Genomic DNA, 223,747 nt, shown 5'->3' with positions numbered 1-223,747 from the left:
GGCCGTCACCTTCGACGCCCTGGGGCTTTTCGGGCTCGTGGAGATGCTGCTCTTCGTGCTCACCGTCTTCGTCGCCTACGCCTACGTGTGGCGTCGCGGCGGCCTGGAATGGGACTGAGGGGCTGAGGGGCACCTATGGGACTCGAAGAGAAACTCCCGAGCGGCTTTCTGCTGACGACGGTCGAACAGGCCGCGGGCTGGGTGCGCAAGGCGTCCGTGTTCCCCGCGACCTTCGGCCTCGCCTGCTGCGCCATCGAGATGATGACCACCGGAGCCGGCCGGTACGACCTGGCCCGCTTCGGCATGGAGGTCTTCCGCGGCTCGCCGCGCCAGGCCGATCTGATGATCGTGGCCGGGCGGGTCAGCCAGAAGATGGCGCCCGTCCTGAGGCAGGTCTACGACCAGATGCCCAACCCCAAGTGGGTCATCTCCATGGGCGTCTGCGCCTCCTCGGGTGGCATGTTCAACAACTACGCGATCGTCCAGGGCGTCGACCACATCGTGCCGGTCGACATCTACCTGCCCGGCTGTCCGCCGCGCCCGGAGATGCTGCTCGACGCGATCCTCAAACTCCACCAGAAGATCCAGACCTCCAAGCTCGGCGTGAACGCCGAGGAGGCGGCCCGGGAGGCGGAGGAGGCGGCGCTCAAGGCGCTGCCGACGATCGAACTGAAGGGTCTTCTGCGGTGAGTGACGAAACGCCGAAGGGTGACAAGACGCCGAAAGGTGACGAGACGCCCAACCCCGAGAAGGAACTCAGCGCGCAGAACCTGCCGGGTCAGCGCGGGGACCACGGCGAGGAGGTCCGGGTCCAGCGCGGCATGTTCGGCGCCCAGAGCGGCGCCGACACGTCCGGCTACGGCGGCCTCGTCCGCTCGATCCGGCTCCCCGGCCCGGCCACCCGCCCGTACGGCGGCTGGTTCGACGAGGTCGCCGACGAACTCGAGGGCGCCCTGGAGGAGCAGGGCCTGCTCCCGGACAACGCCATCGAGAGGACGGTCGTCGACCGCGACGAGCTCACCTTCCACATCGAGCGCGAGCACCTCGTCCGCGTGGCCCGCACCCTCCGCGACGACCCGGCGCTCCGCTTCGAGCTCTGCACCGGCGTCTCCGGCGTCCACTACCCGGGAGACAAGGGCCGCGAGCTGCACGCGGTCTACCACCTGCGTTCGCTCACCCACGGCCGGCTGATCCGGATCGAGGTCTCGGCCCCCGACGCCGACCCGCGGATCCCGTCCCTCGTCGCCGTCTACCCGACGAACGACTGGCACGAGCGCGAGACGTACGACTTCTTCGGCATCGTCTTCGACGGCCACCCCGCCCTCACCCGGATCATGATGCCGGACGACTGGCAGGGCCACCCGCAGCGCAAGGACTACCCCCTCGGCGGCATCGCCGTCGAGTACAAGGGCGCCCAGATCCCGGCTCCGGACCAGCGGAGGTCGTACTCGTGACAACTCCCCACGCGTCTCCCCGCGAGACGACAGAAGGCGCCGTCTACACGGTGACCGGTGGCGACTGGGAAGAGGTCGTCCAGTCCGCCGCCAAGGCCGACGACGAACGCATCATCGTCAACATGGGCCCCCAGCACCCGTCCACCCACGGCGTGCTCCGGCTCATCCTGGAGATCGACGGCGAGACCGTCACCGAGGCCCGCTGCGGCATCGGCTACCTCCACACCGGCATCGAGAAGAACCTCGAATACCGGACCTGGACGCAGGGCACCACCTTCGTCACGCGCATGGACTACCTCACCTCGTTCTACAACGAGACGGCGTACTGCCTCGGCGTGGAGAAGCTGCTCGGCATCACCGACCAGATCCCGGACCGGGCCAGCGTCATCCGGGTGCTCCTCATGGAGCTCAACCGGCTCTCCTCCCACCTGGTGTGCATCGCCACCGGCGGCATGGAGCTCGGCGCCACCACGATCATGATCTACGGCTTCCGGGACCGCGAGATGATCCTGGACCTGTACGAGCTGATCACCGGGCTGCGCATGAACCACGCGTTCATCCGCCCCGGCGGCCTCGCCCAGGACCTCCCGCCCGGCGCCGTCGACGCCGTGCGCGAGTTCGTGAAGACCATGAAGAAGAACCTGCCGGAGTACGACAAGCTCGCCACCGGCAACCCCATCTTCAAGGCCCGTATGCAGGACGTCGGCTACCTCGACCTCACCGGCTGCATGGCCCTCGGCGCCACCGGACCGATCCTGCGCTCCGCGGGCCTCCCGCACGACCTGCGCAAGACCGACCCGTACTGCGGCTACGAGGACTACGAGTTCGACGTCCCGACCGCCGACACCTGCGACTCCTACGGACGCTTCCTCGTCCGCCTGGAGGAGATGCGGCAGTCCCTCCGGATCGTCGAGCAGTGCCTCGACCGCCTGGAGCCGGGCGACGTCATGGTCGGCGACAAGAAGATCGCCTGGCCCGCGCAGCTCGCGCTCGGCGCCGACGGCCTCGGCAACTCGACCGACCACATCGCGAAGATCATGGGCACCTCCATGGAGGCCCTGATCCACCACTTCAAGCTGGTCACCGAGGGCTTCCGGGTTCCCGCCGGGCAGGCCTACGCGGCCGTCGAGTCGCCCAAGGGCGAGCTCGGCGTGCACGTCGTCTCCGACGGCGGCACCCGCCCCTTCCGGGTCCACTTCCGCGATCCGTCCTTCACCAACCTCCAGGCCATGGCCGCGATGTGCGAGGGCGGCCAGGTCGCCGACGTCATCGTCGCCGTCGCCTCCATCGACCCCGTGATGGGAGGCGTCGACCGATGACGGACATCCAGCTCGGGATGCCGCAGCTGCCGGCCCCCGACTTCCCCGCCGAGGTACGCGCCCGGCTCGAAGCGGACGCGCGCGAGATCATCGCCCGCTACCCGGACTCCCGCTCCGCGCTCCTGCCGATGCTGCACCTCGTGCAGTCGGAGGAGGGCCATGTGACCCGTACCGGCATGCGGTTCTGCGCCGACCTCCTCGGCCTCACCACCGCCGAGGTCACCGCCGTCGCCACCTTCTACACGATGTACCGGCGCAAGCCCTCCGGCGACTACCAGGTCGGCGTCTGCACCAACACGCTGTGCGCGGTCATGGGCGGCGACGCCATCTTCGAGGAGCTCAAGCAGCACCTCGGCGTCGGCAACGACGAGACCACCGAGGACGGCACGATCACCCTCGAACACATCGAGTGCAACGCCGCCTGCGACTTCGCGCCCGTCGTGATGGTCAACTGGGAGTTCTTCGACAACCAGACCCCCGAGTCCGCCAAGAAGATGGTGGACGACCTGCGGGCCGGACGGACCGTCGAACCCACCCGCGGCGCCCCGCTCTGCACCTTCAAGGAGACCGCCCGCATCCTCGCCGGCTTCCCCGACGAGCGCCCCGGCGCCGTCGAGGCCACCGGCGGCGCGGGCCCCGCCTCCCTCGTCGGCCTGCGCCTGGCCAAGGGCGAGAACCCGTCCCACCGAATCGTCCACCCGCGCGGTGAGTCCTCCGGTCAGGAGGGGAAGTGATGACCTTGGCCGCCGAGATCAACAACAGCAGCCCCGAGAAGCTCCTCTCGCCCGTCCTCTCGGCCTTCTGGGACCAGCCCGACTCCTGGACCCTGGAGACCTACGAACGGCACGAGGGCTACCGGGGCCTCAGGCGGGCCCTCGCGATGAGCCCCGACGACCTCATCGCGTACGTCAAGGAATCCGGCCTCCGCGGACGCGGCGGCGCCGGCTTCCCCACCGGCATGAAGTGGCAGTTCATCCCGCAGGGCGACGGCAAGCCGCACTACCTCGTCGTCAACGCCGACGAGTCCGAGCCCGGCACCTGCAAGGACATCCCGCTCCTCTTCGCCAACCCGCACTCCCTCATCGAGGGCATCGTGATCGCCTGCTACGCGATCCGCTCGAACCACGCCTTCATCTATCTGCGCGGCGAGGTCGTCCCCGTCCTGCGCCGCCTCCACGAGGCCGTCCGCGAGGCCTACGCGGCCGGCTACCTCGGCACGAACGTCCTCGGCAGCGGACTCGACCTCGAACTCACCGTGCACGCCGGCGCCGGCGCGTACATCTGCGGTGAGGAGACCGCGCTGCTCGACTCGCTCGAAGGGCGCCGCGGCCAGCCCCGGCTGCGACCCCCCTTCCCCGCGGTCGCCGGTCTGTACGCCTGCCCCACTGTCGTGAACAACGTCGAGTCCATCGCGTCCGTTCCCGCGATCCTCCAGCGCGGCAAGGAATGGTTCACGTCGATGGGCAGCGAGAAGTCCCCGGGCTTCACGCTCTACTCGCTCAGCGGACACGTCACCTCACCCGGCCAGTACGAGGCGCCCCTCGGGATCACCCTGCGCCAGCTCCTCGACATGAGCGGCGGCATGCGCGCCGGCCACCGCCTCAAGTTCTGGACCCCCGGCGGCTCCTCCACCCCCATGTTCACCGACGAGCACCTCGACGTGCCCCTCGACTACGAGGGCGTCGGCGCCGCCGGATCCATGCTCGGCACCAAGGCACTCCAGTGCTTCGACGAGACCACCTGTGTCGTCAGGGCCGTCACCCGCTGGACCGAGTTCTACGCCCACGAGTCCTGCGGCAAGTGCACCCCCTGCCGCGAAGGCACCTACTGGCTCGTCCAGTTGCTCCGCGACATCGAGGCAGGACGAGGACAGATGTCCGACCTCGACAAGCTGAACGACATCGCCGACAACATCAACGGCAAGTCGTTCTGCGCCCTCGGCGACGGCGCCGCCTCGCCGATCTTCTCCTCGCTGAAGTACTTCCGCGAGGAGTACGAGCAGCACATCACCGGCCGGGGCTGCCCCTTCGACCCCGCCAAGTCGACCGCCTGGGCGGACAACCACAAGGAGGTGACCGCATGACCGTCATCGCGTCCACCCCCAGCGGCGGCGGCAGCGCGCCCGTCCCGCCCGAGGACCTCGTGACGCTGACCATCGACGGCGCCGAGATCTCCGTCCCCAAGGGGACGCTGGTCATCCGCGCCGCCGAACAGCTCGGCATCGAGATCCCGCGCTTCTGCGACCACCCGCTCCTCGACCCCGCGGGCGCCTGCCGCCAGTGCATCGTCGAGGTCGAGGGCCAGCGCAAGCCGATGGCCTCCTGCACCATCACGTGCACCGACGGCATGGTGGTGAAGTCGCAGCTGACCAGCCCGGTCGCCGAGAAGGCCCAGCACGGCGTGATGGAGCTGCTGCTCATCAACCACCCGCTGGACTGCCCCGTCTGCGACAAGGGCGGCGAGTGCCCGCTGCAGAACCAGGCCATGTCCCACGGACAGTCCGAATCCCGTTTCGAAGGCGTCAAGCGGACGTACGAGAAGCCGATCCCGCTCTCCACCCAGGTACTGCTCGACCGCGAGCGCTGCGTGCTCTGCGCCCGCTGCACCCGCTTCTCCAACCAGGTCGCCGGCGACCCGATGATCGAACTGGTCGAGCGCGGCGCGCTCCAGCAGGTCGGCACCGGCGTCGGAGACCCCTTCGAGTCGTACTTCTCCGGCAACACCATCCAGATCTGCCCGGTCGGCGCCCTCACCTCGGCCGCCTACCGCTTCCGCTCCCGCCCCTTCGACCTGGTGTCCTCGCCGTCGGTGTGCGAGCAGTGCGCGGGCGGCTGCGCCACCCGCACCGACCACCGGCGCGGCAAGGTCATGCGGCGGCTCGCCGCCGACGACCCGGAGGTCAACGAGGAGTGGATCTGCGACAAGGGCCGCTTCGGCTTCCGGTACGCGCACCAGCGCGACCGGCTCACCACCCCGCTCGTCCGGAACCCCGACACCGGTGAGCTGGAGACGGCGTCCTGGCCGGAGGCCCTGGAGGCCGCCGCCCGCGGCCTCGTCCGCGGCCGCACCGGCGTCCTCACCGGAGGCAGGCTGACCGTCGAGGACTCCTACGCGTACGCCAAGTTCGCCCGGGTCGCCCTCGACACCAACGACGTCGACTTCCGGGCCCGCATCCACTCCGGCGAGGAGGCCGACTTCCTGGCCTCCGCCGTCGCCGGGCGCGGCCGCGACCTCGACGGCACGGGGATCACGTACACCTCGCTCGAAGCCGCACCGGCCGTCCTCCTCGTCGGTCTCGAGGCCGAGGAGGAGGCGCCCGGCGTCTTCCTGAGGCTGCGGAAGGCCTGGCGGAAGAAGGGCCAGCGGACGTACGCGGTCGCCGCCTACGCGACCCGGGGCCTGGAGAAGACCGGCGGCACCCTGCTGCCCGCCGCCCCCGGCACCGAGACCGAGTGGCTCGACGCGCTCACCTCCCGGGTCGGACTGGAGGGCGACGGACTCGCCGCCGCCGAGGCCCTCCGCGAGGAAGGCGCCGTCCTCGTCGTCGGCGAGCGCCTCGCGGGCGTCCCCGGCGCCCTCACCGCCGCCCTGCGCACCTCGGCCGCCACCGGCGCACGGCTCGTGTGGATCCCGCGCCGCTCCGGCGAACGCGGAGCCGTCGAGGCCGGAGCGCTCCCGGCGCTGCTGCCCGGCGGCCGGCCCGCGACCCACCCCCGCGCGCGTGAGGAGGTCGCGGCCGCCTGGGGCGTCCGTGAACTCCCGCTCCGTTACGGGCGCGACACGGGCCAGATGATCGAGGCCGCGGCCACCGGCGAACTCGGCGCGCTGCTCGTCGCGGGCGTCGAGGTCGCGGACCTGCCCGACCCGGCACGCGCGCGTGAAGCCCTCGAAGCGGCCTTCGTGGTCTCCCTGGAGCTGCGGCCCAGCGAGGTCACCTCACGCGCCGACGTCGTCCTGCCGGTCGCCGCCGTCGCCGAGAAGGCCGGCACCTTCCTCAACTGGGAGGGCAGGGCCCGGCTCTTCGAGGCCGCGCTCAAGCCCGAGCAGATGACCCGGCCCGTCGCCCCCGGGGACGCGCGCGTGCTCCACATGCTCGCCGACGCCCTCGACGTCCACCTGGCGCTGCCCGACCTCAGGGCCGTACGGCGGGAGCTGGACCGGCTCGGCGGCTGGACCGAGGAGCGGGCCTCCGAGCCCGTCGAGCCCGGCCAGCCCGCGCCCCGCGCCGGGGACGGCGAGGCCGTCCTCGCCGGACACCGGCTGCTGCTCGACCTGGGCCGGCTCCAGGAGGGCGACACCGCCCTCGCCGGCACCCGGCACGCGGCGGTCGCCCGGCTCTCCGCCACGACCGCCGCCGACACCGGCGTCAAGGACGGCGACGTCCTGGAGGTCACCGGCCCCGCGGGCTCGGTCGCCTTCCCGCTCCAGGTCACCGAGATGCCCGACCGGGTCGTCTGGGTCCCGCTGAACTCGGCGGGCCGGGGCGTCCTCTCCGACACCGGCGCCCACCCCGGCGACCTGGTCCGCATCGGCGCGGTCACCACGACGGAGGTCCAGGCATGAACACCCTCGCCGCCGAAGACCTGTCCATGTTCGGCACGGACCCCTGGTGGCTCGTCCTGATCAAGGCCGTCTTCTGCTTCGCCTTCCTGATGATCACCGTGCTCTTCTCCATCGTGTGGGAGCGCAAGGTCGTCGCCTGGATGCAGCTGCGCGTCGGCCCCAACCGGCACGGCCCCTGGGGCCTCCTCCAGTCCCTCGCGGACGGCATCAAGCTGATGCTCAAGGAGGACGTGATCGTCAAGAAGGCCGACAAGGTCGTCTACGTCCTCGCCCCGATCGTCGCCGCGATCCCCGCCTTCATGGCGATCGCCGTGATCCCCTTCGGCCCGGCGGGCAACGAGGTCTCGATCTTCGGCCACCGCACCGCGATGCAGCTCACCGACCTGCCGATCGCGATGCTGTACGTCCTCGCGGTCGCCTCCGTCGGCATCTACGGCATCGTCCTCGCCGGCTGGTCGTCCGGCTCCACGTACCCGCTGCTCGGCGGCCTGCGCTCCTGCGCGCAGATGATCTCGTACGAGATCGCCATGGGCGCGGCCTTCGCGTCGGTCTTCCTCTACTCCGGGTCGATGTCGACCTCGGCGATCGTCGAGGCGCAGGCGGACCGCTGGTTCGTGATCCTGCTGCCGGTGTCGTTCATCATCTACATCGTCACGATGGTCGGCGAGACGAACCGCGCCCCGTTCGACATGCCGGAGTCCGAGGGCGACCTCGTCGGCGGCTTCAACACCGAGTACTCGTCCATCAAGTTCGCGATGTTCATGCTCGCCGAGTACGTGAACATGGTGACGGTCTCGGCCGTGTCGGTGACCCTCTTCCTGGGCGGCTGGCGGGCCCCGTACCCGGTCTCCACCTTCTGGGAGGGCGCCAACCACGGCTGGTGGCCCATGCTCTGGTTCGTCCTCAAGGTGCAGCTGCTGCTCTTCTTCTTCATCTGGCTCCGCGGCACCCTGCCCCGCGTCCGCTACGACCAGCTGATGAAGCTCGGCTGGAAGGTCCTCATCCCGGTCTCCCTGGTCTGGCTCATGCTGGTCGCCACCGTCCGGGCGCTGCGGAACGAGAACATCGCCTTCACCAACGTCGTCCTGTACGTGGCGGGAGCCGTCCTCGCGCTGCTGCTGCTCTCCTTCGTCGTCGACGTCTTCCGCGACCGGAAGGCGAAGGCGGAAGCGGCAGGACCCGCCGACGAGCCCACCTTCGACCCGATGGCCGGCGGCTTCCCCGTACCGCCCAAGCCCGGACAGTCCCTGCCGACCGTGCCCCGGCGCGGGCCGCGGCGGGACCGGGACCTCGTTGTCAGTGGCGCCCCCGATACTGCTACTGCGAGTGATGGAAAGGAGACGGACGGTGTCTGACTTCCAGAATCCGGTGGCCGGCTTCGGCGTGACCTTCAAGGCCATGTTCAAGAAGCGGCTGACGGAGCAGTACCCGGAGCAGCAGAAGACGACGGCGCCCCGCTTCCACGGCCGGCACCAGCTCAACCGTCACCCCGACGGTCTGGAGAAGTGCGTCGGCTGCGAGCTGTGCGCCTGGGCCTGTCCCGCCGACGCCATCTACGTGGAGGGCGCGGAGAACACGGACGAGGAGCGCTACTCGCCCGGCGAGCGCTACGGCCGCGTCTACCAGATCAACTACGCCCGCTGCATCCTGTGCGGGCTGTGCATCGAGGCCTGCCCCACGCGGGCGCTGACGATGACCAACGAGTTCGAGCTGGCCGACTCCTCCCGCGCGAACCTGATCTACACCAAGGAGCAGCTCCTCGCGGGACTCGAGGACACCATGGTCGACACCCCGCACGCGATCTTCCCCGGCATGACCGAACAGGACTACTACCTGGGTCTTGTCGACAAGGCCGCGCCCGACACGGTCCGTCAGGTCGCCGTGTCCAAGGGGGAGACGGGCGAGCCGGAAGGGGCCGACGCATGAGCGCGCAGCTCGCCGCATACACGACCTCCAGTGGTGAGGCCTTCCAGTTCTGGGTCCTCGGCACCGTCGCCGTCATCGGCGCGCTGTGCACGATCCTGATGAGGCGGGCCGTCCACTCGGCGCTCTGCCTCGCCGGAACCATGATCATCCTGGCGGTCTTCTACCTGGCCAACGGGGCGTACTTCCTCGGCATCGTCCAGATCGTCGTCTACACCGGCGCGATCATGATGCTCTTCCTCTTCGTCGTCATGCTGGTCGGAGTCACGGCCGCGGACTCGCTGAAGGAGACCCTCAAGGGCCAGCGCTGGTGGGCCGTCGCCTGCGGTCTCGGCTTCGGCATCCTGCTCGCCGCCGGCATCGGGAACGCGTCCCTGACGGAGTTCGCCGGCCTCGGCGCCGCCAACAGCGCGCACGGCGGGAACGTCGAGGGCCTCGCCGCCCTCATCTTCACCAAGTACGTCTTCGCCTTCGAGATGACCGGCGCGCTCCTCATCACCGCCGCCGTCGGCGCGATGGTGCTCACCCACCGCGAGCGCACCGAGCGGGCCCGCACCCAGCGCGAGCTCTCCGAGCAGCGCGTACGGGAAGGCAAGCACCTGCCGCCGCTCCCGGCCCCCGGCGTCTACGCCCGGCACAACGCCGTGGACATCGCGGGACTGCTGCCCGACGGCACCCCGGCGGAGCTCACCGTCATGCAGACCCTGCGCAAGCGGGGCCAGATCCGGGACGTGTCCACCGAGGCCCTCGCCGACCTCAAGGCCCTCGAGCAGCGCTCCGAGGAGCGGCTCGGCCGGGACCGGGACGAAGAGGAGGCCACCCGGTGAACCCCGTCAACTACCTGTACCTCGCCGCCCTGCTGTTCACCATCGGTGCGGCCGGGGTGCTGATCCGGCGCAACGCGATCGTGGTCTTCATGTGCGTCGAGCTGATGCTCAACGCCTGCAACCTCGCGTTCGTCGCCTTCTCCCGTATGCACGGAAACCTCGACGGCCAGATCATCGCCTTCTTCACGATGGTCGTCGCCGCCGCGGAGGTCGTCGTCGGGCTCGCGATCATCGTGTCCGTCTTCCGTGCCCGCCACTCGGCCTCGGTCGACGACGCAAGCCTGATGAAGCTGTGAGGGGCTGACCGTGGAACATCTCATCGCTCTGCTCGTCGGGGCACCCCTGCTCGGCGCGGCCGTCCTGCTCTGCGGCGGACGGCGCCTCGACAAGGCCGGGCACTGGATCGGCACGCTGCTCGCGGCCGTCTCCTTCGCCCTCGGCCTGGTCCTCTTCGCCGACATGCTCGGCAAGGGCGCCGAGGACCGCGCCCTGCACCAGCGGCTCTTCTCCTGGATCCCCGTCGAGGGCTTCCAGGCGGACATCGCCTTCCAGCTCGACCAGCTGTCGATGACGTTCGTCCTGCTGATCAGCGGCGTCGGCACGCTCATCCACGTGTACTCCATCGGGTACATGGAGCACGACGAGCGCCGCCGCCGCTTCTTCGGCTACCTCAACCTGTTCGTCGCGGCGATGCTCCTGCTCGTCCTCGCCGACAACTACCTGCTCCTGTACTTCGGCTGGGAGGGCGTCGGCCTCGCCTCGTACCTCCTGATCGGCTTCTGGCAGCACAAGCCCAGCGCGGCCACCGCCGCGAAGAAGGCCTTCCTGGTCAACCGGGTCGGCGACATGGGCCTCTCCATCGCCATCATGATCATGTTCACCACCTTCGGCACCTTCGCCTTCGGGCCGGTGCTCGGAGCGGCGGACACGACCTCCCAGGGCACCATGACCGCGATCGGTCTGATGCTGCTCCTCGCCGCCTGCGGCAAGTCGGCCCAGGTGCCGCTGCAGTCCTGGCTCGGGGACGCCATGGAGGGCCCGACCCCGGTCTCGGCCCTCATCCACGCGGCCACGATGGTGACCGCCGGTGTCTATCTGATCGTCCGCTCCGCGAACATCTTCAACGCGGCCCCGGACGCGCAGACGGTGGTCGTCGTGGTCGGCGCCGTCACGCTCCTCTTCGGTGCGATCGTCGGTTGCGCCAAGGACGACATCAAGAAGGCCCTCGCAGGCTCGACGATGTCGCAGATCGGCTACATGATCCTGGCGGCAGGACTCGGCCCCATCGGCTACGTCTTCGCGATCATGCACCTGGTGACGCACGGCTTCTTCAAGGCCGGGCTGTTCCTCGGCGCCGGCTCGGTCATGCACGGCATGAACGACGAGGTCGACATGCGGAAGTACGGCGGCCTGCGGAGGTACATGCCGGTCACCTTCGTCACCTTCGGCCTCGGCTACCTCGCGATCATCGGCTTCCCCGGCCTGTCCGGCTTCTTCTCCAAGGACATGATCATCGAGGCGGCCTTCGCCAAGGGCGGCACCCAGGGCTGGATCCTCGGCTCCGTCACCCTGCTCGGCGCGGCCATCACCGCGTACTACATGACCCGCGTGATGCTCATGACCTTCTTCGGCGAGAAGCGGTGGCAGGCCGACGAGAAGGGCGAGCTGCCGCACCCGCACGAGTCTCCGAAGACCATGACCGTCCCGATGATCCTGCTGGCCTTCGGGTCGGTCTTCGCGGGCGGGATCTTCGGCGTCGGCGACCGGTTCGTGCACTGGCTGGAGCCGGTCACCGGCTACGCCCACGGCCACCCGCCGATCAGCGCCGCCGCCGTCACCTCCGCCACCGTGGCCGTCATGGTCATCGGCGTCGGCCTCGCCTACCTCCAGTACGGGCGCAAGCCCGTCCCGGTCGTCGCCCCGCGCGGCTCGCTCCTCACCCGGGCCGCCCGCCGCGACCTCCTCCAGGACGACTTCAACCACGCCGTCTTCGTCCGCGGCGGCACCCACCTGACCCGCTCGCTCGTCTACGTCGACCACTCCCTGGTCGACGGCGTGGTCAACGGCACCGCCGCATCCGTCGGCGGCCTCTCCGGCCGGCTGCGCAAGCTGCAGAACGGCTACGCCCGCTCGTACGCGGTCTCCATGTTCGGAGGTACTGCGGTGCTGATCGCCGCGACCCTGCTGATGAGGGCGGTGTAACTCCCATGTCTTTCCCGCTCCTTACGGTGACAGCGGCGGTTCCGGCGATCGGTGCGATCCTCACCGCCGCCGTCCCCGCCGCCCGCCGCACCGCCGCCAAATGGCTGGCGCTGCTCGTCTCCCTCGCCACGCTCGTGCTCGCCGCCGTCGTCTTCGTACGGTTCGAGCCCGGGGGCGAGCGGTACCAGCTGACCGAATCGCACGCCTGGATCAAGGACTTCGGCGTCCGCTACGAGCTCGGGGTCGACGGCATCGGGGTGGCGCTCATCGCGCTCACCGCGCTGCTCATCCCCTTCGTGATCCTCGCCGGCTGGCACGACGCCGACCCCCTGGAGACCACCTCCAAGCGGTGGCGACCCACGCAGGGCTTCTTCGCCCTGATCCTCATGGTCGAGGCGATGGTGATCCTCTCCTTCGAGGCCACCGACGTCTTCCTCTTCTACATCCTGTTCGAAGCCATGCTCATCCCGATGTACTTCCTCATCGGCGGCTTCGGCGACCGCGCCCACGCGGGCTCCGACGAGAACGCGGCGGCCCAGCGCTCGTACGCGGCGGTCAAGTTCCTCCTCTACAACCTGGCCGGCGGCCTGATCATGCTGGCCGCCGTCATCGGCCTCTACGTGGTCGCGGGGAACTTCTCGCTCACGGAGATCGCCGAGGCCCGGGCCAACGGCTCCCTGGAGATGGCGACCAGCACCGAGCGCTGGCTGTTCCTCGGCTTCTTCCTCGCCTTCGCGGTGAAGGCCCCGCTGTGGCCGCTGCACACCTGGCTGCCGAACGCGATGGGGGAGGCGACCGCCCCGGTCGCCGTCCTCATCACCGCCGTCGTCGACAAGGTCGGCACCTTCGCGATGCTCCGCTTCTGCCTCGGGCTCTTCCCCGAGGCCTCGAAGTGGGCCACCCCCGTGATCATCACCCTCGCCCTCGTCAGCATCGTGTACGGGGCGCTGCTCGCGGTCGGCCAGCGGGACATCAAGCGCCTGGTGGCGTACGCGTCGATCTCGCACTTCGGCTTCATCATCCTGGGCATCTTCGCGATGACCAGCCAGGGCCAGTCCGGCGCCACGCTCTACATGGTCAACCACGGCATCTCGACGGCCGCCCTGATGCTCGTCGCCGGGTTCCTGATCTCCCGGCGCGGCTCGCGGCTCATCGCCGACTACGGCGGGGTGCAGAAGGTCGCCCCGGTGCTCGCCGGCACCTTCCTGATCGGCGGCCTCGCGACCCTGTCGCTGCCCGGACTCGCCCCGTTCGTCAGCGAGTTCCTGGTCCTGGTCGGCACGTACGCCCGCTACCCGGTGGCCGGAATCATCGCCACCACCGGCATCGTCCTCGCCGCGCTCTACACCCTCGTCCTGTACCAGCGGACGATGACCGGGCCGGTGAAGGAGGAGGTGCGGTCGCTGCCCGACCTGCGGGCACGAGAACTGGCGGTGGTCGTCCCGCTGATCGCCGTCCTGATCTTCCTCGGGGTCTTCCCGAAGCCGCTCACGGACGTCGTCAACCCGGCGGTGCGGCACACCATGTCCGACGTACAGCAGAAGGACCCGCAGCCAGCTGTGCCTGTCCAGAACGCGGAGGCAGCCAAGTGAGCACATCCGCCGTCGCATCCTCTGTCCACACCCTGTGGACGACCGCTGCGGATCCGCTGAACAAGATCCCGACGCCGCACATCGAGTACACCCAGCTGTCGCCCGTACTCATCGTCATCGGCGCGGCGATCCTCAGCGTCCTCGTCGAGGCCTTCGTGCCCCGCAAGGGCCGCTACCACAGCCAGCTGTTCCTCAGCGTGGTCGCGCTCGTCGCCGCCTTCGCCGCGATCGTCGGCCTGGCCGCCGGCGGCTACGGCTCCACCAAGGCCCACATCGCGGCCATGGGCGCCATCGCCGTCGACGGACCCGCCCTCTTCCTCCAGGGCACCATTCTCCTCGCCTCGATCGTCGCCATCTTCACCTTCGCCGAGCGCAGGCTCGACCCGGCCGACCACGGCCACAAGGTCGACTCCTTCGCCGCCGAGGCCGCCGCCGTCCCCGGCAGCGACCAGGAGAAGGCCGCCGTCAAGGCCGGCTTCACCACCACCGAGGTCTTCCCCCTCGCACTGTTCGCCATCGCCGGCATGCTGGTCTTCCCGGCCGCCAACGACCTCCTGACGCTCTTCGTCGCCCTGGAGGTCTTCTCCCTCCCGCTGTACCTGCTCTGCGCCGTCGCCCGCCGCAAGCGGCTGATGTCGCAGGAGGCGGCCGTCAAGTACTTCCTGCTCGGCGCGTTCTCCTCGGCCTTCCTGCTCTTCGGGATCGCCCTGCTCTACGGCTACGCGGGCTCCGTCTCGTACGCCACCATCGCCGACGTCGTCGACGGCTCGGTCACCTCCGTGAACCCGGCGCTCGCCGACACCATGGGCAACGACGCACTGCTGCTCATCGGCTTCGCCATGGTCCTGATGGGGCTCCTCTTCAAGGTCGGCGCCGTGCCGTTCCACATGTGGACCCCCGACGTCTACCAGGGCGCCCCGACCCCCGTCACCGGCTTCATGGCCGCCGCGACCAAGGTCGCCGCGTTCGGCGCACTGCTCCGCCTGCTGTACGTGGTGCTGCCCGGCCTCACCTGGGACTGGCGGCCCGTCATGTGGGGCGTCGCCATCGTCACCATGCTGGGCGGCGCGATCGTCGCCATCACCCAGACCGACATCAAGCGGCTCCTCGCGTACTCGTCCATCGCGCACGCGGGCTTCCTGCTCGCCGGTGTCATCGCGGCCACCCCGAGCGGGATCTCGTCGGTCCTGTTCTACCTGGGCGCGTACTCCTTCGTGACGATCGGCGCGTTCGCGGTCGTCACCCTGGTGCGGGACGCGGGCGGGGAGGCGACGCACCTGTCCAAGTGGGCCGGTCTCGGCCGCCGTTCACCGCTCGTCGCGGCGGTCTTCGCGGTCTTCCTGCTCGCCTTCGCCGGGATCCCCCTGACCTCCGGGTTCTCGGGCAAGTTCGCGGTCTTCAAGGCGGCGGCCGACGGCGGCGCGGGCGTCCTCGTCGTGGTCGGTGTGATCTCCTCGGCGATCGCCGCGTTCTTCTACATCCGGGTGATCGTGCTCATGTTCTTCAGCGAGCCGAAGGCGGACGGCCCGACGGTCGCCGTGCCCTCGGCCCTGACGACCGTCACGATCATGACGGGCGTCGCGGTCACGCTGGTGCTCGGCGTCGCGCCGCAGTACTTCCTGGACCTGGCGAACCAGGCGAGCGTGTTCGTGCGGTAGCGCTTCCCGTACGACACCGAGGGCCCGGTCTCCGTCGCTGGAGGCCGGGCCCTTCGTCGTACGCCTACGCCTTCGGGTGGTCCTCAGGGCAGGGGGTGCAGTGCACCCGCGGGTTGTACGGGGTGAAGACGCCCTTCGGGTTCTTCTTGTAGATCCACGCGTGCAGGGAGTAGTGGGGTCCGACGGGCGCGAAGTCGAACGGTCCGTCGAAGCCCCGGTCGAAGAGCCGCGGCCTGGGCAGGTTCCCGTTCGGGTCGGGGACGACCCACTCGAGCGCGACCAGCTCGCGCTTGCCGGTCTTGTGGTCCTCCTCGTACAACACCGCGGCGGGCCTCCTCGGATCCGTCGAGCCGATGTTCGCCGGGTTCACGTAGTGGTAGCCCATGCCGCCGAGCTCCGGGTCCTCGACGCACTCGTCGGTGCGCAGGAAGCCGTCGTCGATGGCCCTCTGCTCCGACCTGTACTTCACCGTGGCGTCGTACGTCTTCTTGAGGTCCGGATGCGGGAAGTCGGTGACCGGCTTCGCGACGGGGGCGGCCGAGACCGCCGGGGCGGCCCCCATGGCCAGCGAGGCGGTGACGGTCAGGACCAGCGCGGCTATGAGGGGGCGGGGTCGTGCGGACATGTGGGTCTGCTCCTCGGGAGGGGGGCGCCCCGGTGCGGGGCGCCAGGTGTGGGCGGGCTCTCCCCTGCTCCCGCCACCTCCAGCAGCATCGGCCGCCCGACGGGGGCGCCGCACGCGGGGTGAGCCATTGGAGGGAGAGAGCCGCCGCACGATCCCCGGGGGTCAGGCGGAGGGGGCGATCCGGCCCCTGACCTCACCGAGGGCCACGCGCGTGCCGTCCGGGCCGGGGGCCCAGGCGGTGAGCGTGACCTCGTCGCCGTCCTCCAGGAACGTCCGCTTGCCACCGGCCAGTTCGAGCGCGTCCCGGCCGTTCCAGGTGAGCTCGAGGAGCGAACCGCGCTGGTTCACCTCGGGCCCCGAGACCGTCCCGGAGCCGTACAGGTCACCCGTGCGCAGCGAGGCGCCGTTCACCGTCATGTGCGCGAGCTGCTGCGCGGCCGTCCAGTACATGGAGGAGAACGGCGGCTCCGCCACCACCTCGCCGTTGATCTCCACCGTGATCCGCACGTCGAAGCCGCCCGGCTCCTCCTCGGCGGCGTCGTCCAGATACGGAAGGAGGGGGAAGTCCCGGGCCGGAGGCGCGGTCCTGGCCGCGTCCAGGGCCTCAAGAGGCGTCACCCAGGCCGACACCGACGTCTGGAACGACTTGCCCAGGAACGGGCCGAGCGGCACGTACTCCCAGGCCTGCACGTCCCGCGCCGACCAGTCGTTGAGCAGCGTCAGACCGAAGACGTGCTCCCGGAAGTCGGAGAGCGCCACCGGCCTGCCCAGCTCCGACGGGGCGCCGACGAGGAAGCCGACCTCCGCCTCGATGTCCAGCTTGACCGAGGGCCCGAAGACCGGGGCCGCGTCGGTGGGCGCCTTGCGCTGCCCGGAAGGACGTACGACATCGGTCCCGGAGACCACCACCGTGCCCGCGCGGCCGTGGTAACCGATCGGCAGGTGCTTCCAGTTGGGGGTCAGCGCGTCGCCGTCGGGGCGGAAGATCCGGCCCACGTTCGTCGCGTGGTGCTCGCTCGCGTAGAAGTCGACGTAGTCCGCGACCTCGTACGGCAGGTGCAGCGTCACCCCGTCCAGCGGGTGCAGCAGCGGCTCGACGTCCGCCCGGTGCGCCGGCACCGTCACCCAGGCCGTGAGCGCCCGGCGTACGTCACGCCAGGCGGTCCGCCCGGCCGCGAGGAGCGGGTTCAGGCTCGGCTGCGCGAGGAGCGCCGCGTACGGGGAGCCGAGCGCGTGCGCCGCGGCACCCGCGTCCAGCACGTGCCCGCCGATCCGGACGCCGAGCCGGCGCCGGTCGGGCTCGTCGGCGGTGGAGAACACGCCGTACGGGAGGTTGTGCGGGCCGAAGGGATCGCCCTCGGCCAGGTCGAGCGGGCTGTGCTCGGACATCGGTACGTGCCTCGCTTTCCAGGTGTGTGGAGGACACGTTACGGGGCGGGCCGCCGGGCGCGGATGACATGGATCACACAGAAAGCGCGGCCTCCGTGGGCAACTGTCCGGCTTCGCGCGGTTTAGGTGCCGGGTGGGGTCGGAGCCCGTCCCGGAGCTGCGAAAACGGGTCTCCCGCAGGGGCGTTCGCGGCCATACGATCTCGGTGGTAGCGCGCCGCGTGAAGTCGCCGCTGGCGCGCGCCGCACTTTCTTTCCTTTCACCCTGACCAGGAAAAAGGTCCCGCACTGTGAAGATTCGTCGCATTCTCGCGACCGCCGTGGCCGCCGCCGTGACCACCCCGGCCGTGTTCCTCTCCGCCACGCCGGCGTTCGCCGATACCAAGCCGTCCCAGGCGTCGACGCAGAAGCCCGCGTCGAACGAGGACCCCAAGGACGAGATGCCCTCGCTGGAGGAGCTGAAGGCCGCCGTCGCGCTGGCGCAGAAGGCGTTCGACGAGGCCGAGGCCGACGTCGCCAAGGCCAAGGACGCACTGAAGGCCTTCGACAAGCCCGAGCACCCCCTCAGGGCCGCGATGACCGAGGCCAAGACGGCCGCCGACGCCGCCGCCGCGGCCAAGGTCCTCGCCGACGAGGACCTCGCCAAGGCCGAGAAGGCCGTCACGGAGCTGCCCGCCGACGCCACCGAGGAGCAGAAGACGGCCGCTGCCGCTGCCGTCACCGCCGCGAGGGCGACCGCCGACCAGGCCGCCACCGCCAAGACCGCCGCCGACACGAAGTCCGCGGAGGCCGGCAAGGCCTTCGACGACGCGCGCGACGCCGCCGCAGGTGTCGTCACCCTCGCCCAGAAGGTGCAGAAGGCCGCCGCCAAGGACCTCGCCGAGGCCAAGGAGGAGCTGAAGTTCTTCGAGGAGATCGGCGGGGAGTGCAAGGAGGACCCCTCCCTCAAGCTCGCGCTGAGCGGCCCGAAGACGCTCACCGCCGGCCAGCCCGCCGTCTTCTCGCTGCGGTTCACCAACACGTCCGACCGCACCCTGGACGCCGTCACCGCCTTCGCCGACGCGCTGCAGTCCGGTGAGCCCGATGAGGTCATCGACGAGGAGTCGGACGTCGCCGACCGGCTCATCCCCATCGAGTGGTCATCTCCGGACGTCCTCGAGTGGACCCCGGTCACCGATGAATTGGACTCCATCGAGGTCGGCAAGCTCGCCAAGGGCGCCAGCTACGACGTGAAGCTGCGTCTGACGGTCGCCGCCGATGCCCCCGCCGGCGAGGGTGCGGCCTTCACCTACGCCGAGTACGAGAACAACGACGGCTCGTGCGGCATGGGCGGCTACTCGGAGGCCTACTTCGACATCGTCGCCGCCAAGGGCGACAAGCCGAAGCCGACGCCGGAGCCGACCCCGTCGGAGACGACCGCGACGCCCACCCCGGCGCCGACCGCCTCCACCGGTGGCAACAGCAACACCACCCAGCAGGGCGGCTCGTCCAGCACCCCGGTGAACGGCACCCTCGCCGCCACCGGTGCGAACGACAACGTGACGCAGATCGGCCTCGCGGCCGGCGCGGCCGTCGTCCTCGGCGCGGGCGCGCTGTTCGTCGCCCGCCGCCGCAAGGCCGGCGCGAGCGCGTAAGGCCTCCGGATCCCCCGTACGGCGCGGCTCTCAGCCCGCCGTGCGGGGGATCCGCTTTTCCCACGTCCGGTGGAAGACGACCTCCGAGCCCTCCTTGCACACCACCTCGTTCGTGGTGAAGAAGGAGTTCGCGTCGCAGGTGATCTCCGAGCGGGTGTCCACCGTGACGTCCCAGGCGTCCTCCGGGCGGTGCAGCCGGATCGCCCACTCCGAGCGCGTCCGGGCGGACAGGGGGCCGCTCTCGTCGATCGTGTACGTCTCCACGGCGTCCTCGGAGAACTCCAGGCCGTCCGGGTACACGCGCGTACCGCCGTATCTCGGGTCGACCTCCAGGGTCCACTCGCCCTTCGCCACGTCCCTGACCACCAGCCGCTCCGGGCGGGGCTCCTCCAGGGTGGCCGGGTAGGACACGCCCAGGGGCTCGGACTGTTCCGGCTCCTCCCACGCCACGGCGTCCTCGGTGGGGCGGCGGACCGGCAGGGTGAGGGAGGAGCCGGCCGGGTCGAGGGTGAAGCCCGCCGCGTCCGGCTGGGGCCAGATCCACGGCCAGTACGTGGACGAGACGGCGAGGCGGACCCGGTGGCCCGGCGAGAAGCTGTGCCCGATGCCGTTCAGTTCGACGACGAAGCTCTCCGTCTCGCCGATCTGCGCCTCCACGGCCCGGTCGCGGCCGTAGCGGGCGGAGAAGTTCAGGACGCCCCGGGTGACGAGGGTGGAGGAGCCGTCCGGGGCGATGTCGCAGAGCCGGGCGATGACCTGCCCGGTCGGGGCGGCCGTGCGCAGGGCGAGGCTCACCGACGGGCGGCCGAGGATCTCGACGGGGCCGCCGTCCTCCGGGATCGCGAAGTCGAAGCAGGCCGAGTGGGCGTCCTCGTCGCGCTGGTCCGGCGGCAGGTCGGCCTCGTTGCCGAAGGGGAAGAAGCGGCCCGCGTCGAGCCCCGTCTGCTGCGGCGAGTCGACGACGACGGGCGCGCCCTGGAAGGCGTACGTGACGGGGGAGACGTGCGGGGAGGGCCAGGCGGGGTCGGCGACCCAGCGGCCCGGCAGCTCCTCGTACACCGTGGCCGGGAGGTGCGACTCGCTGATCCAGGAGCGGAGCAGCGGCTCGGCCATGACGTCGTTCTCGACGCCCTTGAGGTGGTGGTCCCACCAGCGGAGGGTCTCCTGGAGGAAGCCGATCGCGGGGCCGGGCGGAAGGCCACGGTCCGGGTACTGGTGGGACCAGGGGCCGATGATGCCGCGCACCCGGTCCTGGGGGAGGTGCTGGGCGAGCCGCAGGACGGTGTCCCGGTACGGGTCGTGCCAGCCGCCGACGGCGAGGACGGCGGCCCCGATCGCGGAGTAGTCCTCGCAGACGCTGCCGTGCTGCCAGTAGGCGTCCCGCGTCTGGTGGGCGAGCCAGGTGTGGACGAAGGGCTCCACGGCCTCCAGGCGGTTCAGCCACATCGGGCGCCACTCCTCGCCCACGTACCGGGGGTCGGGCGGGCGGCAGACGAAGGCGAGCATGGTGGCGGCCCAGGCGTGCATGTCGACGGCGAGGACGGAGCCGCCCATGTAGTGGACGTCGTTGTCGTAGCGGTCGTCGGTGGAGCAGACGGTGACGATCGCCTTGAGCGGTTCGGGGGCGAGGGCGGCGATCTGGAGCGAGTTGAAGCCGCCCCAGGAGATGCCGAACATGCCGACCTTCCCGGTGCACCAGGGCTGCTCGGCGAGCCAGTTCACGACGGCCACGCCGTCCGCGAGCTCGACCGGGTCGTACTCGTCGCCCGGCAGGCCCTCGCTGTTGCCGTGGCCGCGGACGTCCACGCGTACGGAGGCGTAGCCGTGGCCGGCGTACCAGGGGTGGCGCTGCCAGTCGCGGGGCGCGGTCCAGTCGGTGAGGCGGTAGGGCAGGTACTCCAGGAGGGCCGGTACGGGCTCCTCGGTGAGCGGGCGCCACACGCGCGCGTACAGCCTCGTCCCGTCGGGCAGCGGGATCCGGACATCTTCGTGCCGGGTCTCGTACGGGAAGTCGGTTCGGATCTTCATCTCGGTCACCTCATGGCTTCCTCAGTGGACGGGGTGCATGGTGCGGCGCAGCCAGGGCGCGAGGGCGATCACGCCGAGGCCGACGGCGACGGCGACGGCGCCGTTCACGCCGAAGTAGACGGGCTTGGACACGTCGTCGTAGAACTTCACGGTCTGGGCCTGGATGCCGTTGGCGAGCGCGAGGGAGAGGAACCAGAGCGACATCGTCTGGCTGGAGAAGGCCTTCGGGGCGAGCTTGCTGGTGGCGGACATCCCGGAGGTCTCCAAGAGGACGTCACCGAGGCCGAGCAGCAGGTACGAGCCGACGATCCACCAGGCGGCCATCCGGTACGTGTCGTCGGCGTGCCCGGAGGTCGGCAGGACCATCAGGAGGAAGGAGAGGCCGCCCAGGATCACCCCGAACGCGATCTTGTTGGAGGCGTGCGGCTGCTTGTGCCCCATCCGGGCCCAGACGGCGGCCACGACGGGCGCCAGGGCCACCTCGAAGGCGCCGAGGGCGGAGGCGTACCAGCTGGCGGGGAAGTCGAAGCCGAGGATGGTCGTCCGGGCGTTGGTGGAGGCGAGCAGGATCATCGTCGAGTACGCCTGGAAGAGGATGAAGTTGAAGACGACCGAGGCGAGGAACAGCACGATGTACGGTTTCAGCCGCCCGCGCTCCTCCGCGGTGACCCGGGGGCTCTTGAACATCACCCAGAAGTAGACGACCGGGGCGATCACCGAGACGATCGTCAGCAGGTCGACGAAGCGGTCCATGGTCAGCCAGCCGACCGCGGCGAGGAGCCCGCCGAGGGCCGCCACGACGACCACGCCCAGGACGATCAGTCTGACCGCCCCGCGCATGGCGTCGGGGGCGAGCGCGAATTCGGCCGAGTGCTTGCGCCCGGCCAGGTGACGCCGGCCGGCGACGTACTGGATCAGGCCGAGGGTCATGCCGAGCGCGGCGGCCGAGAAGCCCCAGTGGTAGCCCTGGTGGTCGGCGAGCCAGCCGGTGATCAGGGGACCGGCGAAGGCGCCGATGTTGATCGCCATGTAGTAGAGCGCGAAACCGGCGTCGCGGCGGTCGTCGTCCGTGCGGTACAGCTTGCCGACCATGGTCGCCACGTTCGGCTTGAGCAGTCCGGTGCCCGCGCTGATCAGGCCGAGGCCCACCCAGGTCATCGCGGCGGTCGGGACCGCCATGGCGTAGTGGCCGCAGGCGATCAGGATGCCGCCCCAGAGGACCGCCCGGTACGAGCCGAGGATGCGGTCCGCGAGCCAGCCGCCGGCCACCGACACCAGGTACACGAGCGTCCCGTACGCGGCGGAGACGGAGGCGGCGGTGCCCGCGGCCATGCCGAGGCCGCCGTCGGAGACCGCGGCCGCGAAGTAGAGGACGAGGATCGCCTGCATGCCGAGGAACGAGAAGCGTTCCCAGACCTCCAGGCCCGAGAGGGTGAGCAGGCCCCGGGGGTGGCCGACGAACGCGTGGTCGTCCTCCGGCGGTGGCTGCTCGCCGTTCGTGTCGCTGTCGATCGCTGTTCGGGACAAAGCGCCTACTCCTGGTCGTATGAGCTGATCACGAACATACCGGGGGTGACGGGAAGGCGCCCACGGTGATCGAAAGGTGACCGGATACGCTGGCTTGAGTGAATCCAGCGACACATCGACAATCCGTGTGATCCTCAACAGTCCATGTGAACAATCCGTGTGATCGTCAGCAGGCGTCAGCAGACAGGAGACCCCCTCGTGACCGTCGTCGGGCCGTTCGGTCTTAGCGTGCGGGACCAGGCTCTTGAGGCCGATGTGCAGACCGGGTTGGCGGCTGTGGAGGCGGGCCTCCTGGACGCCACCAAGAGCGATGTCCCCTTCATCACGGAGGCCGCGCAGCACCTCGTCCTGGCCGGTGGCAAGCGGTTCCGCCCCCTGCTCGTGATGCTCGCCGCCCAGTTCGGCGACCCCTACGCGCCGGGCGTCGTGCCCTCCGCCGTCGTCGTCGAGCTCACCCACCTGGCGACGCTGTACCACGACGACGTCATGGACGCGGCCGACGTGCGGCGCGGGGTCCCCAGCGCCAACACCCGCTGGAACAACTCGATCGCCGTCCTCACGGGTGACTTCCTCTTCGCCCGCGCCTCGCACACGCTCGCGGACCTCGGCCCCGAGGCCGTTCGCATCCAGGCCGAGGCGTTCGAACGGCTCGTGACCGGCCAGATCCTGGAGACCGCGGGACCCGGTGACGGCCGCGACCCCGTCGCCCACTACCTCGACGTCCTCGGTGGTAAGACCGGCTCGCTCGTCGCCGTCTCCTGCCGCTTCGGCGCCATGATGGCCGGCGCCGACGAGAGCGTCGTCGACACCCTCACCCAGTACGGCGAGCGGCTCGGCGTCGCCTTCCAGCTCGCCGACGACGTCCTCGACATCGCCTCCGACTCCCACGAGTCCGGCAAGACCCCCGGCACCGACCTCCGCGAGGGCGTCCCGACCCTGCCCGTCCTCCACCTGCGGGCCGCCGCGGCCGCCCACGGGCGCCCGGAGGACCTGGAGCTCGTCGCCCTCGTCGACAGCGACCTGAGCGACGACGAGCGGCACGCCGAGGCCCTGCGCGGGCTGCGCGCCCACCCCGCCCTCGAGCAGGCCCGCCGGGACACCGTGCGGTACGCGGAGGAGGCCCGCGCCCTCCTCGCGCCGCTGCCCGACGGGTACGCGAAGGCGGCCCTGGCCGAGATGTGCGACGCGGTGGTGCACCGCGCGGGCTGAGGCCCTTTCCGCCGGGCGGGGGCCGATCCCGTCCACCGCGCGGGTTAGCCGGTCTCAGGGTCGGGTCATCCCGAAGCAGTACGTGAGGTTGATCCCGGGGGCTGACGCTTCCGGGCCGCCGCCTTGGTGAGATGGAGTCATCGTCCACGGAGGGCCCGCGGAGGGCACGGAGGTAGCGGAGACCATGGCAGAGACCCGTAAGGCGAGCCGGTTCATCGTCCCGGTCGCGGTGGCAGGAGTGGCCGCGGCCACCATCGGACTCGTCCCGGCGCTGGCGGCGTCCGGCGACCCCGACCTGCCGGACATCACGGCCCAGCAGCTCATCGAGAAGATCGCCGCATCGGACACCCAGACCCTGTCCGGCACGTTCAAGATCTCCACCGACCTGGGCCTTCCGGCCTTCGGCAACCTGATGTCGGGCCTCGGCGGCGGTGAAGGCGGCGGCTCTTCGGCCGACCCGTCGGCGAAGCTCACCGAGCTCGTCTCGGGCACCCACACCCTGCGCGTGGCGGCGGACGGCCCCGAGCGCCAGAAGCTGACCCTGCTCGACGGCTCCGACGAGTACAGCCTGATCCACAACGGCGACGACGTCTGGGCGTACGACAGCAAGTCGAACGAGGTCTTCCACGAGAAGGCCCCCGAGGGCGCCGGCACCCCGGAGGAGAAGGACGTCCCGAAGGGTAAGGACGTCCCCACCACGCCCAAGGAGCTCGCGGACGAGGTCCTGAAGGCGGCAGGCGACACCACGTCGATCACCGTCGACGGTACGGCCAAGGTGGCCGGCCGGGACGCGTACCAGCTGGTGATCAAGCCGAAGCAGGCCGGTTCGACGGTCGCGTCGGTGAAGATCGCCGTGGACGCGGCGAGCGGCACCCCGCTGAAGTTCACCCTCGCGTCGGTGGAGGGCGGCAAGCCCGTCGTCGACGCCGGCTTCACGAAGGTCGACTTCGGCAAGCCGGCCGCCTCCGAGTTCACCTTCAAGGCCCCGGCGGGCGCGAAGGTGACCGAGGGCGGCGCGGAGAAGGCCGCGGGCGAGGAGAAGCTCCCCGAGGAGTTCGAGAAGGGCCTCGGCGACCTGGAGAAGAGCTTCGGCGACTTCGGCGAGGGCATGAACGTCATCGGCGAGGGCTGGACGACGATCGCGAAGCTCGACACCGGCGCTCCGGCGCCGAAGACCGAAGAGGCGCCGAAGGAGTTCCAGGGGCTCCTGGACTCCCTCGGCGACAAGGTCACCGGGAAGTTCGGCTCGGGCACCGTCTTCAAGACGAAGCTGGTGAACGCGCTCCTCACCGACGACGGCAAGGTCTACGTCGGCGCGGTCACGAAGGACGCGCTCGTGGACGCGGCGAACGCCGGTAAGTAGCAGTCGGGTTGGGACCCCGGGCGGGTCGGGGGCGATGGTCACCGACCCACCCGGGAGCTTTTCGGGCGGTTACGGGAACGTCAGCTTGAAGCCGCTGATGTAGCCGGTGTCGGCCGAGGCCCTGTCCTGGGCGCGGAGCTTCCAGGCACCGTTGGCGACCTCGGAGGAGGCGTTCACGGTGTAGGTGGCCTTGATGTTGTCGGCGCTGCCGCCGGACCGGTTGCTCAGACTGTAGACCGAGCCGTCGGGGGCGACGAGGTCGACGATCAGATCACCCCGGTAGGTGTGGACGATGTCCACGTCCACCTTGAGGGTGGAGGGCGCGTTCCCCGCGATGCCGGTGACGTTGACCGTCGAGGTCACCGCGGCGCCGTTGTCCGGGATGGACACGTCGGCGGTGTTCTCGAAGACCGTGCCGGTGGGCGGCGGGGTGGAGGTGCCGGACAGCGCCCAGACCGCGTGCGCGACCGCGTCGCTGTTGCGGTCGAGGGCGGTGTCGTTGATGTTCGCCGTCGTGTCGCAGGACGAGTGGTAGCAGCGGTCGAAGGCCGTGGCCGTACCGCCCCACTTCGACACCTGGGCGCTGGTCTTGACGCGGCTGGCGCCCGTGAAGAGACCGCCGACGGGTATGCCGACGTTCTTGAACGAGGCGTGGTCCGAGCGGCCGTCGCCCTCGGTCTCGATCTCGGTGGGCACGCCGAGGCCCGCGAAGTAGTTCTTGAAGGTCGTCTCGATCGCCGGGTCGTCGTCGTAGACGAAGTAACCCGGGTTGGGCGAGCCGATCATGTCGAAGTTCAGGTAGCCGGAGAGCTTGGCGCGCTCGGCCGTGGGCAGCTGGCTCACGTAGTACTTCGAGCCGACGAGGCCGAGTTCCTCCGCGCCCCACCAGCCGAAGCGCAGGTGCTTGGAGGGCTGGTAGCCGGAGCGGGCCACGGCGAGGGCGGTCTCCAGGACCGCGGCGGAGCCGGAACCGTTGTCGTTGATGCCGGCGCCGGAGGAGACCGAGTCGAGGTGCGCGCCGGCCATGAGGACCTGGTTGGGGTCGCCGCCGGGCCAGTCGGCTATCAGGTTGTAGCCGGTGGCGCCGCTGGTGGTGAAGGTCTGGAGGGTGGTGGTGTAGCCGGCGGCGTCGAGCTTGGCCTTCACGAAGTCGATGGACGCCTTGTAGCCGGTACGGCCGTGGGCACGGTTGCCGCCGTTGGCGGTGGCGATCGACTGGAAGTCCGTCAAGTGCTGCTTGACGTTGGCGAGCGGGATGTCGGGGGCGGCGACAGCAGCGGAGGCGGCGGCATCGGCCGGGTTGGCCGAGGCGCTGGTGCCGGCGAGTCCGCCGAGGGCGAGCGCCGCGAGGGCGGCGACCGCGGTGAAGCGTCTGGGCACGGAGATGTTCATCTGTGGGGGCTCCGGATTCCGAACGGGGATGGGACGGAACGTGCGAGACGCCTCGGGCTTGGGTGCCACGAGGCGCTGGAGCTGTGCGAGTGCTTGTGCGGTGTTCAGTTGTTCTGGCGTTCTGTTGTGCGTGCTGAATGTTCAGCGAGAATTTGACCCCACGTCAAGAGCGAAAACCGGTCGGGAGTGTTCGCTTAGCGGACGTGGTCGGTCGGACTTGGGGTGGTGTGGGTGGCGGAAGGTGCGACTCTCGGAAAGAGGGCGGCCGCACCAGAGGCCCATCAGGCACGCCCACCCCCAGAGCCCCCACGCCCACCGTCGCCCGCCCGCTCTCCCGTCCCCCGTCCCCCGTCCCCGGTCGGACCGTCCCCCGTCGGACCGTCAGCCGCCGTCGCGCCCCCGCCCCGGCGGCACCGGCGTCAGCGCCCACATCGCGATGAGTGTGCTGACGACGTACGAGGACGCCGCCGAGCAACATGATCATCCCGGGTGCAGAATGACCCGTATGCCTACCTCGAACACACCGATAACGGCAACGCTCGACGACGCCCCGATGGTCGGCCGCACCCTGGCACGAGCCTTCGGCGACGACCCGATGATGCGCTGGTTCTTCCCCGAAGAGGCCACGCGCGAGGCCGGTCTCGGCCGCTACTTCACGACCCTCTTCACCCGGCAGTACGGCCTCCACGGCGTGTGCGAGCGCACCGACGCGGCCGCTTCCTTCTGGGTGGCGCCCGAGGGGCAGGAGAAGGCCGTGCCCGACGCCGGGACCGTCCAGGAGCTCGCCGACATCCTCGGCGACCGCGCCGGTCTCTTCCGCGAGGCCGTCGAGGCGGCGGCCGCGCACACGCCGCCGGAGCCCCACTGGTACCTGGCGGTCGTCGGCGCCGACCCTGCCGCCCGCGGCCAGGGCCACGGGTCCGCGCTGCTGCGCTCGGGCCTCGCCCAGGCCGACGCGGCGGGCCTCCCGGTCTACCTGGAGTCCTCCAAGCCGTCCAACCTCCCCGTGTACGAGCACTTCGGCTTCGTCGTCCTCGGCGAGGCGTCCCTGCCGGGCGGCGGCCCGACGCTGTGGGCCATGCGGCGCCCGCCGCAGGACCCGGCCCAGACCTCGGCCCAGACCCGGACCCCGCCTCAGGCCCCCGCCGGCTCCGCGTCCTGAGCGCGCAGGTGGTCCAGTAGCCCGGCGGTCTCCGGGTACGGATCCTCGCGGGGCAGCAGCCGGCGGGCCGCCTCGGGCCCGTCGGTCCGGACGAGGTCGCGTACGCGGTGCGCGAGCGGGGTCACGTCGCTGACGGACACCGTCCACTCGTCCGCGTACTGCCTCGCCGCCTCGCCCGAGAGCCCGAGCTGGAGCGAGCGGTACGGGAGGGGGCGGAGCGCCGGATCCCGCTCCGGGTCCCACTGCACACGCGCCGGTGCCTGCCTCAACTGCCGTTTCCACGCCGCCCGGTCGGCGTGGACGCCGCGGACGTAGTGGGAGAGGCAGGCGTTCCGCAGGGCCCACTCGAAGCCCTCGCGGGTGATCTCCACGGCGAGGACGGTCTCCTGGCCCTCCTTCGTTCCCCAGCCGCAGCGGTACATCATCCACAGGAACGACGGCTTGATCCACGTCATCCGGTCCCGCTTCCAGGCGGCCGGAAATCGACCCTCGCGGGCCGCGGGCAGGCCGATCTCGGGCCGGTACGCCTGGTAGACGGTGACCGTGCGCGCGGTGTGGAGCGCACGGATCCGGTACTTCGGTTCTTCCATGGGGCCAGCGTGGGCGAAGTCCCGGGAAAGAACCACCGGTTAAAGAACCACCGGTTAAAGGGCCACCGGTCAAAGGGCGGCTACACCACCACCGCCTCCTTCGCGTCGTACGCCTCCCGGGCCGCCGCGATCTCGTTCTGGTGCTGCTCGGTCCAGGTGACGAGCGAGCGGATCGTCGTGTGCAACGTGCCGCCCAGGGGCGTCAGTTCGTACTCGACGCGCGGCGGGATCGTCGGATGGACCGTGCGTTTCACCAGGCCGTCGCGCTCCAGCTGACGCAGGGTCACGGTCAGCATGCGCTGGCTGACGCCGTCGATCTCGCGCTTGAGCTCCGTGAAGCGCAGGACCCGGCGGTCCAGGAGCGCGATGACGAGGAGGGACCACTTGTCGGCGACCCGGTCGAGGATCTGGCGTACCTCGCAGTCCTCCCGCGTGTCCCACTGGAAGGGGTCGGGGTCGCCCTCGTCCCCATAGGTTCCCGCGCAGTGACTCGGTTCCTTCAAAGTGCCTTCTTCCATGGCTCCCGATCCTCCCGCAGGATGCAGGTGGTTACAAGAGGGAACCGACCCCCGGGACGGTAACCGGATCGGTAACCGGCCACCCCAACCCACCCTGCCCTGGAGACAGTTGTGTCCCTACGCGCCTGGAGTCTGCTCCTCGTCCTCTCCGGGACGATCTTCCTCGAAGGCATCGACGTCGCCATGCTCGCCGTCGCCGTCCCCACCCTCCGCGCCGACCTCGGCCTCGGCACCGGCACCGCCGCCTGGGTCATGTCCGCGTACGTCCTCGGCTACGCCGGCTTCACCCTCCTCGGCGGCCGCGCCGCCGACCTCCTCGGCCGGCGCCGGATGCTCCTCGGCTGGCTCACCGTCTTCCTGGTCTTCTCCGGCCTCGGCGGCTTCGCCGACGACGGCTGGACCCTCATCCTGGCCCGCTTCGTGACGGGCGTCGCCGCCGCCTTCATGACCCCGGCCGCGCTGTCGATCATCACCACGTCCTACGAGGAGGGCCCCCAGCGCAACAAGGCCCTCCTGGTCTTCGCGGGCACCGCCGCCGGCGGTTTCTCGCTCGGCCTCGTCATCGGCGGGCTGCTCACCCAGCTCGGCTGGCGCTGGGTCTTCTTCGCACCGGTCCTGCTCGCCGCCGCGATCCTGGTCGCCGCGATCGCGCTGATCCCGAAGGAGCCGCGCCCGGTCCGCGTCAAGGGCGGCTTCGACCTGGGCGGGTCGCTCACCGCCGCCGGGGCGATGCTCCTCCTCGCGTACGGCATCGTGCGCCTGGAGCACGGCTTCGCCGGATGGCAGGTCACGGTCGCCGCGCTCGCCGCCGGACTCCTCCTCGCCGGCGTCTTCGTCGCCGTCGAACGCCGGGCATCCACCCCGCTCGTCCGCCTCGGCATCCTCCGCAAGGCCTCGCTCGTCCGCGCCGACCTCGGCGCCCTGCTCTTCGTCGGCTCCTTCTTCGGCTTCCAGTTCATGGCCACGCTCTACCTCCAGGAGCTGCGCGGCTGGTCGTCCCTCCAGACGGCGCTCGCCCTGCTCGTCTTGGGTGTCGACGCGGTCCTCGCACCGACCCTGACCCCGCGGCTCGTGGCCCGGTACGGCAACGCCAAGGTGATCCTCGGCGGCTTCGTCCTCGCCGTCGTCTCGTACGCGCTGTTCCTGCCGGTCGGCCCGGACTGGTCGTACGCGGCCATGTTCCCGACGCTGTTCCTGACCGGGCTCGCCTTCGCCCTGGCGTACGGACCGCTCACCATCGCCGGTACGGACGGGATCGCGGAGGAGGAGCAGGGGCTCGCGAGCGGACTGCTCACGACGGCCACCCAGTTCGGCTCGGCGGTCGGCATCGCGGCGGTGACGGCGGTGTACGGCCTGGCCGGCGGCGGTCTCGACGGCTTCCGGGCGGCGCTCGTCGTCCCGCTGGTCATGGTGGCCCTCGGAGCCGTGGTCACGGCGACGGGAGTACGCGGGAGGGCCGGCCGATCCGTGGAGGGACCGGCCCGGGAGGGCCTGGCCCAGGGGGCCCCGGCGGCCCCGGAGTCTGCGACGAAGGTCACGGTCTGAACGCCCCCGCCCGCCCCTAATGTGGAGGGATGGAGTTTTCGCCCGGCTGCCCGCTGATCGACCTGGTCGCCACGTACATGCCCCGGCTCTCGGAGTTCACCTTCGAGCCGGGGCTTGTGGCTGCCGTCGACCAGCACGCGGCCGCCGTGTGCGACGCGCTGATCCCCGCTCAGCGGGGACCGGAGAGCAGGACCGTCGCGCGGGAGGAGCTCGCCGACTACGTCCTCGGGTTCACCGACTGGCTCTCCGAGGTCGACTGGACCGAGCCCGTCGGCCACGACTTCGCGACCCTGCGCCTGACGGCGGTCTGCTGGCTGATCCGGGAGCACGACCTGTTGGGCGTGTGAGCCCCGGACCACACCACGTCGGTCGGGTGGCGGCGGACTACATCGGGTCCATCGGAGGCTCCTGGCCCTCGCCGCGCCCCATGCCCGGCCGGCCCTCGCCCCGCCCCATGTCCCGCTGTCCCATGCCCGGCTTCCCCATGTCCTCGCCGCGCCCCGTACCCTCGCGCCCTTCGCCTCGTGCCATCCGCTCCTGCGCCGCCGGCATCCCGCTCCGGGCGTCCTCGCGGCCGCGCTGGTAGGCCGCGACCTGGTCCTTCGCCCGACCGGTCTCCTCCTCGGCCGCCGACAGCCAGCGCTCCCAGCGCCCCCGCATCGGGGTGACGAGGCCGCCGCCGACGCCGACGATCACCACACCGGCGATCATCGCGAGCACGGCCGTGAGCACCGGCCCGGTCACCGAGGTCGCGATGCCCGCCTGGCTCAGCGCGGCGATCACACCGAGGCCGACGATGAACGCCCAGGCCGCCGTGGCGAGGATCTTGCCGTAGGACGTCTGGCTCAGCGCGCCCTCCACGATGTCCCGCACCGCGCGGGCGATGGCCATGGCGACGACGACGATGACACAGGCGACGATCGCCTTCGGCAGCCAGGCGACGATGCCGTTGATCATGACGCTGACCGGGTTGGGGCCGAAGACCCCGAAGGCCAGCTGGAGCGCGATCAGCAGGACCGCGTAGTAGAGGATCTTGGCGATGATGCCGGTGGCGTCGTACTTCGACCCCCTGAGGGTGTTCGCGACGCCGCTGCGTTCGGCCATCCGCTCGAAGCCGACCTTGCGCAGCACGCGGTCGGCGACCTTGGCGATCATCTTGGCGACGAACCAGCCGACGAGCAGGATCGCGAGGAACGCGATGAACTTCGGTACGAACTCGGCGACGGCGGACCAGGCGTCCGTGAATCCCTTGCCGAAGTCGACCGAGAGGGCGAGGGGCTGCGACATGGAGCCATCACTCCGCTCGGGAGGGCCCCGTCCGGTCCGGGGCCTGGACTCCCGACGTAACTACGGCTCGGCCGTACCCGCCCCCGGTCAGCGTCCCGGCTGCGCCGAAGGGGTGGAAACCGCCGACGTCGGCGGCACCGGCGCACCCGCCTCCGCCGACGTCTTCGCCGCCTCGACGGCGGCCCGGCTGCGGCGGGCCGTGCGCAGGGCGTCCCAGGTGAGGAGGGTCAGGGCCAGCCAGACGAGGGAGAAGCCGGCCCAGCGCTCCGGCGGCATCTCCTCGTGGAAGTAGAGGATCCCGAGCAGGAACTGGAAGGTCGGCGCCAGGTACTGGAGGAGCCCGAGCGTCGACAGGGGCACGCGGATCGCGGCCGCCCCGAAGCAGACGAGCGGGACCGCGGTGACGATGCCGGTGGCGGCGAGCAGGGCCGTGTGGCCGGCGCCGTGGTCGCCGAAGGCGAGGGTGCCCTGGCCGGCGAGCCAGACGAGGTAGCCGAGGGCGGGCAGGAACTGGACGGCGGTCTCGGCGGCGAGCGATTCGAGGCCGCCGATGTTGACCTTCTTCTTCACGAGGCCGTAGGCGGCGAAGGAGAAGGCGAGGGTGAGGGAGATCCAGGGCGGCCGCCCGTATCCGATCGCGAGGACGAGGACGGCGGCGAAGCCGATGCCGACCGCCGCCCACTGTGCGGGGCGCAGCCGTTCCTGGAGGACGAGGACGCCGAGGGCGATGGTGACGAGCGGGTTGATGAAGTAGCCGAGGGACGCCTCGACGACGTGGCCGGTGTTGACCGACCAGATGTAGAGGCCCCAGTTCACGGTGATGACGGTGGCGGCGACGGTGATCAGGCCCAGCTTGCGCGGGCTGCGGACCAGCTCGCGTATCCAGCCCCAGCGGCGCAGGGCGAGCAGGGCGATGCCGACGAAGGCCAGGGACCACACCATCCGGTGGGCGAGGATCTCGATCGCCCCGGCGGGTTTGAGGAGGGGCCAGAAGAGCGGGACGAGCCCCCACATGCCGTAGGCGCCGATCCCGTAGAGCAACCCTGCTCGCTCGGTGTTCTCCGTGGTCTCCGTCTTCACCGGACCTCCCGCCCTGTGCCGCGCTGTTCTGTCGAAGGTAGCGCCGCACCGGGCGGGTTGTCATGCCCGTACCGCAATACGGTCATGACGGTTCAGGAGGCGGCCAGGGCTTCCCCGATCGTCACGGCGATCGGGGTGGTCGGGCGGCCGATGAGGCGGGCCAGGTCGCCGGTCCGCCGGGCGAGCGCGCCGCGCTCGATCGCCCGGTCGACGTCGACCAGGATCGCGGCGAAGGGCTCGGGGACCCCGGCGCCGGTGAGGATCGCGAGGTGGGTCTCGGCGGGGACGTTGCTGTACGCGATCTCCCGGCCGGTCTGCGCGGCGACCTCGGCCGCGTACTCGGCGAGCGACCAGGCGGTGTCGCCGCTCAGCTCGTACGCCTTGCCCAGGTGCTCCTCGGCGGGGCCCACCAGGACGGCGGCCGCGGCGGCGGCGTAGTCGGGGCGGGAGGCGGAGGCGACCCGGCCTTCGCCCGCGTTGGCGACGACGGCGCCGTGGGCCAGGACGGGGGCGAGGTTGGCGGTGTAGTTCTCGGTGTACCAGCCGTTGCGGAGGAAGGTGTGCGGCAGGCCGGAGGCGAGGATCAGCCGCTCGGTCTCCTTGTGCTCGGCGGCGAGGTCGAAGTCGGCCTCCGGGCCGCCGAGGATGCCCGTGTACGCGAGCTGGGCCACGCCCGCCGCCTTGGCCGCGTCGATCACGGCGGCGTGCTGGGCGACGCGCTGCCCGACCTCGCTGCCCGAGATCAGGAGCACCCGGTCGCCGGCCTCGAAGGCGCCCGCCAGGGTCTCGGGGCGGCTGTAGTCGGCGATCCGCAGCTCGACACCGCGCTCGGCGAGGTCGGCGGCCTTCGCCTTGTCGCGGACGACGGCGACGACGGACTCGGCGGGGACGGGCCCGGAGGGGGTGGTGCCGGTGAGGAGGGCGTCGATGACGAGACGGCCGAGCTGTCCGGTGGCGCCGGTGACGACGATGCTCATGGTGGTTCCTTCTCCGTGGGGTGCGGTGGGCGGTCCACTCACCGTACGACGGGCGCTAACCTTTCGTAAGTACCCACTTTGAAGTAAGGTACTGGTATGGGAGTAAGCAAGGAACCGAAAGCCAAGGATCTGCTCGCCGACGTCGACGGGACCATGTGCCCGGCCCGGCTCGTCCTGGAGCACGTCACCAGCCGCTGGGGCGTCCTGATCCTGATCGCCCTCAGGGAGCGCTCGTACCGCTTCAGCGAGCTCCGGCGGCACGTCGGCCGCGTCAGCGAGAAGATGCTCACGCAGACGCTCCAGACCCTGGAGCGCGACGGCTTCGTCCACCGCGACGCCAAGCCCGTCATCCCGCCCCGCGTCGACTACAGCCTCACCGCCCTGGGCGAGGAGGCCGCCCGCCAGGTCTGGGAACTCGCCCGCTGGACCGACCGCAGGGTCCCCGAGGTCGAACAGGCCCGCGAGCGGTACGACACGGCACGTCGCGAGAGGGATACCGCTTCGTCCCAATGATGTTGTAGACGCGGCGAGTTGGGTCGCCAAGTCGTACGATCTCCTCACCGTTCGGGGGAAACCGTGAGGGACCGTGGGGGAACTGTGGCGTACGGGGACCGAAGACTGCTGCGCGCCTGCTGCGCCGTACTGGTGGGCGGGCTGATCACGACCGGATGCGCCGGCGGCGACGAAGGGAAGAGACCCGACGGCAAGAACGGCGAGGGGAGTACGAGCGCGTCGGCCGCGCCGACCACGACCGCGTCGCCGACCACCGCCGGGCCGACCCCGACCGCCCCGCGGACCGCTCTCGACTTCGACCCCGACCCGAAGCGCGCGCCGAAGAACGAGGCGGACGCCAAGAGGATCGCGCTCGCCGTCGTCGCGGGGCCCGACGCCTGGGGCCCGGAGTACGTCAAGCGCACCCCGCACCTCAGCGACCCCGCCTACTGGCCCGTCCTCGGCGCCAACTGCTCCTGGGGGACGGGCACCCGGCCCTCCACCGTCCTCTACAGCGTCACCGCCTACAGCGAGATCCCCGCCGACGGCGCCCTCGGGAACCTCAGGGTCGCCGCCACCGTCACCGTGCACCGCACCGAGGCCGACGCGGACTGGGAGATGGCCGGGACCCTGGAGGAGGCGCTCCGCTGCCCCGACCAGAGGCTCCGCGACGGCGAACGCATCACCGGCCTCATCTCCCTCGGCAACCCCTTCGGTGTCGGCGGCAACTACACCGCCACGGACTCCCTCGGAGAGCGCGGGGTCTACCACAACGACGCCATGAAGGGGGAGCAGATCTACGGCTGGTACCAGTCCCGGATCGGCCAGATCACCGTCGCCACCGTCGTCAAGGGAGCACCCGGCTACAGCGAGGATCAGACCGGCACCACGGTCGGCACCGTCCCCGGCCAGGTGCAGGCCCTCGTCACGATGATCGAACGCGCGACGGACCAGCTGGAGGCCCAGTCATGACCGAGCCGACCCCACCCCGCCCGGACCACGAGCCCGGCTCCCAGCCGGAGCCCGCGCCCGAGCCCGCCTCCCAGCCGCAGCCCCAGCAGGCCCCGGGCCCCCAGCAGATCCCCCGCCCCCAGCCCGGTGACCTCCACCTCCTCCTGTCCTCCGATCCGTCCTCCCTCGCCGGCTACCGGCTTCTCGGGCGGCTCGGGGCCGGCGGTATGGGGGTCGTGTATCTGGGCCGTACGGAGAACGGCGAGCTCGCCGCCGTCAAGGTCACCCACGCCGACCAGGCCGACCAGCCCGACTTCCGGGCCCGGTTCCGCCGCGAGGTCGAGGCCGCCCGGCGGGTGTCCAGCCCCTGGGCCGTCCCCGTCATCGGCGCCGACCCGGACGCCCCCGAACCGTGGATGGCCACCGCCTTCGTCCCCGGCCCCTCCCTCGGCGAGGCCGTCACCGCCCACGGCCCGCTGCCCGAGCGGAGCGTCCGCCTCATCGGCTGGGCCGTCGCCCGCGCCCTCGCCGCCGTCCACACGGCCGGGCTCGTGCACCGGGACGTCAAGCCCGGCAACGTCCTCCTCGCCGTCGACGGACCCCGCCTCATCGACTTCGGCATCGCCCGCGCCACCGGCGAGACCGCCCTCACCGCCACCGACATGGTCGTCGGCACCCCCGGCTTCCTCGCGCCCGAGCAGGCCGAGGCCCGCGCCGACGCCATCGGCCCGCCCGCCGACGTCTTCTCGCTCGGCTGCCTCCTCGCGTACGCGGCGACCGGCCGCCCGCCCTTCGGCACCGGCGCCGTGGACGCCCTCATGTACCGGACCGTCCACGACGCCCCCGACCTCGCGGGCGTACCGGCGGGGCTCGTCGAGCTCGTCGGCGCCTGCCTCGCCAAGGACCCGGCCGCCCGGCCCACCGCCGCCGAGATCGGCGTCCGGCTGACCGAGGACGCCCCGGCGACCGGCGCCGACTGGCTGCCCGACCCCGTCGTCCGTACCATCGCCGAACGCTCCGCCCGGATGCTCGCACTCCCCGAGATCGACGCCACCCACACGGGCCCGGCGCCGGACGGTCCGCCGCGCCGCAGCCGACGCGGCTTCCTGCTGCTCGCCTCCGGCGCCGCCGTCCTGGCCGTGGGCGGCGGATCCGTCGCGGCCTGGTCGGCCCTGAAGGACGACGGCGACACCGACGGCAGGGGGAACGACGGGAAGCCCGCCCCGCCCCGCACCACCTGGAAGATCGGCGTCCTCGCCGACCTCTCTGGACCCGACAAGGAGATCGGCCTCGCCCAGGAGCGCGGCGCGCGCCTCGCCGTCGAGCGGTTCAACGCCCGCAAGGACAAGCCGTACACGCTCGAACTCAAGGTCTCCGACGACCGCGGCGACCGCGCCGGCGCCCTCGCCTCGGCCCGCAGGCTCACGACCGACCCGGGCGTCCTCGCCGTCCTCGGCCCCACCTCCGACGGTGTCGGACAGGCCGTCCTCCCCGCCTTCGAGGAATCCGGCCTCCCGCTGATCACGGTCTCCGCCGGGTTCAACCTCCTCACCGCCCAGGACACGGACAGCGCACCGAACACGACCGTGCTGCGGGCGATCCCGCACCACCCGTACGCCGGGATGCACCTCGCCTACGCCGTCACGCTCCTCAAGGAGATCCGCAGACCCGGAGTCCTCCAGGACCGCACCGACGACCAGTACGGCTGGCAGATCGTCCGGGGCGCCCAGTTCGCCTTCGGACAGGCCGGCCTCACGCCCCACTTCCGGGTGGTCCCGGCCGCCGCACGGAACTACCGGGCGGTCCTCGGCGAGATGATCGACGCCGGCATGGACGCCTACGTCCACTGCGGTGTGCGCGAGACCGCCGTGCTCGCCGCCCGCGCCCTCAACGAACTCGGCTTCACCGGGCCCCGGTTCGCCGGCCAGCACGCCTTCGGGCCGGCGTTCCTGAAGGAGGCGGGCGCCGACGCGGAGGGCTGGTTCTTCGGCGCCCCCGTCCTCGACGCCGTCACCCGCAAGGAGGCCGCCGGCTTCGTCGCCGCGTACCGCAAGCGGTTCGGCGCGGCCCCCGCGTACTACACGGGGGAGTCGTACGACGTCGTCACCATGGCCCTCGAACAGCTCGCCCGGAACGCGAAGGCGGGCCGCGCCCCCGCCCGCAAGGGCCTCTGGGCGGAGCTGCGGAAGCAGAAGTACACCGGCGTCATGGGCGGTTACACCTTCGACGAGAGCGGCGACCTCACCAACGGCGGCACCTTCGTGCACGCGGTGCAGAACGGCGCCTTCAAGCTGATCGGCCCCGCGCCCGTCATGCCCGCGAACCAGGCGAAGCCGAAGGCCTGACCGTGCAGCCACTGCGCAGGGGCGACCCCTCCTCGATCGCGGGCTACCGGCTCATCGGCCGTCTCGGCGCCGGAGGCATGGGCGTGGTGTACCTCGCCCGCTCCGGCGGCGGGGCCCTCGTCGCGCTCAAACTCATCCGCGCCGAGCACGCGGCCGACCCCGGGTTCCGGGAGCGGTTCCGCCGTGAGGCGCGGGCCGCCGAGCGGATCACCGGGCGCTGGGTCGTCCGTGTCCTCGGCGCCGACCCGGAGGCCAGGGAGCCGTGGCTGGCGACCGAGTACGTGCCGGGGCCGTCCCTCGCCGAGGCCGTCGCCCTGCACGGCGCCCTGCCCGAGCCGACCGTACGGGCCCTCGGCGCCCGGCTCGCGTCCGCGCTCGACGGCATGCACGCGGCAGGGCTCGTGCACCGGGACGTCAAGCCCGGCAACGTCCTCCTCGCCCTCGACGGGCCCCGGCTCATCGACTTCGGCATCGCCCGCTCCGCCGGGGCGACCGCGCTCACCGCGACCGACGCGATGATCGGCACCCCCGGCTTCCTCGCGCCCGAGCAGGCCAGGGCGGCGGGGGCGGGCGAGGTCGGCCCGGCCAGTGACGTCTTCTCCCTCGGCTGCGTCCTCGCGTACGCGCTGACCGGTGAACGCCCCTTCGGTACGGGCGGGGTGGCGGCCGTCGTCTACCGCACCGTCCACGAGGAGCCCGACCTCACCGACGTACCGGACACGATCCTGCCCCTGGTCAGGGCCTGTCTGGCGAAGGATCCGGCGGCCCGGCCCACGGCGGCGGAGGTGCGGGCCGCGCTCGGGGAGGCCGACGTCCCGGCGGGCGACTGGCTGCCGTCGGGGCTGCCCGCGCTCATCGCCCAGCGCTCCTCACGGGTCCTGGACCTGCCCGTCCCGGAGCCGACGATGCTCGTGCACCCCGAGCCGCCGAAGGGCCTCTCGCGGCGCGGGCTCCTGATGGGCGGCTCGGCGGCGGCCCTCGCGGGCGCGGGCGGCCTGACGGCCTGGCTCCTGAGCCGTACACCGGAGAGCACCGGAGTGGGCACCCTCGGCGGCACGGGAGTGGGCACGCTCGGGGGGAAGGGCGGCGGCACCGGCGCCCCGCTCGCCGCGTACACGCTCGGCCTGCTCACCGACCTCAGCGGCCCCCTGAAGGTGTACGGCCGGGCCCAGGAGCGCGGGGCCAGGGTGGCCGTGGAGGCCCACAACGCCCGCCGGGACCGCCTCTTCGACCTGGTCCTTCGTGTCATGGACGACGGCGGGGACGCGGCGCGCGCCACGGCGGCCACCCGCACCCTGCTCAAGGACGAGAAACTGGTCGGTGTGGTCGGCCCGGCCACGGCGGAGAGCGTCGTCGCGGCGGTGGCCGAACTCGTGGACCGTACCGTCCCGCTGGTGAGCGTCGTCGCCGCGGTGCCGACCGGCACCACGGTGCCGGGGCAGACCATGAGGCGCACCTACTTCGAGCCGCGCTCCGCCGCCGACACCCTGATCGTGCCCTACATCCGCTATCTCTCCGAGCACAAGGCCGTGCGGACCGCGCTGGTGGAGGACCGGGCCGGCGGCCGGGACACCTGGTTCGCGGTCAAGAGCATCAAGACCACCCCGCCCGCGCAGAACCTCGGCGGGGCGGTCACCACCCACCCCGTCGAGGAGGACAGCGAGGACTTCGGCCCCGCCGTACGGGCCGCGCTCGCCACCGACCCGCTGGGCGTGATGTACGTGGGGACCTCACCGCGCCGGGCCGCGCTCTGCGCCAGGGCGCTGCGCGAACAGGGGTACGAGGGGCCGTGCGGCGGTGTCGAGGCCGCGCTCCACCCGGAGTTCCTCAGGCTGGCGGGTCCGGCGGCCGAGGGCTGGTACTTCGGCACGGCCTTCGCCGACCCCGACGGCATCCCGGCGGCGAAGGACTTCACCGCCGCGTACCGCAAGCGCTGGGGCGTCCCTCCTGCCGTCCCGGTCGAGCCGTACGCCACGGAGGCGTTCGACGCGGTCAACTGGGAGATCCAGGCGCTCGGCACGGCGGTCGCGAACCACGCGGAGTCGGAGGCCGCCGGGGTGGCGAACAGCCTGCGGCAGAACGCGTACCAGGGGGTCGTCAGACAGTACTCGTCGGGCAGGGACACGAGCGCCGCGGCGCTCGTCGGGCTCTTCCTCTGGCAGGTGAAGGGCGGGGTGCCCCGCTTCCTGGGGAAGTTCGACGAGGCGGCGGCCGCGGGGACATGACGAGGGCCCGGTCCGTACGGGTGTACGGACCGGGCCCCTGCGTCGGGCTGTCAGCCGACGACCGTCCAGGTGTCGTTCCCGGCGAGGAGCTGACCGAGGTCACCCTTGCCGTACTGCTCCACCGCCGTCTCCAGCTGGTCCGCCATCAGCGTGTCGTACACCGGCCGGTCCACCGACCGGAACACCCCGATGGGGGTCTGGTGGAGGGTGTCCGGGTCCGCGAGCCGGGAGAGCGCGAAGGCGGTGGTGGGGGTGGCCGCGTGGGCGTCGTGCACGAGGATCCGCGACTCGTTCTCGGGGGTCACGGTGACGACCTGGAGGTCCCCGGTCGCGGGGTCGCGGACGACGCCCTTCTCGTCCTCGGCGCCGAAGCGGATCGGCTGCCCGTGCGTGAGGCGGATGACCGCCTCCTTCGCCTGGTCGTTGTCCTTGAGGACCTCGAAGGCGCCGTCGTTGAAGATGTTGCAGTTCTGGTAGATCTCGACGAGCGCCGTGCCGTTGTGGTCGGCGGCCTGGCGCAGCACCTCGGTGAGGTGCTTGCGGTCGGAGTCGACCGTACGGGCCACGAAGGAGGCCTCCGCGCCGAGCGCGAGCGACACCGGGTTGAAGGGGGCGTCGAGCGAGCCCATCGGCGTCGACTTGGTGATCTTGCCGACCTCGGAGGTGGGCGAGTACTGGCCCTTGGTCAGGCCGTAGATCCGGTTGTTGAAGAGCAGGATCTTGAGGTTGACGTTGCGGCGCAGGGCGTGGATGAGGTGGTTGCCGCCGATGGAGAGCGCGTCGCCGTCGCCCGTGACGACCCAGACGGACAGGTCGCGGCGGGAGGTGGCGAGGCCGGTGGCGATGGCCGGGGCGCGGCCGTGGATGGAGTGCATCCCGTAGGTGTTCATGTAGTACGGGAAGCGGGAGGAGCAGCCGATGCCGGAGACGAAGACGATGTTCTCCTTCGCCAGACCGAGCTCGGGCATGAAGCCCTGCACGGCGGCGAGGACCGCGTAGTCACCGCAGCCCGGGCACCAGCGGACCTCCTGGTCGGACTTGAAGTCCTTCATGGACTGCCGGCCCTCGGCCTTGGGCACCAGGCTCAGCAGCGTCTCCGTGGGCTCAGGCATCGATGGCCTCCTTGAGGACGGCCGCGAGCTGCTCGGCCTTGAACGGCATGCCGTTGACCTGGGTGTGGCTGCGGGCGTCGACGAGGTACTTCGCCCGGACGAGGAGGGCGAGCTGCCCGAGGTTCATCTCGGGGACGACGACCTTCTCGTACCTCTTGAGGACCTCGCCGAGGTTCTTCGGGAAGGGGTTGAGGTGCCGCAGATGGGCCTGGGCGATGTGCCCGCCGGCTCTGCGGATGCGGCGGACGGCCGCCGTGATCGGCCCGTAGGTGGAGCCCCAGCCGAGGACCAGGGTGCTCGCGCCGTCCGGGTCGTCGACCTCGATGTCCGGGACGTCGATGCCGTCGATCTTGGCCTGCCGGGTGCGGACCATGAACTCGTGGTTGGCGGGGTCGTACGAGATGTTGCCGGTGCCGTCCTGCTTCTCGATGCCGCCGATGCGGTGCTCGAGACCGGGGGTGCCGGGCACGGCCCACGGGCGGGCGAGGGTCTCCGGGTCGCGCTTGTACGGCCAGAAGACGTCGGTGCCGTCGTCGAGGGTGTGGTTCGGGCCGGTGGCGAACAGTGTCCGCAGGTCGGGGAGCTCCTCGACGTCCGGGATGCGCCAGGGCTCGGAGCCGTTGGCGAGGTATCCGTCGGAGAGCAGGAAGACCGGCGTGCGGTACGTGAGGGCGATCCGGGCCGCCTCGATCGCCGCGTCGAAACAGTCCGCCGGCGTCTTCGGGGCGACGATCGGGACCGGGGCCTCGCCGTTGCGGCCGAACATGGCCTGGAGGAGGTCGGCCTGCTCGGTCTTGGTGGGCAGACCGGTCGACGGGCCGCCGCGCTGGATGTCGACGACGAGCAGCGGCAGCTCCAGGGAGACCGCGAGACCGATCGTCTCGGACTTGAGCGCCACACCGGGGCCACTGGTGGTGGTCACGGCGAGCGAGCCGCCGAAGGCCGCGCCGAGCGCGGCGCCGATGCCGGCGATCTCGTCCTCGGCCTGGAAGGTGCGGACACCGAAGTTCTTGTGCCGGCTGAGCTCGTGCAGGATGTCCGAGGCCGGGGTGATGGGGTACGAGCCCAGGTAGAGCGGCAGGTCGGCCTGGCGGCCGGCGGCGATCAGCCCGTAGGAGAGGGCCAGGTTCCCGGAGATGTTGCGGTAGGTGCCGGTGGGGAAGGCCGTGGTCGCCGGGGCGATCTCGTAGGAGACGGCGAAGTCCTCGGTGGTCTCGCCGAAGTTCCAGCCGGCCCGGAAGGCGACGATGTTCGCCTCGGCGATCTGCGGCTTCTTCGCGAACTTGCTCCGCAGGAAGGCCTCGGTGCCCTCGGTCGGCCGGTGGTACATCCAGGACAGCAGCCCGAGCGCGAACATGTTCTTGGAGCGCTCGGCCTCCTTCCGGGAGAGACCGAAGTCCTTGAGGGCCTCCACGGTCAGCGTGGTCAGCGGCACCGGGTGGACCCGGTAGCCGTCGAGGGAGCCGTCCTCCAGGGGCGAGACGTCCCAGCCGATCTTCTTCATGGCGCGGGGCGCGAACTCGTCGGTGTTGACGATGATCTCGCCACCGCGCGGCACGTCCCCGAGGTTGGCCTTGAGGGCGGCCGGGTTCATCGCGACCAGCACGTTCGGGGCGTCGCCCGGGGTCAGGATGTCGTGGTCGGCGAAGTGGAGCTGGAAGGACGAGACGCCCGGCAGGGTGCCGGCGGGTGCGCGGATCTCGGCCGGGAAGTTCGGCAGCGTGGAGAGGTCGTTCCCGAAGGACGCCGTCTCCGAGGTGAAGCGGTCACCCGTCAGCTGCATACCGTCACCGGAGTCACCCGCGAAGCGGATGATCACGCGGTCGAGACGGCGCACTTCCTTCTCGGCGCCGTGGTGCGACTTCGCCGGGGCGGTGCGCTGCTCCCCGAGCAGGGCCTCACCGGCCTCGCTACTGACCTGACTGGTCACTGAACTGGACCTCCCTCGCGGCAAGGGGACTCTCCGCCGGAGGCGGGAGAAGGCTCGGGACGCGGCCGGCCGATCACCGTCCGTCCCCGAGGCCCACCCTACGACGGTAGGGCGGGCCCTCCCGGGACTTCTCGCATCATGGACCTCTTTTTGAGATGCCCTCTTGCCCTGAATCGTCACGTTCTGTCGCCATGCGATCATTCCGGAATGTCGGATTCCGCCTCATCCTTTGGACCTAGGGCCCTCGGGGGTGCGGCGGACGGTCTCCGGCCTCCGGTCTCGCTGTCAACTGACAGAGTGTCAGATTCTCAGGATCTCAGATACGTCAACACTGCGAGTACCCGTCGGTGATCGCCGTCACTCGGCGACAGGCCCAGCTTCAGGAAGATGTTGCTGATGTGCTTCTCCACCGCGCCGTCGCTCACCACCAGCGCCTTCGCGATCGCCGAGTTCGTCCGGCCCTCCGCCATCAGACCGAGGACCTCACGCTCGCGCGGCGTCAGGTTCGCCAGCACGTCCTGCTGACGGCTCCGGCCGAGCAGCTGCTGCACGACCTCGGGGTCGAGCGCCGTACCGCCCCCGGCCACCCGGACCACGGCGTCCACGAACTCACGGACCTCCGCGACCCGGTCCTTCAGCAGGTACCCCACGCCCCGGCTCGAACCGGCCAGGAGTTCGGTGGCGTACTGCTCCTCCACGTACTGCGAGAGGACCAGGACGCCGAGCCCCGGATACTCCTTGCGCAGCCGCACCGCCGCCCGCACGCCCTCGTCCGTGTGCGTCGGCGGCATCCGTACGTCCGCGACGACGACGTCCGGCAACGCGTCCTGAGCCGCCAGCTTGGCGACGGTCTCGACGAGCGCCTCCCCGTCCCCGACACCGGCGACGACCTCGTGCCCCAGATCGGTCAGGAGCCGCGTCAGCCCCTCCCGCAACAACACCGAATCCTCAGCGATGACCACCCGCACCGCCCCGTCTTGCCCACCCACGCCGTACAGCCCCCATGTTGTCGTGTCGCCGAATGCGACCCCCAGCATGGCACTGCCCGCCCGTCGTGGGCATGCGTTACGAGCGCCAGGGCAGTTCCGCCGTCACCGTCGTCGGGCCGCCCGACGGCGAGTCCACCGCGAGCACCCCGTCCACCGCCCCCACCCGCTCCGCGAGTCCCGCGAGACTCCGCCCCGGCACCGTCTCCGCCCCGCCCACGCCGTCGTCCCGTACCTGGAGCATCAGCCGGTCGCCCGACCGCCACACGTCCACCCACGCCCGCCGCGCCCGCGCGTGCGCCGTGACGTTCCGCAGCAGCTCCGAGACCGTGAAGTACGCGATCCCCTCGATCGCGGGCACCGGCCGGGCCGGCAGGTCCACGTCCACCGACACCGGCACCGCGCACCGGGAGGCGACCGCCGAGAGCGCCGCGTCGAGCCCGCGGTCGGTGAGGACCGCCGGGTGGATGCCCCGGGCCAGGTCCCGCAGCTCCTGGAGCGCGAGCTTCACCTCGCCGTGCGCCTCCCCGACGAGCACCGCCGCCGCCTGCGGGTCCTCCGCGAGCTTCTCCTTCGCGAGACCCAGGTCCATGGCGAGCGCGGCGAGCCGCGCCTGCGCCCCGTCGTGCAGGTCCCGCTCGATGCGCCGCAGGTCGGCCGCGGCGGTGTCGACGACCACGCCCCGGTCCGACTCCAGCTCCGTCACACGGGAGGCGAGCCGCGAGGGGCCGAGGAGCCCGGAGACCAGGAGCCGGTCGACGGCGACGAACCCGCGCAGCAGCCACGGCCCCACCATCACGAACAGCAGCCCGATCAGGCTGGTCATCGCCACCTCGAAGGCGGAGTCCAGATACAGGTCGTGGGTCCCGTCCCCGTACAGCTGGATCCCGTCCTGCCCCACGTACGCCGGGAAGGTCCACTGCCACAGCGGATACGTGAACAGGCTCCAGCCCCAGGACCAGAACGCCACCGTCACCGAGAACGAGACCACCGCCCACGGCATGTGCACCACCGCGTACAGCAGGTGCCGCCACGACGCCCCGCTCTTCAACATGGCCCCCATCCACGAGAACGCCCCGCCGGTCTTCCCCCGCACCGGCTCGGGCGCCCGTACGTCGAGCCCGAGCAGCCCGCGCGCCCTGGCCCGCTCCACCGCGCCGAAGCCCCGGCACATCGCGAGGGCCCCGGCCAGGATCGGCACACCGAGGAACGTGATGAGCAGCCCGGCACCGGCCGAGACGAAGGCGACGGAGAGCGCGAACCAGCAGACGCTCAGAGGCAGCCCGATCAGCACGTAGAGCAGGGCGCGCCAGGTGCGGGCCTCGAACGGCGCGCGGATCGCGGCGGGAAGTCGGTGGGAGGCCATCGCGGGGGTCCTTCTCTGGGTGAGGTGGGTACGTCTTCCAGGGTTCCGTCCCGGGCCCGTCCGGACCATGAGGCGGGTGGGCGTCTGGGGGCGGGGGTTTTCCCTACCTGCGGCTGAGGGGGGCCTGCGGCTGAGCGAGCGGGGCCTGACGCTTCAGCGGGGCCCACGCCTCAGCGGGGCCCACGCCTCAGCGGGGCCCACGCCTCAGCGGGCCCTCCGCCCTACGGGGACGCCCTCGCCCCTCACTGCCCCGTCCGCGAGCGCCACGGCAGCTCCGCCGTGACCGTCGTGGGGCCGCCCTCCGGCGAGTCCAGGACGAGCAGCCCGTCCACCGAGCCGAGCCGCTCCGCGAGCCCCGCGAGCCCCGTGCCGCCGTCGAAGCGCGCCCCGCCCGCCCCGTCGTCCCGTACCTGGAGCAGCAGCCGGTCCTTGGCCCGCCACACCTCCACGGACGCGGACCGGGCACGCGCGTGCTTGGAGACGTTCTGGAGCAGCTCCGAGACCGTGAAGTACGCGATGCCCTCGATCGCCTCCGCCGGCCGCTCCGTCAGGTCCACGTTCACCTTCACCGGCACCGTGCAGCGCGCCGAGACGGAGGAGAGCGCGGCGCTCAGCCCCCGGTCGGTGAGGACCGCCGGGTGGATGCCACGGGCGAGGTCCCGCAGCTCCTGGAGGGCGAGCTTCACCTCCCCGTGCGCCTCGTCGACCATGGCCGCGGCCGTCTCCGGGTCGTCGAGGAGCTTCTCCTTCGCCAGGCCGAGCCCCATCGCCAGGGCGACGAGCCGGGCCTGCGCGCCGTCGTGCAGGTCCCGCTCGATCCGCCGCAGGTCGGCCGCCGCGGTGTCGACGACCACGCCCCGGTCCGACTCCAGCTCGGCGATCCGCCGCTCCAGCTCGTCGGAGGGCGAGAGAAGGCCCCGGACCATGCCCCGGTCGGCGTTGGCCAGGCCCCGGGACAGGAAGGGGAGTACGGGCCACAGGACGAGGAGCGAGACCAGGGCGACCGTGAAGGTCACGATCCCCCACGGCAGCCGGATCAGCCCGTACAGCTGAGTCCGCCACGCCACCGGGTCCTTCAGCCTGCTCCACAGCCAGCCGAAGAAGCCGCCGCGCGAGGGCAGCGGGGACGGCTCGGCGACCTGGACCCCGAGCAGCCCGCGCGCCCGCGCCCGCTCCGACCGGCCGATCAGCCGGGCGCCGCCGAGCCCGAGGGCGAGCAGCGGCAGCCCGATGACGGTGACCGAGAGGCCGACGCCGAGGAGCACGCTGACGACCGCGTAGACGAAACCGGCCAGGGCCGTGAAGAGGTTGGAGAGGAGGAAGGCGATCTCCTTCCAGGTCTCCTTGCCGTAGGCGGTACGCCGGGGCGGACGGGGGGCGGCGGCGGAGGAGCCGGAGGCCCCGGAGGCCCCGGCGGAGTCAAGATCAGCGGTCATGCTCCCCAGACTGCCGGTCGGGGTCCGCGCGACGCCATGGGGGAGGTGGGTGAGCGGCACGGGGGATATCCCCACCGGCACCACGCACCCGACCGCGTGGACGACCACGTACGCGACCACCTACTGACTGCTTACGGTCCCTTTAGCAGGGCCTAGACTCGCGTCCGACAGAAGTGACTCCTGAGACTGAGACAACGAGACCGAGGGGTGGACGGCCGTGCGGGAACCGACCGTCGTCGCGGCCGACGCGGCGGACTACTTCCAGACGTACTCCGTCGTCGGCCTGCTCGCCGTCGTCGGCGTGCTCTTCGTCGCCGTGGCGTTCGGCGCGGGCCGGCTGCTGCGGCCCGTCGTGCCGACGCCCGAGAAACTCCTCACGTACGAGTGCGGTGTCGACCCCGTGGGGGAGGGCTGGGCGCACACCCAGGTCCGCTACTACGTGTACGCCTTCCTCTACGTGATCTTCGCCGTCGACTCGATCTTCCTCTTCCCCTGGGCGACGGTCTTCGCGGCGCCCGGCTACGGCGCCACGACCCTGGTCGAGATGTTCGTCTTCCTCGGCTTCCTCGCCGTGGGGCTGCTCTACGCGTACAAGAAGGGCGTCCTGTCATGGACGTAACACCCCTGCCCGCTCCGAAGCTGGGACCGCTCGCCCGCCTGGCCCCCGAGCCGATGAAGGTGGTCCTGAACTGGGGCCGCCGCTACAGCCTGTGGGTCTTCAACTTCGGGCTCGCCTGCTGCGCGATCGAGTTCATCGCCGCGTCGATGGCCCGGCACGACTTCATCCGCCTCGGCGTGATTCCGTTCGCGCCGGGCCCGCGCCAGGCGGACCTGATGATCGTCTCGGGCACGGTGACGGACAAGATGGCGCCGGCGGTGAAGCGCCTGTACGAGCAGATGCCGGAGCCGAAGTACGTCATCTCCTTCGGCGCCTGCTCGAACTGCGGCGGCCCGTACTGGGACTCGTACTCGGTGACCAAGGGCGTGGACCAGATCATCCCGGTCGACGTGTACGTGCCGGGCTGCCCGCCCCGCCCCGAGGCGCTGCTCCAGGGCATCCTCAAGCTCCAGGAGAAGATCGCGCGGGAGAACCTGGCGGAGCGGTACGCGACGGCCGCCTCGGTCTCCCAGCTGACCAGCCCCCTGGTTCCGCAGCCGGAGGGCGGCACGACATGACGGTCTACGACACTCTTCCCGACTCCGTCACGGAGATCTTCGGCGAGGAGGCGACGGCGGAGCAGGCGTACGACCTGCTGACGGTCGACGTCCCGCCGACGGCCTGGATCCAGGCCGTCACCACGGCCCGTGACACCCTCGGCTGCACGTACTTCGACTGGCTGAGCGCGGTGGACGAACCGGGCACGGGCTTCCGGGTCTGCGCACACGTGGTGTCGCTCGCGGAGGGCCGCCCGCGCCGCCTCCTCGTCCGTACGACGGTCCCGCACGCCGCGCCCGTCCTCCCGACGGCGATCGGCGTGTACGCGGGCGCCGGCTGGCACGAGCGCGAGACCCACGAGATGTTCGGCGTGGACTTCACCGGCCACCCGCACCTCGTGCCGCTCCTCCTCCCGGAGAACTTCGAGGGGCACCCGCTGCGCAAGGACTTCGTCCTGGCGGCCCGGGTCGCCAAGGCGTGGCCGGGCGCGAAGGAACCGGGCGAGTCCCACGAGGGCGGCCCGAAGCGCCGCCAGATGCTCCCCCCGGGCGTCCCGGACCCCAACGAATGGGGCCCCCTGAAGGGCCAGCTCCCCCCGGCCCCGACCCGCCCGGCCCGAGCGGCGGCAGGCGACCGCCCGCCCCGCCGAGCCCGTTCGGTGGGAGAGGGCTCGACGAGCCAGACACCGGCGGAGCCGGGTACGACACCCGACACCCCGGCGTCCCCGCCCCGCCGCGCGCGCTCGGTGTCGCAGGGCTCGGCGAGCCAGACGCCCGCTGCGGCTCCGGCGCCCGAGCCGGACGCGACGGCTCCGGCCCCCGAGCCGCCGGCCGGCCCGGCCGCTCCGCGTACCCGCAGCGCGGACGCCCCCTGGCACCACGCCCGCCCGGCCTTCGAAAAGGAACCGGCCCCCGAGCCCGGGCCGCAGGCCCAGGACCAGGCACAGGCTCAGGACCAAGCCCAGGACCAAGCCCAAGCCCAGGACCAAGCCCAAGCCCAAGACCAAGCCCAAGCCCAGGACCAGGCTCAGGACCAGGAACCCGCAACCGACCCCGCCCCGCGCGGCGACGGCGCCGACCCCACCACCCCCGCCGGAGGCGATCCCGCGTGAACGACGTACTCGACGTCGCCCTCCGGCTGCTCGTCGTCTTCGCCGTCTTCCTCGTGCTGCCCCTCGTCGTCGGGCAGACCGAGCACAAGGTCATGGCCCATATGCAGGGCCGCCTCGGCCCCATGTACGCCGGTGGTTTCCACGGCTGGGCCCAGCTCGTCGCCGACGGCGTGAAGTTCGCGCAGAAGGAGGACGTGGTCCCCAAGGACGCAGACCGGCGGGTCTTCCAGCTCGCTCCGGCCGTCGCCCTCCTCCCGTACCTCCTCGTCCTCGTCGCGATCCCGATCGGGCCGAGCGAGGGAGCCGTCGGCCAGGTCGTCGACGCCGGCATCTTCTTCGTCCTCGCCGTGATGGGCGTCGGCGTCCTCGGCAGCCTGATGGCCGGCTGGGCGTCCGCGAACAAGTTCTCGCTGCTCGGCGGCCTCCGTACCGCCGCCCAGCTCCTCGCGTACGAACTCCCGATGCTGCTCGCCGCCGCCTCCGTCGCGATGGCCGCCGGCACCGTCTCCCTCCCCGGCATCCTGAACGCCTTCGAGTGGTGGTGGCTGCCCTGGCAGATCGTCGGCGCCCTCGTCTTCTTCGTGGCGGGCCTCGCGGAACTCCAGCGGCCCCCGTTCGACATGCCGGTCGCCGACTCGGAGATCATCTTCGGCGCGTACACCGAGTACACCGGCCTCCGGTTCGCCCTGTTCCTGCTCGCCGAGTACGCCGGCATCGTCGTCCTGTGCGGCCTCACCACCGTCCTGTTCCTCGGCGGTTGGCACGGCCCCTTCGGCGCGGACGGTCTCGGCTGGGTCTGGACCCTGCTCAAGACCGCCGTCCTCGCGTTCGTCGTGATCTGGCTGCGGGTGAGCTACCCGCGCCTGCGTGAGGACCAGCTCCAGAAGCTGGCCTGGACGACGCTCGTCCCGCTCGCCCTCGCGCAGATCGCGCTCACCGGCATCGTGAAGGTGGCGATCCAGTAATGCCCATCCCCGGTTCCGGCCTCGCCAAGGGCCTCGCCGTCACCCTCCGCACGATGACGAGGAAGACCGTCACCGCGCAGTACCCGGACGTCCAGCCCGAGCTGCCGCCCCGCACCCGCGGGGTCATCGGGCTGTTCGAGGAGAACTGCACGGTCTGCATGCTCTGTGCCCGCGAGTGCCCCGACTGGTGCATCTACATCGACTCCCACAAGGAGACGGTGCCGGCGGCCGTCCCCGGCGGCCGCGAGCGCAGCCGGAACGTCCTCGACCGGTTCGCCATCGACTTCTCGCTCTGCATGTACTGCGGTATCTGCATCGAGGTGTGCCCGTTCGACGCGCTGTTCTGGTCGCCCGAGTTCGAGTACGCGGAGACCGACATCCACGAACTCACCCACGAGCGCGACAAGCTCCGCGAGTGGATGTGGACGGTCCCGGAACCGCCCGCGCTCGACCCGGCCGCGGAGGAACCGAAGGAGATCGCGGCGGCCCGCAAGGCCGCGGAGAAGGCCGCCGCGGCGGCAGCGGCAGCCGAGGCCCAGGCCGCCGAAGCCCAGGCCGCCGAGGGGGAGCAGCAGTGATCCTGGCAGCACACACCACGCAAGCGGTGGCGCAGGCAGCACAGACCGCACAGCAGACGACCCACGGCTTCCTCTCGCCGACCGGCGTCGAGGTCGCCTTCCTCCTCGTCGGTCTCGTCACCCTCGGCGCCGCCCTCGTCACGGTCACCACCCGCCAGCTCGTGCACGCCGCGCTCTGGCTGGTCGTGACGCTCGGCGGCCTCGCCGTGGAGTACCTGCTCCTCACCGCCGAGTTCATCGCCTGGGTCCAGGTCCTGATCTACGTGGGCTCCGTCGTCGTCCTCCTCCTCTTCGGCCTCATGCTCACCAAGGCCCCCATCGGCCGCTCCCCGGACGCCGACTCCCGCAACCGGCCGGTCGCGATCGCGGTCGCCCTGGCCGCCGCGGCCGCGCTCGTCTGGGTCGTCGTCGACGCGTTCCGTACGACCTGGATCGACCTGGACGGAGCCGTTCAGGGCTCCACGAAGGTGTCCGGCGAGATCCTCTTCCGGCACTGGGTGCTGCCCTTCGAGGCGCTGTCGGTCCTCCTCCTGGCCGCCCTGGTCGGCGCCATCGTGCTGTCCCGGAAGAAGAAGGAGGGGGAGCGCTGATGCATCTCGTCTACCCGGCCGTCCTCGCCGCCCTCCTCTTCGCCATCGGCGTGTACGGCGTCCTCGCCCGCCGCAACGCGATCCTGGTCCTGATGTCCGTCGAGCTGATGCTCAACGCCGTCAACCTCAACCTGGTCGCCTTCGACGTCTGGCTCCGCGACACCCTCCACGCCGGCCAGGCCCTCACCCTCTTCACCATCGCCATCGCGGCAGCGGAGATCGGCATCGGTCTCGCGATCGTCCTGATGGTCCACCGCAACAAGGGCACCTCGGACGTCGACCGCCTCCGCGACACGGCGGAGCCCCCGGACGGCCGGCCCGACGCCGAGCTGCCCGACGACGCGCCCGACGACGAGCCCGACGAGCCCGACGGGCCCGCACCCGAGACGCCCACCGGCGAGAAGGCCGAGGCCACCGCGTGACCACCACGACCCTCGCCGTCCTCGTCCCCCTCCTGCCCTTCCTCGGTTCCGTCGCCGGTCTCCTGCTCGGCCGCACCGTGCCCGGCCTCGTCCGCCCGCTCGCCGTGCTGCCGACGCTCGCCGCCGCCGTCCTGGCCGTCCTCGTCGCCGCCCGACAGGGCGGCGGGAAGGCGATCGACGCCGCCACCCAGCTGACCCCCACCGGCTCGGTCCCCATCGACCTGGCCCTGCACATCGACGGCTTCGCCGCCCTCGTCGCCGTCCTCGTCGGCGTCGTCGCGACCTGTGTGCAGATCTACTCGACCGGCTACCTCCGTCAGGACCCGCGCTACCCCTCGTACGCCGCGCTCGTCTCCCTCTTCACCTCCGCGATGCTGCTCGTCGTCTACTCCGGCGACCTGATGGTGCTCCTGGTCGGCTGGGAGATCATGGGCATCTGCTCGTACTTCCTCGTCGGCCACTACTGGGAGACCCCCGAGGCGCGCGCCGCCTCCCTGAAGGCCTTCCTCGTCACCAAGCTCGGTGACGTCCCCTTCCTCATCGGTCTCTTCGCGCTCGCCGCCGACGCGGGCACCTTCCGGATCACGGGCGTCCTCGGCGCCGTCGCGAGCGGCGGCCTCGACCACCCCACCCTGATCGCGCTGCTGCTGCTCGCCGGTGTGGCGGGCAAGTCGGCGCAGTTCCCGCTGCACACCTGGCTCCCGGACGCCATGGCCGGCCCCACCCCCGTCTCCGCGCTCATCCACGCGGCGACGATGGTCGCCGCCGGTATCTACTTCACGGCCCGGCTGCTGCCCGTCTTCGCCGCCTCCGCCGCCGCGATGACCGTCCTCGCCGTGATGGCCGCGGTGACGATGGTCGGCTCGGCGCTCGCCGCGCTCGCCCAGGACGACATCAAGCGGGTCCTCGCCTACTCGACGATCGGCCAGCTCGGCTACATGGCCGGTGCCCTCGCCGTCGGCGACCGGGGCGCCGCCGTTTTCCACCTCCTCTCGCACGCCGCGTTCAAGGCGCTGCTCTTCCTGGCCGCCGGCGTCGTCATCCACGCCGCCGGCACGAACTCGCTGACCGCCATGTCCCGCATGAGCGGCCTCGCGAAGCGCATCCCCGACGCGTACTGGACGATGACCGTCGCCCTCCTCGCGCTCGCCGCGATCCCGCCCTTCGCCGGCTTCTTCTCCAAGGAAGCCGTCCTGGTGGCCGCCGAGCACACCGCGCTGGGGGACCGGGCCGTCCAGACAGCCCCCGCCGGGGCCGGCTGGACCGTCCTCGTCGCGGGCCTGCTCACCGCCCTCCTCACGGCCGCGTACGCGCTCCGCCTCTGGCTGCGGACCTTCCGCGGCCGCGGCGCGGAGGCTCCGGATCACGGCCGTCAGCCGCTCGCCATGACCACCGTCCTGTGGGTCCTCGCGATCCCCTCCCTCGGCTTCGGTCTGACCGTCACGTACCTCGACGACTGGTTCGACGGGAACGCCCTCACCCCGACCGTCGTCACGGCCGTCCTGGGCACGGGCCTCGCCGCCGCGGGAGCCGCCGTCACCTACGCCGTCTGGCGCACCCTCGCCGCCAGGACCCCGGCCGTCGCCCCCGCGCCCCGCGTCGCCCACCCCGAGGCCGAAGCGGGTCTCGTCGAGGCGGAGGCGCTGCACCTGCCGCACCCCGCGAAGGACCCGGCCGACCCCGGCCGCGTACTCCTCGGGCCGCTGCACGGCCCCGCCGCCGACGGCTTCCACCTGGACGCCGTCTACCGGACGGCGTTCGTCCGGCCCGTCCTCGCCGCCGCCTCCCTGGTCCGCTTCCTGGACCGCGAGGTCGTCGACACCTACGTCAGCGGCGCGGGCAGCGCCACCAAGGGGCTCGGGTGGCTCGTCCGCCGTGCCCAGACCGGCAACGTGCAGACCTACCTCAGCGCCCTGCTCGCCGGCTCCGTCGTCCTGGCGATCGTCGCCGTCGCCCTCGCCAACGCCGTCGCCGGAGCGTGAGCCGTGATCGATATCAGCGAATCCGTGATGCAGTTCCTTCTGGCGTTGATCGTCGCCGGACCGCTCCTCGGCGCGGCCGCCGCTCTCCTCCCGGCCCCGCCCGGACTGAAGGGGAAGTCCCCGGACCAGGCGGTGCTGCGCCACGGCGTCGTCGTCACCGGCGTGATCCTCCTCGCCGCGATCGTCCTCGTCCTCGGCTTCGACCACGACCAGCCGTCGAGGATGCAGGCCACGACGGACATCAGCTGGATCAGGGCACTCGACGTGCGCATCCACCTCGGTGTCGACGGCATTTCCCTCCCCCTCCTGGTCCTCACCGCGCTCCTGAGCTTCCTCTGCGCGCTGTACAGCTACTACAAGATGCCGAGCGGGCCCTCCCCCAAGGGCTTCGTCGCGCTCCTCCTCGTCCTGGAGTCCGGCACCCTCGCCACCTTCGCCGTCCTCGACCTGATCCTGTTCTTCCTGGCCTTCGAGATGGTCCTCATCCCGATGTACTTCCTCATCGCCCGCTGGGGCGGCGAGGGCAAGCAGGCCGCGGCCTGGAAGTTCATCCTCTACACGCTGCTCGGCTCCGTCGTCATGCTGCTCGGCCTGCTCCTCATCGGTGTGAAGTCGGGCACATTCGACATGGTGGCACTCGCCACTGACAACGGCCGTGGACTGACCGCATCCGTGCAGGTCATCGCCGTTCTCGCGATCGCCGCCGGGCTCGCCGTGAAGACCCCGATGTGGCCGCTGCACAGCTGGCTCCCGGACGCCCACACCGCCGCCCCGACGGTCGGCTCGGTCCTCCTCGCCGGCGTCCTGCTCAAGATGGGCACGTACGGGTTCGTCCGGATCGTCCTGCCGATCGCCCCCGACGGCATGCGGACCTTCGCCCCCTACCTCGCGGCCTTCGCCGTCGCCGGGATCATCTACGGATCGCTCGCCTGCCTGGCCCTCGCCAGGCCCGGCAACAAGGGCGACCTCAAGCGCCTCATCGCGTACTCCTCCGTCGGCCACATGGGCTTCGTCCTCCTCGGCATCGCCACCATGACCCCCACCGGAGTCAACGGCGCCCTCTTCGCCAACGTCGCCCACGGCCTCGTCACCGGCCTGCTCTTCTTCCTGGTCGGCGCGGTCAAGGACCGGTTCGGCACCGCCGACCTCGACACCCTCGCGGGCGCCACGGGTGCCGCCCTCTACGGCCGCGCCCCGCGCCTCGGCGCCCTCCTCGCCTTCGCCGCCGTCGCCTCCCTCGGGCTGCCGGGCCTGGCCGGCTTCTGGGGCGAGATGCTGGCCCTCTTCGGCGCCTTCGAGCCGGCCGAGGGCCTCAGCCGCCCCGCCTTCCTCACCTTCACGGCCATCGGCGCGTTCGGCACGCTCCTCACCGCCGCGTACCTCCTGCTCGTCGTCCGCCGCGTCTGCATGGGCGGCCCCCGGCCCGCCGGGGAGACGCCGATCGACGACGTCCAGGGGTACGAGCTCGCCGCCTGGACCCCGCTCGTCGCCCTCACCGTCCTCGCCGGACTCTGGCCCGCCGTCCTCCTCGGCCTCACCGACCCGGCCGTCCAGAAGCTCCTCGCCGGAGGCACCCAGTGACGTCGTCGCTCGTCCAGTCCGTCGACTGGCTCACCATCGCGTCCCCCACCCTGACGGCCGTGGTCGCCCTCGCCGTGCTCGTCGCCGACCTCTTCGTCCCCGAGGAGCGCAAGCGGCTCCTCGGCTGGACCGCGATCGGCGGTCTCGTCGCCGCCCTCGCCCTGCTCCTGCCGCTGCGGGCCGGCGACCGCTCCACCTTCTGCCTCACCGCGGACACCCAGGTCAAGGCCTGCAGCTACACCGCCGACCACTTCACCCTCGTCATCCAGCTGCTCGTCCTCGGCGGCGCGCTCCTGACGGCGCTGCTCTCGCTCACGGAGACGAGCGGCCCCCTCGGCTCCCGCAAGCCCACCGGGTCCCGCGAGAAGCTCCCGGCCGGCGAGTTCTGGTTCCTGCTGCTCTCCTCGGCCGCGGGGGCCGCCCTGCTGCCCGCCTCCCGTGACCTCGCGACCCTCGTCGTCGCCCTGGAGGTGGCCTCGCTGCCCGCCTTCGCACTCGTCGGCCTCAAGCGCGGCGACCGCAGGTCCGGCGAGGCGGCGCTCAAGTTCTTCCTGTCCTCCGTGACCGCGACCGCCGTCACCCTCCTCGGGGTCAGCTTCGTGTACGCGGCGACCGGCACCCTCCACCTCACGGAGCTCGCCCAGCGCCTCGACGGCGTGCCCGGCCAGCTCCAGACCCTCGCCGAGGCGGGCGTGGCCCTCACCCTCGTCGGCTTCGCCTTCAAGACCGCCGCCGTCCCCTTCCACTTCTGGGTGCCCGACACGTACGTCGGCGCCCCGCTGCCCGTCGCCGCCTACCTCTCGGTGGTCGGCAAGGCCGTCGGCTTCACCGGGCTCATCCTGGTGACGGTCGTCGCGTTCCCCTCGTACGCCGACGTGTGGGGCCCGGCGCTCGCCGTCCTCGCCGCGCTCACCATGACCGCGGGCAACGTCGCCGCCCTGCGCCAGCGCTCCACGCGCGCGTGGAGCGCGGTCCGGCTGCTCGCCTGGTCCTCCGTCGCCCAGGCGGGCTACCTCCTGGTGCCGATCGCCGCCGCCGCGTACTCCAGCGACGACCAGATCGGCGCCACCGTCGCGTACGCCCTGATGTACGCCGTCGTGAACCTCGGCGCGTTCGCGGTCGTCGCGCTCGTCGCCCGCCTGCACCCCCGGAACCGGATCGCGGACTACCGCGGCCTGTACGCGGCGAGCCCCGTCGCCGCCCTCGCGCTCGCGTTCTTCCTGCTGAACCTGGCCGGCCTGCCCCCGGGCATCATCGGCCTCTTCGCGAAGGTGACCGTCTTCTCGGCGGCCGTCGACGCGGGCCTCGGCTGGCTGGCCGTGATCATGGGCATCAACGTCGTGATCGCCCTGTACTACTACCTCCGCTGGACGGCCCTGCTCTTCCGTACGCCGGAGGAAGCCGCGGAGAAGCCGTCGGCGGGGGCCGCCCACAGGACGCCCGTGTCGATCACCCTGGCGATCGCGCTGACCGCCGCAGCGGGAGTCGTACTGTCGGGTTACCCGCAGTTCGCCCTCCGTTTCGCCGCGAACAGCCTCTTCTGACAGCCCTCAGGCAGCCCCGCGACCCGAACGGCCCACAGCGCCCCCGGTACGGCCGGGGGAACCCGAACCTCCCGCCTGGCGTTGACCAGTACGGAAGGGTCCACTGAATGCGTGGACGACCACGAAGCAATGGGTTCCCCTGCCGCACCACTTGGAGGGCGTACCGTGCACCGCCGGCACAACGGGCTGAGGACCGCCGTACTCCTCGGAGGGCTCTCGGCCCTCATCATCGTCATCGGCAGCTTCTTCGGACGTACGGGGCTGATCGTCGCGCTCCTCGTGGCGCTCGGCACCAACGCGTACGCGTACTGGAACAGCGACAAGCTGGCGCTGCGGGCCATGCGTGCGCGCCCGGTGAGCGAGTTCGAGGCGCCCGCGCTCTACCGGATGGTGCGGGAGCTCTCCACGCAGGCGCGTCAGCCGATGCCGCGGCTCTACATCTCGCCCACCCAGGCGCCGAACGCCTTCGCGACCGGCCGCAACCCGCGCAACGCCGCCGTCTGCTGCACCGAGGGCATCCTCGCGCTCCTCGACGAGCGCGAGCTGCGCGGGGTCATCGGCCACGAGCTGAGCCATGTCTACAACCGGGACATCCTCATCTCCTCGGTCGCCGGAGCGCTCGCCTCCGTGATCCTGTTCCTGGTCAACTTCGCCTGGCTGATCCCCGTCGGCCGCTCCAACGACGACGACGGCCCCGGCCTGCTCGGCATGCTCCTGATCATGATCCTGGGCCCGGTCGCCGCCTCCGTCATCCAGCTCGCCATCTCCCGCTCCCGCGAGTACGAGGCCGACGCCTCCGGAGCCCAGCTCACCGGCGACCCGCTCGCCCTGGCCAGCGCCCTGCGGAAACTTGACGCCGGCACCAAGCAGCTGCCGCTGCCCGCGGAGCCCCGGATCGAGACCGCGAGCCACATGATGATCGCGAACCCCTTCCGTCCCGGCCAGGGCATGTCCAAGATGTTCTCCACCCATCCGCCGATGGCCGAGCGAATCGCCCGGCTCGAACAGATGGCAGGTCACCGCCCGTGAAGACGATCCTCAACGTCATTTGGCTGATCCTGTGCGGATTCTGGATGTTCCTGGGCTACATGCTCGCGGGCGTCCTGCTCTGCATCACGATCATCGGCATCCCCTTCGGGCTCGCCGCCTTCCGCATCGGCGTCTACGCGCTCTGGCCCTTCGGTCACACGGTCGTCGACCGCCGCGACGCGGGCGCGCCCTCCGTCGTGGGCAACATCCTGTGGCTGATCCTCGCGGGCTGGTGGCTCGCCCTCGGCCACATCACCACCGGCATCGCGCTCTGCATCACGATCATCGGCATCCCCCTGGGCATCGCGAACTTCAAACTGATCCCGGTGTCCCTGCTCCCCCTGGGCAAGGACATCGTCCCGACGAACCGGTAGCCCTAACCCCGACCCGGCGTCGGCCGCCCCCGGCCGACCGCCCACGCCACCACCCCCGCCGCCACGACCCCCGCCCCCGCCAGCACCGCCCCGAGCGGCAGCGCGAACGCGAGCGCCCCGCAGCCGGCGAGACCGAGCGCGGCGAGCGGCCGGCCGCGTCCGCCCAGGGTCCAGGCGGAGGCGTTCGCGATCCCGTAGTAGACGAGCACGCCGAACGACGAGAAGCCGATCGCGCCCCGCACGTCCGCCGTCGCCGCCACCACGGCCACCACCGCACCCACCGCCAGCTCCGCCCGGTGCGGCACCTGGAAGCGGGGATGCACGGCGGCGAGCGCGGTCGGCAGGTACGCGTCCCGCGCCATCGCCAGGGTCGTACGGGACACCCCGAGGATCAGCGACAGCAGCGAGCCGACCGCCGCGACCGCCGCGCCCACGGTCACCACCGGCACGAGCCAGCCGGCGCCCGCCGCGCGGGCCGCGTCGGTGAGCGGGGTGGCCGAGTCGGCGAGGGCCGCGGGGCCGAGGACGGTGAGCACGCTCACCGCGACGAGGACGTACACGGCGAGGGCGATCCCGAGGGCCACCGGCACCGCCCGGGGGATCGTCCGGGCCGGGTCGCGGACCTCCTCGCCGAGCGTCGCGATCCGCGCGTACCCCGCGAATGCGAAGAAGAGCAAACCCGCGGCCTGGAGCACCCCACCCGCCGTGAACTCCTCGCCGGCCGCGAGCGGCGCCGCCCCGCCGGCCCCGAGGGACACCACGGAGACGGCGGCGAGGACGGCGAGGACCACGGCCACGATCACCCGTGTGAGCAGCGCCGACTTCTGAACTCCGCCGTAGTTGACGGCGGTCAGGGCCACCACGGCGGCCACCGCCACCGCGTGCGCGTGCCCCGGCCAGACATACGCCCCGACCGTCAGGGCCATCGCCGCGCACGAGGCCGTCTTGCCCACCACGAAGGCCCAGCCGGCCAGATAGCCCCAGAAGGATCCGAGGCATTCGCGACCGTACACATAGGTGCCGCCCGAGCTGGGGTAGCGGGCCGCGAGCCGGGCCGAGGCCATGGCGTTGCAGTACGCGACGACGGCGGCGACCCCGAGCGCCACGAGCAGCCCGCCCCCCGAACCGGCCGCCCCGGCGGCGGGCCCGAGGGCGACGAAGATCCCGGCTCCGACCATGGCGCCGAGCCCGATCACGACCGCGTCGAAGACGCCGAGGGACCGGCGCAACTCTGGACTCATGCGCGGCAGCCTAGGGCTTGTCAGGACACGCGTCGGAGCCCGGTCTCCCGAAGGGTGATGTTGAGCCGCCCGGTGAGACCCAAGGCCGGTTCGGCCGTCCCCGGGAACACCTTGGGTACCCCGTGGTGGACCCACCGCGAGGCCCCGCCGAAGACGAAGAGGTCGCCGGAGACCAGATCGACGTCCTGGTACGGCTGCCCCCGGCCCTCCTCGTTCCCGAAGCGGAACACGCACCGGTCGCCGAGGCTCAGCGACACCACCGGCGCGTCCGAACGCTCCTCCCGGTCCTGGTGCATGCCCATCCGCGCCCCCGGCGCGTAGAAGTTCACGAGCGCGGTGTCGGGAGTGAAACCGCCGTCGTCCCCGTACGCCTCGAAGACCGCCTCCCGGCCCAGGGCGACGAGCCAGCCGGGCAGTTCCACGCCCACCGTGTCGAGGTATCGATACGGCACCCACTGCCGGCCGAGGCACAGTGACCGCACCGACATGACACCCCCGCCGGGCAGCACGGTCTGCCGGTACGGCACGGGTCCGCGCCCCCACTCCCGGCAGGCGTCCACCAGCTCCCGCTGCCGCGCGAACGGGAGCCACGCGGGCACGTGCACGGCGCCGGGCGCGATCACGGCCCGCTCGCGGGGGAAGAGCCCCTCGGTCACACGAGGACCCCTTCGATGGCGAGGAGCCGTTCCTTCCGCTCAAGCCCGGCGGCGTACCCGCGCAGACTCCCGTCGGCCCCGATCACCCGGTGACAGGGCCGCACCAGAAGCAGTGGATTACGCCCGATCGCCGTCCCCACGGCCCGGACCCCGGCCCCGGCGGAACCGACCCGCCGGGCGATCTCCCCGTACGAGACGGTCGTGCCGTACGGAATCTCCTCCAGGACCCGCCAGACCCGCCGCTGGAACTCGGTCCCGGCGTCGCTCGCGACCGGCAGCTCGAACCGGTCCCGGCGCCCGGCGAAGTACTCACCGAGCTGCCCGGCGACCTCACCGAACACCTCGGGCGCGAGCGTCCAGCCCTCCTCGACCGCGACGGCGCCCTTCTGCCCCGGCAGGGACAGCGAACGCAGCACGGCACGACCCCCTCCGGCGAGCCGCCCGACAAGCAGCATCTCGCCCAGGGGGCCGTCGACGTACGCGTACACGGTCATGGCTGGTTCCTTTCCCCGCACGGGTCTTCCACGTCCCAGTGTGCGGGTCCCACCAAGCCCCAGGCTGGCGCTATTCGGACACGAGCCTCACGACCGCTACGAGGTCAGCGGTAGTTCACGAACTGGATCGCGAAGTCGAAGTCCTTGCCCTTGAGCAGCGTCTGCACGGCCTGCAGGTCGTCGCGGCTCTTCGAGCTGACCCGCAGCTCGTCGCCCTGGACCTGTGCCTTGACGCCCTTGGGGCCCTCGTCCCGGATGGCCTTCGCGACCTTCTTGGCGTTCTCCTGCGAGATGCCCTCGGTGACCGACGCGAAGAGCTTGTACTCCTTGCCGGACAGCTGCGGCTCACCCTCGACGTCCAGCGACTTCAGCGAGATCCCGCGCTTGATCAGCTTGGTCTGGAAGATGTCGAGGATCGCGTTGACGCGCTCCTCGCCGTTCGCCTGCATCAGGATCTTCTCGCCCGACCAGGAGATCGAGGCGTTGGTTCCCTTGAAGTCGTAGCGCTGGGAGATCTCCTTCACGGCCTGGTTGAGGGCGTTGTCGACCTCCTGCCGCTCGACCTTGGAGACGATGTCGAAACTGGAGTCGGCCATGACTCGTGGCTCCTTGCTCGGATGCTGTGGGGTACAGCCCAAAGCCTAGGGGGTGTGCCACGGCCCGAACCGCTGATCAATCCGGTGGCGGACCACCCCCGGGGATCAGGTATTGTTTACGTCGTTGCCACGGAACACCGCCGAAAAGCGGCTCCACGGCAGCAATCTCATGGCGATGTGCCCGAGTGGCCAATGGGAGCGGACTGTAAATCCGTCGGCTTAGCCTACCCAGGTTCGAATCCTGGCGTCGCCACGTGAAGAAGGTCCCCGGTGCTTGCACCGGGGACCTTCACTCGTTGTCCAGGTCAGTTTCCGGCCACGTCCTTCACCGCGACCGACAGCGGGGTCGAGCCCGCGATCAGTTCCAGGGTGAGGCCGGCCGTCGCCGGGGTGTCGAGGATCTCCGCGAGAGTCGCCGCCACGTCGTCGCGGGGCACCGGACCGTTGCCCGTACGGGCCTCCAGCCGGACCATGCCCGTGCCCGCGTCGTTCGTCAGGGTGCCCGGGCGCAGGATCGTCCAGTCCAGGGCCGCCCGCGCGCGGACCTCGTCGTCGGCGGACCCCTTGGCGCGGAGGTACGCGTCGAAGATCTCGTCGCCCGGGTGGGACGCGTCCGCGCCCATCGAGGAGACGACGACATAGCGCCGCACGCCCGCGCGTACCGCCGCGTCGGCGAAGAGCACCGCCGCCGCGCGGTCCACCGTGTCCTTGCGTTCCGCGCCGCTGCCCGGCCCCGCGCCCGCCGCGAAGACGGCCGCGCCGGCGCCCTGGAGGACCGCGGCGACCATCTCGACCGACGCCGACTCCAGGTCCAGGACGACGGGCTCGGCCCCCGCGTCCCTCAGGTCTCCGGCCTGTTCCGGTCTGCGGATGATCCCCGCGACCTCGTGCCCGCCCGCCGAGAGAAGCCTCTCCAGGCGCAGGGCGATCTGTCCGTGTCCTCCAGCGATGACGATGCGCATACTCACGACCGTACGACGGGACCGGCCGGAGGGCTTCCCGGCTCGGGCGGACGCTCCGGGCGCGTCTGGCGCGGCAGGTCCAGCGCCGCCGCCGAGTCGCAGTACTCCCGCACCGCGCTCGTCCGCGCCACCACCCGCCCCCGGTGCACCACGATCCGGCTGTACGCGAGGGACAGCACGCCCGACAGACGCTCGCCGCGCACCGCGAGCAGCTCCGCGGGGAAACCGGCCTCCACCCGCACCTCCGGCAGCCCCATCGCGCTCCGGCCCTCCGCGCTCACCGCCGCGTACGCCTCCTCGGGCGGCAGCCCGCCGAGCGAGGCCAGCAGGTACGCCGCCTCCAGCGGGTCCCCCCGCCCCACCGGGTTGGACACGTCCCGCAGCGCCCCGCTGCCCGCCGCGACCCGCACCCCGGCCGCCCGCAGCAGCCGTACGGGCGCGGCCCCGCGCCGCTCCGTACCCCCGCAGCCGCCCTGCGGCAGGCACACCACCGTCACCCCGGCCGCCGCCAGCTGGTCCGCCGCCCGCCGCGCCGCGTCGGCGGGAAGCCCGCCGAGGCCCCCACACGGCCCGATCGTCACCCCGGGCCGCAGCCCGCCGGCCATCGCCGCGAGCCGGGCGAGCCGGGCCGGGTCGTCCCCGTCGGTGTGCAGGTCGACCGGGACCCCGTGCTCCGCCGCGACCTCCAGGACCGCCTCCACGTATCCGGCCGGGTCCGGGTCGAGATCCGGACACCCGCCGACCACTCCCGCGCCCATCTTCACCGCGTCCCGCAGCATCGCGAGACCGTCCGCGCCCGCCACCCCGGTGAGCAGCCGGGGTACGGCCACGGCGGCGAGGTCCGCGAGGCCGCGCAGCGAGCGCCGGGCCTGGAGCACGGCTTCGAGCGGCCCGAGCCCCTGCACGTCGCCGATCCGCACGTGCGCGCGGAGCGCGGTCGCGCCGTGGCCGAGCTGGAGCAGCGCGGCCTCGGTGGCGCGGCGCTGCACGTCCTCGGGCGCGTACGAGACGGGGCCGGGGGAGTCGGCCGAGAGGGCCGTGTCGGCGTGGGCGTGGGGCTCGGCTGCGGCGGGCAGCAGCAGATAGCCGGCCAGGTCCACGCGCGCGCCCACGGCGGGGAGGCTCCCGGCCGTGCCGACGGCCTCGATCCGGCCGCCGACCAGCCGTACGTCCACGGTCCGGCCGTCGGTCAGCCGCGCGTGGGAGAGCAGGAGCGAGGCCGAGTCGGCGGTGGTGGCGGCCCCGTCGTCGGGCGGCTGGGGCTGCTTGCTTTCGGCTGACATCGGGGCTCCTCAAGGCTCCTCAAGATCAAGATCACGAAGCGTGGGGCCGAGCCTAGGGGCGCTCGCCACGACCTTCGAGGAGGAGCGCAATAGTCGTACCGATGAGGCCACGAGTGGCGTACGTGACACCTGGTGAGGACGGTTGCCCAGGGGCCGCGAAACGGATTTGGGTGATGGGCCGGAGACCGTGTAATGTCTTCCTCGCTCGCCCCAATAGCTCAGTCGGTAGAGCGTCTCCATGGTAAGGAGAAGGTCTACGGTTCGATTCCGTATTGGGGCTCTGGTGAGAAGGAACCCGTCTTCGGACGGGATCCGGATCATCAAAGCGGTGTAGCTCAGTCGGTAGAGCAAGCGGCTCATAATCGCTGTGTCACCGGTTCAAGTCCGGTCACCGCTACACACGGTAGCCGATTGCGGGGTCGGTCCTTCGATCGGCTACTCTTTTATGCGTTCATCCGTCCCATCCGTCCAAGGAGCACTCACGTGGCTGCCACCGACGTCCGCCCGAAGATCACGCTGGCCTGCGTGGAGTGCAAGGAGCGGAACTACATCACCAAGAAGAACCGGCGTAACAACCCGGACCGACTTGAGATGAAGAAGCACTGCCCTCGCTGCAACTCGCACACTGCACACCGCGAGACGCGTTAATCAGGCTCGTACACGAGGCCGTCCCCACCAGGGGGCGGCCTCGTGTCGTTTGTCGGCAACACCGGCATCATCGGCAACCAATCCAGGAGGTATCGAGTCCATGGCGCTCGACCAGTCCTTCGTGGGCCGGACCTATCCGCCCACCCCGCCCTACGAGGTCGGCCGCGAGAAGATCCGCGAGTTCGCCGAGGCGATCGGGGACGCCAACCCCGCGTACACCGACACCGAGGCGGCCAAGGCGCTCGGTCACCCTGAGGTGATCGCCCCGCCCACCTTTGTGTTCGCCATCACATTCAAGGCGGCCGGCGCGGTCATCGAGGACCCGCAGCTGGGTCTCGACTACAGCCGCGTCGTCCACGGCGACCAGAAGTTCGCCTACACCCGGCCCGTACGCGCCGGGGACCGGCTCTCGGTCACCTCCACCATCGAGTCGATCAAGTCCCTCGCGGGCAACGACGTCCTGGACATCCGCGGCGAGGTCCACGACGCCTCGGGCGAGCACGTCGTCACCGCCTGGACCAAGCTCGTCTCCCGCGCACCCGAGGGGGTCTGACCATGACCGCGAAGATCACCTATGACGAGGTCGAGGTCGGCACCGAGCTGCCCGCGCAGAGTTTCCCCGTGACGCGCGCCACGCTCGTCCGGTACGCCGGCGCCTCCGGGGACTTCAACCCCATCCACTGGAACGAGAAGTTCGCGGTGGAGGTCGGCCTCCCCGACGTCATCGCCCACGGCATGTTCACCATGGCCGAGGCGATCCGCGTCGTCACCGACTGGGCCGGCGACCCCGCCGCCGTCGTCGAGTACGGCGTCCGCTTCACCAAGCCGGTCGTCGTCCCCAACGACGACGAGGGCGCCCTCGTCGAGGTCAGCGCCAAGGTCGGCGCGAAGCTGGACGACCAGCGGGTGCGGGTGGACCTCACCGCGATGTGCGCCGGACAGAAGGTGCTGGGGATGAGCCGGGCCGTGGTCCGCCTCGCCTGAACCCGTGAAGCCCATATTCCATGCGTGCGCAATGGAATATGGGCTTTCTCGTACCCTTGAGCCCGTGCAGCTTCTCCACGACGCCCCCCTCGCCCCCCTGACCACCTTCCGGCTCGGCGGTCCCGCCGCCCGGCTCGTCACCGCCACCACCGACGACGAGGTCGTCGCCGCGGTCCGCGAGGCCGACGCCTCCGGGACGCCGCTCCTGGTCATCGGCGGCGGATCCAACCTGGTCATCGGGGACAAGGGTTTCGACGGCACCGCGCTGCGCGTCGCCACCACCGGCTTCTCCCTCGACGGGACCCGTCTCGAACTCGCCGCGGGCGAGGTCTGGACGGACGCCGTCGCCCGGACCGTCGAGGCCGGGCTCGCCGGGATCGAGTGCCTGGCCGGCATCCCCGGCTCGGCCGGCGCGACCCCGATCCAGAACGTCGGCGCGTACGGGCAGGACGTCTCCGCCACCGTGACCGAGGTCGTCGCCTACGACCGGCGCGCCGAGGAGACCGTCACCCTCACCAACGCCGAGTGCGCCTTCTCGTACCGGCACAGCCTCTTCAAGGACCACCCCGAGCGGTACGTGGTGCTGCGGGTCCGGTTCCGGCTGGAGGACGCGGACGGGCTCTCCGCGCCGATCAAGTACCCGGAGACCGCCCGCGCCCTCGGCGTCGAGGCGGGGGACCGGGTGCCGCTCGCGCAGGCCCGCGAGATCGTCCTGCGACTGCGCGCCGGCAAGGGCATGGTCCTGGACCCCGAGGACCACGACACCTGGTCCGCCGGGTCGTTCTTCACCAACCCGATCCTCAACGACGAGGAGTCCGCCGCCTTCCACGCGCGCGTGGCCGAGCGGCTCGGCGCGGACGTCACCCCGCCCGCCTTCCCCGCCGGCGAGGGCCTCACCAAGACCTCCGCCGCCTGGCTGATCGACAAGGCCGGGTTCACCAAGGGGTACGGCTCCGGCCCCGCGCGGATCTCCACCAAGCACACGCTCGCGCTCACCAACCGGGGCGAGGCGACCACCGAGGACCTGCTCGCGCTCGCCCGCGAGGTCGTCGCCGGGGTCCGGGACGCCTTCGGGATCACCCTGGTCAACGAGCCCGTCACGGTGGGCGTCGCGCTCTAGTACGCCACGCCCACACCCTGCTTGACCGTCGCCGGGTCGTCGATCATCGCCAGCATCGCGTGCGCCACGTCCGCGCGGGCCAGCGAGCGGCCCCGGGACGGGGTGCCGCCGACGACCGTGCGGTAGCGGCCGGTGCGCGGCTTGTCCGTCAGCTTGGGCGGGCGTACCGAGGTCCAGTCGGCGGTACTCGCGGCGAGGTCGGACTCCATGACCCGAAGGTCGGCGTAGACGTCCTTCAGGACCGTGTTGATGATCGCGAGGACGGCCTTGTCGAGGACCGCCTGACCGTCCGGGACCGGACCGAGCGGGGCCGCGCTGACCACCAGGAGGCGGCGCACCTTCTCCGCCTCCATGGCCGTGAGCACCGAGCGCGTCAGCCGGGCGGCCACCCCCGCGTCCGCGCGGGACCGGGCCCCGAGGCCGGAGAGGACCGCGTCCCGGCCCTTGACGGCGCCGCGGAGGGTCTCGGGGTCGGACAGGTCGGCACGGAGGACCGTCAACCGTTCACCCGTCGCCGTGAGCCCCGCGGGGTTCCGTACCACCGCCGTCACCTCGTGGCCCGAGGCGAGCGCCTGGCCGACGATCTCCCGGCCGATGCCGCCGGTCGCACCGAAGACAGTGAGCTTCATGTCGCACCCTCCCGGGGTGGGTAAGTGTTCACTCACCCCCAGGGTGGGTGGATACTCACTCACGCGTCAAGCGTCGCTGGAGGATGCATGGAACAGAAGCCGACCCGGGTACGGATCGTCGACGCGGCCCGCGACCTGATGCGGACGGCGGGGCTCGCCCGCACCACGACCAAGGAGATCGCCAAGGCCGCCGGCTGCTCGGAGGCCGCGCTCTACAAGTACTTCACCAGCAAGGAAGAGCTGTTCCTCGCCGTCCTCAGCGAGCGGCTGCCGCAGCTCGGCGGGCTTCTCGGCGCGCTCGCCGTCGACCCCGGCGGCCGCACCGTCGAGGAGAACCTGACCGAGATCGCCCGGCGGGCGGCCCTCTTCTACGAGCAGACCTTCCCTGTCGTCGCCTCCCTCTACGCGGAACCGCAGCTCAAGCAGCGCCACGACGAGGCCATGCGTGCGTACGGCAGCGGCCCCCACAAGCCCATCGAAGGCCTCGCCGCCTATCTGCGCGCCGAGCAGCGGCACGGCCGCATCGACGCCGACGCCGACCCGGTGGCCGCCGCGTCCCTGCTCCTCGGCGCCTGCGTCCAGCGCGCCTTCGCCTGGGAGACCACCCCGGACCGCAGACCGCCGGACTCCCTCGACGACTTCGCCCGCGCGCTCGCCCGCACCCTGCTCGGGGGACTCGGCCGGCGCCCCACCACCTAGCGATCCAGCACCCGGCGGTCCTTCAGGCGGCGATCCAGTCGTCGATCCCCGCGAGCAGCTTCGTCCGGATGCCCTCCGGAGCGGCCGAGCCCCGCACCGACTGCCTGGCCAGCTCCGCCAGCTCCGCGTCCGTGAACCCGTGGTGCCGGCGGGCGATCTCGTACTGCGCCGCGAGCCGCGAACCGAACAGCAGCGGGTCGTCCGCGCCGAGCGCCAGCGGCACCCCCGCCTCGAAGAGGGTCCGCAGCGGTACGTCCTCGTGCCTCTCGTACACCCCGAGCGCCACATTGGACGCCGGGCAGACCTCGCAGGTCACGCCCCGCTCCGCGAGCTTCCGCAGCAGCCTCGGGTCCTCCGCCGACCGCACACCGTGGCCGACCCGCGTCGCCCGCAGATCGTCCAGGCAGTCCCGTACGGACGCGGGACCCGTCAGCTCGCCGCCGTGCGGGGCCGCGAGGAGACCGCCGTCACGCGCGATGGCGAAGGCCCGGTCGAAGTCCCGCGCCATGCCCCGCCGCTCGTCGTTCGAGAGCCCGAAGCCCACCACGCCCCGGTCCGCGAACCGCACCGCGAGCCGCGCGAGCGTCCGCGCCTCAAGGGGGTGCTTCATCCGGTTCGCCGCGACGAGCACCCGCATCCCGAGGCCGGTGTCCCGCGCCGCCGCGTCGACCGCGTCCAGGATGACCTCGAGGGCCGGGATGAGCCCGCCGAGATGCGGCGCGTACGAGGTGGGGTCGACCTGGATCTCGAGCCACCCCGAACCGTCCCTGACGTCCTCCTCGGCCGCCTCGCGCACCAGCCGCTGGATGTCCTCGGGCGTCCGCAGACAGGAGCGGGCGATGTCGTAGAGCCGCTGGAAGCGGAACCAGCCGCGCTCGTCGGTCGCCCGCAGCTTGGGAGGCGTACCGCTGCTCAGCGCCTCGGGGAGGTGCACGCCGTACTTGTCGGCCAGCTCGATGAGCGTCGTGGGCCGCATCGAACCGGTGAAGTGCAGGTGCAGATGGGCCTTGGGCAGCAGGGTGATGTCGCGGTGTACGTGCTCCATTGAGCGATCCTGCCGCACCCGAACGGACGAAGACACCCCGTTTCCACGATCGGGACCTTGCTAGAACGCAAAAACGGGCCCCCGGTTCCGAAGAACCGGGGGCCCGCAGTGCGGGGGACCGCAATCAGTCGGTGGCCTCGGCGAGCAGCTTCTGCATGCGCGAGACGCCCTCCACCAGGTCCTCGTCACCCAGCGCGTACGACAGACGCAGGTAGCCCGGCGTGCCGAAGGCCTCGCCCGGGACGACCGCGACCTCGGCCTCGTCCAGGATCAGGGCCGCGAGCTCGACCGAGGTCTGCGGGCGCTTGCCGCGGATCTCCTTGCCGAGCAGCGCCTTCACCGAGGGGTACACGTAGAACGCGCCCTCCGGGGTCGGGCAGAGCACACCCTCGATCTCGTTGAGCATGCGCACGATCGTCTGGCGGCGCCGGTCGAAGGCGCGCCCCATCTCGGCGACCGCGTCCAGGTTGCCCGAGACGGCGGCGAGCGCGGCCATCTGCGCCACGTTGCTCACGTTCGAGGTGGCGTGCGACTGGAGGTTGGTCGCGGCCTTCACCACGTCCTTCGGGCCGATGATCCACCCGACCCGCCAGCCGGTCATCGCGTACGTCTTGGCGACACCGTTGACGACGATGCACTTGTCGCGCAGCTCCGGCATGACCGACGGCAGGGAGACCGCGGCCGCGTCGCCGTACACGAGGTGCTCGTAGATCTCGTCCGTCAGCACCCACAGACCGTGCTCGACGGCCCAGCGGCCGATCGCCTCGGTCTCGGCCTCGCTGTAGACGGCGCCGGTCGGGTTCGAAGGGGAGACGAAGAGGACGACCTTGGTCCGCTCCGTACGGGCCGCCTCCAGCTGCTCCACCGAGACGCGGTAGCCGGTGGTCTCGTCGGCGACGACCTCCACCGGGACACCGCCGGCGAGGCGGATCGACTCGGGGTACGTCGTCCAGTACGGCGCCGGGACGATGACCTCGTCGCCCGGGTCGAGGATCGCGGCGAAGGCCTCGTAGATCGCCTGCTTGCCGCCGTTGGTCACCAGGACCTGGGAAGCGTCGACCTCGTAGCCGGAGTCGCGCAGCGTCTTGGCGGCGATGGCCGCCTTCAGCTCCGGCAGACCGCCGGCCGGGGTGTAGCGGTGGAACTTCGGGTTCTTGCAGGCCTCGACGGCCGCGTCGACGATGTAGTCGGGGGTCGGGAAGTCGGGCTCACCCGCGCCGAAACCGATCACCGGGCGCCCAGCGGCCTTGAGGGCCTTGGCCTTGGCGTCGACGGCGAGGGTGGCGGACTCGGAGATCGCACCGATCCGGGCGGAGACCCGACGCTCGGTGGGAGGGGTAGCAGCGCTCATACGGCCCATCGTCCCAGACCGCTTCGCGGCCCGGCACACAGGTTTCACGGACCGGACACGAACGGGCATTCCCGGTCGTACGCGCGTCCGACAGCAGGTCGCTCGTGGTTTCTGTTCGACGCGGACCCCTCTGACCACGTATGCTCACTGCTCGTTGGCCCGCACCGACCACATCTCACGATGCGGTAGGTTGGGGGACACCAACAAAGGGTCGTAGCTCAATTGGTAGAGCACCGGTCTCCAAAACCGGCGGTTGGGGGTTCAAGTCCCTCCGGCCCTGCTACACACACCGCCAGGTGTTGTGCGCATGTACGTACTTCATTGCACCGCCGTGCGGCTCCACCCGGGCGCGGCACGGCCGACCCGGAATCAGGTGAGAGATCGTGACGGACGCCGTAGGCTCCATCGACATGCCTGATGCCGATGACGAGGCCTCCGACTCGAAGAAGAAGTCCCGTAAGGGCGGCAAGCGCGGCAAGAAGGGCCCTCTGGGCCGTCTCGCGCTCTTCTACCGTCAGATCGTCGCCGAGCTCCGCAAGGTCGTCTGGCCCACGCGCAGCCAGCTGTCGACGTACACCACTGTGGTGATCATCTTCGTCGTCATCATGATCGGCCTTGTCACCGTGATTGACTATGGCTTCCAGGAAGCAGTCAAGTACGTCTTCGGCTGACTTTTTGTTCCACCACTCTGTATCGCAGGAAGAAGCAGCCACCGTGTCTGACGCGAACCTGAACGACGCCTTCGAGTCCGAGTCCGTCGAGGACGAGCTGGACATCGTCGAGGCCGCCGACGAGGACCAGGCCGACGCTGCTGACGACGCTGCCGGCGAGGCCGCCGAGGAAGCCGCTCTCCACGTCGAGGACGAGGACGAGCAGGAGACCGACGAGGACGTCGACGCCGCCGAGGGCGACGAGGACGAGACCGTCGAGACCGCCGGGGAAGAGGCCGGGGCCGAGGACGAGGACGCCGAGGAAGAGACCGACGAGGAGGCCGAGCCGGCCGCCCCGGTCGACCCGGTCGCCGCGTTCCGCGAGGAGCTGCGCACCCTCCCCGGCGAGTGGTACGTCATCCACACCTACGCGGGCTACGAGAAGCGCGTGAAGGCGAACCTCGAGCAGCGTGCCGTCTCGCTCAACGTCGAGGAATTCATCTACCAGGCTGAGGTCCCCGAGGAAGAGATCGTCCAGATCAAGGGCGGCGAGCGGAAGAACGTCAAGCAGAACAAGCTTCCCGGGTACGTGCTCGTCCGCATGGACCTGACGAACGAGTCCTGGGGCGTCGTCCGTAACACCCCCGGCGTCACCGGCTTCGTGGGCAACGCCTACGACCCGTACCCGCTGACCCTGGACGAGATCGTCAAGATGCTCGCCCCGGAGGCCGAGGAGAAGGCCGCCCGCGAGGCCGCCGAGGCCGAGGGCAAGCCGGCTCCGGCCCGCAGGCTGGAGGTCCAGGTGCTGGACTTCGAGGTCGGCGACTCGGTCACGGTCACGGACGGCCCCTTCGCGACCCTCCAGGCCACGATCAACGAGATCAACCCCGACTCGAAGAAGGTCAAGGGTCTCGTCGAGATCTTCGGTCGCGAGACCCCGGTCGAGCTCAGCTTCGACCAGATCCAGAAGAACTGATCTCACAGGTTTCCGACCAGGTCAGAGTGGCTCTCGCAGCCGCTCTGACCTGCTCGGTTTTTAGCCGCGCGTCTATACCCGTTATCGTTGTGCGGTATGCCTCCATCCGGATGACCGGATGGCGGGCTGAACACTCTCACTAGGACCCGGAGAGAGCAATGCCTCCCAAGAAGAAGAAGGTCACGGGGCTTATCAAGCTCCAGATCAACGCCGGTGCGGCGAACCCGGCCCCGCCGGTCGGCCCCGCGCTCGGTCAGCACGGCGTCAACATCATGGAGTTCTGCAAGGCCTACAACGCCGCGACCGAGTCGCAGCGTGGCATGGTCGTGCCGGTGGAGATCACGGTCTACGACGACCGCTCCTTCACCTTCATCACGAAGACTCCGCCGGCCGCCAAGCTGATCCTCAAGGCCGCGGGTGTGGACAAGGGCTCCGGCGAGCCGCACAAGACCAAGGTCGCCAAGCTCACGGCTGCCCAGGTCCGCGAGATCGCCACGGTCAAGCTCCCCGACCTGAACGCCAACGACCTGGACGCCGCGTCCAAGATCATCGCTGGCACCGCCCGCTCCATGGGCATCACGGTCGAGGGCTGATCAAGCCCCCGTCAGACCACAGTGGTAGGGCCGGCGCGGCCCGCACCACGACTCCATACCTGAACCAACAGGAGAAGCAGTGAAGCGCAGCAAGGCTCTCCGCGGCGCGGACGCCAAGATCGACCGTGAGCGGAACTACGCTCCTCTCGAGGCCGTCCGCATCGCCAAGGACACCGCCACCACGAAGTTCGACGGCACCGTCGAGGTCGCCTTCCGCCTGGGTGTCGACCCGCGCAAGGCCGACCAGATGGTCCGTGGCACCGTGAACCTCCCGCACGGCACCGGTAAGACCGCCCGGGTCCTGGTCTTCGCGACCGGTGACCGTGCCGAGGCCGCGATCGCCGCCGGCGCCGACATCGTCGGCTCCGACGAGCTCATCGACGAGATCTCCAAGGGCAACCGCCTGAACGAGTTCGACGCCGTGGTGGCCACCCCGGACCTCATGGGCAAGGTCGGCCGCCTCGGCCGCGTCCTCGGCCCGCGTGGTCTCATGCCGAACCCCAAGGTCGGCACCGTCACGCCCGACGTGGCGAAGGCTGTGAACGAGATCAAGGGCGGCAAGATCGAGTTCCGCGTCGACAAGCACTCGAACCTGCACTTCATCATCGGCAAGGTCTCCTTCGACGAGACGAAGCTGGTCGAGAACTACGCCGCGGCTCTGGAGGAGATCCTCCGTCTGAAGCCGTCCGCCGCCAAGGGCCGCTACATCAAGAAGGCGACCCTGACGACGACGATGGGCCCCGGCATCCCGCTGGACTCCAACCGCACCCGTAACCTCCTCGTCGAGGAGGACCCGGCCGCGGTCTGAACCCCACGGGTTCACTGAGTGGTCAGCCGGCCCCGCACCTCTCCTGAGGTGCGGGGCCGGCTTCATGCCGCGGTCCGGAGCACGGTCCGCAGCAGGGTCCGGAGCAGGGTCCAAAGCCTGGTCGGAGCCTTGATCAGGGCGGATTTGCCCCGGGGCGGCCCGATCGCGTACTCTTCCGAAGAAGCCAAAGACCGCTGGTCGTTACTGCGCCCCCAGGGTGCGGTGGCCGAAGGATTCGCTGAGACGCGAACGACCCGCGCAGGTGATTGAGGAAGAGTTCCCGGATCTTCGTGATGCGGTAGAGCTGAGCCCCGAGCGCCTGCGCCGGGGCGTTTTGTTTTGTCAGCCCCTTCTGAGCGGTCCTCATCACCCGGAAGGAGGCCGACGCTCTATGGCAAGGCCCGACAAGGCTGCCGCGGTAGCCGAGCTTGAGGACAAGTTCCGCAGCTCGAACGCCGTCGTGCTGACCTCGTACACGGGGCTCACCGTGGCGCAGCTCAAGACGCTGCGTCGTTCGCTCGGTGAGAACGCCCAGTACGCCGTGGTGAAGAACACGCTGACCAAGATTGCGGCCAACCAGGCCGGGATCGCCGTGCTCGACGACCAGCTTGCTGGTTCGACCGCGGTCGCCTTCGTCACCGGTGACCCGGTGGAGTCGGCGAAGGCTCTGCGTGACTTCGCCAAGGACAACCCGAACCTCGTCATCAAGGGCGGTGTCCTTGATGGCAAGGCGCTGTCCGCCGACGAGTTCAAGAAGCTCGCGGACCTCGAGTCCCGCGAGGTTCTGCTCAGCAAGCTGGCCGGCGCGTTCAAGGGCAAGCAGTCTCAGGCTGCCTCGCTCTTCCAGGCGCTGCCGTCGAAGTTCGTCCGCACCGCGGAGGCGCTTCGCGTCAAGCTCGCCGAGCAGGGCGGTGCCGAGTAATTCGGCTCGCGCATTGATCCGCGCCGCCTAGTGCGCGGGTCGCAGCGGGCCGTTACGCCCGCCTCTACATACATCCGGCACCTGCCGAATTAGTGGAAGGATCGCCCATCATGGCGAAGCTCTCTCAGGACGACCTCCTCGCCCAGTTCGAGGAGATGACCCTCATCGAGCTCTCCGAGTTCGTGAAGGCGTTCGAGGACAAGTTCGACGTCACCGCCGCCGCGGCCGTCGCCGTTGCCGGCCCGGGTGCCCCGGCCGCCGCCGAGGCCGCCGAGGAGCAGGACGAGTTCGACGTCATCCTCGAGGGTGCCGGCGACAAGAAGATCCAGGTCATCAAGGTCGTGCGTGAGCTCACCTCCCTGGGCCTCAAGGAGGCCAAGGACCTCGTCGACGGCACCCCGAAGCCGGTCCTCGAGAAGGTCGCGAAGGAGGCCGCCGAGAAGGCTGCCGAGTCCCTCAAGGCCGCCGGCGCCTCCGTCACGGTCAAGTAAGACCGTTTCGAGTCGCTGAAGCTGACTCCCGCCCCCGTGTAACGCGAGGGCACCGAAAGGCGATCACCCTTCTGGGTGGTCGCCTTTCGGCGTTCCCGGGGAAGGGCGTGGCGGGGGCCTTGAGGGCCGCCGGAAGCGGAGTATGGTGATCTTCGCCGTGCGCCCCGCAGACCGGGGGGCCTTGACGAACCGCACGCAGCGCGCAATTCTCAGGACGCGTCGTCACAACGATCCGTTTCCGAGGCATGGATCGACGGCTGAACGGGCAGTATCGAGGTGCGCCACACGGCGCGAGGTACCGCGGAGTTGAGAGCAACGAGGGTCGCGAAGAACTCGCCCTGGACATCAGTGAGCCAAGTGGCTACACTGACCCTTTGCGCTGCCTGTTAGCTGCCCCCTGCCCGTCACCAGGGGCATACCTTCGCATCCGCTTCGTGGACCGACCCCGTCTGAACTGGCCCTTTCGGCCATATCAGGAAAAGTCTGCCGTGAAGCGATACAAGGGACCGGTACGCGCGTAGTGAGTCCGAGCCCTCGGAAGGACCCCCTCTTGGCCGCCTCGCGCAACGCCTCGACCAATACGAACAACGGCGCCAGCACCGCCCCGCTGCGCATCTCCTTTGCAAAGATCAAGGAGCCCCTCGAGGTTCCGAACCTCCTCGCGCTGCAGACCGAGAGCTTTGACTGGCTGCTCGGCAACGCCGCCTGGAAGGCTCGCGTCGAGGCTGCCCTTGAGTCGGGACAGGACGTCCCCACGAAGTCCGGCCTGGAAGAGATCTTCGAGGAGATCTCGCCGATCGAGGACTTCTCCGGGTCGATGTCGCTGACCTTCCGCGACCACCGTTTCGAGCCGCCGAAGAACTCGATCGACGAGTGCAAGGACCGTGACTTCACGTACGGTGCCCCGCTCTTCGTCACCGCTGAGTTCACCAACAACGAGACCGGCGAGATCAAGTCCCAGACGGTCTTCATGGGCGACTTCCCGCTCATGACGAACAAGGGCACCTTCGTCATCAACGGCACCGAGCGTGTCGTGGTGTCGCAGCTGGTCCGTTCGCCGGGTGTCTACTTCGACTCCTCCATCGACAAGACGTCCGACAAGGACATCTTCTCGGCCAAGATCATCCCGTCCCGGGGTGCCTGGCTGGAGATGGAGATCGACAAGCGCGACCTGGTCGGTGTCCGCATCGACCGCAAGCGCAAGCAGTCCGTCACCGTCCTCCTCAAGGCTCTCGGTTGGACCACCGAGCAGATCCTCCAGGAGTTCGGCGAGTACGAGTCCATGCGCGCCACCCTGGAGAAGGACCACACCCAGGGCCAGGACGACGCGCTGCTCGACATCTACCGCAAGCTGCGTCCGGGCGAGCCGCCGACCCGTGAGGCCGCTCAGACGCTGCTCGAGAACCTCTACTTCAACCCGAAGCGCTACGACCTCGCCAAGGTCGGCCGCTACAAGGTGAACAAGAAGCTCGGCGCCGACGAGCCGCTGAACGCCGGCGTGCTCACCACCGATGACGTCATCGCCACGATCAAGTACCTGGTCAAGCTCCACGCGGGCGAGACCGAGACGATCGGCGAGAACGGCAACGAGATCGTCGTCGAGACCGACGACATCGACCACTTCGGCAACCGTCGTCTGCGTAACGTCGGCGAGCTCATCCAGAACCAGGTCCGCACGGGTCTGGCTCGTATGGAGCGCGTCGTGCGTGAGCGCATGACCACCCAGGACGTCGAGGCGATCACGCCGCAGACCCTGATCAACATCCGGCCGGTCGTCGCCTCCATCAAGGAGTTCTTCGGCACCAGCCAGCTGTCGCAGTTCATGGACCAGAACAACCCGCTGTCGGGTCTGACGCACAAGCGTCGTCTCTCGGCGCTGGGCCCTGGTGGTCTGTCCCGTGAGCGGGCCGGCTTCGAGGTCCGAGACGTGCACCCGTCCCACTACGGACGCATGTGCCCGATCGAGACCCCGGAAGGCCCGAACATCGGTCTGATCGGTTCGCTCGCCTCGTACGGCCGCGTCAACGCGTTCGGCTTCATCGAGACGCCGTACCGCAAGGTCATCGACGGTCAGGTCACCGACGAGGTCGACTACGTCACCGCCGACGAGGAGGACCGCTTCGTCATCGCGCAGGCCAACGCCGCGCTCAACGACGACATGCGGCTCACCGAGAACCGCGTCCTGGTCCGCAAGCGTGGCGGCGAGGTCGACTACGTCCTGCCGTCCGAGGTGGACTACATGGACGTCTCGCCGCGCCAGATGGTGTCGGTCGCGACCGCCATGATCCCGTTCCTCGAGCACGACGACGCCAACCGTGCCCTCATGGGCGCGAACATGATGCGTCAGGCCGTCCCGCTCATCAAGAGCGAGGCGCCGCTGGTCGGTACCGGCATGGAGTACCGCTGTGCCACCGACGCCGGTGACGTGCTCAAGGCCGAGAAGGACGGTGTCGTCCAGGAGCTGTCGGCCGACTACATCACGGTCGCCAACGACGACGGCACGTACATCACGTACCGCCTGCACAAGTTCTCCCGCTCCAACCAGGGCACCTCTGTGAACCAGAAGGTCGTCGTGGACGAGGGCGACCGTGTGATCGAGGGCCAGGTCCTCGCCGACGGTCCCGCCACCGAAGACGGCGAGATGGCGCTCGGCAAGAACCTGCTCGTGGCGTTCATGCCGTGGGAGGGTCACAACTACGAGGACGCGATCATCCTGTCGCAGCGCCTCGTGCAGGACGACGTCCTCTCCTCGATCCACATCGAGGAGCACGAGGTCGACGCCCGTGACACCAAGCTCGGCCCGGAGGAGATCACCCGGGACATCCCGAACGTCTCCGAGGAGGTCCTCGCCGACCTCGACGAGCGCGGCATCATCCGTATCGGTGCCGAGGTCGTCGCCGGCGACATCCTCGTCGGCAAGGTCACGCCCAAGGGCGAGACCGAGCTGACCCCGGAGGAGCGCCTGCTCCGCGCGATCTTCGGTGAGAAGGCCCGTGAGGTCCGTGACACCTCGCTGAAGGTGCCGCACGGCGAGATCGGCAAGATCATCGGCGTCCGCGTCTTCGACCGCGAGGAGGGTGACGAGCTTCCCCCGGGCGTGAACCAGCTGGTCCGCGTCTACGTCGCCCAGAAGCGCAAGATCACCGACGGTGACAAGCTCGCCGGCCGTCACGGCAACAAGGGCGTCATCTCGAAGATCCTGCCGATCGAGGACATGCCGTTCCTGGAGGACGGCACCCCGGTCGACATCATCCTCAACCCGCTGGGTGTCCCGTCCCGAATGAACCCGGGACAGGTCCTGGAGATCCACCTCGGCTGGCTCGCCAGCCGCGGCTGGGACGTCTCCGGCCTCGCGGACGAGTGGGCGCAGCGCCTCCAGGCGATCGGCGCCGACCAGGTCGCCCCGGGCACCAACGTCGCCACCCCCGTCTTCGACGGTGCGCGTGAGGACGAGCTCGCGGGTCTGCTGAACCACACCATCCCGAACCGCGACGGCGAGCGCATGGTGCTCCCGACCGGTAAGGCGAGGCTGTTCGACGGCCGCTCCGGCGAGCCGTTCCCCGACCCGGTCTCGGTCGGCTACATGTACATCCTCAAGCTCCACCACCTGGTCGACGACAAGCTCCACGCTCGTTCGACCGGCCCGTACTCGATGATCACCCAGCAGCCGCTGGGTGGTAAGGCCCAGTTCGGTGGCCAGCGCTTCGGTGAGATGGAGGTGTGGGCGCTCGAGGCATACGGCGCCGCGTACGCCCTCCAGGAGCTGCTGACGATCAAGTCCGACGACGTGACCGGCCGCGTGAAGGTCTACGAGGCCATCGTCAAGGGCGAGAACATCCCTGAGCCCGGCATCCCCGAGTCCTTCAAGGTGCTCATCAAGGAGATGCAGTCCCTGTGCCTCAACGTGGAGGTGCTGTCCTCGGACGGCATGTCCATCGAGATGCGCGACACCGACGAGGACGTCTTCCGCGCAGCGGAGGAGCTCGGCATCGACCTGTCCCGGCGCGAGCCGAGCAGCGTCGAAGAGGTCTGACGGGAGTTCGGTCGGGGACTCGGCTCACCGCTGAGTCCCCGGCCGGCCCCAGGACCCCCGTATCAGACCCCAAGCCTTACAACCCTGAGAGGGATTGACGCATAGTGCTCGACGTCAACTTCTTCGACGAGCTCCGGATCGGTCTGGCCACCGCTGACGACATCCGTCAGTGGAGCCACGGCGAGGTCAAGAAGCCGGAGACCATCAACTACCGCACGCTCAAGCCCGAGAAGGACGGACTCTTCTGCGAGAAGATCTTCGGTCCGACCCGGGACTGGGAGTGCTACTGCGGCAAGTACAAGCGTGTCCGCTTCAAGGGCATCATCTGTGAGCGGTGTGGCGTCGAGGTCACCCGCGCGAAGGTGCGCCGTGAGCGGATGGGCCACATCGAGCTCGCCGCTCCCGTCACCCACATCTGGTACTTCAAGGGCGTCCCGTCGCGCCTTGGCTACCTGCTCGACCTCGCCCCGAAGGACCTCGAGAAGGTCATCTACTTCGCGGCGTACATGATCACGTTCGTCGACGACGAGCGGCGTACGCGTGACCTGCCCTCCCTCGAGGCGCACGTCTCCGTCGAGCGTCAGCAGATCGAGAACCGTCGCGACTCCGACCTGGAGGCCCGCGCCAAGAAGCTCGAGAACGACCTCGGTGAGCTTGAGGCCGAGGGCGCCAAGGCCGATGTGCGCCGCAAGGTGCGCGAGGGCGCCGAGCGTGAGATGAAGCAGCTGCGTGACCGTGCGCAGCGCGAGATCGACCGTCTGGACGAGGTCTGGTCGCGCTTCAAGAACCTCAAGGTCCAGGACCTGGAGGGCGACGAGCTCCTCTACCGCGAGCTGCGTGACCGCTTCGGCACGTACTTCGACGGTTCGATGGGTGCCGCTGCTCTGCAGAAGCGCCTGGAGTCCTTCGACCTCGAGGAGGAGGCCGAGCGCCTCCGCGAGATCATCCGTACCGGCAAGGGCCAGAAGAAGACCCGTGCGCTCAAGCGCCTCAAGGTCGTCTCCGCGTTCCTGCAGACCGCGAACAGCCCCAAGGGCATGGTTCTCGACTGCGTGCCGGTGATCCCGCCGGACCTTCGTCCGATGGTGCAGCTGGACGGTGGCCGCTTCGCGACCTCCGACCTGAACGACCTGTACCGCCGTGTGATCAACCGCAACAACCGTCTGAAGCGTCTGCTCGACCTCGGTGCCCCCGAGATCATCGTGAACAACGAGAAGCGGATGCTCCAGGAGGCGGTCGACGCCCTCTTCGACAACGGTCGTCGTGGTCGTCCGGTGACCGGTCCCGGTAACCGTCCCCTGAAGTCCCTCAGCGACATGCTGAAGGGCAAGCAGGGTCGATTCCGTCAGAACCTGCTCGGTAAGCGTGTGGACTACTCCGCGCGTTCCGTCATCGTCGTCGGCCCGCAGCTCAAGCTGCACCAGTGCGGTCTGCCGAAGGCCATGGCGCTCGAGCTCTTCAAGCCGTTCGTGATGAAGCGCCTGGTCGACCTGAACCACGCGCAGAACATCAAGAGCGCCAAGCGGATGGTCGAGCGCGGCCGCACGGTCGTGTACGACGTCCTCGAAGAGGTCATCGCCGAGCACCCGGTTCTGCTGAACCGTGCGCCCACGCTGCACCGCCTCGGCATCCAGGCCTTCGAGCCCCAGCTGGTCGAGGGCAAGGCCATCCAGATCCACCCGCTCGTCTGCACCGCGTTCAACGCGGACTTCGACGGTGACCAGATGGCCGTGCACCTGCCGCTCTCCGCGGAGGCGCAGGCCGAGGCCCGCATCCTGATGCTGTCCTCGAACAACATCCTGAAGCCCGCCGACGGCCGTCCGGTCACGATGCCGACCCAGGACATGGTCCTCGGTCTGTTCTTCCTGACCACCGACGGTGAGCTCCGTGACACCAAGGGCGAGGGCCGCGCGTTCGGCTCCACGGCCGAGGCGATCATGGCGTTCGACGCCGGCGAGCTCGCGCTGCAGTCGCAGATCGACATCCGCTTCCCCGTCGGCACCGTCGCTCCGCGTGGCTGGGTTCCCCCGGTCGCCGAAGAGGGCGACGACCACGTCGGGGCTGCCGAGTGGCAGCAGGGTGACTCGTTCCGTCTGCGTACGTCCCTTGGCCGCGCGCTCTTCAACGAGCTGCTGCCCGAGGACTACCCGTTCGTCGACTACTCCGTCGGCAAGAAGCAGCTCTCCGAGATCGTCAACGACCTCGCCGAGCGCTACCCCAAGGTCATCGTGGCGGCGACGCTCGACAACCTGAAGGCGGCGGGCTTCTACTGGGCGACCCGTTCCGGTGTCACCGTGGCCATCTCCGACGTCGTCGTGCCCGAGGCCAAGAAGGCCATCGTCAAGGGCTACGAGGAGCAGGACGAGAAGGTCCAGAAGCAGTACGAGCGCGGTCTCATCACGAAGGAAGAGCGCACTCAGGAGCTCATCGCGATCTGGACCAAGGCGACCAACGAGGTTGCCGAGGCGATGAACGCGAACTTCCCGAAGACGAACCCCATCTTCATGATGGTCGACTCGGGTGCCCGAGGAAACATGATGCAGATGCGTCAGATCGCGGGTATGCGTGGTCTGGTGTCGAACGCCAAGAACGAGACGATCCCGCGTCCCATCAAGGCGTCCTTCCGTGAGGGCCTCACCGTTCTGGAGTACTTCATCTCCACGCACGGTGCCCGTAAGGGTCTGGCGGACACCGCCCTGCGTACCGCCGACTCGGGTTACCTGACCCGTCGTCTGGTGGACGTCTCGCAGGACGTGATCATCCGCGAGGAGGACTGTGGCACCGAGCGCGGTCTGAAGCTGCGGATCGCCGAGCGTGGCGCCGACGGTGTCCTGCGCAAGACGGACGACGTCGAGACCTCCGTGTACGCGCGGATGCTGGCCGAGGACGTCGTCATCGACGGCAAGGTCATCGCGCCGGCCAACGTCGACCTGGGTGACGTGCTCATCGACGCCCTGCTCAACGCGGGCGTCGAGGAGGTCAAGACCCGTTCGGTCCTGACCTGTGAGTCCGCCGTCGGTACCTGTGCGTTCTGCTACGGCCGTTCGCTCGCCACCGGCAAGCTGGTCGACATCGGTGAGGCGGTCGGCATCATCGCCGCCCAGTCCATCGGTGAGCCCGGTACCCAGCTGACGATGCGTACCTTCCACACCGGTGGTGTGGCCGGTGACGACATCACCCAGGGTCTGCCCCGTGTCGTCGAGCTCTTCGAGGCTCGTCAGCCCAAGGGTGTCGCCCCGATCTCGGAGGCGGCCGGCCGCGTCCGTATCGAGGAGACCGAGAAGACCAAGAAGCTCGTCGTCACCCCGGACGACGGCACCGACGAGACGGCGTTCCCGATCTCGAAGCGTGCCCGTCTGCTCGTGGGCGAGGGCGACCACGTCGAGGTGGGCCAGAAGCTCACCGTGGGTGCCACCAACCCGCACGACGTGCTGCGGATCCTCGGTCAGCGCGCGGTCCAGATCCACCTGGTCGCCGAGGTCCAGAAGGTCTACAACTCGCAGGGTGTGTCGATCCACGACAAGCACATCGAGATCATCATCCGGCAGATGCTGCGCCGCGTGACGATCATCGAGTCCGGCGACGCGGAGCTGCTGCCGGGCGAGCTCGTCGAGCGCTCGAAGTTCGAGACCGAGAACCGTCGTGTGGTCACCGAGGGCGGTCACCCCGCCTCCGGCCGTCCGCAGCTGATGGGTATCACCAAGGCCTCGCTCGCCACCGAGTCGTGGCTGTCGGCGGCGTCCTTCCAGGAGACGACCCGAGTTCTGACGGATGCGGCGATCAACGCCAAGTCCGACAGCCTCATCGGCCTCAAGGAGAACGTCATCATCGGTAAGCTCATCCCGGCCGGTACGGGTCTGTCCCGCTACCGCAACATCCGGGTCGAGCCGACCGAAGAGGCCAAGGCCGCGATGTACTCGGCCGTCGGCTACGACGACATCGACTACTCGCCGTTCGGTTCGGGCTCCGGCCAGGCCGTTCCGCTGGAGGACTACGACTACGGTCCGTACAACCAGTAAGTAGTGCGAAACCGAAGGGCGGTCACCCCGATTGCGGGGTGGCCGCCCTTCGGCGTGCGTCGCGAAAGAGGGGTTACCTGGCGGTCAGCTCCCACACCGCGACGAGCGCCCCGGCGCTCGCGGCGAGCGCCATGATGCTGGTCAGCGGCCAGCGGGCGCGTTCGAGGGTGTCGAGGCGCGCCTCGTGGTCGGCGAGCTGCCGGTCGGTCTGGTCGCTGCGCTGGACGAGCAGGGCGAGTGCCCCGTCGACGCGGGCGAAGCCGGCTTCCAGGGTGCCGCGGAGCCGTTCCAGTTCGACGGCGACGGCCACGGGATCGTTCGGATCAGACTCGGTCATCGGCGCCGTCCGGGGTGGTGCGCAGCCAGGTGGGCAGCAGCTTCTGGACGCCGTCGAGGGCCATCACCCGGGTGAGGGCCCCGGAGACGGCGAGTGCCCCGGCCACCCAGGGGAGGGTGGCGGGGAGGCCGGAGGCGTCGACGATCGCGGGGAGGACGACGGCGATGCCGACGGCGGACTGGAGGACGGTACGGGCCGTGCGCTGGGCGGCATCGGACATCGGTGTGCTCCTTGGGGGAGGGTTATTTCGTGTACGGGACCTTCAGGGCGCTCCATGACGCGGCGCCGGGGATGCCGTCGGCGTCGGAGCCGCGGAAGCCGAGCTTGCGCTGCCACTTCGCGTAACTCAGCCGGTCGGCCTCGCTCCAGCGGGGGCCGGGGCCGACGGTGTACGCGGAGCAGCCCTCGGCGACGAGGCGGCGGCCCATGGCCGTGATGACCGGGGAGCTCGTCTCCTTGCGGAAGAACGAGGTGCCCGGGAACGGCTGGAGGCGGGGCGCGGCCGGCTTGCCGCTGCCGGGGGTGTTCTTGGCGGGGGCCTTGGCGAGCCGGGTCTGGACGCGGCCGCGGAGGGCCGGCATGCCGAAGCCCTTGGGGTCGCTCTTCCAGTCGGACCACTCCAGGTGGCCGATGACGGACTTGGCGCCCCAGCCGTGGGCCCGGCACAGGGCGGCGGAGGCCCGTTCGATGGCGTCGAGCTGGGCGGCCGGCCAGGGGTCGCGGCCGTCGCCGAGGTTGACGCACTCGAAGCCGTAGAAGCGGGAGTTGCCGTCGACGGCTCCGGGGCTGCCCTGGTGGACGCGCGGGGCCGGGGGCCGGTCGCCGTACGTCTCGGTGATCACGGCCTGGAGGACGGACGGGTCGCCGCCGCCGGCGTGGTTGGCGCGGCCGTTGCCGACGAGGTGGACGGTGCCGTCCTTGGCGATGACGCCGTGGCAGAGCGGTCCGGGCAGGCCGTCGTAGCCGTTGAAGCAGAGCTCGACGGAGGAGGCGGTTCCGGTGCTGACGGTGTGGTGGATCATCACGCCGGTGACCGGACCCCAGGCGCCGGTGTGGTTGCGGTGGTGGGAGCGCCAGCCGGGGTGTTCGACGACGGTGACGCCTTCGGCGCGGAGCGCGGCGACGAGCCGGTCCGCGGGGAGGGGAGTGGCCATCTGGTGTCCTCCGGACATGCGGGAGCCCCGGCCTCGGGGGCGCGGGGCGGCGGGGGTACGGGTGTAGTGCTTGTCGGGCTTACGGCGCGGGCGCGGGCTCCGGGGTGGGCTCGGGCTCCGGTGCCGGGGCCCAGGTCGCGCACAGTTCGGCGTAGGCGGAGCGGCGGTCCTCGAAGTCGGCGAGCGCGGCGGCGACGGCCCGCTGGACGGCGGTCGGGTCGGGCACGGCCGGGACGCCGTTCTTCGCCTCGACGACGGCGAGACCGTAGCCGCGGAGGGTGGCGTCACCACCACTGCCGGTCCTGGCGAACTCGGCGGTGACCTGCACCGACGGGTACTGGCCGGTGAACGGGTCGCGTTCCAGGGTGTACCCGAGGCTGTTGTCGTGGACGCGTACGGAGAGGGTGTGGCCGTTCTCGATGACGGTGGCCCGGCCGGCGTAGTCGATGACCAGGCCCCAGGGCTGGGTGGGGTCGATGTTCATGGTGGGTGCTCCTCGCCGGTTCAGGTCTGGGTGCCGTACATGCTGACGGGCTGGGCGTACACCGTGCCGGTGCCGCTGGCGATCCTGGCGTGGATCTCGACGGTCATGACCTTGCCGAACTTGGTCCCGAAGTCGACGAACGGCAGCAGGCCGGTGTGGTCGAAGGTCTGTCCGGCGGCGACGGTCGGGCCGAACTGCACGCCGTCGACCATGACCTGCACCTGGCCGGTCGCGTTGGCGGACACCTTCGTGTACATCGCGAGACGCATCTTGGGCTGCCAGACCGGATTGAAGGACTGGGCGATGGCGGTGAAGGACGTGCTCGTGGTGGACGGCCACTTCGCTTCCTTCAGGTGGTCCACCGGCGGCATCAGCTGGAGCCACGGCCTGGCGAGGCCGCCGGTCGCCATGTCGTCGGCGAACAGCTCGTGGTCGTAGGCGTCGAAGATCCGGAGGACCGGTTTGGTGGGCGGCGGCTTGACGGGGTCGCGACTGATCTCGGTGATGAGAGGCCGGGTGTTGACCGCTGTGGACAAGGCCTGGATCCGGCGTTCCATCTGGATCAGCCGGTCGATGATGTCCTCGGGCAGCAGTGCCATCAGGTCCTCTCAAGTGCGAGTTCGGCTGTGTCGGGGCGGCCGCGTTCGGCCGGCCGGACCTTGACGCCGACGATGCGGTAGCGGGCGTCGAGGCCCGTCGGGTGCCATTCGTCGGTGATGCGGATGCGGGCGGTGCGGCCGAGGAGCGCCGGGGGGACGATCCCGCCGAGCCGGATGCTGATCTCGGGGATCTGCACATGGCCGGCGGCCTCGTCGACGGCGGCCTGGGCGAGCGAGTTCAGCGTGGCCTTGTCGCTGACGTCGTTGTGGTCCGAGGACAGGTCGAGCTGGGGCCAGGCGTCCGGGAGCGGATCCGTCGGCTCGGCGAGGTCGGACAGGGTCGGCCTGGACTCGGCGCCGGCGTTGCTGTTGGTCGAGGCACCGCGGGCCATGGCCACGGTGCCGCCGCGGGTGGCGTCGTCCGGAAGGGAGTAGGACAGGATCGCGCCGGGCCGGTCGAAGATCATGTCGGTGGCGCCGTTGCTGATGGGCGAGCCGAGCCGGAGTTCGCGGATCCGCTTGCCGTCGTCCGGGTCGCGGTAGACGAGGATCTGGTACTCGAAGCCGTTGCTCTGCGAACCGAGCTGGTCGAGGGCGTCCTGGTAGACGGTCTCGTCGCCGTACCGCCAGGAGGCCGTCCGCGTGACGCCGGACAGCACGTTCTCATCGCCGAGGTCGATCTTGCTGCGACCCAGGCCCGGCGTCGACAGGCTCTTCCAGAGCTCGCGGGCGATGACGTACTGGTCGGTCGGCTGGGTGAACTTGGTCAGGAATTCGTTCGTGCGGATGCGCCGTCGGGCCGCGTAGGAGTCGAAGGTGGAGGCCTGGATGCCCAGGGTCACCACGCCCCGGTCGCCGCCCTGCAGGTTGGCGGTCCAGACGATGCCGCCCCACCACAGGTCGCCGCCGCGCTCCAGGTAGACCGTGGTGCGGCCCGGCTTGATCTTGTGGGCCCGCTCGGCGATGGTGCGGTCGGGGATGGGGACGGTGCCGGAGAGGGAGCCGGCCCGGCCGATGTAGTCCTCGAACGAGACGTCCCGCAGCGGCAGGATGTCGAGGGCCGTGTCGCTCATGAGGTCGCAGAAGATGGCCCGGTAGGGCGTGTCGAGTGCCATGGGACAGCCCCCTTACAGGACGTAGGTCGCGGCGAGGCGAATGTTCCGGCCGGCGACGAGGGCGCCGTTGGACGACCAGGTGCGCAGGTTGACCTGTCCGCCGGGCGTGATGAAGCCGCCGCCGTTGCCGAAGCCGTCGCAGGCGGAGGCCTCGTAGTCCATGGCCGGGCGCCATCCGGCGGGCAAGGTGCACAGCCCCTCGTCGATGAAGTTGCCCGCGCCGTCGACGTTGATGGTGGCGCCGTTGCGGGTGACCGTGACGAGGACGGTCGCGAGGCCCCGGGAGCGCCGGCCGGAGAAGGCCACCACCGTCCAGCCGGTCAGCGCGGTCGCGCCGGTGGTGGTGGTCTCCACCTCCACCGGCGGCTGGTAGGTGACCCAGGAGCTCCCGTTCCAGCGCTGGAGGGTTCCGAGGTGGTCGCGGAACTGGCCGGCGTAGCCGCCGGTGGAGAGCACCCCGGAGGGGGCGATGCCACCGATCTCCTTCGGGTAGGCGACCCAGCCGTTGCCGTCCCAGCGCTGGAGGAAGTGCGCGTTGTCGTTGTCCTGGTACTGGCCGGGGTAGGAGCCGGGCACACCGGCGTTGTTGTAGACGGGCAGGATGCCGCCCACGCCGACGAGGGTGGTGCGCAGGTCGGTGATGGCGGTGGACCAGGCGATGCCGCCGGTGCCCGCCGACGTCTGCTTCTCCACCCTGACCGAGAAGAGGGGGAGGGAGAGCGCGGGGGCGCCCGGGGCGGTCGGCAGTGCCTTCGGCTCGCCCCTGATGACCTCCAGGGCGGCTTCGCTCCTGGTCTGGTTGTCGAACTCGTCGTCGTACACGCGCAGGACGACGAGGTCGACGCGCGGGTTGACCGGATCGCCGTCCCCGAAGGTGAGGACGGTGTCCGCGTCGAGGGTGACGGGGTAGGCGCCCTGGGCGTTGGGGCCCTGGACGACGGCGCGCCCGGCGTAGACGGTCGCGCTCATGGGGCCGCTGTCGGCCATCTTGAAGCCGCTGACCCGGTACTTGCCGTCGGCCGCGCCGGGCAGGATGCCGGAGCGCGAGGCGAGCGGGTTGACCGGGGTGGTCGCGCCGAGGGCGGTGAGGCGGGTGGTGACACGGGTCTGCCCGGTCGGCGGGAGCCAGCCGCTGCGCAGTGCCATGGTTTTCTCCTGTCGGTGGGGGTGGATCCGGGCTACGGCAGCGGGTCGACCCTGATGAAGGTGTTGTCGAAACCGGCCTTGAGAACGGGGGTGGTGGGGGAGTTGACCTTGAAGAAGGCCGTGAGCGTGTACGTCGCGCCCGCGGTCAGGCCCGACTGACGGGTCATGGTGGACACCGAGACCATGTGCTGGCTGGCGGCGAGCGCCGCGTAGTCGTCCTCGAGGTCGCTGATGACCGTGGCGCCCTGGGTGAGCTTGAGCGCCATGAGCGCGTAGTGGTCGGGGCTCGTCGACCGCAGCTTGCAGCCGAAGGTGATGATGACGGCCTTCGACGGCGGGGCGACGAAGGAGAGCGTGAGCGGGTTGGTGACGCGGCCCCCGAGCGTCGAGGTGTACGTGGTCGACGTGGTGTCGCCGTAGTCGCGGTTGTCGATGAAGTACGGGCCCGCCACGACCGGGATCCAGCTGGAGCCGTTCCAGCGCTGGAGCTTGCCGGTCGTCGAGTCGCGGTACTGGCCCGTGTAGCTGGCCGGCGTGGTGGACGCGGACGACGGGATGATGCCGCCGAGCGCCGCCGGGTACGACACCCAGGCGCCGCCGTCCCAGCGCTGGAGTGCGCCGCCCGCGTCCTGGTACTGGCCGGGGTAGGCGCCCGGCAGGGACGCGCCCTCGACCGGGAGGATGCCGCCGAGGGCGACGACCGGGGTGCGCAGGTCCTTGAGCGAGCTGTCCCACGGGATGCCGCCGTTGCCCGCGCTGGCACCGGCGGGGACCAGCACCTCGTACAGCGGGAGGCAGCGCGGCGGGACGACCGGGGTCTTCGGGGCCTGCTCGGCCGCGCCCTGGATGACCTCGAGGACGGCTTCGGTGCGCGTCCCGGCGTCGTAGAGCTTGTCGTAGATCCTCAGGACGAGCAGGTCGATGCGGTTGTACGTGGCGTTGCCCGGCGCGAAGGTCACCACCTCGGAGTTCGGCAGGGTCACCGGGAAGACGCCCTGGGAGATCTCGCCCTGGATGACGGCCCGGCCCTCGGAGACGGTCGCCGACATGGCGGCGGACCCGAAGGTCCAGAAGCCGGAGAGCCGGTACTGGCCGCCGTACGAGCCGGGCAGGACACCGGAGCGGACCTGTACGGGGTTGGTCATGGTGGTGACACCGGTCTGGGTGAGCCGGGTGTCCTCGCGGGTCTGGCCGGTCTCGGTGACCCAACTGCTGCGCAGGTTCATGGGGTTTCTCCGTTCGGGGAGTCGGGGGGCGGTTCGGTGGTCGGGGGCGTCAGGACCTGACCCATTCGGCGGTGAGGTTGCAGGCGTAGCCCGAGCCGCCGAGGGTCTTGATCGCCGCGGTGTGGCTGTGGAAGCCGGCGAGCTGGAGGGTCTCGCCGGCGACGAGCCTGACCACGCCGCCGCCGCCCACGGTGATGGCGCCGTTGCCCGCGGGGGTGAGCCAGGTCATCCGGGACTGGCCGGCGCCGGCGACCAGGACGCGGGCGCCGCGCATGCCGGTCTGGGAGTCGTTGGACCAGGTGGCGTGCGCGGAGATGCGCCACCAGCCGGTGCGCGGCACGACATAGGTGGTGTTCGACGTCCAGGCGGAGGCGTCGTCGACCTCGACGGTGGGCAGGCTGAGCACGGTCCAGGTGTTGGGGGCGATGCTCTGTTGCTGGCCGGTCAGCCACTGCGTGGCGCTGAGCAGCACGGTCGAGGCGCCCTGGACGTACTGCCAGGCGGAACCGCTCCAGCGCTGCAGCCCGCCGCCGTTGTCCCGGTACTGGCCGGTGTAGCCGCCGGCGGTCGTGGTGTTCGGGGCGATGCCGCCGATGGCCTTGGGGTACGAGGCCCAGGTCGTGCCGTCCCAGCGCTGGAGGAGGCCCGCGGTGTCCCGGTACTGGCCGGTGTAGGCGCCCTTGAAGCCGCTGGCGGGCATGATGCCGCCGAGGGCGACGGCCGGCCAGTGCTGGGTGGTGACGGCGGTGGACCAGGCGATGCCGCCGGTGCCGGCCGAGGTGCCCTTCGGGACCCGGATCGTGTAGAGCGGGATCGTGCTGCCGGGCCCGGTGAGCGGGACGGCGGGCGTGGCCGCCGGAGTGCCCTCGACGAGCCGTACGACCGCCTGGGTGTCGCCCGAGCGGTCGTAGGTGTCGTCGAGCACGGCCAGTTCGATCAGGTCGATCCGGTCGTTCTGCGGGTCGCCGTCCTTGAGCGTGAAGCTCTCCGGGGCGGTGACGGCGACGAGGTAGGCGCCCTGGGCGGTGTCGTTGCCCTGGACGATCGCGCGGCCGGTGCCGATGGTGGCCTGCATGGGCGCGCTGCCGGTCAGGACGAAACCGCCGGGGACGATGCCCGCCCGCGAGCGCAGCGGGGTCTCGTCGGGGCTCTGGCCGCTGGGGGTGAGCAGGGTGGCGAGGGTCAGGCGGGTGTCCTCGCGGGTCTGGCCGGTGGACTGGAGCCAAGCGGCGCGTACGGTCATGGTTCACCTCTCCGAAGGGGGTCGGCTCGGGGTGGCCTGCGTGGGCCGGGTGGTTCGTGGGCCGATGCGGAGGAACCGCCGCCGGCCGCCGCTCAAGGGCGGCGGCCGGCGGCGGACGCCTGGCGCGTCCTCGTCACCACTCGGCGCTGCGCCAGCGCACGGTCATCAGCGCGTCCTCGGTGCCCGATTCCGGCCGGAAGGACAGGTCGGTGCGACCGGGATCCAGCACGAACAGCTCCTCCGGGGTGGAGTCGGCCATCGCGGTGTGCAGGCGGGAGGCGGAGTTGTTGAGCATGACCGTGCCCGCCCGGGTGTCGACGGTGAGTTCGTCGCCGGCGGTCAGGTCGATCGCGTACCGCAGCCGGCGCCTGCTGATCCGCTCGGTGACGGTCGGCATGGAGCACGGGCCGCGGAAGACGATCACCGGGTGGACCGGGGCCGAACCGGTGTTCTCGACGACGGCGTCACCGGTGCTCTTCGCCTGGCCCCAGGAGAGCGGCCAGGTCAGCGGCCAGGTGAGACCCGACTCCGGCTGCGGGGGAGTCGTCGTGGCGGTCTGCTCGTTGACGACGTACCGGCGCGGGTCGGTGGCCAGCCACTGGACCGACATGCGGGAGCTGCCCTGGGTGGCGAAGCCCTGGTCGGCCGGGACCACGCGCTGCGCGATCCGGGCCCGGACGCAGAGCAGCTCGCCGTGCAGCCGGACGGTGAGCCACCGCTCCTCGTCGAGGAGGGCGAGCGACTGCCGCAGGGCGCGGACGGCCGCCGTGGTGCCGCCGTACTCGGGCATCAGCACGATCGTGCCGCCGACCTTGCGCGGCTTGGCGTACCGGGCGCCCGGCCAGGCGCCGTGGGAGGTGGGGCGGTCGGCGTCCGAGGAGTCGTACTCGGGCAGGTCCTCCCAGCCCGACAGGCCGGACTTGTCGACGGCGAAGGGGGTGCCGGGGCCTATGAGGAGCCCGGCCCACTGCATCTGCCCGTCCTGGGTGATGAGCGAGCCGGGCGCGAGGTCGGCGGTGTAGGAGTTTCCGGCGTACTGGGTCGTGGTCTCGGCCATGGGGCCGTCACCTCACTTGGGATGGGGTCGGCGGTGGGCGGTCAGCGGGGTCCGGCGACGGCGGGCGGTCAGCGGTGGGCGGCCGGCGCTTCGCGGTCGGTTGCGTCCGGCGGTGGGCGGCCGGCACTTCGCGGTCGGCCGCGACCGGCGGTCAGCGGTGGGCGGTCGCGAGGAAGAGCAGGTCCTCGGCGGTCGACCGGGGACCGGCGCCGGGCTCCTCGCGGAACTCCCGGACGCGGTGCGGCCGCGGCAGCGGTTCGGTGAGGGCCGGGACGCGGCGGTTCTCCAGCTGGGAGAGCGAGTCGATGCGGTAGTCGTCCGCGGTGCTCGGGGAGACGATGCCGCCCTCGGCGAGCATGGGGAGCTTGTCGAGTTCGACGCCGAACTTCTTGCCGGTGAGGGGGATCTCGAAGCTGAGCTTGTTGAGCCCGTCGATGATCCAGTTGACGAAGGCGATGAGACCGTTGATCGGTCCCTTCACGACTCCGAGCACCGTGCTCAGCGCGCCCTCGATCAGATCGCCGATGCCCCCCAGGGCCCTGCTCACCGCGTCCTTGGCGGTACGGAAGAAGCCGGGGATCTTGTCGGTGATCCAGGCGACGACCGACCGAACGGCGCTCTTGATGCCGCCGATCGTGCGGGAGGCGATGCCCCGCAGCGCGTTCGACGCGGAGCGGACGGCGGAACCGATCTTGGAGATCCCGCCGATGGCCGATCCGACGATCTTGAGCGCGGTCTTGAAGACGGTCAGGTACGCCTTGACGTAGGTGGCGATGGCCTGGCCGAGGGCCTTCATGAACGGCTGGATGAACGTCCAGACCGCCTGGAAACCCTTCAGGGCCTGCTGGAAGACCTGCCTGATGATCCGCTGGCCCGTCTCGGAGTTGACGGCCAGTTCGATCAGGTACGCGGCGACGGGCACGATCAGGCCGACGAGGAAGCCGAGCGGGTTGGCCCGCATGGCGACGTTGATGCCTGTCATGGCGACCGACGCGATGGTCATGACGGTGCCGAAGGTGCCCATCATCGTCGAGATGACGTCCGTGACGGGCAGCAGCGGCAGGAGGATGCCGAGGATGGCGCCGGCCCCCCTGCCGATCTTCCCCGCGGCGGTACGGGCCTTGCCGGCGGCGGTGCCGATCCGTTTGACGCCGGCGGGGGCGGTGGAGCGGCGGATCCTGCCCATGGCGGTGGCGGCGCCGGAGGCGTTCTGACCGAGGGTACGGAGGGGGGCTCCGGCGTTACGGGCGGCGCCGGCGAGGGCGCTGACGCCGCTCGACGCGCGCTGGACCGACTGCCGGAGGTTCTTCAGGGCGCCGGCCGTTCCGCCGATCCCTTGTTGCAGGTTGCGCATCGGCCCGACGGCCGCGCGGAACCTGGGCATGGCCACGAGCGCGGCACTCATGCGCGTGCTCCACGCGCCTTCACGAGGTACATGAGCGCGGCCGCCGTCGCGTGCGGGTCACTGCCCCGGGCCGCGTGATAGTGCTCGATGTGCAGCCCGGCGCCGACGCCCGCGCCCTGTCCGCCCTGCGCCATGCGGGCGCGGCGGGCGGTGGAGGCGAGCAGCCGGTCCAGCTTGGAGAGCGGGAGGACGGCCTCGGCCTCGCCGGCCTCGGCGAGGATCGCCGGGACACCGCCGTGGCGGGGCATGACGACACCGCCGGTGGCGAGCATCGGGATGGTCGGCAGGTTGACGCCGAAGGTCTTGCCGCCGACGACCGGGACCCAGCCGGGGACGCTGACCTTGACGCGGTTGAGGCTGCCGATCATCGAGTTGATGAGGCCGATGACGGCGTTGATCGGGCCCTTCACGCCGCTCTTGATGCCGTCGAACGCCCGGGACGCGATGTCCTTGAGGCCGTTCCAGGCATCCGACATCTTGTCCTTGACGGCGCTGAAGGCCTTCGGGATCGCGCTCTTGATCCAGTTGACCACCGGCATGATGACGGCCTTGATGCCGTTCCAGACCGCGCTGATCACGGCCTTGATCGCCTTCATGACCGTGGTGATGACCGTCTTCCAGATCTTCACGTAGGTCTTGATGACGGTCGCGACGGCCTTGACGACGGTGGAGATGGCCTTCTTGATGCCGTTCCAGACCGTCTTGATCAGGGCGCCGGCCTTCTTCATGATCGGCCCGACGGCCTTCATGACGGAGCTGATCACGGACTTGATGGCGCTGAACGCCTTCTTCAGGACCGTCTGCATCGTCTTCGAGCGGAGCGCCATCTCGACGATCTTCTCGATGAGCGGCATGAAGAGTTCGAGCAGCCGGACGAGGAAGTTGCCCTTCATCGACCGGTTGAGCTTGTCCTGGCCCTTGGCGGCCTTGCCGGCCCCGGACTCGTACTTGGAGAGCTTGCCGCCGGCCGACTGAGCGGTGTTGCCGGCCTTCTTCATGGCGCGCTCGGCCTGGTCCGAGGCGGTCTTCAGGTTCTTGAGCTGGGTGGTGGAGCCCTGGGCGTTGGTACGGAGTGTCTTGAGCTGCCCGGACGCGGACCTGCCGGCGTCACCGACCTTCTTGACCGAGGTGCCGGCGCCGGACGCCTGCGTCTTGAGGGCGCGCAGGGAGTCGGACGACTTCTTGAGGGAACTGACGAGAGACATGGGTTACCTCCTTTCGGGGTGGGTGGGGGTCAGGTGGTGGCGCCGCCGAGCTCCTGGTCGAGTGACTGGACGGTGCCTCTGAGCTCCACGAACTTCGTGCGCAGGGTCCCGGTCGCCGTGGCGAGGTTGCCCACCGCCGTGGCCGAGTCCTGCACGCGGCGGGCCTGGGGGATCATTTCCGGCTTCAGGTCCTTCGCGGCGGTGACGAGCTCTCCGACCGCCTTGGCGACCTTGCCGATGTGCAGGGGGTCGGCCTTGCCCATCCGGTCGACGATCTTGCTGATGTTGCCGGCGACCGTGGCGAGCGTGGCCGCGTTGATCTGGCCGATGGCGTCGGCGACCTTCTTGACGGCGTCCGCGGCCTTCTGGGCCTTGCCCGGGCTCGGCATCTTGCGCATGTTGCTCTTGAAGTCGGGCGCCCTGTTGTTGAACTTCAGCAACTCCGGGTTCAGTAGCGTCAGCTGGTTGCGCAGCGCGTCGAAGTTGGCGTTCGCCGGGAGGTCGGCGATGCCGCCGGCGGCGACGCCGTTCCGTTCGTTCTGGATGTCCGTGAAGTTCCGTCGGCCGAAGCTGCCGTCGGGACGCATGCCGATGGTCTCGTTGTTGGCGTTCCGGCCGGAGTGCCACTTCTGCAGCTTGAAGACCAGGAGGGCGCCGAGCGCGATCATCAGGAGGGGGACGATGATGCCGCCGAGGGCGACGATGCCGGCGACGATGGCGGCCCCGATGCCCCCCTCGATGCCCTTCTTGATGATCTCGGCCACCGGTCCGAGGCCCAGCTTCTCCAGGACCTGTTCCCAGGTGGGCTTGACGACCTCCTCGGCGACCTTGTCCTGCTGTGCCTTGAGGTCCGCGACCAGCTTGTTGACGGGGGCCAGCTGCTGCTTGATCCAGCCGGTCGTGGGCAGCGGGTCGCCGTCGATCTTCGAGAGGTACTGGTGGTGGTCCTTCAGGTTGTCCGAGAGCTCGGGAATCGTTTTCGCTGGGTCGAATTTGAGGGTAGACATGGTTGCTCCGCTTCCGGCCCGTGAGGGCCAAGCGCCGAAAAGCCCCTGCCGGTCCCGGCAGGGGCTTGTTCGTCTGGGGCAGCGGGGGCGGCTAGGCGTCCTCGTCCCGGCGGGATCCGCGTCGCGCCGTCGCGAGGGCGTCGTTCCAGCCGGCCGTGTACGCGAGGGTCTCGCAGCGGGAGACCTCGGCGTAGAGGCTGCCGAGCAACGCTCTCTTGTCGAGGGCGACGGGTCCTTCGAGGAGCTGGCGGAGGCGGTCCTGGAGCGGGATGTGCGGTGGCGATGCCTCGGCCTGCTGAGTCATGGACGCCTGCCTTCCGGTTGCTTGCCCGTGCGTGTGTGGCGGCGCCGCGGAGTCAGGAGCGGGGGCACCACGTATGTTCGAACTACTGTGCGAACAGAGTGTGGAACATCTGTTCGAGGTTTGTCGAGCGGGAAACATCTGACGGCGTGTCTTTTGGCTGGTTCCCCGTACGGGTTGGCGGTCGATCAGAGCTTCTGTTCGACCGGGTAACCTGGAGGACGCGTTCCTCGGGCCCGACCATCTCGGGGAGCGAGGGGCGCGAGGGGCGCGCGGGGACCCCAGGGGGCTGGAAGGCAGTACTGACGCATGGACACGGAGCCGGGAGCGAACCCACGGGAGCGAGCCGTCGACTGGCTTGCGACCCACCCCGATCTGCCCCACCTCTTCGCACGCCTCTCCGAGCTCGTGCACGTCCATGGGCACGCCCCCGAGGACCTCGTCGTGATGCTCCGGAGCGAGGTGGACCGTCGCGAGACGAACGCCTTCACCTCCGGCTGGGCCGAGGCCGTGTCCGACGAACTCCCGCGCATACGCCGGGAGTACGAGAAGCGTGTCGCGGACGCCTACGCACAGGGGCAGGGTGACGCGCGTGGAATCCGCCGCCCCCAGCGCCGGCTGGACGGTGGCCAGGACGGTGCCCGGGTCATCACCCTGCCCTTCGCCCGTCTCCTCGAACCGCCGGCCGCCGTCGTCGAGGCCGAGGAGCGCGTACGCAGGGAACGCGAGCTGTTCGACCAGCGGTCCGGGCCGGAGCCCGAACCCCCCGCCGCTCCCGCCCCCCTGCCGGATCCCGAGCCCGAACCCGAGCCCGAGCACCAGAAGGAGCCGGGACCGGAGTCGGAGCCCGACGTCCTGTTCACCGCACAGGAGAGCCGTACCCGCAGGAACGCCCAGACCGTACGGAAGGTCGTCCGCGGCAAGGGCGGACGTCCCATCGTCCCGCCGCTGGCCGACGTACCCGCGCAGACCCCGACCGGCAGCGAGCGCCGGACCGCCGAGTCCACCGGAGCGGAGACGCGCGCGGGTCAGCCGCGCCGGCTCTCCGAACGGGCCAGGGCCCTGGAGCAGGAGATGACCTCCGAGCGAGCACAGGAAGCGCCCCCGGAGTCCGCTCCCTGACGGGAACGGGCGCCGGGGGCCGCGGGGGTGTGGCTCGCCGGCGTCAGCCGAAGAACCGGACGAGCTGTCCGGGGGAGATCTCGGGGGTCTCCGCCCCGGAGGAGCGCACGTCCTGTCCTCCGGCTTCCTCGTCCTCGGCCTCGTCCGTGCTGCCCGGACGGGGGACGGGCTTCGGCGGATCGGGCTGGTCGCTGTCCTCGGAGCTGTTGACGCACTGGAACATCCAGTTCGCGACGGCCAGATGGTCCACCGTCGCCGCGAGGAGGTGGTCGGTGATCGACCACTCGGCGGCCTCGCCGTGGAGCTCGCGCTGGAGGGCGCTGTCCCGCGGCAGATGCTTGATCAGCGCCAGGACCCGTCTGCTGGAGAGCTCCTCGCGGTGCCAGTCGAGGATGTCGAGCCCGTAGTAGCGGATGAAGTCCGCCTCGAGGGCCTCGGCGTGTTCGTCAACGAACTCGACGAGGCTCAGTCTTCCCCCAGGCCGAGCCCGGTCTCCTTGCCGTAGGCCTCCAAGATGGCGGCGATGTCCTGCACGGTGACGTCGTGCTGCTCGAAGCGGTTGAACTGCTCCTCACCCATCAGGAGTGCGAGCAGGCCGTCCACGTCGTTGTCGTCGAGCTTGCGCAGCGCCTTCGCGGTGGCGCGGCTCAGCTCCGTCGGAAGGGTGTAGGACTCGCCGTCCAGCTCGAAGGACCACTTGCGGCCGTGAGCCTCCTGGCGCTGGGCGCGGGCGGCGTTGACGTCGAAACGGGCCATGGGATGCGTACTCCTTGATTCGGGTGACGGGAAGGAAGAAGGAGGAGGGGTGGGGCGGGACGGCGATCGGCCGTCCCGCCCGGGTGGAGAAGGATCAGACGGTCGCGGAGTACTGGCTGTCCTTCATGAGGAAGGTCGCCAGCGGCTTGCCGTCGCCCTTCGACATGGCGGAGAAGGTGACACCGAGCTGGGAGGCCGCCTTGCGGGCCAGCTTGATGTCGTCGGAGGCGGTGACCTGGCCGCGCGGGATGATGAAGCGGTACTTCACCGCGGTCGTGCCACCGGCCTTGACGTCGGTGAACTCCAGGCCGAGGGCGCGCACATCGGCGAACGGGCGCTCGGCGATCTCGTAGCGGTAGGTGTCGACGGCCGGGGTCGGCTCCGCCTTGACGGCGTCGCCACCCATGAAGAAGGGCAGCGTGTCCTCGTTGAACTGGAGCAGCGAGAACTTCAGCGAGAGGTCACGGCTCGAGTAGATGTAGTGGATCGGGGAGACCGACTGCCACGAGTCGATGGGCTCCAGCTTGTCCTTCTTGGAGAAGGTGACGCCGTCGCCGGAGGTGAAGCCGAGGTCCTTCCAGCCCGCACCGGTCCAGTCGGCGGCCGAGTCGGTGCCGAAGGTGGCCGGGGCGTTCGTACCGGCGTCGGCCACGTAGAGCTTGCCGGTGCCGGCGACGCGGATCTCGGCCGAGTTGTTTCCTGCCATGGTGGATTTCTCCTTGTGATGGGGTGAGGGCACCGCCCCGGGCGTGGGACCCGGATACGGCAAAGGCCCCGCCGGACGGCGAGGCCTGGTCTGTGGGCGAGCCTCCGCAGAGCGCTCGGAGGGCGACTGCGGAGAGCGCGCGAAGTCGCGTCTGCCGCAGAGCGCTCGGAGGGCGTCTAGAAGACGCTGAGGGAGAGGCGGATGACGCAGAGGTAGCGGTTGGCGCCCCGGTAGAGGTAGTCGGGCAGCCAGCGCGGGCCGTCCTGCTCCTCCACGTCGTGGACGACGTTGTTGGCGCCGATCTGCTTGCCGATGGTGGCGAGCAGGCACCGCCGGGCCGCGTTGGCGAGGAGGTGGGCCGCGTTCTTGCTCGGCCCGTACACCTCGAACTCGATCAGCGGCATGTCGACGTGCAGGTCGCCGATCCAGGCGCCGCCGCGGCGGTTCACCAGGACCGCGCTCTGCGTGCCGTCGAAGCCGGCCGGCGCGTGCACCGCGATGGTCGCGCCGGCCAGGGCGGGGTCGGCCTTGAGGACGTCGACGACCAGCTTCTCGACGTCCGGGAAAGCACTCGGGGGAGTGGTCATGACGGTTCTCCTCGGGAGAGGGGAGGGGCGGGATGGCGGGACGGGGTGCCGCCCGGGGCGCTCCGGCGGGAGGGGGCGGGGCGCGGCAGCGCACCCGGACGGCGGACGGCGGAGCCGCGTCCCGTCCTGCGGGCGCAGCTCCGCCGCTGCACCAACTGTGACAGCGATCGTGCGCGCACGCAACTAGTTCGGGGATCGGATCAGCCCCCGCCCTCGCGACGCACCCGGACGGGAAGGGGCGGGATCCCCGAGCCGAGTCCGCCCGCACCTCGCCACCCCGGGGCGCACCGGCCCCGATAAGTTGACCGTCACCGAACCGAGGGAGCCGCCCCGTGCCCGCCGACCGTCCCCGCCTGCTCTACGTGACCGACCTGACCTACCCGGCCAAGGGGCGGCGCTACGGCGACGAGGACGTCCACCTCGCCGCCCGGCTCCGTGCCGACTTCGACCTCGCCCTCTGTCACCCGCTCGACGCCGCCGCCCTCATGCCGGGCTTCGACGCCGTCGTCGTCCGCAACAGCGGCCCCGTCCTCGGGTACCAGAAGGAGTACGAGGCCTTCCGCGAGCGCGCCCTGGCCCTCGGCACCCGCGTCTACAACCCCCTCCACGGGCGCGGCGACATGGCCGGAAAGCAGTACCTGCTCGACCTCACCGCCGCCGGTTACCCCGTCATCCCCACCGTCGACCGTCCCGAGGACCTCCACCGGCTGCCCGCCGCCCAGCAGTACGCGGTCAAGCCCGAGGCCGGGGCGGACTCCATAGGACTGCGCTTCATGGCGTACGAGGAGCTCGCCGGGCTCACGTACGGCGGACTCCTCGTCCAGCCGCGCGTCGACTTCCGCTACGAGGTCTCCTTCTACTTCGTCGACGACCTCTTCCAGTACGCCCTGTACGCCCCCGACCCCGAGCGCCGCTGGGTCCTGGAGCCGTACGAACCCACCGAGGACGACCTCGCCTTCGCCCGCCGCTTCATCGACTGGAACACCCTCGACCACGGCATCCAGCGCGTCGACGCCTGCCGCACCCCGGAGGGCGGGCTGCTCCTCGTCGAGCTGGAGGACCTCAACCCGTACCTCTCCCTCGACCGCGTCGCCGAGCCGGTGCGCGAGCGCTTCGCCGGCACCCTGGCCCGCTCCCTCCACACCTTCCTGGCGGCATGACGAAGCGCCCCGGGTCCGGATCAGGACTCGGGGCGCCTCGGTGACGAACGATCAGACGGTGTGCGCGGTACGGCGACGAGCCAGCCGCTCCGCCGCGAAGACGTCCTCCAGGCGGAACAGCTGGGCGCGGCCCGCCTTGCCCGCGGCCCGCAGGTGGCCCAGCTGGACCCACTTGCGGATCGTCGCGGGGGCGACCCCCGCCTCTTCGGCGGCGAGCGGCCCGGGGATCAGCGCGGGCAGCGCGGGCGTGCTCAGCATGAAGTCTCCTTCGTGTCGTCCATCGCCGCTTCGATCTCCTCGGTACGGGTCCCCGAGGCCTCCGTCAGTTCGGCCCACGCGTCCTCCGGCCACAGGTGCCGGTACGCGGGGTCGTCCTGGCAGCCGCACGCCGCGTCCGTGCACACGCACGCCGGGTTCACGCAGAGCACCGCGCGCCGGTCGGGGAAGGCGCGCAGCGACACCGAGTCGCACCAGGGGCAGCGCCCCGAGACCCGGACGATCGTCTCCGAGTCGCCCAGGGTCCGGGCGCACCGGCGGGCCATGCGCCGGATCTCGTCCCGGACGTGGCGGGCGAGGACCGGGTGGGCGGCGACGGCGTCGAGCAGGCCGACGATCCGGCGCAGCCGCTCGATCACCCCGGCCCGGCGCGGCCGCGGCAGGGCGAGCCGGGCGCAGACCGCCTCCTCCAGTTCCACCACACCGTCGGTGATGTCCCGGATGGCGTCGGAGATGTGGAGCCGGATCGGGGCGGCGCCGTGCCCGGGGACGGAGAGGCCGTGCCGCTGTTCGAGAAGCAGTGCCTCGCGCCGCTCCTGCCGGATCAGCTCGTCGCGGCCGGGGTGCGGGGCGCTGGGGGCGGTCCCGGCGGGGGAACGGCGGCCGGGGGCCAGCTCCTCGGAGAGCTCGGGGAACTGCCGCGCGAGGGAGGCGGTCCAGAGGGCGATGTCCCGCAGCACCAGCTCGACGGCGGGGACGGCGGGGGCGGCGGGGACGGCGGAGCCGACGGGGCCGACGGGGCCGACGGGGCCGACGGAGCCGGGCGGGCCGACGGGGCCGACGGGGCCGACGGAGCCGGGCGGGCCGACGGGGCCGACGGGGCCGACGGAGCCGACAGGGCCGACAGGGCCGACAGGGCCGACAGGGCCGACGGAGCCGACAGGGCCGACGGAGCCGAGCGGGCCGACTGGGTCGGCGGAGCCGACAGGGCCGACTGAGCCGACATGGCCGGAGTGGCCAGCGCCGTCGTCGTCCGTGCTCGTGCGGTCGGGGAGGTCAGCCACGGCGGTGGCCTCCCGCCTGCGCGACCGCCTTCGCGACGCGCTCCGAGTCCGCCGGGCGGCCGTTGCGCCACAGGCGGCCCGCGCAGACGCCGTCGAAGTAGCTCTCGGCCGGGGCGACGGCCGTCTCGCACTCGCGGCGGACGGGGCAGTCGGCGCAGGCGCGCAGCGCCGGGGCCGCGTCTTTGGGCCGGCGGGCGAAGACGACGGAGGGGGAGAGGCCGGCGCACGCGGCGGAGGCCTGCCAGGGGGACGGGTCGGTCGGGAACAAGAGGTTTCTCCACGGGCCGGGGCCACCAGGGCGTCCATGGGGCCGGTGGGGCTTCTGGGGCTCAGGGGGCCGACGAGTGCGGCGATGAGCAGCCTTACATGTTGCGTGCGAGCGCGCAACAAGCTTCGATGGGGGCTCCGACCTGGTCTTCATCGATTCGCCACGATTGCGCCTCCGAAAGCACGTAATTCTGTGCGCGCAAGCACGCTAAGGTGTGGAATCCGGAGGGTGGGGAGTGAGGGAGCGGTACACATGACCAGTCAAGGGCTCGACGAATTCGCGGGATGGGTCGAAGGCCTGATGAGGGCGCGGGGCTACGACATCGACAGTCCGCGCGGCGGTGGGAAGTCCCGGATCGCGGACGAGGCGGGAGTGCACCGTGCCGCCGTGACGCGCCTGCTGCAGCGGCAGAGCATGCCCGACCTGGAGACCATGCGCAGGATCGCCCCGCTGCTCGGCGTCTCCGTCCGGGACATGCTGATCCGGTCGGGTCGCGTGACCCCGGAGGAGCTGCCGATGGCGGCGGACCTGCTGCCGCCGACCGACTGGCAGCCCTCCATGGAGGACTTCGCCCGCTGGCTCGGCGTGCCCGACGAACGCATGGGCGTCTTCATCAAGGTCGTGAACCAGTTCCTGGAGCCCGACACGGAGGCGGAGCGACCCGCCGGGGCCGCCGAGCCGCGCCGCACCGCCCGGGACTGATTCCGGGCCGACCCGGGACGGACCCCGGCCGACCCGGGACGGACCCCGGCCGACCCCGGACCCCGTCCGCGACCCCGCCCGGTCCCGGCCCGCAACGGCCGGGGCCGCGTGCGCGTGGGCATTTGTTTTGACCGGAGTCCGTGCGATAGGTACGCTCATGCCTTGTGCCTGGGGTGTGCCTGGGCTCGCGTGCGTGTCCTCAACCGCAAGGCGAGTCCGAGTACCGGCCACCGTGATCCGTGCCATTTCCGCCTCGGCGGAAGTCCGCGTGATTCGACACACCCGACCGCGTGGGTCGGCGAATGTTCCAGGTTAGTTTTACGACGGCACACAGAAACCGGAGAAGTAGTGCCTACGATCCAGCAGCTGGTCCGGAAGGGCCGGCAGGACAAGGTCGAGAAGAACAAGACGCCCGCACTCGAGGGTTCCCCTCAGCGTCGCGGCGTCTGCACGCGTGTGTTCACGACCACCCCGAAGAAGCCGAACTCGGCCCTCCGTAAGGTCGCGCGTGTGCGTCTGACCTCGGGCATCGAGGTCACGGCCTACATCCCGGGTGAGGGCCACAACCTGCAGGAGCACTCGATCGTGCTCGTGCGCGGTGGCCGTGTGAAGGACCTGCCGGGTGTTCGCTACAAGATCATCCGCGGTTCCCTCGACACGCAGGGCGTCAAGAACCGTAAGCAGGCTCGCAGCCGCTACGGCGCCAAGAAGGAGAAGTAAGAATGCCTCGTAAGGGCCCCGCCCCGAAGCGCCCGGTCATCATCGACCCGGTCTACGCCTCTCCTCTTGTCACCTCGCTGATCAACAAGATCCTGCTTGACGGCAAGCGTTCCACCGCCGAGCGCATCGTGTACGGCGCCATGGAAGGCCTCCGCGAGAAGACCGGCGCTGACCCGGTCATCACGCTGAAGCGCGCGCTTGAGAACGTCAAGCCGGCCCTTGAGGTCAAGTCCCGCCGTGTCGGTGGCGCCACCTACCAGGTGCCGATCGAGGTCAAGCCGGGCCGCGCGTCCACGCTGGCCCTCCGCTGGCTCGTCGGTTACTCCCGCGCCCGTCGCGAGAAGACCATGACCGAGCGCCTCATGAACGAGCTCCTCGACGCCTCGAACGGCCTCGGTGCGGCCGTCAAGAAGCGTGAGGACACGCACAAGATGGCCGAGTCCAACAAGGCCTTCGCGCACTACCGCTGGTAGTCGCAACCCACATCGAGACCGAGAGAAGACTGAGCCGATATGGCTACCACTTCGCTTGACCTTGCCAAGGTGCGCAACATCGGCATCATGGCTCACATCGACGCGGGCAAGACGACCACCACCGAGCGGATCCTGTTCTACACCGGTGTCTCGTACAAGATCGGTGAAGTCCACGACGGCGCTGCCACGATGGACTGGATGGAGCAGGAGCAGGAGCGCGGCATCACGATCACGTCCGCCGCGACGACCTGCCACTGGCCGCTCGAGAATGTCGATCACACGATCAACATCATCGACACGCCGGGCCACGTCGACTTCACCGTCGAGGTGGAGCGTTCGCTGCGCGTGCTCGACGGTGCTGTCACCGTGTTCGACGGTGTGGCCGGTGTCGAGCCCCAGTCCGAGACTGTCTGGCGACAGGCGGACCGCTACGGCGTCCCGCGTATCTGCTTCGTCAACAAGCTCGACCGTACGGGTGCCGAGTTCCTCCGCTGCGTCGACATGATCGTGGACCGCCTCGGCGCCGTCCCGATCGTCATGCAGCTCCCGATCGGCGCCGAGATGGACTTCCAGGGCGTCGTCGACCTCGTCCGCATGAAGGCTCTTGTCTGGTCCGCCGAGGCCAGCAAGGGTGAGATGTACGACGTCGTCGACATCCCGGCCTCGCACACCGAGCTCGCCGAAGAGTGGCGCGCGAAGCTGGTCGAGACCGTCGCGGAGAACGACGAGGAGCTCATGGAGCTCTTCCTCGAGGGCGTCGAGCCCACCGAGGAGCAGCTGTACGCGGCTGTCCGTCGTATCACCATCGCTTCCGGCAAGGGCAACGGCGAGAAGACGGTCACCCCCGTCTTCTGTGGCACCGCGTTCAAGAACAAGGGCGTTCAGCCCCTGCTCGACGCTGTCGTCCGTTACCTGCCGTCGCCCCTGGACGTCGAGGCCATCGAGGGCCACGACGTCAGGGACGCCGAGGTCGTCGTCAAGCGCAAGCCGTCCGACGACGAGCCGCTGTCGGCCCTCGCGTTCAAGATCGCGAGCGACCCGCACCTCGGCAAGCTCACCTTCGTCCGGATCTACTCCGGTCGCCTGGAGGCCGGCACCGCGGTGCTGAACTCCGTCAAGGGCAAGAAGGAGCGCATCGGCAAGATCTACCGCATGCACGCGAACAAGCGTGAGGAGATCGACTCGGTGGGCGCCGGCGACATCGTCGCCGTCATGGGCCTCAAGCAGACCACCACCGGTGAGACGCTGTGCGACGACAAGAACCCGGTTGTCCTGGAGTCCATGGACTTCCCGGCGCCGGTCATTCAGGTCGCCATCGAGCCCAAGTCCAAGGGTGACCAGGAGAAGCTGGGTGTCGCCATCCAGCGTCTCGCGGAGGAGGACCCCTCCTTCCAGGTGCACTCGGACGAGGAGACCGGCCAGACCATCATCGGTGGTATGGGCGAGCTTCACCTCGACATCCTCGTCGACCGCATGCGTCGCGAGTTCAAGGTCGAGGCGAACGTCGGCAAGCCGCAGGTCGCGTACCGCGAGACGATCCGCAAGGCCGTCGAGCGACTTGACTACACCCACAAGAAGCAGACCGGTGGTACCGGTCAGTTCGCCAAGGTGCAGATCGCGATCGAGCCCATCGAGGGCGGCGACGCCTCGTACGAGTTCGTGAACAAGGTCACCGGTGGCCGCATCCCGAAGGAGTACATCCCTTCGGTCGACGCGGGTGCGCAGGAGGCCATGCAGTTCGGCATCCTGGCCGGCTACGAGATGACGGGCGTCCGCGTCATTCTTCTCGACGGTGGCTACCACGAGGTCGACTCCTCCGAGCTGGCGTTCAAGATCGCCGGTTCGCAGGCCTTCAAGGAGGCCGCGCGGAAGGCTTCGCCGGTCATCCTCGAGCCCATGATGTCCGTCGAGGTCACCACGCCCGAGGACTACATGGGTGAGGTCATCGGCGACATCAACTCCCGCCGTGGCCAGATCCAGGCCATGGAGGAGCGCAGCGGCGCTCGCGTCGTGAAGGGCCTCGTGCCCCTTTCGGAGATGTTCGGCTACGTCGGCGACCTCCGCAGCAAGACCTCGGGTCGCGCAAGCTACTCGATGCAGTTCGACTCCTACGCCGAGGTTCCGCGGAACGTCGCCGAGGAGATCATCGCGAAGGCCAAGGGCGAGTAACTCTCCCAAGTTCACGCTTTAGGCTTGACACCAATCACCGGGGCTCGACCCCCGCAACCCGAGGAATCGGGCCCCGGCGGATGGCATCCCAGCAAAGATCACCTGGCGCCGATGAAGCAAGGCGTACAGAACCACTCCGCAGGAGGATTCAGTGGCGAAGGCAAAGTTCGAGCGGACTAAGCCGCACGTCAACATCGGCACCATCGGTCACATTGACCACGGTAAGACGACCCTCACGGCCGCCATTACCAAGGTGCTGCACGACGCGTACCCGGACCTGAACGAGGCCTCGGCCTTCGACCAGATCGACAAGGCTCCCGAGGAGCGCCAGCGCGGTATCACCATCTCGATCGCGCACGTCGAGTACCAGACCGAGTCGCGTCACTACGCCCACGTCGACTGCCCCGGTCACGCGGACTACATCAAGAACATGATCACGGGTGCCGCGCAGATGGACGGCGCCATCCTCGTGGTCGCCGCCACCGACGGTCCGATGCCGCAGACCAAGGAGCACGTGCTCCTGGCCCGCCAGGTCGGCGTTCCGTACATCGTCGTCGCCCTGAACAAGGCCGACATGGTGGACGACGAGGAGATCCTGGAGCTCGTCGAGCTCGAGGTTCGTGAGCTCCTCTCCGAGTACGAGTTCCCGGGCGACGACCTTCCGGTCGTCCGTGTCTCGGCGCTCAAGGCGCTTGAGGGCGACAAGGAGTGGGGCGAGAAGCTCCTCGGCCTCATGCACGCGGTGGACGAGTCCATCCCGCAGCCCGAGCGTGACGTCGACAAGCCGTTCCTGATGCCGATCGAGGACGTCTTCACGATCACCGGTCGTGGCACCGTCGTCACCGGTCGTATCGAGCGCGGTATCCTCAAGGTCAACGAGACCGTCGACATCATCGGTATCAAGACCGAGAAGACCACCACCACGGTCACCGGTATCGAGATGTTCCGCAAGCTGCTCGACGAGGGCCAGGCCGGTGAGAACGTCGGTCTGCTCCTCCGTGGCATCAAGCGTGAGGACGTCGAGCGCGGCCAGGTCATCATCAAGCCGGGTTCGGTCACGCCGCACACGAACTTCGAGGCCCAGGCCTACATCCTGTCGAAGGACGAGGGTGGCCGTCACACCCCGTTCTTCAACAACTACCGCCCGCAGTTCTACTTCCGTACCACGGACGTGACCGGCGTCGTGACCCTCCCCGAGGGCACCGAGATGGTCATGCCGGGCGACAACACCGCCATGAGCGTTGAGCTGATCCAGCCCATCGCCATGGAGGAGGGCCTCAAGTTCGCCATCCGTGAGGGTGGCCGGACCGTCGGCGCCGGCCAGGTCGTCAAGATCACTGCCTGATCTTGAACTGACCTGGTGGCTCGCACGAGCCGCCAGCAGTTGAAGAAGGCCCCGCACCTTTCGGTGCGGGGCCTTCTCGCGTTCTCCGGAAGCCTTCTACGGCCGCCAGCTCCACGGGTGTCCGTCCGCGCCGAGGCCCACCACGGTCGCCCGGCGCGCGCCCAGATGAAGCGCGGCCGACACCGCCGCAGGACCCTTCGTGCGGGTACGCGACCGGCCACCGAGCCGTACCGTCACCCGGCCCCGCGTGTCCGTGCCGAGCAGCACGGTCCCGAGCGCCGCCGAGCGCGCCGCGACCACCCCTCCGTATCCGTCGAGGCCGGTGTTCCTGCCGCCGGGGCCGCGAAGCTTCGCGGCCGCGGGAGCCCGGTGGTACAGCTCGCCGCCCGCGCTCGCCACCGTGGACCCGGAGCGCGGCAGCCGGCCCGCCCGCTCCTCCCCGTCCACCCAGTGCCGTACGGACTCCCGCCCCGCCGCGTACAGGTGCACCCGGCCCGCCGCGTCCAGCGAGACCGCCAGGCCGTCCTGGACCTCCGCCGCACCCGGGAGCACGCGCCACGGGGTCCAGGTGCCGTCCGTCGCGCGTACCCGCGTCGACACGCCCTTGTCCGCGTTCCGTACGAAGAGGTGGACCCGGCCGTCGGGGGCCGCGACCGCCACCGGGGCGCCGATCCGCCGGCCCCGGTCGTCGAGTTTCTCCGGACAGCCGAGCCCCCGCCAGGCGAGGAACGGGCCGCCGGGGGAGCGCTGCTCCAGGAGCACCACCTCGCGCTGGTTGGCCCCGCCGTGCCCGTCGAGCGCGGCGAAGCGTATGCCGAAGAGCAGGACCCGGCCGTCGCCGAGCACCGCCGAGCCGAGCGCGGGCGCGAGCGGACCGCCGCCGAGATCCGCCGGTTCGCTCCAGACGCCGGGTGCCGACTCGCGCCAGCGGACCGCGCGCAGCCCGATGACCCCGTACGCCGTGAGCCGCCCGTCCGGCCCTTCGGCGAGGGCGGGGCCCGTCGTCGGCCAGCGGTGGTGGGTGGAGCGGACCCAGCCCTTGCGGTTGGTGAGCGGCCGGTCGCCGCCGACGCCGTAGTCGCCGCAGCCCGAGGGGTTCCCGCACTGCCAGTCCGGGTCCCCGCCGTACGGGACGAGGTGCGCGGCCTTCTCCTTGAGGATCGCGGGCGGGAGGTTCTTGGGCCAGTGCCGGTTGTAGTAGCCGCGGAAGGCCTTCGCTGTGAACGCCGGTACGGGTTCGCCGTCGCGGACCGCGTCCGAGACCCAGCGGTTGAGCGCCGCCCAGGTGAAGCAGGCGACCGCCGTGTGGTCCGGGTGGTCCGAGTAGCCGGGCTGCTCGGCGTCCCGCCGCCGGGCGGCGTCGTCGCCGTCCTGGATGTCCGGGTCCGGGTCAAGGGTGTGCACGACCGTGGGCCGGTGGTGGGCGAGCAGCCCGGCGAGGGCTCCGACCAGCTGGTCGTAGTCGTAGGTGTCCGTGTCGGTGACGGGGGAGCCGGCCGACCGGTGGGTCCGTACCTCCAGGGCGCGGTCGCCCCAGAGCGCGGGCATGGCCAGGTAGCGGCGGGGGGCGTGCATCGGCAGGTTGAGGAAGACCAGCTCGACCCGCCGGCCGCCGTGGGTGAGCGTGTCGACCCCGGCCCGCTGCCCGCCGGGCAGCGTCAGCACCTCCCGGCGCCAGGGCGTGAACATCGGAAGGCCGAGGGCCACGGCGTACGACTGGCGCAGACCCTGGTGGCGGGCGGAGGAGTACGCGGCCCGGTTCGGGGGAGTCTCGGGCATCCCGGCTATCCGGTTGCGGCCGTTGTGCTCGCCGGCCGTCACGTACACCGAGACCAGCGGGACCCCCGCGTCGAGCAGCCGCTGCGCGTCCGGGTTCATGAAGTACAGGTCGTCGTCCGGGTGCGCGCAGAACTGCATGAGCAGCGCCCGCCGGGCCCGTGCCGTGGCGATCGGCTTCCCCGGCGCCGGATCGGCGGTCGGCGCGGTCCGGCGCGGCTCCGGTACGGAACACCCGGTGGCGGCCGTCAGGACGGCGAGGGCGGTGGCGAGCACCGCTCGTCGGCGGGGTGGTGTGGGCTGCACGTACGGGTCCTTCGCTCAGAGGTTCGCCTGGAAGACGGGCCCGTGGGCGAAGAGGTTGTGCCGTACGGCGGGGTGAGACAAAGATCAAAGAAAACCCGCGGCCGGATGTCGAACGAGCGATCACGGCTCCGACCAACGGGTGACAGCGCGCCACGAGGGCGCGCGGGACGGGGAGGACACCCGAGATGAAGTACGTCGCGATGATCTACGGCAACCAGGCCAAGTGGGACTCCTTCCCCGCCGAGGCCTGGCCCGACGCGATCGCCCGGCAGGAGGCCTTCAACCGGAAGTACCGGGAGAGCGGCGAACTGATCGGCGCGTACGGGCTCGCCGACGCGGCCGCCGCCCAGCTGGTACGGCGCGAGGGCGGCGCCCCCGCCGTCACCGACGGCCCGTACCTGGAGACCAAGGAGTACCTGGCCAGCTTCTACCTGCTCGACTGCGACAGCCTGGAGCGGGCGCAGGAGATCGCCGCGGACATGCCCTTCGCGGACGTCGACCCCGTCGAGCTGTGGCCGGTCCTGCACGAGTCCGCGGCGGACGTGTGACCGGCACCGACGACATCGAGGACCTGCTGCGCACGTACGCGCCGCAGGTCCTCGGCGTGCTCGTACGGCGGTACGGCGACTTCGACCTCTGCGAGGACGCCGTCCAGGAGGCCCTGATCGCCGCCGCCGAACAGTGGCCGGAGCAGGGCGTCCCCACGCAGCCGCGCGGCTGGCTCGTCACCGTCGCCGGCCGCCGGTACATCGACCTGGTGCGCAGCGAGGCCGCGCGCAGGCGCCGTGAGGACACCGCCGCCCTCGCCACCCCGGACTCCGAGCTGCTCGCGCCCGCCGCCGACGACGCCCCGGGCACCGACCGGGACGACTCGCTGCCGCTGCTCTTCCTCTGCTGCCACCCGGACCTGTCGCCGCCCAGCCGGATCGCGCTCACCCTGCGGGCCGTCGGCGGTCTCACCACGGCGCAGATCGCCGCCGCCTTCCTCGTGCCCGAGTCGACCATGGCGCAGCGCATCAGCCGCGCCAAGCAGACGATCAAGGCGGCGGGCGGCTCGCTCGCCCTGCCCGAGGGGGAGGACCGGGCGGCCCGGCTCGCGGAGGTGCGGCACGTGCTCTACCTCGTCTTCAACGAGGGGTACACGGCCAGCGCAGGAGACGAGCTCACCGCGCCCGAGCTGTCCACGGAGGCGATCCGCCTCACGAGGCTGCTCCACCGCCTGCTCCCCGAGGACGCCGAGACGGCCGGCCTGCTCGCCCTGATGCTGCTCACCGACGCCCGCAGGCCGGCCCGTACGGGCCCGCACGGCGAGCTGGTGCCGCTCGCGGAGCAGGACCGGGGGCGCTGGGACGCGGGGCTCGTCGCGGAGGGTGTCGCGCTGCTGAGCCGCACCCTGCCGCGCGGCCGGGTGGGCCCGTACCAGCTCCAGGCGGCGATCGCGGCCGTCCACGACGAGGCGGAGTCCGCCGAGGCCACGGACTGGCCGCAGATCCTCGCGCTCTACGAGCTCCTGGAGCGGACCGGGCCGAACCCGATGATCACCCTGAACCGCGCGGTGGCCGTCGCCATGGTCCACGGCCCCGCGGCCGGTCTCGCCCTTCTCGACGAGCTGGCGGAGGACCGGCGCACGGCCCGGCACCACCGGCTGCTCGCCACCCGGGCGCATCTGCTGGAGCTCCTCGGCGACACGGAGCCCGCGGCCGAGGCCTACCGGGAGGCCGCGCGCCGGACGACGAGCGCTCCGGAGCGGCGTCATCTCACGGAGCGCGCACGACGGTTGGGGTGAATCGGAGGGGGGCGCCCGAGCAGACGCTCGCGCCCGGCGCATGACCGTACGTGACGTGGGGTACAGTCTCCGGTTCCGATTGGCGGCCGGATGCCCCCGTATGGCAGACTGTCGGGGTTGCTCGGTTGAGTGCCGATGCTGCGCGCCTCCCGTCGGGAGGACCGGAAGCGAGTCCCACAGTACTCGTCGCCTCACGCTTCTCAGATATGGGGAGTAGGGGCGGACGTACGGGAATCTTCTGGGAAGCGTCAGCGGGGTACCGGCCAGGCACCCGGTGGGTGTTTTACCCCCGGCCTGCGGTCATGGCGACCGTGCCCCCTTGGTTGGGAAATCCTCAGGGATTTCTGCGTAGAGGGAGTGCGACACGCCCGACCGCGTGGGTCGGAGATACGACAACGCTTCTCAGTAAGCGAAGCCGATCGGGTTCCAGAGCGTTACGAGACAAAGGACTACTAGTAGCCATGGCGGGACAGAAGATCCGCATCCGGCTCAAGGCCTACGACCACGAGGTCATCGACTCCTCGGCGAAGAAGATCGTCGAGACGGTGACCCGCACTGGTGCGTCGGTCGCGGGCCCGGTGCCGCTGCCCACTGAGAAGAACGTGTACTGCGTCATCAAGTCGCCGCACAAGTACAAGGACTCGCGCGAGCACTTCGAGATGCGCACGCACAAGCGCCTCATCGACATCCTCGACCCCACGCCGAAGACGGTTGACTCGCTCATGCGTCTCGACCTCCCGGCGGGCGTTGACATCGAGATCAAGCTCTGAGGGCGCGCGAGATGGCTAAGAACATCAAGGGCATCCTGGGCGAGAAGCTCGGCATGACGCAGGTCTGGGACGAGAACAACCGGGTCGTCCCGGTGACCGTCGTCAAGGCCGGCCCGAATGTCGTGACCCAGGTCCGTACGAACGACGTCGACGGCTACGAGTCGGTCCAGATCGCCTTCGGCGAGATCGACCCTCGCAAGGTGAACAAGCCCCTCAAGGGTCACTTCGCCAAGGCCGACGTCACCCCGCGCCGCCACCTGGTGGAGCTCCGTACCGCTGACGCCTCCGAGTACACGCTCGGCCAGGAGATCACCGCCGAGCTCTTCGAGGCCGGCGTGAAGGTCGACGTCACCGGTAAGAGCAAGGGCAAGGGCTTCGCCGGTGTCATGAAGCGCCACAACTTCCGTGGTGGCAAGGCCTCGCACGGTGCCCACCGCGTGCACCGCAAGCCCGGTTCGATCGGTGGCTGCGCCACCCCGGGCCGTGTCTTCAAGGGCATGAAGATGGCCGGTCGCATGGGCAACGAGCGTGTGACCACCCAGAACCTGACCGTCCACGCCGTTGACGCCGAGAAGGGTCTGCTGCTCATCAAGGGCGCCGTCCCCGGCCCCAACGGTGGCCTCGTCCTGGTCCGCACCGCGGCCAAGGGGGTTTGAGGAACCGATGAGCACCATTGACATCCTTTCGCCGGCAGGTGACAAGGCCGGGACCGTCGACCTCCCCGAGGAGATCTTCGGCGCCAAGGTCAGCATCCCGCTGATCCACCAGGTCGTCGTCGCGCAGCTGGCCGCGGCCCGTCAGGGCACGCACAAGACCAAGCGCCGTGGCGAAGTCCGCGGTGGTGGCAAGAAGCCGTACCGCCAGAAGGGCACCGGCCGCGCCCGTCAGGGTTCGACCCGCGCCCCGCAGTTCGCCGGTGGTGGCGTCGTCCACGGCCCGCAGCCGCGTGACTACTCGCAGCGGACCCCGAAGAAGATGAAGGTCGCCGCCCTCCGCGGTGCCCTCTCGGACCGGGCCCTCCACTCCCGCATCCACGTCGTCACCGGCGTGGTCGAGGGTGACATCTCCACCAAGGCCGCGAAGACGCTGTTCGGCAAGATCTCGGAGCGCAAGAACGTGCTCCTGGTCGTCGAGCGCTCCGACGAGGCCGCGTGGCTGTCCGCTCGTAACCTGCCCCAGGTGCACATCCTGGAGCCGGGCCAGCTCAACACGTACGACGTGATCGTCTCCGACGACGTGGTCTTCACCCAGGCCGCCCTCGAGTCCTTCGTGTCTGGCCCCCAGACCGCTGAGACCGAAGGGAGCGACGCCTGATGACTGAGGCCGTCGTCACCAGCAAGACCTTCTCGGACCCGCGCGACATTCTCGTCAAGCCGGTTGTCTCGGAGAAGAGCTACGCCCTGCTGGACGAGAACAAGTACACGTTCATCGTCGCGCCTGGCTCCAACAAGACCCAGATCAAGCAGGCCGTCGAGGCGGTCTTCTCGGTCAAGGTCACCGGGGTCAACACGATCAACCGCCAGGGCAAGCGCAAGCGCACCAAGGCCGGTTTCGGTAAGCGCAAGGACACCAAGCGCGCCATCGTGACCCTTGCCGAGGGCAACCGTATCGACATCTTCGGCGGTCCGACCGCCTAACGGCGGTCTGGATCGTCCGGAATCGGACGAGGACTGAGAAATGGGAATCCGCAAGTACAAGCCGACTACGCCGGGCCGTCGTGGCTCCTCCGTAGCCGACTTCGTCGAGATCACGCGGTCCACGCCGGAGAAGTCGCTGGTTCGCCCTCTGCACAGCAAGGGCGGCCGTAACAACACCGGCCGGATCACCGTGCGCCACCAGGGTGGTGGCCACAAGCGCGCCTACCGTCTGATCGACTTCCGTCGTCACGACAAGGACGGCGTGCCGGCGAAGGTCGCTCACATCGAGTACGACCCCAACCGCACCGCCCGCATCGCGCTGCTCCACTACGTGGACGGCGAGAAGCGCTACATCATCGCCCCCAAGGGTCTGACGCAGGGTGACCGCGTCGAGAACGGCCCCGGTGCGGACATCAAGCCCGGCAACAACCTGGCCCTCCGCAACATCCCGGTCGGTACCACGATCCACGCGATCGAGATCCGTCCCGGTGGCGGCGCCAAGTTCGCGCGCTCCGCTGGTGCCTCCGTGCAGCTGCTGGCGAAGGAGGGCACGATGGCCCACCTTCGTATGCCGTCCGGCGAGATCCGTCTCGTCGACGCCCGCTGCCGCGCCACCATCGGCGAGGTCGGCAACGCCGAGCAGTCGAACATCAACTGGGGCAAGGCCGGCCGTAAGCGCTGGCTGGGCGTTCGCCCGACCGTTCGCGGTGTGGCGATGAACCCGGTGGACCACCCGCACGGTGGTGGTGAGGGTAAGACCTCCGGTGGTCGCCACCCGGTCTCCCCGTGGGGTCAGAAGGAGGGTCGTACTCGCTCGCCGAAGAAGGCTTCGAGCAAGTACATCGTCCGCCGCCGCAAGACGAACAAGAAGCGCTAGGAGCGGGTTTAGATGCCGCGCAGTCTCAAGAAGGGACCCTTCGTCGACGGACACCTCGTAAAGAAGGTGGACGTACAGAACGAAGCCGGTACCAAGAACGTCATCAAGACCTGGTCCCGTCGCTCGATGATCATCCCGGCCATGCTCGGCCACACGATCGCGGTGCACAACGGCAAGACCCACATTCCGGTGTTTGTCACCGAGTCGATGGTCGGCCACAAGCTCGGTGAGTTCTCGCCGACGCGCACCTTCCGGGGTCACGTGAAGGACGACCGGAAGTCGAAGCGCCGCTAGTAGCGGGGTGGAATCGACCATGACAGACACTGGAAGGACAACCATGGAAGCCAGGGCCCAGGCGCGGTACATCCGCGTCACGCCCATGAAGGCCCGCCGCGTGGTGGACCTTATCCGTGGCATGGACGCCACGGAGGCTCAGGCGGTCCTGCGTTTCGCCCCGCAGGCCGCGAGCGTGCCGGTTGGCAAGGTGCTTGACAGCGCCATCGCCAACGCTGCACACAACTACGACCACACGGACGCCTCTTCGCTGGTCATCAGCGAGGCGTTTGTGGATGAGGGCCCGACCCTGAAGCGGTTCCGTCCGCGTGCTCAGGGCCGTGCCTACCGGATCCGTAAGCGGACCAGCCACATCACCGTGGTCGTCAGCAGCAAGGAAGGAACCCGGTAATGGGCCAGAAGGTTAACCCGCATGGGTTCCGGCTCGGCATCACCACGGACTTCAAGTCCCGCTGGTACGCCGACAAGCTGTACAAGGACTACGTCAAGGAAGACGTCGCCATCCGCAGGATGATGACGTCCGGCATGGAGCGCGCCGGCATCTCGAAGGTTGAGATCGAGCGCACCCGTGACCGCGTGCGGGTGGACATCCACACCGCGCGTCCCGGCATCGTCATCGGCCGCCGTGGCGCCGAGGCCGACCGCATCCGCGGCGACCTCGAGAAGCTCACGGGCAAGCAGGTCCAGCTGAACATCCTCGAGGTCAAGAACCCCGAGATGGACGCTCAGCTGGTTGCTCAGGCCGTTGCCGAGCAGCTCTCCTCCCGCGTCTCCTTCCGTCGCGCCATGCGTAAGAGCATGCAGGGCACGATGAAGGCCGGCGCCAAGGGCATCAAGATCCAGTGCGGCGGTCGCCTCGGCGGCGCCGAGATGTCCCGCTCCGAGTTCTACCGCGAGGGTCGTGTGCCGCTGCACACGCTCCGCGCGAACGTGGACTACGGCTTCTTCGAGGCCAAGACGACCTTCGGTCGTATTGGCGTGAAGGTCTGGATCTACAAGGGCGACGTCAAGAACATCGCCGAGGTCCGCGCCGAGAACGCTGCGGCCCGTGCGGGTAACCGCCCGGCCCGTGGCGCGGGTGGCGCTGGCGACCGTCCCGCCGGCCGTGGTGGCCGCGGTGGCGAGCGTGGCGGCCGCGGCCGCAAGCCGCAGCAGCAGTCCGCGCCGGCTGCCGAGGCCCCCAAGGCCGACGCTCCCGCCGCCGCTGCCGCTCCGGCTGAGAGCACCGGAACGGAGGCCTGACCGAAATGCTGATCCCCCGTAGGGTCAAGCACCGCAAGCAGCACCACCCCAAGCGCTCGGGTATGAGCAAGGGTGGTACGCAGGTTGCGTTCGGCGAGTACGGCATTCAGGCCCTCACGCCGGCGTACGTGACGAACCGCCAGATCGAGGCTGCTCGTATCGCGATGACCCGCCACATCAAGCGTGGCGGCAAGGTCTGGATCAACATCTACCCGGACCGTCCCCTGACGAAGAAGCCCGCCGAGACCCGCATGGGTTCCGGTAAGGGTTCTCCGGAGTGGTGGATCGCGAACGTCAAGCCGGGTCGGGTGATGTTCGAACTGTCCTACCCGAACGAGAAGATCGCGCGCGAGGCCCTGACCCGTGCGGCCCACAAGCTGCCGATGAAGTGCAAGATCGTTAAGCGCGAAGCAGGTGAGCTGTGATGTCGGCCGGTACCAAGGCGTCCGAGCTGCGCGAGCTGGGCAACGAGGAGCTTCTCAACAAGCTCCGCGAGGCCAAGGAAGAGCTGTTCAACCTCCGCTTCCAGGCGGCGACCGGCCAGCTCGAGAACCACGGGCGGCTCAAGTCCGTCCGCAAGGACATCGCGCGGATCTACACCCTGATGCGTGAGCGCGAGCTGGGCATCGAGACGGTGGAGAGCGCCTGATGAGCGAGAGCAACGTGACTGAGAAGACCGAGCGCAACGCCCGCAAGGTCCGCGAGGGCCTGGTCGTCAGCGACAAGATGGACAAGACCGTCGTCGTCGCCGTTGAGGACCGCGTCAAGCACGCGCTGTACGGCAAGGTCATCCGCCGTACGAACAAGCTCAAGGCTCACGACGAGCAGAACGCTGCCGGCATCGGCGACCGCGTCCTCCTGATGGAGACCCGGAAGCTGTCGTCGACGAAGCACTGGCGCGTCATCGAGATCCTCGAGAAGGCCAAGTAGGTATTTCCCGTAAGGGAAATCCAATAACCACAGCTTGAAGGGGTAACCCTTCGAGTTCGTTCCGCCAGGCTCGGCCGGGGCACCCCAGGTGCCCCGGCCGGGAACCGGCAGACAATCAGGAGATAGACGTGATCCAGCAGGAGTCGCGACTGCGTGTCGCCGACAACACTGGTGCCAAGGAAATCCTTTGCATCCGTGTTCTCGGTGGCTCGGGTCGCCGCTACGCGGGCATCGGTGACGTCATCGTCGCCACCGTCAAGGACGCGATCCCCGGTGGCAACGTGAAGAAGGGTGACGTCGTCAAGGCGGTCATCGTTCGCACCGTCAAGGAGCGCCGCCGCCAGGACGGCTCGTACATCCGCTTCGACGAGAACGCCGCTGTCATTCTCAAGAACGACGGCGACCCTCGCGGCACCCGTATCTTCGGCCCGGTGGGCCGTGAGCTGCGCGAGAAGAAGTTCATGAAGATCATCTCGCTCGCGCCGGAGGTGCTGTAAGCATGAAGATCAAGAAGGGCGACCTGGTCCAGGTCATCACCGGTAAGGACAAGGGCAAGCAGGGCAAGGTCATCACGGCCTTCCCCCGCGACAACCGCGTCCTCGTCGAGGGTGTCAACCGGGTCAAGAAGCACACGAAGGCCGGCCCCTCGCAGGCCGGTGGCATCGTCACGACCGAGGCCCCTGTCCACGTGAGCAACGTTCAGCTCGTGGTGGAGAAGGACGGCAAGAAGGTCGTCACGCGTGTCGGTTTCCGCTTCGACGACGAGGGCAACAAGATCCGCGTTGCCAAGCGGACGGGTGAGGACATCTGATGGCTACCACCACTCCGCGTCTCAAGACGAAGTACCGCGAGGAGATCGCGGGCAAGCTGCGTGAGGAGTTCTCGTACGAGAACGTCATGCAGGTTCCCGGCCTCGTGAAGATCGTGGTCAACATGGGTGTCGGCGACGCCGCCCGTGACTCGAAGCTCATGGACGGTGCCGTCCGTGACCTGACCACGATCACCGGCCAGAAGCCGGCCGTCACCAAGGCTCGTAAGTCCATCGCGCAGTTCAAGCTGCGTGAGGGCCAGCCGATCGGTGCACACGTCACCCTCCGTGGCGACCGCATGTGGGAGTTCCTGGACCGCACCCTGTCGCTCGCGCTTCCGCGCATCCGCGACTTCCGTGGTCTGTCCCCCAAGCAGTTCGACGGGCGTGGCAACTACACCTTCGGTCTCACGGAGCAGGTCATGTTCCACGAGATCGACCAGGACAAGATCGACCGTGTCCGGGGTATGGACATCACCGTGGTGACCACGGCGACCAACGACGACGAGGGCCGTGCCCTTCTGCGTCACCTCGGCTTCCCGTTCAAGGAGGCGTAAGCGAGATGGCGAAGAAGGCTCTCATCGCGAAGGCTGCCCGCAAGCCCAAGTTCGGCGTGCGTGGCTACACGCGCTGCCAGCGCTGTGGTCGACCCCACTCCGTGTACCGAAAGTTCGGCCTGTGCCGCGTGTGCCTTCGTGAGATGGCTCACCGTGGCGAGCTGCCGGGCGTGACCAAGAGCTCCTGGTAATCCCTTACTTGGGATGACCGGAGTCTCTCGGTAAGCACTGGGTTGGCGGATGCCCAGGCCTCCATGGCTTAGGCTAGGAGGGTTGGGCGTCCGCCGCCCGTACGACTTACTACGCCGTAGGTCCCCGCGCCGCACCCGTCCCGCCCCTGTGTGGGGAGAGGGATGGCGCATACAGGAAACCCCGGCGAGAGAGGCCGAAGGCCAATTCATGACCATGACTGATCCGATCGCGGACATGCTGACTCGTCTGCGTAACGCGAACTCGGCATACCACGACTCCGTGACGATGCCGCACAGCAAGATCAAGTCTCACATCGCGGAAATCCTCCAGCAGGAGGGCTTCATCACGGGCTGGAAGGTCGAGGACGCCGAGGTCGGCAAGAACCTCGTCCTCGAGCTCAAGTTCGGTCCGAACCGTGAGCGCTCCATCGCGGGCATCAAGCGGATCTCGAAGCCCGGTCTCCGGGTTTACGCGAAGTCCACCAACCTGCCGAAGGTCCTCGGCGGTCTGGGCGTGGCGATCATCTCCACGTCCCACGGCCTCCTGACCGGCCAGCAGGCAGGCAAGAAGGGCGTAGGTGGGGAAGTCCTCGCCTACGTCTGGTAGTCGGGAAAGGAAGGAAAGCTCATGTCGCGTATTGGCAAGCTGCCTATCCAGGTTCCCGCCGGCGTGGACGTCACCATCGAGGGCCGCACGGTCACGGTGAAGGGTTCCAAGGGCACCCTGAGCCACACCGTCGCTGCGCCGATCGACATCGTTAAGGGCGAGGATGGCGTGCTCAACGTCAACCGTCCGAACGACGAGCGTCAGAACAAGGCCCTTCACGGCCTGTCCCGCACGCTGGTGGCCAACATGATCACCGGTGTGACCCAGGGTTACGTGAAGGCGCTCGAGATCAGCGGTGTCGGTTACCGCGTGGCCGCGAAGGGCTCCAGCCTGGAGTTCCAGCTCGGTTACAGCCACCCGATCCTGATCGAGGCGCCCGAGGGCATCTCGTTCAAGGTCGAGTCGCCGACCAAGTTCTCGGTCGAGGGCATCGACAAGCAGAAGGTCGGCGAGGTCGCGGCGAACATCCGCAAGCTGCGGAAGCCCGACCCGTACAAGGCCAAGGGCGTCAAGTACGCCGGCGAGGTCATCCGCCGCAAGGTCGGAAAGGCTGGTAAGTAAGCCATGGCATACGGTGTGAAGATCGCCAAGGGCGACGCTTACAAGCGTGCCGCCAAGGCGCGCCGCCACATCCGCATCCGCAAGAACGTGTCGGGTACGGCGGAGCGTCCGCGCCTCGTCGTGACGCGTTCGAACCGCGGTATCACCGCTCAGGTCATCGACGACCTCAAGGGTCACACCCTTGCGTCCGCGTCGAACCTGGACGCGTCGATCCGTGGTGGCGAGGGTGACAAGTCCGCGCAGGCCAAGCAGGTCGGTGCTCTCGTCGCTGAGCGCGCCAAGGCCGCTGGTGTCGAGGCTGTCGTGTTCGACCGTGGTGGCAACAGGTACGCCGGGCGCATTGCCGCTCTGGCTGACGCCGCCCGCGAAGCCGGGCTGAAGTTCTAAGCCCCGGTTCCGGGACTAACGGACGTAACAGAGAGAGGTAAATCCAATGGCTGGACCCCAGCGCCGCGGAAGCGGTGCCGGTGGCGGCGAGCGGCGGGACCGGAAGGGCCGCGACGGTGGCGCTGCCGCCGAGAAGACCGCGTACGTTGAGCGCGTTGTCGCGATCAACCGCGTCGCCAAGGTTGTCAAGGGTGGTCGCCGCTTCAGCTTCACCGCGCTGGTCGTGGTGGGCGACGGTGACGGCACCGTAGGTGTCGGTTACGGCAAGGCCAAGGAAGTTCCCGCGGCCATCGCCAAGGGTGTCGAGGAAGCCAAGAAGAACTTCTTCAAGGTTCCGCGCATCCAGGGCACCATCCCGCACCCGATCACGGGCGAGAAGGCCGCGGGCGTCGTCCTGCTCAAGCCTGCTTCCCCCGGTACCGGCGTTATCGCCGGTGGCCCGGTGCGTGCTGTGCTCGAGTGCGCCGGCGTTCACGACATCCTGTCGAAGTCGCTCGGCTCGTCGAACGCGATCAACATCGTGCACGCGACCGTGGAGGCCCTCAAGGGCCTGCAGCGCCCCGAGGAGATCGCGGCTCGCCGTGGTCTGCCCCTCGAGGACGTCGCCCCCGCGGCTCTGCTCCGTGCGCGTGCTGGGGCGGGTGCGTAATGGCTCGCCTCAAGGTCACGCAGACGAAGTCGTACATCGGCAGCAAGCAGAACCACCGCGACACCCTGCGTTCGCTCGGCCTCAAGAAGGTCAACGACGTGGTTGTCAAGGAGGATCGTCCCGAGTTCCGCGGCATGGTGCACACCGTCCGCCACCTCGTGACGGTCGAGGAGGTTGAATAACATGGCGGAGAACAGCCCGCTGAAGGCCCACAACCTCCGTCCCGCCCCCGGTGCCAAGACCGCCAAGACCCGTGTCGGTCGTGGTGAGGCGTCGAAGGGTAAGACGGCCGGTCGTGGTACGAAGGGTACGAAGGCCCGCTACCAGGTTCCGCAGCGCTTCGAGGGCGGGCAGATGCCCCTCCACATGCGTCTGCCGAAGCTGAAGGGCTTCAAGAACCCCTTCCGCACCGAGTTCCAGGTCGTGAACCTGGACAAGCTCGGCGCTCTCTACCCCGAGGGTGGAGAGGTCACGGTGGCCGACCTGGTCGCCAAGGGCGCGGTGCGCAAGAACCAGCTCGTCAAGGTGCTCGGCACCGGCGAGATCACCGTGGCGCTGCAGGTTTCGGTTGACGCCGTCTCCGGCTCCGCCAAGGAGAAGATCACCGCCGCTGGCGGCACCGTCACCGAGCTCGTCTGAGACGACTCGATGGCTTGAACATCCGATCGGGGATGCCTCTCAAAAGGGGCATCCCCGATTGGTCGTTCCTAGGCGGGCATGGTCGCCGGTAAGGTGGCGTGCACTGTCTAGACTCCGTGCGGTATGCCCGCGCGGAATTGATGACCGATACCTAATCGTCGAACCTCAAGACCGTCACCCTTGACGCATAGCGCGGGGGTCGCAGGAGGCACCGTGCTCACCGCGTTCGCCCGGGCGTTCAAGACGCCCGACCTGCGCAAGAAGCTGTTCTTCACGCTCGCCATCATCGTGCTGTACCGCCTCGGGGCCCACATCCCGGTCCCCGGCGTCAGCTACGAGGCCGTCCAGCAGTGTGTGAAGCAGGCCAGCGAGGGCAACAACAGCCTGTTCGGCCTGGTCAACATGTTCAGTGGCGGGGCGCTGCTCCAGATCACCATCTTCGCGCTCGGCATCATGCCGTACATCACGGCGAGCATCATCCTGCAGCTGCTGACCGTCGTGATCCCGCGTCTCGAAGCCCTCAAGAAGGAGGGACAGTCGGGTACCGCCAAGATCACGCAGTACACCCGGTACCTGACCGTCGCCCTCGCCGTGCTGCAGGGCACCGGTCTCGTCGCCACCGCCAAGAGCGGTGCGCTGTTCAGCGGTTGCAGCGTGGCCAACCAGGTCGTGCCCGACCCGTCGATCTTCGTGATCGCCACCATGGTCATCACGATGACCGCGGGCACCTGTGTCGTGATGTGGCTCGGTGAGCTCATCACCGACCGCGGCATCGGCAACGGCATGTCGATCCTGATGTTCATCTCGATCGCCGCCGGCTTCCCGGGCGCCCTGTGGGCCATCAAGGAGAGCGGCAAGCTCGCCAAGGGCTGGATCGAGTTCGGCACCGTCATCCTGATCGGCTTCGTGATGGTGGCCCTCGTGGTCTTCGTCGAGCAGGCCCAGCGCCGCATCCCCGTGCAGTACGCGAAGCGCATGATCGGCCGGCGCTCCTACGGCGGTACGTCCACTTACATCCCGCTGAAGGTGAACCAGGCAGGTGTGATTCCTGTCATCTTCGCGTCGTCGCTGCTCTACATCCCGGCCTTGATCGCTCAGTTCTCCAGCTCCACCGCGGGGTGGAAGACCTGGATCGAAGCCCACTTCGTCAAGGGTGACCACCCCTACTACATCGCTACGTACTTCCTCCTGATCGTGTTCTTCGCCTTCTTCTACGTGGCGATCTCGTTCAACCCCGAGGAAGTCGCGGACAACATGAAGAAGTATGGTGGCTTCATCCCGGGTATCCGGGCTGGTCGACCTACTGCCGAGTACCTGAGCTACGTGCTCAACCGGATCACTTGGCCGGGCTCGCTGTACTTGGGTCTGATCGCTCTTGTGCCGACGATGGCGTTGGCAGGCTTCGGTGGCGCCAATGCCAACTTCCCCTTCGGTGGGACGAGCATCCTCATCATCGTGGGTGTGGGGCTGGAGACCGTGAAGCAGATCGAGAGCCAGCTCCAGCAGCGCAATTACGAAGGGTTCCTCCGCTGATGCGAATCGTCCTCGTCGGACCGCCCGGTGCCGGCAAGGGTACGCAGGCCGCGTTCCTTGCCAGGAACCTGGACATCCCGCACATCTCCACGGGTGACCTGTTCCGCGCCAACATCTCTCAGGGCACGGAGCTGGGTCTGAAGGCCAAGGCCTTCATGGACGCCGGTGACCTGGTGCCCGACGAGGTGACCATCGGGATGGCCAAGGACCGGATGGCTCAGCAGGACGCCGCGAACGGCTTCCTGCTGGACGGGTTCCCCCGCAACGTGGCGCAGGCCGAGGCTCTGGACGTGGTCCTGAAGGCCGAGGACATGCAGCTCGACGCGGTCCTGGACCTGGAGGTCCCCGAGGACGAGGTCGTGAAGCGGATCGCGGGTCGTCGCACCTGCCGCAACGACAGCGCGCACGTCTTCCACGTGCTGTACAACCAGCCGAAGACCGAGGGCGTCTGCGACGTCTGCGGCGGCGAGCTCTACCAGCGTCCGGACGACTCCGAGGAGACCGTCCGCAAGCGGCTGGAGGTCTACCACACCCAGACCGAGCCGATCATCGACTACTACCGGGCGCAGAACCTGGTCGTGACGATCACGGCGCTCGGCAAGGTGGACGAGGTCACCGCGAAGGCGATGGCCGCGCTCAAGAAGTAACCCTGGTTCGTCCGATACGGCCGCGGTGCCCCTCAGGGGCGCCGCGGCCGTATCGTTGTTCTGTTCCCCCGTACTCGATGGAAAGGCCGCGACCACGATGGTGCAGATCAAGACCCCCGAGCAGATCGCGAAGATGCGCGAGGCGGGCCTGGTCGTCGCCGCCATCCACGCGGCGACCCGCGTGGCCGCCGTGCCGGGCGCGACGACCCGCGACCTGGACGAGGTCGCGCGGAAGGTGATCGCCGACCACGGGGCGAAGTCGAACTTCCTCGGGTACGGCGGGTTCCCCGCGACGATCTGCACCTCGGTGAACGAGGTCGTCGTCCACGGCATCCCCGACGAGAAGACCGTCCTCAAGGACGGCGACATCATCTCCATCGACTGCGGCGCGATCGTGGACGGCTGGCACGGCGACGCGGCCTACACGGCGTTCGTGGGCACCGGGCACGCGCCGGAACTGATCGAGCTCTCCCGGGTGACCGAGGAGTCGATGTGGGCCGGCATCGCCGCCATGAAGCTCGGCAACCGTCTGGTGGACGTCTCGCGCGCGATCGAGACGTACATCAAGCGCCAGCCCCGGCCGGCGGTCGGCGACCACAGCCTCGGCCGCTACGGGATCATCGAGGACTACGGCGGCCACGGCATCGGCACCGAGATGCACATGGACCCGCACCTCCTGAACTACGTCTCCCGCAAGCGCGGCAAGGGCCCGAAGCTGGTCCCCGGCTTCTGCCTGGCGATCGAACCGATGGTCTCCCTGGGCACCCCGGCGACGGAGGTCCTGAAGGACGACTGGACCGTCATCACGACGGACGGAACCTGGTCCTCCCACTGGGAGCACTCGGTCGCCCTCACGGAAGAGGGCCCGCTGGTCCTGACGGCGGTCGACGGGGGTAGGGCGAAGCTGGCGGAGCTGGGCGTGGTGGCTGCGCCGGATCCGCTGGCTTAGTGATCTCCTCCCTTGGGCAGACTTCCCGATTCGTCTTTTCCTGAGGCCTGACGTAGACTGATGCGTCGGCTCTCGTGTACCCGTGTGTCCGCATGCGGGGGCGAGAGTCGATCAAGGTAGCCGATTCGAAGGGCGAAGCGTGGCCAAGAAGCAAGGTGCCATCGAAATCGAGGGCACCGTGATCGAGTCCCTCCCGAACGCCATGTTCAAGGTGGAACTCCAGAACGGTCACAAAGTCCTCGCGCACATCTCCGGCAAGATGCGGATGCACTACATCCGAATCCTTCCGGACGACCGGGTCGTCGTGGAGCTCTCTCCGTACGACCTGACGCGTGGCCGGATCGTCTACCGGTACAAGTAGATCTTGCCCGCACCCCGCCTCCGGGCGCGGGTGGTGGCACTGACCCGGAGAACCTCACATCCCATGAAGGTCAAGCCGAGCGTCAAGAAGATCTGCGACAAGTGCAAGGTGATCCGCCGTCACGGTCGGGTCATGGTCATCTGCGACAACCTGCGCCACAAGCAGCGCCAGGGCTGACGCACGCCGACCGACCTGCAATTTCGCAGTTCTTCGCGCGACGCATAGCAACGTACATACGCAGAGCCCGTCGGGCCGTGTTCCACGGTTGACGGCACCTCCGGCGGGGGCCGGGGACCCGGACGTACCATCCTTCGACGTTTCGAAGGGTCGGCGGTCGGGAGCGGTTCTGCAGCAGACCCCCGAGAACACAGGAGCCATTGAATGGCACGCGTTTCCGGTGTTGACATCCCGCGCGAAAAGCGTGTGGTGGTCGCACTCACCTACGTCTTCGGTATCGGACGTACCCGGTCCGAGGAGATCCTCGCCGCGACCGGCGTGAACCCGTCCACCCGTGTCCGCGAGCTTGCCGAGGAAGACCTCGTCAAGATCCGCGAGTACGTGGACGCCAACCTCCAGACCGAGGGTGACCTCCGCCGCGAGATCGCCGCCGACATCCGCCGCAAGGTCGAGATCGGCTGCTACCAGGGTCTGCGCCACCGTCGTGGCCTGCCCGTCCGCGGTCAGCGCACCAGCACGAACGCTCGTACCCGCAAGGGCCCGCGTCGCGCCATCGCCGGCAAGAAGAAGCCGGGCAAGAAGTAGTCCTCAGCGGACGCTTTATCAAGCGGTCTTCGCTGTAGGACCGACCACCTCCCGTAGGAGTTATAGATGCCCCCCAAGGGTCGTCAGGGCGCTGCCAAGAAGGTGCGCCGCAAGGAAAAGAAGAACGTCGCTCACGGCCACGCGCACATCAAGAGCACGTTCAACAACACGATCGTCTCGATCACGGACCCCTCGGGCAACGTGATCTCCTGGGCCTCCGCCGGCCACGTCGGCTTCAAGGGCTCGCGCAAGTCGACCCCGTTCGCCGCGCAGATGGCCGCCGAGTCGGCCGCTCGCCGCGCGCAGGAGCACGGCATGCGCAAGGTCGACGTCTTCGTCAAGGGTCCGGGCTCCGGCCGCGAGACCGCGATCCGCTCCCTCCAGGCCACGGGCCTCGAGGTCGGTTCGATCCAGGACGTCACCCCCACGCCGCACAACGGCTGCCGTCCCCCCAAGCGCCGCCGCGTCTGACGCACGGCTGCTTGATCAGGACTTCGGGCGGTACGGCTCTTCGGACCGTGCCGCCCGTACCCTTGCAGTACGCAGTACGCAGCAATTCCGTCGGGCGTCAAATAGTGGGCGTCCACGACTGAAGGATTGAAGACATGCTTATCGCTCAGCGTCCTTCGCTGACCGAAGAGGTCGTCGACGAGTTCCGCTCCCGGTTCGTCATCGAGCCGCTGGAGCCGGGCTTCGGCTACACCCTCGGCAACTCCCTCCGCCGTACCCTCCTCTCCTCGATCCCGGGTGCCGCTGTCACCAGCATCCGCATCGACGGTGTCCTGCACGAGTTCACCACCGTGCCGGGCGTCAAGGAGGACGTCACCGACCTCATCCTCAACATCAAGCAGCTGGTCGTCTCCTCGGAGCACGACGAGCCGGTCGTGATGTACCTGCGCAAGCAGGGCCCGGGTCTGGTCACCGCCGCCGACATCGCGCCCCCGGCCGGTGTCGAGGTGCACAACCCCGACCTCGTCCTCGCCACGCTCAACGGCAAGGGCAAGCTGGAGATGGAGCTGACCGTCGAGCGCGGTCGCGGCTACGTCTCCGCCGTGCAGAACAAGCAGGCGGGCCAGGAGATCGGCCGTATCCCGGTCGACTCCATCTACTCGCCGGTGCTCAAGGTCACGTACAAGGTCGAGGCGACCCGTGTCGAGCAGCGCACCGACTTCGACAAGCTGATCGTCGACGTCGAGACCAAGCAGGCCATGCGCCCGCGTGACGCCATGGCGTCCGCCGGTAAGACCCTGGTCGAGCTGTTCGGTCTGGCGCGCGAGCTCAACATCGACGCCGAGGGCATCGACATGGGCCCGTCCCCCACGGACGCCGCCCTCGCCGCCGATCTCGCGCTGCCGATCGAGGAGCTCGAGCTCACCGTTCGTTCGTACAACTGCCTCAAGCGTGAGGGCATCCACTCCGTGGGTGAGCTCGTGGCGCGCTCCGAGGCCGACCTGCTCGACATCCGCAACTTCGGTGCGAAGTCGATCGACGAGGTCAAGGCGAAGCTGGCCGGCATGGGCCTGGCCCTGAAGGACAGCCCGCCCGGATTCGACCCGACCGCCGCGGCGGACGCCTTCGGCGCCGACGACGACGTGGATGCGGGCTTCGTCGAGACCGAGCAGTACTAGTAGATCGTCTGCGGGCCGGTTTCGGCTGGTCGCGCCCACGCGGCGCCAGCCGCAGATCGACACTTCCCGCGCCCCTTAGCAGGGGCGCGGGTCTCCGACGGGTAGCCGCCCGCTCGGACACTGACATCGGTACCTCATACGGCCGGTGCAGATCACAAGGAGAAACACCATGCCGCGTCCCGCGAAGGGTGCCCGCCTCGGCGGTTCCGCCGCGCACGAGAAGCTGCTCCTCGCCAACCTGGCGAAGTCGCTCTTCGAGCACGGCCGCATCACCACGACCGAGGCCAAGGCCCGTCGCCTGCGTCCGGTCGCCGAGCGCCTGATCACCAAGGCGAAGAAGGGCGACATCCACAACCGTCGCCTGGTGCTGCAGTCGATCACCGACAAGGGGATCGTCCACACCCTCTTCACCGAGATCGCCCCGCGTTACTCGGAGCGCCCCGGTGGCTACACCCGTATCACCAAGATCGGCAACCGTCGTGGCGACAACGCCCCGATGGCCGTGATCGAGCTGGTCGAGGGCGAGATCGCCAAGAAGGCGACCGTCGCCGAGGCCGAGGCCGCCACCGTGCGCGCCGTCAAGGAGGCCGACGCGGCCGCCGAGACTCCGGCTGAGGAGTCGAAGGACGCGTAAGCGTTCTTGACGACTGTTCTCGTGTGCGGGCCCGTACCCCCTGGGGTGCGGGCCCGCTCCCGTGTGTTTGAGAGGATTTCCGCGTGAGCGATGACGTGCAGGACGGGTTCGTACGGGTACGCCTCGACCTTTCGTACGACGGCAAGGACTTCTCCGGCTGGGCCAAGCAGAAGCAGGGGCAGCGGACCGTCCAGGGGGACATCGAGGACGCCCTGCGGACCGTGACCCGGTCCAAGGAGACGTACGAGCTGACCGTGGCCGGCCGGACCGACTCCGGGGTCCACGCGCGCGGCCAGGTCGCGCATGTCGACCTGCCCCTCGAGCTGTGGGCCGAGCACCGCGACAAGCTGCTCAGGCGGCTCGCCGGGCGCCTCTCGCACGATGTACGGGTGTGGAGGGTGGAAGAGGCCCCCGCGGGCTTCAACGCCCGGTTCTCCGCGATCTGGCGCCGCTACGCCTACCGCGTCACCGACAACCCCGGCGGGGTCGACCCGCTCCAGCGCGGGCACGTCCTGTGGCACGACTGGGCCCTCGACATGGACGCCATGAACGAGGCCGCCGCCGCGCTCGTCGGCGAGCACGACTTCGCCGCGTACTGCAAGCGGCGCGAGGGCGCGACCACCATCCGCACCCTCCAGGAGCTGCGCTGGGAGCAGCGCCCCGACGGGGTGATGGAAGCCACCGTGAAGGCCGACGCCTTCTGCCACAACATGGTCCGCTCGCTCGTCGGCGCCCTGCTGTTCGTCGGTGACGGGCACCGGCCGGTGGACTGGCCCGGCAAGGTGCTCGCGGCCGGTGTGCGGGACTCGGCCGTGCATGTCGTACGGCCGCACGGCCTCACCCTCGAAGAGGTCGGCTACCCGGCCGACGAGCTCCTGGCCGCCCGCAACCTGGAGGCCAGGAACAAGCGGTCACTCCCCGGGAGCGTTGGCTGCTGCTGAGGCCTGGGCCTTGCCGCGGGCGTAGATCTGGTTGAAGGCGAAGGTGCCGAGGTCGTCGCTGGCCTGGAAGACCGGCTTGTGGGCCTTGGTGACCTTCTTGCCGTCGGTGAAGCCGGCCTGGGTGAAGTACGCGTAGCGGCCGACCGAGTTCGAGCGGCGCAGGCAGACCGTGGCGCGGCAGAACTCCTTGACGCCCGCGCCGGCCAGCGGGGCGATACCGCCGGTGGCCTGGCTCTTCGCCTTGAGGGCGGCGGCCTCGGACGGGAAGACGGCGACGCCGACGGTGATCGCGACGCCGTCCTTCACGTAGGTGGCGCGCAGCACCCGCTGGCAGCCGTTCCTCTTGAGGACGGTGCCGAGGCCGTTCTGGGTGACGGCCGCGCAGTTCGTCGTCGCCGAGGTCGCGCCCTTCGTGTACGGGCGCTTGTCCATGGTCAGCTTCCTGCCCGGGAAGAGGCCCTCGGCGGAGAGCGGGGCCCGGTCCTTCTTCGGGTCCGTGATGTAGTCCTTCGGGTTCGGCGGGGGCGGCGGCGCCACCGAGGAGAAGGTCGGGTCGGGGGTCGGCGAGAGGGTGGGGGAGACCGTGCCGGTGGGCACCCCGCTGTTCTTGGCCTCGTCGTTCTTCTTGCCGGTGGCCACCACGGCGGTCGCCACGATCGCGCCGACGGCCAGTGCGGCCACGGCTCCGCCGCCGATCACCAGCCAGCGCTTGCGCCGGTTACGGGAGGCCGAGGCGTCGGCCAGGGCGCCCCAGTCCGGGGTGGCCCCGCCGCCCTGGGCGCCCGGGAACGGGTCGGCCTGCCCGGGGCCGTACCCGTGCTGTCCCTGGGGCTGCTGGCCGTACCCGTGCTGTCCCTGGGGCTGCTGTCCGTACCCCTGCTGTCCCTGCGGCTGCTGGCCGTACCCCTGCTGACCCTGCTGCTGCGGCTCGTGCGGCCACTGCGGTCCCCCAAAGCTCATGCCGCGCATCCTAAACCGGTTGGGCCCAGCCGACGCGGGCGGCGACAATGCACCCCATGGGACATGTCGAGGCCGCGCATCTGGAGTACTACCTTCCCGACGGGAGGGTCCTGCTCGGGGACGCCTCCTTCCGGGTCGGGGAAGGGGCCGTCGTCGCCCTCGTCGGGGCCAACGGCGCCGGGAAGACCACACTGCTCCGGCTGATCTCCGGAGAGCTCCAGCCGCACGGCGGCTCGGTCACCGTCAGCGGCGGGCTCGGTGTGATGCCGCAGTTCGTCGGCTCCGTACGGGACGGGTCCACCGTCCGTGACCTGCTCGTCTCGGTGGCCCAGCCCCGGATCCGGGAGGCCGCGAAGGCCGTCGACGAGGCCGAGCACCTGATCATGACCGTCGACGACGAGGCCGCGCAGATGAAGTACGCGCAGGCCCTCAGCGACTGGGCCGAGGTGCAGGGGTACGAGGCCGAGACCGTCTGGGACATGTGCACCATGGCCGCGCTCGGCGTGCCGTACGAGAAGGCGCAGTTCCGTGAGGTCCGGACGCTCTCCGGCGGTGAGCAGAAGCGGCTCGTCCTGGAGTCGCTGCTGCGCGGCACCGACGAGGTGCTGCTGCTCGACGAGCCGGACAACTACCTCGACGTCCCCGGGAAGCGGTGGCTGGAGGAGCGGCTGCGGGAGACCCGTAAGACCGTGTTGTTCATCTCCCACGACCGGGAGCTGCTGTCCCGGGGCGCGCAGAAGATCGTCGCCGTCGAGCCCGGTCCCGCCGGTTCGGACGTGTGGGTGCACGGTGGCGGCTTCGACACCTTCCACGAGGCGCGGCGCGAGCGGTTCGCGCGCTTCGAGGAGCTGAAGCGGCGCTGGGAGGAGAAGCACGCCCAGCTGAAGAAGCTCGTCGTCAACCTGCGGCAGGCGGCGTCGGTCAGCCACGACATGGCCTCGCGGTACGCGGCGGCGCAGACCCGGCTGCGGAAGTTCGAGGAGGCGGGGCCGCCGCCGGAGCCGCCGCGCGAGCAGGACATCCGGATGCGGCTGCGGGGCGGCCGGACCGGTGTACGTGCCGTGACCTGCGAGAACCTTGAGCTGACCGGCCTTATGAAGCCGTTCTCGCTCGAGATCTTCTACGGGGAGCGGGTCGCCGTCCTCGGCTCGAACGGGTCCGGCAAGTCACACTTCCTGCGGCTGCTCGCGGGGGACCCTTCGGTCGCGCACACCGGCGAGTGGAAGCTGGGCGCCCGGGTGGTGCCGGGGCACTTCGCGCAGACCCACGCGCACCCGGAGCTGACCGGGCGGCCGCTCGTCGACATCCTGTGGTCGGAGCACGCCAAGGACCGGGGCGCGGCGATGTCCATGCTGCGCCGGTACGAGCTGGAGCGGCAGGGCGACCAGCCCTTCGACAAGCTCTCCGGCGGGCAGCAGGCCCGCTTCCAGATCCTGCTCCTGGAGCTGGCCGGCACGACGGCTCTGCTGCTCGACGAGCCGACGGACAACCTGGACCTGGAGTCGGCGGAGGCCCTTCAGGACGGGCTTGAGGCGTACGACGGGACCGTGATGGCTGTCACCCACGACCGGTGGTTCGCGAAGTCGTTCGACCGGTATCTGGTCTTCGGGTCGGACGGAGTCGTACGGGAGACGAGCGAGCCGGTGTGGGACGAGCGGCGGGTGGATCGGGCGCGGTGACCTGGCACGGTGACCGGGAGCGGTGACCGGGCACGGTCGGGTCGGCGCGTTTTGACCCGTCCGGGGTGGCGCGGGTACTGTGGCGGTTTGTTACGCGTATTGGCTTCGGCGTTCTCACGCGAAGAGCCGTTACGCAGGTTCCCTGGAGCAGTTACCAGTGGCTCGCATACGGGCGGTGTCCCGGCAGTGCAGGCCCCAGCTGCATGATCGCTTCAGGTGTGTCTGGACTCCATCCACTGAAGAAGCGAAGGCTACGAAGTGCGTACGTACAGCCCCAAGCCCGGCGATGTCACTCGCCAGTGGCACATCATCGACGCGCAGGACATCGTCCTGGGCCGTCTGGCGACCACGGCTGCGAACCTCCTCCGAGGCAAGCACAAGCCCGTGTACGCCCCCCACATGGACATGGGCGACTTCGTCATCATCATCAATGCTGACAAGGTCCACCTGTCCGGCAACAAGAAGACCCAGAAGCTGGCTTACCGCCACTCCGGCTTCCCGGGTGGTCTGCGCTCCGTCCGTTACGACGAGCTGCTTTCCAAGAACCCCGAGAAGGCCGTCGAGAAGGCCATCAAGGGCATGATCCCCAAGAACACCCTGGGCCGTCAGATGCTCTCGAAGCTGAAGGTCTACGCGGGCGAGAACCACCCGCACGCTGCGCAGCAGCCGGTCCCGTTCGAGATCACCCAGGTCGCGCAGTAGTTCCGGCCACACCCCCTAAGAACGAAAGAAATCTGAGGAGCATCGTGGCCGAGACCACCCCCGAGACCCCCGTCGACGAGTTCGAGGGCGTCGAGGAGTACACCACTGAGACCGAGCTCGTCGAGGGTGAGTACACCTCCGAGTCGCTCGCGTCCCGCTTCGGCGACCCGCAGCCGGCCGCCGGCCTGGGCCGTCGCAAGAACGCCATCGCCCGCGTCCGGATCGTTCCGGGCACCGGCAAGTGGAAGATCAACGGTCGCACCCTTGAGGACTACTTCCCCAACAAGGTGCACCAGCAGGAAGTCAACGAGCCCTTCAAGGTGCTCGAGCTCGACAACCGCTACGACGTCATCGCCCGCATCGCGGGTGGCGGTGTCTCCGGTCAGGCCGGCGCCCTGCGCCTCGGCGTGGCCCGTGCGCTGAACGAGGCGGACGTCGAGAACAACCGCCCGGCGCTGAAGAAGGCCGGCTTCCTCTCCCGCGACGACCGTGCGGTCGAGCGCAAGAAGGCCGGTCTCAAGAAGGCCCGTAAGGCCCCGCAGTACAGCAAGCGTTAATCGCCTGCTCGGTCTGCTTTCGTACGCCCCGGCGGCACTGCCCGTGCCGTCGGGGCGTACGTTTTTTCATAACCTTTTGCACCTTTCTTCTTTCTTCGGTTCTTTCATCGGCTTGGGCACGTATTTCGGAGGACAGCTGTGGGACGACTCTTCGGCACGGACGGCGTACGCGGTGTCGCCAACGCGGACCTGACAGCGGAGCTGGCGCTCGGCCTGTCGGTCGCGGCGGCGCACGTGCTCGGCGAGGCGGGCACCTTCGAGGGCCATCGGCCGGTCGCCGTGGTCGGGCGTGACCCCCGCGCGTCCGGAGAGTTCCTCGAAGCCGCCGTCGTGGCGGGGCTCGCCAGCGCCGGCGTCGACGTGCTGCGCGTCGGCGTCCTGCCCACCCCGGCCGTGGCCCACCTCACCGGCGTCCTCGGCGCCGACCTCGGTGTGATGCTCTCCGCCAGCCACAACGCCATGCCCGACAACGGCATCAAGTTCTTCGCGCGCGGCGGCCACAAGCTCGCCGACGAGCTCGAGGACCAGATCGAGGCCGTGTACGAGGAGCACCGCACCGGCGCCCCCTGGGAGCGCCCGACCGGTGCCGGCGTCGGCCGGGTCCGTGACTACGAGGAGGGCTTCGACAGGTACGTCGCCCACCTCATCGCCGTCCTCCCGAACCGCCTCGACGGTCTGAAGGTCGTCCTCGACGAGGCCCACGGCGCCGCCGCCCGCGTCTCGCCCGAGGCCTTCTCCCGGGCCGGTGCCGAGGTCGTCACCATCGGTGCAGAGCCGGACGGCCTCAACATCAACGACGGCTGCGGCTCCACCCACCTGGAGCTACTCAAGGCCGCCGTCCTCCAGCACGGCGCCGACCTGGGCATCGCGCACGACGGCGACGCCGACCGCTGCCTGGCCGTGGACGCGGCGGGCAACGAGGTCGACGGCGACCAGATCCTCGCCGTCCTCGCCCTCGCCATGCGCGAGGCCGGGACGCTGCGCGGCGACACCGTCGTCGCGACCGTCATGTCCAACCTGGGCTTCAAGCTCGCCATGGAGCGCGAGGGCCTGAACCTCGTCCAGACCGGGGTCGGCGACCGTTACGTCCTGGAGTCCATGAAGGAGCACGGTTACGCGCTCGGCGGCGAGCAGTCGGGCCACGTCATCGTCCTCGACCACGCCACCACCGGCGACGGCACCCTCACCGGCCTCATGCTGGCCGCCCGGATCGCCGCCACCGGCAAGTCGCTCGCGGACCTCGCCGGGGTGATGGAGCGGCTGCCGCAGATCCTCATCAACGTGAAGGACGTCGACAAGTCGCGCGTCACGACCTCCGGCGACCTCGCCGCCGCCGTCGTCGAGGCCGAGCGCGAGCTCGGCTCCACCGGCCGCGTCCTGCTCCGCTCCTCCGGCACCGAGCCGCTGGTCCGCGTCATGGTCGAGGCCGCGGACATCGAGCAGGCACGCGCGGTCGCGCAGCGCCTCGCGGACGTCGTGAAGTCGGCGCTGGGCTAGGCTTTCTGAGGCATCGTCATGCAGAGAGGGCCCTCACCGTGCCGGTGGGGGCCCTCGCGTGTTCCATCCGTCCTCAGCCCTTCGGCGTACGTGCGGAGGGCCGGCGCCATTGGCCGCGCTGGGTGCGCCACAGCAGCTTCTGCCCGTACAGCGTCACGATCCCGGCCAGCATGATCCCGAAGAGGTTGAGCAGCAGCTGCTCGACCGACCCCCACATCTGGCCCACCTCGCCGTAGCTGAGTGCCACGGCCGCGTTCGCGCCCGCCGGGACCGTGGTCACCGAGATCGCCACGCCCACGAGCGCCCCCGACTTGGCGGAGGTCAGCGAGAGCGTGCCGGCCGCGCCCGCGAGCAGCGCCACGACGAACGAGAACGGGTCCGGCTGCCAGATGAAACTGGTGTTGGGGCGGTCCCCGTCCAGCCGCTCCCTGGTGAACAGGTCGAGCGCGTCCATCCCCAGACTGAAGAGCGTCGTCGCCGCGATCGCCGCCGCGAAGCCGACGAGCAGCGCGATCAGCGACCGCGCCGCCAGCTTCGGAGCGCGCCGCACCACCGCCGTACACACGCCGGCGAGCGGGCCGAACTCCGGGCCGACCGCCATCGCGCCCACGATCAGGACCGCGTTGTCCAGGACGACACCGCAGGCCGCGATCATCGTCGCCAGGATCATGAACGCGCAGTACGTGATCGAGAGCGACGACTCCTCGTGGGTCGCCCCCGTCAGCTGCTCCCAGATCACCGCGTCCGCGGGCTCACCCGGGGCCTCCTTCTCGGCGGCGTCCGCACGCGTGGAAAGGGAGAGGTCGATGTTCCCGACGGCGATCGAACCGTCCTGATCGATCCTCAGCTCGCGCAGTCTGCTGAGCAGTTCGTCGCCCGCCTCGCGGGCCACGTCGCACATCACGACGTCTCCCGCCGGGTCCCGGGCGGCGCCGGGGAGCACCACCAGATGCGTGGTGCCGACCGTCGACTCGATCAGCTTGACCGCGTCCAGGGAGCGGCCGGAGGGGACGATCATGCGGAGATGCAGCATGCGACAGAGCTTACGGACGGCCCGGGCCCAGGGAAGGGTCAGAGCTTGCGGACGGCGGGCTCAGGGCGGGGTCAGAGCTTGCGGAGGCTCAGCCGCTGCACCTTGTGGTCGGGGCCCTTGCGGACCACCAGGGTCGCCCGGCCGCGTGTCGGGGCCACGTTCTCCAGGAGGTTCACCTTGTTGATCGTCCGCCACATGGTGCGGGCGTAGTCAAGGGCCTCGTCCTCGGAGACCTGCGTGTACCGCTGGAAGTACGAGGAGGGGTTCTGGAACGCGGTGTCGCGGAGCTTGCGGAAGCGGTTGAGGTACCAGCGTTCGATGTCCTCGGCGCGCGCGTCCACGTACACGGAGAAGTCGAAGTAGTCGGCGAGACCGACACGGGTCCGCCCGTCCTTGCCGGGCAGCGCAGGCTGGAGGACGTTCAGGCCCTCCACGATCAGGATGTCCGGGCGGCGGACGACGAGCCGCTCGCCGGGGACGCGGTCGTAGATCAGGTGCGAGTAGACCGGGGCCGTGACCTCCTCCTTGCCCGCCTTGATGTCGGCGACGAACCGGGTCAGGGCCCGGCGGTCGTACGACTCGGGAAAACCCTTGCGGGCCATGAGCCCGCGTTCCTTCAGCTCCTCCATCGGGTAGAGGAAGGCGTCCGTCGTCACCAGCTCCACGCGCGGGTGCTCCGGCCAGCGGGCGAGCAGGGCCTGGAGGAGACGGGAGACCGTCGACTTGCCGACGGCCACCGAACCGGCGACCCCTATGACGAAGGGGGTGCCGCGCTGCTCGGCGCTCTCGCCGAGGAAGGTGTTGAGGGCGCCGCGCAGGCCGCTGGTGGCCTGCACGTACAGGTTGAGCAGCCGGGACAGCGGCAGGTAGACGTCCCGTACCTCGTCGAGGTCGATGACGTCCCCGAGCCCGCGGAGCCGCTCGAGCTCGTCGGCGGTGAGCGGCAGCGGCGTCTTGTCGCGGAGGTCGCTCCACTCGGCCCGGGTGAAGTCGACGTAGGGGGTCGCTTCGGAGGGGCGTCGGGGCGAGGAGCCGTTGCCGTTGCCGGAGGAGCCCTTGCCGGAGGAGCCGTGGCCGGCGGCGTCGTTCCCGTGGGGGCCGTTGCCGTGGGGGTCGTTCTCGGCCGGGCTTCGTGGCGGCGAAGTGATCACCCCGCCATTGTCGGGGGTCCGGGGCGTCCGTGGGTCGTGGGCTCGGTCACGTGGCATAAAGCGTTGTCCGCCCCCTGCCCCTGGGGTGATCATGTCGTTTGCCGCGTGGGTCCGGTCTGCACGCGGGGGGAGCCGCCGCTCGGCGGCACGGAGAGAAGCAGAGAGCACCCACACATGCGCACGTCCGTCCGAACCGCCGCCGTCGCCGCCACCGCCGTCTCCCTCGCGCTGCTCGTCACCGCCTGCGGGGGCGGGAAGGAGAGCGCCGACCAGGGCAAGGGCAAGGAGAGCGCGGCGCCCAGCGCCTCCGCCACGACGAGCAGCGCGCCCCCGGCCAAGGCGCTGTCCGTCGCCGAGCTGGAGAAGCTGATCGTCGAGCAGGCGGATCTTCCGGGCTACCAGGTGAAGAAGGCGCCGGCCGCGGAGATCGTCCCGTCCTCCGCGGTCGCGGCGGACAAGCCGTCCTGCAAGCCGTTCGCGGACGCCATGTCGTACATCGCCACCGGAAACCCGGCCGCGTCCGCGCACCGCAGGGCCATCGAGGTGCCGAAGTCCGACGGGGCGACGGCGTCCTCCGAGGACATCCTGGGGGCGCTGGGCGCACCGGCGACGGGCGTGACCCTCGGCTCGTACGACGGGCAGGGCGCCCAGGACGCGTTCGCCTCGCTGAAGAAGGCCGGGACCGAGTGCGCGGGCGGCTTCACGCTCATCGGCGGTGGCGAGAAGACGAAGATCATGAAGGTCGAGCCGGAGACGGTGTCCGCCGGTGACGAGGCGCTCGCCTGGACGGTGACCACCGACGTGGCCGGGCTGCCGTTCGTCACCAAGCTGGTCACCTTCCGCGAGGGCGGCACGCTGGCCTCGTTCTCCACCCTCAGCTTCGGCGGTCCGGTCACGTCGCTGCCGACGGCGATCATCACGGCGCAGGACAAGAAGCTCGGCTGACGCGCGCCGGCCGACGCGCGCCCGCCGACCGCCCGCCGACGCGCGCCCGCCGAACTCCGCCGACTCCGGGCCTCCGGGCGCCATCCGCCCTAGGCTTCCGTCATGTGTGGAATCGTGGGATACGTCGGCGGGCAGTCGGCGCTTGATGTGGTGGTCGCGGGTCTCAAGAGGCTCGAATACCGGGGCTACGACTCGGCCGGGGTCGCGGTGCTCTCCGACGGAGGGCTCGCCGCGGCGAAGAAGGCGGGCAAGCTCGTCAATCTGGAGAAGGAGCTCGTGGAGCGGCCGCTGGCCGGCGGGTCCGTGGGCATCGGACACACCCGCTGGGCCACCCACGGCGGGCCGACCGACGCCAACGCGCACCCGCACCTGGACAACGCGGGGCGCGTCGCCGTCGTCCACAACGGCATCATCGAGAACTTCGCCGCCCTCCGCGAGGAGCTCGCGGAGCGCGGCCACGACCTGCTCTCCGAGACGGACACCGAGGTCGTCACCCACCTCCTCGCCGAGGAGTTCTCCTCCGTCGGCGACCTCGCGGAGGCCATGAGGCTCGTCTGCCGGCGGCTCGACGGGGCGTTCACCCTGGTCGCCGTGCACGCCGACCAGCCGGACGTCGTCGTCGGCGCCCGCCGGAACTCGCCGCTCGTCGTCGGCGTCGGCGAGGGCGAGAACTTCCTCGCCTCCGACGTGTCCGCCTTCATCGCCCACACCCGCGCGGCCATCGAACTCGGCCAGGACCAGGTCGTCGAACTGAGCAGGGACGGCGTCACCGTCACCGACTTCGACGGTACGCCCGCCGACGTGCGGTCCTACCACGTGGACTGGGACGCCTCCGCCGCCGAGAAGGGCGGCTACGACCACTTCATGCTCAAGGAGATCGCCGAGCAGCCCAAGGCCGTCGCCGACACCCTCCTCGGCCGGATCGACGGCTCGGGACGGCTCACCCTCGACGAGGTGCGCATCCCCGACCGTGTGCTCCGCGAGGCCGACAAGGTCGTCGTCATCGCCTGCGGCACCGCCTTCCACGCCGGGCTCATCGCCAAGTACGCCATCGAGCACTGGACCAGGATCCCCTGCGAGGTCGAACTCGCCAGCGAGTTCCGCTACCGGGACCCCATCCTCGACCAGCGGACCCTCGTCATCGCGATCTCCCAGTCCGGCGAGACCATGGACACCCTGATGGCGCTCCGGCACGCCCGTGAGCAGGGCGCGAAGGTCCTCGCCGTCTGCAACACCAACGGCTCGACCATCCCCCGCGAGTCGGACGCCGTGCTCTACACGCACGCCGGGCCCGAGGTCGCCGTCGCGTCCACCAAGGCCTTCCTCACCCAGCTCGTCGCCTGCTACCTCCTCGCGCTGTACCTGGGGCAGGTGCGCGGCACCAAGTGGGGCGACGAGATCCACGCCGTCGTCCGGGAACTCGCCCGGATCGGCGACGAGGTCGAGCGGGTCCTCGCGACGATGGAGCCGGTACGCGCCCTCGCCCGCTCCCTCGCCGACAAGGACACCGTCCTCTTCCTCGGCCGGCACGTGGGCTACCCCGTCGCCCTCGAAGGCGCCCTGAAGCTGAAGGAACTCGCGTACATGCACGCCGAGGGCTTCGCCGCCGGAGAGCTCAAGCACGGGCCGATCGCGCTCATCGAGGAGGACCTGCCCGTGGTCGTCGTGGTGCCCTCGCCCAAGGGCCGATCCGTCCTCCACGACAAGATCGTCTCCAATATCCAGGAGATCCGGGCCCGCGGGGCACGGACCATCGTCATCGCGGAGGAGGGCGACGACGCCGTCGTCCCGTACGCCGACCACCTCATCCGGATCCCCGCCACGCCTACGCTGCTCCAGCCGCTGGTCTCCACGGTGCCGCTCCAGGTCTTCGCCTGCGAGCTCGCCACCGCGCGGGGCAACGAGGTCGACCAGCCGCGCAACCTGGCCAAATCCGTGACCGTGGAGTGAGTGGGAAATGATCATTGGGGTGGGGATCGACGTGGCGGAGATCGACCGTTTCGCCGCGTCGATCGAACGGACACCGGGGCTGCTCCAGCGCCTCTTCGTCGAACGGGAGCTGCTGCTCCCCAGCGGCGAGCGGCGCGGGCCCGCCTCGCTCGCGGTGCGGTTCGCCGCGAAGGAGGCGCTGGCGAAGGCGCTCGGCGCGCCGGGCGGGCTGCACTGGACGGACGCCGAGGTGTACGTCGAGGGCACCGGGCAGCCGCGGCTGCGGGTGCGCGGGACGGTGGCGGCGCGGGCGGCGGAGCTGGGCGTGAAGAACTGGCACGTCTCGCTCAGCCATGACGCGGGGGTGGCGTCGGCGGTGGTGATCGCGGAGGCGTGACGGCGGTCGCGGAGGCCTGACGGCGGTCGCGGAGGCCTGACGGCGGTCGCGGGCCGGGGAGGGCGGTGCGCGCGGTGAAGGGACGTCAACCCGCGTCTCCGGGCGGTCGCCTGGCGACTGCGGCAGACTGCTGACCATGCGTACCGCTCACCGCGTGGAGACCGTACGGGCCGCCGAGGCCGCCCTCATGGCCCGGCTGCCCGAGGGCGCCCTCATGGGGCGGGCCGCCGCCGGGCTCGCCGCCGCCTGCTGCTCGCTCCTCGGGAAGGGACGGGTGTACGGGTCCCGGGTCGTCCTTCTCGTCGGCGGCGGCGACAACGGCGGCGACGCCCTGTACGCCGGCGCCCGGCTCGCCCGGCGCGGCGCAGGCGTCACCGCCGTCCTGCTCGGCGCCCGCGCCCACGAGGGCGGGCTCGCGGCCCTCCGGGCGGCGGGGGGCCGGGTCGCCGACGACCCGTTCGAACCGCTCGCCGTCGCCGACCTCGTCCTCGACGGCATCACCGGCATCGGCGGGCGGGGCGGGCTCCGGCCCGACGCCGTGCCCGTCGCCCGGGCCGCGCGCGGCTCCGACGCCGTCGTCGTCGCCGTCGACCTGCCGAGCGGCGTCGACGCGGACACGGGCGAGGTGCCGGGGGAGGCGCTGCGGGCGGACGTGACCCTCACCTTCGGCACGTACAAGCCGGGGCTGCTCGTCGACCCCGGACGGGAGTACGCGGGCGCGTTGCGGCTCGTCGACATCGGACTCGCCGACGAACTGCCGGGCGTGCCGGACATGGAGGCGCTCCAGCACCAGGACGTGGCGCGGCTGCTGCCCGTACCCGGCGCCGGGAGCGACAAGTACCGGCGCGGAGTCCTCGGAGTCGTCGCCGGGTCCGCCCGCTACCCGGGAGCGGCCGTCCTCACCGTCACGGGGGCGCTGCGGGGCGGGGCGGGGGCCGTGCGGTACGTCGGGCCCGCCGCCGACGCGGTGATCGCCCGGCACCCCGAGACCCTCGTCCACGCGGGGCCGCCGTCCGCGGCGGGGCGGGTGCAGGCCTGGGTGGCCGGGCCCGGGCTCGGCGACGAGCCGGGCGTGGGGGAGGTCCTCGCCTCGGACGTCCCGGTCCTCGTGGACGCGGACGGACTCCGGGGCCTGGACCCCGCTCTGGTACGGGCCCGCAGCGCCCCGACCCTCCTCACCCCGCACGCGGGAGAGGCGGCGGCGCTGCTCGGTGTGGCCCGCGAGGAGGTGGAGGCGGGGCGGCTCGCGGCGGTACGGGAACTGGCGGGGCGGTTCGGGGCGACGGTGCTGCTCAAGGGGTCGACGACGCTGGTGTACGGGCCGGACGGCGGGCCCGTACGGGTGAACCCCACCGGGACCGGCTGGCTGGCGACGGCCGGCAGCGGCGACGTCCTCTCGGGCCTGGCGGGCTCCCTCCTGGCAGCCGGCCTGCCCCCACTGGACGCGGCCTCGTGCGCCGCCTACCTCCACGGCCTCGCGGCGCGGCGGGCGTCGGGGGGACGGGGGCCGGTGACGGCGTCGGAGGTGGCGGGGGCGGTGGGCGAGGCATGGCGTGACGTGAACGCGGGCTTGTAGACCCGGGACCTTCGGAGGCGCCCCCACGCCCTGCGGGACGATTGCCCACACGGGGGGTGGGTGGCGCAGGCGGCTCGCCGCGCGCGCCGGCAGTCGGGACTGCGTCGATCTCGGGCTCCCGCCACCGAGAAACTCTGGGACGTTCCGCGCAAGGGTGACCGGGAAAGCGGTCCGGGAGCTGACACCTGAGAGACTGGGCGCGATGACTGAGACACCGCCGCCCCGCAGAGCCCGCGCCGAGATCGACCTCGGTGCGCTGCGTGCGAACGTCCGCACGCTGCGCGCCCGCGTCGCCCCCTACGTCCGGATCATGGCCGTGGTCAAGGCCGACGCGTACGGACACGGCGCCGTCCGGTGCGCCCGCGCCGCCCTGGACGCGGGCGCGGACTGGCTCGGGACCGCCACCCCGCACGAGGCGCTCGCGCTGCGGGCCGCCGGGATCACCGACGTCCCCGTCATGTGCTGGCTCTGGACGCCGGGCGACCCCTGGGACCAGGGCATCGAGGCCGGTCTCGACATGTCCGTGAGCGGGATGTGGGCCCTGGAGGAGGTGCTGGAGGCGGCGCGCCGCACCGGCGGCACCGCCCGTATCCAGCTCAAGGCCGACACCGGCCTCGGCCGCAACGGCTGCCAGCCCGCCGACTGGCCCGAGCTGGTGGAGGCGGCCCTGAAGGGGGAGGCCGACGGCCTCGTCAAGGTCACCGGCCTCTGGTCGCACTTCGCGTGCGCCGACGAGCCGCACCACCCCTCCATCGCCGTGCAGCTCGACGTCTTCCGCTCGATGCTCGACCACGCCGAGAAGGCCGGCGTCGAGCCCGAGGTCCGGCACATCGCCAACTCGCCCGCCACCCTCACCCTCCCCGAGGCCCACTTCGACCTGGTCCGGCCCGGCATCGCGATGTACGGCATCTCACCCAGCCCGGAACTCGGCACCTCCGCCGACCTCGGCCTGAAGCCGGTGATGTCCCTGAAGGGCGGCATCGCGCTCGTCAAGCGGGTCCCGGCCGGGCACGGGGTGAGTTACGGACACCATTACGTCACCGAGCGCGAGACCACCCTCGGCCTCGTGCCGCTCGGTTACGCCGACGGCGTCCCCCGGCACGCCTCGGGCCGCGGCCCCGTCCTCGTCGACGGCGCGGTCCGTACGGTCGCCGGGCGGGTCGCGATGGACCAGTTCGTCGTCGATCTCGGCGGGGACGAGCCCGGGGCGGGCACCGAGGCCGTGCTCTTCGGTTCCGGAGAGAGGGGCGAGCCGACCGCCGAGGACTGGGCGGTGGCCGCCGACACCATCGCGTACGAGATCGTCACCCGGATCGGCGCGCGCGTCCCGCGCGTGTACCTGGGCGAGTAGCGAGCAAGGGGGAGGGTCGACGTGGGCGAGGTGACCGGTATCGGTGGCACCACCGTCACCAGCAGCTGGCGGCGCGCCGGGTTCGCCGGGGCCGCGATAGGCGTCCTGGCCGCCGGCGCGGCCGCCGGGGTCGCCGTCGAGCGGCTCACCGTCGGCCGTTCCGTACGCCAGAAGGCGCGGCTCGCCCTCGACGCCACCGGCCCCTACGGCGGCCTGCGCGGCACCCCGGGCCGGGCCCTCGCCGACGACGCGACCGTCCTGTACTACGAGGTGGACGAGGTCGAGGCGGACACCCCGCCCGCCCGCCGCCGCAGGCTCTTCGGGCGCAAGGAACCCGCCCCCGTCACCGTCGTCTTCAGCCACGGCTACTGCCTCAACCAGGACTCCTGGCACTTCCAGCGGGCGGCGCTCCGCGGTCTCGTCCGTACCGTCTACTGGGACCAGCGCAGCCACGGCCGCTCCGGCCAGGGCCTCTCCCAGGCCGGTCCCGCCGCGGTGCCGGTGGCCATAGACCAGCTGGGCCGCGACCTCAAGGCCGTCCTCGACGTCGCCGCGCCCGAGGGCCCGCTCGTCCTCGTCGGGCACTCGATGGGCGGCATGACGATCATGGCGCTCGCCGACCGGTACCCGGAGTTCGTCCGGGACCGGGTCGTCGGCGCCGCCTTCGTCGGCACCTCGGCAGGGAAGCTGGCGGAGGTCTCGTACGGGCTGCCGATCGCCGGCGTCAACGCCGTCCGCCGGGTCCTGCCGGGGGTGCTGCGGGCGCTCGGCGCCCAGGCGGAGCTGGTGGAGCGGGGCCGCAGGGCGACCGCGGACCTGTTCGCCGGGCTGATCAAGAAGTACTCGTTCGCGTCGAGGGACGTGGATCCGGCGGTCGCCCGCTTCGCGGAGCGGATGATCGAGTCGACCCCGATCGACGTCGTCGCCGCCTTCTACCCGGCCTTCGCCGAGCACGACAAGGCCGCCGCCCTGCCCGTCTTCCGTGACGTGCCGGTGCTCGCGCTCGCCGGGGACAACGACCTGGTGACGCCCAGTTCCCACACCGAGGCCATCGCCGATCTGCTCCCCGACGCGGAGCTCGTCATCGTCCCGGACGGCGGCCATCTGGTGATGCTGGAGCACCCGGAGGTGGTCACCGACCGCCTCGCCGACCTGCTCGTGCGGGCGGGTGCGGTCCCGGAGACGCCGGCGACGACGGGCACGGCGAATCCGGACACCGGCAACGGATAAATTGGCGGGTATGGAAGCAGCGCACCCGCCCGTCTCCGGGGCAACCCTCTCCGTCGACTCCCCCCAGCAGATGCAGGAGTTCGGCCGCCGCCTCGCGAAGATCCTCCGCCCCGGCGACCTCGTCATGCTCACCGGCGAGCTCGGCGCCGGGAAGACCACCCTGACCCGGGGCCTCGGCGAGGGGCTCGGGGTGCGGGGGGCGGTCACCTCCCCGACGTTCGTCATCGCCCGCGTCCACCCGTCCCTGGTCGGCGGCCCCGCCCTGGTGCACGTGGACGCGTACCGCCTCGGCGGCGGTCTCGACGAGATGGAGGACCTCGACCTGGACGTCTCCCTGCCCGAATCGGTCATCGTCGTCGAATGGGGTGACGGCAAGGTCGAGGAGCTGACCGACGACCGGCTGCACCTCCTCATCCACCGGGTGACCGGCGACACCGACGACGACCGGCGCACGGTCGTGCTGCGCGGGATCGGCCCGCGCTGGGCCGACGAGGACCTGGGCGTGCTCTGACGAGGGGTACGCGGTGGACACGCGGGTACGTAGATTCCGACAACGTGTCGGGAAGGTGTTGCGTCGTTCGTACGTGCCGTGGTGACATGGACCCACGAGCTGGTTAGGTGTACCTAACCTACGGGAGGCATGCATGGCGACGCCGGAGCGCGCGGAACACAACCGGGACCACGTCTCGATGAGTGACCTGCTGGCGTCCTGCGTGGCCGCCCGCGCGCTCTCGACACCACCCCGGAACCGGCAGCAGGACCAGGCCGCGGGGGAGCGGCGGGAGGAGCCCGCCGACGTGCGGGACGAGGCCGCGTAAGGACGTCGGAGGGCTCGCCGTACGACTCAGGCGACGACGACGACCTTCGCGCCGATCACCGCGAACATCCACAGCGCGTCCCCGTCGGCCCGCTTCATCCGGACGCCGCCCGTCTTCTTCGTCGGGTCCGGGCTCGGCATCGAGCCGTCGACCGCCGCGCTGAAGCCGATCGCCACGTCCTGCGCCGTCGCGAACCGCACCACGTGCTCGATCTGCACGCCGTCCGAGCCCCGGACCGAACCCGAGCGGGACGTCACGCCGTACGTTCCGGGCGCCGGGTCCACCGTGCTCGGCATCACCGGGAACGTACGGGTCGCCTTGCCCTTCGCGTCGACCAGCCACACCCGGCGGTCGGCGAGCGCGTACACGACCCGCTCACCCGTGCCCGAGTTCGCCGGGACGGCCAGCGGGTCCGCGGTCGGCTGCTTCGGGCCGCCGCTCGGCGAGATCGAGGGGGCCGCGGTGGCCGGCGTCCGCGGCTTCTCCTTGAGATCGGCGGGGACGTTGGCCGAGGCCTGGTACGCGAGGAAGCAGACCGCGGCGACGGCCGCCGCCGTGAGCCCGGCCACGATTCCCGAGCTGCTCCGTGCCACCGTGCCCACCTCTCGTACGAACGTATCGAAGGGTGACGGTAGCAGCCGGGGGAACGAGGGGCCGGGCACCGTGCCCGGGAGCCGTAGGCTGTTCGCGTGCTGTTGCTCGCCATGGATACCGCCACCCCCGCCGTCACCGTCGCCCTCCACGACGGCGAGGCCGTCGTCGCCTCGTCGAGCCAGGTCGACGCCCGCCGCCACGGGGAGCTGCTGCTGCCCGCTGTCGACCGGGTCCTCAAGGAGGCCGGGCTGAAGCTCGACGCGGTCACCGGCCTCGTCGTCGGTGTCGGCCCGGGGCCGTACACCGGCCTGCGCGTCGGCCTCGTCACGGCCGCGGCCTTCTCCTCCGCCCTCGGAGTGCCCGTCCACGGACTGTGCACCCTCGACGGCCTCGCGTACGCCTCCGGGATCGACGAGCCCTTCGCCGTCGCCACGGACGCGCGCCGCAAGGAGGTCTACTGGGCGCGTTACGAGGACTCCCGCACGCGCGTGACCGACGCGGCCGTCGACCGGCCCGCCGACATCGCCGAGCGGCTCGCCGGCCTCCCCGTCGTCGGCGCGGGCGCCCGCCTCTACCCCGAGGCCTTCCCCGACGCCCGCGACCCCGAGCACCAGTCGGCGGCGGCGCTCGCCGCGCTCGCCGCGGAGAAGCTGGCGGCCGGGGGGGACGGGTTCCTCGACCCGCTGCCGATGTACCTGCGCCGCCCCGACGCGCAGGTGCCGAAGAACTACAAGGTGGTCACACCGAAGTGACCGGCGCCGTGGAGCTGCGGGAGATGCGCTGGTGGGACATCCCGCCGGTGCTGAGCCTCGAGGACGAGCTGTTCCCCGAGGACGCCTGGTCGGCGGGGATGTTCTGGTCGGAACTCGCGCACGCGCGCGGGCCGCGGGCCTCCCGCCACTACATCGTCGCGGAGGACGGTGAGGGGCGGCTCGTCGGATACGCCGGACTCGCCGCCGCGGGCGGACTCGGCGACGTGCAGACCATCGCCGTCGCCCGCGACCAGTGGGGCACCGGCCTCGGCGCGCGGCTCCTCACCGACCTCCTCAAGGAAGCCACCGCCTTCGAGTGCGACGAGGTACTCCTCGAAGTGCGGGTGGACAACACCCGGGCCCAGAAGCTGTACGAGCGCTTCGGCTTCGAGCCCATCGGTTTCCGGCGCGGCTACTACCAGCCCGGAAACGTGGACGCGCTCGTGATGCGACTGACCGTTCAAGGAACCGAGACCGAGATCTGATGTCCGTACCGACCCATGGCTGGAATCACTGATGGCTGCTGACGAACCGCTCGTACTCGGCATCGAGACCTCCTGCGACGAGACCGGCGTCGGCATCGTCCGCGGGACCACCCTCCTCGCCGACGCCATCGCGTCCAGCGTCGACACCCACGCCCGCTTCGGCGGCGTCGTGCCCGAGATCGCCTCCCGCGCCCATCTGGAGGCGATGGTCCCCACGATCGAGCGCGCCCTGAAGACGGCCGGGATCTCCGCCAGGGACCTCGACGGCATCGCCGTCACCGCCGGGCCCGGCCTCGCGGGCGCGCTGCTCGTCGGCGTCTCGGCCGCCAAGGCCTACGCGTACGCCCTCGGCAAGCCGCTCTACGGCGTCAACCACCTCGCCTCGCACATCTGCGTCGACCAGCTCGAACACGGCAAGCTGCCCGAGCCGACGATGGCCCTCCTCGTCTCCGGCGGGCACTCCTCGCTGCTGCTCTCCGCCGACATCACCTCCGACGTGCGCCCCCTGGGCGCCACCATCGACGACGCGGCCGGCGAGGCCTTCGACAAGATCGCCCGCGTCCTCGACCTCGGCTTCCCCGGCGGCCCGGTCATCGACCGGCTCGCCAGGGAGGGCGACCCGGCCGCGATCGCGTTCCCGCGCGGTCTGAGCGGCTCGCGGGATCCCGCGTACGACTTCTCCTTCTCCGGCCTCAAGACCGCCGTGGCCCGCTGGATCGAGGCCAAGCGGGCGGCCGGGGAGGACGTGCCGGTACGGGACGTGGCCGCGTCATTCCAGGAGGCCGTCGTCGACGTGCTCACCCGCAAGGCCGTCCGGGCCTGCAAGGACGAGGGCGTCGACCATCTGATGATCGGCGGCGGAGTCGCCGCCAACTCGCGGCTCCGGGCCCTCGCCGAGGAGCGCTGCGAGCGGGCCGGCATCCGGCTGCGGGTGCCGCGGCCGGGCCTGTGCACGGACAACGGCGCGATGGTCGCGGCCCTCGGCTCGGAGATGGTCGCCCGCAACCGGGCCGCCTCCGACCTGGAGCTCTCCGCGGACTCCTCCCTTCCGGTGACGGACCCGCACGTGCCGGGTGCGCACGCGCACGGCCACTCCCACGATCACGATCACGTGCACGAGGTCAGCAAGGAGAACCTCTACTCATGAGGGTCACCCTGATGTGGGAGGCGCGGGCCGCGCAGGGCCGGGGCGCCGAGCTCCTGGAGTGGGCCAGGTCCCAGGTCCTCCCGTACGAGCCGCAGCGCCGGGAGATCCTCCGCGCCCCGCAGGACCGGGTCCTCGTGCTCACCTGGTGGGAGGCGGAGACTTTCGACGCGGAGCTGCCCGAGCTGCCGGAGCCGGACGCGGAGCTGATCGCCCGTCCGGTCCACCGCTGGCGCTTCGAATCGGTGGAATAGCCGAGGTTCGGGCAACCTTTCGACCGGCGCGGGCATCCCACAACGCGTGAAGAAGACGATCGCGCTGTGGGCGGCCCTCACCGCCGCCGCCCTGATGGTGACCGGCTGCGCGGCGGAGAACCCCGTCGCGCCCGTCCCGAGGACACCGACGGCGAGCGGGGGTGGCGCGTCGGCGGGGGGCACGGCCGGGGACGGCGCGGGGGACACGGCTGAGGCGGGCGGCGCGGGGGACACGGCTGAGGCCGGCGGCGCGGGAGCCGCGGCTGAGGCCGGCGGCGCCGGGGACAAGGCGCCCGGAGCGGCTTCCGCTGCCGCCGCCGCGTACCGCAAGTGGGGGCTCAGGCCCTTCGCGCCGCCGCCCGCCCCGCCCGCGACCAAGCCGGTCGTCCGGCCGCCCGGCGGCCCGGTCCCCGTCATCAGCGACATCCCCACCACCGAGAAGATCGTCTTCATCACGATCGACGACGGGGCGGAGAAGGACCCCGAGTTCGTCACGATGATGAAGGACCTCAAGGTCCCGGTCACGATGTTCCTCACCGACGCGGCCATCCGCGGCGACTACGCGTACTTCGCCCCGCTCGTCGCCCAGGGCCACGGCCTCGCCAACCACACCCTCACCCACCCCAACCTGCGCACCCTCTCCCAGGACGCCCAGCGCCGCGAGATCTGCGGTCAGCAGACGAAGCTGACGCAGCGGTACGGCAAGGCCCCGCGCCTCCTCCGCCCGCCCTACGGCAACTGGAACGAGGCCACGCGCGCGGCGGCGGGCGAGTGCGGGGTGGACGCGATCGTGCTGTGGCGGGAGTCCATGCAGATCAAGAACATGCAGTACCAGCGCGGCGACCGGAAACTGCACCCCGGCGACATCATCCTGGCCCACTTCCGCGGCCCGTCCGAACTCAAGGGCCGCACGATGACGGAGATGACGGCCACGATGCTGCGCCGCATCCAGGAACAGGGCTTCACGGTGGCGCGCCTGGAGGACTACGTCTGAGGTCACCGGATCGGATGACGGTTCCGGATTCCTGCTCGCTAGGCTTGCCGTACGGTTCACCATCCCGTCCATGGGAGAACACATGACCGCCGGCGCATCCGATCAGCCGCTGATCCCGCAGCCACCGTCGACCGTCACAGCGCTGCGGCAGGCGGTGGCGCAGATCGCCCCGGCGTCGCTGCCGGCGTTCACCCGTGAGCTGGACCTGGCGGCGGACCAGTCCCGTCTCGGATCGGATCTCGCGCCGCTGCGCCGATTCACCGCGCACTGAGCCGTCTATGTCCACATCCAGCGTCAGCCGCGACTCGCGGCACGGTTCCGGGAGCTTGAATCCGTCGCAGCGACCGGCGACGCGGACCAGGTCCGGGAAGCCGCGGGCCGGCTGGGCCGCATGCTCGACGATGCCCGGGACGCGGTGGCGTGGGCCGGCGGTGAGTGAGAGCTGGCGATGGGAGTACGACCCTGACAGCGCGCACGTCGCCGGAGGTGTTCCGGCGTCGGTGGTCGCTGAGGTCGAGCGCTTGACCGCCCCGTTGGTGGACCTCGCCGAGATGGGCGTGGACGTCGGTGAATTGGGCGAGGGCCCGAGAGCGGGGGCCTGCGGCGCATGGACGCGGCGGGGGGTTGGTTCTACTTCCTGGCCGCTCCGAGGGCGTCGCTGATCGTCGTCGTACGGATCACTCCTCCGTTCGACAGCCTCTGAGGCGTATCAGTGCGGCCGGTGCTCCAGCGCGGTGCTCCAGCGCGGTGCTTCCGGCCGGTCGCGGTGGCTCGGTGCTTCGTGTCGGGTGCGGGGGCTGTGCGGGGGCTCGGCGTGCGGTGATCGGGCCGGGGCTTAGGGTGCTTGGCATGTCCCCGCGTAGTCCGTTGCCTCCGCCGCCCCCGCCCGTCGAGCTCCGGAGCTGGCCCGACCGGGACGCGCGGCTCGCGGACCGGGCGCTGGCGCTCGACGAGCTCGGCAGGCGGCTGCTCGGTGGCGGGCGGCTCGTGCTGTTCCTGGTCTGGTTCTTCCTGCTCGAACTGGGCTGGTCGCTGATCGGCGTCCTGCTCATCTCTCTCGGCGGGTCCGCGCCCGACCCGATCATGATGCTGATGGGGCTCGTCACGGCCGTCCTCGGCATCGGGGTCCTCGTCCCGGCCGTGTGGCTGACCGTCCGCAGCCTGCGGCGCGACCGGGTGGTGCGCGAGAGGCTCGTCCTGTGGGCGGCCCTCGACCGGCACGGGCCGACGGACGCCCGGGTGCGCGCCCCCGCCCTCAGCGTCTGCTGGCTGCTGCTGTCCTTCGCGATGTGCGGGCTCGGCCTCTGGATGGGCTTCGCGGTGCCGGCGGGCGTCAGCCGGGACGACGGCTACGGCCTGGTCGTCTACGGCATGGGGGTCGCCCTGATCCTCTGGATCACGGGCCTCACCGGCCTCACGAAGGCCGTCGGCCACTACCGCCTCGCGGTACGCCTGACGGGCGGCGGGCGCCGCTGAGCCGCACCCGTCGCTGAGCCCCACCCGCCGCTGAGCCTCAACCGCCGCTGAGCCTCAGCCGTCGAGCTTCAGCCGTCGAGCCTCGCCGGTCGGCCGATCAGCATCGTCGGCGCCCCGGCCACCCGCGTGAGCAGGACCGTCGCCGCGTTCGGGCCCTTCGGCTTCACCTTGCGGCGGATCTCCTCGGGCTCCACCGCCGAGCCGCGCTTCTTCACCGTCAGGGTGCCCACCTCCCGCTCCCGCAGCAGGGCCTTCAACTTCTTCAGGTTGAAGGGGAGTTCGTCGGTGATCTCGTAGGTGGAGGCGTACGGGGTGGGGACGAGCGCGTCCGCCGTGACGTACGCGATCGTCGCGTCGATCAGGCCGCCGCCCACCTCCTCCGCCACTTCGGCGACCAGATGCGCGCGGATGACGGCGCCGTCCGGCTCGTAGAGGTAGCGGCCGACCGGGCGGACCGCCGGGTCGGGCAGGCCCCGGCCGGCGAGGGCCGCGCCCGAGGGCAGCAGCGTGGCCCGCCGGGCGCCCGGTTCCGTACCGAACCAGAGGACCGCCTCCTTGACGTCCCCGCCGTCCGAGATCCACTCGGCCTCGGCGTCGGCGGGCACCGCCTCGTGCGGGATGCCCGGGGCCACCTTCAGGGCCGCGTGCGGCGCCTTGCGGGCCGCCTCGACCGCCCAGGACAGCGGCGGGGAGTACGCCTCCGGGTCGAAGATCCGGCCCCGGCCGCCGCGCCGCGCCGGGTCGACGAAGACCGCGTCGTACGGGGTGGTGTCGACGTCGGTGACGTCCGCGCACCGCACCTCGATCAGCTCCGCGAGGCCGAGCGCCTCGGCGTTGGCGCGGGCCGCCTCGGCGGTCAGCGGGTCGCGGTCGACGGCGAGGACGGAGATCCCGGCGCGGGCCAGGGCGATCGCGTCGCCGCCGATCCCCGAGCACAGGTCGGCGACGCTGCCGACGCCGAGCGCCTTCAGACGGGCCGCCCGGTGGGTGCCGACCGAGGCGCGGGTCGACTGCTCGACGCCGTTCGGCGTGAAGTACATCCGGTACGCGTCCTCCGCGCCGAACTTCGCGACCGCCCGCTGCCGCAGCCGTGCCTGGCCGATGGCCGCGGTGACCAGCTCCGCGGAGTGGTCGCGGCGCAGCCGGGAGGCGACCGCCAGCTCCTGGGCGGGGTCGTAGTCGCGCAGGGCGGTGAGGAGGGTCTGCCCCTCGGGGCCGAGCAGGGGGGCGAAGGAGGCGAGGTCGGTCACCCGTCCCATTGTGGCCCCTGTGACGCTGTGGGCCGGCCGGGGGACGTGGGGTGCGGTACGGCGGTGTCGCGGCCGGGAACGGACGTCCGCGCTGACAGGATGCGGCGCCATACGACTCGTACGACAAAAGGAAAAAATGATGGCAAAAGGTGTGCACCGTTCGTCCCGGGTGCTCGGGGCCGCCCTCGTCGTCGCCTCCCTCGCCTCCGCCGCCACGGCCTGCTCGGACGGCGCCGAGCGGGACGTCGGCGCGCCCGCCCCCGCCGCCGGTCAGCAGGCCCCCCAGGCGCAGGGCGCGGCCGGCGCGCTCAACGCGTACGTCGAGAAGGTCCGTGAGCAGCGCGCCGCCCGGGTGCTCGCCGCGAAGAAGTGGGGCCTCGCCCGGACCCCGCTCGACGCGCCCGCACCGCCCGCCGTGAAGCCGAGGGTCACCACTCGCAAGGGCTTCGAGACGGACGGCGAAGGCCTGCCGCCCGTCTTCACCACCGTGCCGACCAAGCAGAAGATCGTCTTCCTCACGATCGACGACGGCGCGGAGAAGGACCCCGCCCTGCTCCGCATGATGAACGAACTCCGGATCCCCTACAGCGCCTTCATCAGCGACTACGTCATCAAGGACGACTACGGCTACTTCGCCCGGATGCAGAAGTCGCAGGAGGGCGGGGTGTCGCTGCACAACCACACCCTCAACCACCGGTACCTGCCGGGACTCTCGTACAGCCGGCAGAAGCGCGAGATCTGCGGCATGCAGGACGTCATCGAGAAACGTTTCGGCAAGCGGCCCCCGCTCTTCCGCCCGCCCTACGGCAACTACAACGAGGACACCCTGCGCGCCGCCAAGTCCTGCGGCGTCAAGGCGGTCCCGCTGTGGGCGTCCGAGGCCTTCCCCGACCACATGGAGTGGCGCGAGTGGGACCGGGACCTGCACCCCGGCGACATCGTGCTCACCCACTTCCGGGGCAAGGACGACTGGAAGGGGACCATGCCCGACATGATCCGCCGGGTGATGAACGTGATCACGGCCAAGGGGTACGCGGTCGCGAAGCTCGAGGACTACGTGTGAGCCGGTCAGCCGCGCACCGGCCGCTCGCCGGAGCCGTGCTCGTCGGCGCACTGCTCGCCCTCAGCGGCTGCGCCTCGACCGTGGACTCCATCGAGCGGCTCGGCCGCAAGGCCGTCGAACGGGTCGGCACCCCCGACGCGAAGCCCGTACCGCCGGCCGGCCGCGCGGCCCCCGCGCCCGGTCCGGCCGCGACCCCGGCGAGCACCCGGGCGCCGGTCGCGGGAGCGCCGGAGGGCCGCCGGACGACCGCCACGGAGTGAGGAATTGGCACTCCGCTTGACCGAGTGCTAATCGCGGTCATAGTCTCAGCTCTGGCACTCCCCACCGGAGAGTGCCAACACAGCGACGGGCAGGTCCGGCACCCGCGACGACGGATCCACCTGGTCGCCACCTCAGACAGTTAACCCCGTGATCTCCGAAGGGGGAGGTCGGATCGTGACGACCACCAGCTCCAAGGTTGCCATCAAGCCGCTCGAGGACCGCATCGTGGTCCAGCCGCTCGACGCCGAGCAGACCACCGCCTCTGGCCTGGTCATCCCGGACACCGCCAAGGAGAAGCCCCAGGAGGGCGTCGTCCTGGCCGTGGGCCCGGGCCGCTTCGAGAACGGCGAGCGCCTGCCGCTCGACGTCCAGACCGGCGACATCGTGCTGTACAGCAAGTACGGCGGCACCGAGGTGAAGTACAACGGCGAGGAGTACCTCGTCCTCTCGGCTCGCGACGTGCTCGCGATCGTCGAGAAGTAATTCACCGAAGTTCTGAAGTACCGAAGTACCGAGCACTGGACCAGATGCTCAGAGCTGCGCCCCGAGGCCTCTTCCAGGCGCCCCGGGGCGCCGCTCGTTCCACCCGATTCCGAGAGGGCTGAACCGCTCCCATGGCGAAGATCCTGAAGTTCGACGAGGACGCCCGTCGCGCCCTTGAGCGCGGCGTCAACAAGCTTGCCGACACGGTGAAGGTGACGATCGGCCCCAAGGGCCGCAACGTCGTCATCGACAAGAAGTTCGGCGCCCCCACCATCACCAACGACGGTGTCACGATCGCCCGCGAGGTCGAGCTCGACGACCCGTACGAGAACCTCGGCGCCCAGCTGGTGAAGGAGGTGGCGACCAAGACCAACGACATCGCGGGTGACGGCACCACCACCGCCACCGTGCTCGCCCAGGCCCTGGTCCGCGAGGGCCTGCGCAACGTCGCCGCCGGTGCCTCCCCGGCCGCCCTGAAGAAGGGCATCGACGCCGCCGTCAAGGCCGTCTCCGAGGAGCTCCTCGCCACCGCGCGCCCGATCGAGGACAAGTCCGACATCGCCGCCGTCGCCGCGCTCTCCGCGCAGGACCAGCAGGTCGGCGAGCTCATCGCCGAGGCGATGGACAAGGTCGGCAAGGACGGTGTCATCACCGTCGAGGAGTCCAACACCTTCGGTCTTGAGCTCGACTTCACCGAGGGCATGGCCTTCGACAAGGGCTACCTGTCCCCGTACATGGTCACCGACCAGGAGCGTATGGAGGCCGTCCTCGACGACCCGTACATCCTGATCAACCAGGGCAAGATCTCCTCGATCCAGGACCTGCTGCCCATCCTGGAGAAGGTCATCCAGGCCGGCGCCAGCAAGCCGCTCCTGATCATCGCCGAGGACGTCGAGGGCGAGGCCCTGTCGACCCTGGTCGTGAACAAGATCCGTGGCACCTTCAACGCCGTGGCCGTCAAGGCCCCCGGCTTCGGCGACCGCCGCAAGGCGATGCTCGGCGACATGGCCACCCTCACCGGTGCCACCGTCATCGCCGAGGAGGTCGGCCTCAAGCTCGACCAGGCCGGTCTGGACGTGCTGGGCACCGCACGCCGCGTGACCATCGCCAAGGACGCCACCACCATCGTCGACGGTGGCGGCAAGGCCGAGGACATCTCCGGCCGCGTCAACCAGATCAAGGCCGAGATCGAGTCCACGGACTCCGACTGGGACCGCGAGAAGCTCCAGGAGCGCCTCGCGAAGCTGGCCGGCGGCGTGTGCGTGATCAAGGTCGGCGCCGCCACCGAGGTGGAGCTGAAGGAGAAGAAGCACCGTCTGGAGGACGCCATCTCCGCGACCCGCGCCGCGGTCGAGGAGGGCATCGTCTCCGGTGGTGGCTCCGCGCTCGTCCACGCCGTCAAGGTCCTCGAGGGCAACCTCGACAAGACCGGCGACGAGGCCACCGGTGTCGCGGTCGTCCGCCGCGCCGCCGTCGAGCCGCTGCGCTGGATCGCCGAGAACGCCGGCCTCGAGGGCTACGTCATCACCTCCAAGGTGGCGGAGCTCGACAAGGGCCAGGGCTTCAACGCCGCGACCGGCGAGTACGGCGACCTGGTCAAGGCCGGCGTCATCGACCCGGTGAAGGTGACGCGCTCCGCCCTGGAGAACGCCGCCTCGATCGCCTCCCTCCTCCTCACCACCGAGACCCTCGTGGTGGAGAAGAAGGAAGAGGAGCCGGCGGACCACGGCCACGGCCACGGCCACGGTCACGGCCACTCCCACTGAGGCTCGTAGCCGATCACTGATCGCTGAATACTGGTTGCTGATCGCCGATCGCTGATCACCGAGGCCCGGTGCCCCCGTCGCGGGGGCACCGGGCCTCAGCCGTTGCCACGTCGTCAGGCCTCCACCGCGCCGAGCTGCCCCATCAGCCCGAGCAGGTCGTACGCCCACCACCCCTCCGCGATCTTCCCGTCCTCCCGGAAGCGGTGGACGGTCGTCCCCGTCATGGTCACCTCCATGCCGGTCGGCTGGAGCCCCATGAAGTCACCTGTGTGGGAGCCCTTCCAGGTCCAGCGGGTGCAGACCCGGTCGCCCTCGGCGATCTGGTCCTCGACGGTGAAGCCGAAGTCGAAGCCGCCGCGCCACATCTCCACCTCGCGCCGGACGGCGTCCATGCCGATGACGTCCTGCGCGTTGGCCGGATCGTGGTCGTGGTACCCCTCGGCGAGCACCTCGTCGAGCAGCGCCAGCTCCTGCTCGCGGGCGATCATCTCCAGGAGCCTGCGGGCGGTGGTCTTGTACAGCGCCTCGTCGCGGACCACGTCCAGGTCGGTGAAGGTCGGCATCTCGTCACAGAGTGCGACCATCTCCCGGAAGATCCGGTCGGTCTCGGGGAGCTGCGAGTTCCGCATGGCCACGTCGTAGGAGGGGAACTCGACGATCTCCACGACGTGGGAGGCGTCCGAGCGGTCCTTGCCGACGATGCTGTGGGTGGCGGTCCGCTTGCCCTTGGTCTGCTCGACCCACTGATCCATGAGGCGGTTCAGGTCGTCGACCCGGCTGGTCTTGCAGTCGATGATTTGTACGAAGCTCATGACGCCTCCCGACCCAGGTAGGACCCTTCCAGTCTAGGTTGGGCGCATGCAGCAGGCAGGGGGAGAGCGGCCGGCCGCGGTCCTGAACGGAACGGGCGACATCACGGTCCAGAGCACGGCGGGCAACGTCGTGATCGGCGAAAATATCCGGATCGGCGTACCCGAACCGACGGCGGTCCGTTCCGGATACCGCGAACAGGTACGCCGGATCGAGCCCGCGGAACTCGTCGGCCGCGAAGAGGAGCCGGCGGAGCTCGCCGCTTTCTGCCGCGCCGACTCCGGCCCCGCGTACGTCTGGTGGCGGGCGGACGCCTGGGCGGGGAAGACGGCCCTGCTGTCCTGGTTCGCCCGCAACCCGCCGCCGGGGGTGCGGATCGTCCCCTTCTTCGTCACGGCCCGGCTCCGTGCCCAGGACGACGTCACCGCGTATGGCTTTGTTCACGGGTAGCGGTTCTGGCTCAGGTTCTGTGGTTACGTTGCTGTGAGTGACGTACTCACAGAGCTGCGGAGTTCCTGAAGTGTCCAGGTTCGACTCACGTCGCGCCTTCGGCAGGCTTGTCCCAAACGAGCGAGTAGCGCCACAGCAGGTGGCGGCGGAAGCGGCACCCGGGCAGGAGGCGTGTCGCCTCTTGGCGAACCTCGCCCCAGTCCATGGTGGGCAATTGGATGGGCATATCGTCCGGGTCGGTCTTGCCTCCATGGCGGAGGGCGTTCAGTCGGGCTGCCGGGATGCCAACGCCACTGGTGATCCAGTCCAGCGGAGTCTTGTTGCGGGCAAGGCCGATGATTGCCAGGCGTCCGCCCGGCGCGAGCAGGCGGACCATGGCCTTTATCGCCTTTGAGAACTCGACGTGATGGACTACCGCTACGGCACTGGCGAAGTCGTATTGGCCTTCCATGAGCAGACCATGTGAGTCGTCGAGGAAGTCCGCCTTCGCGAAGGTCACATTGCGTAGATGCAAGCTGCGTTCCCGGGCAAGCCGGATCATCTCGCTGGAGCTGTCCACTCCGGTCACGGTGCGGACATGGTGAGCCAGTTTGCGCGCCAGCAGTCCCTCGCCGCATCCGATGTCCAGGGCCGTGCTGCACGCTTCGGGCACCGCCCCGAGGACAAGCGGGTGATAGTGCACGTTGTGGTTCCAGTAGTCCATCACATCACCGTAGCCAGCCGCAGAAAGCTTCTGGCGGTCATCCACTTGCAGCCACGAAAGCAATGGCAGCGTTAACAGAACGTCACGACAGCAGGACTCGTTTCCGGAGGAGTTGGAATCCTGCACGGCCGAACTTCTGACGTTTGAGCATCTTGATTCGGTTGACGTGTCCTTCGACGACGCCCGAGTTCCAGGGCAGGGTCAGGCCGGCGATGACGGCTTCGCGGTCGCGGTCGATGCCGGCAGCGAGCGTGTGGAGGCTGGGGAGGTCGTCCTGTCCGACGGCGGCAAGCCAGTCCGGCAGGCGCTCGCCCTGGCGCTCGGTGAGCATGGTCGCGAAAGACCGGACGTGGCTGGTGAGTGCGTCGATCTCGGGGCAGTTGGCCCGGATGTTCTTCAGATGGAGGTGTTCGGTCTCAGAGAGGGTTTCCGGGCGGCGGAGGATCCATCCGGCGACGGCCCGGAGTGAGGGCGGGCGGGCTGTCACGGGCCGTGGCGAGGTGCGTTTCTGGCGGAGGTAGGCGCGAACGCGCTGGTAGCTGCCCTGGTAGCCGAGCGGCACGATCTCTTCCCACAGTTTCCAGGCGTTGGTGCGGCCCTCGTTCCAGCGGTCGTCGAGGTAGGGCTTGTACTCGCCGAGGACCGAGGTTCGGGTCTGCCACTGACCGGTGAAGAGGTCTTCCGGCTTGGCGGCGTCCGCGTACCGTTTGACGGTTCGGCTGGTCGTGCCGAGCTGAAAGCCACCGCGTACGTGGACGTCGTCCTGGAACAGCTCGCGGAACTGGCGGGGCAGGGCCTCCCCGCCCTCCTGACCGCCGCCACCCGCGAGGCGCACCTGCTGCGCCTGTACGGCTCCGCGGCCGAGGCCTGCGCGGCGCGCGGCGAGCGCCTGGTCCTCCTCGTCGACGGTCTCGACGCGGACCGGGGCGTGACGACGGGCTCGGACGCCCGCTCGATCGCGTCGGTCCTCCCGTACGACCTGCCCGTCATCGTCTCCGGACGCTTCAACCCCCTCCTCCCGCTCGACGTCCCCGAGGACCACCCCCTCCGGGACCCGGAGGCCGTACGGATCCTGTCCCCCTCCCCGAGAGCCCGCGTGATCCGGGCGGAGGCGGAACGCGAGCTGAAGCGGCTCCTGGAGGCGGGCGAACTCCCGTACGAACTGCTGGCGCTGCTCACCGCGGCGGGCGGCGGCCTCACGGCGGCCGACCTCGCGGAGCTGACCGGCGAGGTGCCCTGCCGGGTCGCGGACGTGCTGCGTACGGGCCCGGGGCGGACGTTCGCGGTACGGGGCGAGGCGTACCTGCTCGCGCACGAGGAACTGGCGGCGGGCGCACGGGAGATGCTGGGCGAGGGCGTACTCGGCCGGGGCCGGTCGCGGTTGCACGCCTGGGCGGAGGAATGGCGCGGCCGCGGCTGGCCGGCCACCACCCCCGCGTACCTCCTGTACGGCTTCTTCCCGATGGTGCGGGCCGCCGGTGACCTGGACCGGATGCTCGCCTGCGCCCTCGACGGGGCGCGGCACGACCGGCTGCTCGAGGAGACGGGCGGCGTCGGAGGGCCGTTGGGCGAGGTCCGCGCGGCGGGGGAGGCCGTCCTCGAGCGCGGGGACAGGGCCGGGCTCGTGGCGACGATGCTGCGGCTCGGGTTCCGGCGGGCGGAGCTGGTCCGCGGGGGCGGCCGGGCGCCGGCCGGGCTCGCGGCGGCCTGGGCGGCCGCGGGGCGGGTCGACCGGGCGCTGGCGATCGTGCGCGTCGAGGACCGGCTGACCACCGTGGAGGGCTTGTGCGCGGTGGCCCGGAGGCTCCTCGACATCGGTGAACGGAGCCGCGCCGAGAAACTGGTCGCGGAGGCCGAAGAGCTCGTCCTGGCCGACGGGGACCCGCTCGGCCGCGGCGATATGAGCGAAGCTCTCGTGCCCGTACTCTCGCGGTCATCGCGGTGGGCCTGGCCCGGGGCGGCCGGACGGCCGAGGCGGACCGGTGGCTGGCCGACGCGCAGGAGTACCGGCGTGAGGGCTTCGGCCTGGACGTCGTCCCCCACCTCGTACGAGCCCTCCTGGCCCTCGACCGGCGGGAGGAGGCCGTGCGGCTCGTCGCGCGGGTGCGGACCGAGGGGTCCGCTCTGTACCGGACGACCGAGGCTCCCCGTGTCGCCCACGCTCTCGTACTGCTCGGCGCCTGTGACGAGGCGCCGCATACGTCCGGGGGCTGCCGGGAAGCACGCCGGACGCTCCGCTCCCCGTCGCCCGTCATCTCGTGGAGGCGGGGGAGTACGAGCGGGCGGCCTCGGTCCTCGCCGGGCTGCACTCTCTCGGTCACCGGTGCGCCGTCGGCTACGCCGACCTGGCGCTCGCCCACCCCGATCCGGCCAGGGCCCGGGAGTTCCTCGCGCTCGCGCTGCACCTGGGGCCCTGGGACCGGGTCCTGCCCGCCGTCCCGCGGAGTGAACCCGGTGCCGTCCCCCTGGCCGTCGTCGAGGCCGAGCGCCTGTGCCTGGGCCTACGCCGAACGCTGGAGGTCTGACGCCCGTACCTCCTCCGCGAAGGGCTCACCGCGCGCGTACCGCGCGATCTCCTCGATCGCCTGGTCCGCCATCCGGTGAAGTTCGTTGCCCAGGGAGCCCGCCACGTGCGGGGTGAGCAGGACGTTCGGGAGGGTGTAGAGGGGGGAGCCGGGGGGCGGGAGTTCCGGGTCGGTCACGTCCAGGGTGGCGTGGAGGCGGCCCGTCAGGAGGTGGGGGAGGAGGGCCTCCTCGTCGATCAGGGAGCCTCGGGACGTGTTGATGAGGGTCGTTCCGTCCGGCATCGCGGCGAGCTGGGCGGCGCCGATCATGCGGTACGTGGACGGGAGCTGCGGCGCGTGGACGGAGACGACCGTGCTGCGGGCGCACAGTTCGTCGAGGCCGACGAGTTCCACGCCGGGCGGTGGGGCGTCGGCGTACGGGTCGTACAGGAGGATGTCGATGTCGAAGGGGCGCAGCAGGTCGATGACCCTGCGGCCGATGCGGGAGGCGCCGACGATGCCGACCGTGCGGCGGTAGTTGCCCCAGTCGGCGGACTCGGTGAGCCAGGCGTGGTCGGCGCGGAGTTCCGCGTACCGCTGGGCCGAGCCGAGGACCCGTTTCCCGGCGAAGAGGATCGCGGCGAGCGTGTACTCGGCGACCGGCAGCGCGTTGGCGGCGGCGGCGGAGGTGACACGGAGGCCGCGTTCCCAGCAGGCGTCGGTGATGTGGTGCTTGACCGAGCCGGCCGCGTGGACGACGGCCTTCAGGCGCGGCGCGCGGTCGAGGACCTCGGCGGTGAGCGGGGTCGCTCCCCAGCAGGTGAGGAGGATCTCGGCCTCCGCGAGGGCGGCGGTGACGCGTGGATCCGGGGTGGCCAGGTCGTGGGCGACGAGGCGGGGGTCCGTGCGGGCGAGGGAGGTGAGGCGGGTGCGGTGGGTGTCCGTGAGGAGGCGTCCCGCGACGCCTTCACCCATCGCGAGGAGGAGGGAAGGGCGGCTGTCAGTGGTCGGGTGCATCGTTGTACCTGTGCTCCTCACTTGACGCTGCCGGCCGTCAGACCGGCCTTCCAGTGGCGCTGGAGGGAGACGAAGGCGACGACGAGGGGGACGACGGCGAGCAGGGACCCGGTGACGACGAGGGGGTAGAAGTCGGGTTCGGCGTGGGCGTTGCTGTTCCACGCGTACAGGCCGAGGCTCAGCGGGTAGAGCTTCTGGTCCGACAGCATCACCAGGGGGAGGAAGAAGTTGTTCCAGATGGCGGTGAACTGGAAGAGGAAGACGGTCACGAAGCCGGGCATCACCATGCGCAGACCGATGGACCAGAAGACGCGCAGTTCGCCGGCCCCGTCGATACGGGCTGCCTCCAGGGCCTCGTCGGGGATGTAGCCGGCGCAGAAGACCCGGGACAGGTAGACGCCGAAGGGGTTGACGAGGACGGGGATCAGGACGGCCCAGTAGGTGTTGACGACGCCGACCTCGCTGGCCAGGAGGTACATCGGCAGGGCGAGCGCGGTGGTGGGGACGAGCACGCCGACGAGGACGAGACCGAAGAGCTTCTCCTTGCCCCGGAAGTCGTAGACGTGGAAGGCGTATCCGGCGGCGACGCTGACGAGCGAGCAGGCCAGGGCGCCGAATCCGGCGTACAGGAGGCTGTTCAGGTACCAGTGGAAGTAGATGCCGTCGTTGTACTCGGCGAGCCGGGAGAGGTTGCCGCCGAGGTCGAAGCCCTCGAAGGAGAAGGCGTTTCCGGCGAGGAGGCCTCCGGCGTCCTTGGTGGCTGCGGTGAGCAGCCAGACGAGGGGGAAGAGCATGTAGACGACGGCGAGGACGAGGGCGCCGTTGACGGCGGCCTTGGAGAGCCAGACGGTGGGGGTACGGGGCTTGCTCACGCGCGCTTCCCCTTCCGGCCGGTCAGTCGGGTCACGGCGAGGGAGAGCAGCGCCGCCGTCAGGGCGAGGAGCACGGAGGCGGCCGCTGCGAGTCCGTAGTCGTTGCGGTCGAAGGCCGCGGTGTAGGCGTACATGTTCGGCGTCCAGGTGGAGGTGACGGCGGAGCCGGTGCCCTTGTTGAGGATCAGCGGCTCGGTGAAGAGCTGGAGCGAGCCGATGACCGTGAAGAGGCCGACCATCGCGAGGGAGGCCTTGACCAGCGGGATCTTGACGGAGAAGGCGATGCGCCAGGCGCCGGCCCCGTCGACGGTGGCCGCTTCGAGGACGGAGCGGTCGATGGCCTGGAGGGCCGCGTAGAAGATGACCATGTTGTAGCCGAGCCATTCCCACAGGGCGATGTTGACGATGGAGGGCAGGGCGCCTTCGGGGGAGAAGAAGTCGAAGCCGATGCCTCCGGCCTCCATGGCCTGGACGACCGGGCTGAGCTGGGGCGTGTAGAGGTAGACCCAGATCAGGGCGGCGATGATGCCGGGGACGGCGTGCGGCAGGAAGAGCGCGAGCTGGAAGAAGCGGCGGGCGCGGGCGAGGGCCGAGTCGAGCAGCAGGGCGAGGCCGAGGGCTCCGGCGAGCAGCAGCGGGATGTAGAACAGGCAGTATCCGAGCAGGACGCCGAAGCCCTCGCGGAAGGCCCGGTCACCCAGCGCCGCGGTGTAGTTGTCGAGGCCGGTGAAGACGGTCTCGGTGCCGCCGAAGCCCAGTCCGGACTGCTTCTCGGTGAAGAGGCTGAGCCAGACCGCGTATCCGATCGGCACCACCATCACCGCGGTGAACAGCAGGAAGAACGGCGTCAGCAGGATCGTGGCGGCGCGGGTGCGGGCCTTCATTCCGTCAGCCCTCGACCTTCAGGCCGCGCTTGGTGAGCTCGGCGACGGTGGCGTCGTGACCGGCCTTGACGGCGTCGGCGATGCCGGGACCGCCCTGGGTGATCTTGCCGAAGTTGTCCTTGATGGTGGTGTTGGTGGTGCCGGTGGTCGGGCCCCAGGCCCAGTTGGGGCTGATGGAGGCGCCGGAGGCCTCGAAGAGGGCGTAGATGTCCTGGCCGCCGTAGTAGCTCGCGTCGAAGGCCTTCTTGGCGACGGGGCGCAGCGCGGTGGCGGCCGGGAAGGCGGAGGAGGTGCCGGAGGCGATCCGGGCCTTGACGCCGGCCTCGGTGGTGGACATCCACTCGGCGAAGGTGACGGCGGCGGCCTTGCGCTTGCTGTCCTTGGTCACGGCGAAGGAGGTGCCGCCGAGCATGCCGCTGGCGGGCTTGCCGTCCCAGCTGGGCATGGGGGCGACGGCCCACTTGCCGTCCTGCTCGGGCAGGGTGCCCTTGAGGACGCCCGCGCCCCAGGAGGCGCCGAGGTAGCCGATGGTGGTGCCGTTCTTGAGGGAGCCGGTCCACTCGGGGCTGAAGGAGGCGTTCTTGTGGACGAGTCCGGCGTCGAGGAGGCCCTGCCAGTAGGTGGTGACCTTGGTGGTGGCCGCGTCGGTGGTGTCGATCTTCCAGGTGTCGTTCTCGGCCTTGAACCACTGGGCGCCGGCCTGCCAGGCCATGGCCTCGAAGGTGGTGGGGTCGTCCGGGAAGAAGGTGGCGATACGGGCCTTGGCGTCGGCCTTCTTGACCTGCTCGGCGGCCTTCTTGAACGCGTCCCAGGTGGCGGGGACCTCGACCTTGTACTTCGCGAAGAGGTCCTTGCGGTAGAAGAAGGCCTGCGGGGCGGCGTCGAAGGGGACGGCCCAGGTCTTGCCGCCGAGGGTGGTGAGTTCGACGGTCTGCGGGAGCAGCTTGGCGCGCTCGGCCTCGGTGAACTCGCCGCCGATGTCCTGGAGGGCGCCGGAGCTGACGAACTCGGGGAGCGAGGAGTACTCGATGGAGACGAGGTCGGGGGCGTTGCCGGCCTTCACGGCGTTGGAGATCTTGGCGTAGCCGCCGGCGGTGCCGGAGGGGATCTCCTCGAACTTCACCTGGATGTCGGTGTGGGAGGCGTTGAAGGCGTCGACGACGTCCTTGGAGCCCTTGGCCCAGCCCCAGAAGGTGATGGTCACGGGCCCGTTCGGCTTGTTCGCGCTGTCGCTCGCGGTGTCGTCACCGCCGCCGCCGCAGGCCGTGAGGACGGCGAGGGCGGTGGCGGTTCCGGCTATGACACGGGACGTTCTGCTCCAACTAGGGGTCACGGCACGGCTCCTGAGGGCTGGCGGCGGGGAGGTTGTGGCCGTGATCCTGTGACCGTTCATGACCGAAGTCAAGAGCGAAAGATTGATTGATCGAAAAAAGATCAGATAGTGGTCGTGGAGTGCGCTCCGCACGAGTCCCGCACCCGCAGCCTCGGCAGCAGACCCAGATGGCGCCGTGCCGCCTCCTCCTCGGGGCCCGCGTCGCCCTCCGCGAGTCGCTCCACCAGCAGCTCGGTGGCGTGCCGGCCCACCTGCCGCTTGGGCGGGGCGACCGCCGTCAACGGGGTGTCGGCGAGCGCGGCGACCTCGTCGTCGTACGCGATCAGGGCCAGGTCCTGCGGCACCCGTACGCCGAGCTCGGAGAGGCGCTGCACGATCTCGATCGCGTCCACGTCGTTGTGGACCAGGGCCGCGCTCGCGAGGCCCGAGCCGACCGCCTCGTGCAGGGCCCGCACCGCCCGCTCGAAGCCCTCCGGGTCCGCCTCGGCCGGTACGGAGTCGATGACCGGCCGCGGTTCCTCGAGGCCGAGCGTCACCAGGGCCTCGGCGTAACCGGCGCGCACCGCGAGGGCGGTCGGGGAGTCCCCGCGTGCCACGAGCAGCGGCGTCGCGTGGCCGAGGGACAGCAGGTGGCGCAGGGCGAGCAGGACGCCGTGGCCGTGGTCGGACGCGACCCGGTCCAGGCCGTCGAGCGGGCTGCCCGGCACGGCCCGGCGCTCCAGGAGGACGGCGGGAACGGGCAGTTCTGCCAGCCAGTCCCCGTACGCGAGCCGGTCCTCGGGGCCCCGCCAGCCCGGCGCGACGAGCACGCCCTCCGCGCCGGCCGCGAGCAGCCCCTCGGTGCGGGCCCTGTCCTCCTCCGGCCGGTAGTCCGAGACGCGGAGCACGAGCCGGGCCCCGGCGCGGGCGGCCGCCTCGTGCGCCCCCCGGATGACCTCGGCGAAGTAGTACGTGGCGGAGGGGGCGAGCAGGCCGATGACCAGGCCCTCACCGGGGCGCCCGCCGGCCGGGCCGCCCTGCCGCCGTGGCCAGGACACCTGGCCGTGCACCCGGTCGAGCAGGCCCCGGCCGGCCAGGAGTTCGACGTCGCGGCGGGCGGTGACGGGGGAGACCCCGAGCCGTTCGGCCAGTTCGGCGACGCGGGCGGTGCCGCGCTCGCGCACCAGGGCCAGCAGTCGGTCGTGTCGTTCGGCAGCACTCTCGCGCACGGCGCAGTTCCCCCTCGCGGTGGTCGTGGTTCCCCGACCCTAGCCTAGGAATGATCGAACGATGAGAGTTTCGATCATTCGCTCCGCATCTCTTGACGTTCGATCGGAGTCTGTCCAGGATTCCCGGCGACGCGGTCGTCGCCGCGGGGACCTCAGGGAGCATCATGCCCACGCCGCCCGAGAACCGAGAGCTCAGCCCGTACACCGGGTGGACCCGAGCCCACTGGGAGGCCACGGCCGACCGACTCCTCCTGGCCGTACGCCCCTTCGCCTCGCCCTCGCGCGCACTGATCGACCTCCCCGGACCCCGCCCCAGCTGGTCCGGCGCCCGCTCCGACGGCCTGGAGGGCTGGGCTCGTACCTTCCTCCTCGCCGCGCTCAGGGTCGCGGGCGCCCACGGCGAGGACCCGCACGGCCACCTCGACCGATACGCGCGGGGGCTCGCCGCGGGGACGGCGGAGCCGGGCCGGGCGGACCGGGAGTCCTGGCCCCGCACCACCAACACCCGCCAGGCGATCGTCGAAGCCGCCTCGATCGCCCTGGGACTCCGCCTCACCCGCCCCTGGCTCTGGGACCGGCTCGACGACCGCGTCCGCGAGCGGGTCGTCGACTGGCTCCGCCCCGCCCTCCGGCCGTCCCCCGTCGACAACAACTGGTGGCTCTTCGGCCTCACCGTCGCAGGCTTCCTCCAGGACACCGGCGCCGACACCGACCGGGCCGCCGCCACGATCGACCGCTCCCTCGCCCGCGTCGAGGACTGGTACCTCGGCGACGGCTGGTACAGCGACGGGGACAACCGCGCGTTCGACCACTACAACGCCTGGGCCCTGCACTTCTACCCGGTCCTGCACGCCCACCTCGCCGGCGACCGCGCCCTCCTCGACCACTACGGGCCGCGCCTGCGCGCCCACCTCGACGACTACGTCCACCTCTTCGACGCGAACGGCGCCCCCGCCCCGTACGGGCGCTCCCTGATCTACCGCTTCGCCGCGGCCGCCGCACCCTGGCTCGGCACCCTCACCGGGCACACGCCCCTCACCCCCGGCGCCGCCCGCCGCCTCGCCTCCGGGACCCTGCGGTACTTCCTCGACCGCGGCGCCACCGACCCGGATGGGCTCCTCACCCTCGGCTGGCACGGCCCGCATCCGCCGCTGGTCCAGGAGTACTCCGGCCCCGGCTCCCCCTACTGGGCGTCCAAGGGCTTCCTCGGCCTCCTCCTGCCCGCGGACCACCCCGCCTGGACCGACCCCGAGGAACCCCTGCCCGCCGAACGCGCCGACACCGTCCGTCCGTTCGCCCCGGCCGGGCTGCTCGTCCAGACCACCGCCGCCGACGGACTCGTACGCCTCCACAACCACGGCAGCAACCATGTGCACAGCGCCGAGTCGGACGAGGACGACCCCGGTTACGCCCGCCACGCCTACTCCACCCGCACCGGCCCCACCACCGGGCCGGCCCCTGCCGACAACCACTTCGCCCTGCTCGTCGCGGGAGAGGCGACCACCAGAGGCCCCGCCGTCCCGGCCGGCACCGGCCCCGGCTGGGCCGCCTCGGCGCACCACCCACTGCCCGGCGTCCGGGTCCTCTCGGCCACCCTCGCCCACGGCCGCGCCGAGGTCCGCGCCCATCTCGTCCTCGGCGCCCCGGACGGGACCCCCGTACGGCAGACGGGCTGGGCCACCACCCCCGACGGGCCGCACGCCGCACTCCACCCGGTCCACGGCTACGGCCCTGACGTGACCGAACTCCCCACCGGGGAAACCCTTCAGGGCCCGAAGAGCCGCACCCTCTGCCTCGAAGGCACCACGAGCGGCCCGGCGACCCTCTTCGTCGCCCTCGCCTCACTGACCGCCGAACCGGCCCCGGCCCCCGTGGCCGCGCTCGCGCACCTCCGGGTCGACGGTCACACCCTCCACGTCACCTGGCAGGACGGCACCACCGCCCGGCTGGACCTCGACGACCCGGGGTCCGGCTAGGGCGCGTCCGCGGCGGTCACTTCGGCCCGTACTTGCGGCCCGCCTTCGAGGAGACCCCACCGAGCAGACTGCGCGGCGCCAGCTTCACCACACCCATCAGGGCCTTGTAGCGGGGGTCCGGGATCGACAGCGTCTTCCCCCGCGCCAGGTCCGAAAGCGCCGCCGTCACCAGCTTGTCGGCGTCGAGCCACATCCAGCCCGGGATGTTGTCCGTCCCCATCCCGGCCCGCTCGTGGAACTCGGTCCGTACGAAGCCGGGGCAGAGCGCCATCAGGCGCACCCCGGTGCCCGCCAGGTCCCGCGCCGCGCCCTGCGTGAACTGCACGACCCACGCCTTCGACGCCCCGTACGTGCCACGGGGGACGAAGGCCGCCACCGAGGCGACGTTCACCACCCCGCCCCGCCCCCGCGCCTTCATCGAGGCGGCGGCGGCCGAGGTCAGCCGCAGCACCGCCTCGCAGTGCACCGTGAGCATCGTCAACTCGTCGGCCATGGACACTTCGAGGAAGCGGCCCTTGTTGCCGAAGCCCGCGTTGTTCACGAGCAGGTCCACCGGCTGCTTCGGGTCCGAGAGCCGGGCCTCGACGGCGGCGATGCCCTTCTCCTCGGAGAGGTCCGCCGCGAGCACCTCGGCCTCGACGCCGTGCCGGTCGTGCAGCTCGGTCGCCTGCTCACGGAGGCGCTTCACGTCCCGGGCCACGAGCACGACGTCGTGACCGTCCGAGGCGAGTCTCCGTGCGAAGGCGGCGCCGATGCCCGCGGTGGCGCCCGTAATCAGTGCAGTCGTCATACGGGCACGTTAGTGCCCCCTTCCGGCGCCTCCGTCCGGGCGTACTTGTCCGCGTACTGGCGTGCGAGCGCGAGGAGTCCCGACTCCATCCACTCGGCGGCGACCAACGTGCGGGGCAGCAGGGTGCGTTCGGCGGTCGCGGCACGGTGGAGCAGGGCGACGGTGATGTCGTGCTCGGGCCGGTGGACGACCGTGACCGGGTCGCCGGCGCGGATCTCGCCCGGCACGATCACCCGCAGCAGGGCGCCGGGGCCGGCCTCCGACTGCGTGAACCGCCGGACCCAGCCCTGCTCCCGCACGAAGCCCTGGAACGTACGGCAGGGGATGCGGCCGCCGGTGACCTCCAGGACGACCTCCTCGCCGATCCGCCACCGCTCGCCGATCAGCGCCCCGTTCACGTCGAGGCCCCGGGTGGTGAGGTTCTCGCCGAACGAGCCGTTGGCGAGCTCCCGGCCGAGCTCCCGCTCCCACAGGTCCATGTCCTCGCGGGCGAAGGCGTACGCGGCCCGGTCGTCGCCGCCGTGGAACCGCAGGTCGCAGACCGTGTCCCCGGCGAGCCCGCTCCTACCGACGCCGGGCGCCCCGGGGGCCTCGATCCGCACGGGGCCCTCGACGGGGCGCTTGTCGATGGCGGTGAGGCCGGAGGCGGCGTCGGTGTAGTCCACGGCCCTGGCACGGCCCACATTCACACTGAGCAAGGTCATGTGGGCACTTTACGGGCGCCATCTCAAAGCCGCGGGCGAATATGCGCGGGTTCACCCAAGATTCGCTTATGATGAACGCATGATCGAGGCACGCCATCTCCGCGTCCTGCGCGCCGTCGCCGCCACCGGCTCCTTCTCGGCCGCCGCGCGCGAACTCGGCTGCACCCAGCCCGCCGTCAGCCAGCAGATGAAGGCGCTCGAAGCCTCCGCGGGCACGCCGCTGCTGATCCGCACCGGACGCGAGATGCGCCTCACCCAGGCGGGCGAGGTCCTCGTCCGTCACGCCTCGGGCATCCTCGCCGGGCTCACCGCCGCCGAGGAGGAGGTCGCGGCCATCGCCGGGCTCAGGGCGGGCCGGGTCCGTCTGGTGTCCTTCCCCAGCGGCAGCTCCACCCTCGTCCCCACCGCGCTCGCCGCGCTGCGGGCCGCGCACCCCGGCACCCGCGTCTCGCTCGTCGAGGCCGAACCGCCGCGCTCGATCGAGATGCTCCGCGACGGCGACTGCGACGTGGCCCTCGCCTTCCGGTACGGAGCGGGGCAGGCCGAATGGGACGACCTGGTCGTCCGCCCGATCTTCGCCGACCGCCTGGTGGGACTGGTCCCGGAGGGACACCGGCTCGCCGGCGCCGACTCGCTGGGCATCGCGGAACTCGCCGACGAGTCCTGGATCGCGGGCTGTCCGCGCTGTCGCCGTCAGCTCGTGGACGTCTGCGAGGAAGCGGGCTTCACCCCCCGTATCGACTTCGCCACCGACGACTACCCGGCCGTGGTGGGCCTGGTCGGCGCGGGCCTCGGCGTGGCCGTCCTGCCGGAGCTGGCCATCGAGTCCGTACGGCCCAGGGGGGCGCGGACCGTGGCCGTGGAGCCCGCCGTGGAGCGGGAGATCGTGGCCCTGACGCTGCCCGACCTCGCCCAGGTCCCGGCCGTGGCCGCCACGCTCGACGAACTGACCCGCGCCGCCACGCGCGCGTAGGTGGGGAGACACGCGACGCGCACGGGAACGTGTCCTAGTTGAAAAAACGTTCCTTCACATACGCTCCACAATCGGCCGGCCCGCTGCCGACGCCGATGGCGCCGCGGTGATCAGGCGATTGCGCGCGCGTCCCATGAGCTCTTCGCGTTCGTCCTCGGTGAGGCCGCCCCATACGCCGTAGGGCTCCCGTACGGCGAGTGCGTGTGCCGCGCACTCCGCGCGTACCGGGCACCGCATGCAGACCTCTTTCGCCGAGTTCTCACGCGCACTCCGTGCCGCGCCGCGCTCTCCCTCGGGGTGGAAGAACAGGGAGCTGTCGACCCCGCGGCAGGCCGCGAGCAGTTGCCAGTCCCACAGATCGGCGTTGGGTCCGGGAAGGCGGGAGAAATCTGCCATTGCGCTAGTCCCCTTGAAACCGTGTCGAACGGATAGGTGGGCGGGTGGATGGCTGATGCCCGGGGTTCCTCGTGTTCCCGCGGGTCCGGATCGGTACACCTACTGTCTAAGTAGATGTAAATATGACTCATTGCGAATCTAGCCACAGACACTGCGAAAAGGGAAGAAAACCCGCTAAATGGGGCAGTACCTTTCGATGAAGGACAGAAGGCTCGCGTCGCTCTCCTCCGTACGCGGCCCCTCACGTAGAGTGCCGAACGCTGCGGTCCGACCCGTAACTCTTTCGAGTGACCGTCGTTGAGTGTGCGGAGGCGGTTGAAGGAACAAGCGATCGGGCAGGTGTCCGAGAGCGTCAATCGCACAGGTGACGATTACGTACAGCCCTGGAGGCTCAAGGTGACGCGCAACAGCTGCGAGCGCCGCGGAGGTCACGCATGACATCCGTCCTCGTCTGCGACGACTCCCCGCTTGCCCGAGAGGCGCTCCGCCGCGCGGTCGCGACCGTGCCCGGTGTCGAGCGCGTGACCACCGCGGCCAACGGCGAGGAAGTCCTCCGCCGCTGGGGCGCGGACCGCTCGGACCTGATTCTGATGGACGTACGCATGCCCGGTCTGGGCGGCGTGGAGACCGTCCGCCGGCTGCTCTCCGCGGACCCCGGCGCCCGCATCATCATGCTCACGGTCGCCGAGGACCTCGACGGCGTCGCCCTCGCGGTCGCCGCGGGTGCCCGCGGTTATCTGCACAAGGACGCCTCGCGCGCCGAACTGCGGGCCACCGTCACCCAGGCGCTGGCCGACCCGACCTGGCGGCTCGCCCCGCGCCGGCTCCGTTCGGCCGAGATGGGCGCCGCGCCCACCCTCACCGCGCGCGAGATCCAGGTCCTCGAAGGCATGAGCCACGGCCGGTCCAACGCGGAGATCGGGCGCGAGCTCTTCCTCTCCGAGGACACCGTCAAGACCCACGCCCGGCGCCTCTTCAAGAAGCTGGGCGCCTCGGACCGTGCGCACGCGGTCGCCCTCGGATTCCGCTGGGGCCTGGTCCGCTGAATCGCAGGTCACCTGCCATATCCCCGTCCCCGCCCGCGTCCGTCGTGGGGTGGACGGGGTGGGCTTGTGTCACTTCCCCGCCGTATGCCGCATCCTTGAGGTGTGGAGTTCCTCGGGGACGAGTCGATCGAGCGGGACGGGAGGGCGCGGGAGATGAGTGCCGGCGCACCTGCTCATAACGCTTCGGTGCACAACTACGGACGCGGTGCCGCGAACGCAGAAGCGTCGGGGCACCATGGAGCGATGCGCGACGACGAGACCGCGGCGTCACCCATGCCGTCAGGGCACGGGGAGATCGGCGCGCTCGTCCACCGCGCGGTCGACGGCGACGCGCAGGCCACGCACGACCTGCTCGCGCGGGTGCACCCGCTCGCCCTGCGGTACTGCCGCACCCGCCTCAACCGGCTGCCGGGCGACGCCCGGCACTTCGTCGAGGACCTGGCCCAGGAGGTCTGCGTCGCCGTCCTGATGGCGCTGCCGCGCTACAAGGACACGGGCAGGCCCTTCGAGGCCTTCGTCTTCGCCATCGCGGGACACAAGGTCGCCGACCTCCAGCGGGCCGCCATGCGGCACCCCGGATCCACGGCCGTCCCTTCGGACGAGATGCCCGAGCGGCCCGACGACTCCCTCGGCCCCGAGGAGCGCGCGCTCCTCAGCGACGACGCCGAATGGGCCAAGAAGCTGCTCGCCAACCTCCCGGAGAACCAGCGCGAACTGCTCGTGCTCCGCGTCGCGGTCGGACTGACCGCCGAGGAGACCGGGCAGATGCTCGGCATGTCCCCCGGGGCCGTCCGGGTCGCGCAGCACCGCGCGCTCAGCCGGCTCAGGGCACTGGCCGAGCAGTAAGACTCACTGGGGCTTGTCGTCCCTTTCGTACACGTGGGAACGTCCAAAGGTTTGCGCTGATCTTGATCGTGGAATGAGACACGGCTTCGGCCCGTTAGCATGGACATCCCGCACCGATCAAGGCCATTTGGGAAGGTGTCATGACTGCCAACGTCGACGGAGTGCCCGAGAAATTCGCGACACTCGGGCTGACCTACGACGACGTCCTGCTTCTGCCGGGCGCGTCCGAGGTCCTCCCGAACGCGGTCGACACCTCGTCCCGCATCTCCCGCAACGTCCGCGTGAACATCCCGCTGCTCTCGGCGGCGATGGACAAGGTCACCGAGTCCCGCATGGCCATCGCCATGGCGCGGCAGGGTGGCGTGGGCGTGCTGCACCGCAACCTCTCGATCGAGGACCAGGTCAACCAGGTCGACCTCGTGAAGCGCTCCGAGTCCGGCATGGTGACCGACCCGATCACCGTGCACCCGGACGCGTCGCTGGCCGAGGCCGACGCGCTGTGCGCCAAGTTCCGCATCAGCGGCGTCCCGGTCACCGACCAGGCCGGCAAGCTCCTCGGCATCGTCACCAACCGCGACATGGCCTTCGAGTCGGACCGCAGCCGCCAGGTGCGCGAGGTCATGACCCCGATGCCGCTGGTCACCGGCAAGGTCGGCATCTCCGGTGTGGACGCGATGGAGCTGCTCCGCCGCCACAAGATCGAGAAGCTGCCGCTGGTCGACGACTCCGGCATCCTCAAGGGCCTCATCACGGTCAAGGACTTCGTCAAGGCCGAGAAGTACCCGCACGCCGCCAAGGACGCCGAGGGCCGGCTGCTCGTCGGCGCGGCCGTCGGCGCCAGCCCCGAGGCGCTGGAGCGCGCCCAGGGCCTGGCCGCTGCGGGCGTCGACTTCCTGATCGTCGACACCTCGCACGGTCACAACAGCAACGCCCTGAACTGGATGGCGAAGATCAAGTCCAGCGTCGGCGTCGACGTCATCGGCGGTAACGTCGCGACGCGTGACGGCGCGCAGGCCCTGATCGACGCCGGTGTCGACGGCGTCAAGGTCGGCGTCGGCCCCGGCTCCATCTGCACCACCCGCGTGGTCGCCGGCATCGGCGTCCCGCAGGTCACCGCCATCTACGAGGCGGCGCTCGCCGCCCGCGCGGCCGGCGTCCCGGTCATCGGCGACGGCGGCCTGCAGTACTCCGGCGACATTGGCAAGGCGCTCGCGGCTGGTGCCGACACGGTGATGCTGGGCAGCCTCCTCGCCGGCTGCGAGGAGTCCCCGGGCGAGCTGCAGTTCATCAACGGCAAGCAGTTCAAGTCGTACCGCGGCATGGGCTCGCTCGGCGCGATGCAGTCCCGCGGCCAGGGCCGGTCCTACTCCAAGGACCGCTACTTCCAGGCCGAGGTCGCCTCGGACGACAAGCTCGTCCCCGAGGGCATCGAGGGCCAGGTGCCCTACCGCGGCCCGCTGGCCAACGTCCTGCACCAGCTCGTCGGCGGCCTGCGCCAGACCATGGGCTACGTCGGCGCGGCCACCATCGAGGAGATGGAGTCCAAGGGCCGCTTCGTCCGGATCACGTCCGCGGGCCTCAAGGAGAGCCACCCGCACGACATCCAGATGACGGTCGAGGCGCCGAACTACAGCAGGAAGTAACACAGCGCGACGCGTGGGGGCGGTTCCGGCATGTGGCCGGAGCCGCCCCCCACGCTTGTGTCGGGGATACTGGTAGGCGCAGACGTAGAGGGAAAGGCCACACATCGTGACTGAGATCGAGATCGGGCGCGGCAAGCGCGGCCGCAGGGCGTACGCGTTCGACGACATCGCCGTCGTCCCGAGCCGGCGCACCCGGGACCCGAAGGAGGTCTCGATCGCCTGGCAGATCGACGCCTACCGGTTCGAGCTGCCGTTCCTGGCGGCGCCGATGGACTCGGTCGTATCGCCGCAGACCGCCATCCGCATCGGCGAGCTCGGCGGCCTGGGCGTCCTCAACCTCGAGGGTCTCTGGACCCGGTACGAGGACCCGCAGCCGCTGCTCGACGAGATCGCCGAGATGGACGAGGCGACCGCGACCCGCCGGCTGCAGGAGATCTACGCCGCCCCGATCAAGGAAGAGCTGATCGGGCAGCGCATCAAGGAGGTGCGCGACTCCGGTGTCGTGACTGCCGCCGCGCTCTCCCCGCAGCGCACCGCGCAGTTCTCGAAGGCCGTCGTCGACGCCGGCGTGGACATCTTCGTCATCCGCGGCACGACGGTCTCCGCCGAGCACGTCTCGGGCGCGGCCGAGCCGCTGAACCTGAAGCAGTTCATCTACGAGCTCGACGTCCCGGTCATCGTCGGCGGCTGCGCCACGTACACCGCGGCCCTGCACCTGATGCGCACCGGCGCGGCGGGTGTCCTCGTCGGCTTCGGCGGCGGCGCCGCGCACACCACGCGCAACGTGCTCGGCATCCAGGTCCCGATGGCGACCGCGGTCGCCGACGTGGCCGCGGCCCGCCGTGACTACATGGACGAGTCCGGCGGCCGGTACGTGCACGTGATCGCCGACGGCGGTGTCGGCTGGTCCGGCGACCTGCCGAAGGCCATCGCCTGCGGCGCCGACTCGGTCATGATCGGCTCCCCGCTGGCCCGCGCCACGGACGCGCCCGGCAAGGGCCACCACTGGGGCATGGAGGCCGTCCACGAGGACGTGCCGCGCGGCAAGCTGGTCGACCTGGGCATCGTCGGCACCACCGAGGAGATCCTCGCGGGCCCGTCGCACAGCCCGGACGGCTCGATGAACTTCTTCGGCGCCCTGCGCCGCGCGATGGCCACGACGGGCTACAGCGAGCTCAAGGAGTTCCAGCGCGTCGAGGTCACCGTCGCGGACGCCCAGCACAAGCGCTGACGTTCCGGTACTCCGAAGGGGCCCCGCACCGATCGTGGTGCGGGGCCCCTTCGCGTGCTCAGAGGCGGTGGGCCGCGCCCGCCGGGGTGGCGCCCCGGGTGTCGAGGAGGAGCTGGGCCTTGACCGAGAGGCCCTGGAGGTCGTAGGTGCGGTGGTGCTGGAGCAGGACCGTCAGGTCGGCGTGGGCGGCGGCCTCGTAGAGGGAGTCGGCGCGGGGGACGGGGAGTTCGCGGACGCGCCAGTCGGGGACGTGCGGGTCGTGGTAGCTGACGGCCGCGCCCAGGTCCATGAGCCGGCGGGCGATCTCGTCGGCGGGGGAGCCCTGGCGGTCGGGCAGGTCCGGCTTGTACGTGATGCCCAGGAGGAGGATCCGGGCGCCGCGGGCCGACTTGCCGTGCTCGTTGAGGAGGGTGGCGGCGCGCTGGACGACGTACCGCGGCATGCGTTCGTTGACCTGCCCGGCGAGTTCGACGAGGCGGAGCGGGCGGTGGGCGCCGACGGTGTCGACGGGGGCGCCGTGGCCGCCGACGCCCGGCCCGGGGCGGAAGGCCTGGAAGCCGAAGGGCTTCGTCTCGGCGCAGCGGATGACGTCCCACAGGTCGACGCCGAGTTCGTGGCAGAGGACCGCCATCTCGTTGACCAGGGCGATGTTGACGTGCCGGAAGTTGGTCTCCAGGAGCTTGACCGTCTCCGCCTCGCGGGGGCCACGCGCGCGTACCACCTTGTCGGTGAGCCGGCCGTAGAACGCGGCCGCCGATTCGGTGCAGGCCGGGGTGAGGCCTCCGATGACCTTGGGGGTGCCGGCGAAGCCGTGGGTACGGCTGCCGGGGTCGAGGCGGCCGGGGGAGTACGCGAGGTGGAAGTCGCGCCCGGCCCGCAGGCCCGAGCCCGTTTCGAGCAGGTCGCGGAGCAGGCCCTCGGTGGTGCCCGGTGGGACCGGCGATTCGAGGAGGACGGTGGTGTGGGGGCGCAGCCGGGCGGCGAGCACGCGCGCGGCGTCGGTGACGGCGGTGAGGTCGAGCGCGCGGTCGGGGCCGAGGGGGGTCGGCGCGCAGAGGACGGCGGTGCGGACCCGGCCGAGTTCGGCGGGGTCGGCGGTCGGTCGGAAGCCTCCCGCGAGCATCCGGCGGATCTCGGGGACGGTGAGCGAGCCCTCGACCGGGGAGCGGCCCGCGGCGAGATCGGCGGCGGGGCGGGGATCGGTGTCGTAGCCGACGGTGGCGACGCCTGCGGCGGTGGCGGCCTGGGCGAGGGGGAGTCCGTGGTGGCCGAGGCCGATGACGGCGAGATCAGCGGGCATGAGGGGGGTGGACCGTCCTTCCCAGTAGCCGGAGGGGACGCGACGCGCAAGCCCTGTGGACAGAACGGGTCGAGCGCAATGTCAGACTAGGCGTAAATATGACCGATATGCGGCATTGTGGGGTCGAAGGTCGCCGAGTGTTATCCACAGGTCGGTGGTGAGGCGGTGGCTGAAGTCGCGGGGGCGGGACAGAATCGAGCTGTGAGCCGGACCACACGGGCCCGGTTCACGGCACGTGTACGCACGGCTCGTCGACGCGCGGGTCGTGTGGATGCGGCAGGTGTACGCACGGCTCGTCCACGCACGGGTCGTGCGGGTGCGGCAGGTGTACGTACGGCTCGTGCGCGTACGGCGTGTGCGGGACAGACGGGGGACGACGGGAGGCAGCCGTGAGGACAGCGACACTGGGACCCGCCGAGCGCACCGAAGCGCTCGCGGCCATGGCGGAGCGCGAGCTGGACGTGCTGGTCGTCGGCGCCGGAGTGGTCGGCGCGGGGACGGCACTCGACGCCGTCACGAGAGGGCTCTCCACCGGCATCGTCGAGGCACGCGACTGGGCATCCGGCACCTCCAGCCGGTCGAGCAAGCTCATCCACGGCGGCCTGCGCTACCTGGAGATGCTGGACTTCGCCCTGGTCAGAGAGGCCCTCAAAGAGCGCGGACTGCTCCTGGAGCGGCTCGCACCCCACCTGGTGAAGCCGGTCCCGTTCCTGTACCCGCTCCAGCACAAGGGCTGGGAGCGGTTCTACGCGGGCTCCGGCGTCGCGCTGTACGACGCGATGTCCCTCTCCTCGGGCCACGGCCGGGGCCTCCCCGTCCACCGGCACCTCTCCCGGCGCCGGGCCCTGCGGGTCGCCCCCTGCCTCAAGAAGGACGCCCTGGTCGGCGCCCTCCAGTACTACGACGCCCAGATGGACGACGCCCGCTTCGTCACCACCCTCGTGCGCACCGCCGCCTCCTACGGCGCCCTGGCCGCGAGCAGGGCCCGGGTCGTCGGATTCCTGCGGGAGGGGGAGCGGGTCGTGGGCGCCCGCGTGCAGGACGTCGAGGCCGGTGTCGCGTACGAGATCCGCGCCCGGCAGATCGTCAACGCCACCGGTGTGTGGACCGACGACACCCAGGCCCTCATCGGAGAGCGTGGCCAGTTCCACGTCCGCGCCTCCAAGGGCATCCACCTCGTCGTCCCCAAGGACCGCATCCACTCCACCACCGGACTCATCCTGCGCACCGAGAAGTCCGTGCTCTTCGTGATCCCCTGGGGACGCCACTGGATCGTCGGCACCACCGACACCGAGTGGGACCTCGACAAGGCCCATCCGGCCGCGTCCAGCGCCGACATCGACTACCTCCTGGAGCATGTGAACACGGTGCTCGGCACCCCGCTCACCCGCGACGACGTCGAGGGTGTCTACGCCGGACTGCGGCCGCTGCTCGCCGGCGAGTCGGACGCCACGAGCAAGCTCTCCCGCGAACACACCGTCGCCCACCCCGTCCCCGGCCTGGTCGTGGTGGCCGGCGGCAAGTACACGACGTACCGCGTCATGGCCAAGGACGCCGTCGACGAGGCGGTGCACGCCCTCGACCAGCGCGTCGCCCCCTGCGTCACCGAGGACACCCCACTCCTCGGCGCCGAGGGGTACCGGGCCCTGTGGAACGCGCGGGGCAGGATCGCCGCGCGGACCGGCCTCCACGTCGTCCGCGTCGAGCATCTCCTCAACCGCTACGGCTCCCTGACGGAGGAGATCCTCGACCTCGTCGCCGCGGACCCCGCACTCGGCGAACCGCTCGCGGCGGCCGACGACTACCTGCGCGCCGAAATCGTCTACGCCGCCTCGCACGAGGGCGCGCGCCACCTCGACGACGTCCTGACCCGGCGGACCAGGATCTCCATCGAGACCTTCGACCGGGGCACGCTCAGCGCACGCGAGTGCGCGGAGCTCATGGCGCCGGTCCTCGGCTGGGACGAGCACCAGATCGAGAAGGAGGTCGAGCACTACGAGAAGCGGGTCGAGGCGGAGCGGGAGTCGCAGCGGCAGCCCGACGACCTGACGGCGGACGCCGCCCGGCTGGGGGCGCCGGACATCGTGCCGATCTGACCGGACGTCCGGGCGCCCGCGTCCGGTGGGAACCTGGGGGGTGTGCGGAGGCGTCGTCATCCCGGAGTAAGGACCCGGGGGCGCCGCCCGTCCGGAGGTGAGGGACAATGGCCTCTCTTCCAGGGCGGGTTACCGCATCGCGCGGGAAGCGGCAGACGCGGCGAAGATCAGGGATCGCAGAGGGGACGCATGTCGGAGGCGGAGCAGTCGCGGGACACGGCGAAGGACCCCGGGCGGGACGCCGCCGCGGGGGCCGCGACCGACGGCGACAAAGGAGCGATCCCGGCCGCGCGTGAACTGGCACGGGACACGAAGAACGCGCAGGTCAAGCCGGGTGCGGGCGATGCCGGGACCTCGGCGGACGCGGGCGGGGCGGCTGACGCCGGAAGCTCGGATGTCCGGGCCTCGGACGCGGGGGCCTCGGATGCGCGGGACGTGAGGGGCGTTCAGGACGCCGCAGGTCCCGAGGACCCTCGGGACGCCCAGGGCGCCAAGGGCTCTGACGGCGTGTCGTCCGACCGGGCGGCGGCGGGTTCGGGCGCGAGCCGCGAGGACGCGGGCGCGGCCGGGCGGCTGCGCGGGACCGAGCCGTCGACCGGACGGGCCGGGTTCGGCGCGGGCGACGGTGACGGCGAGAGCGACCGCCGACCGGCCTCGGGCGCCGCGCGCGGCACCGGCGGCGACAGGCCGCGCAAGGCCCCGGCCGGAGAGGGCCGCCTGCTCGCGGGCCGCTACCGGCTCGGCGTGGTCCTCGGCCGCGGCGGCATGGGCACCGTCTGGCGCGCGGTCGACGAGACCCTCGGCCGTACCGTCGCCGTCAAGGAACTCCGCTTCCCCACCAGCATCGACGAGGACGAGAAGCGGCGCCTCATCACCCGGACCCTGCGCGAGGCGAAGGCCATCGCCCGGATCCGTAACAACGGCGCCGTGACCGTGTACGACGTCGTCGACGAGGACGACCGCCCGTGGATCGTCATGGAGCTCATCGAGGGCAAGTCCCTCGCGGACGCCGTGCGCGAGGACGGCACGCTCACGCCCCGGCGCGCCGCCGAGGTCGGCCTCGCCATCCTCGACGTGCTGCGTTCGGCGCACCGCGAGGGCATCCTGCACCGTGACGTGAAGCCGTCCAACGTGCTGATCGCCGAGGACGGCCGGGTCGTCCTCACCGACTTCGGCATCGCCCAGGTGGAGGGCGACCCCTCGATCACCTCCACCGGCATGCTCGTCGGCGCCCCCTCGTACATCTCGCCGGAGCGCGCCCGCGGCCACAAGCCCGGCCCCGCCGCCGACATGTGGTCGCTCGGCGGTCTCCTGTACGCGGCGGTCGAGGGCAGCCCGCCGTACGACAAGGGCTCCGCCATCGCCACCCTCACGGCGGTGATGACCGAGCCGGTCGACCCCCCGAAGAACGCCGGACCCGAGCTCGAGAAGGTCATCTACGGCCTCCTCGCCAAGGACCCCGCCCAGCGGCTCGACGACGGCGGCGCGCGCGTCCTGCTGCGGGCCGTGCTCGACGCGCCCACGGTGGCGCCCGAGGCCTCCCCCGAGGCCACCATGGTCGTGCCGCTGCCGCCGCGCCCCGAGCGGACGCCGGTGGCCCCGGCCGCCGGCCAGGACAAGGCGCCCGAGGCGCCCGCCGACCGGGTGCGGGGCGCCCTGAAGTCCGTGCGCAACGCGGCGGCCTCCGTGAAGGCCGAGCCCACGGCGGGCACGCGGTCGAACGCGAGCGGTGCCGGGGTGAACACGGGCGCGGGCTCCGCCGCGCGGCAGGCAGGGGGCAGGCCGACCCCGGCCCGCGCCTCGCTGACCGACGTCGTACCGCGCCGCACGCTGGTGATCATCGCCGCCGTCGCCGTCCTCGCCCTGCTCGGGACGATCTTCGCGGTCTCGCTCAACGGTGGCGGGGACGGGGACAACCAGGGCAAGGAGACCGGCGGCACCACGGCCTCGGCCGGCGCCTCGGCGGGCGGTGACGCCTCCGGCGGCTCCGCGGGCTCCGACGGCGGCAAGGGCGAGACGCCCGGCGGCCCCGGCCAGCAGGGCGGCGCGCAGCCCGGCGACGACGGCTCCACGGGGGCGGGGTCGACGGGCACCGACGGCACGACGGGTTCCACCGGCGGCTCGAACGGCAACGGCGTGACGCCGTCCGGCAAGCCCGGCGGCGACACGGGCGCGCAGCTGCCCGCGGGCTACACCCTCGTCACCAACGAGCGCTTCCACTTCTCCATGGCGATGCCCTCGACGTTCAAGGCGCGCGCCATACCGGGCTACAGCGGCGGCGCGGTGTTCAGTGAGAGCGGCGGCTTCCCGCGTATCCAGGTCGACTTCAACGCCAGCCCGAAGGACGACGCGGCGGCGGCCTGGGAGCTGGGCAAGATCGGTGTCGCCGCCACCAGCAAGGGCTACAAGCACTTCGGCATCAGGACGGTCTCGTACAAGGGGTACCCGACCGTCGCCGACTGGGAGTTCGAGCGCGTCCAGCAGGGCATGCGCGTCCATGTGCTCAACCGCGGCTTCAAGGTGGACGCCAGGCACGGCTACTCCATCATGATCAGCTGCAAGGCGGAGGAGTGGAACGGCGCGGAGTGCAGGACGCTGCGGGAGACGGCGTTCGCCACGTTCAGCCCCAAGGACTGACCGGCGCCACGTATCGTGAGAGTTCGAGGACGGTACGCAGCCGAAAAAGACCGTTAACTGCACGGTGCCGGACCGGAATTGTCGGACTCGCGTGATCCCGCCCGATCCCGAGGGATCCGCGGGCCCACGGGGGACAGCGTGCGCGCGTGGGGAGGCGTCGTGGACGACTACGCGGGAAGGGTGCTCGCGGACCGCTACCGCCTGCCGCTGCCACCGGCGGACGTGGAGGTGGGCGCGGACGCGTACGACCCGGCCGAGACGCGCGCCTTCGACACGTACAGCGGGCAGGAGGTCCTGGTCCGCCGGGTGTCGCTGCCGGAGTTCGTCGACGCCGAGGTGGTCGACGACGAGGGCGGCCGCGACGGTTCCTACGGCGGCGCGGGGCGGGCGACCCGCCGACCCGCCGAGCCCGTCGTCCGCCGGGCGATCGAGGCGGCCCAGGCCGCCGCGCAGATCCCCGACCACCCCCTCCTCGACCAGGTCTTCGACGTCTTCGCGGAGGCCGGCTCGCTGTGGATAGTGAGCGAACGCGTGGCGGCCCGGCCGCTCTCCGCGCTGCTCGCCGAGCGGCCCCTGAACCCGTACCGGGCGGCCGAGATCGGCGCCGACGTCCTCACCGCCCTGCGCGCGCTCCACGCCCACGGCTGGGTACACCGGAACATCACCTCCCGGACCGTACTCGTCTGCGACGACGGCCGAGTGGTCCTTTCGGGCCTCGCGGTGGGCGCCGCGGAGGAGGCCCTGTGCGGGTACGCGCCCGTACCGGAGCAGGAGCCGGACCTGGGGCCGAGTCCGCCGGAGGCGGACGAGTACGGCTCGGAGGAGTACGGCTCGGACGAGTACGGGCCCGGCCTGTACGAGGCGGAGGTCTACGAGGAGACGGACGAGCGCGTCCCTTATGGGGCGGACGAGGCCGAGGAGCTGGAGGAGGAGCCGGGCGAGGAACGGGACCACGGCGCCGATGCGTACGGCCTTGAGCCGTACGCCGTTGAGCCGTACGCCGTCGAGACGTACGCCGTCGGACCGTATGCGTCCGAGCCGAGCGGCGACGCGGCCGAGCCGTATGCGCCCGAGCCGTATGACGCCGAGCCGTACGGCTACGACTCGTACGGCTCCGACACGTACGCCGCCGAAGCCGACGACTCGGACGAAGCCGACGACTCTGCCGACACCGACGACGCCGACGACCCCGTCTCTCCCTACGGGACCGGGACCGGGCCCGGTGTGTACAGCGCCGACCCGTACGGGCGCTCCGCGCCGCCCGCAGCCGAGACGCAGCCCGCCGCCGCGCCGCCCACCGCCGACGTGCGGGCCGCGCGCGCCGGGGCCATCGCCGCCTACCGGGCCGGAGCCCGCGCCGCGGCCCGGCTCGGCGAGACCGGGGCGCTCCCCGTCCAGCGCCCCGCGCCTACGGACCCGCCCGAGCCGCCCCCCGCACCGAGGGCGAGGGCGGCGAACGCTCCCGAGCCGCAGTGGTGGGCGAGGGTGGCGGAGGATGACGAGGACGACGAGGAAGACGGCGACGAGCCGTACGGCGGCGGCCCGCAGTCAGGCCCGCGGTCGGACCCGCCGCCGCGCGTGATGCTGGCCGGCAGCTGGAGCGACGGCCCGCACGCCTCGCGGGACGGTTCCGGCCCGATCCCCGCCGGTGGTGGCCGCGTGCTGCCGGGTTCGGGGCGTCCCGCCCTGCCCGCCGGCTACAAGGCCGCGACCCCGGACCCCGCGCGGCTCCCGGTCCCCCCCGGCCCCCGGGACGAAGCGCCGGTCACCGTCCCCGCCCAGGCGGACCGCGGCCCCACCACCCGGCTCGCCGCCGAGCGCGCCCGGCAGACCCGGATCGCGGTCGTCGGCGCCGTCACCGAGCGCTGGGCGCCCGAACAGGCCGGGCCCGTCCACGAGAACTGGCGGCTGGCCCCGCCTATCGGCCCCGCCACCGACCTGTGGGCACTCGGCGCGCTCCTCTACCGGGCCGTCCAGGGTCACGCCCCCTACCCGGAGGACAGCGCCGCCGAGCTCGTCCAGCTGGTCTGCGCCGAACCGCCCGCCTTCGCCGAGGAGTGCGGCCCCCTCCGCCCGGTCGTGGAGTCCCTGCTGCGCCAGGACCCCACCGAGCGGCCCGACTTCGAGGAGCTGCGCGGCTGGCTGCGTTCCCTCGTGCGCTCGGCGCCGGAGCCGGAGGCCGGTGTCGGAGTCGTACCGCTGCCGTCCTTCGACAAGAAGCGGCTGCCGATCGTGCGCCGGCGCGGCGAGTTGGTGCGCCGCCGGCGCGGGGGTGCGGGGGCGGGCCGGCACCGCCACAAGCGCGGCAAGGACCCGCGCCCGGCCCGCCGCGAGGACGCGCACACGCACGAGCGCGGGCCCGACGCCGTACAGGCCGACACCCGGGAGCAGTTCCACGACCCGCATCACGAGTCGTTCCAGGAGCCGTACCGCGAGCCGTACCAGGAGTCCTTCCACGAGGAGCTCCCGCAGCGCGCCCCCCGCTCGCCACGGCCTCCCCGATCCTCGCGATCCTCCCGATCGCCCCGCGCCCCGCGCCCGTCGTCGTCCTCACGCCCCCCGGGCTCCCCGCGCGCCCTCGGTCGTACGCTCCTGATCCTCGTCTTCCTCCTGCTCGGCGGCGCCGTCGCGTACGCCGTCCTCTTCCTGCCCGGTGAGGGGGAGACGCCCACCGGGCCGACCACGCCCACCGCCGGCCGGACCCCGGGCACCACCCCGCCGACGCCCACAACCCGACCGTCCGCGAGCACGCCGGCGCCGTCCACCCCGCCGCGCACCACCCCGCCCGCCGCGGATCCCTCGGCTCCCGCGCTCGCCGCCGGGTACGCGCTGCGCCAGGACCCGGAGGGGTTCCGGATCGGGGTGCCGAACGGCTGGCGGCGCAGCCCGATCAACGACGCCGGACAAGTGCGCTACACCGGCGGCGACTTCACGATGATCGTGGTGCCCGGCCGCGACAGCGTCCGTGACAACGGCTCCGATCCGCTGGAGTACCAGAGCACCAGGGAACGCGAACTCGAGCCGTGGCGGGCGTCGAGCTGGTCGCGGGTGGAGAAGGCCCGCCGGGTGGACATCGGCCGGACGCCGACGGCCGAAGGCCATTACGTCTGGCTGGACGGCACGGGCCGCGAGGTGTTCGTGCGCAACCTCGCCATGATCGACGGCGGCAGGTACCACGTCGTCCTCGTCATCGGCCCGGAGGGCGAGCGCGACAAGGTTTCCGAGATCTACGGGGAGGCCACCAAGGCCTTCCGTCCGGGGCGCTGAACCGGGCGGAGCGGCCGTGGAGCCCGGCCCGAGCGCCGGAACGTCACCAGCCCCCGGTCACAGTGCTGTTCCTATGTCCGCCCCGAGGTTCCGCCGCCCGTGCCCCCCTCCGTAACCTGGCATCCGAAGGAACGGGCGGGGGCAAGTGGAACATTCTCAGAGCACAGGGTCGGGGCTGCTGCTCGCCGGTCGCTACCGGCTGGGCGAGTCCATCGGGCGCGGCGGCATGGGCAAGGTCTGGCGCGCCCACGACGAGGTGCTGCACCGCGTGGTGGCGGTCAAGGAGTTGACGGCGGGCCGGTTCGTGGCGGAGGCCGACCGGCTCGTGCTGCACGCCCGTACGCAGAAGGAGGCGCGGGCCGCCGCGCGGATCACCCACCCGGGTGTGGTGACCGTCCACGACGTCCTGGAGCACGACGACCGGCCGTGGATCGTGATGCAGTACGTCGACGGGCCCTCGCTCGCCGACGCCGCCAAGGAGCAGGGCCCGATCGAGCCCCGCGAGGCGGCCAGGATCGGGCTGCACGTCCTCGGCGCGCTGCGTGCCGCGCACGCGGCCGGGGTGTTGCACCGGGACGTCAAGCCGGGCAACGTACTCCTGGCGCGCGACGGGCGCGTCCTGATCACCGACTTCGGGATCGCGGCGATCGAGGGGGACTCGACGATCACCCGGACCGGTGAACTCGTCGGCTCCATCGACTATCTGGCGCCCGAGCGGGTACGGGGCGGCGACCCGGGCCCGGCCTCCGACCTCTGGTCGCTCGGCGCGACCCTGTACACGGCGGTGGAGGGTACGTCGCCGTTCCGCCGCACCTCCCCGATCAGCACCATGCAGGCCGTGGTCACCGAGGAGCCGCCGCATCCGGAGAAGGCCGGGCCGCTGGCGCCCGTCATCGTGGCCCTGCTGCGCAAGGACCCGGCGCACCGCCCTGGCGCGGACGAGGCCGAGCGGATGCTGCTCGACGCGATGGAGGGGCGTACGCCGGAGGCGGCGCAGGCGTACGTACCGACCCAGCGCGTGGCCAGGGAGGCGCTGGACCCGGCGACGGACGGGCCCGGCTTCGGCCACGGCCTGGTGGAGCTGAGCGAGGAGGACGGCGGGGAGGGTGCGCGGTACGCCACCGGTCCGACGGGTGCCTCCCGCGTGTCCGGACCGGCCCGTACCGCCCAGTGGCCCCACCCGGCGCAGAGCTCCGCGTCCGGCGCGCACCACCCTGCCGCCTCCCCGCCCACCGTGGTGCCGCCGCCCGCTCCTCCCCTGTCCGCTCCGTCCGCGTCCGCTCCCGGCCGGGGCCGTTGGCGTACCGCCGTGCTCGCGGCCCTGCTCGCCGGGGTCGTCGCGGGCGGCGCCGTCTTCGCCGCCATGAACTACGCGGGCGGCGACCGGGGCGACGTCGGCGGCGACCGGACCACGACCACCGGCCCCGCCCCCACCACCCGGAGCACCGCGAACGACGTGCCGGCCGGCTGGCACCGCGTCGAGGACCCGGCCGGTTTCAGCCTCGTCGTACCGGACGGCTGGAAGCGGCAGAAGGAGGGCGACCAGATCGACTACACCCCGGACAACGGCCGCCACCGCATCCGGATCAGCATCGACCCGAGCCCCGACTTCGAGAACCCGTACATGCACGCCCTCGACCTGGAGCGCGTCCTGCAGAGGCGGATGGACTACACCCGGATCAAGCTCGGTCAGGTCACGTACCGCGACCAGGTCCGGTCCTGTCAGTGGGAGTTCACCTGGACCGAGAAGAAGGACTTTCCCGGCCCGCGGCACGCGATCGACCTGATGTACTACGAGGACGACGGCACGGAGTACGCCGTGTACATGTCGTCACCGGAATCGAGCTGGGAGACGACCCGCGAGCAGTTCGACGTCGTCATCCAGCACTGGCGGGCGCCGGGCGACTGAACCGGCCGTGCGGGCCGGAAAAATCTCCGCGCCGGGCCTCCGGTGGCCGTAAGCCCCTGATCAGGACTTATGTGCCAGTGATCGCTGGCGCGATGCGCGCGCCCGGCGAAAACGCATTACCGACGGGTACCCAAAGGGCGGCACGCCGCCTACGCTCGGCCTCATGACGGACTCGCAGGCACCCACCGCCCCCTCGGTTCCCGACGCCCCCGCCAAGGCCGGAGCGGCAGCCCCCGCCGGCGCCACCAACCCGGTCGCGCCCGCGCCCGCCGGCGCGCGCACCGCCGCCGACGTCGTGACACCCGAGGTGGTCGCCCGGCTCGTGCGCGGTGTCGTCGGCTCCGGCCGTACCGCCAACCACACCCCGTTCACCGGGGAGAAGCTGGCGGACCTGCCCGAGTCCACCCCCGAGGACGTCGCCGAGGCCTTCACGCGCGCGCGTGCCGCCCAGGAGGCCTGGGCCGCCACCCCGGTCAGGACCCGCGCCGCCGTCCTGCTCCGCTTCCACGACCTCATCCTCGAGCGCCAGTCCGAGGTCCTCGACCTCATCCAGCTGGAGACGGGCAAGGCGCGTCTGCACGCCCACGAGGAGGTGCTGGCCGTGGTCGTCGTCGCCCGCCACTACGGCCGCAACGCCTCCTCGTACCTGCGCCCCCGCCGCCACACCGGCGTCGTCCCGACCCTCACCAAGGTCACCGAGCTGCGCCACCCGCGCGGGGTCGTCGGCCAGATCGCCCCCTGGAACTACCCGCTCGAACTCTCCGTGGGCGACGCGCTCCCCGCCTTCGTCGCGGGCAACGCCATCGTCATGAAGCCCGACACGGAGACCGCGCTCACGGCGCTGTGGGCCCGTGACCTGCTCATCGAGGCCGGGCTGCCCGCCGAGGTCTTCCAGGTCGTCCTCGGCGAGGGCCCGGTCGTCGGCCCCGAGGTCGTCAAGCACGCCGACTACGTCTCCTTCACCGGCTCCACCCGTACCGGCCGCGAGGTCGCCCAGAGCGCCGCTGCCCGGCTCGTCGGCGTCACCCTCGAACTCGGCGGCAAGAACGCGATGCTCGTCCTCAAGGACGCCGACGTCGAGAAGGCCGCCGCCGGAGCCGTCCGCGCCTGCTTCTCCTCCGCCGGTCAGCTCTGCATCGCCATCGAGCGCCTGTACGTGCACGAGTCGGTCGCCGACGACTTCATCTCCCGTTTCGCGGCCCGTACGAAGGCGATGCGGCTCGGCAACTCCCTCGCGTACGGGGCCGACATGGGCTCCCTCGTCGGCGAACGGCAGCTGGAGACGGTCAAGAAGCACGTCGAGGAGGCCGTCGCCAAGGGCGCCACGCTCGTCGCCGGCGGCGTCGCCCGCCCCGACATCGGCCCCCTCTTCTACGAGCCGACCATCCTGGAGGGCGTCGAGGCGCCGATGACGGTCTGCAGCGAGGAGACCTTCGGCCCGGTCGTCTCGATCTACCGCTTCCGCGACGAGGACGAGGTCGTCGCCCTCGCCAACGCCACCTCGTACGGCCTGAACTCGTCCGTCTGGACGAAGGACGCGCGCCGCGGCCACGCCATCGCGGCCCGCCTGCACACCGGCACCGTCAACATCAACGAGGCGTACGCCCCCGCCTACGGCAGCGTGCAGGCCCCGATGGGCGGAATGAAGGACTCCGGGATCGGTCGGCGCCACGGCGCGGAGGGCATCCTCAAGTTCACCGAGGCCCAGACCGTCGCCCAGCAGCGGCTCGTCCCGCTCGCGCCCTCCTTCGGGATGGACGACGAGAAGTACGCCGCTTTCATGAGCGTGTCCCTGAGGGCGATGAAGGCCCTGCGCCTGCGCTAAGCCCCGGATCGTCCCGCGCTGAGCCCCGGATCGTCCCGCGCCGAGCCCCGGCTCGTCCTGCGCTGAGCTCCGGCTCGTCCTGCGCCGAGCCGAGGCCCGTCCGTCCGTTCCGCCCTTTTCCGTACGAGGAGAGCCATGACCGCGGTACCCCCTACCCAAAATCAGGAGCAGGCGGAGGACGCCGCGTACGACTACGACGTCCTCGTCGTGGGCTCCGGCTTCGGCGGCTCGGTCACCGCCCTCCGCCTCACGGAGAAGGGCTACCGGGTCGGCGTCCTGGAGGCCGGGCGCCGCTTCACCCGCGCGACCCTGCCGAAGAACTCCTGGGACGTGAAGAACTTCCTGTGGGCCCCCGCCCTCGGCCTCTACGGCATCCAGCGCATCCACCTGCTCGGCAACGTCATGGTGCTCGCGGGCGCGGGCGTCGGAGGCGGCTCCCTCAACTACGCCAACACCCTCTACGAACCGCTGAAGCCGTTCTTCGACGACCCGCAGTGGAAGGACATCACGGACTGGCAGGACGAGCTGCGGCCGTACTACGACCAGGCCAAGCGGATGCTCGGCGTCCGCATCAATCCGACGATGACCCCCTCGGACGTCCACCTGAAGTCCACCGCGCAGGCCATGGGCATCGGCGACACCTTCCACATGGCGCCGGTCGGCGTCTTCTTCGGGGACGGGAAGGACGCCGTGGGCGAGAAGGGCGTCGGTGCGGCCAAGGCGAAGCCCGGCGGGGAGGTCGCCGACCCGTACTTCGGCGGCGCGGGCCCGACCCGGCGCGCCTGCATCGAATGCGGCGAGTGCATGACCGGCTGCCGTCACGGCGCCAAGAACACCCTCAACGAGAACTACCTCCACCTCGCCGAGAAGGCGGGCGCCGCCGTCCACCCCATGACCACGGTCGTCACCGTCACCGAGGACTCACGGGGCGGCTTCGCGGTGAAGACCCTGCCCACCGACCGGCGGAGGAAGGGCAAGGGGCGGACGTTCACCGCCCGCCGGGTGGTGATCGCGGCCGGGACGTACGGCACCCAGACCCTGCTGCACCGGATGAAGGACACCGGACTGCTGCCCGGGATCTCGCACCGGCTCGGCGAACTCACCCGCACCAACTCCGAGGGGCTGGTCGGCGCCCAGACCACCGACCGCCGCTACCGCAAGAGGCACGGCAAGGAGAAGGCCGACTTCACCCGGGGCGTCGCCATCACCTCCTCGATCCACCCCGCCGCCCACACCCACATCGAGCCGGTGCGGTACGGCAAGGGCTCCAACTCGATGGGCAGCCTGACCGTCCTCCAGGTGCCCTACGGGGTCCACCGGGTACGCGACTGGTTCCTCAGCCTGCTCAAGCACCCCACGCTCGCCGCCCGCTCCCTCTCCAACTGGCACTGGTCGGAGCGGACCATCATCGGGCTCGTCATGCAGTCCCTCGACAACTCCCTGACGACCTACCGCAAGCCCGGCGGCCTCGGAAAGGGCCTGCTCACGGCCCGCCAGGGGCACGGGGCGCCGAACCCGATCCAGATCCCGGAGGCGACCCGGGCCGCCACCCTCCTCGCCGAGGAGATCAACGGCTTCGCCGGCTCCAACATTGGCGAGCTGCTTGGCACCCCGCTCACCGCCCACTTCCTCGGCGGCTGCCCGATCGGCGCCGACGCCGAGTCCGGCGTCATCGACCCGTACCACCGGCTCTACGGGCACCCGGGGATATCCGTCGTCGACGGGGCGGCGGTCTCCGCCAACCTCGGCGTCAACCCGTCCCTGACGATCACCGCGCAGGCCGAGCGGGCCATGTCCTTCTGGCCGAACAAGGGCGAGGAGGACATCCGTCCGCGGCAGGGCGAGGCGTACGTACGGCTCGCCGCGGTCGAACCGAAGTCCCCCGCGGTCCCGGCCGAGGCCTTCGGCGCCCTGCGACTGCCGTTCCTCGGCCTGCCGACGGTCCCACCGAAGAAGGCGTGAAGCATAGGAAAGGGCGCTGCACCCCCCTCCGAGTGCAGCGCCCCAACCAGCTTTTTGGTGATGCTGCATAGATGACCCGCGACCGACGGAATTGGTTGTAGCGGTTGCGGAGGATGTTCATGTGACGCGCGTCACACCGCGCGTACCGCTCCGGGTGGTGCGCACGGACAAGGGCCCCGTGCCCGCGATTCCGGTCGCGACGGCACGGGGCCCTTGGGGTCGGCACCGGTGTCAGGGCAGCGGCGGTGCCGAGTGGGGCGGCGCCGGGGGGTCGCGCCGCGTGGGGGAGGGAACGGGGGGACGGGAAAGCGGGAGGGCCGAGGATCAGGGAAGTCGGGGGATCGGGAGGATCGGCCGGTTGCGGCCGGCCCCGGGCGTCCCCGGGACCGACCGCCTTTTCTGGGCGACCGGGCTGCTGTCCCCTGCTGTCCGGTCACAAGCGCTGGTGCGAGGTCCCACGACGTACCGGAGTACGCCACACGCCCCAGCGAAGCCACGCGTGGTTTCCGTACGGGCCCGCCCCTGGCTGGCACGGACACCAGGACCAACGAAGCCGCGCAGGAGCCGGTCACGCGCCGTACGGGTGAGAGCGAGTCCGAACTCAGATGCGACCCCGGCACAGCTCCAGCATCGTCATCGCCAGCGCCGTGCCCGGCTTGCCCAGCGCGTCCCGGAAGTGGCCGAGGACCTCCATCTCGCGGGCCAGGTTCACCCGGCGGCCGCCGGAGGAGATCCGGGCCTCCTGGATGACGGCCGAGACGGCCATCCGTTCCTGGATCAGACCGATGATCCGGTCGTCGAGCGCGTCGATGCGCTCACGGGAGTCGCCGATCAACGCCGCCGCCTCGTCGGTGCGGGCGCCGGTCTTCTCGGTCGCGGTCACGGCGGTCACGGCGGTCGCGGCGGTCGTGGCGGCTACGGCGGTCGTGGCGGCTACGGCGGTCGTGGCGGTGGTAGCGGTCATCGGGTTCGCGGTGGTCGTGGCGGTCATGGTGGGGCTCCTCTGGGTGGCGGAGGCGGCCCCGGCCCGATCCGGCCCGGAAACAGCAGAACGCCCCGGGCCTTGTCGGCCCGGGGCGCCTGGGAAGTCGCTTGTCAGTTGCTCAAGCAGCACGACCATGGCAGCCGGTGGGCCGGTTGCCATAGGTAAAGACGAAGGTCGTGAGCTTGCGCATGGCGACAGTATGGACCCGGCGGCCGAGCCGGAGCCAAACCGGGTTCGGATGGTGAGACGAAAAGCGCCACCGGCGCGCCGGTAGAATCGACATATAGCCTCCCCTCTCTCGGGGGACCCTCCCTACCGCCGGAAGGCCGCCGTAGTGTCATCAGCGACTCCCGCTGCCGCGCCCGACGTCTCCAACCCGGACGTAGTCCTCGTTGTCGACTTCGGCGCCCAGTACGCCCAGCTCATCGCCCGCCGTGTCCGTGAGGCCCGGGTCTACAGCGAGATCGTCCCGTCCACCATGCCGGTGGCCGAGATGCTGGCCAAGAACCCGAAGGCGATCATCCTCTCCGGCGGCCCGTCCTCCGTGTACGCGGAGGGCGCCCCCCGTCTCGACCGCGCGATCTTCGAGGCGGGCGTACCCGTCTTCGGTATGTGCTACGGCTTCCAGCTGATGGCGACGACCCTCGGCGGCACCGTCGACAACACCGGCGCCCGCGAGTACGGCCGGACCCAGCTGCACGTCTCCAAGGCCGGCTCCACCCTCTTCGAGGGCACCCCGGTCGAGCAGCCCGTGTGGATGTCGCACGGCGACGCCTGCTCCGCCGCCCCCGAGGGCTTCTCCGTCACCGCGTCCACGGACGTCGTGCCGGTCGCCGCCTTCGAGAACGACGAGAAGAAGCTGTACGGCGTCCAGTACCACCCCGAGGTGCTGCACTCCACGCACGGCCAGCAGATCCTGGAGCACTTCCTCTACCGCGGCGCCGGCATCGAGCCGAGCTGGACCACGGGCAACGTGATCGAGGAGCAGGTCGCGGCCATCCGCGCCCAGGTCGGCGACAAGCGCGCCGTCTGCGGCCTCTCCGGCGGGGTCGACTCCGCCGTGGCCGCCGCGCTCGTGCAGAAGGCCATCGGCTCGCAGCTCACCTGCGTGTACGTCGACCACGGCCTCATGCGCAAGGGCGAGACCGAGCAGGTCGAGAAGGACTTCGTCGCCTCCACCGGCGTCAACCTCAAGGTCGTCGACGCGCAGGAGCGGTTCCTCACCGCCCTCGCCGGGGTCTCCGACCCCGAGACCAAGCGGAAGATCATCGGCCGCGAGTTCATCCGCGTCTTCGAGCAGGCCCAGCTGGAGATCCTCCAGGAGGAGGGCCCCGAGGTCGCGTTCCTCGTCCAGGGCACGCTCTACCCGGACATCGTCGAGTCCGGCGGCGGCACCGGCACCGCCAACATCAAGTCCCACCACAACGTGGGCGGCCTCCCCGACGACATCGAGTTCGAGCTTGTCGAGCCGCTGCGCCAGCTCTTCAAGGACGAGGTCCGCATGGTCGGCCAGGAGCTCGGCCTGCCCGAGGAGATCGTCCAGCGCCAGCCGTTCCCCGGCCCCGGCCTCGGCATCCGCATCGTGGGCGAGGTCACCAAGGAGCGCCTGGACCTGCTGCGCGAGGCCGACGCCATCGCCCGCGAGGAGCTCACCGCGGCCGGCCTCGACCGCGAGATCTGGCAGTGCCCCGTCGTCCTCCTCGCCGACGTCCGCTCCGTGGGCGTCCAGGGCGACGGCCGCACCTACGGTCACCCGATCGTGCTGCGCCCCGTCTCCTCCGAGGACGCCATGACGGCCGACTGGTCGCGCCTGCCGTACGAGGTGCTCGCCAAGATCTCCACCCGCATCACCAACGAGGTCGCGGACGTCAACCGAGTCGTCCTCGACGTCACCAGCAAGCCGCCGGGCACCATCGAGTGGGAGTAGTCGCTCCCGCGGGTGTCTGAGGCCGCCGCCCCGGTGTTCCGGGGCGGCGGCTTCGTCGTGTCCGGGCTCTGGTGACTTGCCCGACCGGGCGTTACCTTCCGGCGCATGAGCGTGATACCCGACCCCGTCCCCGTCGACCGGCTCCACTTCGCCCTGCCGCCCGTCCACGCGACGGTCGAGGAGGAACGCGTCCACCGCAGACAGCGACTCGCGGGCGCCCTCCGCCTCTTCGGACGGTTCGGGTACGAGGAGGGCGTCTCGGGCCACATCACCGCCCGCGACCCCGAGCACCCCGACTGCTTCTGGGTGAACCCCTTCGGGGCGCCGTTCGAGGAGGTGACCGCGAGCGACCTCATCCTGGTCGACGGCGACGGGCAGGTCCTCCGCGGCGACCGCCACGTGAACCAGGCCGCGTTCACCGTGCACGCCCAGGTCCACCGGGCCCGGCCCGACGCCGTCGCCGTCGTCCACACCCACTCCCTCCACGGACGGGCCCTGGCCGCGCTCGGCGAACTCCTCGACCCGATCACCCAGGAGGCCTGTGCCTTCTACCAGGACCACGCCCTCTACGACGCCTACACCGGCGTCACCGTGGACGCCGAGGAGAGCCGCCGGATCGCCGTCGCCCTCGGCACCCTCAAGGCGATCGTGCTCCGCAACCACGGCGTGCTCACCGTCGGCACCTCCGTCGACGCGGCGGCCTGGTGGTTCATCGCCCTGGAGCGCTGCGCCCAGATCCAGCTGGCCGCGCGGGCAGCCGGCAAACCGGTCCTGATCGACCACCGCGAGGCCGTCGCCACCCGCGAACAGCTCGGCGGCGACCTCGTCGCCTGGATCAACTACCAGCCCCTGTGGCGCAGGATCAGTCGAACGGAGCCCGAACTCCTGTCGTAACACCATCGCTTCACCCTTCTGTACGTCAATGAGATGGCTCGGCAATCACTCTCCGGCGGGGCGCACGCGGCAGGCGCGGAAGCCGCCGGTGCGACACAATTCCCTTGAATGCAAAGCTGGTTGACCCTCCGGGCCGCACCGGTACATGTCGTGAAGTGAGCTCGGGAAGTGAGCACCGTGGCGGTTCAAGAGGCGAGACAGTACGGCGAGCACGGGACGGCCTGTGCCGGCTGCGCCCACTGCGGACGGACCGGCCACCGGCGCGCCGTCGCGGCCTTCCTCGCCCGGCGCGACGAACTCGCCGCCGGACACGGCGTCCCCGCGGCCGTCGCCCACTCCCCGGTCGCCGCCCGCCAGTGGGTCTCCGACGAGCTCGCCCAGTCCGCCCGCGCGGTGACCGTACGCGGCCGGGGGGCAGGCGCCGCCTGGCTCGACCGGGTGCGGCGCGGAGGCCTCGGCGCCGTCTGGGGCGCAGTCCTCGCCCTCCTCCTCGGCCAGGCCCTCACCGCGATCGGGACCGGCTGGACCGCCGCCCGCACGGCCGCCCTCTGCACCGCCCTGATCCTCGCCCTCCTCCTCAGCGCCGCCGCCCACGCCCACCGCTCCCGCGGCGGCCTCCTCGCCCCTCTGATCGGCGAGGACAACCGGCTCTCCACCACCCGTGCCGTCGCCGCCGCCTGGCTCCTGTTCCTCGGCTACACCCTTCTCTTCCTGGCCTGTCTGTCCCTCCTGACGCCCCACGCCGCGGCCTTCGGTCCGGCCCGGGCCGCCGGCCTGCTGACCGTCCTCGCCGTGGTGTCGGCCGTCACCGTCACGGCCCGCCAGGTCGTCGCGGTGGGCATCGCGGCCCGCCGCCTCCAGAAGGTGCGCGCCGACCGCCCGCGCGCCGCCGACCTGCTCTGCGACGACAGCGGCCGGGCGAGCCTCGCCGACGTCCAGTACCTCCTCGTCTCCGGTTCCGTCCTGGTCCTGGCGGCCGTCACGCTCAGCCGCCGCCCCATGGGGCTACCCGAGGTGCCCTGGTCCCTCGTGCTCCTCATCGGCGTCTCGGCGGCCTGGCACCTCGCCACGAAGTGCACCGAGGGCGTCCGCCCCACGATCCACTCCGTCGTCCGGTCCCGTGAGGCGGGTGACCTCGACGCCCCGATCCGCACAGGCGACGACATCGAGATCCGCGGCTGCGGCTTCGTCCCGCCCGGCGCCGGCGCCCCCGACCCGCTGACCCGACTCGTGGTCCGCATCGGCCCGGTCCACGCCCATGTGCCGCTGGTCCCGGTCCCGGGTGGCTTCGCCAACCCCACCGACACCGCCCTGACCGTCCCCCTCCCGGCGGACGTGGAACCGGGCAGGGTGGAGGTCTCGGTCGTGACGGCGGCGGGCGTCGAGACCAACCGGGTCACGATCGACGTCATGGACTGATCATCCGGCCCCCTTCCCGTATCCGCGGAGCGGAGGTGCGAGGAGAATCGTTGCGCGAGCAGTCGCACGGGGCGTGGAGAGGTGACCGACGATGACGGGACAGGCGAACCGGGCCGACGGCACGGGCGACGGCAAGGAGTCCACCGGTGCCACCGGCGCCACCGGCCGCCCTGCCGAGGGAGGGAGCCTCCTCGATCGGTGCAGGGCCGTCCTCGACCGGTGGAAGGCGATCGCCTCCCGCTACGCCCTCCTTCCGCTCCGCCTCTTCCTCGGCGTCACCTTCGTCTACGCCGGCCTCGACAAGCTCACCGACGCCGCCTTCCTCGCCGACACCGGCAGCGGCTCCATCGGGGAGACGATGCGCGGTGTCCGGGACACCTCCGCCGTCCCCGCCCTCGTCGACCTCGCCCTCAGGAATCCCACCGGCTTCGGATACGCCATCTCCCTCGGAGAGCTCGCCGTCGGGATCGGAACCCTGCTCGGCCTCTTCGCCCGCCTGGCGGCCCTCGGGGGCGCGCTGATCTCGCTGAGCCTCTGGCTGACCGTGAGCTGGCAGGTGCAGCCGTACTACCTCGGCAACGACCTCGCCTATCTGATGGCCTGGCTTCCGCTGCTGCTGGCCGGGGCGTCCGTGCTGTCGCTGGACCGGCTCCTCGCCGAGCGGCGCCGTATTCGATAGGCGACCCAGCTCGCGAGGCCGGCCGTGCCCAGACCGCCGCAGAGCACGGGGATCACCACGTACCAAGGCGTCGTCCAGGCCCCGGTGGCGTCCCCCGCGTACACGGCGGCCAGGGCGAGGGCGGTGAGGCCGGCGAGCAGCCGGCCCGGGCGGAACTCATGAAGCAGCACGGGTGACCTCCACCTGTCCGATGCCGACCTGGAGCGAGAGGTCCAGGGTGCCCGCCGGGGTGGTCCCGGCCGGCGGGGTGAGCGTGCGGGTCTCGTCGCGGTCGGGCGCGATGTCGATGTCGTTGGGCGGCTGGCCCGGCAGCTGCAGGTCACCGAGTCCCACCTCGGCCCGCAGCTTCACGACCGCGTTCTTCGGGACGATCACCTTGAGCTGACCGGCGCCCACCTCGGCCTCCGTCGAGACGGTCGTGCCCGCCGGGACCGGGAGCCGTGACAGATCGAGCGTGCCGACCCCGGTGCCCACCTCGTAGCGGGGCTGCACGGCGGTGACGGCCGTCGGCTCCCATGTCTCGCGGATCCACTCCGTGGAGATCCGGTCGGGCAGGGCCGTGGCCAGCGCGAGCAGGCCCGCCGTGATCACGGTGTGGAAGATCGTGCCGAACCCGGTCCGGCCGAGGAAGCTGCTCACGACCAGACCGAGACCGAACACCGCGAGAGCGGCGACGAGACCGGTCTGCAGGCTCGTGCCGAGCGGCTGGGTGTCCCAGGTCAGCGAGGTGCCGACCACGGCGGCGACCATGGCGAGCAGATACACGAGGCCACCGATGGAGAGCGGGCTCCGCCGCACCGAGGGCTTGGGGCGCCCGGGGGCCGAGGGACCGGGACCCCACTGGCTGCCGGGCTTCGGCACCTCGCCGCCCACCCGACCGTTCTCGTCAAGGACGCCGTGCGGCCCCCACAGGTAGCCGACGGCCACCCTGCCCGTCGAGCCGTCCTTGACTATCGGGTCCTTCCACCACGAGGGGTACTCGACCAGCGGCGGTGCCTTGGTCTCGGGCGGGGCCTCGGCGACCGCCAGGGCGGCGGCGGCCGATTCCACCCGGCCCTCGGGCTCCACCGCTCCCGCCTGCCGGCGCCGCGACCAGACCGCCGCCGCGCCCACCGCGAACGACACCAGGAGCGCGGACCCCAGCATCGACCCGCTGTGCAGCATCGACAGGAAGATTCCGCAGCCCACCAGGGCCATCAGCACGGCGGCGAGGGAAGCACCGGAGACCCGTCCGGTCAGCAGCCTGCGCCCCTCGCTCTCCTCTCCCGCGAGCGGGATCAGCAGCCAGGCGAAGCCGTAGAAGATCAGCCCGAGGCCGCCCGGCACCGCGAGCAGGCCGACCGCGACCCGGAAGATCACCGGGTCGAGGTCGAAGTGCCGGCCGAGGCCGCCGCAGACACCGCCCACGACCTTGCTGCCGCGCGAGCGCCGCAGGGGCGTGGCGGTGACGGCCTCCGCCGCCGGCGGGGCCTCGTGCTGCGAAGGCATCGAACTCGTCATGCCTCCATGGTGACGGCCCGTGACGCCGAGCGGCACCGGGTCCGACCCTGGCCCGACCCTGATATTCGGTACCCCTCCCTCCCCGAGGCCGTACCAGGGACGATCTCAGGGCAGACCCTGATGTCCCGGGCGGGCCGAACGTGTGACGATCGGTGCATGTCCGCAGCCGCTCGTGTCACCGAGACCGACGAACCGCCCGTGCGCAGGCTCTACCGGAGCGCCGACGGGCGGTGGCTCGGCGGTGTCGCCCGCGGCCTCGCCGGACACCTCGGCCTGCCGGTCGTCTGGGTGCGAGTGATCTTCGTGGCCCTCTCCTTCACGGACGGCCTGGGAGTCCTGCTCTACGCGGCCTTCTGGATCGTCGTCCCGCTCGGCGTCGGCGGCCGGACCGCCCCGCGCCCCGTCTTCGAGACCACCCCGGACGGGCGCCGCAGACTGCGCAAGCCCGACCGGGGGCAGGTCTTCGCCCTGATAGCCCTGGCGATCGGCGGTGCGGTCGTCGTCGGCAACATCAGTGTCGACAACGAGACCGGACGGTACGTCTGGCCCGGCATATTGATCTGCGTCGGCGTCGTCCTGGTCTGGCGCCAGGCGGACAACGCCCGCAGGGCCAGCTGGAGCGACGCGGGAGGTCGCGGCCGCGCCTTCCACCTCGTCCGCGGACTCGTCGGCGTCGCCCTGGTCGGCACGGGCCTCGCGGTCTTCATGGTGGTCCGAGGTTCCGTCGCCCAGCTCGGCACGGCCCTCACCGCAGCCGTCGCGGTGCTCACCGGCATAGCCCTGCTCGCCGGCCCGTGGCTGGTCCGGATGTCGCAGGACCTCACGGAGGAACGGACCATGCGCATCCGCGCCCAGGAGCGCGCCGAGGTCGCGGCCCACGTCCACGACTCCGTGCTGCACACCCTCACTCTGATCCAGCGCAACGCCGACGACGCCGGCGAGGTTCGCCGCCTCGCCCGGGCCCAGGAGCGGGAGTTGCGGAACTGGCTGTACAAGCCCGAGGGCACCGGCAGGGACGAGGAGCCCGACACCCTCGCCGAGGCGGTGAAGAAGGCCGCGGCCGAGGTCGAGGACAAGCACGGAGTCCCCCTCGAAGTGGTCGTCGTCGGTGACTGCCCGCTCGACGACGGGCTGGTCGCGCAGATGCAGGCCGCGCGCGAGGCGATGGTCAACGCCGCCAAGTACGGTGGCGAGGGCGGGGCCGTGCAGGTGTACGCCGAGGTGGAGGGCAGCACCGTCTTCGTCTCGGTGCGGGACCGGGGACCGGGCTTCGACCTGGACGCGGTGCCCGAGGACAGGATGGGCGTACGAGAATCGATCATCGGCCGGATGCAGCGCAACGGCGGCACCGCCCGGCTGCGGTCCGTGCCGGGCGGGGGCACCGAAGTGGAGCTTGAGATGGAGAGGGCGGACGGATGAGCGACGAGACCGGGGCAGCGACCGGGGCAGCGACCGGGACCGAGGCGGGGGCGGCGGGAACGGAGCGCCGGGTGCGGGTGGTGCTCGTCGACGACCACCGGATGTTCCGCACGGGTGTGCAGGCCGAGATCGGCAGGACCGAGGTCACCGGCGTCGAGGTGGTCGGCGAGGCCGCCGACGTCGACCAGGCGGTCACGGTCATCACGGCCACCCGCCCCGAGGTCGTCCTCCTCGACGTGCACCTTCCGGGCGGCGGCGGGGTGGAGGTGCTGCGGCGCTGCGCGAGCCTGATGGGAGCGCCGGAGGACCCGGTCCGCTTCCTGGCCCTGTCGGTCTCGGACGCGGCCGAGGACGTGATCGGGGTGATCCGCGGCGGTGCCCGGGGCTACGTCACCAAGACGATCACCGGCACCGATCTGGTGGACTCGATTTTCCGGGTCCAGGAGGGCGACGCCGTCTTCTCGCCCCGGCTCGCCGGGTTCGTCCTGGACGCCTTCGCCTCGACCGACGCGCCCCCGGTGGACGAGGACCTGGACCGGCTGACCCAGCGGGAGCGGGAGGTGCTGCGACTGATCGCCCGGGGGTACGCGTACAAGGAGATCGCCAAGCAGCTCTACATCTCGGTGAAGACGGTCGAGTCCCATGTCTCGGCGGTGCTGCGGAAGCTCCAGCTCTCCAACCGCCACGAGCTGACCCGCTGGGCCACCGCACGCCGTCTGGTCTGAGCCCGTCGGCGCGGGGGTTCGGACCGGCGGAAGCGGGCCCTCAGCCCACCCGGGTCGCTCCGGCGAAGGGCATCTCGTCGATCGGGGCGACCCGGATCGGGGCGCCCGGTCGGGGGGCGTGGATCATCTGGCCGCCGCCGATGTAGAGCCCGACGTGGCTGATCCCGGAGTAGAAGAAGACCAGGTCACCGGGGGCGAGCTGGGAGCGGGAGACGCGCGTGCCGGCGTTGATCTGGGTGTACGTGGTGCGGGGCAGGGAGACGCCGGCCGCGCGCCAGGCCGCCTGGGTGAGGCCCGAGCAGTCGTACCCGGAGGGGCCCGTCGCCCCCCACACGTACGGCTTGCCGAGCTGGGCGCGGGCGAAGGAGATGGCCTCGGCGGCCCGCGCGTTCGGGGCGGTCACCGGTCCGCGCGCGCTCCCCGAGGAGCGGTCGGCCAGCACGGGGGCGGAGCCGCCGGAAGTCGTAACGACCGTGCCGCCGTACCCCGACGAGGTGCCGTTCCTCGCCGAGGTGCCGGAGCCGTCCCGGTCGGCCGTCGCGGCGGCCTCGGCCTCGTACCGGGCCCGTTCCTCCGCGGTCAGGCGGGCGAGCAGGGTCCGCGCCGCCTGGAGCTTGCCGACCACGGCCGCCTTCTGCCGTCGCAGTTCCGCCTCGTGTCCCCGCAGCGCGGTCAGGCGTACCTCCGACTCACCACGCAGCTGCCGGATCGCGGCGAGCTCGCGGCGTACGGCGCTGATCGTGGCGGCCTGCCGGTCCCCGGCCTTCTCGGCGAGCGCGGCCCGCTCCAGGTAGTCGTCGGGGTCGGAGGTGAGGGCGAGCTGTACCGCGGGGTCGAGGCCTCCGGACCGGTACTGGGCGGTGGCCACGGCGCCGAGCCCGGCCCGCGCGGTGTTGAGCCGCTGGGTCCTGCGGGCGGCCTCGTCGCGCAGCCGGTCGAACGCGGCGCGGGCCTCGTCCGCCTGCTCCTTGGCCCCGTTGTACCGCTCCGTGGCGACCTCGGCCTCCTGGTAGAGCCGGTCGGCCTTCGCCTTGACCTGGGCGGTGGTGGGCCGGGGCTCCGCGTGCCCGGACCCCTCGAAGAGCGTCGCTGTCGCGGCGGAGGCGAGAGCGAGGGTGGCGGTGGTGCGGACCGCCTGACCACCGAGGGGCGACTGCTTGGGTTTTCGGTGTGCTGCCACGAGGGCGGGTCACATCCTCTGCCTGGGGGAACGGGCCCACCGGGCCGACGGCGGGCCGCACAGGGGGACGGACCGCCGCCGGGTTTTCTCGGCGGGGGTGACCGACAACCGCCGGAGCGCCGACGGTGGTGGGGAGCCGGCCACCTGGTGAAGGACGCTAAACCTGGGGTCACGCCCGGATGGTGAGTTGACCGCTATTGGCGGGAGTTGACGGACCAGGACCGGTCCTGGTCGTCCGGGAAGACGGACCGGGAGACATTTCGGCAGTGGACCGACCGAAGCGCCGGAGCGGCTGGACCCGGCCCGACAGCGGTGCTAAGGCCCCGGTTAGGCTCCGCCTCATGGACGTACTCATCAATGTCTTCGTCGCCCTGCACATCATCGGTATCGCCTCCCTCCTCGGCGGGTTCCTCACCCAGATGAAGGCGATGGGAGCCGGTACGGCCCGCTTCAGCCCCGCGATGCTGCACGGCGCGCTGGTCATGCTGATCACGGGCGTCGCGCTCGTCGGCCTGAACCAGGCGGACGACCAGACCGTGAACAACGTCAAGATCGGCGTCAAGCTGGCGGTGCTCGTCGTCATCCTCGGTCTCGTCTACGTCAAGCGGGACGAGGAGAAGGTCGACAAGGGCCTCTTCGCCGCCGTCGGCGGCCTGACCACGGCGAACATCTTCATCGCGACCCTCTGGACGTGACGAGCGGCACCCCCGGAGCGGCCGTCGCCCCCTCGGGTGTGACCGGTTCCGCAGGCCCCGGAGGAAGGCAGGACCCGAAGGCGGGCCCGGATGTCGGTGGGGCGTCCTAGACTCGTGAGGCGATGAGCAGCCTCTTTGACGACAGCTTCCTGGCCGGTCTCCAGATGAACCACTCCTCGGAGGAGCCCCCGCCCCACCCCGAGGACGACCACCACGGCTCCCCGGCCGCGGAGGAGGTCCCGCACGACCTCTTCGGGGAGCACTTCGACGTGCCCCCGCCCGCCCGGGACGCGTACTACCGGGACGGCGCCCCCCGCCCCGTCGTGGACGCCGCCGCACTCCTGGAGGGGCTGAACGAGCAGCAGCGCGCCGCCGTCGTCCACACCGACACCCCGCTGCTCATCGTCGCGGGCGCCGGCTCCGGCAAGACCCGGGTGCTCACCCACCGCATCGCCCACCTCCTGGGCACACGGCATGTGCACCCCGGCCAGATACTGGCGATCACCTTCACGAACAAGGCCGCCGGCGAGATGAAGGAGCGCGTCGAGCAGCTCGTCGGACCGCGGGCGAACGCGATGTGGGTCATGACCTTCCACAGCGCCTGCGTCCGCATCCTGCGCCGCGAGTCGAAGAGGCTCGGCTTCACCTCGTCCTTCTCGATCTACGACGCCGCCGACTCCAAGCGGCTGATGTCCCTGGTCTGCCGCGACCTGGACCTCGACCCGAAGAAGTTCCCGCCGAAGTCGTTCAGCGCCAAGATCTCGAACCTCAAGAACGAGCTGATCGACGAGGAGACCTTCGCCGACCAGGCCGTCGACGGCTTCGAGAAGACGCTCGCCGAGGCGTACCGGATGTACCAGGCACGGCTGCGCGAGGCCAACGCCCTGGACTTCGACGACATCATCATGACGACGGTCCACCTGCTCCAGGCGTTCCCCGACGTCGCCGAGCACTACCGCCGCCGCTTCCGTCACGTCCTCGTCGACGAGTACCAGGACACCAACCACGCCCAGTACACCCTCGTGCGGGAGCTCGTCGGCACCGGCTACGAGGACCTCGGCCCGGCCGAGCTGTGCGTCGTCGGTGACGCCGACCAGTCGATCTACGCCTTCCGCGGCGCGACCATCCGCAACATCCTCCAGTTCGAGGAGGACTACCCGGACGCGACCACGATCCTCCTGGAGCAGAACTACCGCTCCACGCAGACCATCCTCTCCGCGGCCAACGCCGTCATCGAGCGCAACGAGTCCCGCCGCCCCAAGAACCTGTGGACGAACGCGGGCGCGGGCGCGCAGATCACCGGCTACGTCGCCGACACCGAGCACGACGAGGCCCAGTTCGTCGCCGACGAGATCGACCGGCTGACGGACGCGGGCGAGGCCAAGGCCGGGGACGTCGCCGTCTTCTACCGGACCAACGCCCAGTCCCGTGTCTTCGAGGAGATCTTCATCCGCGTCGGACTGCCCTACAAGGTCGTCGGCGGAGTGCGCTTCTACGAGCGCAAGGAGGTCCGCGACGTCCTCGCCTACCTGCGTGTCCTCGCCAACCCCGAGGACAACGTCCCGCTGCGCCGCATCCTCAACGTGCCCAAGCGGGGCATCGGCGACCGCGCCGAGGCGATGATCGACGCCCTCTCGCTCCGCGAGAAGATCACCTTCCCGCAGGCCCTCAAGCGGGTCGACGAGGCGTACGGCATGGCCGCCCGCTCGGCGAACGCCGTCAAGCGTTTCAACGCCCTCATGGACGAGCTGCGGACCGTCGTCGAGTCCGGCGCGGGACCCGCCGTCGTCCTGGAGACGGTCCTGGAGCGCACGGGCTACCTGGCCGAGCTCCAGGCCTCGACCGACCCGCAGGACGAGACCCGGATCGAGAACCTCCAGGAACTCGCTGCCGTCGCCCTCGAGTTCGAGCAGGAGCGCGGCGAGGAGCCCGCGACCCTGGCGGAGTTCCTGGAGAAGGTCGCGCTCGTCGCCGACTCCGACCAGATCCCGGACGAGGACGAGGAGGGCAGGGGCGTCATCACCCTGATGACGCTGCACACCGCCAAGGGCCTCGAGTTCCCGGTGGTGTTCCTCACGGGCATGGAGGACGGCGTCTTCCCGCACATGCGCGCCCTCGGACAGGCGAAGGAGCTGGAGGAGGAGCGGCGCCTGGCGTACGTCGGCATCACGCGCGCCCGTGAGCGGCTCTACCTGACGCGCTCGTCGATGCGCAGCGCCTGGGGGCAGCCCTCGTACAACCCGGCCTCGCGTTTCCTGGAGGAGATCCCGACCACGTATCTGGAGTGGAAGCGGACCGGTCCGATGGCGAAGCCCGCCGGGCCGACCTCGGGGATCACCTCCTCGCTCTCCTCCGCCCGCTCGCGCTCCGGCCCCTCGGGCTTCGCCACCCGGCGCGCCGGGGAGAAGCCGGTGATCTCCCTGCACGTCGGCGACCGGGTCACGCACGACCAGTTCGGCCTCGGCACGGTCATGACGGTGACGGGCGTGGGCGCCGACGCCCAGGCGACGATCGACTTCGGCGACGAGAAGCCGAAGCGGCTGCTGCTGCGGTACGCGCCGGTCGAGAAGCTGTAGCGCGAGAAGCTGTCGTACGTACGAGAGAGGGCCCCGGCCGAAAAGCCGGGGCCCTCTCTCCTGCGTACTGCGTCTACGCGCGGGTCAGTTGGTCGGGTCGAGGCCGTGGCTGCGCAGCCAGTCCAGCGGGTCGATGGCGTAACCGCCGCCCGGCCGGACCTCGAAGTGGAGGTGCGGGCCGGTGGAGTTGCCGGAGTCGCCGGAGTACGCGATGACGTCGCCGGCCTTGACGGTGCCGGAGCGGTACTTGGCGCTGCTGAGGTGGCAGTACCAGGTCTCGGTGCCGTCCGGGGCGGTCACGATCACCATGTTGCCGTAGGCGCTGTTGATCTGGGTGCGGACGGTGCCGTCCGTCGCCGCCCGCACGGGCGTACCGGTCTGCACGGGGAAGTCGATGCCGGTGTGCACGGACATCCAGTTGACGCCCGACTGCCCGAAGCGCGCGCTGAGCCGGTGGAGCTCCACCGGCAGGCTGAACTTGGGGCGCATCGCCTCCTTGCGGGCCGCTTCCTCCTCGCGCTTCTTCTTCTCGGCCGCCTGGCGGGCCTTGAGGTCGATGCGCTCCTGGGTGCGGCTGGCGCGTTCGCCGAAGTCACGGGCGTCGGCGCTGAGCGCGGCGAGCTGGGTGTCGAGCGCGCTGTTCGCGGCGACCTGCTTCACGGAGGCCGGGTCGGCGGCGGCGAGCGAGGTCGTGTCGTCCTTCTGCCCGCCGTCGGTGCCGGTTCCGGCCAGTCCGCCGACGGAGGCGGCGGCGATGCCGGCCACTCCCATGACGCAGGCGGAGGGCACGGCGACGGTCAGCAGCGCGGACCGCTTGGCGGGGGTACGGCGGCGGCCGCGGCCGCCGCCCGAGGAGCGGCGCACGGGGCGCCCGGCGGCGGGGGAGTCCGTACGGACCTCGACGGCGGGCTCGTCGTCGAGGCCGTCGAGGCCGTCGAGGTGGTCACGGTGGTCGAGTTCGTCGTGGCGGTCGTCGGCGGCCGGGGCGGCGGGGTCGTACGAGGCCTCGGTGCCGTCGTCGTCCGCGAGGGCGTCGGCGGCGTCCGTCCCGGTCTCGGCGACGTACTCGAACGCGAACTCGGCAGTGTGCTCGGCCCGCGGCACGTACTGGTGGGGGACGACCGGCTCGGCCTCCGGGGCCGTCTGGTTCCAGGCGGTCGCGTCGAAGGCGCCGGTGTCGGTCGCGAAGGCGGGGGCCGCCCACTGGCCGGTGGCATCGTAGGCCTCGTAGCCGTACGTGCCCTGGGCGGCGTAGGCGCCGGAGTGGACGGTCTCGTACGGGGCGGTGTGCTGGGCCTCGGTCCAGGCGGAGGCGTCCCACTGGCCGGTCGTGTCGTACGAGGGGGCGACGTGGCCGGCGTCGTAGGTCCCGGTCGTCGTGGCGTACGTGCCGGTGGCCGCGTGGGCGCCGGTGATGTCCCAGGACCCGGTGGTGTCCGACTGGCCGGCGGTGTTCCACTGGCCGGTCGTGTCGTACGGCCCGGTCGTGTCGTACTGCGGCGCGGTGGTCTCGTACTGCGCGGTGGTCCCGTACTGGCCCGTCGTGCCGTACTGCGAGGTGTCGTACTGGCCCGTCGTCCCGTGCGCGCCGGAGGCGTCGTACCCGCCGAGATCCCACTGGCCGCTGTGGTCGGCCGAGTTGTCGGCGTACGCGCCGAACAGGGGGTCGATGGCGAAACTGCCGGTGGAGTGGGCGCCGTCTCCGACGTACCCGGCGTGGGGGTGCTGGTCGTTCACCAACGTCTCTCTCGCCTCGGCAGCAGGACCAGTCCGGGGCGACCCGACGAGGGGTGTCCCGGGGGTAAGCAGTGGCGCGACTGTACCCGGCGGTATGCGCAGCCGACAATCTTCGGAAGGGTTTGCGGCCGCAGGAAACGGGCAATCGGCCGTGTTTCGCCAGCTCACGGGCAGAGCTTTGGCCTTGTGTTCGAGAAACGTTCGAAGAACGGCGTCGGAGTGTCAGGCGACGGAGCTCGCGCCGGGCTCCTCCGCGCCGGCCGCCCGTGCCTCGGGTCCACCCGCGTCGAGAGCCTCTCGCACCCCGACGGCCACCGTCGGGTGCACGGGCAGCGCGAGATGGCCGATACCGCTGACGCGGACGTTGTGCACGAGGAGGTCGGGGTGGTCGAGACGGGCCGTCTCCACCGGCACCATCACCCGGTCGAGGTCGCTCCAGAAGCTGACGAACCGGGTCCGGCAGCCGGGCGAGGGCCCGGCGAGCTCCCGCAGCACCTCCGAACCGGGGCGCATCTGCCGGACCAGCGGGTGCGCGTCGGCGAGCGGGGCCACGGTGGTGCCCGCGTGCGGGGTGCCGAGCATGACCAGGGTGCGCACCCGGCTGTCACCGCCGAGACGCTGTACGTAATAGCGGGCGATGAGTCCGCCCAGGCTGTGTCCGACGATGTCGACCTCGGCGTGGCCCGTACGGGCGCGGATCTCGTCCACGCGGCGACCGAGCTCCTCGGCGGCGGCCCGCAGGTCGCAGGTGAGCGGAGAGTAGTTGAGCGACTCGACGCAGTGACCATGCCGGGTGAGTGAGCGGCGCAGCAGGACGAAGACCGAACGGTTGTCCACGAGCCCGTGCAGGAGCACGACCGGGCGCCGGCCAGAGGTGATCGCGGCCGGGGGGCCGGTGGGCGCGAGGCGCTCGGCCACGATCCCGGACGGGTACAGGACGAGGTGTCCGGTGAGGATCGCGAGCTCCAGAGCGGTGGCCCTCATCAGGGCGGTGACCTTGGTGAGCTCCATGGCCGGCCTCCCGAACGGTGCGCGGGGCCGAACGGTTCCCCGGTGCGCCGTGCCTCCGCGCCGCACGGACGGCGGCACGGAGGCACGGCGGACCTCGTCGCGGCTCCTGTGCGACGGGCCCCGCTTGCGGCTGGTGGGCCCAGGAGTAGGGCCCGAAAGCGGGGACCGACGCAGAGCGAACATGTCCCACGTGTGATTTCCCCCTCGCTCGCCTCCGCGAAACGGCCGGGTGCGGGATGCTGGAGATAACGTTCGTTCACCTCCCCGGCAATCAGGCGCGGGGGTCGCATGTGGAGGCAGTGATGGGTGTGAGCGGTCCGATCCGCGTGGTGGTCGCCAAGCCGGGTCTCGACGGTCACGATCGCGGGGCCAAGGTGATCGCGCGAGCACTCCGCGACGCCGGCATGGAGGTCATCTACACCGGGCTCCACCAGACGCCGGAGCAGATCGTCGACACCGCGATCCAGGAGGACGCCGACGCGATCGGCCTCTCGATCCTCTCCGGTGCGCACAACACGCTCTTCGTGAAGGTCCTGGAGCTCCTCAAGGACCGCGACGCGGAGGACATCAAGGTCTTCGGCGGCGGCATCATCCCGGACGCGGACATCGCGCCGCTGAAGGAGAAGGGCGTGGCCGAGATCTTCACGCCGGGCGCGACGACGACGTCCATCGTCGACTGGGTGAACGCGAACGTCCGCGTGGCCGCGTAGCGCGCGACGCGGGTGGTACGGAGCCGCCGGGTGCGGTTCGTACGGCATGCCGTTCCGCCTTCAGGGCCCTCCCCCCGACCGGGGAGGGCCCTTCGCCGTGTCAGGGGGCCGTCGGTACGGACGGCGCTCGCGGTTGCGGGGGTGTCGGCGGTTCCGTGAGTTCTGCTCTCATCGCCGCGCGCAGGCGGAGCGTGGAGACCAGGCGCTGGAAGGCCTCGGACCAGTAGCCGCCCGCGCCCGGCGAGGTGTCCTCCGCCTCGTCCGGCCGGGCCGTCAGGGCTTCCAGCTGCCGCGCGGCCTCCGGGGCGAGGCAGCGCTCCGCGAGGCCCATCACCCCGCTGAAGCTCCAGGGGTAACTGCCCGCGTCCCGCGCGATGTCGAGGGCGTCGATCACCGCACCCCCGAGCGGCTCCGCCCACGGCACCTCGCAGACGCCGAGCAGCTGGAACGCCTCCGACAGGCCGTGGGCCGCGATGAACGAGGCGACCCAGAGTGCCCGCTCGGCCGGTGACAGCGTCGACAGGAGCTGGGCCCGCTCGGCCAGCGAGGAGGTCCCGGGGCCCGTCGCGGGGGGTGTCGCGGGGGAGCCGAGCAGCGCGCGCGACCAGGCCGCGTCCCGCTGCCGTACGGCCGCCCGGCACCAGGCCGCGTGCAGCTCGCCCTGCCAGTCGTCGGCGACCGGCAGCGCCACGATCTCCGCGGGACCGCGCCCCCCGAACCTGGGCGGCCAGCAGGACAGCGGAGCGGCCTCGACGAGCTGGCCCAGCCACCAGGACCGCTCGCCCCGCCCCGCCGGAGGCGTCGCCGTGAGACCGTCCCGCTGCATGGCCGTGTCGCACTCGTGCGGGGCCTCCACGGTGATCGTCGGCGACGGGGCCGTCCGGTCGAGGCCGACGCAGGAGACGGCCCGGCCCGCCATCCGGGCCGCGAGGGCCGAGGCCGGCAGGGCGGAGAGCAGCTCGGCGGCGGTGGCGCGGACGTTACGGCTGCGGTCACCGAGGGCCGCCTCCAGGAACGGCTCGTCCGCCCCGGAGAGCGCGGTGCGCAACGAGTCCAGGAACATCAGCCGGTCCTCCGCCCGCTCGGCTGACCACGTGGACGCGAGGAGGGCGAGTCCGGCCGCCGGGTCGTGCGTCCGTACGGCGACGAGCAGGGCGACCCGCTCGGCGAACAGGCCCTCGTCCCACAGGGCCCGCACGCCCTCCGGGTCGTCGGGGGCCGGGAGGGAGCCGCCCGCGCCCGCACCCCGGAGGGCGAACCTCCACTCGGGGTTGAGCCGGGCGAGCCACAGGCCGCGGGGCCCGGCGAGGCGAAGGGCCTGGGGCCGCAGGTCGGTGCGGGCCCTGGCCGCGTCGAGGAGGGCGGGCAGGGTGGCGGCGGGGGCCCTGTACCCCCGCTCGTTGGCGAGGGCCAGCCACTGCGGGAGCAGTTCGGCGAGGTCGGGAGCGGCCCCGCGCCGCCCGGCGGGCGAGGGCGCGGTCCGGCCGGCGAGCAGCTGGTCGAGCCGCCGCCCGGCCGCCTCGGGCAGCGGTCCGCGCGGGTCGTCGGGCGCGGGCTCCGGCGGTGCCGCGGCGGGCCCGGGCCGCAGCCCTGCCCTGCGTCGTACGGTGTGCAGCGCGGCGGCGTCGAGCAGGGCGCCCGGGAGGTCCGCGCCCGCCACCCCGGAGAGCGAGGCGGGCGCTCTCCGGTCCGTACCGAGCAGTGCCGCGGTGACGAGCTCCTCCCAGACGCCGTCCGCACCGGGGCTGCCGCCGGCGGCGGGAACGGTTGCCTCGGGAACGGCGGCGGTGAGCACAGTGGCCTCGGTAACGGTGCCGTCGGCGGGCGTCGTGGCCTTCTCCATCGGTCCTCCGGGCGGCAGGTCGTGGGCCGTGGGCTGGGTCGTACGGAGGGTCATATGAGCGGGACCGTCTCTCCCGGGGCCTCCGGGGACCAGGCGGCGAGCGGGGTGAAGCCCCGGTGCCCACACTCCCCGAAGACGGTGACCGGGGCGCCGCCCGACAGGGCGACGAGGCGCCAGAGTCCGGGCCGGGACTGGGCGGTGGGCGTCAGCGGCAGGGCCTCGCGGCCGTCCGCGTCGGCGAGCTGCCAGCCGTACTCCGCGCGCGCGGGAACGACCCCGCTCAGCGTCACGGGCCAGGAGTCCAGCCAGGGGTCCTCGGTCAGCGCGCGGCCGTACGCGTCGAGGGCCTCGCCCACCGGCCCGCCCGGCGGCGGGGACGCGGGGCGGGCGACAGGGACGAACTCCTCGCCCGGCTCCGCCCGCAGCTGACCGGAGCCCGCGTGCGGGGTCACCTCCCCGTCGAGCACCGAGCCGACCGGCAGCGCGAGCCGCGGAGGCCGGCCGGCCGGGCCGAAGGAGAGCAGCAGCGCCGTGCGTCCGCTCGACGTGCCGTGCAGCCAGATGCGCCGGGTGGTCAGCCGGGCGTCGGCCGCGTCGTACTGCGCGAGGACGAGCCAGTGGTCGCGCACCGGGGTGCCGCCGGCCGGGGCGGTGAGGCCGACCCGGGTCCGTACGGTCGTCGCGAAGGGGGCGGGCAGCCGGTCGGCGGTCAGCCAGGCACGGTCGAGGAGGTGGGTCAGCGCGCACTCCTCCAGGAGTCGCACCGGCCAGCCGGGCCCCGAGCCCGGTATCGAGCCCAGCTCCCTGACGCGGCCCGCGAGTCCCGGAGCCTGGGCGTCGACCATGCGGGCCGCGGTCTCCTCCCACAGCCCGTAACCGGACTGCTCGGCCGCGGCCAGGCCGCCGCGCAGCAGGTCGGCGAGCCGCTGCTCCAACTCCTGTGCGCCCGAGGTGATCCGCGAGGCCCTCCGCTCGGCTCTGCGGCGCGCCGCCTCGGGGTCGGCCGGGCCTTCGGGGGCGGCGCCCCCGGTCCGCCGGGCCTGGCCCTGGGCGCGGCCGCGCCGGGCGGTGAGCCATGGCCCGGCCCAGTCGGGCACGGTGGCATCCTCGAACGCCGCCCCGTCCGCCGCCTGGAGCAGCAGCAGACCGAGCGCGTGCTTGCAGGGGAACTTCCGGCTGGGGCAACTGCAGGTGTACGCGGGGCCCGTGGTGTCGACCACCGTCCGGTACGGCGAGCTGCCGCTGCCCTTGCACACACCCCACACCGCGCCGCCGTCGCAGCCCGTGCCGGACCACGGCCCGGCCGTGCCGAGCCTGCTTCCCGCCCTGCGCGAGGCGTCGTCAGGAGCCAGTGCCAGCACCTGCTCGGCCGTCATGTGCACCCCCATGGCATTCATGTCTCCGACGGTAGAGGCCGCCACTGACAACGCCGCTGGCCTGGGGAGTTGGGGCGCGCGGGGTGACCGGGGGCAATTTGACTTTACTCTTCCTTTACGGTTGCCTGCCCGGGCCAATCGATCCGCATCACGCGTCCAGGGGAACCCCATGAAGCGCATTGCCCGCACCGCCGTCTCGGCCCTCGCCGTCGCCGGCCTCGCACTCGGCCTCGGCGCCTGCACGGAGGCCGCAGAGAAGGCCGCCGACCAGGTCGACAAGTCCGTCAACGAGTCCTACGAGGTCACGTACGAGGTCACGGGCAAGGGAATCGAGTCCATCGACTACCACGCCGGTGACGGCACGGCGATGGAGCCGAAGGTCCAGTCGGAGAAGAAGCCGGCCACGCCGTGGAAGAAGACGGTGAAGCTGAGGGGCATCATGCCGCCGGCCGTCATGCCGGTCTCCCTCACCCCCGCCGACCTCACCTGCAAGGTCATCTACCAGGGCAAGGTCATCAAGGAGGCCAAGGCCGAGCAGGCGATGGCGGGCGGCTGCGTCGCCGTCTCCCCGGCCGTCGGCTGACCCTCCGTCACCCCCGCCCGGCCTGGGGCGGACTGACTTTCCCTCTCCCCTCCAAGCGCCTCTGACCAGCGCGGACATCCGATTGTCAGTGGCATGGTGCACGGTGGATCACACAGCAGGTCGAACGATCTGGAGGGGGATCCATGCCCGTGCCCGAAACCATCGCGCAGCCCGGTTCCGGTGTCGAGACGGACACCGGACCGGGGCAGCCGCAGGCCGTGACCGAGGTCCTGCGGCCGCACGCGGAGCACGCCTTCGCCGACGAACTCGCCGCGCTCCGCGCGGCCGACGACCGGCCCCGCCCCGCCCGCTGGCTCCTCTCGCCGTGGGCCGTCGCCACCTACCTCCTCGGCGGCACCCTCCCCGACGGGACGGTGATCACGCCCAAGTACGTGGGACCGCGCCGCATCGTGGAAGTCGCCGTCACCACCCTCGCCACCGACCGGGCGCTGCTCCTCCTCGGCGTGCCCGGCACCGCCAAGACCTGGGTCTCCGAGCACCTCGCCGCCGCCGTCAGCGGCGACTCCACCCTCCTCGTCCAGGGCACCGCCGGCACCCCCGAGGAAGCCGTCCGCTACGGCTGGAACTACGCCCGCCTCCTCGCCCACGGCCCCAGCCGGGACGCCCTCGTGCCGAGCCCCGTGATGCGGGCGATGTCGCAGGGCATGACCGCCCGGGTCGAAGAGCTCACCCGCATCCCCGCCGACGTCCAGGACACGCTGATCACGATCCTGTCCGAGAAGACCCTGCCCGTGCCCGAGCTGGGCCAGGAGGTGCAGGCCGTCCCCGGCTTCAACCTGATCGCCACGGCCAACGACCGTGACCGCGGCGTCAACGAACTGTCCAGCGCCCTCCGCCGCCGCTTCAACACGGTGGTCCTGCCGCTGCCCGCGACCCCCGAGGCGGAGGTCGACATCGTCGCCCGCCGCGTCGAGCAGCTCGGGCGCTCCCTGGAACTGCCGGCCGCCCCCGACGGCGTCGACGAGATCCGCCGGGTCGTCACCGTCTTCCGCGAACTGCGCGACGGGGTCACCACCGACGGACGGACCAGGGTCAAGTCCCCCTCGGGGACGCTCTCCACCGCCGAGGCCATCTCCGTCGTCACGGGCGGCCTCGCCCTCGCCGCCCACTTCGGCGACGGCGTCCTGCGCCCCTCGGACATCGCGGCGGGCATCCTCGGCGCGGTCGTCCGTGACCCGGCGGCCGACCGGGTCGTCTGGCAGGAGTACCTGGAGACGGTGGTCAGGGAGAGAGACGGCTGGAAGGACTTCTACCGCGCCTGCCGCGAGGTGAGCGTATGACGACGCCCGCCACGGCCCGAGGCGGCGGACCGCTCCTGCTCGGGGTGCGGCACCACGGGCCCGGGTCGGCGCGCGGCGTGCGGGCCGCCCTGGAGGCCGAGCAGCCGGCCGTGGTCCTCGTCGAGGGCCCCGCCGAGGCCGACGCCCTCGTGGCGCTCGCCGGGGACCCCGACATGCGGCCGCCGGTCGCACTGCTCGCCCACGCCGTGGACGACCCCGGGCGGGCCGCGTTCTGGCCGCTGGCCGAGTTCTCGCCCGAGTGGGTCGCGATCCGCTGGGCCCTCGACCGGGGCGCCGCCGTCCGGTTCGTCGACCTGCCCGCCGCCCACACCCTCGCCGCCTCCGACCCCACCTGGGACGACAGCGAGGACGAGGTCTCCGGGAGCGGCCGGCGGATCGACCCCGTCGCCGAACTGGCGGGGGCCGCCGGGTACGAGGACGCCGAGCATTGGTGGGAGGACGCCGTCGAACTGCGCGGCGACGGCGACCCCACCGCCCCCTTCGAGGCCCTCGCCGAGGCCATGGGCGCCCTCCGCGAGGCGTACGGGCACGGCGGGCACCCCCGCGACCTCGTCCGCGAGGCGTACATGCGGATCCAGCTCCGCGCCGCCCGCAAGGAGTTCGGCGACGCCGTCGCCGTCGTCTGCGGCGCCTGGCACGTCCCCGCCCTCACACGGAAGACGACCGTCGCCGCCGACCGGGCCCTCCTCAAGGGCCTGCCCAAGGTGAAGACCGAGATGACCTGGGTCCCCTGGACCCACCGCAGGCTCGCCCGCCGCTCGGGATACGGCGCCGGGATCGACTCACCCGGCTGGTACGGGCACCTCTTCGCCGCCCCCGACCGGCCCGTCGAGCGCTGGATGACCAAGGTCGCCGGGCTCCTCAGGGCGGAGGACCACCTCGTCTCCACCGCCCATGTCATCGAGGCCGTCCGGCTCGCCGACACCCTCGCCGCCCTGCGCGGCCGGCCGCACCCCGGCCTCGAAGAGACCACCGACGCCGTGCGCGCCGTCCTCTGCGAGGGCTCCGACGTGCCGCTCGCCCTGGTCAGGGACCGACTCGTCGTCGGCGACGTCCTCGGCGAGGTACCGGCCGGCGCCCCCGCCGTCCCCCTGCAACGCGACCTGACCCGCCGCCAGCGCACCTTGCGCCTCAAGCCCGAGGCCACGGAGCGCGCACTCGAACTCGACCTCCGCAAGGAGACGGACGGCGAGCGCAGCCGGCTCCTGCACCGGCTGCGACTCCTCGGCGTCCACTGGGGCGAACCGGCCGCCGGACGCGCCGGCACCGGCACCTTCCGGGAGACCTGGCGGCTGCGCTGGGAGCCCGAGCTGCACGTCCGGATCGCGGAGGCCGGCGTCTGGGGCACCACCGTCGAGGCCGCCGCCACCGCCAGGGCCCGCTCCCGGGCCCTGGCGGCGACCGCCCTCCCCGACATCACCGCCCTCGCCGAGCAGTGCCTCCTCGCCGGGCTCACCGAAGCGCTCCCCGTCGTGATGCGGGCGCTCTCCGACCGGGCCGCGCTCGACACCGACGTCACCCACCTCGCCCAGGCCCTCCCGGCCCTCGCCCGCTCACTGCGCTACGGCGACGTCCGGGGCACCGACACGGCGGCCCTCGCGGAGGTCGCCGCCGGCCTCGCGGAACGGATCTGCGTCGGCCTGCCGCCCGCCTGCGCCGGACTCGACACCGACGCGGCCACCGCCATGCGCGAGCGGATCGACGAGGTCCACCACGCCATCGGCCTGCTGCCGGGAGCGGCAGGGACGGCCGACCGCTGGGCGGGCGTCCTGCGCCGGCTCGCCGACCGCGACCGGACCCCGGGCATCCTCAGGGGCCGAGCCGCCCGGCTCCTCCTGGACGAGAGCCGGATCCCCGACGCCGAGGCCGCCCTGCTCATGAGCCGCGCCCTCTCACCCGGCACCCCGCCGCCCGACGCCGCCGCCTGGATCGACGGCTTCGTCGGCGGGGCCTCCGGCGGCGGACTGCTCCTCGTCCACGACGAGCGGCTCCTCGGCCTGGTCGACACCTGGCTCACCGGCGTACCGGCCGAGGCGTTCACCGACGTCCTGCCGCTGCTGCGCCGCACCTTCTCCGCGTACGAACCGGGAGTGCGCCGCACCCTCGGCGAACTGGTCGCCCGCGGCCCCGGGACCGGCAGCGCCGGGCACACCGCACCCGGCGTCCCCGGCTTCGCCCCCACACCCGACCAGGACCGGGCGGACGCCGTCCTCCCCCTCCTCCACCTCGTCCTCGGCACGGAGGTCCCGGCATGAGCACCCCGATGAACCCGGCGGCCCCGACGGACGACGAGCGGCTGCGCCGCTGGCGGCTCGTCCTGGGCGGCGGGGAAGCCGACGGCACCGGCCGGGCGCTCACCGGCACCGACGCCGCCATGGACGGAGCCCTCACCGCGCTCTACGGACGTACGAGCCAGGGGGCGGGCGCCGGACGTGATCGCGCCGGACGGGACCGCTCGGCCGGACTCGGCGCCTCGGCGCCCTCCGTCGTCCGCTGGCTCGGCGACATCCGGACGTACTTCCCCAGCTCCGTCGTCCAGGTCATGCAGCGCGACGCGATCGACCGTCTCGGCCTGGCGACCCTGCTCCTGGAGCCGGAGATGCTGGACGCCGTCGAGGCGGACGTGCACCTGGTGGGCACCCTGCTCTCCCTCCACAAGGCCATGCCCGAGACGACCAGGGAGACCGCGCGGGCCGTCGTGCGCAAGGTCGTCGACGACCTGGAGAAGCGCCTCGCCACCCGCACCCGCGCGGCCCTCACCGGCGCCCTCGACCGCTCCGCCAGGATCAGCAGGCCCCGTCACCGGGACATCGACTGGGACCGCACGATCCGCGCCAACCTCAAGCACTACCTGCCCGAGCACGGCACGGTCGTCCCCGAGCGGCTGATCGGCCACGGGCGCGCCTCCCAGGGGATACGGAAGGAGGTCGTGCTCTGTGTCGACCAGTCCGGCTCCATGGCCGCCTCCGTCGTCCACGCCTCCGTCTTCGGCGCGGTGCTGGCCTCCATGCGGTCGATCGCCACCCGGCTCGTCGTCTTCGACACCGTCGTCGTGGACCTGACCGACCGGCTCGACGACCCCGTCAACGTCCTCTTCGGCACCCAGCTCGGCGGCGGCACCGACATCAACCGCGCCCTCGCCCACTGCCAGTCGAAGATCACCCGTCCCGCCGACACGGTCGTCGTCCTCATCAGTGACCTGTACGAGGGAGGCATCCGCGACGAGATGCTGAAGCGGGTCGCGGCGATGAAGGCCTCCGGCGTCCAGTTCGTCGCGCTGCTCGCCCTCTCAGACGAGGGCGCCCCGGCCTACGACCGCGACCACGCGGCGGCGCTCGCCGCGCTCGGCGTCCCGGCCTTCGCCTGCACCCCCGACCTCTTCCCCGAGGTCATGGCGGCGGCCCTGGAGAAGCGCCCCCTGCCGATACCCGCCGACTGACGCTTCCCCGAGCGGCCCCGCCCGGCGTCGACCGGCCCGACCACCCCCGACCGGCGTCGGCGTGTCCCGGCGGTGCGGAATTCGTCGTCGTGGGACCACCCGCACGGGTGTCCGTGAGCCGATTGAGGTCCATATCACACCGCCGCCAGAACGCCCCTCACCCGTACTCCCGGCGCGTCGTGAGGCGACCGGAGGTCAAGCGCCGCCTGCTGCGAACACCGCAGGCCCCCACCCCTCGACCCCTCCGCACGACCCCCGGGCACCTGCGATCTGTGACCCGTATCACCGCTCCGTAGTGACCTCCGATTTAGGGACCTACGGCCCACGGCGATAACCTGCGAGACGGACATGCCGCGTCCACGGACACCGTGTACGCCTCCCTTGTGACAGAGACCGAGCAGTCACGCTGCCCTTCGCGGCACGCCCACGCAGACAACGAACCGCGATCATCAGAAAAGGGACGGACGCGCGTGGACCTGTTCGAGTATCAGGCGAGGGACCTCTTCGCCAAGCACGGTGTACCGGTGCTGGCCGGTGAAGTCATCGACACGCCTGAGGCGGCGCGCGAGGCCACCGAGCGTCTTGGCGGCAAGTCGGTCGTCAAGGCGCAGGTGAAGGTCGGCGGCCGCGGCAAGGCCGGCGGCGTCAAGCTGGCGGGCGACCCCGACGAGGCGGTCGCTCGCGCGACCGACATCCTCGGCATGGACATCAAGGGCCACACGGTCCACAAGGTGATGATCGCCGAGCTGTCCCCGGAGATCGAGGCGGAGTACTACGTCTCGTACCTCCTCGACCGCACCAACCGCACCTTCCTCGCCATGGCGTCGGTGCAGGGCGGCATGGACATCGAGGAGGTCGCGGAGAAGACCCCCGAGGCCCTCGCGAAGGTCCCGGTCAACGCCGTCGAAGGCGTGAACATCGAGAAGGCCCGCGAGATCGTGGCCCTGGCGAAGTTCCCGGCCGAGGTGGCCGAGGGCGTCGCCGAGGCGATGGTGACCCTGTGGGACACCTTCGTCGCCGAGGACGCGCTCCTCGTCGAGGTCAACCCGCTGGTGAAGACCAAGGACGGCCGCATCCTGGCGCTGGACGGCAAGGTGTCTCTCGACGAGAACGCCGACTTCCGTCAGCCCGACCACGAGGCGCTCGAGGACAAGGCCGCAGCCAACCCGCTCGAGGCTGCCGCCAAGGCCAAGAACCTCAACTACGTCAAGCTCGAGGGCGAGGTCGGCATCATCGGTAACGGTGCCGGTCTGGTCATGTCGACCCTGGACGTCGTCGCGTACGCCGGTGAGAACCACGGCGGCGTGAAGCCGGCCAACTTCCTCGACATCGGCGGCGGCGCCTCCGCCGAGGTCATGGCGAACGGCCTGGAGATCATCCTGGGCGACCCGGACGTCAAGTCCGTGTTCGTCAACGTCTTCGGTGGCATCACCGCCTGTGACGAGGTCGCCAACGGCATCGTCCAGGCCCTGGAGCTCCTCGCCTCCAAGGGCGAAGAGGTCACCAAGCCGCTGGTCGTGCGCCTCGACGGCAACAACGCGGAGCTGGGTCGCAAGATCCTGTCGGACGCGAACCACCCGCTCGTGCAGCGTGTGGACACCATGGACGGCGCGGCCGACAAGGCCGCCGAGCTCGCGGCTGCGAAGTAAGGGACGAGGTCAGAACACCATGGCTATCTTCCTGACCAAGGACAGCAAGGTCATCGTCCAGGGCATGACCGGTGCCACGGGCATGAAGCACACCAAGCTCATGCTGGGTGACGGCACCAACATCGTCGGTGGCGTGAACCCGCGCAAGGCCGGCACGACCGTCGACTTCGACGGCACCGAGGTCCCGGTCTTCGGCTCCGTCGCCGAGGCGATGAAGGAGACCGGCGCCAACGTCTCGGTCCTCTTCGTCCCGCCGGCGTTCGCGAAGGCCGCCGTGGTCGAGGCGATCGACGCCGAGATCCCGCTGGCCGTCGTCATCACCGAGGGCATCGCCGTCCACGACTCCGCCGCCTTCTGGGCGTACGCGCAGGCGAAGGGCAACAAGACCCGGATCATCGGCCCGAACTGCCCCGGTCTCATCACCCCGGGCCAGTCCAACGCCGGCATCATCCCGGGCGACATCACGAAGCCGGGCCGCATCGGCCTGGTCTCGAAGTCGGGCACGCTGACCTACCAGATGATGTACGAGCTCCGCGACATCGGCTTCTCGTCCGCCGTCGGCATCGGTGGCGACCCGGTCATCGGCACCACGCACATCGACGCCCTCGCGGCGTTCGAGGCGGACCCCGACACCGACCTGATCGTGATGATCGGTGAGATCGGCGGCGACGCCGAGGAGCGTGCGGCCGACTTCATCAAGGCCAACGTCACCAAGCCGGTCGTCGGCTACGTCGCGGGCTTCACCGCGCCCGAGGGCAAGACCATGGGCCACGCCGGCGCCATCGTCTCCGGCTCCTCCGGCACCGCCCAGGCGAAGAAGGAGGCCCTTGAGGCCGCGGGCGTCAAGGTCGGCAAGACGCCGACCGAGACGGCCAAGCTGGCGCGCGCCATCCTGGCGGGCTGACTCCAGCGGTAGCTTTACGCGAGAGGGCCCCGCCCTCCGTCCGGGTGACCGGGCGGGGGCGGGGCCCTCTCGCGTACGACGGCGTACGGCGACCCGCGTACGCCGTCGTGCGTACGGCCGCGTACGGCGGCGCGGCTACTCGGTCGACGGGACCAGACGCTCGGGCCCCGGGTTCGGTTCGGCGCGCAGCTGGTCGCGGAGCTCCAGGTCTTCCGGGCTGAGCTTCTGCGGGCCGCCGCGCACGGGGACGCCGTTGACGGTCTCGCCGGGGACGTTCACGGGGATGTAGTGGGTCGGCGCCGTGACCGCCGTGAAGCCGGTGACGCCGATGAGGACCGCGGTCACGCCGAGCACCGCGCGGGTCCAGGTGCGGGTCCGGCGTTCGCTGCCCGTCCGGACCGTGCGGGCCGCCGGGAGGGTCGCCGTCGGCGCCTCCGTGACCAGCGCGCCGAGCCGCCGGTGCAGGGTCTCCGGCTCGGCGAGCTCGGGGATCCGCCGCCCGATGACCGTGCGGGCGTGCAGCAGCCGGTTGGCGGCGGCGGGGGTGCTCGCCTCGGTCTCGGCCGCCGTCTCCGGCAGGTCGAGGCCGAGCCCGTCGTAGAGCAGGACGGTACGGCGGTAGGGCGGCGGCAGTTCGAGGAGCGCGGTGAGCAGCTCCTTGCGGTTCGCCTCGGTCGGCGGGGCGTCCGGGTGCCTGTGCGCGCGGCGCAGCCGGTGCCAGGGGGAGAGGGCGTACTCGTACGCCGTCGCCCGCACCCATCCCACCGGGTCCGCGTCGACGGCGACCTCGGGCCATTGCTGCCAGGCGCGGTGGAAGGCGTACTCGACGGCCTCGCGGGAGAGCCGACGACGGCCGGTCAGCAGGTACGTCTGGTGGACGAGCCCGGGTGCGGCGTGCGCGTAGAGCTCGTCGAAGGCCTGCTCCGGGGTGAGGCCCGGTACGGCGGGCGGCGCCGCCGGCTCGGGGGCCGGTGCCTCCGCCACCACGGGTTTCAGGCGCCCCTGCGGCTTCGCGGTGCCCTTGCGCGGGGCGTTCGGCGGCTTGGCGGCCCGCTTGGCGGCGGCCTTGGGCCGCACGTTGACGGCGACGGAGGGGGCGGGCGCGGGAGTGGCCCCGGGCGTCGGCGCCTGCGGTCGAGCGGGCGTCGCCGTGGACGTCCGGCCCCGATCCGGCGCCGGCTCCGGTGCTGGTTCCTGTGCCGGCCCCGGTGGCTGTGCCTGCGCCTGTGCCTCTTCCCGCCCGGCGGGGGGCTCCAGCGAAGGTTCGCCGGAGCTTCCGGCCGGCTCGGACGAGCCGAGCAGCTTCGCGTACGCCTCGCGTTTGCGGCCCCGTGGCGACGAGCGTCCGGTCTCCCACGACTTGACCGTGGCCTTCGTGACGCCCATGGCCTCGGCGACCTGCTCCTCGCTCAGGGCGAGGGCCTCACGCAACCTGCGCCGCTCCTTCGGGGTCGGCAGGGTGACGGAGGGTGCGGAATGCGCGGTGCTCCGGCTCATCGGTGTCGACCTCCCGCAGAGCTGCTCTGGGCGGAAAAGTACATAAACGTATATTGAGCGACACAACGGAGGTTTGCCTGTTACGCGGCAAAAGCGCGTGTCGTTGGCAGCATGACCCCGTGACCCATGTGACCGAGTACCCCCTGGTCCGGGGCGGCCGTTCCGCCGCGCTCGCCGCCGCCTGTGTCCGGGGCGCGGTCGCCGCCGGACTCGGCCTCGGCGCCCTCGCGGTCCTGGTGGTCGCGGCCTGGATCAGCTCCCCGCACCCCGACAGCGGCCCCGGCGGCGCCCTCCATCTGGCCGCGGGCCTCTGGTTGCTCGCCCACGGCGTGGACCTGGTCCGTACGGACACCCTGTCCGGCCTGCCCGCGCCCCTCGGCGTCGTCCCGCTGCTCCTGACGGCCCTTCCCGTCTGGCTCCTGCACCGGGCAGCCCGCGACACCCTGGACGCGGGCGACGAGGACGACCGTCCGCGCCCCTCCGCGAGCGGCACCGTCGCCGCAGTGGCCGGGGGATATCTGCTGGTCGCGGCCGCGGTCGTCGTCTACAGCGTGAGCGGCCCGCTGCCCGCCGACCTGATCACCGCCGGGTTCTGGCTGCCCGCCGTCGCCGCGGGCGCGGCGGGCGCCGGGGTCTGGACGGCGCTGGGCCGCCCGTTGCCCGGGCAGCGCCAGGCGGCCGCCGCCCTGCGCGCGGCGGGGCTCGGGCTGGTGACGCTGCTCGGCGGCGGCGCGGTGGCCGCGGCGGTGTCGCTGGCCTGGCACGCGAGCGAGGCGCAGGCCGCGTACACGGTTCTCGCGGGGGAGTGGTCCGGACGGGTGGCGGTGCTGCTGCTGGTCCTCGCGCTGCTGCCGAACATGGCGGTGTGGGGGGCGGCGTACGGCCTCGGGCCCGGCTTCACCCTCGGTACGGGCGCGCTCGCGACCCCGCTGGGCCTCGCCGGGGATCCGGCCGTGCCGCCTTTCCCGCTCCTGGCGGCGCTGCCCGCGGAGGGGCGCGGGACCTGGGTCCACTGGGCGGCCGCGGCGGCTCCGTTGGCCGCCGCCGTGGTGCAGGGCCACCTGGTGGGCCGCTCGGCGCGGAACTGGGCGGCCCGGGACACCGCGCTCACGGCCCTCGGCGCGGCCTGGGGGTCAGGGACGGCGGTCGCCGTGCTCACGGCGGCGACGGGCGGGCCTCTCGGCACCGGCCGGCTCTCCGCGTTCGGCCCGGTGTGGTGGCAGACGGGCGCGGCGACGGTCCTGTGGGGTGCGTGCCTGGGGGCGCCGGTGGCCTTGGGAGTACGGGCCTGGCGCCGCCGATCCCTCCGCCCGAAGCCCCTGCCGACGCAGGCGCCTCCGCGCTCGGCCGGCGTGGGAGCGGGTACGGCGGGTGTGGCGCGCGCGGCAGGGACGACGGCCCCGGCCTCGCGCGCGAACGGGCCGACGTCCGGCGTCGTCCCGGGCCTGGGCTCAGGCATCGGCCCGACCCCCGGCTCCGGCGCCGGCCTGGGCTCAGGCATCGGCCCGGCCCCCGGCTCCGGCTCCGGCCTGGGCTCAGGCATCGGCCCGGCCCCCGGCTCCGGCTCCGGCCTGGGCTCAGGCATCGGCCCGACCCCCGGCTCCGGCGCCGGCCTGGACTCAGGCTCCGGCTTGGGCGCTGGCATCGGCCAGGCTCCGGCCTCCGGCCTCGGGCCCGGCCTGGACTCAGGCTCCGGCTTGGGCGCTGGCATCGGCCAGGCTCCGGCCTCCGGCCTCGGGCCCGGCCTGGGCGCAGGCATCGGCCAGGCCCCGGGCTCCGGCCTCGGTCCCGGTCTGGGCGCAGGCACCGGCCTCAGCTCGACCCCCGGCCCCGGCCCCGGCCTGAGTTCAGGCCTCGGCCTGGGCTCGGGTGTGGGCCTCGGCCCGGGCTACGGCCTCGGCCCAAGCTCCGGCCCCAGCCCCGACTCCGGTGTCGCCCCCGCCCCCGCCCCCGGGCCCATCGCCCGCCTCGCGCGCGCCCTCGGCCTCGGCCGCGCCGTCCGGCTCGCCTCCGGCTCCGGGGCGGCCCCCGTACCGGGGTCCGCCCCCGGTCCCGTACCCCCGTCAACCCCCGACGAGTCACTCTTCGAAGGGGAGCGGCCCGGCCCTGCGCGGCCAGGTGCCACCCCCGCCGCCCGGTCCGCCTCCCACCTGGGGCTCGACGACGACCCGTACGGCGACTCGGCCTTCGAGCCGTACGACTACCTCCCGGCGGCCTGGGAATCGACCCCGCCCCCGGACAGGCCCTGAAGCCCGCCCCGGGGGCCCCGCTCTACTCCCGGACCCCGAAGCCCGCGCGGAGCGGCTTCGGGAGGAGGTCGTTGCAGGCCAGTTCGCCCGCGTGGGTGAGGGCGTCGTCGCGGCACTCGTAGAAGTCGCTGTAGACGAGCTGCATGGTGAAGCCGACCGCGACGATCATCAGGGCCACGCTCGCCGCGACCAGGCCACTGATCGCGGCCGTGCGCATCGAGCGGAGCGGGGCCGCCGTGGCGCCCTGCCCCGACGGTCGTCCCGAGGGCTGAGACGCCGGCGCGGGCGCCGGCTGTGATGTCGGCGACAGGTCCGTCGTCGGCTTCGGCTTGGTCCGCAGCGAGCTGATCGCCCAGTAGAGACCCAGGGCGCCGAGGAGCAGCGCCAGTTCCGGGATCTCGAAGATGGCGAAGAAGAAGGCCCACATGCCCGCGAGGATCGCGTACCGCGCACGCCGCTGCGCCGGGTCCTTCGGGTCCCAGCGGGGACCCTGGCCGCCACTCGGGCCAGGCCCGCCCTGCCCTGGGCCGCCCTCGGGCCCGTCGCCGCGGCCGCCTCCCTGGCGCTCGGGCCCGCGGCCGAAGCCGTCGTCGGAGCGGCCCGGCTGGCGGGGGCTCCAGCGGCCGTCGGACGGCCCGGGCGAGCCCGGGGCCCCGGACGCTTCGTCGTCCGAACCCTCCGGTCGCCGCGGCTGCCACGGCTGATCCGGCCGGCCCTCGGGCGGCGGTGCGAACGGGTTGTTGTCGTCCGTGGACTGGCGTTCCGGCATCTGCTGAACGTCTTCCCTCTGTCGTCGTGACCACGGCCGCACCCGTGGTCTCCGCTGCTGTCTCGTCTGCTGCTACTGGTGCTGCTGCTCGTGCTGCTGGGTGCTGCCGCGCGCTGCTGTCCGTTACGCCGTCCGGGTCTCCGACCGGTGCCGGCCGCGCGCGCGTCCGGCGTCGGACCCTGACGCTACCGCCCTGCTCCGCCCCCGTCCCGTGGGGGCCGCCCGGTGTGCCGGTATCGTTGCTGACGGTCGAGCCATTCGTAGGGTTCCCCGTATCGAGCGGCACGATTCGTTCGTACGACCGTACAAACACCACGGAAAGAGTGACCCAGTGGCTGCCGCCCGCCTCGTCGTCCTGGTCTCCGGTTCCGGTACCAATCTGCAGGCCCTCCTCGACGGCATCGCCGCGGACCCCGAGGGCTACGGCGCCGAGATCGTCGCCGTCGGCGCCGACCGCGACGGCATCGCCGGTCTTGAGCGCGCCGAGCGCGCCGGGCTGCCCACCTTCGTCTGCCGGGTCAAGGACCACGCCACCCGCGGGGAGTGGGACCGGGCGCTCGCCGAGGCCACCGCCGCGTACGAGCCGGATCTCGTCGTCTCGGCCGGCTTCATGAAGATCGTCGGCAAGGAGTTCCTCGCCCGCTTCGGCGGCCGGGTCGTCAACACCCACCCGGCCCTCCTCCCCAGTTTTCCCGGTGCCCACGGGGTGCGTGACGCCCTCGCCTACGGCGCGAAGGTCACCGGGTGCACCGTCCACTTCGTCGACGACGGTGTCGACACCGGCCCGATCATCGCCCAGGGCGTGGTCGAGGTGCGGGAGACGGACGATGAAGCCGCTCTGCACGAGCGCATCAAGGAAGTCGAGCGCTCGCTGCTCGTCGACGTCGTGGGGCGTCTCGCCCGGCACGGCTACCGCATTGAGGGACGAAAGGTTCATGTCGGTGAACACGGACACCGTTAAGCCCATCCGCCGCGCGCTGGTCAGCGTCTACGACAAGACGGGGCTCGAAGAGCTGGCCCGCGGTCTGCACGAGGCCGGTGTCGAGCTCGTATCCACCGGCTCCACGGCCGGGAAGATCGCCGCCGCCGGGGTGCCGGTCACCAAGGTCGAGGAGCTGACCGGCTTCCCCGAGTGCCTGGACGGCCGCGTCAAGACCCTCCACCCGCGCGTGCACGCCGGCATCCTCGCCGACCTGCGCCTGGAGTCGCACCGCGAGCAGCTCGCCGAGCTGGGCGTGGAGCCCTTCGACCTGGTCGTCGTGAACCTGTACCCGTTCCGCGAGACGGTCGCCTCCGGCGCCACCCCGGACGAGTGCGTCGAGCAGATCGACATCGGCGGCCCGTCGATGGTCCGCGCCGCGGCCAAGAACCACCCGTCCGTCGCCATCGTGACCAGCCCGGAGCGGTACGCCGACGTGCTCGCCGCCGTCAAGACCGGCGGCTTCGACCTGACCGCCCGCAAGCGGCTCGCCGCCGAGGCCTTCCAGCACACCGCCGCGTACGACGTGGCCGTCGCCTCCTGGTTCGCCGCCGACTACGCCGCCGCCGACGAGTCGGGCTTCCCCGACTTCCTGGGCGCCACGTACGAGCGGAACAACGTCCTGCGCTACGGCGAGAACCCGCACCAGGGCGCCGCGCTGTACGTCGACGGGACGGGCGGCCTCGCCGAGGCCGAGCAGCTGCACGGCAAGGAGATGTCGTACAACAACTACACGGACACCGACGCCGCGCGCCGGGCCGCGTACGACCACACCGAGCCGTGCGTCGCGATCATCAAGCACGCCAACCCGTGCGGCATCGCGATCGGCGCCGACGTCGCCGAGGCCCACCGCAAGGCGCACGCCTGCGACCCGCTGTCCGCGTTCGGCGGCGTCATCGCCGTCAACCGCCCCGTGTCGGTCGAGCTGGCCGAGCAGGTCGCGGAGATCTTCACCGAGGTCATCGTGGCCCCCGGCTACGAGGACGGCGCGGTCGAGATCCTCGCCAAGAAGAAGAACATCCGCGTGCTCCGCGCCGAGGGCGCCCCGGCCAACCCGGTCGAGGTCAAGCCGATCGACGGCGGCGCGCTGCTCCAGGTCACCGACCGCCTCCAGGCCGACGGAGACGACCCGGCGAACTGGACCCTGGCGACCGGCGAGGCCCTGTCCGCCGAGGAGCTCGCCGAGCTCGCCTTCGCCTGGAAGGCCTGCCGCGCGGTCAAGTCCAACGCGATCCTGCTCTCCAAGGACGGCGCCTCGGTCGGCGTCGGCATGGGCCAGGTCAACCGCGTCGACTCCGCGAAGCTCGCGGTCGAGCGCGCGGGCGAGGAGCGGGCGGCCGGCGCCTACGCCGCCTCGGACGCCTTCTTCCCCTTCCCCGACGGCCTGGAGATCCTCACCGCGGCCGGCGTGAAGGCGGTCGTGCAGCCCGGCGGCTCGATGCGGGACGAGCTGGTCGTCGAGGCCGCGAAGAAGGCCGGCGTGACGATGTACTTCACGGGCACGCGCCACTTCTTCCACTGAGTCGTACGGCAGCGGGGGGGGGGGGGGGGGGCGGGGGGGGGGGGGGGGGGGGGGCCCGCCCCCCCCCGGGGGGGGCCCGGGGGGGGGCCCCGGCCCCGGGGGGGGGGGGGGGGGGGTGGTTGTTGTGTTTTTTGTTTGGGGGGGAGGTGGGG

Annotated in this window: 215 protein-coding genes, 4 tRNA genes and 2 pseudogenes (1 of these 221 cut by a window edge); 149 read left to right on the top strand and 72 right to left on the bottom strand. The window is 71.1% G+C overall.

Features of this window, described 5'->3' with window-relative positions:
- The 14 genes in view from ACIRB7_RS03125 to nuoN are tightly spaced (at most 17 nt apart) and all read left to right on the top strand, a layout consistent with a single transcriptional unit that may run on beyond the window.
- Positions 1–118 carry the final stretch of an NADH-quinone oxidoreductase subunit A gene (locus tag ACIRB7_RS03125; protein WP_019888619.1) on the top strand. It extends 242 nt beyond the left edge of the window, so only the last 118 of its 360 coding nucleotides appear in the window; the start codon falls outside the window, past its left edge; the stop codon is at positions 116–118.
- 17 nt (positions 119–135) lie between these two features.
- Positions 136–690 (top strand): NADH-quinone oxidoreductase subunit B family protein, encoded by a 555-nt coding sequence (locus ACIRB7_RS03120; protein ID WP_024756031.1) that lies wholly within the window; start codon positions 136–138, stop codon positions 688–690.
- Positions 687–1,454, top strand: a complete 768-nt coding sequence (locus ACIRB7_RS03115) for an NADH-quinone oxidoreductase subunit C (RefSeq protein WP_403591464.1) — start codon at positions 687–689, stop codon at positions 1,452–1,454. Before ACIRB7_RS03120 ends, ACIRB7_RS03115 begins: the two co-directional genes overlap by 4 nt.
- Positions 1,451–2,773, top strand: coding sequence for an NADH-quinone oxidoreductase subunit D (locus ACIRB7_RS03110; RefSeq protein ID WP_403591461.1), 1,323 nt, complete (start codon positions 1,451–1,453; stop codon positions 2,771–2,773). Before ACIRB7_RS03115 ends, ACIRB7_RS03110 begins: the two co-directional genes overlap by 4 nt.
- The gene (nuoE, locus tag ACIRB7_RS03105) at positions 2,770–3,507 is read left to right on the top strand and encodes an NADH-quinone oxidoreductase subunit NuoE (protein ID WP_403591458.1); all 738 of its coding nucleotides are present in this window, start codon (positions 2,770–2,772) and stop codon (positions 3,505–3,507) included. Before ACIRB7_RS03110 ends, nuoE begins: the two co-directional genes overlap by 4 nt.
- Complete coding sequence (gene nuoF, locus ACIRB7_RS03100; protein ID WP_403591455.1) at positions 3,507–4,856, top strand: NADH-quinone oxidoreductase subunit NuoF; 1,350 nt, start codon at positions 3,507–3,509, stop codon at positions 4,854–4,856. Before nuoE ends, nuoF begins: the two co-directional genes overlap by 1 nt.
- Positions 4,853–7,336 carry an NADH-quinone oxidoreductase subunit G gene (locus tag ACIRB7_RS03095; protein ID WP_403591452.1) on the top strand — a complete coding sequence of 828 codons (2,484 nt, stop codon included), beginning with the start codon at positions 4,853–4,855 and terminating at the stop codon, positions 7,334–7,336. Before nuoF ends, ACIRB7_RS03095 begins: the two co-directional genes overlap by 4 nt.
- Positions 7,333–8,691, top strand: coding sequence for an NADH-quinone oxidoreductase subunit NuoH (nuoH, locus tag ACIRB7_RS03090; protein WP_403591449.1), 1,359 nt, complete (start codon positions 7,333–7,335; stop codon positions 8,689–8,691). Before ACIRB7_RS03095 ends, nuoH begins: the two co-directional genes overlap by 4 nt.
- On the top strand, positions 8,666–9,262 hold the full coding sequence (gene nuoI, locus ACIRB7_RS03085) for an NADH-quinone oxidoreductase subunit NuoI (RefSeq protein WP_403591447.1): 597 nt from the start codon (positions 8,666–8,668) through the stop codon (positions 9,260–9,262). The genes nuoH and nuoI overlap by 26 nt, the downstream gene beginning before the upstream one ends.
- The gene (locus ACIRB7_RS03080) at positions 9,259–10,086 is read left to right on the top strand and encodes an NADH-quinone oxidoreductase subunit J (RefSeq protein WP_403591444.1); all 828 of its coding nucleotides are present in this window, start codon (positions 9,259–9,261) and stop codon (positions 10,084–10,086) included. The genes nuoI and ACIRB7_RS03080 overlap by 4 nt, the downstream gene beginning before the upstream one ends.
- Positions 10,083–10,382, top strand: a complete 300-nt coding sequence (gene nuoK / locus ACIRB7_RS03075; protein WP_030214504.1) for an NADH-quinone oxidoreductase subunit NuoK — start codon at positions 10,083–10,085, stop codon at positions 10,380–10,382. Before ACIRB7_RS03080 ends, nuoK (ACIRB7_RS03075) begins: the two co-directional genes overlap by 4 nt.
- A gap of 10 nt (positions 10,383–10,392) precedes the next feature.
- Positions 10,393–12,288, top strand: a complete 1,896-nt coding sequence (gene nuoL / locus ACIRB7_RS03070) for an NADH-quinone oxidoreductase subunit L (RefSeq protein ID WP_403591441.1) — start codon at positions 10,393–10,395, stop codon at positions 12,286–12,288.
- 5 nt (positions 12,289–12,293) lie between these two features.
- On the top strand, positions 12,294–13,880 hold the full coding sequence (locus ACIRB7_RS03065) for an NADH-quinone oxidoreductase subunit M (protein ID WP_403591438.1): 1,587 nt from the start codon (positions 12,294–12,296) through the stop codon (positions 13,878–13,880).
- The gene (gene nuoN / locus ACIRB7_RS03060) at positions 13,877–15,538 is read left to right on the top strand and encodes an NADH-quinone oxidoreductase subunit NuoN (protein WP_403591435.1); all 1,662 of its coding nucleotides are present in this window, start codon (positions 13,877–13,879) and stop codon (positions 15,536–15,538) included. Before ACIRB7_RS03065 ends, nuoN begins: the two co-directional genes overlap by 4 nt.
- 64 nt (positions 15,539–15,602) lie before the next feature.
- Here nuoN and ACIRB7_RS03055 read toward each other — a convergent pair whose 3' ends face one another.
- Both ACIRB7_RS03055 and fahA read right to left on the bottom strand, forming a co-directional pair.
- Positions 15,603–16,163 (bottom strand): hypothetical protein, encoded by a 561-nt coding sequence (locus tag ACIRB7_RS03055; RefSeq protein ID WP_403591432.1) that lies wholly within the window; start codon positions 16,161–16,163, stop codon positions 15,603–15,605.
- 162 nt (positions 16,164–16,325) lie between these two features.
- Positions 16,326–17,552, bottom strand: coding sequence for a fumarylacetoacetase (fahA, locus tag ACIRB7_RS03050; protein WP_403591429.1), 1,227 nt, complete (start codon positions 17,550–17,552; stop codon positions 16,326–16,328).
- A gap of 289 nt (positions 17,553–17,841) precedes the next feature.
- Between fahA and ACIRB7_RS03045 the strand changes: the two genes are divergently transcribed.
- A complete protein-coding gene (locus ACIRB7_RS03045) occupies positions 17,842–19,185 on the top strand; it encodes a peptidase (protein WP_403591427.1) in 1,344 nt (447 codons plus the stop codon).
- A gap of 30 nt (positions 19,186–19,215) precedes the next feature.
- Here ACIRB7_RS03045 and ACIRB7_RS03040 read toward each other — a convergent pair whose 3' ends face one another.
- Positions 19,216–21,213, bottom strand: a complete 1,998-nt coding sequence (locus ACIRB7_RS03040; RefSeq protein ID WP_403591425.1) for a CocE/NonD family hydrolase — start codon at positions 21,211–21,213, stop codon at positions 19,216–19,218.
- A gap of 21 nt (positions 21,214–21,234) precedes the next feature.
- Positions 21,235–22,740: a peptide MFS transporter gene (locus ACIRB7_RS03035; RefSeq protein ID WP_403591422.1), complete on the bottom strand. Its 1,506-nt coding sequence runs from the start codon at positions 22,738–22,740 to the stop codon at positions 21,235–21,237.
- A 198-nt stretch (positions 22,741–22,938) separates the two neighbouring features.
- Between ACIRB7_RS03035 and ACIRB7_RS03030 the strand changes: the two genes are divergently transcribed.
- Together ACIRB7_RS03030 and ACIRB7_RS03025 are read left to right on the top strand one after the other, a co-directional pair.
- Positions 22,939–23,949, top strand: a complete 1,011-nt coding sequence (locus tag ACIRB7_RS03030; RefSeq protein WP_403591420.1) for a polyprenyl synthetase family protein — start codon at positions 22,939–22,941, stop codon at positions 23,947–23,949.
- Positions 23,950–24,133: 184 nt separating this feature from the next.
- Positions 24,134–25,312 (top strand): outer membrane lipoprotein carrier protein LolA, encoded by a 1,179-nt coding sequence (locus tag ACIRB7_RS03025; RefSeq protein WP_403591418.1) that lies wholly within the window; start codon positions 24,134–24,136, stop codon positions 25,310–25,312.
- 69 nt (positions 25,313–25,381) lie between these two features.
- On the opposite strand, the gene ACIRB7_RS03020 is transcribed toward ACIRB7_RS03025, so the two are convergent.
- Positions 25,382–26,704, bottom strand: coding sequence for a M28 family peptidase (locus ACIRB7_RS03020; protein WP_403591416.1), 1,323 nt, complete (start codon positions 26,702–26,704; stop codon positions 25,382–25,384).
- Positions 26,705–27,200: 496 nt separating this feature from the next.
- Here ACIRB7_RS03020 and ACIRB7_RS03015 point away from each other — a divergent pair, with 496 nt between their 5' ends.
- Positions 27,201–27,866, top strand: coding sequence for a GNAT family N-acetyltransferase (locus ACIRB7_RS03015; RefSeq protein WP_403591415.1), 666 nt, complete (start codon positions 27,201–27,203; stop codon positions 27,864–27,866).
- Here the strand turns inward: ACIRB7_RS03015 and ACIRB7_RS03010 are convergent.
- Positions 27,839–28,456 carry a DUF4291 domain-containing protein gene (locus ACIRB7_RS03010; RefSeq protein WP_403591413.1) on the bottom strand — a complete coding sequence of 206 codons (618 nt, stop codon included), beginning with the start codon at positions 28,454–28,456 and terminating at the stop codon, positions 27,839–27,841. The genes ACIRB7_RS03015 and ACIRB7_RS03010 overlap by 28 nt on opposite strands.
- A gap of 80 nt (positions 28,457–28,536) precedes the next feature.
- Complete coding sequence (locus ACIRB7_RS03005) at positions 28,537–28,974, bottom strand: winged helix-turn-helix transcriptional regulator (RefSeq protein ID WP_403591411.1); 438 nt, start codon at positions 28,972–28,974, stop codon at positions 28,537–28,539.
- 111 nt (positions 28,975–29,085) lie between these two features.
- Here ACIRB7_RS03005 and ACIRB7_RS03000 point away from each other — a divergent pair, with 111 nt between their 5' ends.
- Both ACIRB7_RS03000 and ACIRB7_RS02995 read left to right on the top strand, forming a co-directional pair.
- Positions 29,086–30,519 carry an MFS transporter gene (locus tag ACIRB7_RS03000; protein WP_403591408.1) on the top strand — a complete coding sequence of 478 codons (1,434 nt, stop codon included), beginning with the start codon at positions 29,086–29,088 and terminating at the stop codon, positions 30,517–30,519.
- A gap of 29 nt (positions 30,520–30,548) precedes the next feature.
- Entirely contained in the window at positions 30,549–30,866 is a 318-nt protein-coding gene (locus ACIRB7_RS02995) for a DUF6401 family natural product biosynthesis protein (RefSeq protein WP_403591405.1), read from the top strand.
- 37 nt (positions 30,867–30,903) lie between these two features.
- On the opposite strand, the gene ACIRB7_RS02990 is transcribed toward ACIRB7_RS02995, so the two are convergent.
- The 3 genes from ACIRB7_RS02990 to ACIRB7_RS02980 all read right to left on the bottom strand — a co-directional run bounded on the left by ACIRB7_RS02990 (position 30,904) and on the right by ACIRB7_RS02980 (position 33,863).
- A complete protein-coding gene (locus ACIRB7_RS02990; protein ID WP_403591402.1) occupies positions 30,904–31,806 on the bottom strand; it encodes a hypothetical protein in 903 nt (300 codons plus the stop codon).
- 87 nt (positions 31,807–31,893) lie between these two features.
- Entirely contained in the window at positions 31,894–32,820 is a 927-nt protein-coding gene (gene rarD / locus ACIRB7_RS02985) for an EamA family transporter RarD (RefSeq protein WP_403592465.1), read from the bottom strand.
- 158 nt (positions 32,821–32,978) lie between these two features.
- Positions 32,979–33,863, bottom strand: coding sequence for an SDR family oxidoreductase (locus ACIRB7_RS02980; protein ID WP_403591399.1), 885 nt, complete (start codon positions 33,861–33,863; stop codon positions 32,979–32,981).
- A gap of 96 nt (positions 33,864–33,959) precedes the next feature.
- Between ACIRB7_RS02980 and ACIRB7_RS02975 the strand changes: the two genes are divergently transcribed.
- From ACIRB7_RS02975 to ACIRB7_RS02960, 4 genes are all read left to right on the top strand, one after another.
- Positions 33,960–34,376 (top strand): winged helix-turn-helix transcriptional regulator, encoded by a 417-nt coding sequence (locus ACIRB7_RS02975; protein WP_403591396.1) that lies wholly within the window; start codon positions 33,960–33,962, stop codon positions 34,374–34,376.
- A gap of 84 nt (positions 34,377–34,460) precedes the next feature.
- Complete coding sequence (locus tag ACIRB7_RS02970; protein ID WP_403591394.1) at positions 34,461–35,327, top strand: hypothetical protein; 867 nt, start codon at positions 34,461–34,463, stop codon at positions 35,325–35,327.
- Positions 35,324–37,651 carry a bifunctional serine/threonine-protein kinase/ABC transporter substrate-binding protein gene (locus ACIRB7_RS02965; protein ID WP_403591391.1) on the top strand — a complete coding sequence of 776 codons (2,328 nt, stop codon included), beginning with the start codon at positions 35,324–35,326 and terminating at the stop codon, positions 37,649–37,651. Before ACIRB7_RS02970 ends, ACIRB7_RS02965 begins: the two co-directional genes overlap by 4 nt.
- Before the next feature lie 2 nt (positions 37,652–37,653).
- Entirely contained in the window at positions 37,654–39,876 is a 2,223-nt protein-coding gene (locus ACIRB7_RS02960; protein ID WP_403591389.1) for a bifunctional serine/threonine-protein kinase/ABC transporter substrate-binding protein, read from the top strand.
- 50 nt (positions 39,877–39,926) lie between these two features.
- Here the strand turns inward: ACIRB7_RS02960 and ACIRB7_RS02955 are convergent, their stop codons facing one another.
- From ACIRB7_RS02955 to ACIRB7_RS02935, 5 genes are all read right to left on the bottom strand, one after another.
- Positions 39,927–40,988 (bottom strand): 2-oxoacid:ferredoxin oxidoreductase subunit beta, encoded by a 1,062-nt coding sequence (locus ACIRB7_RS02955; protein ID WP_403591386.1) that lies wholly within the window; start codon positions 40,986–40,988, stop codon positions 39,927–39,929.
- Positions 40,981–42,918: a 2-oxoacid:acceptor oxidoreductase subunit alpha gene (locus tag ACIRB7_RS02950; RefSeq protein WP_403591383.1), complete on the bottom strand. Its 1,938-nt coding sequence runs from the start codon at positions 42,916–42,918 to the stop codon at positions 40,981–40,983. Before ACIRB7_RS02950 ends, ACIRB7_RS02955 begins: the two co-directional genes overlap by 8 nt.
- A gap of 308 nt (positions 42,919–43,226) precedes the next feature.
- Complete coding sequence (locus tag ACIRB7_RS02945) at positions 43,227–43,886, bottom strand: LuxR C-terminal-related transcriptional regulator (protein ID WP_403592462.1); 660 nt, start codon at positions 43,884–43,886, stop codon at positions 43,227–43,229.
- A gap of 97 nt (positions 43,887–43,983) precedes the next feature.
- Positions 43,984–45,270 (bottom strand): sensor histidine kinase, encoded by a 1,287-nt coding sequence (locus ACIRB7_RS02940; RefSeq protein WP_403591380.1) that lies wholly within the window; start codon positions 45,268–45,270, stop codon positions 43,984–43,986.
- A gap of 242 nt (positions 45,271–45,512) precedes the next feature.
- Entirely contained in the window at positions 45,513–46,706 is a 1,194-nt protein-coding gene (locus ACIRB7_RS02935; RefSeq protein WP_403591377.1) for a sensor histidine kinase, read from the bottom strand.
- A gap of 217 nt (positions 46,707–46,923) precedes the next feature.
- Between ACIRB7_RS02935 and ACIRB7_RS02930 the strand changes: the two genes are divergently transcribed.
- The 12 genes from ACIRB7_RS02930 to ACIRB7_RS02875 all read left to right on the top strand — a co-directional run bounded on the left by ACIRB7_RS02930 (position 46,924) and on the right by ACIRB7_RS02875 (position 58,038).
- A complete protein-coding gene (locus ACIRB7_RS02930; protein WP_351213280.1) occupies positions 46,924–47,325 on the top strand; it encodes an NADH-quinone oxidoreductase subunit A in 402 nt (133 codons plus the stop codon).
- Positions 47,316–47,882: an NADH-quinone oxidoreductase subunit B gene (locus ACIRB7_RS02925; RefSeq protein ID WP_403591374.1), complete on the top strand. Its 567-nt coding sequence runs from the start codon at positions 47,316–47,318 to the stop codon at positions 47,880–47,882. The genes ACIRB7_RS02930 and ACIRB7_RS02925 overlap by 10 nt, the downstream gene beginning before the upstream one ends.
- Positions 47,879–48,973, top strand: a complete 1,095-nt coding sequence (locus ACIRB7_RS02920; protein ID WP_403591371.1) for an NADH-quinone oxidoreductase subunit C — start codon at positions 47,879–47,881, stop codon at positions 48,971–48,973. Before ACIRB7_RS02925 ends, ACIRB7_RS02920 begins: the two co-directional genes overlap by 4 nt.
- Positions 48,970–49,938 (top strand): complex I subunit 1 family protein, encoded by a 969-nt coding sequence (locus ACIRB7_RS02915; protein ID WP_365784084.1) that lies wholly within the window; start codon positions 48,970–48,972, stop codon positions 49,936–49,938. The genes ACIRB7_RS02920 and ACIRB7_RS02915 overlap by 4 nt, the downstream gene beginning before the upstream one ends.
- Complete coding sequence (locus ACIRB7_RS02910) at positions 49,938–50,516, top strand: NuoI/complex I 23 kDa subunit family protein (protein WP_403591369.1); 579 nt, start codon at positions 49,938–49,940, stop codon at positions 50,514–50,516. The genes ACIRB7_RS02915 and ACIRB7_RS02910 overlap by 1 nt, the downstream gene beginning before the upstream one ends.
- Positions 50,517–50,518: 2 nt before the next feature.
- Positions 50,519–51,106 carry an NADH-quinone oxidoreductase subunit J gene (locus tag ACIRB7_RS02905; protein WP_403592459.1) on the top strand — a complete coding sequence of 196 codons (588 nt, stop codon included), beginning with the start codon at positions 50,519–50,521 and terminating at the stop codon, positions 51,104–51,106.
- Entirely contained in the window at positions 51,106–51,528 is a 423-nt protein-coding gene (nuoK, locus tag ACIRB7_RS02900; protein ID WP_403591366.1) for an NADH-quinone oxidoreductase subunit NuoK, read from the top strand. The genes ACIRB7_RS02905 and nuoK (ACIRB7_RS02900) overlap by 1 nt, the downstream gene beginning before the upstream one ends.
- Positions 51,525–53,510, top strand: coding sequence for an NADH-quinone oxidoreductase subunit L (locus tag ACIRB7_RS02895; protein ID WP_403591364.1), 1,986 nt, complete (start codon positions 51,525–51,527; stop codon positions 53,508–53,510). Before nuoK (ACIRB7_RS02900) ends, ACIRB7_RS02895 begins: the two co-directional genes overlap by 4 nt.
- A 27-nt stretch (positions 53,511–53,537) precedes the next feature.
- Complete coding sequence (locus tag ACIRB7_RS02890) at positions 53,538–55,091, top strand: NuoM family protein (RefSeq protein WP_403592456.1); 1,554 nt, start codon at positions 53,538–53,540, stop codon at positions 55,089–55,091.
- Complete coding sequence (locus ACIRB7_RS02885; protein WP_403591361.1) at positions 55,088–56,635, top strand: NADH-quinone oxidoreductase subunit N; 1,548 nt, start codon at positions 55,088–55,090, stop codon at positions 56,633–56,635. The genes ACIRB7_RS02890 and ACIRB7_RS02885 overlap by 4 nt, the downstream gene beginning before the upstream one ends.
- A 165-nt stretch (positions 56,636–56,800) precedes the next feature.
- Complete coding sequence (gene htpX, locus ACIRB7_RS02880; RefSeq protein WP_403591358.1) at positions 56,801–57,664, top strand: zinc metalloprotease HtpX; 864 nt, start codon at positions 56,801–56,803, stop codon at positions 57,662–57,664.
- Entirely contained in the window at positions 57,661–58,038 is a 378-nt protein-coding gene (locus ACIRB7_RS02875; protein ID WP_403591355.1) for a YccF domain-containing protein, read from the top strand. Before htpX ends, ACIRB7_RS02875 begins: the two co-directional genes overlap by 4 nt.
- A 2-nt stretch (positions 58,039–58,040) precedes the next feature.
- Here the strand turns inward: ACIRB7_RS02875 and ACIRB7_RS02870 are convergent, their stop codons facing one another.
- The 4 genes from ACIRB7_RS02870 to ACIRB7_RS02855 all read right to left on the bottom strand — a co-directional run bounded on the left by ACIRB7_RS02870 (position 58,041) and on the right by ACIRB7_RS02855 (position 61,025).
- Entirely contained in the window at positions 58,041–59,279 is a 1,239-nt protein-coding gene (locus tag ACIRB7_RS02870; protein WP_403591353.1) for an APC family permease, read from the bottom strand.
- A 20-nt stretch (positions 59,280–59,299) separates the two neighbouring features.
- Entirely contained in the window at positions 59,300–59,935 is a 636-nt protein-coding gene (locus ACIRB7_RS02865; protein ID WP_403591350.1) for an alpha-ketoglutarate-dependent dioxygenase AlkB family protein, read from the bottom strand.
- Positions 59,932–60,429: a methylated-DNA--[protein]-cysteine S-methyltransferase gene (locus ACIRB7_RS02860; protein ID WP_403591347.1), complete on the bottom strand. Its 498-nt coding sequence runs from the start codon at positions 60,427–60,429 to the stop codon at positions 59,932–59,934. Before ACIRB7_RS02860 ends, ACIRB7_RS02865 begins: the two co-directional genes overlap by 4 nt.
- Before the next feature lie 104 nt (positions 60,430–60,533).
- A complete protein-coding gene (locus tag ACIRB7_RS02855) occupies positions 60,534–61,025 on the bottom strand; it encodes a YajQ family cyclic di-GMP-binding protein (protein WP_351213308.1) in 492 nt (163 codons plus the stop codon).
- Positions 61,026–61,196: 171 nt separating this feature from the next.
- Here ACIRB7_RS02855 and ACIRB7_RS02850 point away from each other — a divergent pair.
- Positions 61,197–61,278: transfer RNA gene (locus tag ACIRB7_RS02850), tRNA-Tyr, on the top strand.
- Positions 61,279–61,330: 52 nt separating this feature from the next.
- On the opposite strand, the gene ACIRB7_RS02845 is transcribed toward ACIRB7_RS02850, so the two are convergent.
- Both ACIRB7_RS02845 and ACIRB7_RS02840 read right to left on the bottom strand, forming a co-directional pair.
- On the bottom strand, positions 61,331–61,987 hold the full coding sequence (locus ACIRB7_RS02845; RefSeq protein WP_403591344.1) for an NAD(P)H-binding protein: 657 nt from the start codon (positions 61,985–61,987) through the stop codon (positions 61,331–61,333).
- A gap of 2 nt (positions 61,988–61,989) precedes the next feature.
- A complete protein-coding gene (locus ACIRB7_RS02840; RefSeq protein ID WP_403591341.1) occupies positions 61,990–63,270 on the bottom strand; it encodes an amidohydrolase family protein in 1,281 nt (426 codons plus the stop codon).
- A 207-nt stretch (positions 63,271–63,477) separates the two neighbouring features.
- On the opposite strand from ACIRB7_RS02840, the gene ACIRB7_RS02835 reads away from it, so the two are divergent.
- The 6 genes from ACIRB7_RS02835 to ACIRB7_RS02810 all read left to right on the top strand — a co-directional run bounded on the left by ACIRB7_RS02835 (position 63,478) and on the right by ACIRB7_RS02810 (position 66,022).
- Positions 63,478–63,550, top strand: a tRNA-Thr gene (locus ACIRB7_RS02835).
- Positions 63,551–63,594: 44 nt separating this feature from the next.
- A tRNA-Met gene (locus ACIRB7_RS02830) sits at positions 63,595–63,667 on the top strand.
- Between the two features lie 86 nt (positions 63,668–63,753).
- Positions 63,754–63,918, top strand: a complete 165-nt coding sequence (rpmG, locus tag ACIRB7_RS02825; RefSeq protein ID WP_003956487.1) for a 50S ribosomal protein L33 — start codon at positions 63,754–63,756, stop codon at positions 63,916–63,918.
- A gap of 100 nt (positions 63,919–64,018) precedes the next feature.
- Complete coding sequence (locus ACIRB7_RS02820; protein WP_351213343.1) at positions 64,019–64,471, top strand: MaoC family dehydratase N-terminal domain-containing protein; 453 nt, start codon at positions 64,019–64,021, stop codon at positions 64,469–64,471.
- Between the two features lie 2 nt (positions 64,472–64,473).
- On the top strand, positions 64,474–64,902 hold the full coding sequence (locus ACIRB7_RS02815) for a MaoC family dehydratase (protein WP_403591338.1): 429 nt from the start codon (positions 64,474–64,476) through the stop codon (positions 64,900–64,902).
- 64 nt (positions 64,903–64,966) lie between these two features.
- Positions 64,967–66,022: a UDP-N-acetylmuramate dehydrogenase gene (locus tag ACIRB7_RS02810; RefSeq protein WP_403591335.1), complete on the top strand. Its 1,056-nt coding sequence runs from the start codon at positions 64,967–64,969 to the stop codon at positions 66,020–66,022.
- On the opposite strand, the gene ACIRB7_RS02805 is transcribed toward ACIRB7_RS02810, so the two are convergent.
- The gene (locus ACIRB7_RS02805; RefSeq protein ID WP_403591332.1) at positions 66,019–66,651 is read right to left on the bottom strand and encodes an NAD(P)-dependent oxidoreductase; all 633 of its coding nucleotides are present in this window, start codon (positions 66,649–66,651) and stop codon (positions 66,019–66,021) included. The genes ACIRB7_RS02810 and ACIRB7_RS02805 overlap by 4 nt on opposite strands.
- 87 nt (positions 66,652–66,738) lie before the next feature.
- Between ACIRB7_RS02805 and ACIRB7_RS02800 the strand changes: the two genes are divergently transcribed.
- Positions 66,739–67,350, top strand: a complete 612-nt coding sequence (locus ACIRB7_RS02800; protein WP_403591329.1) for a TetR/AcrR family transcriptional regulator — start codon at positions 66,739–66,741, stop codon at positions 67,348–67,350.
- A gap of 22 nt (positions 67,351–67,372) precedes the next feature.
- On the opposite strand, the gene ACIRB7_RS02795 is transcribed toward ACIRB7_RS02800, so the two are convergent.
- Together ACIRB7_RS02795 and ACIRB7_RS02790 are read right to left on the bottom strand one after the other, a co-directional pair.
- Positions 67,373–68,395: an adenosine deaminase gene (locus ACIRB7_RS02795; protein WP_403591326.1), complete on the bottom strand. Its 1,023-nt coding sequence runs from the start codon at positions 68,393–68,395 to the stop codon at positions 67,373–67,375.
- Between the two features lie 124 nt (positions 68,396–68,519).
- Positions 68,520–69,746, bottom strand: a complete 1,227-nt coding sequence (locus ACIRB7_RS02790; RefSeq protein WP_351213355.1) for a pyridoxal phosphate-dependent aminotransferase — start codon at positions 69,744–69,746, stop codon at positions 68,520–68,522.
- A 207-nt stretch (positions 69,747–69,953) separates the two neighbouring features.
- On the opposite strand from ACIRB7_RS02790, the gene ACIRB7_RS02785 reads away from it, so the two are divergent.
- From ACIRB7_RS02785 to ACIRB7_RS02745, 9 genes are all read left to right on the top strand, one after another.
- Positions 69,954–70,026, top strand: a tRNA-Trp gene (locus ACIRB7_RS02785).
- Between the two features lie 103 nt (positions 70,027–70,129).
- The gene (gene secE / locus ACIRB7_RS02780; protein WP_351213357.1) at positions 70,130–70,417 is read left to right on the top strand and encodes a preprotein translocase subunit SecE; all 288 of its coding nucleotides are present in this window, start codon (positions 70,130–70,132) and stop codon (positions 70,415–70,417) included.
- Positions 70,418–70,460: 43 nt separating this feature from the next.
- The gene (nusG, locus tag ACIRB7_RS02775; RefSeq protein WP_403591323.1) at positions 70,461–71,372 is read left to right on the top strand and encodes a transcription termination/antitermination protein NusG; all 912 of its coding nucleotides are present in this window, start codon (positions 70,461–70,463) and stop codon (positions 71,370–71,372) included.
- 158 nt (positions 71,373–71,530) lie between these two features.
- Positions 71,531–71,965 (top strand): 50S ribosomal protein L11, encoded by a 435-nt coding sequence (rplK, locus tag ACIRB7_RS02770; RefSeq protein ID WP_315891551.1) that lies wholly within the window; start codon positions 71,531–71,533, stop codon positions 71,963–71,965.
- A gap of 79 nt (positions 71,966–72,044) precedes the next feature.
- Positions 72,045–72,773, top strand: coding sequence for a 50S ribosomal protein L1 (gene rplA / locus ACIRB7_RS02765; RefSeq protein WP_351901908.1), 729 nt, complete (start codon positions 72,045–72,047; stop codon positions 72,771–72,773).
- Positions 72,774–73,164: 391 nt separating this feature from the next.
- Positions 73,165–73,695 (top strand): 50S ribosomal protein L10, encoded by a 531-nt coding sequence (gene rplJ, locus ACIRB7_RS02760; RefSeq protein WP_403591319.1) that lies wholly within the window; start codon positions 73,165–73,167, stop codon positions 73,693–73,695.
- A 110-nt stretch (positions 73,696–73,805) separates the two neighbouring features.
- Positions 73,806–74,186 (top strand): 50S ribosomal protein L7/L12, encoded by a 381-nt coding sequence (gene rplL / locus ACIRB7_RS02755; RefSeq protein ID WP_403591316.1) that lies wholly within the window; start codon positions 73,806–73,808, stop codon positions 74,184–74,186.
- Positions 74,187–74,736: 550 nt separating this feature from the next.
- A complete protein-coding gene (gene rpoB, locus ACIRB7_RS02750; protein ID WP_351213367.1) occupies positions 74,737–78,219 on the top strand; it encodes a DNA-directed RNA polymerase subunit beta in 3,483 nt (1,160 codons plus the stop codon).
- A gap of 104 nt (positions 78,220–78,323) precedes the next feature.
- Entirely contained in the window at positions 78,324–82,238 is a 3,915-nt protein-coding gene (locus ACIRB7_RS02745) for a DNA-directed RNA polymerase subunit beta' (RefSeq protein ID WP_403591313.1), read from the top strand.
- 73 nt (positions 82,239–82,311) lie between these two features.
- Here the strand turns inward: ACIRB7_RS02745 and ACIRB7_RS02740 are convergent, their stop codons facing one another.
- From ACIRB7_RS02740 to ACIRB7_RS02675, 14 genes are all read right to left on the bottom strand, one after another.
- Positions 82,312–82,575: a hypothetical protein gene (locus ACIRB7_RS02740; protein WP_351213371.1), complete on the bottom strand. Its 264-nt coding sequence runs from the start codon at positions 82,573–82,575 to the stop codon at positions 82,312–82,314.
- The gene (locus ACIRB7_RS02735) at positions 82,562–82,795 is read right to left on the bottom strand and encodes a hypothetical protein (RefSeq protein ID WP_403591310.1); all 234 of its coding nucleotides are present in this window, start codon (positions 82,793–82,795) and stop codon (positions 82,562–82,564) included. Before ACIRB7_RS02735 ends, ACIRB7_RS02740 begins: the two co-directional genes overlap by 14 nt.
- 22 nt (positions 82,796–82,817) lie before the next feature.
- A complete protein-coding gene (locus ACIRB7_RS02730) occupies positions 82,818–83,729 on the bottom strand; it encodes a peptidoglycan-binding protein (protein WP_403591307.1) in 912 nt (303 codons plus the stop codon).
- 79 nt (positions 83,730–83,808) lie between these two features.
- Positions 83,809–84,213, bottom strand: coding sequence for an ATP-binding protein (locus ACIRB7_RS02725; RefSeq protein ID WP_403591304.1), 405 nt, complete (start codon positions 84,211–84,213; stop codon positions 83,809–83,811).
- A gap of 20 nt (positions 84,214–84,233) precedes the next feature.
- Positions 84,234–84,812: a hypothetical protein gene (locus ACIRB7_RS02720; RefSeq protein ID WP_403591301.1), complete on the bottom strand. Its 579-nt coding sequence runs from the start codon at positions 84,810–84,812 to the stop codon at positions 84,234–84,236.
- On the bottom strand, positions 84,812–85,927 hold the full coding sequence (locus ACIRB7_RS02715) for a hypothetical protein (protein ID WP_403591298.1): 1,116 nt from the start codon (positions 85,925–85,927) through the stop codon (positions 84,812–84,814). The genes ACIRB7_RS02720 and ACIRB7_RS02715 overlap by 1 nt, the downstream gene beginning before the upstream one ends.
- Before the next feature lie 12 nt (positions 85,928–85,939).
- Positions 85,940–87,073 (bottom strand): hypothetical protein, encoded by a 1,134-nt coding sequence (locus ACIRB7_RS02710; protein WP_403591296.1) that lies wholly within the window; start codon positions 87,071–87,073, stop codon positions 85,940–85,942.
- A gap of 32 nt (positions 87,074–87,105) precedes the next feature.
- A complete protein-coding gene (locus tag ACIRB7_RS02705) occupies positions 87,106–88,299 on the bottom strand; it encodes a hypothetical protein (protein WP_403591293.1) in 1,194 nt (397 codons plus the stop codon).
- A 49-nt stretch (positions 88,300–88,348) separates the two neighbouring features.
- Positions 88,349–89,542: a hypothetical protein gene (locus tag ACIRB7_RS02700; RefSeq protein ID WP_403591290.1), complete on the bottom strand. Its 1,194-nt coding sequence runs from the start codon at positions 89,540–89,542 to the stop codon at positions 88,349–88,351.
- A gap of 133 nt (positions 89,543–89,675) precedes the next feature.
- Positions 89,676–90,599, bottom strand: a complete 924-nt coding sequence (locus tag ACIRB7_RS02695) for a phage distal tail protein (RefSeq protein ID WP_403591288.1) — start codon at positions 90,597–90,599, stop codon at positions 89,676–89,678.
- A gap of 151 nt (positions 90,600–90,750) precedes the next feature.
- Complete coding sequence (locus ACIRB7_RS02690; RefSeq protein ID WP_403591285.1) at positions 90,751–92,004, bottom strand: tape-measure protein; 1,254 nt, start codon at positions 92,002–92,004, stop codon at positions 90,751–90,753.
- Entirely contained in the window at positions 92,001–93,209 is a 1,209-nt protein-coding gene (locus ACIRB7_RS02685) for a phage tail protein (protein ID WP_403591282.1), read from the bottom strand. Before ACIRB7_RS02685 ends, ACIRB7_RS02690 begins: the two co-directional genes overlap by 4 nt.
- 29 nt (positions 93,210–93,238) lie before the next feature.
- Positions 93,239–94,216, bottom strand: a complete 978-nt coding sequence (locus tag ACIRB7_RS02680) for a hypothetical protein (protein ID WP_403591279.1) — start codon at positions 94,214–94,216, stop codon at positions 93,239–93,241.
- A 91-nt stretch (positions 94,217–94,307) separates the two neighbouring features.
- A complete protein-coding gene (locus ACIRB7_RS02675; RefSeq protein WP_403591276.1) occupies positions 94,308–94,520 on the bottom strand; it encodes a hypothetical protein in 213 nt (70 codons plus the stop codon).
- Positions 94,521–94,826: 306 nt separating this feature from the next.
- Here ACIRB7_RS02675 and ACIRB7_RS02670 point away from each other — a divergent pair, with 306 nt between their 5' ends.
- Positions 94,827–95,639, top strand: a complete 813-nt coding sequence (locus tag ACIRB7_RS02670; RefSeq protein ID WP_403591273.1) for a hypothetical protein — start codon at positions 94,827–94,829, stop codon at positions 95,637–95,639.
- A 43-nt stretch (positions 95,640–95,682) separates the two neighbouring features.
- Here ACIRB7_RS02670 and ACIRB7_RS02665 read toward each other — a convergent pair whose 3' ends face one another.
- The 4 genes from ACIRB7_RS02665 to ACIRB7_RS02650 form a co-directional block, all read right to left on the bottom strand.
- Positions 95,683–95,889: a hypothetical protein gene (locus ACIRB7_RS02665; protein ID WP_403591271.1), complete on the bottom strand. Its 207-nt coding sequence runs from the start codon at positions 95,887–95,889 to the stop codon at positions 95,683–95,685.
- Positions 95,890–96,104: 215 nt separating this feature from the next.
- Positions 96,105–96,395 carry a hypothetical protein gene (locus ACIRB7_RS02660; RefSeq protein WP_403591268.1) on the bottom strand — a complete coding sequence of 97 codons (291 nt, stop codon included), beginning with the start codon at positions 96,393–96,395 and terminating at the stop codon, positions 96,105–96,107.
- A 94-nt stretch (positions 96,396–96,489) separates the two neighbouring features.
- The gene (locus tag ACIRB7_RS02655; RefSeq protein ID WP_403591265.1) at positions 96,490–97,101 is read right to left on the bottom strand and encodes a phage tail protein; all 612 of its coding nucleotides are present in this window, start codon (positions 97,099–97,101) and stop codon (positions 96,490–96,492) included.
- Positions 97,102–97,277: 176 nt separating this feature from the next.
- Positions 97,278–97,688, bottom strand: a complete 411-nt coding sequence (locus tag ACIRB7_RS02650) for a hypothetical protein (protein ID WP_403591263.1) — start codon at positions 97,686–97,688, stop codon at positions 97,278–97,280.
- Between the two features lie 332 nt (positions 97,689–98,020).
- Between ACIRB7_RS02650 and ACIRB7_RS02645 the strand changes: the two genes are divergently transcribed.
- Positions 98,021–98,848, top strand: a complete 828-nt coding sequence (locus ACIRB7_RS02645; protein WP_403591260.1) for a hypothetical protein — start codon at positions 98,021–98,023, stop codon at positions 98,846–98,848.
- A 51-nt stretch (positions 98,849–98,899) separates the two neighbouring features.
- Here ACIRB7_RS02645 and ACIRB7_RS02640 read toward each other — a convergent pair whose 3' ends face one another.
- From ACIRB7_RS02640 to ACIRB7_RS02630, 3 genes are read right to left on the bottom strand one after another with little or no spacing between them, the layout of a single operon-like run.
- Positions 98,900–99,106, bottom strand: a complete 207-nt coding sequence (locus tag ACIRB7_RS02640; protein WP_351213409.1) for a hypothetical protein — start codon at positions 99,104–99,106, stop codon at positions 98,900–98,902.
- Positions 99,100–100,128 carry a hypothetical protein gene (locus ACIRB7_RS02635; protein ID WP_403591257.1) on the bottom strand — a complete coding sequence of 343 codons (1,029 nt, stop codon included), beginning with the start codon at positions 100,126–100,128 and terminating at the stop codon, positions 99,100–99,102. Before ACIRB7_RS02635 ends, ACIRB7_RS02640 begins: the two co-directional genes overlap by 7 nt.
- Positions 100,121–100,396, bottom strand: coding sequence for a WhiB family transcriptional regulator (locus ACIRB7_RS02630; RefSeq protein WP_403591255.1), 276 nt, complete (start codon positions 100,394–100,396; stop codon positions 100,121–100,123). Before ACIRB7_RS02630 ends, ACIRB7_RS02635 begins: the two co-directional genes overlap by 8 nt.
- 252 nt (positions 100,397–100,648) lie before the next feature.
- Between ACIRB7_RS02630 and ACIRB7_RS02625 the strand changes: the two genes are divergently transcribed.
- The 5 genes from ACIRB7_RS02625 to tuf all read left to right on the top strand — a co-directional run bounded on the left by ACIRB7_RS02625 (position 100,649) and on the right by tuf (position 105,805).
- The gene (locus ACIRB7_RS02625) at positions 100,649–101,098 is read left to right on the top strand and encodes a helix-turn-helix domain-containing protein (protein WP_403591252.1); all 450 of its coding nucleotides are present in this window, start codon (positions 100,649–100,651) and stop codon (positions 101,096–101,098) included.
- A 348-nt stretch (positions 101,099–101,446) separates the two neighbouring features.
- The gene (gene rpsL, locus ACIRB7_RS02620; RefSeq protein WP_003948652.1) at positions 101,447–101,818 is read left to right on the top strand and encodes a 30S ribosomal protein S12; all 372 of its coding nucleotides are present in this window, start codon (positions 101,447–101,449) and stop codon (positions 101,816–101,818) included.
- Between the two features lie 2 nt (positions 101,819–101,820).
- Positions 101,821–102,291, top strand: a complete 471-nt coding sequence (rpsG, locus tag ACIRB7_RS02615; protein ID WP_351213415.1) for a 30S ribosomal protein S7 — start codon at positions 101,821–101,823, stop codon at positions 102,289–102,291.
- Between the two features lie 39 nt (positions 102,292–102,330).
- Positions 102,331–104,460, top strand: coding sequence for an elongation factor G (gene fusA, locus ACIRB7_RS02610; protein WP_351213417.1), 2,130 nt, complete (start codon positions 102,331–102,333; stop codon positions 104,458–104,460).
- Positions 104,461–104,611: 151 nt separating this feature from the next.
- Positions 104,612–105,805: an elongation factor Tu gene (tuf, locus tag ACIRB7_RS02605; RefSeq protein WP_026058274.1), complete on the top strand. Its 1,194-nt coding sequence runs from the start codon at positions 104,612–104,614 to the stop codon at positions 105,803–105,805.
- Between the two features lie 96 nt (positions 105,806–105,901).
- On the opposite strand, the gene ACIRB7_RS02600 is transcribed toward tuf, so the two are convergent.
- Positions 105,902–107,887, bottom strand: coding sequence for a PIG-L family deacetylase (locus tag ACIRB7_RS02600; protein ID WP_403591248.1), 1,986 nt, complete (start codon positions 107,885–107,887; stop codon positions 105,902–105,904).
- 185 nt (positions 107,888–108,072) lie between these two features.
- Here ACIRB7_RS02600 and ACIRB7_RS02595 point away from each other — a divergent pair, with 185 nt between their 5' ends.
- The 33 genes from ACIRB7_RS02595 to truA all read left to right on the top strand — a co-directional run bounded on the left by ACIRB7_RS02595 (position 108,073) and on the right by truA (position 127,277).
- Positions 108,073–108,435, top strand: a complete 363-nt coding sequence (locus tag ACIRB7_RS02595; RefSeq protein ID WP_351213420.1) for a YciI family protein — start codon at positions 108,073–108,075, stop codon at positions 108,433–108,435.
- Positions 108,432–109,673 (top strand): RNA polymerase sigma factor, encoded by a 1,242-nt coding sequence (locus ACIRB7_RS02590; protein ID WP_403591244.1) that lies wholly within the window; start codon positions 108,432–108,434, stop codon positions 109,671–109,673. Before ACIRB7_RS02595 ends, ACIRB7_RS02590 begins: the two co-directional genes overlap by 4 nt.
- Before the next feature lie 461 nt (positions 109,674–110,134).
- Positions 110,135–110,443, top strand: a complete 309-nt coding sequence (rpsJ, locus tag ACIRB7_RS02585) for a 30S ribosomal protein S10 (RefSeq protein WP_003948644.1) — start codon at positions 110,135–110,137, stop codon at positions 110,441–110,443.
- A gap of 11 nt (positions 110,444–110,454) precedes the next feature.
- Positions 110,455–111,099 (top strand): 50S ribosomal protein L3, encoded by a 645-nt coding sequence (rplC, locus tag ACIRB7_RS02580; RefSeq protein WP_024755405.1) that lies wholly within the window; start codon positions 110,455–110,457, stop codon positions 111,097–111,099.
- A gap of 7 nt (positions 111,100–111,106) precedes the next feature.
- Positions 111,107–111,757 carry a 50S ribosomal protein L4 gene (gene rplD / locus ACIRB7_RS02575; RefSeq protein WP_351213424.1) on the top strand — a complete coding sequence of 217 codons (651 nt, stop codon included), beginning with the start codon at positions 111,107–111,109 and terminating at the stop codon, positions 111,755–111,757.
- Entirely contained in the window at positions 111,757–112,080 is a 324-nt protein-coding gene (rplW, locus tag ACIRB7_RS02570) for a 50S ribosomal protein L23 (RefSeq protein WP_024755407.1), read from the top strand. Before rplD ends, rplW begins: the two co-directional genes overlap by 1 nt.
- 40 nt (positions 112,081–112,120) lie before the next feature.
- Positions 112,121–112,957, top strand: a complete 837-nt coding sequence (rplB, locus tag ACIRB7_RS02565; protein ID WP_266895432.1) for a 50S ribosomal protein L2 — start codon at positions 112,121–112,123, stop codon at positions 112,955–112,957.
- Positions 112,958–112,969: 12 nt separating this feature from the next.
- Positions 112,970–113,251, top strand: a complete 282-nt coding sequence (gene rpsS, locus ACIRB7_RS02560) for a 30S ribosomal protein S19 (protein ID WP_024755409.1) — start codon at positions 112,970–112,972, stop codon at positions 113,249–113,251.
- Between the two features lie 43 nt (positions 113,252–113,294).
- On the top strand, positions 113,295–113,642 hold the full coding sequence (rplV, locus tag ACIRB7_RS02555) for a 50S ribosomal protein L22 (RefSeq protein ID WP_056552397.1): 348 nt from the start codon (positions 113,295–113,297) through the stop codon (positions 113,640–113,642).
- Entirely contained in the window at positions 113,642–114,493 is an 852-nt protein-coding gene (rpsC, locus tag ACIRB7_RS02550; protein WP_030214015.1) for a 30S ribosomal protein S3, read from the top strand. The genes rplV and rpsC overlap by 1 nt, the downstream gene beginning before the upstream one ends.
- Positions 114,494–114,498: 5 nt before the next feature.
- Positions 114,499–114,918, top strand: a complete 420-nt coding sequence (rplP, locus tag ACIRB7_RS02545; RefSeq protein WP_015035580.1) for a 50S ribosomal protein L16 — start codon at positions 114,499–114,501, stop codon at positions 114,916–114,918.
- Positions 114,918–115,142 carry a 50S ribosomal protein L29 gene (gene rpmC / locus ACIRB7_RS02540; RefSeq protein WP_015035581.1) on the top strand — a complete coding sequence of 75 codons (225 nt, stop codon included), beginning with the start codon at positions 114,918–114,920 and terminating at the stop codon, positions 115,140–115,142. Before rplP ends, rpmC begins: the two co-directional genes overlap by 1 nt.
- Entirely contained in the window at positions 115,142–115,423 is a 282-nt protein-coding gene (rpsQ, locus tag ACIRB7_RS02535; protein ID WP_030318650.1) for a 30S ribosomal protein S17, read from the top strand. Before rpmC ends, rpsQ begins: the two co-directional genes overlap by 1 nt.
- Positions 115,424–115,551: 128 nt before the next feature.
- Positions 115,552–115,920, top strand: coding sequence for a 50S ribosomal protein L14 (gene rplN, locus ACIRB7_RS02530; RefSeq protein WP_003956455.1), 369 nt, complete (start codon positions 115,552–115,554; stop codon positions 115,918–115,920).
- A gap of 2 nt (positions 115,921–115,922) precedes the next feature.
- Positions 115,923–116,234, top strand: coding sequence for a 50S ribosomal protein L24 (gene rplX, locus ACIRB7_RS02525; protein WP_351213429.1), 312 nt, complete (start codon positions 115,923–115,925; stop codon positions 116,232–116,234).
- Entirely contained in the window at positions 116,231–116,788 is a 558-nt protein-coding gene (gene rplE / locus ACIRB7_RS02520) for a 50S ribosomal protein L5 (RefSeq protein WP_106975815.1), read from the top strand. Before rplX ends, rplE begins: the two co-directional genes overlap by 4 nt.
- A gap of 5 nt (positions 116,789–116,793) precedes the next feature.
- Positions 116,794–116,979: a type Z 30S ribosomal protein S14 gene (locus tag ACIRB7_RS02515; protein ID WP_003948630.1), complete on the top strand. Its 186-nt coding sequence runs from the start codon at positions 116,794–116,796 to the stop codon at positions 116,977–116,979.
- 208 nt (positions 116,980–117,187) lie between these two features.
- On the top strand, positions 117,188–117,586 hold the full coding sequence (rpsH, locus tag ACIRB7_RS02510) for a 30S ribosomal protein S8 (RefSeq protein ID WP_015035585.1): 399 nt from the start codon (positions 117,188–117,190) through the stop codon (positions 117,584–117,586).
- A gap of 21 nt (positions 117,587–117,607) precedes the next feature.
- A complete protein-coding gene (rplF, locus tag ACIRB7_RS02505; protein ID WP_351213430.1) occupies positions 117,608–118,147 on the top strand; it encodes a 50S ribosomal protein L6 in 540 nt (179 codons plus the stop codon).
- 3 nt (positions 118,148–118,150) lie between these two features.
- On the top strand, positions 118,151–118,534 hold the full coding sequence (gene rplR, locus ACIRB7_RS02500; protein WP_015035587.1) for a 50S ribosomal protein L18: 384 nt from the start codon (positions 118,151–118,153) through the stop codon (positions 118,532–118,534).
- Between the two features lie 46 nt (positions 118,535–118,580).
- Positions 118,581–119,183, top strand: coding sequence for a 30S ribosomal protein S5 (gene rpsE, locus ACIRB7_RS02495; RefSeq protein ID WP_006126891.1), 603 nt, complete (start codon positions 118,581–118,583; stop codon positions 119,181–119,183).
- A complete protein-coding gene (gene rpmD, locus ACIRB7_RS02490; RefSeq protein ID WP_024755415.1) occupies positions 119,183–119,365 on the top strand; it encodes a 50S ribosomal protein L30 in 183 nt (60 codons plus the stop codon). The genes rpsE and rpmD overlap by 1 nt, the downstream gene beginning before the upstream one ends.
- A 1-nt stretch (position 119,366) precedes the next feature.
- Positions 119,367–119,822, top strand: a complete 456-nt coding sequence (rplO, locus tag ACIRB7_RS02485) for a 50S ribosomal protein L15 (protein WP_187623360.1) — start codon at positions 119,367–119,369, stop codon at positions 119,820–119,822.
- 213 nt (positions 119,823–120,035) lie between these two features.
- Positions 120,036–121,355 carry a preprotein translocase subunit SecY gene (secY, locus tag ACIRB7_RS02480; protein ID WP_403591234.1) on the top strand — a complete coding sequence of 440 codons (1,320 nt, stop codon included), beginning with the start codon at positions 120,036–120,038 and terminating at the stop codon, positions 121,353–121,355.
- On the top strand, positions 121,355–122,002 hold the full coding sequence (locus ACIRB7_RS02475) for an adenylate kinase (protein WP_403591231.1): 648 nt from the start codon (positions 121,355–121,357) through the stop codon (positions 122,000–122,002). The genes secY and ACIRB7_RS02475 overlap by 1 nt, the downstream gene beginning before the upstream one ends.
- 97 nt (positions 122,003–122,099) lie before the next feature.
- Positions 122,100–122,951, top strand: coding sequence for a type I methionyl aminopeptidase (map, locus tag ACIRB7_RS02470; protein ID WP_403591228.1), 852 nt, complete (start codon positions 122,100–122,102; stop codon positions 122,949–122,951).
- Between the two features lie 139 nt (positions 122,952–123,090).
- Positions 123,091–123,312, top strand: coding sequence for a translation initiation factor IF-1 (gene infA, locus ACIRB7_RS02465; RefSeq protein ID WP_003956442.1), 222 nt, complete (start codon positions 123,091–123,093; stop codon positions 123,310–123,312).
- Positions 123,313–123,375: 63 nt separating this feature from the next.
- Complete coding sequence (rpmJ, locus tag ACIRB7_RS02460; RefSeq protein ID WP_003956441.1) at positions 123,376–123,489, top strand: 50S ribosomal protein L36; 114 nt, start codon at positions 123,376–123,378, stop codon at positions 123,487–123,489.
- Between the two features lie 204 nt (positions 123,490–123,693).
- On the top strand, positions 123,694–124,074 hold the full coding sequence (gene rpsM / locus ACIRB7_RS02455; protein WP_030214048.1) for a 30S ribosomal protein S13: 381 nt from the start codon (positions 123,694–123,696) through the stop codon (positions 124,072–124,074).
- Between the two features lie 66 nt (positions 124,075–124,140).
- On the top strand, positions 124,141–124,545 hold the full coding sequence (gene rpsK / locus ACIRB7_RS02450; protein WP_003956432.1) for a 30S ribosomal protein S11: 405 nt from the start codon (positions 124,141–124,143) through the stop codon (positions 124,543–124,545).
- 134 nt (positions 124,546–124,679) lie between these two features.
- Positions 124,680–125,702 carry a DNA-directed RNA polymerase subunit alpha gene (locus ACIRB7_RS02445; RefSeq protein WP_280878448.1) on the top strand — a complete coding sequence of 341 codons (1,023 nt, stop codon included), beginning with the start codon at positions 124,680–124,682 and terminating at the stop codon, positions 125,700–125,702.
- A 169-nt stretch (positions 125,703–125,871) separates the two neighbouring features.
- Positions 125,872–126,336, top strand: coding sequence for a 50S ribosomal protein L17 (gene rplQ, locus ACIRB7_RS02440; protein WP_329854398.1), 465 nt, complete (start codon positions 125,872–125,874; stop codon positions 126,334–126,336).
- An 83-nt stretch (positions 126,337–126,419) separates the two neighbouring features.
- On the top strand, positions 126,420–127,277 hold the full coding sequence (gene truA / locus ACIRB7_RS02435; protein ID WP_403591224.1) for a tRNA pseudouridine(38-40) synthase TruA: 858 nt from the start codon (positions 126,420–126,422) through the stop codon (positions 127,275–127,277).
- Here truA and ACIRB7_RS02430 read toward each other — a convergent pair.
- Positions 127,248–128,237, bottom strand: a complete 990-nt coding sequence (locus tag ACIRB7_RS02430; RefSeq protein WP_403591221.1) for a hypothetical protein — start codon at positions 128,235–128,237, stop codon at positions 127,248–127,250. The genes truA and ACIRB7_RS02430 overlap by 30 nt on opposite strands.
- A 161-nt stretch (positions 128,238–128,398) precedes the next feature.
- On the opposite strand from ACIRB7_RS02430, the pseudogene ACIRB7_RS02425 reads away from it, so the two are divergent.
- The 5 genes and pseudogenes from ACIRB7_RS02425 to glmM all read left to right on the top strand — a co-directional run.
- Positions 128,399–128,803: pseudogene (locus tag ACIRB7_RS02425) on the top strand (ATP-binding cassette domain-containing protein); the annotation flags it as partial.
- 366 nt (positions 128,804–129,169) lie between these two features.
- On the top strand, positions 129,170–129,916 hold the full coding sequence (locus ACIRB7_RS02420) for an ATP-binding cassette domain-containing protein (protein WP_403592453.1): 747 nt from the start codon (positions 129,170–129,172) through the stop codon (positions 129,914–129,916).
- Between the two features lie 258 nt (positions 129,917–130,174).
- Positions 130,175–130,618 (top strand): 50S ribosomal protein L13, encoded by a 444-nt coding sequence (gene rplM / locus ACIRB7_RS02415; RefSeq protein WP_053646145.1) that lies wholly within the window; start codon positions 130,175–130,177, stop codon positions 130,616–130,618.
- 44 nt (positions 130,619–130,662) lie between these two features.
- A complete protein-coding gene (gene rpsI, locus ACIRB7_RS02410; RefSeq protein ID WP_015035601.1) occupies positions 130,663–131,175 on the top strand; it encodes a 30S ribosomal protein S9 in 513 nt (170 codons plus the stop codon).
- 138 nt (positions 131,176–131,313) lie between these two features.
- Positions 131,314–132,672, top strand: coding sequence for a phosphoglucosamine mutase (gene glmM / locus ACIRB7_RS02405; RefSeq protein ID WP_403591218.1), 1,359 nt, complete (start codon positions 131,314–131,316; stop codon positions 132,670–132,672).
- 73 nt (positions 132,673–132,745) lie between these two features.
- On the opposite strand, the gene ACIRB7_RS02400 is transcribed toward glmM, so the two are convergent.
- Positions 132,746–133,705 carry a DUF389 domain-containing protein gene (locus ACIRB7_RS02400; protein WP_403591215.1) on the bottom strand — a complete coding sequence of 320 codons (960 nt, stop codon included), beginning with the start codon at positions 133,703–133,705 and terminating at the stop codon, positions 132,746–132,748.
- A 71-nt stretch (positions 133,706–133,776) separates the two neighbouring features.
- Entirely contained in the window at positions 133,777–134,856 is a 1,080-nt protein-coding gene (gene coaA, locus ACIRB7_RS02395; RefSeq protein WP_403591212.1) for a type I pantothenate kinase, read from the bottom strand.
- 174 nt (positions 134,857–135,030) lie between these two features.
- On the opposite strand from coaA, the gene ACIRB7_RS02390 reads away from it, so the two are divergent.
- The 8 genes from ACIRB7_RS02390 to ACIRB7_RS02355 all read left to right on the top strand — a co-directional run bounded on the left by ACIRB7_RS02390 (position 135,031) and on the right by ACIRB7_RS02355 (position 143,102).
- A complete protein-coding gene (locus ACIRB7_RS02390; protein WP_403591209.1) occupies positions 135,031–135,801 on the top strand; it encodes a hypothetical protein in 771 nt (256 codons plus the stop codon).
- Positions 135,802–135,903: 102 nt separating this feature from the next.
- On the top strand, positions 135,904–137,751 hold the full coding sequence (gene glmS, locus ACIRB7_RS02385) for a glutamine--fructose-6-phosphate transaminase (isomerizing) (RefSeq protein ID WP_403591206.1): 1,848 nt from the start codon (positions 135,904–135,906) through the stop codon (positions 137,749–137,751).
- Between the two features lie 7 nt (positions 137,752–137,758).
- Complete coding sequence (locus ACIRB7_RS02380) at positions 137,759–138,127, top strand: holo-ACP synthase (protein WP_351213459.1); 369 nt, start codon at positions 137,759–137,761, stop codon at positions 138,125–138,127.
- 136 nt (positions 138,128–138,263) lie between these two features.
- Positions 138,264–139,703 (top strand): NAD(P)H-hydrate dehydratase, encoded by a 1,440-nt coding sequence (locus ACIRB7_RS02375; RefSeq protein WP_403591203.1) that lies wholly within the window; start codon positions 138,264–138,266, stop codon positions 139,701–139,703.
- A 202-nt stretch (positions 139,704–139,905) separates the two neighbouring features.
- Positions 139,906–141,054 (top strand): alanine racemase, encoded by a 1,149-nt coding sequence (gene alr, locus ACIRB7_RS02370; protein WP_403591201.1) that lies wholly within the window; start codon positions 139,906–139,908, stop codon positions 141,052–141,054.
- Positions 141,055–141,075: 21 nt separating this feature from the next.
- Positions 141,076–142,284, top strand: a complete 1,209-nt coding sequence (locus ACIRB7_RS02365) for an alpha/beta fold hydrolase (RefSeq protein ID WP_403591198.1) — start codon at positions 141,076–141,078, stop codon at positions 142,282–142,284.
- 10 nt (positions 142,285–142,294) lie between these two features.
- Positions 142,295–142,795 (top strand): tRNA (adenosine(37)-N6)-threonylcarbamoyltransferase complex ATPase subunit type 1 TsaE, encoded by a 501-nt coding sequence (gene tsaE / locus ACIRB7_RS02360; RefSeq protein WP_403591196.1) that lies wholly within the window; start codon positions 142,295–142,297, stop codon positions 142,793–142,795.
- A gap of 133 nt (positions 142,796–142,928) precedes the next feature.
- On the top strand, positions 142,929–143,102 hold the full coding sequence (locus ACIRB7_RS02355; protein WP_403591193.1) for a hypothetical protein: 174 nt from the start codon (positions 142,929–142,931) through the stop codon (positions 143,100–143,102).
- Positions 143,103–143,128: 26 nt separating this feature from the next.
- On the opposite strand, the gene ACIRB7_RS02350 is transcribed toward ACIRB7_RS02355, so the two are convergent.
- The gene (locus ACIRB7_RS02350) at positions 143,129–143,671 is read right to left on the bottom strand and encodes a hypothetical protein (RefSeq protein ID WP_403592450.1); all 543 of its coding nucleotides are present in this window, start codon (positions 143,669–143,671) and stop codon (positions 143,129–143,131) included.
- 120 nt (positions 143,672–143,791) lie between these two features.
- Here ACIRB7_RS02350 and tsaB point away from each other — a divergent pair, with 120 nt between their 5' ends.
- The 7 genes and pseudogenes from tsaB (at position 143,792) to ACIRB7_RS02315 (ending at position 148,801) form a co-directional block, all read left to right on the top strand.
- Positions 143,792–144,448, top strand: coding sequence for a tRNA (adenosine(37)-N6)-threonylcarbamoyltransferase complex dimerization subunit type 1 TsaB (tsaB, locus tag ACIRB7_RS02345; RefSeq protein ID WP_403591190.1), 657 nt, complete (start codon positions 143,792–143,794; stop codon positions 144,446–144,448).
- 23 nt (positions 144,449–144,471) lie between these two features.
- Positions 144,472–144,933 carry a ribosomal protein S18-alanine N-acetyltransferase gene (gene rimI, locus ACIRB7_RS02340; RefSeq protein WP_403592447.1) on the top strand — a complete coding sequence of 154 codons (462 nt, stop codon included), beginning with the start codon at positions 144,472–144,474 and terminating at the stop codon, positions 144,931–144,933.
- 31 nt (positions 144,934–144,964) lie between these two features.
- Positions 144,965–146,080: a tRNA (adenosine(37)-N6)-threonylcarbamoyltransferase complex transferase subunit TsaD gene (tsaD, locus tag ACIRB7_RS02335; RefSeq protein ID WP_403591187.1), complete on the top strand. Its 1,116-nt coding sequence runs from the start codon at positions 144,965–144,967 to the stop codon at positions 146,078–146,080.
- Positions 146,077–146,331, top strand: coding sequence for a hypothetical protein (locus ACIRB7_RS02330; protein WP_403591184.1), 255 nt, complete (start codon positions 146,077–146,079; stop codon positions 146,329–146,331). The genes tsaD and ACIRB7_RS02330 overlap by 4 nt, the downstream gene beginning before the upstream one ends.
- A gap of 46 nt (positions 146,332–146,377) precedes the next feature.
- A complete protein-coding gene (locus ACIRB7_RS02325; RefSeq protein ID WP_403591182.1) occupies positions 146,378–147,325 on the top strand; it encodes a polysaccharide deacetylase family protein in 948 nt (315 codons plus the stop codon).
- Positions 147,326–147,407: 82 nt separating this feature from the next.
- Positions 147,408–147,764: pseudogene (locus ACIRB7_RS02320) on the top strand (hypothetical protein).
- Between the two features lie 410 nt (positions 147,765–148,174).
- On the top strand, positions 148,175–148,801 hold the full coding sequence (locus tag ACIRB7_RS02315) for a hypothetical protein (protein WP_403591179.1): 627 nt from the start codon (positions 148,175–148,177) through the stop codon (positions 148,799–148,801).
- A gap of 68 nt (positions 148,802–148,869) precedes the next feature.
- Here the strand turns inward: ACIRB7_RS02315 and ACIRB7_RS02310 are convergent, their stop codons facing one another.
- On the bottom strand, positions 148,870–150,060 hold the full coding sequence (locus ACIRB7_RS02310; protein ID WP_403591176.1) for a methyltransferase domain-containing protein: 1,191 nt from the start codon (positions 150,058–150,060) through the stop codon (positions 148,870–148,872).
- Between the two features lie 130 nt (positions 150,061–150,190).
- On the opposite strand from ACIRB7_RS02310, the gene ACIRB7_RS02305 reads away from it, so the two are divergent.
- From ACIRB7_RS02305 to groL, 4 genes are all read left to right on the top strand, one after another.
- Positions 150,191–151,114 (top strand): polysaccharide deacetylase family protein, encoded by a 924-nt coding sequence (locus ACIRB7_RS02305; protein WP_403591173.1) that lies wholly within the window; start codon positions 150,191–150,193, stop codon positions 151,112–151,114.
- Positions 151,111–151,374, top strand: a complete 264-nt coding sequence (locus ACIRB7_RS02300; protein WP_403591170.1) for a hypothetical protein — start codon at positions 151,111–151,113, stop codon at positions 151,372–151,374. The genes ACIRB7_RS02305 and ACIRB7_RS02300 overlap by 4 nt, the downstream gene beginning before the upstream one ends.
- Before the next feature lie 175 nt (positions 151,375–151,549).
- Complete coding sequence (groES, locus tag ACIRB7_RS02295) at positions 151,550–151,858, top strand: co-chaperone GroES (RefSeq protein WP_073810087.1); 309 nt, start codon at positions 151,550–151,552, stop codon at positions 151,856–151,858.
- A gap of 131 nt (positions 151,859–151,989) precedes the next feature.
- Positions 151,990–153,624: a chaperonin GroEL gene (gene groL, locus ACIRB7_RS02290; RefSeq protein ID WP_403591167.1), complete on the top strand. Its 1,635-nt coding sequence runs from the start codon at positions 151,990–151,992 to the stop codon at positions 153,622–153,624.
- Between the two features lie 113 nt (positions 153,625–153,737).
- Here groL and ACIRB7_RS02285 read toward each other — a convergent pair whose 3' ends face one another.
- The gene (locus ACIRB7_RS02285; RefSeq protein ID WP_403591164.1) at positions 153,738–154,436 is read right to left on the bottom strand and encodes an ester cyclase; all 699 of its coding nucleotides are present in this window, start codon (positions 154,434–154,436) and stop codon (positions 153,738–153,740) included.
- Between the two features lie 46 nt (positions 154,437–154,482).
- Between ACIRB7_RS02285 and ACIRB7_RS02280 the strand changes: the two genes are divergently transcribed.
- A complete protein-coding gene (locus ACIRB7_RS02280) occupies positions 154,483–154,884 on the top strand; it encodes a hypothetical protein (RefSeq protein ID WP_403591161.1) in 402 nt (133 codons plus the stop codon).
- An 85-nt stretch (positions 154,885–154,969) separates the two neighbouring features.
- Here ACIRB7_RS02280 and ACIRB7_RS02275 read toward each other — a convergent pair whose 3' ends face one another.
- Complete coding sequence (locus ACIRB7_RS02275) at positions 154,970–155,632, bottom strand: class I SAM-dependent methyltransferase (RefSeq protein WP_403591158.1); 663 nt, start codon at positions 155,630–155,632, stop codon at positions 154,970–154,972.
- A 37-nt stretch (positions 155,633–155,669) separates the two neighbouring features.
- Complete coding sequence (locus ACIRB7_RS02270; RefSeq protein ID WP_403591156.1) at positions 155,670–156,422, bottom strand: transposase; 753 nt, start codon at positions 156,420–156,422, stop codon at positions 155,670–155,672.
- Here ACIRB7_RS02270 and ACIRB7_RS02265 point away from each other — a divergent pair.
- Positions 156,339–158,036, top strand: a complete 1,698-nt coding sequence (locus tag ACIRB7_RS02265; protein WP_403591153.1) for a hypothetical protein — start codon at positions 156,339–156,341, stop codon at positions 158,034–158,036. The genes ACIRB7_RS02270 and ACIRB7_RS02265 overlap by 84 nt on opposite strands.
- Positions 158,037–158,088: 52 nt before the next feature.
- On the opposite strand, the gene ACIRB7_RS02260 is transcribed toward ACIRB7_RS02265, so the two are convergent.
- The 5 genes from ACIRB7_RS02260 to ACIRB7_RS02240 all read right to left on the bottom strand — a co-directional run bounded on the left by ACIRB7_RS02260 (position 158,089) and on the right by ACIRB7_RS02240 (position 163,405).
- Positions 158,089–159,108 carry a hydroxyacid dehydrogenase gene (locus ACIRB7_RS02260; RefSeq protein ID WP_403591151.1) on the bottom strand — a complete coding sequence of 340 codons (1,020 nt, stop codon included), beginning with the start codon at positions 159,106–159,108 and terminating at the stop codon, positions 158,089–158,091.
- Between the two features lie 17 nt (positions 159,109–159,125).
- Positions 159,126–159,980, bottom strand: coding sequence for a carbohydrate ABC transporter permease (locus ACIRB7_RS02255; protein ID WP_403591148.1), 855 nt, complete (start codon positions 159,978–159,980; stop codon positions 159,126–159,128).
- Positions 159,977–160,864 (bottom strand): carbohydrate ABC transporter permease, encoded by an 888-nt coding sequence (locus tag ACIRB7_RS02250; protein ID WP_403591146.1) that lies wholly within the window; start codon positions 160,862–160,864, stop codon positions 159,977–159,979. The genes ACIRB7_RS02255 and ACIRB7_RS02250 overlap by 4 nt, the downstream gene beginning before the upstream one ends.
- Positions 160,865–160,868: 4 nt before the next feature.
- The gene (locus ACIRB7_RS02245; protein ID WP_403591143.1) at positions 160,869–162,197 is read right to left on the bottom strand and encodes an ABC transporter substrate-binding protein; all 1,329 of its coding nucleotides are present in this window, start codon (positions 162,195–162,197) and stop codon (positions 160,869–160,871) included.
- Positions 162,198–162,298: 101 nt separating this feature from the next.
- Entirely contained in the window at positions 162,299–163,405 is a 1,107-nt protein-coding gene (locus ACIRB7_RS02240) for a substrate-binding domain-containing protein (RefSeq protein ID WP_403591141.1), read from the bottom strand.
- 164 nt (positions 163,406–163,569) lie between these two features.
- Here ACIRB7_RS02240 and ACIRB7_RS02235 point away from each other — a divergent pair, with 164 nt between their 5' ends.
- Entirely contained in the window at positions 163,570–165,381 is a 1,812-nt protein-coding gene (locus ACIRB7_RS02235; protein WP_403591138.1) for a DUF2264 domain-containing protein, read from the top strand.
- Between the two features lie 16 nt (positions 165,382–165,397).
- Here ACIRB7_RS02235 and ACIRB7_RS02230 read toward each other — a convergent pair whose 3' ends face one another.
- Positions 165,398–166,171, bottom strand: a complete 774-nt coding sequence (locus ACIRB7_RS02230; protein ID WP_403591136.1) for an SDR family NAD(P)-dependent oxidoreductase — start codon at positions 166,169–166,171, stop codon at positions 165,398–165,400.
- Positions 166,168–166,875 carry an MOSC domain-containing protein gene (locus ACIRB7_RS02225; protein ID WP_403591133.1) on the bottom strand — a complete coding sequence of 236 codons (708 nt, stop codon included), beginning with the start codon at positions 166,873–166,875 and terminating at the stop codon, positions 166,168–166,170. The genes ACIRB7_RS02230 and ACIRB7_RS02225 overlap by 4 nt, the downstream gene beginning before the upstream one ends.
- Before the next feature lie 79 nt (positions 166,876–166,954).
- Between ACIRB7_RS02225 and ACIRB7_RS02220 the strand changes: the two genes are divergently transcribed.
- The gene (locus ACIRB7_RS02220) at positions 166,955–167,848 is read left to right on the top strand and encodes a LysR family transcriptional regulator (protein ID WP_403591130.1); all 894 of its coding nucleotides are present in this window, start codon (positions 166,955–166,957) and stop codon (positions 167,846–167,848) included.
- Between the two features lie 54 nt (positions 167,849–167,902).
- Here the strand turns inward: ACIRB7_RS02220 and ACIRB7_RS02215 are convergent, their stop codons facing one another.
- Positions 167,903–168,244, bottom strand: coding sequence for a WhiB family transcriptional regulator (locus ACIRB7_RS02215; RefSeq protein ID WP_403591127.1), 342 nt, complete (start codon positions 168,242–168,244; stop codon positions 167,903–167,905).
- A 434-nt stretch (positions 168,245–168,678) separates the two neighbouring features.
- Here ACIRB7_RS02215 and ACIRB7_RS02210 point away from each other — a divergent pair, with 434 nt between their 5' ends.
- The 4 genes from ACIRB7_RS02210 (at position 168,679) to ACIRB7_RS02195 (ending at position 173,010) form a co-directional block, all read left to right on the top strand.
- A complete protein-coding gene (locus ACIRB7_RS02210; protein WP_003948568.1) occupies positions 168,679–169,290 on the top strand; it encodes a response regulator transcription factor in 612 nt (203 codons plus the stop codon).
- A 243-nt stretch (positions 169,291–169,533) separates the two neighbouring features.
- Positions 169,534–170,136: a sigma-70 family RNA polymerase sigma factor gene (locus ACIRB7_RS02205; RefSeq protein WP_403591125.1), complete on the top strand. Its 603-nt coding sequence runs from the start codon at positions 169,534–169,536 to the stop codon at positions 170,134–170,136.
- A 140-nt stretch (positions 170,137–170,276) separates the two neighbouring features.
- Positions 170,277–171,779: an IMP dehydrogenase gene (guaB, locus tag ACIRB7_RS02200; RefSeq protein WP_403591123.1), complete on the top strand. Its 1,503-nt coding sequence runs from the start codon at positions 170,277–170,279 to the stop codon at positions 171,777–171,779.
- 106 nt (positions 171,780–171,885) lie between these two features.
- Entirely contained in the window at positions 171,886–173,010 is a 1,125-nt protein-coding gene (locus tag ACIRB7_RS02195; RefSeq protein WP_403591120.1) for a GuaB3 family IMP dehydrogenase-related protein, read from the top strand.
- Between the two features lie 58 nt (positions 173,011–173,068).
- Here ACIRB7_RS02195 and ACIRB7_RS02190 read toward each other — a convergent pair whose 3' ends face one another.
- Positions 173,069–174,310: a nucleotide sugar dehydrogenase gene (locus ACIRB7_RS02190; protein ID WP_403591117.1), complete on the bottom strand. Its 1,242-nt coding sequence runs from the start codon at positions 174,308–174,310 to the stop codon at positions 173,069–173,071.
- Between the two features lie 389 nt (positions 174,311–174,699).
- On the opposite strand from ACIRB7_RS02190, the gene ACIRB7_RS02185 reads away from it, so the two are divergent.
- From ACIRB7_RS02185 to ACIRB7_RS02160, 6 genes are all read left to right on the top strand, one after another.
- Positions 174,700–176,406 (top strand): glycerol-3-phosphate dehydrogenase/oxidase, encoded by a 1,707-nt coding sequence (locus ACIRB7_RS02185; RefSeq protein WP_403591114.1) that lies wholly within the window; start codon positions 174,700–174,702, stop codon positions 176,404–176,406.
- A gap of 189 nt (positions 176,407–176,595) precedes the next feature.
- Positions 176,596–179,043, top strand: a complete 2,448-nt coding sequence (locus ACIRB7_RS02180; protein WP_403591112.1) for a protein kinase — start codon at positions 176,596–176,598, stop codon at positions 179,041–179,043.
- A gap of 159 nt (positions 179,044–179,202) precedes the next feature.
- Complete coding sequence (locus ACIRB7_RS02175; RefSeq protein WP_403591109.1) at positions 179,203–182,310, top strand: protein kinase; 3,108 nt, start codon at positions 179,203–179,205, stop codon at positions 182,308–182,310.
- Between the two features lie 145 nt (positions 182,311–182,455).
- Entirely contained in the window at positions 182,456–184,219 is a 1,764-nt protein-coding gene (locus tag ACIRB7_RS02170) for a serine/threonine-protein kinase (RefSeq protein WP_403591106.1), read from the top strand.
- A gap of 163 nt (positions 184,220–184,382) precedes the next feature.
- On the top strand, positions 184,383–186,044 hold the full coding sequence (locus ACIRB7_RS02165; protein ID WP_403591103.1) for a succinic semialdehyde dehydrogenase: 1,662 nt from the start codon (positions 184,383–184,385) through the stop codon (positions 186,042–186,044).
- 135 nt (positions 186,045–186,179) lie between these two features.
- The gene (locus ACIRB7_RS02160; protein WP_403591100.1) at positions 186,180–188,006 is read left to right on the top strand and encodes a GMC oxidoreductase; all 1,827 of its coding nucleotides are present in this window, start codon (positions 186,180–186,182) and stop codon (positions 188,004–188,006) included.
- Positions 188,007–188,607: 601 nt separating this feature from the next.
- Here the strand turns inward: ACIRB7_RS02160 and ACIRB7_RS02155 are convergent.
- A complete protein-coding gene (locus ACIRB7_RS02155) occupies positions 188,608–188,997 on the bottom strand; it encodes a chorismate mutase (protein WP_403591098.1) in 390 nt (129 codons plus the stop codon).
- Between the two features lie 328 nt (positions 188,998–189,325).
- Here ACIRB7_RS02155 and guaA point away from each other — a divergent pair, with 328 nt between their 5' ends.
- From guaA to ACIRB7_RS02135, 4 genes are all read left to right on the top strand, one after another.
- Complete coding sequence (gene guaA, locus ACIRB7_RS02150) at positions 189,326–190,918, top strand: glutamine-hydrolyzing GMP synthase (protein WP_403591095.1); 1,593 nt, start codon at positions 189,326–189,328, stop codon at positions 190,916–190,918.
- A gap of 105 nt (positions 190,919–191,023) precedes the next feature.
- On the top strand, positions 191,024–191,812 hold the full coding sequence (locus tag ACIRB7_RS02145; protein WP_403591092.1) for a class II aldolase/adducin family protein: 789 nt from the start codon (positions 191,024–191,026) through the stop codon (positions 191,810–191,812).
- A 177-nt stretch (positions 191,813–191,989) separates the two neighbouring features.
- Entirely contained in the window at positions 191,990–193,231 is a 1,242-nt protein-coding gene (locus ACIRB7_RS02140) for a hypothetical protein (RefSeq protein WP_403591089.1), read from the top strand.
- A gap of 91 nt (positions 193,232–193,322) precedes the next feature.
- Positions 193,323–193,910 carry a DoxX family protein gene (locus ACIRB7_RS02135; protein ID WP_403591086.1) on the top strand — a complete coding sequence of 196 codons (588 nt, stop codon included), beginning with the start codon at positions 193,323–193,325 and terminating at the stop codon, positions 193,908–193,910.
- Between the two features lie 156 nt (positions 193,911–194,066).
- Here ACIRB7_RS02135 and ACIRB7_RS02130 read toward each other — a convergent pair whose 3' ends face one another.
- Positions 194,067–195,410: a PspC domain-containing protein gene (locus ACIRB7_RS02130; RefSeq protein ID WP_403591083.1), complete on the bottom strand. Its 1,344-nt coding sequence runs from the start codon at positions 195,408–195,410 to the stop codon at positions 194,067–194,069.
- A gap of 156 nt (positions 195,411–195,566) precedes the next feature.
- On the opposite strand from ACIRB7_RS02130, the gene ACIRB7_RS02125 reads away from it, so the two are divergent.
- Together ACIRB7_RS02125 and ACIRB7_RS02120 are read left to right on the top strand one after the other, a co-directional pair.
- A complete protein-coding gene (locus ACIRB7_RS02125; protein WP_403591080.1) occupies positions 195,567–196,829 on the top strand; it encodes a PspC domain-containing protein in 1,263 nt (420 codons plus the stop codon).
- Positions 196,826–197,554 (top strand): LuxR C-terminal-related transcriptional regulator, encoded by a 729-nt coding sequence (locus tag ACIRB7_RS02120; protein WP_403591078.1) that lies wholly within the window; start codon positions 196,826–196,828, stop codon positions 197,552–197,554. Before ACIRB7_RS02125 ends, ACIRB7_RS02120 begins: the two co-directional genes overlap by 4 nt.
- A gap of 40 nt (positions 197,555–197,594) precedes the next feature.
- Here the strand turns inward: ACIRB7_RS02120 and ACIRB7_RS02115 are convergent, their stop codons facing one another.
- Positions 197,595–198,734 carry an NlpC/P60 family protein gene (locus tag ACIRB7_RS02115; RefSeq protein ID WP_403591075.1) on the bottom strand — a complete coding sequence of 380 codons (1,140 nt, stop codon included), beginning with the start codon at positions 198,732–198,734 and terminating at the stop codon, positions 197,595–197,597.
- 341 nt (positions 198,735–199,075) lie between these two features.
- On the opposite strand from ACIRB7_RS02115, the gene ACIRB7_RS02110 reads away from it, so the two are divergent.
- Together ACIRB7_RS02110 and pcrA are read left to right on the top strand one after the other, a co-directional pair.
- A complete protein-coding gene (locus ACIRB7_RS02110; RefSeq protein ID WP_403591072.1) occupies positions 199,076–199,429 on the top strand; it encodes a hypothetical protein in 354 nt (117 codons plus the stop codon).
- Positions 199,430–199,551: 122 nt separating this feature from the next.
- Positions 199,552–202,005 (top strand): DNA helicase PcrA, encoded by a 2,454-nt coding sequence (pcrA, locus tag ACIRB7_RS02105; RefSeq protein ID WP_403591069.1) that lies wholly within the window; start codon positions 199,552–199,554, stop codon positions 202,003–202,005.
- A gap of 84 nt (positions 202,006–202,089) precedes the next feature.
- On the opposite strand, the gene ACIRB7_RS02100 is transcribed toward pcrA, so the two are convergent.
- On the bottom strand, positions 202,090–203,742 hold the full coding sequence (locus ACIRB7_RS02100) for a M23 family metallopeptidase (protein ID WP_403591066.1): 1,653 nt from the start codon (positions 203,740–203,742) through the stop codon (positions 202,090–202,092).
- 222 nt (positions 203,743–203,964) lie between these two features.
- On the bottom strand, positions 203,965–204,753 hold the full coding sequence (locus tag ACIRB7_RS02095) for an esterase/lipase family protein (RefSeq protein ID WP_403591063.1): 789 nt from the start codon (positions 204,751–204,753) through the stop codon (positions 203,965–203,967).
- Between the two features lie 302 nt (positions 204,754–205,055).
- Here ACIRB7_RS02095 and ACIRB7_RS02090 point away from each other — a divergent pair, with 302 nt between their 5' ends.
- Positions 205,056–205,463: a cobalamin B12-binding domain-containing protein gene (locus tag ACIRB7_RS02090; RefSeq protein ID WP_030549125.1), complete on the top strand. Its 408-nt coding sequence runs from the start codon at positions 205,056–205,058 to the stop codon at positions 205,461–205,463.
- 100 nt (positions 205,464–205,563) lie between these two features.
- On the opposite strand, the gene ACIRB7_RS02085 is transcribed toward ACIRB7_RS02090, so the two are convergent.
- Positions 205,564–207,306, bottom strand: coding sequence for a DUF5691 domain-containing protein (locus ACIRB7_RS02085; RefSeq protein WP_403592444.1), 1,743 nt, complete (start codon positions 207,304–207,306; stop codon positions 205,564–205,566).
- A gap of 50 nt (positions 207,307–207,356) precedes the next feature.
- The gene (locus ACIRB7_RS02080; protein WP_403591060.1) at positions 207,357–208,703 is read right to left on the bottom strand and encodes an SWIM zinc finger family protein; all 1,347 of its coding nucleotides are present in this window, start codon (positions 208,701–208,703) and stop codon (positions 207,357–207,359) included.
- Between the two features lie 148 nt (positions 208,704–208,851).
- On the opposite strand from ACIRB7_RS02080, the gene ACIRB7_RS02075 reads away from it, so the two are divergent.
- From ACIRB7_RS02075 to sucD, 6 genes are all read left to right on the top strand, one after another.
- Positions 208,852–209,265, top strand: a complete 414-nt coding sequence (locus ACIRB7_RS02075) for a hypothetical protein (protein ID WP_403591057.1) — start codon at positions 208,852–208,854, stop codon at positions 209,263–209,265.
- A 143-nt stretch (positions 209,266–209,408) separates the two neighbouring features.
- On the top strand, positions 209,409–210,566 hold the full coding sequence (locus ACIRB7_RS02070; protein WP_403591054.1) for an AAA family ATPase: 1,158 nt from the start codon (positions 209,409–209,411) through the stop codon (positions 210,564–210,566).
- Positions 210,563–212,842: a DUF5682 family protein gene (locus ACIRB7_RS02065; RefSeq protein WP_403591051.1), complete on the top strand. Its 2,280-nt coding sequence runs from the start codon at positions 210,563–210,565 to the stop codon at positions 212,840–212,842. Before ACIRB7_RS02070 ends, ACIRB7_RS02065 begins: the two co-directional genes overlap by 4 nt.
- Entirely contained in the window at positions 212,839–214,026 is a 1,188-nt protein-coding gene (locus ACIRB7_RS02060; protein WP_403591048.1) for a VWA domain-containing protein, read from the top strand. Before ACIRB7_RS02065 ends, ACIRB7_RS02060 begins: the two co-directional genes overlap by 4 nt.
- A gap of 470 nt (positions 214,027–214,496) precedes the next feature.
- Positions 214,497–215,675, top strand: a complete 1,179-nt coding sequence (sucC, locus tag ACIRB7_RS02055) for an ADP-forming succinate--CoA ligase subunit beta (RefSeq protein ID WP_403591045.1) — start codon at positions 214,497–214,499, stop codon at positions 215,673–215,675.
- 19 nt (positions 215,676–215,694) lie between these two features.
- On the top strand, positions 215,695–216,579 hold the full coding sequence (gene sucD / locus ACIRB7_RS02050) for a succinate--CoA ligase subunit alpha (RefSeq protein ID WP_015035673.1): 885 nt from the start codon (positions 215,695–215,697) through the stop codon (positions 216,577–216,579).
- A 135-nt stretch (positions 216,580–216,714) separates the two neighbouring features.
- Here sucD and ACIRB7_RS02045 read toward each other — a convergent pair whose 3' ends face one another.
- Positions 216,715–218,076, bottom strand: a complete 1,362-nt coding sequence (locus ACIRB7_RS02045; protein ID WP_403591043.1) for a sigma factor-like helix-turn-helix DNA-binding protein — start codon at positions 218,074–218,076, stop codon at positions 216,715–216,717.
- A gap of 119 nt (positions 218,077–218,195) precedes the next feature.
- On the opposite strand from ACIRB7_RS02045, the gene ACIRB7_RS02040 reads away from it, so the two are divergent.
- Positions 218,196–220,325: a DUF6350 family protein gene (locus ACIRB7_RS02040; protein ID WP_403591041.1), complete on the top strand. Its 2,130-nt coding sequence runs from the start codon at positions 218,196–218,198 to the stop codon at positions 220,323–220,325.
- Between the two features lie 22 nt (positions 220,326–220,347).
- Here ACIRB7_RS02040 and ACIRB7_RS02035 read toward each other — a convergent pair whose 3' ends face one another.
- Entirely contained in the window at positions 220,348–221,094 is a 747-nt protein-coding gene (locus ACIRB7_RS02035) for a hypothetical protein (RefSeq protein ID WP_403591038.1), read from the bottom strand.
- 331 nt (positions 221,095–221,425) lie between these two features.
- Here ACIRB7_RS02035 and purN point away from each other — a divergent pair, with 331 nt between their 5' ends.
- Together purN and purH are read left to right on the top strand one after the other, a co-directional pair.
- The gene (gene purN, locus ACIRB7_RS02030) at positions 221,426–222,055 is read left to right on the top strand and encodes a phosphoribosylglycinamide formyltransferase (protein ID WP_384408042.1); all 630 of its coding nucleotides are present in this window, start codon (positions 221,426–221,428) and stop codon (positions 222,053–222,055) included.
- Positions 222,030–223,595 (top strand): bifunctional phosphoribosylaminoimidazolecarboxamide formyltransferase/IMP cyclohydrolase, encoded by a 1,566-nt coding sequence (purH, locus tag ACIRB7_RS02025; protein WP_403591035.1) that lies wholly within the window; start codon positions 222,030–222,032, stop codon positions 223,593–223,595. The genes purN and purH overlap by 26 nt, the downstream gene beginning before the upstream one ends.
- The last annotated feature ends 152 nt before the right edge of the window (positions 223,596–223,747 follow it).

This window comes from Streptomyces sp. NPDC093795, from assembly GCF_044764665.1.
Classification (GTDB): Bacteria; Actinomycetota; Actinomycetes; order Streptomycetales; family Streptomycetaceae; genus Streptomyces.
Note: the sequence above shows the minus strand (reverse complement) of the source record. Positions and strands in the feature narration are given on the sequence as shown.

Excerpts from the sequence above, each read along its gene's own strand:
- ACIRB7_RS02975 (WP_403591396.1), top strand. The coding sequence starts at position 33,960 with ATGGGAGTAAGCAAGGAACCGAAAGCCAAGGATCTGCTCGCCGACGTC.
- ACIRB7_RS03005 (WP_403591411.1), bottom strand. The coding sequence starts at position 28,974 with ATGGAAGAAGGCACTTTGAAGGAACCGAGTCACTGCGCGGGAACCTAT.
- ACIRB7_RS02965 (WP_403591391.1), top strand. The coding sequence starts at position 35,324 with ATGACCGAGCCGACCCCACCCCGCCCGGACCACGAGCCCGGCTCCCAG.
- ACIRB7_RS02925 (WP_403591374.1), top strand. The coding sequence starts at position 47,316 with ATGGACGTAACACCCCTGCCCGCTCCGAAGCTGGGACCGCTCGCCCGC.
- nuoH (WP_403591449.1), top strand. The coding sequence starts at position 7,333 with ATGAACACCCTCGCCGCCGAAGACCTGTCCATGTTCGGCACGGACCCC.
- ACIRB7_RS02215 (WP_403591127.1), bottom strand. The coding sequence starts at position 168,244 with ATGGCAGATTTCTCCCGCCTTCCCGGACCCAACGCCGATCTGTGGGAC.
- ACIRB7_RS02390 (WP_403591209.1), top strand. The coding sequence starts at position 135,031 with ATGCGCACGTCCGTCCGAACCGCCGCCGTCGCCGCCACCGCCGTCTCC.
- ACIRB7_RS02065 (WP_403591051.1), top strand. The coding sequence starts at position 210,563 with ATGACGACGCCCGCCACGGCCCGAGGCGGCGGACCGCTCCTGCTCGGG.
- glmS (WP_403591206.1), top strand. The coding sequence starts at position 135,904 with ATGTGTGGAATCGTGGGATACGTCGGCGGGCAGTCGGCGCTTGATGTG.
- ACIRB7_RS02095 (WP_403591063.1), bottom strand. The coding sequence starts at position 204,753 with ATGGAGCTCACCAAGGTCACCGCCCTGATGAGGGCCACCGCTCTGGAG.
- ACIRB7_RS02250 (WP_403591146.1), bottom strand. The coding sequence starts at position 160,864 with ATGAAGGCCCGCACCCGCGCCGCCACGATCCTGCTGACGCCGTTCTTC.
- ACIRB7_RS02135 (WP_403591086.1), top strand. The coding sequence starts at position 193,323 with ATGACGGGACAGGCGAACCGGGCCGACGGCACGGGCGACGGCAAGGAG.
- ACIRB7_RS02685 (WP_403591282.1), bottom strand. The coding sequence starts at position 93,209 with ATGTCTCTCGTCAGTTCCCTCAAGAAGTCGTCCGACTCCCTGCGCGCC.
- rpmD (WP_024755415.1), top strand. The coding sequence starts at position 119,183 with ATGGCTCGCCTCAAGGTCACGCAGACGAAGTCGTACATCGGCAGCAAG.
- ACIRB7_RS03040 (WP_403591425.1), bottom strand. The coding sequence starts at position 21,213 with ATGAAGATCCGAACCGACTTCCCGTACGAGACCCGGCACGAAGATGTC.
- rpsG (WP_351213415.1), top strand. The coding sequence starts at position 101,821 with ATGCCTCGTAAGGGCCCCGCCCCGAAGCGCCCGGTCATCATCGACCCG.
- ACIRB7_RS03020 (WP_403591416.1), bottom strand. The coding sequence starts at position 26,704 with ATGAACATCTCCGTGCCCAGACGCTTCACCGCGGTCGCCGCCCTCGCG.
- ACIRB7_RS02210 (WP_003948568.1), top strand. The coding sequence starts at position 168,679 with ATGACATCCGTCCTCGTCTGCGACGACTCCCCGCTTGCCCGAGAGGCG.
- ACIRB7_RS03080 (WP_403591444.1), top strand. The coding sequence starts at position 9,259 with ATGAGCGCGCAGCTCGCCGCATACACGACCTCCAGTGGTGAGGCCTTC.
- ACIRB7_RS02640 (WP_351213409.1), bottom strand. The coding sequence starts at position 99,106 with ATGCTGAGCACGCCCGCGCTGCCCGCGCTGATCCCCGGGCCGCTCGCC.
- ACIRB7_RS02805 (WP_403591332.1), bottom strand. The coding sequence starts at position 66,651 with ATGAAGCTCACTGTCTTCGGTGCGACCGGCGGCATCGGCCGGGAGATC.
- ACIRB7_RS02675 (WP_403591276.1), bottom strand. The coding sequence starts at position 94,520 with ATGACTCAGCAGGCCGAGGCATCGCCACCGCACATCCCGCTCCAGGAC.
- ACIRB7_RS02285 (WP_403591164.1), bottom strand. The coding sequence starts at position 154,436 with ATGAGCTTCGTACAAATCATCGACTGCAAGACCAGCCGGGTCGACGAC.
- ACIRB7_RS02145 (WP_403591092.1), top strand. The coding sequence starts at position 191,024 with ATGAGCGTGATACCCGACCCCGTCCCCGTCGACCGGCTCCACTTCGCC.
- ACIRB7_RS02625 (WP_403591252.1), top strand. The coding sequence starts at position 100,649 with ATGACCAGTCAAGGGCTCGACGAATTCGCGGGATGGGTCGAAGGCCTG.
- tsaD (WP_403591187.1), top strand. The coding sequence starts at position 144,965 with ATGGCTGCTGACGAACCGCTCGTACTCGGCATCGAGACCTCCTGCGAC.
- rpsC (WP_030214015.1), top strand. The coding sequence starts at position 113,642 with ATGGGCCAGAAGGTTAACCCGCATGGGTTCCGGCTCGGCATCACCACG.
- ACIRB7_RS02330 (WP_403591184.1), top strand. The coding sequence starts at position 146,077 with ATGAGGGTCACCCTGATGTGGGAGGCGCGGGCCGCGCAGGGCCGGGGC.
- rplL (WP_403591316.1), top strand. The coding sequence starts at position 73,806 with ATGGCGAAGCTCTCTCAGGACGACCTCCTCGCCCAGTTCGAGGAGATG.
- guaB (WP_403591123.1), top strand. The coding sequence starts at position 170,277 with ATGACTGCCAACGTCGACGGAGTGCCCGAGAAATTCGCGACACTCGGG.
- rpsS (WP_024755409.1), top strand. The coding sequence starts at position 112,970 with ATGCCGCGCAGTCTCAAGAAGGGACCCTTCGTCGACGGACACCTCGTA.
- ACIRB7_RS02080 (WP_403591060.1), bottom strand. The coding sequence starts at position 208,703 with ATGAATGCCATGGGGGTGCACATGACGGCCGAGCAGGTGCTGGCACTG.
- rplX (WP_351213429.1), top strand. The coding sequence starts at position 115,923 with ATGAAGATCAAGAAGGGCGACCTGGTCCAGGTCATCACCGGTAAGGAC.
- ACIRB7_RS02160 (WP_403591100.1), top strand. The coding sequence starts at position 186,180 with ATGACCGCGGTACCCCCTACCCAAAATCAGGAGCAGGCGGAGGACGCC.
- ACIRB7_RS02230 (WP_403591136.1), bottom strand. The coding sequence starts at position 166,171 with ATGACGACTGCACTGATTACGGGCGCCACCGCGGGCATCGGCGCCGCC.
- rplB (WP_266895432.1), top strand. The coding sequence starts at position 112,121 with ATGGGAATCCGCAAGTACAAGCCGACTACGCCGGGCCGTCGTGGCTCC.
- ACIRB7_RS02060 (WP_403591048.1), top strand. The coding sequence starts at position 212,839 with ATGAGCACCCCGATGAACCCGGCGGCCCCGACGGACGACGAGCGGCTG.
- ACIRB7_RS02705 (WP_403591293.1), bottom strand. The coding sequence starts at position 88,299 with ATGAACCTGCGCAGCAGTTGGGTCACCGAGACCGGCCAGACCCGCGAG.
- alr (WP_403591201.1), top strand. The coding sequence starts at position 139,906 with ATGACTGAGACACCGCCGCCCCGCAGAGCCCGCGCCGAGATCGACCTC.
- ACIRB7_RS03025 (WP_403591418.1), top strand. The coding sequence starts at position 24,134 with ATGGCAGAGACCCGTAAGGCGAGCCGGTTCATCGTCCCGGTCGCGGTG.
- ACIRB7_RS02130 (WP_403591083.1), bottom strand. The coding sequence starts at position 195,410 with ATGACGAGTTCGATGCCTTCGCAGCACGAGGCCCCGCCGGCGGCGGAG.
- ACIRB7_RS03010 (WP_403591413.1), bottom strand. The coding sequence starts at position 28,456 with ATGGAAGAACCGAAGTACCGGATCCGTGCGCTCCACACCGCGCGCACG.
- ACIRB7_RS02670 (WP_403591273.1), top strand. The coding sequence starts at position 94,827 with ATGGACACGGAGCCGGGAGCGAACCCACGGGAGCGAGCCGTCGACTGG.
- rpmJ (WP_003956441.1), top strand. The coding sequence starts at position 123,376 with ATGAAGGTCAAGCCGAGCGTCAAGAAGATCTGCGACAAGTGCAAGGTG.
- ACIRB7_RS02125 (WP_403591080.1), top strand. The coding sequence starts at position 195,567 with ATGTCCGCAGCCGCTCGTGTCACCGAGACCGACGAACCGCCCGTGCGC.
- rimI (WP_403592447.1), top strand. The coding sequence starts at position 144,472 with ATGCGCTGGTGGGACATCCCGCCGGTGCTGAGCCTCGAGGACGAGCTG.
- ACIRB7_RS02815 (WP_403591338.1), top strand. The coding sequence starts at position 64,474 with ATGACCGCGAAGATCACCTATGACGAGGTCGAGGTCGGCACCGAGCTG.
- ACIRB7_RS02790 (WP_351213355.1), bottom strand. The coding sequence starts at position 69,746 with ATGAGCGCTGCTACCCCTCCCACCGAGCGTCGGGTCTCCGCCCGGATC.
- ACIRB7_RS02445 (WP_280878448.1), top strand. The coding sequence starts at position 124,680 with ATGCTTATCGCTCAGCGTCCTTCGCTGACCGAAGAGGTCGTCGACGAG.
- ACIRB7_RS03095 (WP_403591452.1), top strand. The coding sequence starts at position 4,853 with ATGACCGTCATCGCGTCCACCCCCAGCGGCGGCGGCAGCGCGCCCGTC.
- ACIRB7_RS02085 (WP_403592444.1), bottom strand. The coding sequence starts at position 207,306 with ATGGAGAAGGCCACGACGCCCGCCGACGGCACCGTTACCGAGGCCACT.
- rplD (WP_351213424.1), top strand. The coding sequence starts at position 111,107 with ATGAGCACCATTGACATCCTTTCGCCGGCAGGTGACAAGGCCGGGACC.
- ACIRB7_RS02035 (WP_403591038.1), bottom strand. The coding sequence starts at position 221,094 with ATGCCGGAACGCCAGTCCACGGACGACAACAACCCGTTCGCACCGCCG.
- ACIRB7_RS02380 (WP_351213459.1), top strand. The coding sequence starts at position 137,759 with ATGATCATTGGGGTGGGGATCGACGTGGCGGAGATCGACCGTTTCGCC.
- ACIRB7_RS02890 (WP_403592456.1), top strand. The coding sequence starts at position 53,538 with ATGCAGTTCCTTCTGGCGTTGATCGTCGCCGGACCGCTCCTCGGCGCG.
- rpsE (WP_006126891.1), top strand. The coding sequence starts at position 118,581 with ATGGCTGGACCCCAGCGCCGCGGAAGCGGTGCCGGTGGCGGCGAGCGG.
- ACIRB7_RS02110 (WP_403591072.1), top strand. The coding sequence starts at position 199,076 with ATGGACGTACTCATCAATGTCTTCGTCGCCCTGCACATCATCGGTATC.
- ACIRB7_RS02235 (WP_403591138.1), top strand. The coding sequence starts at position 163,570 with ATGCCCACGCCGCCCGAGAACCGAGAGCTCAGCCCGTACACCGGGTGG.
- ACIRB7_RS02720 (WP_403591301.1), bottom strand. The coding sequence starts at position 84,812 with ATGGCACTGCTGCCCGAGGACATCATCGACCGGCTGATCCAGATGGAA.
- ACIRB7_RS02225 (WP_403591133.1), bottom strand. The coding sequence starts at position 166,875 with ATGACCTTGCTCAGTGTGAATGTGGGCCGTGCCAGGGCCGTGGACTAC.
- rplC (WP_024755405.1), top strand. The coding sequence starts at position 110,455 with ATGGCTAAGAACATCAAGGGCATCCTGGGCGAGAAGCTCGGCATGACG.
- ACIRB7_RS02595 (WP_351213420.1), top strand. The coding sequence starts at position 108,073 with ATGAAGTACGTCGCGATGATCTACGGCAACCAGGCCAAGTGGGACTCC.
- ACIRB7_RS02690 (WP_403591285.1), bottom strand. The coding sequence starts at position 92,004 with ATGAGTGCCGCGCTCGTGGCCATGCCCAGGTTCCGCGCGGCCGTCGGG.
- nuoF (WP_403591455.1), top strand. The coding sequence starts at position 3,507 with ATGACCTTGGCCGCCGAGATCAACAACAGCAGCCCCGAGAAGCTCCTC.
- ACIRB7_RS03015 (WP_403591415.1), top strand. The coding sequence starts at position 27,201 with ATGACCCGTATGCCTACCTCGAACACACCGATAACGGCAACGCTCGAC.
- ACIRB7_RS02180 (WP_403591112.1), top strand. The coding sequence starts at position 176,596 with ATGTCGGAGGCGGAGCAGTCGCGGGACACGGCGAAGGACCCCGGGCGG.
- groL (WP_403591167.1), top strand. The coding sequence starts at position 151,990 with ATGGCGAAGATCCTGAAGTTCGACGAGGACGCCCGTCGCGCCCTTGAG.
- ACIRB7_RS02075 (WP_403591057.1), top strand. The coding sequence starts at position 208,852 with ATGAAGCGCATTGCCCGCACCGCCGTCTCGGCCCTCGCCGTCGCCGGC.
- ACIRB7_RS03055 (WP_403591432.1), bottom strand. The coding sequence starts at position 16,163 with ATGTCCGCACGACCCCGCCCCCTCATAGCCGCGCTGGTCCTGACCGTC.
- ACIRB7_RS02910 (WP_403591369.1), top strand. The coding sequence starts at position 49,938 with ATGCCCATCCCCGGTTCCGGCCTCGCCAAGGGCCTCGCCGTCACCCTC.
- ACIRB7_RS02840 (WP_403591341.1), bottom strand. The coding sequence starts at position 63,270 with ATGTCAGCCGAAAGCAAGCAGCCCCAGCCGCCCGACGACGGGGCCGCC.
- ACIRB7_RS02695 (WP_403591288.1), bottom strand. The coding sequence starts at position 90,599 with ATGGCCGAGACCACGACCCAGTACGCCGGAAACTCCTACACCGCCGAC.
- ACIRB7_RS02190 (WP_403591117.1), bottom strand. The coding sequence starts at position 174,310 with ATGCCCGCTGATCTCGCCGTCATCGGCCTCGGCCACCACGGACTCCCC.
- ACIRB7_RS02260 (WP_403591151.1), bottom strand. The coding sequence starts at position 159,108 with ATGCACCCGACCACTGACAGCCGCCCTTCCCTCCTCCTCGCGATGGGT.
- ACIRB7_RS02650 (WP_403591263.1), bottom strand. The coding sequence starts at position 97,688 with ATGACCACTCCCCCGAGTGCTTTCCCGGACGTCGAGAAGCTGGTCGTC.
- ACIRB7_RS02980 (WP_403591399.1), bottom strand. The coding sequence starts at position 33,863 with ATGAGCATCGTCGTCACCGGCGCCACCGGACAGCTCGGCCGTCTCGTC.
- rpsQ (WP_030318650.1), top strand. The coding sequence starts at position 115,142 with ATGAGCGAGAGCAACGTGACTGAGAAGACCGAGCGCAACGCCCGCAAG.
- ACIRB7_RS02870 (WP_403591353.1), bottom strand. The coding sequence starts at position 59,279 with ATGAGTCCAGAGTTGCGCCGGTCCCTCGGCGTCTTCGACGCGGTCGTG.
- ACIRB7_RS02955 (WP_403591386.1), bottom strand. The coding sequence starts at position 40,988 with ATGCCTGAGCCCACGGAGACGCTGCTGAGCCTGGTGCCCAAGGCCGAG.
- rpsK (WP_003956432.1), top strand. The coding sequence starts at position 124,141 with ATGCCCCCCAAGGGTCGTCAGGGCGCTGCCAAGAAGGTGCGCCGCAAG.
- rplF (WP_351213430.1), top strand. The coding sequence starts at position 117,608 with ATGTCGCGTATTGGCAAGCTGCCTATCCAGGTTCCCGCCGGCGTGGAC.
- ACIRB7_RS02375 (WP_403591203.1), top strand. The coding sequence starts at position 138,264 with ATGCGTACCGCTCACCGCGTGGAGACCGTACGGGCCGCCGAGGCCGCC.
- ACIRB7_RS02310 (WP_403591176.1), bottom strand. The coding sequence starts at position 150,060 with ATGGGACGGGTGACCGACCTCGCCTCCTTCGCCCCCCTGCTCGGCCCC.
- ACIRB7_RS02120 (WP_403591078.1), top strand. The coding sequence starts at position 196,826 with ATGAGCGACGAGACCGGGGCAGCGACCGGGGCAGCGACCGGGACCGAG.
- ACIRB7_RS02155 (WP_403591098.1), bottom strand. The coding sequence starts at position 188,997 with ATGACCGCCACGACCACCGCGAACCCGATGACCGCTACCACCGCCACG.
- pcrA (WP_403591069.1), top strand. The coding sequence starts at position 199,552 with ATGAGCAGCCTCTTTGACGACAGCTTCCTGGCCGGTCTCCAGATGAAC.
- rpmC (WP_015035581.1), top strand. The coding sequence starts at position 114,918 with ATGTCGGCCGGTACCAAGGCGTCCGAGCTGCGCGAGCTGGGCAACGAG.
- ACIRB7_RS02680 (WP_403591279.1), bottom strand. The coding sequence starts at position 94,216 with ATGTCTACCCTCAAATTCGACCCAGCGAAAACGATTCCCGAGCTCTCG.
- ACIRB7_RS02220 (WP_403591130.1), top strand. The coding sequence starts at position 166,955 with ATGATCGAGGCACGCCATCTCCGCGTCCTGCGCGCCGTCGCCGCCACC.
- ACIRB7_RS02795 (WP_403591326.1), bottom strand. The coding sequence starts at position 68,395 with ATGGAGCACGTACACCGCGACATCACCCTGCTGCCCAAGGCCCATCTG.
- rplO (WP_187623360.1), top strand. The coding sequence starts at position 119,367 with ATGGCGGAGAACAGCCCGCTGAAGGCCCACAACCTCCGTCCCGCCCCC.
- rplJ (WP_403591319.1), top strand. The coding sequence starts at position 73,165 with ATGGCAAGGCCCGACAAGGCTGCCGCGGTAGCCGAGCTTGAGGACAAG.
- rpsM (WP_030214048.1), top strand. The coding sequence starts at position 123,694 with ATGGCACGCGTTTCCGGTGTTGACATCCCGCGCGAAAAGCGTGTGGTG.
- rplQ (WP_329854398.1), top strand. The coding sequence starts at position 125,872 with ATGCCGCGTCCCGCGAAGGGTGCCCGCCTCGGCGGTTCCGCCGCGCAC.
- ACIRB7_RS02920 (WP_403591371.1), top strand. The coding sequence starts at position 47,879 with ATGACGGTCTACGACACTCTTCCCGACTCCGTCACGGAGATCTTCGGC.
- ACIRB7_RS02990 (WP_403591402.1), bottom strand. The coding sequence starts at position 31,806 with ATGTCGCAGCCCCTCGCCCTCTCGGTCGACTTCGGCAAGGGATTCACG.
- nuoK (WP_403591366.1), top strand. The coding sequence starts at position 51,106 with ATGCATCTCGTCTACCCGGCCGTCCTCGCCGCCCTCCTCTTCGCCATC.
- map (WP_403591228.1), top strand. The coding sequence starts at position 122,100 with ATGGTGCAGATCAAGACCCCCGAGCAGATCGCGAAGATGCGCGAGGCG.
- nuoI (WP_403591447.1), top strand. The coding sequence starts at position 8,666 with ATGGAAAGGAGACGGACGGTGTCTGACTTCCAGAATCCGGTGGCCGGC.
- rplK (WP_315891551.1), top strand. The coding sequence starts at position 71,531 with ATGCCTCCCAAGAAGAAGAAGGTCACGGGGCTTATCAAGCTCCAGATC.
- ACIRB7_RS02995 (WP_403591405.1), top strand. The coding sequence starts at position 30,549 with ATGGAGTTTTCGCCCGGCTGCCCGCTGATCGACCTGGTCGCCACGTAC.
- ACIRB7_RS02305 (WP_403591173.1), top strand. The coding sequence starts at position 150,191 with ATGGCAAAAGGTGTGCACCGTTCGTCCCGGGTGCTCGGGGCCGCCCTC.
- ACIRB7_RS02070 (WP_403591054.1), top strand. The coding sequence starts at position 209,409 with ATGCCCGTGCCCGAAACCATCGCGCAGCCCGGTTCCGGTGTCGAGACG.
- ACIRB7_RS02740 (WP_351213371.1), bottom strand. The coding sequence starts at position 82,575 with ATGACCGAGTCTGATCCGAACGATCCCGTGGCCGTCGCCGTCGAACTG.
- ACIRB7_RS02400 (WP_403591215.1), bottom strand. The coding sequence starts at position 133,705 with ATGCTGCATCTCCGCATGATCGTCCCCTCCGGCCGCTCCCTGGACGCG.
- ACIRB7_RS02430 (WP_403591221.1), bottom strand. The coding sequence starts at position 128,237 with ATGAGCTTTGGGGGACCGCAGTGGCCGCACGAGCCGCAGCAGCAGGGT.
- ACIRB7_RS02090 (WP_030549125.1), top strand. The coding sequence starts at position 205,056 with ATGGGTGTGAGCGGTCCGATCCGCGTGGTGGTCGCCAAGCCGGGTCTC.
- ACIRB7_RS02655 (WP_403591265.1), bottom strand. The coding sequence starts at position 97,101 with ATGGCAGGAAACAACTCGGCCGAGATCCGCGTCGCCGGCACCGGCAAG.
- ACIRB7_RS02515 (WP_003948630.1), top strand. The coding sequence starts at position 116,794 with ATGGCGAAGAAGGCTCTCATCGCGAAGGCTGCCCGCAAGCCCAAGTTC.
- ACIRB7_RS02660 (WP_403591268.1), bottom strand. The coding sequence starts at position 96,395 with ATGGCCCGTTTCGACGTCAACGCCGCCCGCGCCCAGCGCCAGGAGGCT.
- rplR (WP_015035587.1), top strand. The coding sequence starts at position 118,151 with ATGGCATACGGTGTGAAGATCGCCAAGGGCGACGCTTACAAGCGTGCC.
- ACIRB7_RS02420 (WP_403592453.1), top strand. The coding sequence starts at position 129,170 with ATGGCCTCGCGGTACGCGGCGGCGCAGACCCGGCTGCGGAAGTTCGAG.
- rarD (WP_403592465.1), bottom strand. The coding sequence starts at position 32,820 with ATGTGGGGGCTCGTCCCGCTCTTCTGGCCCCTCCTCAAACCCGCCGGG.
- ACIRB7_RS02730 (WP_403591307.1), bottom strand. The coding sequence starts at position 83,729 with ATGGCCACTCCCCTCCCCGCGGACCGGCTCGTCGCCGCGCTCCGCGCC.
- rpsH (WP_015035585.1), top strand. The coding sequence starts at position 117,188 with ATGACCATGACTGATCCGATCGCGGACATGCTGACTCGTCTGCGTAAC.
- ACIRB7_RS02800 (WP_403591329.1), top strand. The coding sequence starts at position 66,739 with ATGGAACAGAAGCCGACCCGGGTACGGATCGTCGACGCGGCCCGCGAC.
- fusA (WP_351213417.1), top strand. The coding sequence starts at position 102,331 with ATGGCTACCACTTCGCTTGACCTTGCCAAGGTGCGCAACATCGGCATC.
- ACIRB7_RS02940 (WP_403591380.1), bottom strand. The coding sequence starts at position 45,270 with ATGGCCTCCCACCGACTTCCCGCCGCGATCCGCGCGCCGTTCGAGGCC.
- fahA (WP_403591429.1), bottom strand. The coding sequence starts at position 17,552 with ATGTCCGAGCACAGCCCGCTCGACCTGGCCGAGGGCGATCCCTTCGGC.
- ACIRB7_RS02935 (WP_403591377.1), bottom strand. The coding sequence starts at position 46,706 with ATGACCGCTGATCTTGACTCCGCCGGGGCCTCCGGGGCCTCCGGCTCC.
- ACIRB7_RS02700 (WP_403591290.1), bottom strand. The coding sequence starts at position 89,542 with ATGACCGTACGCGCCGCTTGGCTCCAGTCCACCGGCCAGACCCGCGAG.
- purH (WP_403591035.1), top strand. The coding sequence starts at position 222,030 with ATGTCGGTGAACACGGACACCGTTAAGCCCATCCGCCGCGCGCTGGTC.
- ACIRB7_RS02315 (WP_403591179.1), top strand. The coding sequence starts at position 148,175 with ATGTCCCCGCGTAGTCCGTTGCCTCCGCCGCCCCCGCCCGTCGAGCTC.
- ACIRB7_RS02725 (WP_403591304.1), bottom strand. The coding sequence starts at position 84,213 with ATGAACATCGACCCCACCCAGCCCTGGGGCCTGGTCATCGACTACGCC.
- ACIRB7_RS02710 (WP_403591296.1), bottom strand. The coding sequence starts at position 87,073 with ATGGCACTGCGCAGCGGCTGGCTCCCGCCGACCGGGCAGACCCGTGTC.
- ACIRB7_RS02475 (WP_403591231.1), top strand. The coding sequence starts at position 121,355 with ATGCGAATCGTCCTCGTCGGACCGCCCGGTGCCGGCAAGGGTACGCAG.
- ACIRB7_RS02715 (WP_403591298.1), bottom strand. The coding sequence starts at position 85,927 with ATGGCACTCGACACGCCCTACCGGGCCATCTTCTGCGACCTCATGAGC.
- rpsJ (WP_003948644.1), top strand. The coding sequence starts at position 110,135 with ATGGCGGGACAGAAGATCCGCATCCGGCTCAAGGCCTACGACCACGAG.
- ACIRB7_RS02165 (WP_403591103.1), top strand. The coding sequence starts at position 184,383 with ATGACGGACTCGCAGGCACCCACCGCCCCCTCGGTTCCCGACGCCCCC.
- nuoE (WP_403591458.1), top strand. The coding sequence starts at position 2,770 with ATGACGGACATCCAGCTCGGGATGCCGCAGCTGCCGGCCCCCGACTTC.
- ACIRB7_RS02045 (WP_403591043.1), bottom strand. The coding sequence starts at position 218,076 with ATGAGCCGGAGCACCGCGCATTCCGCACCCTCCGTCACCCTGCCGACC.
- ACIRB7_RS02735 (WP_403591310.1), bottom strand. The coding sequence starts at position 82,795 with ATGTCCGATGCCGCCCAGCGCACGGCCCGTACCGTCCTCCAGTCCGCC.
- ACIRB7_RS03065 (WP_403591438.1), top strand. The coding sequence starts at position 12,294 with ATGTCTTTCCCGCTCCTTACGGTGACAGCGGCGGTTCCGGCGATCGGT.
- rplV (WP_056552397.1), top strand. The coding sequence starts at position 113,295 with ATGGAAGCCAGGGCCCAGGCGCGGTACATCCGCGTCACGCCCATGAAG.
- ACIRB7_RS02820 (WP_351213343.1), top strand. The coding sequence starts at position 64,019 with ATGGCGCTCGACCAGTCCTTCGTGGGCCGGACCTATCCGCCCACCCCG.
- ACIRB7_RS02860 (WP_403591347.1), bottom strand. The coding sequence starts at position 60,429 with ATGACCGTGTACGCGTACGTCGACGGCCCCCTGGGCGAGATGCTGCTT.
- rplP (WP_015035580.1), top strand. The coding sequence starts at position 114,499 with ATGCTGATCCCCCGTAGGGTCAAGCACCGCAAGCAGCACCACCCCAAG.
- ACIRB7_RS02855 (WP_351213308.1), bottom strand. The coding sequence starts at position 61,025 with ATGGCCGACTCCAGTTTCGACATCGTCTCCAAGGTCGAGCGGCAGGAG.
- ACIRB7_RS02355 (WP_403591193.1), top strand. The coding sequence starts at position 142,929 with ATGGCGACGCCGGAGCGCGCGGAACACAACCGGGACCACGTCTCGATG.
- ACIRB7_RS03120 (WP_024756031.1), top strand. The coding sequence starts at position 136 with ATGGGACTCGAAGAGAAACTCCCGAGCGGCTTTCTGCTGACGACGGTC.
- ACIRB7_RS02845 (WP_403591344.1), bottom strand. The coding sequence starts at position 61,987 with ATGCGCATCGTCATCGCTGGAGGACACGGACAGATCGCCCTGCGCCTG.
- sucD (WP_015035673.1), top strand. The coding sequence starts at position 215,695 with ATGGCTATCTTCCTGACCAAGGACAGCAAGGTCATCGTCCAGGGCATG.
- tsaE (WP_403591196.1), top strand. The coding sequence starts at position 142,295 with ATGGAAGCAGCGCACCCGCCCGTCTCCGGGGCAACCCTCTCCGTCGAC.
- ACIRB7_RS02280 (WP_403591161.1), top strand. The coding sequence starts at position 154,483 with ATGCAGCAGGCAGGGGGAGAGCGGCCGGCCGCGGTCCTGAACGGAACG.
- ACIRB7_RS02205 (WP_403591125.1), top strand. The coding sequence starts at position 169,534 with ATGCGCGACGACGAGACCGCGGCGTCACCCATGCCGTCAGGGCACGGG.
- rplW (WP_024755407.1), top strand. The coding sequence starts at position 111,757 with ATGACTGAGGCCGTCGTCACCAGCAAGACCTTCTCGGACCCGCGCGAC.